Origin of the sequence: Pseudomonas sp. St386, from assembly GCF_018325865.1 — a bacterium.
GTDB lineage: Bacteria > Pseudomonadota > Gammaproteobacteria > Pseudomonadales > Pseudomonadaceae > Aquipseudomonas > Aquipseudomonas brassicacearum.
Map to the genome: position 1 here is coordinate 344,094 of NZ_AP021900.1, position 229,554 is coordinate 573,647.

Here is a 229,554-nt window from a genome sequence, read left to right on the forward strand (position 1 = left end):
GCCGATGGGGTTTTCCAGCAAGGCCACGCAGCCCAGGCCCAGCTTTGCGGCGAGGGCAGCGGTCTGGCGTACATGGTTGGACTGGATCGCCCCGGCGGTGATGAGGGTATCGGCGCCTTGGGCGATGGCATCGGCGGCCAGGTATTCGAGCTTGCGCAGTTTGTTGCCGCCCATGGCCAGGGGCGTCAGGTCGTCACGCTTGATATAGACGTCCCGGCCGAGCCAGGTGGAGAGGCGGTCGAGTTTTTCCAGTGGTGTCGGATGGCCGAGCAGGTCGAGACGGTTAAAGCGAGACAGCTGTTCTTTGATCATGGGTCCGTACTGGTTGTAGGCGATGTCTGGACTATAGGCACGCGGATATTCATGGGCAACCGGCATGTGGGAACGAGCTTGCTCGCGATGGCGGCCTGACATTCAACATCTTCATTGACTGCTACAGCGCTATCGCAAGCAAGCTCGCTCCCACAGGGGCTTGGCGCCAGTGAACGAATGCTCTACTGGCAACGTCATACCCTCTCGTAGGCTAGTGTAGGAAGCGTGCCGTCGAGCCCTGCGATTAGTCCTTAGCTAGCTATTTATGTTTAACTTGAACGTTCATTCAAGTTAAACCGTCGGTTTGCTGCCCGCTCACAACAGGAGGCTTGCCTTTGCCGAGTCCGTTTTCGACCACCCCGATTCTTTTTCCCGAGGTGCTTGTTTCATGAGTGCCTCGTCCCTTCCACCCAGCGGCCTGGTCCGCATGAACCCGCCGGTCTTTTACTTCGCCGCGACCTTTATCCTGCTGTTCGGCCTGGTGGTGATTGCCATGCCCGCGCAGGCCGGTGCCTGGTTGCTGGCCGCGCAGAACTGGGCGGCCAATACGGTAGGCTGGTACTACATGCTGGCGATGACGCTGTATCTGGTCTTCGTGGTGGTCACCGCCTTGTCCGGCTACGGCAAGATCAAGCTCGGTGCCGACCACGACGAGCCCGAATTCAGTTATCTGTCCTGGGCCGGCATGCTGTTCGCCGCCGGCATCAGCATCACGCTGTTTTTCTTCTGCGTGTCCGAGCCGCTGACTCACATGGTCCAGCCGCCCCAGGGCGAGGCCGGTACCGCCGAAGCTGCGCGCCAGGCCATGCAGATCCTGTTCTTGCACTGGGGGCTGCACGGTTGGGGCGTTTTCGCATTCGTCGGCATGGCCCTGGCGTACTTCGCCTACCGGCACAATTTGCCCCTGGCCCTGCGTTCGGCGTTGTACCCGCTGATCGGCAAGCGCATCAACGGCCCCATCGGCTACGCCGTGGACGGCTTCGGTATTATCGCCACGGTGTTCGGCCTCGGCGCCGACATGGGCTTTGGTGTGCTGCACCTCAATTCCGGGCTCGACTACCTGTTCGGCATCGCCCACACCCAGTGGATTCAGGTTGGCCTGATCGTGCTGATGATGGGCGCGGCGATCATTGTCGCGGTGGCCGGTGTCGACAAGGGCGTGCGGGTCATGTCCGACATCAACATGCTCCTGGCCTGCGCGTTGTTGCTGTTCGTGCTGTTCGCCGGACCCACCCAGCATTTGCTCAACACCTTGATCCAGAACATCGGCGATTACCTCGGCGCTCTGCCGATGAAGAGCTTCGACCTGTACGCCTACAACGAACCTAGCGACTGGCTGGGCGGCTGGACGGTGTTCTACTGGGCCTGGTGGATCGCGTGGTCGCCGTTCGTGGGGCTGTTCATCGCACGGATTTCCCGTGGCCGCACCATCCGCGAATTCGTGTTTGGCGTGCTGCTGATTCCCCTGGGTTTCACCCTGGCGTGGATGTCGATCTTCGGCAACAGCGCCATCGACCAAGTGCTGAACCACGGCATGAGTGCCCTGGGCATGTCCGCCTTGGAAAACCCATCGATGAGCCTTTACCTGCTGCTGGAAACCTACCCCTGGAGCAAGACCGTCATCGCGGTCACCGTGTTCATCAGTTTCGTGTTCTTCGTCACCTCCGCCGACTCAGGCACCGTGGTGCTGTCGACGTTGTCGGCCAAGGGCGGCAACCCCGACGAGGACGGGCCGAAATGGCTGCGGGTGTTCTGGGGCGCGATGACCGCCCTGGTGACTAGCGCGTTGCTGTTCTCCGGCAGCATCGATGCCTTGAAGTCAGCGGTGGTGCTGACGTCCTTGCCGTTCTCGTTGATTCTGCTGCTGATGATGTGGGGCCTGCACAAGGCGTTCTACCTGGAGTCGCAGAAGCAGATCGCGCAATTGCACTCCCTGGCGCCGGTGTCGGGTTCACGTCGGGGCACGGGCGGCTGGCGCCAGCGCTTGAGCCAGGCGGTGCATTTTCCGTCCCGTGATGAGGTGTACCGTTTCCTCGACACCACAGTGCGCCCGGCCATTGAAGAAGTGACCGCGGTGTTCGTCGAGAAGGGCCTGACAGTGGTGGCCCAGCCCGATCCGGCCAATGACAACGTCAGCCTGGAGATCGGTCACGGTGAGCAGCATCCGTTCATCTACCAGGTGCAGATGCGCGGCTACTTCACGCCGTCCTTCGCCCGCGGCGGCATGGGCTCCAAGGAACTCAACAACCGTCGTTACTACCGTGCCGAGGTGCACCTGAGCGAAGGCAGCCAGGATTACGACCTGGTGGGCTACACCAAGGAGCAAGTCATCAACGACATCCTCGACCAGTACGAGCGGCACCTGCAGTTCCTGCATTTGGTGCGCTGACTCATCTGCACCGACCTCATCGCGAGCAAGCTCGCTCCCACAAGGGAATCACTTGACCCCTGTGGGAGCGAGCTTGCTCGCGATGGCGGTTTAGCTGGCGATGCAGGAAAAAGCCTCAGACTAGTCCGCCATTGGCTCGCAGGATCTGCCCGTTCACCCAGCCAGCGGCCGGGCTCACCAGGAACGCGATGATGCTGGCAATGTCTTGCGGCTGGCCGAGGCGTTCCAGGGGCGGCATCTTGGCGTAGTGCTGCACCTGTTCCTCACTTTTGCCGTGCATGAACAGTTCGGTGGCGACTGGGCCGGGGGCCACGGCATTGACCGTGATCTGCCGACCGCGCAGTTCCTTGGCGAACACCTGGGTCAGGGATTCCACTGCGGCCTTGCTGGCGATGTACACCGAGTAGCCCGGCAGGTTCAGGCCCACGGTGCTGCTGGAAAAGTTCACGATCCGGCCACCGTCATTCAAACGGGTCGCGGCTTCGCGCAGGGTATTGAAGGTGCCACGGGTGTTGATGGCGAACGTCTGGTCGAACAACTCGTCGCTGTGCTGCGCCAGGGGCATCACCTGGAGGATGCCGGCGTTGTTGATCAATACATCGACCTTGCCCAGTTGCGCTTCGGTTTCATCGAACATCCTGCGGACATCGGCGGCAGAGGACACGTCTGCCTTCACCGCTATGGCTTGGTGGCCGGCCTGGCGCAGTTGCACCACCAACTTGGACGCCTCACTGGCGCTGTTGGCGTAGTTGATGACGACGGCGAAACCTTCGCTGGCCAGTTGCTTGGCGATTTCGGCCCCGATGCCGCGGGAAGCACCGGTGATGATGGCAACTTTGGACGTTTGAGTCGGCATGCTTGAGTCCTCTTGAAGTGGGTGAGGCCAGGTTCACATGTTTACTCTCGGCGATAAATGCCCGAAAGTTGCCTTGACTGTTCAACAATCACTAACAATAAAGGCACCGGATTCACATGGATCAAGTCAAAGCGATGAAGGTGTTCGTGCGCATCTATGAGCGAAGCAGTTTCACCCTGGCCGCTGAAGACTTGAACATGCCACGGGCCACGCTGACCCATACCCTCAATCAATTCGAAGCCTGGCTGGGCGTTCGTTTGTTGGAGCGCAGTACCCGCAAGGTGCGCCCGACCCTCGATGGCGAAGCCTATTACCCACGCTGCGTGCAATTGCTGGCGGAACTTGAAGAAGCCGAACTGGCGTTTCGCGGCGTGGCGCCCAAAGGCAAGTTGAGGGTGGACTTGCACGGCACCCAGGCACGGTATTTCGTGATTCCGGCGTTGCCACAATTCATGGCCCGCTATCCCGAAATAGAACTGTTCATCAGCGAGGCCGATCGTTTCGTCGATCTGATCGCCGAAGGCGTCGATTGCGTGCTGCGCTCCGGTGAGTTGGCGGACTCATCATTGATCGGCCGGCGTGTCGCCAATCTTCGGCAGATCACCTGCGCCAGCCCCGGTTACTTGCGCCAGTACGGCGAGCCGAAGTGCCTCGATGACTTGAAACATCACAAGGCGGTGAATTACGTCTCGCGGACCACCGCCAAACTGTATCCGTTTGAGTTCATGGTCGATGGCGAGCTCAAGGAGGTCCCGATCGGGGGCTCGCTGTCGGTGTCCGGCGCCGAAATCTATGCCGCCTCGGCCATCGCCGGCCTGGGCCTGATCCAATGCCCGCATTACCGGATGGAAGAGCCGATCCGGCAGGGCCTGATGCAGGAAGTCCTCACCGCCACCCCACCACCGTCCATGCCGGTGTCGGTGCTCTATCCGCACAACCGACTCATGTCGCCGCGGGTTCGTGTATTCGTGGATTGGGTGGCGGAGGTGTTTGCGCAGGCGCGTTAGTGTGGTCTCCGACTTCCTGGCACTGCAAACCCTGTGGGAGCGGGCTTGCTCGCGAATGCGTCGGCAAATTCAGAATTTGTGCTGACTGACACACCGCTTTCGCGAGCAAGCCCGCTCCCACACCTGATATGCGAACTTTCAGCCTGACCGATGCGTCTGTGAAGTGTTAGCTTCTGCCACCAGCGTCCGAACAGAGAGCCTTTCGATGACCTACACCGCTGCGCAAAACCGCTACGAGTCCATTCCCTACCGCCGCGTCGGTCGCAGCGGGCTGGTGCTGCCGGCGCTGTCGCTGGGGTTGTGGCACAACTTTGGCGACAGTACGCCCATCGATACCCAGCGCGCCTTGCTGCGTACGGCGTTTGACCTGGGCATCAACCACTTCGACCTGGCAAACAACTACGGCCCGCCCTACGGCAGCGCCGAGATCAATTTCGGCCGGTTGCTGCGCGAAGATTTCAAGCAGTACCGCGATGAGTTGATCATCTCCAGCAAGGCCGGTTGGGACATGTGGCCGGGCCCATACGGCCAGGGTGGTGGCTCGCGCAAATACGTGCTCGCCAGCCTCGACCAGAGCCTGCAACGCCTGGGGCTGGACTATGTGGATATCTTCTATTCCCACCGCTTCGACCCCGACACCCCACTGGAAGAAACCGCCAGCGCACTGGCCACTGCCGTTCAGCAGGGCAAGGCGTTGTACATCGGCATTTCCTCGTATTCCGGGGTGAAGACCCGGGAAATGGCGGCGCTGCTCAAAGAGTGGAAAGTCCCGCTGCTGATTCACCAGCCGGCCTACAACCTGCTCAACCGCTGGGTGGAGAAAGACCTGCTGGACGCCACCGACGAACTGGGTACCGGTGTGATCGCTTTCACGCCACTGGCCCAGGGCTTGTTGACCGACAAGTACCTCAAGGGTATTCCGGCCGATGCGCGGGTGAACCGTCCGGGCGGCGGCTCGTTGCAGGCTTCGCATCTGTCGGAGGAAAACATCGCCCATGTACGCGCCCTCAATGAGATCGCCCAGCGGCGCGGCCAGAGCCTGGCGCAAATGGCCCTGGCCTGGACCCTGCGCGATCCCCGCGTGACCAGCGCGCTGATCGGCGCCAGCCGGCCGGAGCAGATCATCGAGAACGTCGGGGCGTTGAAGAACCTGAGCTTCAGTGCTGAAGAACTGGCGCAGATCGATCGGTTTGCCCTGGAGGGCGGGATCAATCTTTGGGAGAAGCCCTCGTCGGCTGAGTAACGAATCGGCTGATCTGCAATGATCAGCTGAATACACAATCTTGTGGCGAGGGGATAAATCCCCTCGCCACAAGAGCAATTCAGACTCGGTGCCTCACCTGAAAAACGGCACATCCCCCAACACCGTCGCCCGGTGCATCACCCGGCGGGCGGGGCGGTAGTCATCCACGGCAAAGTGCTGGGTGACGCGGTTGTCCCAGAACGCCACATCGTTGACCTGCCAGCGCCAGCGCAGGGTGAACTCCGGGCGGGTGGCGTGGGCGAAGAGCAGTTTCAGGATCACCTCGCTTTCGGTTTCCGACAGCTCGTTGATCCGTGTCGTGAAGCCTTCATTGACGAACAGCGACCGTCGCCCGCTCACCGGATGAGTGCGGATCACCGGATGGGACAGCGGTGGGTTTTTCCGCCGTGCCTCTTCCCAGCGCGCCAGGTCTTCGGTGGTGTTGCCAAACCGTTCCAATGGAAAGGACCGGATGAAATCGTGGGTCGCTGTCAGGCCTTCCAGCAAGCGTTTCAAAGGGGCTGACAGAGCTTCGTAGGCCGCGATGCCGCTGGCCCACAACGTGTCGCCGCCAAACGCCGGCAGTAGCTTGGCGCTGAGCACCGCGCCCATGGCCGGCGTCGGGAGAAAGGTCACGTCGGTGTGCCACACGGCGTTGTCGCGAACATCGGTGACGGCGGTGTCGAGCACCAGTACTTCCGGCTGTTCCGGTATGTTGGGGTAGATCGGGTGAATGTGCAGGTCGCCAAAATGCGCGGCGAAACGCGCTTGTTGCTCCGGTTCGATTGGCTGGTCGCGAAAGAACAACACCTGATGTTCAAGCAAAGCCTGCTCGATGGCCTCGCGATGTTCCGGGCTCAGCGGCTGGCTGATATCGATCCCACTGATCTGCGCGCCGAGGGCTGTGCTCAAGGGAGTAATGGTCGGGCGGTTCATCGTCGAGTTCTCGGATTGGGCGCCGAATGGTCGGCGTAGTCATTGGGTATCAATGGGCCTGGCCGTGCCACGGCACCAGTTTGCGTTGCAGGGCGCGCAGGCCCATTTCCATGGCGAAGGCGATCAGTGCGATCACCAGGATCCCCAGTACCACCACGTCGGTGACCAGGAACTGCGCCGCTGACTGCACCATGAACCCCAGGCCGCTGGTGGCGGCGATCAGCTCGGCGGCCACCAGCGTCGACCAACCCACGCCCAGGCCAATGCGAATGCCGGTGAGGATGTCCGGCAAGGCACTGGGCACGATCACGTGGCGAATCAACTGGGCCCGCGTGGCGCCCAACGATTGCGCAGCGCGTAGCTTGGCCCGGTCGACAGTGCGCACACCGGTGGCGGTGGCGATGGCAATCGGGGCGAAAATCGCCAGGTAGATCAGCAGCACTTTCGACAACTCGCCGATGCCGCACCAGATCACGATCAACGGCAGGTACGCCAGCGGCGGAATCGGCCGGTAGAACTCGATCAACGGGTCGAGCACGCCGCGAGCGATGCGGTTGGCGCCAATGGCGATGCCCACCGGCACCGCCGTCAGCACCGCGAACAGCAGGCCCAGGCCGATGCGTTCAAGGCTGGCGGCCAGGTGCTGCCAGAGGGTCGAGTCCATGTAGCCGCTGGTTGCCAGCAGCCAACCTTTTTGCAGCACTGCAGACGGCGAGGGCAGGAACAGCGGTTCGATCAGGCCGCTCGCGGTGACGGCCCACCAGACCGCCAGCAGGGCGATCAGGGTCAAGCCGCTGATCCAGCGTGTACTCAGGCTGGGCCTTGAGTCGTTGGTCGCGCGCCTGCTCGTAGTTTCACTGACGACGGCTGGAATTTCGTAGCTGCTCATGCGCGCTCCTGTGGTCGAGTGGCGCTGCGTTGGGCGAACACCTTGGCGAGCACATGCTCGCGGGTTTCGATAAAGCGCGGGTCGGATTTGATCGACCGCGCCGATTCCCCGGCCCCGTAGCGTTGGCCGAAATCCAGGCTCAGGCGCTCGACGATCTGCCCCGGGTTAGGTGCCAACAGAATCAAGTCGGTGGCGAGGAACACGGCTTCTTCAATGTCATGGGTGATCAGGAACACCGGCTTGGCGGTGCGCTGCCAGACCTGCAGCAACAGTTCCTGCATCTGCTCGCGGGTGAAGGCGTCCAGCGCACCGAAAGGTTCGTCCATCAACAGCACGCGTGGGTCGGCCGCCAGCGCCCGGGCCAGGCCGACGCGTTGCTTCTGGCCGCCGGAAAGCTGCCAGACACGACGTTGCTCGAAACCGGCCAGGTCAACCAGGGCAAGCATTTCCCGGGCCCGGGCTTCGCGCTTTTGCTTGCCGACCCCAGCCAGTTCCAGGCCGAACCCAACGTTTGCCAGCACGTCCTGCCAAGGCAGCAGTGCATCGTCCTGGAACACCACGCCGCGCTCGGCGCTCGGACCCTTGACCGGCGTGCCGTCAAGGGTGATCTGCCCGGCGCTGGGCTCGACGAACCCGGCAATCAGGTTCAACAGCGATGTCTTGCCACTGCCGGACGGGCCGAGGGCAACCAGCAATTGCTGGGGCCCCAGGGTCAGGGAAATATCCGCCAGCACCGGTTCCGCCGCGCCGGGGTACTGTGCGCTGATGCGCTCCAGCTGTAGCAAGGCCATCGCGTGTCTCCCTTTTCCTGCTCAACGAGTGATGTATTTGGCGCTGACGTAAGGCGCGTAGTCCGGCAGCACGGCTTCGACCTTGCCTTGCTCCTTGAGGAACGCTGCGGTGTCGGTGATGGCTTGGGTGGTCGGTGCGCCGAGGCTCACGACCTGATCGGCCGCGAGGGGAAAGACATTGCCTTGCAGCAACAGCGGGATATCGCTGGCCTTGGCGCCGGAGAGCTTCACCAGTTTGTCGACGTTGGACGTATCGGCCAGCCAGGCTTGTGGGTCCTTGCGGTACTGGGCGTAGGCATCCAGGGTCACTTTGGCGAAGGCGGTGACAATTTCAGGATGCTTCTGGGCGAAGTCCTTGCGCACTATCCAGGCGTCGAAGGTCGGGGCGCCGAACTTGGCCAGTTCCGCGGAGGTGATCAGGACCTTGCCGTTTTCCTTGGCCACGCCCAGGGCCGGGTCCCAGACGTAGGTGGCGTCGATGTCGCCGCGCTTCCAGGCGGCAATGATGGCCGGTGGCGCCAGGTTGAGTACGGTGACTTTCGACGGGTCGATATTCCAGTGCTTCAACGCGGCGAGCAGGCTGTAGTGCCCGGTGGACACGAATGGCACGGCGATTTTCTTGCCGATCAGGTCTTGCGGGGAGTTGATGCCCGAACCGTCACGAACCACCAAGGCTTCGGCGGCGCCGATCTGGGTGGCGATGAGGAAGGTTTCCACCGGGACCTTGCGGGTGATGGCCGCGGTCAACGGGCTGGAACCGAGGTAGCCGATCTGCACGTCGCCCGAGGCGATGGCGGTGATGACATCGGCGCCGTTGTCGAACTTGCGCCAGTCGATCTTGGCCTGGGTGGCTTTTTCGTAGGCACCATCGGCCTGGGCGACTTTGGCCGGGTCGACGGTGGTCTGGTAAGCGACGGTCAGGTCGGCCGCCTGGGCAAAAAGACTCGTTGCAGCCAGGGAAGCGGCCGCGAGAAGGCGAAGGGGGAAACTCAAAGACATGGGAAAGCTCCTCAACAGGCCGCCGGATGTTCGGCGTTGGAGGAGACTAAATGATCTAAGAATTGGAAAATAAATAACTTTTTCGAATGAGCTTATTTTCGAAAAAATCTATTGAGAACGGCTTGAAACTTTTGTGGCGAGGGAGCTTGCTCCCGCTGGGCCTGTAGGTGCTGTCGAGCGAGGCGAGGCTGCGATCTTTCCCCAGACGCTTGAGTCCCAAGCGAAAGATCAAAAGATCGTCCGAACGCGGCCCGAGCCTTCGGCAGCTCCTACAGTGCAGTCCAGCGAAGCGTCCTCGTCAAAGAGGGATCAGTTACTGATCGCCAGGATGCTCGCCTGATACGAACCCACGAACACGTCGAAATCCCCCACCTCGTTCTGCTCCAGCTCAGTTTGCTGAACCAGGGATTCTCGGGCGGTTTCCTCGAATGCAGTCTGTTCCTGGGCGGGCAAAGGCTCGGCGCGGAAGAACTCGGCGTGGGCCTTGCTTTGGCGCAGGGAGAACTGGGCAAAGCTTTCCTGATGTTCGGCCATGGCGGCCAGCACCTGGGCGGAGGGCGTCAGGGACGGGTCGCGGACTTTCGCCAATTGCGCGTCCAGCGCCTGGCGGTGGGCATCGCCACCTTGACTCTGGTCGAGCAGCGAGGCCAACGGTGCGATTTTTTCCAGCAATTCGACGGCCCAGGCCTGCATGTCCACCGATTGACCCTGGCGCTGCAATTGCAGGCCAGGCTTGCGGCCTTCCTTGACCACGGTCAGGAAGTTGCTGGTGGCGTTGCCGCATTCGTTGTTTTCCAGCTGCGGGCTGTCATTGAGACCGCAATACAGCAGGAACGCATCGAGGAACCGCGACTCGGTGAGGTCGATACCCATCGGCAGGAACGGGTTGATGTCCAGGCAACGCACTTCGACGTACTGGATACCCCGGGCCATCAAGGCCTGGATCGGGCGCTCGCCGGTGTAGGTCACGCGTTTGGGGCGGATGTTGGAGTAGTACTCGTTTTCGATCTGCAGGATGTTGGTGTTGAGCTGCACCCACTCGCCGTTCTGGTGAGTGCCGACCTCGACGTACGGCGCATAAGGCGTCGCCACCGCTTTGCGCAGGCTGTCGGTGTAGCTGGCCAGGTCGTTGTAGCAAGGCGTGAGGCCGGCCTGGGCGTTGCTCTGGTAACCCAGGTCGCTCATGCGCAGGCTGGTGGCGTAGGGTAGGTACAGGGTGTCCGGGTCCAGTTGTTCCAACTGGTGCGGGCGACCGCGCAGGAAACCGGCGTCCAGGGCCGGCGAGGCACCGAACAGGTACATCAGCAACCAGCTGTAGCGGCGGAAATTGCGGATCAGCGCGATGTAGGCCGACGACTGGAAATCACGGTCGCTGGCCTCGACGCCTTCGGCCTGCCGGAGCAGGGGCCAGAGCTTTTCCGGCAGGGAAAAGTTGTAGTGGATCCCGGCAATGCATTGCATGGTCTTGCCGTAGCGCAGGGCCAGCCCCTTGCGATAGACGTACTTGAGCCGACCGATGTTCGAGGTGCCGTAATACGCGATCGGGATGTCCTCTTCCGCCGGCAGTGGGCACGGCATCGAAGGGCTCCACAGGTACTCGTCACCCAGTTTGCTGTAGGCAAACCGGTGGATCTTGTCGAGGCTGCGCAGGGTATCGGCCGGGTTGGCCAGGGCCGGCGTGATGAACTCCAGCAGCGACTCGGAATAGTCGGTAGTGATCTGTTCGTTGGTCAACGCCGAACCCAGGGCCTTGGGATGCGGGGTCTGCGCCAAGTGCCCATCGCCGGTGACGCGCAGGCATTCACGCTCGATGCCGTGCAGGCACTGTTCGAGCAGGGAGAGGTTGGCGCGCTCGCCGAGCAGGGCCAGGCGGCGGTTTAAAAGGTCGCTCAAGTTGAATTCCTTCACGCGTCAGTCGCCCCAATATGGGGGTGGGCAAGACGGTCTACAAGGGTGAAGTTAAAACTGGCGTTTTCGCCTGGTTTTCATGCTGCCAAAGACAATCATCACACCCCCTGTGGGAGCGAGCCTGCTCGCGATAGCGGTCTGTCAGTCAACTTTTATATTGACTGGTCCACCGCTATCGCGAGCAGGCTCGCTCCCACAAGGGGTTTCGGCGCGGCATTCATGGCGTCGAAATTAACTCAAATCGATGACAGGGAGCTATAGGACAGCGAACGTGCCTTGCGCTTTTGCGACCAGTTTGTCGCCTTGCATCACCTCGGCCTCGACCACCAGCGTGCGCCGACCGGGGTGGATGACCCGAGCGGTGCACAACACGTCGCCGTCGGACACTGCGCGAATGTAGTTGATCTTGCATTCGATGGTCGCGCTCTGCTGGTCAAAGCCATGGACACTGGAGCAGGCCAGTCCCATGGCGATGTCCACCAGGCTGAACAGCGCGCCGCCGTGCAGCTTGCCGCCGCGATTGCGCAGCGGCGGCTCAAGGCTCAGGGCGACTTGCGCCACCCCGTCCCCAAGGCTGTGCAGACGGCAGCCGAGCAGCTTGAAAAACGCGCTCTCCACCAACTCGGCTGGCACGTCCATCAGCGTTTCTTCAACTGCTTGGCGTTGGCGAACAACGAGGCCATGGCGTTGTTCGCCGGGGCCGCGGTGGCGGTTTCCTTGCGTGGCGCGGTGTTTTGCGACTGGCGTGGCGTCGAGCCGGGACGCGCACCACGGGCACCGTCGACTTTCTCGCCCGGTGTGTCGCTCATGCGCATCGACAGGCCGACGCGTTTGCGCGGGATGTCGACTTCCATGACCTTCACTTTCACCACATCACCGGCTTTCACCGCTTCGCGCGGGTCCTTGATGAACTTCTCGGACAAGGCCGAGATATGCACCAGACCGTCCTGGTGCACGCCGATGTCGACGAAGGCACCGAAGTTGGTGACGTTGGTCACCACGCCTTCGAGGATCATGCCCGGCTGCAGGTCCTTTAGGTCTTCGACGCCGTCCTGGAACTCGGCGGTCTTGAACTCGGGGCGCGGGTCGCGGCCCGGTTTCTCCAGTTCCTGGAGGATGTCGGTGACGGTGGGCAGGCCGAAGGTTTCGTCGGTGAATTTCTTCGGATCCAGGCGCTTGAGGAACCCGGCGTCACCGATCAGCGAACGGATGTCGCGGTCGGTCTGGGCGGCGATGCGTTGCACCAGCGGGTAGGCTTCAGGGTGGACGGCGGAGGAGTCCAGCGGGTTATCGCCGTTCATCACCCGCAGGAAGCCGGCGGCCTGTTCGAAGGTCTTTTCACCCAGGCGCGGGACTTTCTTCAACGCGGCGCGGGTCTTGAACGCGCCGTGTTCGTCACGGTGGGTGACGATGTTCTGCGCCAGGGTGGCGTTCAGGCCGGAGATACGTGCCAACAGCGCCACCGAAGCGGTGTTCACGTCAACGCCCACGGCGTTCACGCAATCCTCCACCACCGCGTCCAGGCCGCGCGCCAGTTTCAACTGGGAAACATCGTGCTGGTACTGGCCGACACCGATGGATTTCGGGTCGATCTTCACCAGTTCCGCCAGTGGATCCTGCAGGCGACGGGCGATGGACACCGCGCCTCGGATCGACACGTCCAGGTCCGGGAATTCCTTGGAGGCCAGTTCCGACGCCGAGTAAACCGAAGCGCCTGCCTCGGAAACCATGACCTTGGTCATCTTCATGGCTGGGTATTTCTTGATCAGCTCGGCAGCCAGCTTGTCGGTCTCGCGGCTGGCGGTGCCGTTGCCGATGGCGATCAGGTCCACCGAATGCTTGGCGCACAGGGCGGCGAGCACGGCGAGGGTCTGGTCCCACTTGTTGTGCGGCACGTGCGGGTAGACCGTGGCGTGGTCCAGCAGCTTGCCGGTGGAATCCACCACGGCCACCTTGCAACCGGTGCGCAGGCCCGGGTCCAGGCCCAGGGTGGCGCGTGGGCCGGCCGGTGCGGCCAGCAGCAGGTCATGCAGGTTGTGGGCGAATACGTTGATTGCCTCGGTCTCGGCGTTATCGCGCAACTCGCCCAGCAGGTCGGTTTCCAGGTGGGTGTAGAGCTTGACCTTCCAGGTCCAGCGCACCACCTCGGCCAGCCATTTGTCGGCGGCGCGATTCTGGTTCTGGATGCCGAACTGCTGGCCGATCATGCCTTCGCATGGGTGCATGGTGCCGGGCAATTCTTCACCGACTTTCAGTGCGGAGCTGAGGATGCCTTCGTTGCGACCACGGAAAATCGCCAGGGCGCGGTGGGACGGCATGCTCTTGAGCGGTTCGTCGTGTTCGAAGTAGTCGCGGAACTTCGCGCCTTCCTCTTCCTTGCCGGCGATCACCCGGGCGCTGAGGGTAGCTTCCTGCTTGAGATAGCTACGCAGTTTTTCCAGCAGGTTGGCGTCTTCGGCGAAACGCTCCATGAGGATGTACTTGGCGCCTTCCAGCGCCGCTTTTACATCCGCCACGCCTTTTTCGGCATCGACGAAGCGCGCGGCTTCGGCTTCCGGGGCCAGGGTCGGATCGTTGAACAGGCCGTCGGCCAGCTCGCCGAGGCCGGCTTCCAGGGCGATCTGGCCCTTGGTGCGGCGCTTTTGCTTGTAGGGCAGGTACAAGTCTTCGAGGCGGGTCTTGGTGTCGGCCAGCTTGATGTCGCGCTCAAGTTGCGGGGTCAGCTTGCCCTGCTCCTGGATGCTGGCCAGGATGCTGATGCGCCGTTCGTCGAGTTCTCGCAGGTAGCGCAGGCGTTCTTCCAGATGCCGCAATTGGGTGTCATCGAGGCTGCCGGTCACTTCTTTCCGGTAACGGGCGATGAAAGGCACCGTGGAGCCTTCATCGAGTAGCGCGACGGCCGCTTCGACCTGTTGTGGGCGTACACCGAGTTCCTCGGCGATGCGGCTGTTGATGCTGTCCATAAAACCACCTGACAAATTGTGAAATCAGGCTCGCCGCCGCAGAAGCAGGGCTCGGCGAGACTGGTTGAGCGGCCTGGCATGCGCCGCTGCCTGGGTCAAAAGGCTGCCTGTTGACCCGCGAAATTCAAAAAGTGCTGCCTGGCCAAGGGGAAAAAAATGGCACGCCGGGTCACGATCCGGCATTCCCTGGCACAAAAGGCCGCGCATTATAACCAGCGTTCCGTCCTGAGGGGGGGACATGGTCTGTAGGCTTGATACCCGGATTTGTGGTGATGGAGGAAAAATCTGCTAACAATGCACACGGTGCGTATAACGGCAGCTAGGCCATAATGCGCGCCGAGATCAAAGGAGCTTCCTATGAGCAGCACTGCACAAACTGCTGAAGGCGAAAAAATTCTTATTGTTGACGACGATCCGGGGCTGAGCAGCTTGCTGGAACGCTTTTTCGTCAGCAAGGGCTACCGCGCCCGCACCGTACCGAACACCGAGCAAATGGATCGACTGCTGGCCCGTGAAGTTTTCAACCTGGTGGTGCTCGACCTGATGCTGCCTGGTGAAGACGGCCTGACAGCCTGCCGCCGCCTGCGTGGCGCCAACAACCAGATCCCGATCATCATGCTCACCGCCAAGGGCGACGAGCTGAGCCGTATCAAGGGCCTGGAACTGGGCGCCGACGATTACCTGGCCAAGCCGTTCAACCCCGACGAACTGATGGCCCGCGTCAAGGCGGTGCTGCGTCGTCAGTCGGCGCCGGTACCTGGCGCGCCGGGTAGCGAAGATGAAAGCGTGACATTCGGCGACTATGAGCTGTCCCTGGCCACTCGCGAGCTCAAGCGCGGTGATGAGGTCCATATGCTCACCACCGGCGAGTTCGCGGTGCTCAAGGCCCTGGTGATGAACGCCCGCCAGCCGCTGACCCGGGACAAACTGATGAACCTGGCCCGTGGCCGTGAATGGGATGCGCTGGAGCGCTCCATCGACGTGCAGATTTCCCGTCTGCGCCGGATGATCGAACCCGATCCTTCCAAGCCGCGGTATATCCAGACCGTCTGGGGCGTGGGTTACGTGTTCGTGCCGGATGGCGCCGCCAGCAAGTGATCGGCGATTTGTAGGAGCGGGTGGCCTGGCCGGTTGAAATGTCTTCTTCCAGGCGACTCGCGGTCTGTCATTGTGCGAGCATCGCTCGCTCCTGCAAGTGTGTAGCGGTTATTCATGAAAACCCCCGTTTGGTTCCCCCAGAGTTTCTTCTCCCGCACCCTCTGGCTGGTGCTGATCGTCGTGCTCTTCTCCAAGGCACTGACGCTGGTGTACCTGCTGATGAACGAAGACGTTCTCGTGGATCGGCAGTACAGTCACGGCGTTGCCTTGACGCTGCGGGCCTATTGGGCGGCGGACGAAACCAACCGAGCGAAAATTGCCGAGGCGGCGACGCTGATCCGCGTTGTCGGTGCCGGCGTGCCGGAGGGCGAGCAGCACTGGCCCTACAGCGAGATCTATCAACGCCAGATGCAGGCCGAACTGGGTGCCGATACCGAGGTGCGATTACGCATGCACTCGCCGCCGGCGCTGTGGGTACGAGCCCCGAGCCTGGGGGATGGCTGGCTGAAAGTGCCGTTGTACCCGCATCCGCTGCGCGGCCAGAAAATCTGGAACGTGCTCGGCTGGTTCCTGGCCATCGGCCTGCTGTCGACGGCGTCGGCGTGGATCTTCGTCAGCCAGCTCAACCAACCGTTGAAACGCCTGGTCTACGCCGCCCGCCAACTGGGCCAGGGGCGCAGCGTGCGGCTGCCCATCAGCGATACACCCAGCGAGATGACCGAGGTCTACCGTGCCTTCAATCAGATGGCCGAGGATGTCGAACAGGCCGGGCGCGAGCGTGAGTTGATGCTCGCTGGTGTCTCCCATGACCTGCGCACGCCGCTGACCCGGCTGCGGTTGTCGCTGGAGTTGATGGGCGAGCACACCGATCTGACCGACGAGATGGTCCGCGACATCGAGGACATGGACGCGATTCTCGACCAGTTCCTGGCGTTCATTCGCGACGGTCGTGACGAGTCTGTGGAAGAGGTGGACCTAAGTGAATTGGTGCGGGAGGTGGCCGCGCCCTATAACCAGAACGATGAGAAAGTGCACCTGCGCCTGGAGCCGATCCAGCCGTTCCCGTTGCGCCGGGTGTCGATGAAGCGTTTGCTGAACAACCTGATTGGCAATGCACTGAACCATGCTGGCACCGGCGTCGAAGTCGCGGCCTATGTCTCCGGTGACACCAGCGCGCCTTACGTGGTGCTGAGCGTCATGGACCGTGGCGCCGGCATCGATCCTTCTGAGCTGGAAGCCATTTTCAACCCCTTCACTCGCGGTGATCGCGCCCGGGGCGGGAAGGGCACGGGGCTGGGCCTGGCCATCGTCAAGCGCATCGCTTCGATGCACGGCGGCAACGTCGAACTGCGAAATCGTGTCGGTGGCGGGCTGGAAGCTCGGGTGCGCTTGCCGTTGGGCTTGATGCTGCCTCGGGATGCGGTGTAGCGATCTCCCTCAAGCAAGACAGAGAACCTGTGGGAACAAGCTCAGCTCCCACAAAGGCTCACTTCCACAGGGTTTGTGTTGAGTCAGCCCTTGCCCTTGGTCCGGGTCATGTTCGGCCCGCCATTCTTTTCCAAATGCTCGATGATGATCCCGGCCACGTTCTTGCTCGTGGTGGTTTCGATCCCTTCCAGGCCTGGCGAGGAGTTGACTTCCATCACCAGCGGTCCGTGGTTGGAGCGCAGGATGTCCACGCCCGCCACGGCCAGGCCCATGACTTTCGCGGCCCGCAGGGCGGTCATGCGTTCTTCCGGGGTGATCTTTATCAGGCTGGCACTGCCGCCGCGATGCAGGTTGGAGCGGAACTCTCCGGGCTTGGCCTGGCGTTTCATCGAGGCAATCACCTTGTCGCCGACCACGAAGCAGCGAATGTCCGCGCCACCGGCTTCCTTGATGTACTCCTGGACCATGATGTTCTGCTTAAGGCCCATGAACGCCTCGATCACCGATTCCGCCGCCGTCGCGGTTTCACACAGGACCACGCCGATGCCCTGGGTGCCTTCCAGCACCTTGATCACCAGCGGTGCGCCGTTGACCATCGCAATCAGGTCGGGAATGTCGTCGGGGGAGTGGGCAAAACCGGTTACCGGCAGGCCGATCCCGCGCCGTGACAGCAACTGCAGCGAGCGCAGCTTGTCCCGGGAGCGGGCGATGGCCACCGACTCGTTGAGGGGAAACACCCCCATCATTTCGAACTGACGCAACACGGCGCAGCCATAGAACGTCACCGATGCGCCGATACGCGGGATCACCGCATCGAACCCTTCCAGCGGCTTGCCACGGTAATGGATCTGCGGCTTGTGGCTGGCGATGTTCATGTAGGCGCGCAGGGTATCGATCACCACCATTTCATGGCCTCGTTCGGTCCCGGCTTCAACCAGACGACGAGTGGAATACAGACGCGGATTACGCGACAGCACAGCGATCTTCATGCAACACCTGTGGCAGAGGTAGTGGACACCGGGAATGCCGGCTTGTCTTGAACGTATTTGATACCCGGATTGACCACCAGTTGGCCGTCGATCAAGGCTTTGGAGCCCAGTAACAGGCGGTATCGCATGGACTTGCGGCAAGCAAGGGTGAACTCGACCCGCCAGATCCGATCACCCAGTGCCAACGTGGTGCTGATCACGTAGCGGACCTGGGCGTGGCCGTTGGAGCTTTTTATTGTCTTGCGGGCCACCAGCGGGGCTTCGCAGCGGCGATGGCGCAATTGCACGACCGTACCGAGGTGCGCAGTGAAGCGCACCCACTTTTCGCCATCGCGCTCGAATGGCTCGATGTCGGTGGCATGCAGGCTGGAGGTGCTGGCGCCGGTGTCGATTTTTGCCCGCAGGCCCACGACTCCCAGATCCGGGAGCGCCACCCACTCGCGCAGACCGACAACGGTCAAATGGTCAAAAGTCTTCAATAAAAAAACCTGCGATCAGTACATCGGATCGTGGACTCCGCGAATCGCGGTATTCACGCAGAATAATCACAAAATGGCGACAGTTATCTACGCGCTTGTTTGTGCTTGTAACCGATTTCGAGCCAAGCCATGCATGTGGAGGCGATTTGACGGGCATTCTATCCGTCGGGCACGGATTCGTGCGCCCGACAAAAACGGTAGTACAGTTCCGGCTATTGGCAGAAAAGAGGAATGGCAGTGGCACAAAAAAAGGAAGAGGACGACAAGGTCCGTCTCGATAAATGGTTGTGGGCGGCGCGATTCTACAAGACGCGGGCGCTGGCCAAGACCGCCATCGAAAGCGGCAAGGTTCATCACCGCGGAGAACGTTGCAAGCCGGGCAAAGAGCCACGCGTTGGCGATGAATTTGTCATCCGCACCGGCTTCGATGAAAAGACCGTGGTGGTCGAAGCCTTGTCGATCGTGCGTCGCGGCGCGCCTGAAGCCCAGGCGCTGTATCGCGAAACCGAAGCCAGCATCGCCAAGCGCGAAACCGCCGCCGCGCAACGCAAGGCCGGCGCCCTGGGGGTCAGCACCGACGGCAAGCCGAGCAAGAAGCAGCGCCGGGACCTGTTCAAGTTTCATGGCAGCAATAGCGAATAAAGCGCCGGTCATTTCACCCGTGGCGAGGGAGCAAGCTCCCTCGCCACAATGTGTCAGCCTACACATTCAGATGAGGTGTCAGCACCTTCCCGTCAGGCAAGCCTAAGCCTTGCTTGGAACCCACCCTGAATGCCCATAAAATGCCTGCCATCATTTGTCATCACCTCAGATACCAGACCCTATGACTGATTTACCGGATACCGACTACACCCAACGTTTCATCTTCGATGACAGCGACGCCCGTGGCGAACTGGTGGCGTTGGAGCGTAGCTACGCCGAAGTCCTCGCCAAGCACGCCTATCCGGAGCCGGTCGCACAACTGCTCGGCGAGCTGATGGCGGCTGCGGCGTTGTTGGTGGGCACCTTGAAGTTCGATGGCTTGCTGATTCTCCAGGCGCGCTCCGAAGGTCCGGTGCCGCTGCTGATGATCGAGTGCTCCAGCGAACGTGAGATCCGTGGCCTGGCCCGTTATCACGCCGAGCAGATCGCGCCCGACGCGACCCTGGCTGACATGATGCCCGACGGCGTGCTGGCCCTGACGGTCGACCCTACCCATGGCAAGCGCTACCAGGGCATCGTCGATCTCGACGGCGCGACCCTGGCTGAATGCTTCACCAACTACTTCGTCATGTCCCAGCAGACCAATACCCGCTTCTGGCTCTACGCCGACGGGCGGCGTGCCCGCGGTTTGCTGCTTCAACAACTGCCTGCCGATCGCCTTCGCGACGCGGAAGAACGTGATGCCAGCTGGCAGCACATCAACGCTCTGGCCAGCACCTTGAGCGCCGATGAGCTGTTGAGCCTGGACAACGAAACCGTGCTGCATCGCCTCTATCACGAGGAGCAGGTACGCTTGTTCGATGGACAGCCGTTGCGCTTCCAGTGCAGTTGCTCTCGTGAACGTTCTGCCAATGCGCTGGTCAGTCTGGGTCTGGAAGATGCGCAGCAACTGGTGATCGAGCATGGCGGTGCCATCGAGATCGATTGCCAGTTTTGCAACGAGCGCTACCTGTTCGACGCGGCGGACATCGCGCAATTGTTCGCCGGTGCGGGTGTCGACACACCGTCAGATACTCGTCACTAAAACGATTCAGCGCAGGTAAATCTCCTGGCAAACGCCGGATTTACGCCGTACTGACGGGAGGGCCCTACTCTTTTTGGGGTTTTCTGGCATAATCCGGCCCACTTTTTTCGGGTAGTAGTGCGCGACTTCCTACTACAAAACGTTTGGAGCACTCGGCCACGGGCCGACGGGGAATCTCATGACGCAAGCCAATAACGCCGTGTACACCGATCTGAGTGTCGATGATCTGGTCAAAGAAGCCCTGAATCGCGGTGAAGGCGAGCTTGCCGATACTGGCGCGCTGGTTGTTCGTACCGGTCATCGTACCGGTCGCTCGCCAGTCGACCGTTTCATCGTGGAAGAGCCAACCACCCAGGACGCCATCGCCTGGGGCCCGATCAACCGCAAGTTCCCGGCCGACAAGTTCGATGCCCTGTGGAACCGCGTCGAAGCCTACCTGGGCGAGCGCGAGCGTTTCGTATCCCACGTGCATGTAGGCTCCGATCCTGCGCACTACCTGCCAGTCAAGATGACCACCGAGACCGCGTGGCACAACCTGTTTGGCCGTTGCCTGTTCATCAACCCCGAGCAATACAACGCCGGCGGCAAGGATGAATGGCAGATCATCAACGCGCCGAACTTCGTCTGCGAGCCTGAGCGCGACGGCACCAACTCCGACGGCACCGTGATCATCAACTTCGCGGCCAAGAAAGTGCTGATCGCCGGTATGCGCTACGCCGGTGAAATGAAGAAAGCCCTGTTCTCCGTGCAGAACTTCCTGCTGCCGGCCGTTGACGTGCTGCCGATGCACTGCGCCGCGAACATGGGCGAAGAGGGCGATGTGACCCTGTTCTTCGGTCTGTCGGGCACTGGCAAGACCACCCTGTCCGCTGACGAGAGCCGTTATCTGATCGGTGACGACGAGCACGGCTGGGGCGTGGGTGTGGTCTTCAACATCGAAGGCGGCTGCTACGCCAAGTGCATCGACCTGTCCGAGAAGAACGAGCCAGTTATCTGGAAAGCCATCCAGCACGGCGCCGTACTGGAAAACGTCGTCCTGGACCCGGTCACCAAGAAAGCCGACTACGCCGACGACAGCCTGACCCAGAACAGCCGCGCCGCCTACCCGCGTGAGCTGATCGAAAAACACGCACCGAAAAACCTCGGTGGCGAGCCAAACGCTGTGATCTTCCTGACCTGCGACCTGACCGGTGTACTGCCGCCTGTGTCGATCCTCAGCGAAGAACAAGCCGCCTACCACTTCCTGTCCGGCTACACCGCACTGGTGGGCTCGACTGAAATGGGTTCGGGCAGCGGCATCAAGTCGACCTTCTCCACCTGCTTCGGTGCCCCGTTCTTCCCGCGTCCGGCTGGTGAATACGCTGAGCTGCTGATCAAGCGCATCCGCGGTTTCGGCTCCAAGGTCTACCTGGTCAACACCGGCTGGACCGGCGGCGGTTACGGCGTCGGCAAGCGTTTCAACATCCCGACCACCCGTGCGGTGATCGCAGCGATCCAGAGCGGCGCGCTGATCGGTGCTGAAACCGAACACCTGGACATCATCAACCTGGACGTGCCGCTGGCTGTTCCAGGCGTCGAGACTGGCCTGTTGAACCCACGCAACACCTGGGTCGACAAAGCTGCCTACGACGAAGCGGCCAAGGCATTGGCCGGTCTGTTCACCGAGAACTTCAAGAAGTTCGACGTGAGCGACGCGATCAAGGCGGCGGGTCCGCAGTTGTAAGGCTTGGTTAGCGAATGAAAAAACCGCCCTTCATGGGCGGTTTTTTTATGGGCGACTATTTGAGGCGCCCCGATCAACTAGGCCTCTTCCACTTCCCGCGTATCCCATCGTTGCGCCTTGATCGCCTTATAGAGCATGCCGATGGTCAGTGGCGTCTTGTTCCCACGGCCCTTGGCCCTGCGCTTTTGAAACACATCAAATCCTTCAGGCTGAAAATAGCGGTAGGCGTCGTAGTCGATGAGCTCGATGGCGAACCGTTCTTCCAAGGCCTCCATCAGATGCCGGGCATCCGCGCCATCACAACCCAGGTCGAGATTGATCGCGGTGTCCAGGCGGATCGTCTTGCGTTCAGGCAGGCCGATCTCTTCGTGCAGCAGTTCCATGAGCTGGCGCATGGTGTGATCGTCGGGGAAGTCTGGGGCGAGGTACATGGCGAGGTTTCCGGGAGGTTGGCGTGCGTCCGTCTGGGGGGAAAGTTTAGGGTGAAATCGTTGCTCGTTGGAAAAGAAGAAAGATCTCACAGCAGTCTCGGAACCGTCTGCTGAGTATTTCCCTGGCCGCTCGGTAAGGTTCGCCACGCCCTTTCAATGGGGGTAACGGCGACCGAGCAGGGATGAAGCATGACGAAAGGAAAGACCGGTGTTCCGCAGGTCTGGGAGCATTACGGTGGCGATCGGGGCTACAGGATCCTGCGGGCCATGATCCCCAGCGAACTGGCAAAAAGAGATGCCGATCAACACACCTATGAGGCCATGCTCGCCAGGCAGACGGCGTACATGAGCGAGCGTCTGGCCCAGGTCCGCGAAGCATCACCTTCCGATGTGAAGGGCTGCGTATTTGCAAAGTCCTGCAAGCTGCCTGATTCAGTCATCGACTACCACAACCCGACCGGGTACATCCCGACTGAAGCCCTGAGGGAGTACGGCCAATTTACCTTGTTGGGCGGGCGTCAAGCTGACGAGTCAGGGCGCATTCAGCTTAAGAGTATCAGTGGGTCGTTACCGGCAAGCTTCGGCACGTTTGCCTTGGGTAGGACGATGCCGGTCTCCCTTGGTGCTGCTGCCGCGGTCAGCGCTCCTGTGGCGGCGGGTGTGCTGATCGGCCTGGTCGGATTGCTGATGCCCACGAACCTGGGTGACGGCTCGTTGTACACCGAAGAGCAACTGCGCTCCCTGGAGCAGGCTCGCACCCGGGTTCGGTTGCATGTCGAAACCCAGGTCGATGGAACACTCAAGGGATACGGCTACAACACCCAGACGCGACGTGACTGGGAAATGATTCCCGTGGTCACGTTCCAGGCTCGCGGCGAGCAGCAGGTGGCGGACTTTGGCGATGGGGTCGAATTGATCTGGACGCCGGCAGTCGATCCATCCGCCACGCTGGGCATCCCGACGCTGGAGGCCGCGCCACAGGCTCCGCACATATGGATTTTTCCGCCAACGCCTGCGGCGGACAGCATCATCGTCAACCCGATTTATCCGCCGCAGTACAAGGATTTCATTCTTGTGTTTCCGGCGGATTCTGGGGTTTCGCCGTTGTATATCGTGCTCAGCATTTCTGATCACAAATATCACCCGACCCCGAAAGGTGTAATTCCTGCTTTTCCTGATCTTGTTCGCGGTCGGTCAAAAACTCCCGTACAAGGAGGTGGAGGATTACGTCCACGTTGGCACGACCGGAAAGGCAATATTTATGAATGGGACCGGCAGCATAGCGCCCTTGAAAAGTACAACCCGCGTGGAAACCATTTGGGTGAGTTCAATCACATCACGGGCGAACAGACCAAAAAAGCGGATAAGACAAGGAAGGTAGAGCCATGAGTTTTGGGGTGTTGGGTTTTTATCCTGGTAAGGATGAGCTGGTATTTGAGCAGAGCATCAGCTTGTCGGTGGAGGACTTGAAGCCCGTGATGCAATGGGCAGGTAGTAATGATCATATTGGTGCGGACTTCAGGCTTTCAGCAAAGCAAGTGCTTGAAATCGAGCGGTTGGCATCATTGGTTCTTCCTCAAGGACTGGATCTTTATTTAACGTCTTATGACTGAACACCAAGCTCAAACTGTCAGCTATCAAACGTCTCCGCGCGTGCGTTGACTCCCGAGTCGATCAGCGTCACGGCCATTCAGGCTGTATCATCCCGTATCGATTCGACCCCGACCTTTTCTCGACTCACCGCGTTGTCCCGCTAGGCTTTGGGCATCGCAGCAGTCAAAGGAGCGACCGCGCATGCACAGCACCCTGGAACAGGTTTTCGGTTATCCACAGTTTCGTCCCGGTCAGGAGGCGGCCATCGGCGCCGTGCTGGCCGGTCGGTCGGCAGCGGCCATTTTCCCCACCGGCTCAGGCAAGTCCTTGTGTTATCAATTGCCGGCCCTGCTATTGCCTCATCTGACCCTGGTGGTCTCGCCACTGCTGGCGCTGATGCAGGACCAGTTGGCGTTCCTCAAGCGCCACGGCATCGCGGCGGCGAGTATCGATTCGGCCCAGGGGCGTGACGAAGCCAACGATGCCATGGCGCGGGCCCGTTCGGGTGAGTTGAAGATCCTGATGATTTCTGTGGAGCGCCTGAAGAACGAGCGCTTTCGCAACTTCTTGCAGCAGGTGCCGATCTCGTTGCTGGTGGTGGACGAGGCCCACTGTATTTCGGAATGGGGGCATAACTTTCGACCTGACTACCTCAAGCTTCCCGATTACCAGCGTGAGTTCAATATTCCTCAGGTATTGCTGCTGACGGCCACCGCGACACCCAAGGTCATCGCCGACATGCAGGCGAAATTCGCCATCGCCGCCGTGGATGTGGTGACAACCGGTTTCTACCGCTCGAACCTCAATCTGCTGGTCGAGCCCGTGCTGGGAGCCGACAAGCGCGCACGGCTGGTGCAGTGGCTGGGCGAACGTGCCGGGCAGCCGAGCATCGTCTACGTGACCTTGCAGCGAACCGCCGAGCAGATCGCCGAACACCTGGGCCGGCACGGGATTGAGGCCGAGGCCTATCACGCCGGTTTGCCCCATGAACAACGCGAAGATATCCAGCGGCGGTTCATGGGCGCGCAATCCAATTGCATCGTCGCGACCATCGCTTTTGGCATGGGCATCGACAAGAGTGACATTCGCAACGTCGTGCATTTCGACTTGCCCAAGTCCATCGAAAACTACAGCCAGGAGATCGGCCGCGCCGGTCGGGACGGGCAGCCTTCCGATTGCCTGGTGCTGGCCAACCGCGACAGTCTCAACGTGCTGGAAAACTTTGTGTATGGCGATACGCCGGAGCTTGCAGGCATTCGTTGCGTGCTCGATGAGCTGCAGGCCGCCGCTCCCGATGGGCAATGGGAGTTCTTGCTGGGACCCCTGGCGGACCAGAGCAACATCCGGCAGTTGCCACTCAAGACGTTGCTGGTCCAGTTGGAGCTACGTCGGCTGATCGCGCCGCGCTATGCCTATTTCGCGGAGTACCGCTTCAAGTTCCTGACTGAGCCACAACAATTGCTGGAGCGCTTCGAAGGCGAGCGAAGGGACTTCGTCTCGGCCATCATCCAGACCTCCAGTCGCGCCCGGGCCTGGGCCACGGTGAATTTCGACGGGATGTACCAGCAATATCACGCTGAGCGTAATCGCGTGGTCAAGGCGCTGGATTATTTCCAGGAAAAAGGCTGGATCGAGCTGGAAAGCAAACAGATGACCGAGGTGTACAGCGTGCTGGAAGGGGGCCTGGATACGCAGGTCTTGAGCTCCGAGCTACACGCCTATTTCACCCGGCACGAGCAAGGTGAAATCGCGCGGATCCACGCCATGCTCGAGTTGTTCGCCACCGACCGTTGCCTGGGTTATCGCCTGGCGCAGTATTTCGGCGATGACAATGCGCCACGCGAGTGCGGTCATTGCTCGGTGTGCCATGGGCATATCGCTCGCCTGCCGGAGCCGCCGGCGTTGCCGCCGCTTGTGGATAAAAACTTCGAGGCGCTGTGTAGCGACTTTATCCACAAGCATGAGCAGCACAGCGGCAGCGTGCCGTCTGCCGAGCGCCTCACCCGCTTCCTGTGCGGGATCGGCATGCCGCTGTTCACCCGATTGAAGGCGCGGAAAATCCGCGGATATGCCGCACTGGAGGCGTATCCATACGCTGAAGTTCGTCAGTGGGCCCAGGCGCACCTGTGAGCTGCATCCATCCGCTGAATGCCCTGCATCACACGAATAAATTTCAAAAATATTCGGTGGCTGACTAAGGTGAAGGCTGTCTTCGGATCGCCAACAAGAGAGCAAACATGAGCCAGACACCTTTCGATATTCAGCGTGCCGCGGTGGTCGGTGCAGGCACCATGGGCCGGGGCATCGTGATGTGCCTGGCCAACGCGGGCGTGGCGGTACAGTGGGTCGACAACAATCCGCAGATGCTCGAGCAGGCACTGGTGGCCGTGGCCGAGACCTATGCCCATGGCGTGCGTCAGGGCCGTATCGATCAGGGTGAGGCCGACGCGCGGATCGCCCGGGTGACACGGGCGGATGATTACGCGGCAATCCGCAATGTGGACCTGGTGATCGAAGCGGTTTACGAAAACCTCGAACTCAAACAGAAAATCTTTCGTGAACTGGACGGCCTGCTCAAGCCCGAGGCTATCCTGGCGAGCAACACCTCGGCGCTGGACATCGATGCCATCGCCGCTGTCACCCGCCGGCCCGCCCAGGTCCTGGGCCTGCATTTCTTCAGCCCGGCGCACATCATGAAGCTGCTGGAAATCGTTCGCGGCGCGCACACCTCCACAGCGGTGCTGGACGCGGCGTTAGTTCTGGGCAAGCGCATGGGCAAGGTCAGCGTTGTATCAGGCAATTGCCATGGATTCATTGGCAACCGAATGCTTCATCCTTATGTGCTGGAAGCGCGCAAGATGCTGCTGGAGGGGGCATTCCCCCATCAGGTGGATGCCGCGTTGCAAGGCTTTGGTTTCGCCATGGGACCGTTTCGTATGTACGACGTCGTTGGCATCGATCTGGAGTGGCGCGCCCGTGAGCTGGCGGGCAAGGGCCAGGATGCGCCCGAGGTGCAGGTGGACAACCGTTTGTGCGAACTGGGACGGTTCGGCCAGAAAAGCGGCAATGGGTACTATCACTACGAGCCGGGCAGTCGACAGGCCGAGCATGATGTCGAGGTCGATGCGCTGGTGCTACGGGTCAGTGAAGCGCTGGGTTTCCAGCGGCGCGAGATTGGCCCGGAGGAAATCCTCGAGCGGTGCTTGCTGGCGCTGGTCAACGAGGGGGCAAAGATCCTGCAGGAAGGCATTGCCGAGTCGGCCCATGACATCGACCTGGTCTACCTCAACGGCTATGGTTTCCCTGCCGACAAGGGCGGGCCGATGGCCTGGGCCGACGGGCAGGGGCTGGAGGATATCCACGCACGCCTGCTGGAGCTCGAAACGAAGCAGGGCGACCAGTGGAAGCCCGCGCGCCTGATCGGCGATCTGGCAGCGCAGGGCAAGGGCTTCGCGAAGGCCTGAGGCCGGGTCACGCCAAGGTCATTGAACAACCGTAAAGGACACCTGATGCCCCAGCGCAACGAATACCGACACTTGCAAACCATTACCACGCGCTGGCACGACAACGATGTGTACGGTCACGTCAATAACGTCACCTATTACAGTTTTTTCGATAGCGCAGTGAATACCTACCTGATCGAAGTGGGTGGCCTGGATATCCATGATGGAGAGGTGGTGGGGTTCGTGGTGAGTTCAGCCTGTGACTACTTTGCCTCGATCGCTTTTCCTGACCGGATTGAAATCGGCCTGCGGGTAGGGAAGTTGGGCAGCAGTTCGGTGCAGTACGAGCTGGCGGTGTTCAAGGTCGGCGAGGAGGAGGCCTGCGCGGCGGGACGTTTTGTTCACGTATTCGTGGACCGGGCGTCGAATCGGCCGGTGGCGATTCCGGACCGGCTACGTGGGGCTTTGGAATTGTTGGTGGTCTGAAACAAAAAATCGCAGCCTCCTGTCAGCTCTGGAAGCTGCTGGAGGCTGCGATCTTCAACGGCGGTTATCAGTCAGCCGTTAGTCGCGGTAGTAGCGATGATGTTTTTTGCGATGCCCGTAGGCATGGCCACGACCCGGGTGGCCATCGCGGTAGTAGCGGCGATCACCGCGGCGACCGTCATAACGACGATCATCGTCATCGTCCTTGCCCATGTAGTTACCCAGGGCGCCACCAGCGCCGCCGCCTGCAGCTGCACCGATCAGGCTGCCAGTGGTGCCGCCGACGCTACGGCCGACCACGTTACCGCCGGCTGCGCCCAGCGCGCCGCCGATCGCCGCTTCGCCGCGGCTGTGTTTGTCTGCGCCGACTGCACTGCCGCCCGCGCCACCCAGCGCCGCGCCGATAGTGGAGCCGGTGTTGCCGCCCAGGGACTGGCCGACGACCGAACCCAAAACCCCGCCCAATGCGCCGCCCACACCTGCTTCGGCAGTACCGCCGGCAGAAGCGATGCCACTGGCCAGGCTAAGGGACAACAAGAGAATGGAGGAGAACTTCATAGAGGAGCCTCAAAGGGATGACGGCGCGATCCTGAGGCTGGCTTCGCTTGGTTACAATAGAAATCCGACGAGTAACACGACTTGTGCACAATTCTCTAAGTTATTGTTTTTTGGTGGGAACTTAAGGCAAATTGGCCGGTCTTTAGCTACTTCGGACAGGCCGTTTTCTATGGAAAACGGCCTTTTTTGTGGGCGTTCGAAAAGTACGATCATGGGAGCAAAGCTTGCTCGCGACACAGGCGACTCTATTTCTGCAAGACCGCATCGCTTTCATCGCGGGCAAGCCTTGCTCCCACACAAACCTAAATCCTCGCCATAGATGTGTGTATCAGGCCGACTTGGCCAGGATCAGTCCATTCTCGCTCGCCGCTTCCAGGCGGATCGCGACGAACTTCGACGTTGGAGTGTGGCTGCCGTCGCCCGTGCTTTCCAGTGGCACCAGCGGGTTCACTTCAGGGTAATAGGCCGCAGCCTGCCCGGCAGGAATGTCGAATGCCAGCAGGGTAAAGCCCTTGACCCGCCGTTCGCGGCCGTCATCCCAGAGCGAGACGATGTCGGCTTTCTGCCCCGGCTTGAAGCCCAGGCGAATGATGTCCGCTTCGTTGACGAACAACACGTCACGCTGACCCTTCACACCGCGATAGCGGTCATCGAGGCCATAGATGGTGGTGTTGTACTGATCGTGGGAACGCATGGACTGCATGATCAGGTCGGGCAACTGGCCGGTGGCCCGGGTGCGTTCATGCACAAGGTCGGTCGGTAACCGGTTGGGCTTGAAGTTGGCGCGGCCCGACGGGGTGTTCCAGCGCCGCGCACCGGCGCTGTTGCCCAGGTAGAACCCACCAGGGTTCTTCAGCTTTTCGTTGAAGTCCTTGAAGCCGGGTACGGTGTCGGCGATCAGGTCGCGGATGCGACTGTAGTCGGCCACCAGCCAGTTCCAGTCCACCGGACGGCTACCCAGCGTGGCGGCCGCGATGCCGGCGATGATCCACGGTTCGGAGCGCATCTGGTTCGACAGCGGCTGCAGCTGGCCCATGGAGGCATGCACCATGCTGAAGGAGTCTTCCACGGTCACCGCTTGCGCACCTTCGGTTTGCAGGTCGATGTCGGTGCGGCCCAGGCACGGCAGGATCAGCGCTTCCTTGCCGTGAGCCAGATGGCTGCGGTTGAGCTTGGTGCTGATCTGCACCGTCAGGTCGCAATTGGCCAAGGCCTGGAACGTTCGATGGCTGTCCGGCGTGGCTTGGGCGAAGTTGCCGCCCAGGGCGATGAACACCTTCGCCTGGCCGTCGGCCATTGCGTGGATCGCCTCGACCACGTTGTGGCCGTTTTCACGCGGTACCTTGAATTGGAAACGCCGCTCCAGCGAATCGAGGAACGCCACTGGCGGACGCTCGTTGATGCCCATGGTCCGGTCGCCCTGGACGTTGCTGTGGCCGCGTACCGGACACAGGCCTGCGCCTGGCCGGCCGATGTTGCCGCGCAGCATCATCACGTTGGCGATTTCCTGGATGGTCGCCACCGAATGACGGTGCTGGGTGATACCCATCGCCCAGCACATGATCACGTTCTCGCTCTTGGCGTACATGCGCGCCGCTTGCTCGATGTCGACCAGGGTCATGCCCGATTGCTCGACGATCTGTTCCCACGGCGTGTCGTCGACCGCCGCCAGGTAATCCAGCACGTTGGTGCTGTGCTCATTGAGGAACGCATGGTCGAACACTGCCGCAGCGCCGGTGTTCTGCGCTTCGCGCTCCCACTGCAGCAGGAACTTCGCCATGCCGCGCAAGATCGCCATGTCGCCACCCAGGGCCGGGCGGAAATAGGCGGTGTTGGTCGGCTTATTGCCGTTGGTGAGCATTTCGATCGGGTTCTGTGGATGCTGGAAACGCTCCAGGCCACGTTCCTTGAGCGGGTTGATGCAGACCACTTGGGCGCCGCGTTTCACCGCCTCGCGCAGTGGTTCGAGCATCCGCGGATGGTTGGTCCCGGGGTTCTGCCCCCAGACGAAAATCGCGTCGGCGTGTTCGAAATCGTCGAAGGTCACTGTGCCCTTGCCCACGCCAACGCTCTGGGACAGCGCTACGCCGCTGGCCTCGTGGCACATGTTCGAGCAGTCGGGGAAGTTGTTGGTGCCATAGGCGCGCACGAACAGTTGATACAAGTAGGCCGCTTCGTTGCTGGCTCGGCCCGAGGTGTAGAACTCGGCCTGGTTCGGGCTGGACAGCCCATGCAGGTGCTTGCCGATCAGGTCGAACGCCGCTTCCCAACTGATGGGTTTGTAGCGGTCGGTTTCGGCGTCGTAGCGCATTGGTTCGGTCAGGCGACCCTGGTACTCGAGCCAGTAGTCGCTCTGCTCCAGCAGCGAGCTCACGCTGTGCTTGGCGAAAAATGCGCCATCGACGCGGCGCTTGGTGGCTTCCCAGTTCACGGCTTTGGCGCCGTTCTCGCAGAACTTGACCACGCCGCTTTCCGGCGAGTCACCCCAGGCACAGCCTGGGCAGTCAAAACCGCCATTCTGGTTGGTCTTGAGCATCATGCGGATGTTTTTCAGTGCATTGTCGCTGGTCAACCAGGCCTGAGCGACGCTGATCAGCGCACCCCAGCCACCGGCCGGGCCCTTGTAGGGCTTGTAGCGCGGTACGGGTTTCTGGTCGGCTTGTTGATGATTGCTCACGCTTGTTTCTCCATCGCAGGGCTGTAGACCCGCGGCGCACTTTTTTGCGGCAGGTGGATGAGGTTGAGGTTGTGTTGGCGAGCCCACTGCACCGCAAGGCCGGTGGGCGACGACAGGCTGACCAGGGTCTGGATGCCGGCCCGCAGGACTTTCTGGATCAGTTCGAGGCTGCAACGGCTGGTGACGATCGCCATGCCGCCGGCCACCGGGATCTGCTGCCGGACCAACGCGCCGATCAGCTTGTCGAGGGCGTTGTGTCGGCCAATGTCTTCGCGACCCAGCAGCAATTCGCCCTGGGCGTTCATGAACAACGCGGCGTGGACTGCGCCGCAGTATTGGCCCAGGGGCTGAAACTGGCTGATACGGTCACGCAGGCCATCGAGCCATTGCGCCGGTGGTAGCGGTGCGCCGGGCAGCACCTTGAGGTTTGGCAATGCCTGTTCCACTGCTTCCACGCCGCACAAGCCGCAGCCACTGGTGCCCGTCAATTGCCGGCGTTGCTGCTTGAGGTTCCAGAAGGCGCGGTTGGCGATGGTCACCTCGGCATGGTGCGCAGCACCCGTGCCGCTCAGTTGCAGGTCATAGATGTCCGATGCGTCTTCAATGATGCCGCTGCCGAGGCTGAAGCCGACGATGAAGTCTTCAAGGTCGGTGGGGGTGACCAGCATGACCGCCTGGCTGATGCCGTTATAGGCAATCGCCAGCGCCACTTCCTCGGCCAGCGCGGTGCTGTCCGTTTGGGAGTGGTCCAGATTGCAGTAGCGATAGCTCTGGCTGGCGGCCGGCGCGGATGTTTCCATCGCGGGCGCTGGACTGACCGGAGGCTTGTCGTTCATAGGCATCACTGAAAGTAGGAATAGTGTTAAGACTAAATGCGGCAATCTGCCACGTCTAATCGCTATTACTGATCTCTCAATAGATGACGTCGATCAAGATGTTGTCGATGATTTCTGGTAGAGGGCAAAACAGGCCTCTGCCAAGGCCGAGCGTGGGGCGCCGCGCCGCATGATCAGGCCCAGTGGGACCAACGTTTGCGCGCTTTCGATGGGCTGGATGCGCAAATCTTCGGTCAGCACATTCAGGCCGCTGTCCAAGGGCATCACCGCGCAACACAGTCCACCGTGCACAGCTTGTAACAATTGATGCACCGCGTCGGTTTGCAACAGCGGTTGAGGCGTGAGGCCCCGGCTGTGGAAATTGTGGTCGATGGATTGGCGAAAGTGCATGCCGCTGGTGAGCATGCCCAGGGGCAGCTCTATCAGCGCTTCCCAGCTCAGCGGTTGTTCGCCAAAGAAGAAAAAGCGCTGGTCGTAGAGCAGACCCATGCGGGTGTGGCTGAAGGGCAGGGCTTCGAAGCGTTCGTTGTCCAGGCGTTCCAGGTAGGAAATACCCAGGTCGATACGGTTGTTCGCCAACTGTTCGAGGATGCGTTCGGAGCTCAGGGACGACAATTCGAAACGCAGGCTGGGGTGCTCGGCGTGCAAGCGCTGCATCATCGCCAGCGGGTCGAAGTCCGACAACGGCACCACACCCAGGCGCAGCGTACCCACCAGGTTGCCACGACAAGCCGCCGCTTCGGCCTGCAGCCCGTCATAGGCCGCCAGCACCGTGCGCGCCCAGGCCAGCACTCGTTCCCCCGGCGCGGTGAAACCTTCAAAACGCTGGCCGCGGTTGACCAGCGGCAGATCGAGTTCTTCTTCAAGGCTGCGCAGGCGCATCGACAGGGTCGGCTGGGTGATGTGGCAGCGTGCGGCGGCTTGGCCGAAGTGGCGGGTTTCGTCGAGCGCGATGAGAAATTTCAGCTGCTTGATGTCCATCTTCGCTCCAGGGCGCAGGAAGGTTCGGATTCTAGCGCTTGCGCGTGGTGGGGTCATTGGTCGGTTGGGAACCGGGTTCGTCTCGCCTGGTCTAGTCTTTGCGTCTGGACACTTAAATCAAGGAGCGTGTGCCATGAGTATTTTTAGCTTTGTGAAGGAAGCAGGTGAAAAACTGATCGACCTGCTGACCCCCGGCAATGCCAATGCCAGCGAACAACTGAAAGCGCATATTGAAAAGGTCGGCTTGGGTAATCCGAATGTCCAGGCGACCATCGACGGCGACAAAGTCATCGTCACCGGTGAAGTAGCGAGCCAGGAAGAAAAGGAAAAGATCCTGTTGGCGGTGGGCAATATCGCCGGTGTCGGCAGTGTCGACGACCAGATTACGGTGACTGGCCCGGTGGCACAGGCGGCGCGTTTCGTGACCGTGAAGAAGGGCGACACACTCAGTGCCATCTCCAAGGCCGAGTACGGCGACGCGAACAAGTACAACAAGATCTTCGAGGCCAACAAGCCGATGCTGTCGCACCCGGACAAGATTTATCCGGGGCAGGTGTTGCGTATCCCCGCGTAACCTTCAGGACTGTGGTGCCTTCATCGCGAGCAAGCTCGCTCCCACACTGGATCGGTGGCGAACAGGGATCCAACTGTGGGAGCGAGCCTGCTCGCGATGAATACGGCGCGGTTCAAAGCCCGGCAATCAAGTCCCGATAATCCCCCAACGCGTCAAACTCCCCCGTGTCCTTCGGTCCTTTGCGGCTATCCGGCTCGCTCACGGCCAGCAAGTGCGCCACGCCGAAGTCTCGGGCGCTGCGCAGCACCGGCAGGGTGTCGTCGATGAACAGGCTGCGGGCCGGGTTGAAATTCAAGTCGGCTTGCAGCGCATCCCAGAATTGCGGGTTTTCCTTGGGGAAGCCGTAGTCGTGGGAGCTGATCAAGCGGTCGAAGTAAGGGGCCAGTTCGATGCGTTCCAGCTTCAGGGACAATGAATCGCGGTGGGCGTTGGTGATCATCACCACGCGCTTGCCGGCCCGCTGGATCGCCGCCAGGAAGGTATCGGCGTCCGGCCGCAAGGCGATCAGGTGCGCGGTTTCCAACTTCAGTTCGCGTACCGGCAGTTTCAGCTCGGCGCTCCAGAAATCCAGGCAATACCATTGCAACTGACCGGCGTTGCGCTCGAACAGCGGCTGCAGCTCCATCTCGGCCATCGCCCGGCTCACGCCATGCAGTTCGGCGTAGCGCTGGGGCAGGTGTTCGAGCCAGAAGTGGTTGTCGTAATGCAGGTCCAGCAGGGTGCCGTCCATGTCCAGCAGAACCGTATCGATCTCATGCCAGGGCAGCAAAGCCATAAAACTTCTCCAGCGGTAATCGGATATCCGACACAAACAATCAGAATAGGCCGGGTATAGTAGCCCGCTATCGCCCAGGGAGCCGTTTATGCGCCAGAAACCCACCATACTCGATCGCCAGATCGTCGCTACCAGCCGCCTGTTTTGCGTGGAAGAACTGAAATTGCGGTTTTCCAACGGTGTGGAGCGCACCTATGAACGTCTGGCGAGCAAGGGCGCAGGTTATGGCGCGGTGATGATCGTGGCGATGCTCGACGCCGACCACGCGGTGTTGGTGGAAGAGTATTGCGGTGGCACCGACGCCTATGAACTGTCCCTGCCCAAGGGCTTGATCGAGCCCGGTGAAGATGTGCTGGCTGCGGCGGAACGGGAGCTCAAGGAAGAGGCCGGTTTCGGTGCGCGCCAGTTGGAACACCTGACCGAACTGTCGCTGTCCCCCGGCTACATGAGCCAGAAGATCCAGGTGGTGCTGGCGACCGATCTGTACGAAGAACGGCTGGAGGGTGACGAGCCCGAGCCGATGCGTGTGGACAAGGTCAACCTGCGTGAGCTGTCGGCCCTGGCACAGAACCCGCAGTTCACGGAGGGCCGGGCCTTGGCGGCGCTCTACCTGGCCCGTGACCTGCTGACCCAGCGTGGAGCGTTCCTGTCATGACTTTCCCTCATCCGTTGATGGCTCCTGTGGTCGAACTGGCGCTCCAGGCCGGTGAGGCGATCCTGCCGTTCTGGCGCGCCAATGTGCAAGTCAACCACAAGGCCGACGAGTCGCCGGTGACCGCCGCGGACATGGCCGCTCATGATGTGATCGTAGCCGGGCTGATGGCGCTGGCCCCGGATATTCCGATCCTCTCCGAAGAAGACGCCGATATTGCCCAAAGCGTGCGCGCCGGCTGGCATCGCTGGTGGCTGGTAGACCCGCTGGATGGCACCAAGGAATTCATTTCCGGCAGCGAGGAGTTCACCGTCAACATCGCGTTGGTGGAGCAGGGCCGTGTGGTGTTCGGCGTGGTGTCGATGCCCACCAATGGGCGTTTTTACGTCGGCGGCGCAGGGCTGGGGGCCTGGCGTGGCGACAAGGGAGGGCAGCCCTTGCCGATCGCGGTTCGTGACACCCTGGCGCCAGGTGAAGCCTTCACCGTGGTTGCCAGCCGCCGGCACACCAGCCCGGAGCAGGAACGCCTGCTGGATGGCTTGAGCGGGAGCCTGGGTGAGCTGCAACTGACCAGTATTGGCAGTTCGTTGAAGTTTTGCCTGGTGGCCGAAGGCGCGGCGGATTGTTATCCACGGCTGGCGCCGACCTCCCAATGGGACACCGCCGCCGCCCAGGGTGTATTGGAAGGTGCGGGTGGCGAGGTATTGGACTTGAGCGGCGAACCGTTCTGTTACCCACCGCGTGAGTCGCTGTTGAATACGTCATTCCTGGCGTTGCCAGCGAAAGCGGCGTGGCGTGGGAAGCTGCTGGAGCTTGCTCGCTCTTAAGCCTGGCTCGATCCTTCGTGGCAAGGGGGTTGAGGGAGCAAAGCTTGCTCGCGATACAGGCGCCTCGATCTCTGCAAGACCGCAGCGCATCCATCGCGGGCAAGCCTTGCTCCCACACAGAGATACCTCGCCACAGGGGGCGGCGGTGTTTTAGCGGTGCAACACGTACTGCCCCTCAAACTGCACCGCCACGTCCTCGCTGCCGGTATTCATCACCCGCGTCTGCAACGCCAGCCGCGCCCGTCCGTAACGTCGGTAGGTGGCCAGGAAGCGCTTCCAGACCTTTTCCTCGGGCGCTTCGCAGACGACGGTCGCATCGCGGGTCACTGGCAGCGGGTAGCTGATCTGCCCTTCCTGAATCACGATATGCCCGTCTTCGATGCCTTCCTCGCGCAGGGCCAGGTGCAGCCAGCCCCAGCCGCCGAGCACCGCGCCGCAATACAGGCTGCCACCGAACATGGTGCTCTTGTGGTTGACGTTGGCTGCAAGCGGCAAGGACAGGCGCAGTTGCCGGGCCTGCCAATCGAGCACCTTGAGGCCCATGTCCCGGGTCAAGGGGATGTCGTGGTGCAGGATCGATTCCAGGTAACGACTGTCGCGGTTCATTGCGGGGCCTTTTGCTTGAACGGGAAATGACGATAACTCAATCGGACTCATCGGCCGAACCATGGCTGCTGTCGCCGAAGTGCAGCCCATGTTTGCGTAACTTGTCGTGCAAGGTCTTGCGTGGAATGCCCAAGGCTTCGGCCAGGCTGCGCACCGAGCTGTGGGGGTGGGCCAGTTCGGCGGCGATCAGGGTTTTCTCGAAGTTTTCCACCTGCTCGCTCAAGCCGCCACTGACCACTTCCACCGGTGCGCCGGGGCTGCCGTCGGGCGCGCTGTTGTCCAGGGCCAGTTCCAGGCCCAGGGCAAAACGTTCGGCGGCGTTCTGCAGTTCCCGCACATTGCCCGGCCAACTGTGGCGCAGCAGCAGCGCCCGTTGTGCCGGTTGCAATTCATGGGGCGGCAGCCCGTGGCGAGCGCTGGCTTCATCGGCAAAATGCTGGAACAGCATCAGCGCATCCTCCCCCCGTTCACGCAATGGCGGTATGCGCAGCGGCGCGACGTTCAGGCGGTAATACAGGTCGGCGCGAAAACGCCCCTGGTCGGCGGCCTGGCGCAGGTCTTCCTTGGTCGCGGCTATGATGCGGATATCCAGCGGGATCTGTTGATTGCCCCCCAGCCGCTCCACCACGCGCTCCTGCAGCAGGCGCAGCAGCTTGACCTGGACATCCAGGCTCATGCTTTCAATTTCATCCAGGAACAGCGTACCGCCGTTGGCGAATTCGAATTTGCCGATGCGGCGCTTCTGCGCGCCGGTAAAAGCGCCGGGTTCGTGGCCGAACAGCTCGCTTTCCACCACCGACTCGGCCAGGGCCCCGGCGTTGATCGCCACGAAGGGGCCGTTGCGCCGGCCTGAAAGATCGTGCAATGCACGGGCGACCACTTCCTTGCCGGCACCGGTTTCACCGAGGATCAGCACGTCGGCGCGGGTGGCGGCCAGTGCACCGATCTGCTCGCGCAGGCGCAACATGGGTGTCGATTTGCCGACCAGGCGGGCGCTGAGTTCATGGCGATCGCTCAGGGCAAGGCGCAGGCTGCGGTTGTCCAGCACCAGTCGGCGCAGGGCCAGGGCCCGGCGTACGCTGTCGAGCAGGTGATCGCTGGCGAAAGGTTTTTCCAGGAAGTCATAGGCTCCGGCGCGCATCGCCTGCACCGCCAGTGGCACGTCGCCGTGGCCGGTGATCAGCAGTACCGGCAGCTCCGGGTCCTGGGCGTGGAGTTCGCCCAGCAGTTCGAGGCCATCCATGCCCGGCATGCGAATATCGCTGACCACCACGCCCGGCCAGTCACGGGGCAGTTGCGCGGCCACACCCTTGGCTTCGGCCAGGGGCAGGATTTTCAGGCCGGCCAGGTCGAGGGTCTGGCTCAGGGCCTGACGCAAATGGGGATCGTCGTCGATCAGCACCACCTCAATCCGGTTGTCGATGGTCATACACTTCGGTCCTCGGACGGTTGCAGGCTCACCCCGGGGGCGCCGGCTCGCAGTTTCAGGGTAATCAGGGCGCCGCCTTCCTTGTGGTTGGCGAACGACAGTTCGCCGCCAAAGGCGCGCATCAGGGTGTCGCAGATCGCCAGCCCCAGGCCGAGGCCCTGGGTGCGGGTCTTGGTGGTGTAGAAGGGTTCGCCGGCGCGGCCCAGGGCTTCCATGCAAAACCCGGGGCCGTTATCGCGGATGTACAGGTTGACGCCGGTTTCGGTGGCCTGGGCACTGAGCCAGAGTTTGCGCGGTGGGCCTTTCTCGGTGAGCGCATCGAGGGCGTTGGCCAGCAGGTTGCCGAGCACCTGGCGCAAGCGGGTTTCGCCGGCCTCGACCCATAGCGTGGCGGCCGGCAAGTCGCGGATCAGTTCCACTTCCATGCTGCGTCGGCGTTTGGCGAGCAGCGCCAGGGCGTCGTCCAGCGCCGGTTGCAGGGCGACGCTTTCCGGCGCATGTCGGTCGCGGCGGGCGAAGGCGCGCAGGTGGGCGATGATCGAGGCCATGCGCCCGGTCAGTTCGCTGATCAGCTTGAGGTTGCCCCGGGCGTCTTCGGTGCGTTGGTGGTCGAGCAAAATCTCGGCGTTTTCCGCGTAGCTGCGAATCGCTGCCAGCGGTTGGTTGAGTTCGTGGCTGATGCTCGCCGACATGGTGCCCAGGGCTGACAGCTTGCCGGCCTGCACCAGGTCATCCTGGGCGCGGACCAACTCCTGCTGAGCCTGTTCGCGCTCCAGCACTTCCTGCTTCAGCCGTCGGTTCAGTCCTTCCAGGTCGCTGGTGCGCTCGGCCACCCGGCCTTCCAATTCATGACGGGCCTTGGCTTCGAAGGCGATTCGATCCAGGTAATGACGCCGGCGTTGCATCATCAACCCGAGCAACAACATCAAGACCAGCAACGCCGCGCCACCGATGGCGACCACGGTGCGCACCGGACGATCAATCAGCGTGCGCGGGGCGAGAATGCTCACGCTCCAGCCGGTTTCCTCGATGGACTGGGTCTGGGGCAGCCAGGCGTTGGCGTCCAGGTTCAGCGGCTTGGGATCGCGGGTCGGATACGGTTGTACCGCGCTGATGGCCTCGCGCTCGGCGTCACTCAAGGGCCGGGTCGCGCGAAATCGCCACTCTTGTCGCGACGTGAGGATGACCACGCCGTTGTGGTCGGTCACCAGCAATTGTTCGGGAGTCTTGCCCCACAGGCTTTCGGTGTGGTCGAGGTCGACCTTGACCACCAGCACGCCGATGACTTTTTCGCGGTCGCGCACGGCGGCGGCAAAGAAATAACCACGTTTGGCCGATGTCGTGCCCAGGCCGAAGAAGCGGCCCAGGCGTCCGGCCATGGCTTCGATGAAGTACGGCCGGAAGGCGAAATTGCGTCCGACGAAACTGTCGTGTTTGTCCCAGTTCGACGCGGCCAGGGTCTTGCCGGAAGGGTCCATCAGGTACATGACTTCGGCGCCGGTCTGGGCGCTGATATTTTTCAGCAGCCGGTTGGCGTTGCCTTGAGTCACGCCATCGTCCGGCGCCGACAACGCGGAACGCAAGGCCGGCAGGTCGCCGAGAATCTGTGGCAGCACCTCATAACGGTGCAGCGTGCCCAGCAGGTTGGCGACGTAGAGGTCCAGGGTCTGGCGGTTCTGACCGGCCAACTCGCTGCGGTAATAACGTTCGGCCAGGTGCTCCAACGGCCACAGCAACGGCGCCAGGCACAGCGCGAGCAAGGCCAGGCTGCGCCAACGGGGTCTGCGGGGAAGGGTGGAATTCATGAGCCTCGGACGCCTGTGGTGACAGGCGTATTATGCCTAGTTGCCTTGCAAATACTATTTGTAAGGCAGTACTAGGTTTGTCCGGCAAGGCACTGCTGCAACGCACTTCGCCAGTCCGGTTGGCTCACCCCCCACTCCTTGAACAGGCGCGTGCAATCCAGGCGCGAGTTGAGTGGCCGCGGGGCTGGAGTCGGATAGGCGCTGGATTCAATGGGCTCCAGCAGCGCACACGGTTTGTGCCGATCGAGCAGGTTTTCGCCGATGGCCTGGGCGAAACCGAACCAGGACGTCTCGCCCCGGGCTGTCAGATGATAGGTGCCCCAGGCGCCGGGTTGGCCGGCCTGCCAGCGCTCGATCAGTTGCGCGGTGCTGTCGGCAATGGTGCCGGCCCAGGTCGGTGCGCCGACCTGGTCGGCGACCACCCGCAGCTGCGGTTTTTCCTGCAACAGGCGCTGCATGGTCAACAGGAAGTTGCGGCCCTCGGTGGAGTACACCCAGCTGGTGCGCAGAATCAGGTGCTGGCCGCCAGCCTGGCGGATGGCATTCTCGCCGGCCAGTTTGCTGCGTCCGTAGACACTCAGCGGGTTGGGCGTGTCGTCTTCGGTGTAGGGGGCCGGCTTGAGGCCATCGAAGACGTAGTCGGTGGAGTAATGAATCAGCGGGACGCCCAGCGCAACCGCTGCCTGGGCCAGGATGCCCGGTGCCGTGGCATTGATGGCGAACGCCCGCTCCGGTTCACTTTCGGCCTGGTCGACGGCCGTGTGGGCGGCGGCATTGATGATCAGGCCGGGCTTGAGGGCTTCGATGGGCGCGCGCAGGGAATCCGGTTGTGCCAGATCGAGCTGGTCGCTGCCCCATACGATCAACTCGCCCAGGCCGCTCAGGCGCGATTGGAGCGCCCGGGAAACCTGGCCATTCTGGCCGATGATCAGGATACGCAAGGGGGTACTCATGGGAACAGGTCTGCCTCGTGCAGGGCCTTGCCATTCTGATCCTTGGCCGAGAGGATCGGCGCGCCTTCGAACTCCCAATCGATGGCCAACTGCGGATCGTCCCAGCGAATGCAGCGCTCGGCCGAGGGTGCGTAGTAATCAGTGGTCTTGTAGAGGAAGTCCGCTGATTCGCTCAGTACGACGAAACCGTGGGCAAACCCTGGCGGGACCCACATTTGCCGATGGTTCTGCGCCGACAGGCGCACGCTGGCCCATTGGCCGAAGGTCGGCGAGCTGCGGCGGATGTCCACCGCGACATCCAGCACTTCCCCCGCCGTGACGCGCACGAGTTTTCCCTGGGCCTGTTCGATCTGGTAGTGCAGGCCCCGCAGCACGCCCCTGGTGGAGCGTGAATGATTGTCCTGGACGAACTGCAGGGTGCAGCCAGTCGCTTCGGCAAACGCCCGGGCATTGAAGCTTTCGTAGAAAAAACCCCGGTCGTCGCCAAAGACTTTCGGTTCGATGACCAGGACGTCTGGCAAGCGAGTGGCGATGACCTTCATCGTGTTTCTCCGGCGATATTGAACAAGTACTGGCCGTAGCCGGTCTTGCCAAAATACTGGGCACGCTCGAGGACGTGCTCGCGGCTGACCCAGCCTTGCTGGTAGGCAATTTCTTCCAGGCATGCCACTTTCAGGCCTTGGCGATGTTCGATGGTCTGCACGTATTGCGAGGCTTCCAGCAGGCTGTCGTGGGTGCCGGTGTCCAGCCAGGCGAAACCACGACCGAAGCGCTCGACGTGCAGGTCGCCGCGTTGCAGGTAGGCATTGTTGACGTCGGTGATTTCCAGTTCGCCGCGCTTGGACGGCTTGATGGCCTTGGCGATCTTGATCACGTCGTTATCGTAGAAATACAGGCCGGTCACCGCGTAGCTGGATTTGGGCGCGGTGGGTTTCTCTTCGATGGATATCGCCCGTCCTTCTGTATCGAAGTCGATCACGCCAAAACGCTCAGGGTCCTTGACCCAGTAGCCGAACACCGTCGCGCCACTCTGCCGGTTGACGGCGGTCTGCAATTGTTCGCCAAAATGCTGGCCGTGGAAAATGTTGTCGCCCAGGATCAGGCACACCGAGTCGCTGCCAATGAATTGCTCGCCGATCAGGAACGCTTGGGCCAGGCCATCGGGCGACGGCTGCTCGGCGTAGCTGAACTGCACGCCAAACTGTTGGCCGTCGCCCAGCAGATTGCGGTATTGCGGCAGGTCCTGCGGGGTGGAAATCACCAGGATGTCCTTGATGCCGGCGAGCATCAGCACCGAGATCGGGTAATAGATCATCGGCTTGTCATAAACCGGCAATAGCTGTTTGGAAACGCCGAGGGTAATCGGGTGCAAGCGTGTGCCGGAACCGCCGGCCAGAATAATGCCTTTCATTACGCAATCGTATCCTTGTTGTCGAGCGAGCCCAGGCGCTCGCCCTGATAGCTGCCGTCCTGGACACGTTGGCACCACAGCAGGTTTTCGAGGTACCACTGCACGGTCTTGCGCAGCCCGGTCTCGAAGGTTTCTTGAGGCGTCCAGCCCAGTTCCCGTTCGATCTTGCTGGCGTCGATGGCATAGCGCAGGTCGTGGCCGGGGCGATCCTGGACGAAGCTGATCAGGTCGGCATAGTGCTCGACCCCTTCGGGTTTGCGTGGCGCCAGTTCTTCGAGCAACGCGCAGATACTGCGCACCACGTCGATGTTTTTCTGCTCGTTGTGGCCGCCAATGTTGTAAGTCTCACCGACCGCGCCTTCTGTAACGACCTTGAGCAGTGCACGGGCATGGTCTTCGACGAACAGCCAGTCGCGCACTTGCTGGCCGTTGCCATAGACCGGCAATGGCTTACCGGCCAGTGCGTTGAGAATCACCAGTGGAATCAGCTTCTCGGGGAAGTGAAACGGCCCGTAGTTGTTCGAGCAGTTAGTCAACAGCACGGGCAAGCCATAGGTGCGTTGCCAGGCGCGGACCAGGTGGTCGGACGCCGCCTTGCTCGCCGAGTACGGTGAGCTTGGGGCGTAGGCGGTGGTTTCGGTGAACAGGTCATCCACACCGTGCAGGTCGCCATACACTTCGTCGGTGGAAATGTGGTGGAAGCGAAACGCGCGCTTCTGCGGCTCGGGCAGGGTCTGCCAATAGGCTCGAGTGGCTTCCAGCAGGCTGTAGGTGCCCACGATATTGGTCTGGATGAAGTCCGCCGGGCCATCAATGGAGCGGTCTACATGGGACTCGGCCGCCAGATGCATGATGGCGTCAGGCTTGAATCGCGCCAGCACTGCACTGACGGTTGATTGATCGACGATATCCGCTTGGACGAATTCGTAGCGACTGTCGTGATCGATGCTGCTCAGCGATTCGAGATTGCCAGCATAGGTCAGCTTGTCGAGGTTCAGGACCTGGTGCCCGGTATCAAGAATCAAGTGCCGTATGAGAGCCGAGCCGATGAAGCCGGCACCGCCAGTGATGAGAATGCGCATCCAGTAAGCCTTTTGGACCAGAGAGTAGAGCGATAAGAGCATAGCTTGTAGGCATGGCGGGGGCGGCGCAAGGGGGATATTGCTGCGTCGACAGGCGACCAGCGCAAGAATGAACCTGTGCGTTGGGATAAATCCTCTCACCGCAGGCCCAATACCAGGGTGCGTAAGTAAGAGGGGTTGCTTATCCCACGACTCAGTGGCGTGATAGTCATCCGATCAAAACCACCTCAGGGGTCGTTGTATGCCACTCACTACGTTGGTTCACCGTGCCAGTTTGCCAAGCCCACAGATCAGCGCCGAGCAGGCGTTGGTGCTGTTGCGCTTGAATTACGGACTCAGCGGTGACCTGCGACCCCTTGGCAGCAACCAGGACCTCAACTACCGCGTCGACAGCGAGCGCGGGCGCTTTGTGCTGAAAATTTGCCATGGCGACTACGCCGTCCAGGAGCTCCAGGCCCAACACGCTGCCCTCAAGCTGTTGGCCGGGCACGGCGCGGTGAAGGTGCCGCGGGTGATTACCGCCAGCAACGGCCAGGACCTGCTGACATTGGACGTCGACGGGCAAGCGGTCCATATGCGACTGCTTGAGTACATCGACGGCCAGTCCCTCACGCAGCTCAAGCACTTGCCGCCTGAGCTGGTGACCGGCCTGGGTCGCCTGTGCGCGGAAATGGACCTGGCCCTGGCGACATTCGACCACCCAGGCCTGGAGCGTACCCTGCAATGGGACGCGCGCCACGCCCCTGCCTTGGTCGATCACCTGTTGCCGGTCATCGACGACGATCAACGGCGACAGCTGATCGCCGAGGTTGCGCAACAGGCCGAGCGTCGTTTGCAGCCGCTCAAGGCCAGCCTGCCGGTGCAGGCGATCCATATGGACATCACCGATGACAACGTGGTCTGGCAGCGCGATGCCCAGCGCCAATGGCAATTGCAGGGCGTCATCGATTTCGGCGACCTGATCCGCACCTGGCGCATCACTGACTTGTCGGTGACGTGCGCGGCCCTGCTGCACCACGCCGACGGCGACCCGTTCTTCATCTTGCCGGCGATCAAGGCCTACCAGGCGGTCAACCCCTTGCAACGCGAAGAACTGTTGGCGCTGTGGCCACTGATCGTGGCGCGCGCCGCGGTATTGGTGCTCAGCGGTGAGCAGCAGGTTTCCATCGATCCGGACAACCAATACAGCCGTGACAACCTGGCCCATGAGTGGGAGATTTTCCGGGTCGCCCACTCGGTGCCCTTCGAGTTGATGGAAGCGGCGATTCTCAGCGCCGTCGGCCACAGCCTGCCGCCCATCGCCAGCGAAGGCTTTGCGCCGCTGTTGCCGACCCTGGTGGGGCGTGAGTTCGCGCTGATTGACCTGGGTGTACTGAGCCCGCATTTCGAGGCCGGCAATTGGGAGCAGCCGGGGATCGACCAACGCCTGCTGAGTGAGGCCGCGGGCGTTCATGGCCTGGCCGCCAGTCGCTATGGGCAGTACCGGTTATCCCGCACTCGGCCGGACAGCGCCGTCGAACCCGATACTTATCCACTGCACGTGGAGTTGAGCGTTCCTCGGGGGACGCCGCTCGAATCCCCGTTCGCTGGGGTCGTGCACAAGACGGCCGACGGCCTGTTGCAACTGGACAGCGCGCAGTTGAGCGTGCGGCTGTGGGGCGTGACGTCGCCGCTGCATTCCGGCGCGGCACTGGTCAAGGGGCAGGTGCTGGGCGAAGTGACGGGGCCGTTGCGGGTCCAGTTGTGTAGGGGCGCCCAGGTGAGTCCACCGCTGTTCTGCGCGCCCTCCAGGGCACTGGCCTGGCAGGCGCTGTGTCCTTCGCCAGCGGTGCTGCTGGGACTGGCTTGCGATGCCGAACCGGAGATCGATCCCGAGTTACTGCTGGCCCGTCGCGATGCGAGCTTTGCCCGTTCGCAGAAGCACTATTACGTCGATCCGCCGCGTATCGAGCGTGGCTGGCGCAATCACCTGATCGACATGCAGGGCCGCTCCTACCTGGACATGCTCAACAATGTCGCGGTGCTGGGCCACGGCCATCCACGCATGGCGGCAGTGGCTGCCCGGCAGTGGTCGCTGCTCAATACCAACTCGCGTTTCCACTATGCGGCGGTTGCCGAATTTTCCGAGCGCCTGCTGGCGCTGTCGCCGTCCAACATGGATCGGGTGTTCCTGGTCAATAGCGGCACCGAGGCCAACGACCTGGCGATCCGCCTGGCCTGGGCCTACAGCGGCGGGCGGGACATGCTCAGCGTATTGGAGGCCTATCACGGCTGGTCGGTGGCGGCCGATGCGGTCTCGACGTCCATCGCCGACAACCCCCAGGCCCTGAGCAGCCGCCCGGACTGGGTGCATCCGGTGACTGCCCCGAACACCTATCGCGGCGAATTCCGTGGCCCCCACACTGCGCCGGACTACGTGCGCAGCGTCGAACACAACCTGGCGAAAATCGCTGAAAACAAGCGCCAGCTCGCCGGTTTCATCTGCGAACCGGTATACGGCAACGCCGGTGGGATTGCGCTGCCGCCCGGTTACCTGAAGCAGGTCTATGCGATGGTGCGCGAGCGCGGTGGGGTCTGCATCGCCGACGAAGTACAGGTCGGTTACGGGCGCATGGGCGAGTTTTTCTGGGGCTTTGAAGAGCAAGGCGTGGTGCCGGACATCATCACCATGGCCAAGGGCATGGGCAACGGCCAGCCGCTGGGCGCGGTCATTACCCGCCGGGAGATCGCCGAGGCGCTGGAAGCCGAGGGGTATTTCTTTTCGTCGGCCGGAGGCAGTCCGGTCAGTTGCCAGATCGGCATGGCGGTGCTGGATGTCATGGAAGAAGAGAATCTCTGGGAAAACGCCCGGGTGGTGGGCGGGCACTTCAAGGCGCGGCTGGAGGCCTTGATCGACCGCTATCCATTGGTCGGCGCGGTGCATGGCTCCGGGTTCTACCTGGGCGTGGAACTGATCCGCGACCGCGACACGTTGGAGCCGGCCACTGAAGAAACCACGGCGCTGTGCAACCGTCTGCGAACGTTGGGGATTTTCATGCAGCCGACCGGCGATTACCTGAACATCCTCAAGATCAAGCCGCCGATGGTCACCACGCGCCAGAGCGTGGATTTCTTCGTCGATATGCTGGTGAAGGTCTTGGACGAGGGGCTGTAACTAATCTGGAACGCCAAGCTGTTCCCCTGTGGGATCGAGCTTGCTCGCGATGGACGGTGCCCAAGCCAATATTGATTTGGCTGACCCAACGCTATCGCGAGCAAGCTCGCTCCCACAGGGTTTTGCGGTTTTTTAAATCGATTTTTGTCGATGTTTGGCGCTATTTTTTGATGGGTGCTAGTTTTTCTGGCTTTATTAGTCGATATTTATCGTTTATAAAGTTGCCGCTGCCCATCGCCCAGGAGATGACCCATGACAACGTTGCACAGCACTCCCCGCGCGGATGGTTTCCACATGCCTGCCGAGTGGGCGACCCAGACCCAGGTCTGGATGATCTGGCCCGAGCGTCCGGACAACTGGCGCCTGGGCGGCAAGCCCGCGCAGGCCGCTCACGTAGCCGTCGCCAAGGCCATCGCCCGTTTTGAACCGGTGACCGTGGCGGTGTCTGCGGCCCAATATGAAAATGCCCGGGCGTGTCTCGACGTGCCGAATATCCGCCTGGTGGAAATGTCCAGCGACGACGCCTGGGTTCGCGACACAGGGCCGACGTTCATCATCAATGACAACGGCGCAGTGCGCGGTGTCGATTGGGATTTCAACGCCTGGGGCGGTTTCGACGGTGGCCTGTATGCGCCGTGGAACCGTGATGCGCAAGTGGCCGGCAAGATCCTCGAGATCGAGCGCAGCCCGCGTTATCGCACCGAAGGTTTTGTGCTCGAGGGCGGCTCGATCCACGTGGATGGTGAAGGCACCCTGATCACTACCGAAGAGTGCCTGCTCAACCGCAATCGCAACCCGCACTTGAGCCGCGAAGAGATCGAGGCGGTGCTCAGCGCGCAGTTGGCGGTGGACAAGATCATCTGGCTGCCGGACGGTCTGTTCAATGACGAAACCGATGGCCATGTGGATAACTTCTGCTGCTACGTGCGGCCGGGTGAAGTGCTGCTTGCCTGGACCGACGACCCGCAAGACCCGAACTACACCCGTTGCCACGCGGCGATGAACGTGCTGCAAAACAGCACTGACGCCAAGGGACGCCCATTCACAGTGCACAAAATGCCGATTCCGGGGCCGTTGTACGCCACCGAGGAAGAATGTGCCGGCGTCGATGCGGTGGAAGGTTCCCAGGAGCGCAACCCAACCGTGCGGCTGGCCGGTTCTTATGTGAATTTCCTGATCGTCAACGGCGGCATCATCGCCCCAAGTTTTGACGATCCGCTGGACGCACCGGCCAGGGATATCCTGCAGAACCTGTTCCCGCAGCACGAAGTGGTCATGGTGCCAGGACGTGAACTGTTACTGGGGGGCGGCAATATCCATTGCCTTACTCAACAGCAACCTGCACCGCGGGCAAAATGAGTGGCGATGTAACAGCTGGGTTTTATCGAACGCGTCGGCTCTAAGTCGGCGGTTTTGGATCCATCCTGGCAAGCCCGCGGCCCAATTGGGTCGTGGGTTTTTTTGTGTCTGTTTATAGCTGTCATGGATACGTTGGCATAGCTCTTGTATCAGTGTTCCGGCAGTTTCGGGGAGCGGAACTGCGTTGTTTTGTCATAAACCTTGGATAAATTGGCCGCTCATCAACCAGGAGAGGGCGCTGGAATGAATATGACAAGCGAGCGCACATGCCATCCCTTGGCCGTTAATGGTGAGTCGCTTCAAGCCTTGGCGCAGTGGTTGAAGTCCAACGGAACGCGTCAGATCAGAGAACCTGATCCGCGCCGGATGATCGTTGAACGTTACCCCGTTGGCTTGTTCAGCGAGGCAGAGCTGGAAGCGTTGTGGGATGTGATGCAAGGATAGAATTCGACGGATTGATAAAAAGCGCTGGCCGGGATGGCAGCGCTTTTTTTGTGTCCGCTGGCTTTCGAATTCACACAAATCCCTGTGGGAGCGAGCTTGCTCGCGATAGCGGTGGATCAACAACACTGCTGTTGACTGACACACTGCCATCGCGAGCAAGCTCGCTCCCACAAGGGGTGGTGTTCAAATTCAGTGGGAATTCGACCGATCCGCGAAATAGATTGAAAGCCATTCCAGCGTTTTTCCGCAGCCCTCCTGAGGCTACCCTGCTGTCATCGAATCCTGACGGCTAGCGGAGTTCCCATGACCACCCTTCACTACATCTACGACCCGCTGTGCGGCTGGTGCTACGGCGCCAAGCCGCTGGTGCAGGCCGCCCGAAGCGTATTGCCGGTGATTGCCCATGGCGGCGGCATGATGACCGGTGCCAATCGCCAGCAGGTCTCGCCACAATTGCGCAATTACGTGATGCCCCACGACCGGCGCATCGCCGAATATTCCGGACAGCCGTTTGGCGAGGCCTATTTCGAAGGTTTGCTGCGTGACCACAGCGCCGTGTTCGATTCGGCGCCGCCGACCGCCGCCATCCTCGCTGCCGAAGAGCTCGGCGGCCACGGCCTGGAATTGCTCGGGCGCCTGCAAACCGCGCACTACGTCGAAGGCCGGCGCATCGCTGACGAAGCCGTCCTGCTGGAGCTCGCTCAATCCATTGGCCTGCCGGCCCAGGCGTTCCTGGCGGCGTTGCGCGCGGTTGACGTGCAGGGGCATATCAAGGCCAGTCGTACCTTGCTGGCCCAGGTCGGCGGCCAGGGTTTCCCGACCTTTGCCCTGGAGCAGGACGGCCAGTTCACGCTGATCGACATCGGCCCTTGGCTCGGCAAACCCGAGGCATTCGCCCAATGGCTGACGCAAGTCTTGCCGGAGCAGGCCTCTACGCCATCGTCGGCCTGCGGTCTGGATGGTTGTTCGTTTTGATCGATTCTTAGATGTTTTTCGCCTAATTACAGACGATTCACGAAATTGACACACCGTTGAGGGCGAGACTAGGATTCGTCCTACGCCTGTGGCTAACAGCCATGACTCTTAAATAATAAAAAGGCCCGACACGATCATTCGTGGGCGGGCCTTTTCATTATTTTCAGGAGCAAGAGTCCGAAAAAGAGCGCAAAAGCGCCATTTCGGTTGCCCGCCGCAGTGCGTATCAACCCGTACAAGGAAAATAATCATGTTGAACAAGCGCATTAGTTTGATCGCACTGGGGATCTTGAGCACGACACACGCCATGGCCAACGACCAGGCTGAGTCCAAAGGGTTCGTTGAAGACAGCAGCTTGAAAGTGCTGTTGCGCAACGCTTATATCAACCGCGACTACAAAGATGGCAACGAAGACAAGGCCGAATGGGGCCAGGCGGCCATAGGTACCTTCTCGTCCGGTTTCACCCAGGGCACCGTGGGTGTCGGTGTGGATGCGTTCGGCCTGTACGCGCTGCGTCTGGACGGTGGTAAAGGCCGCAGCGGTGCGGGCGGCATCGACTTCTTCAAGCAAGGCGACAGCGGCAACGCGGCCGATGATCTGTCCAAGTTCGGCGCAGCGGTCAAGTTCCGGGTCTCCAACACCGTGCTGGCCTACGGCGACCAGATGCCGGCCCTGCCGGTGCTCAGCTATGACAACTCGCGCCTGCTGCCGGAAAGCTACACCGGTACGCTGATCACCTCCAAGGAGATCAAGGGCTTGGAACTCAATGCCGGCCGCTTCACCGCCGAATCGCGCAAGAGCGCCGAAGGCCGCGACAGCGGTGGCCTGAAGTCGATCAACGTCTTGGGCGGCAGCTATCAGTTCACCGAGCAGTTCAAGGCTTCGCTCTACGCTTCGGATGTCGAGGACGTATTGAAGAAGCAATACGTGAACGCCAACTATGTGTTCCCGCTGGCCAAGGATCAGTCCCTGACCCTGGATTTCAACGGCTATCGCACCAAGCTGGATAACAGCTACGTTCGTGAAAACAACGTCACCGGCGATGACAACAAGATCTGGAGCCTGGCTGCCACCTTCGCCACAGGCCCGCACAGCTTCACGCTCGCCCACCAGCGCAGCACCGGCGACAGCAACCTGGGTTATGCCTACGGCGGCTATCAGCGCGAGCAGAATCGGGTGGGTGATGGTGGTAACACGATCTACCTGGCCAACTCCTACTGGTCCGACTTCAACGCTGAAGACGAACGCAGCTGGCAGTTGGGCTATGGCCTGGACTTCACCACCTTCGGCGTGCCGGGCCTGACCTATAACGTCGCTTATGTGCGTGGCGACAACATCACCACCTCTACCAGCGAAGGCGGTACCGAGCGCGAGATCTTCAACCAGTTCAAGTACGTGGTCCAGAGCGGCCCGGCCAAGGACTTGAGTGTAAGGTTGCGCAGTTCCGTGCTGCGGGTGTCGCAGAAGTCCAGCGAGTACAACGTCAGCGGCAATGAGCTGCGGGTGTTCGTGGATTACCCGATCAACGTCTTCTGATGCCTGATCGCGTTGTAAGTGGATAAAACCGTGGCGAGGGGGCTTGCTCCCTCGCCATGCCTGAAGTGAATAGCGTTGCGGCCTCAAACTCGGGTGCTTTTGGCTTTTAACGCAAAAAATAACGCTGGAACCGCCTGTTTTCCCGAGCAAAAGTCGTACTAATGCAGCTTTATCCGCCGTTTCAAGCACCGCTTGAAATGCCTCAAATACTTTCTCATGGACGTAAATCCTGCACCTACTAGATTAGGCCGCTCAATGCAGCGGAGACCTATGAAAAATGATCGTTCTGAACAGGGAAGTGGGCGAAGCGCTAAGACGTGACAAATACGTCAACGTTCGCGGTGGGGACTTCAACCTCTACGGTCATTTCGGCGATTTTGTCCGGCTGACCAAAAGCTGGGAAAACATGGAGCCCGACAGTTACTACGGCCAGGCCGAGTCAGGCATGCGTTTTCGCCGCTACAGCGACTTCGAATACAACCCTACGACCCGTGAGCTCACGCAGCTTGAACACCGGGCCTACATTCAGTCCAAGGCCAACAACAGCTATGTCGGTGGACTGGAGCGACACTTCCAGGACTTCTCCAACGAAGTGATCAATTCGCCGGTGATGCGCAGCCTGATCGACACGGACTTCGAGGTTTACAAGAACGTCCTGCCACAGGAACTGCACGATGAAATCTGGCAGTGCCAGATCCATCAGATCCGCATCGAGATCAAGCCGGGCAAACAACTGGAAATCACCCCCGAAGGGATTCACTGCGACGGCTATCCGTTCAGCGGCGTGCACTTCTGGGGCCGTCAGAATGTGGCGGGTGCGGAAAGCCGCTTGTACAGCGCCCAGGAAGAACAGCTGGCGGCGACGACCTACGAGGACATCCTCGACACCACGTTCTTCCTTGATCGTGACATGCGCCATTACGTGACCCCGGCGCGCAACACCCATAGCCATGACATGGCGTACCGGCAGATCCTGGCCATCTCCTTCTCGCGGCCCGGGACCGCTTTCGACATTGTTCGCTGAACGGCTCGAACCCATGGACGACCCGGCGCAGCAGGTCCTGTTGCGCCGGACCATGGTCCGGGACGCCGAGCGACTGGAGCGGTTTTTTCGCGGTTTCGACGAAGTGTCGTTCTGCGAGTGGCAGGACGCGCGATTCTTGCGCGGTGTGTTATTGCAGGAAACCACCACCGCCTACCTGGCCATCGATGCGAGCGGTGAAGTGGTGGGCGCGGTGATCGGCGGCATGCTCGGTACCCGTGGCACCATCAATCACTTGGCGGTCAGCCCGCAGCATCGCACCAAAGGCCTGGGCCAGCGACTGGTCGAAGCCGCATCGGCTGACATGAAGCGGGTCGGCGTGCTGCGCATGTTCCTTTTCGTCGACGATGCTAATCTGGCCGGCAAGCGCTTCTGGGCGGCCCAGGGCTTCTGTGAGCCCCGGGGTGAAATCACCTTCGAGAGGGATTTATGAACAAGACTTCCAGCCAGCCGCTGGCGGTCGAACCACAAGCCTCGCGTACCTTTGCTGAAGCCAGTCCGGTGGTAGCGGGTTATTTCACGGTTTCGTTTGTGTTCGGTCTGATGGCGGTCAACGCCGGGTTGCCCTTGTGGTTGCCGGTGGCGATGTGCCTGTTCGTTTACGCGGGCGCTTCGCAATTCGCGGCGCTGGCGTTGATTTCCAGCGGCGCGTCGCTGACCACCATCGTGCTCACCACGTTCCTGATCAATGCCCGGCACATGCTGATGTCGGTCTACATGGCCAAGGCCCTGCGTGCGCTGGGGCTCAGCCGTTTAGAGCGCTGGTGCTACGCGGCGGGGCTGACGGATGAGTCGTTCGCGTTCCACAGCGTCAAGCTCGGCAGCGGGGCGCCGGTGAGCGTGCGCTATCTGGTCGGCTTCAACCTGTTCTGCCATACATCCTGGGTGCTCGGAGGCTTGCTGGGCGCCGTGTGTGCGCAGTACGCGGCGCACCTCATCAAATACCAGCTCGACTATGCCCTGACGGCGATGATGCTCTATGTGCTGGTTTCGTTGTGCAACACCCGCAACAAACTGATCGCAGCCCTGGCGGCTGTCGTCTGCATGGGCGGGCTGAGCCTGCTGGGCAACTCGCCGTTCAATGTCTTCATTGCCACGTTCGTTGGCTGCGGGGTGGGTGTATGCCTGACCAAACGTTCCTGATTCTGGTCGTGGTCCTGATGATGGCCGTGACCTTCCTGCCACGCGCCCTGCCGCTGCAGATCAATACCGAACACTGGCCGCCCTTCGTCGCCCGCGCCCTGGAATACCTGCCAGTGGCGATCGTCGCTGCCATCAGCCTGACTCCCTTGTTGATCAAGGATCAGCGGATACAACTCGACCGCCCTGAGTTTTATGCCGCGATTCCGACGCTGTTATGTGCGTATTTCAGCCGCAACCTGTTTCTCAGTGTGGCGGTGGGCACGGCGGCGTACATCGCGCTCGGTTCGTTCCTGTAGCGTCAGGTCCACCACATCGTGCAGCGCCTGGCCGGACAACTCCGGATTGTTCACCGCCAGGCGGACCTCAAGGAAGTCCTCGAAATCCGGGAAAATCGCCAGGCCGTTGCGCAGCGCGGCTTCCCGGGACACCAGCCCCAAGCCATCGAGCTGAGTGATCAACGACAACGTCAGCGTCTCACTGCAGGAATACACCATGCGCTGGCTCGAGCCGTACTCGCCCAGGCCGGCGTCGAGAAAGCGCAGGAAACTGTGGGAATACGGACATTCTTCTGCCGGACGCACCTGAAACTTGTCACCGAGCAGGCCAAGGGAATCGTCTGCGTCGCCACAATGGGCGCCGACCACCCGCACCTGCACATCGGGCATGGTGATGCTGGTAAAACCGCCCTGTTGCTGGCCGATCAGGATCGCCAGGTCAAAATCTTCATTCCTGAGCTTGCTCAGGTTCTCCATCGACTCGGCGTAGCTGAATTCCAGCTGATACTGGGGGAACACAGCGATCAACCGGTCGATCATTCGCCGGTTGAACTCTGCCGGCAGGGTGGTATTGAGCGCCACTCTGAGCGTGCGCTGTCGCGGGGTCTTGAGCGCCGCGACTTTCTCCTCCAACTGCCGGGTGGCAACCAGCACCTGATCCATGAAGGGGGTCAGTTCCGAGCCTTGGCTCGTCAACGTCAGGCCCTTGTTCGAGCGCCGGAACAACCGGAAACCGAACTGTTCCTCGACCTTGTTCAACTGCGCCGCCAACGCCTGCACCGTGAGGCACGAATGCTCGGCCGCTGCCGACAACGAGCCGGTCTGCACGATACGCATGAGGTTGCGTAGGGTTCTGCTATCCATGAGGTAATGCCCTCTGCTTAAGTGGGCTCGCTATTGTTGTGCACCTGATCCGGGCCAGGCAGTGCATGCGGGCTATCATCATGCACCTTGCCACGGTTGTCGCGATTTTGTGCCGAAAAGCGCTGAGATGCGATGGTTGGAGCTTATGCGGGATTTGGGGATTTTGCCCAGTCGGTGCTGGCCGGGATCAGTTAGCAGGGTCATAGGTGGACTGTCTTGCGAGAAATCCTGCGTGAGTTTTACGCCCGACCCTGGTTACGTTTGTTGACTTGGGAAGTCATGCCGAATTGTTCAAATAGGGGATCTGTTGAGTCCACTTGCGAATAAAAACTTAAAAATAATCCACATCTGTACTATCCTTTAAGCACCACCCCGCGACAAAGGAGCCCAAACCCATGGCGACTTCCTCCATTACCCTCAACGCACAGCAACAATTGGATTCCCCGGATGCGGGTCGAGTCGCGTTGAAGTTTTTCTTCAACCTCATGGCGCTCTGGGGCTGCAGCGTCGAGCAGCAGCGAACATTGTTGGGCAAGGTGGGGAACACGACCTTCTACAAATACAAACAATTGCCGGAAAACGTGAAGCTGCCTCGCGATACGCTCGAGCGCATTTCCTACCTCATGGGTATTCACAAGGCGCTGAGTATTATCTTCAGCAACAGCCGGGACCGTGCTTATCAATGGGTCAGCAGCCCCAACACCGCGGCACCGTTCAACGGCCAGTCGGCGCTGTCCTACATGCTGACAGGGCGGGTGGTGGACATCGCCGATGTGCGGCGATACCTCGACGGAGTGCGCGGTTAATGGTGCCACCACTGGCGGACCCGCAATGGAAACGGGCCTATCGGATCGTCAACAGCAGCTTCCCGCCGATTTCGCTGTTTGAAGACGTACTCGACCCGGAAGACCTGCCCACGGCCTACGCTCTGGAAGCGTTGACCAACGATCGGCTGATGGAACAAGCCGGCGTGCTGTCCCGGGTACGCCCCGAAGACCGCATTTCCGGGCCAGGCTCCTCGCCGGTGATGGCGGCGTTTACCCACATCGGCAAAAGCAGCCGCTTCAGCGACGGCACCTTCGGTGTCTACTACGCGGCCAGCAGCCAGGAAGCCGCCATCGCCGAGACCTGCTATCACCAGGCGCGATTCCTTGGCGCGACCAACGAGCCGGACCTGGAGTTGACCATGCGCACCTACGTCAACAAGGTCGTCAAACCCCTGCACGACATCCGCCACGACTACCCCCACCTCCACAACCCGAACCCTACCGCCTACGGCCCGTCCCAAGTGTTTGCCCGGCAGCTGCGTGAAACCCTGTCCTGGGGGCTGCTGTACAACAGCGTCCGCCTGCCCGGCCACGAATGCGTGGCCGCGTTTCGCCCGCCGGCTGTTTCGATTCCGACGCAGGGCAAGCACATTCGGTACGTCTGGAGTGCCCAGAAGCGGGAGATTTCGTTTGTGTTTGAGGTGAGCGAGGTGTGAGTCAGGTTTCTACGGCGTTTTATGGCTGGGCAATAATTATTGCCCAGCCATAATTTTCAACAATTCGTGATTATTGAAATCAGAGGTTGCCACGCAGCCAACAGGAGCAAGCCTCGTCACAGAAGCGCAGTCGATTGATCAAATCTTGAACTGCTGCACCGAAGCCTGCATCGACCCCGCCGCATTGTTCAATTGATCCGCTGTTTGCGTCAGGGTGTGAATCGAGCGGGTGTTCTCGCGGGACTGCTCGGCAATCGACTCCACCCGCTGAGCCATCTCATCACTGGCCTTGGACTGCTCGGCAATGGTGTGGGAAATCTCCTCCACCACTTCGGCCGCATGCCGGGCACCGGTGCGGATTTCGCTGATGGACACCCCGGCCTGCTGGGCCAGGTTGACGCCTTCGTCCACACGGCTGACGCACGCCTGCATGTTCGCCACCGCGTCCCGGGCGCTGGACTGGATGCGCTCGATCATCGCGGTGATTTCCTGGGTGGACTGCGTGGTGCGCGCCGCCAGGTTGCGCACCTCGTCGGCCACCACCGCAAAACCACGCCCCGCCTCACCGGCACGGGCGGCTTCGATGGCGGCGTTGAGGGCCAGCAAATTGGTCTGCTCGGCGATGCTCTTGATCACCTGGATGATGGAATGAATGTCCTCGGACGATGCGTCCAGTGCCGTGATCTTGCTGGACGACTGGTTGACCACTTCAGCGATCCGGTTCATGCCCTCCACCACCCCGAGAATCACCTGGCCACCGCTGCTCGCCAAATGTTCGGACTGCGCGGAAATCGTCCGGGCGCTGTCGGCGTGCTGATGGATCTGGCTGATGTTCGCTATCATCTGCTCCATGCTTGCCGCCATGCTAGTCGCGCTCTGGGCCTGCTGATCGGCGCTGGACACAATCTGCCGCGCCGTATCGCCCAGGTGCCGGGACGTGCCGTGCAACTCATCGCTCTGACCGCGGATAGTGGCGATCATCTGCCGCAGATTGGTCTGCATCTGCTCGATCACACCTTGCAACTGACCCAGCTCATCCTTGCTCTGGGCCCCCATCGAGCGCTGCAAGTCCCCTTGGGAAATCGCCTGGGTATTGAGGATGATCTTGTTCAGCGGCGTAAGTACCGCCTTGAGCAGGCTCCACGACAACAGCGCCAGCGCCACACAAGTGGCCAACAAGGTAACGATCAGCCAGGTTTGCGAGGTTTGAATGCTGCTGTCCTGATGCTCGCGGGACGACTGCGCCTGGTTCTCGATCAGTTCGCTCACCGCCTCGTTGCGTTCCTCCAGCGCTGAAAACGCCTTGTCGAACTCTGCGCGCAACGCATGGCCATCCTGGGAACCACTCAGTGCCTTGCCGATTATTTGCTTGGCTTTGTCGATATAGGTTTCGACCTGTGGTTTGAGCTCGCCAATCGCCTTGGCGACATCCCCTGGCAACTTGGCCTCGGCGTTTTCGGCGATAACCTTGCGCATCCGCTGCGTATGCTCATCGAACGCCTCAAGCACCTCCTTCGCCCCCTGGGCATCGCCCGGCTTCACCAGCAGAGCGGCGAGCACATCGGCACGAATGGCGTCGTGCATCATGTCCGCCTCCATGTGCTTGCGCATGGCCGAAATACTGGTCTCGTTCTGCACCAGGGCCTCGGTCATGGAGTGATAACCCCACAACCCGATACCGCCGAGCAATAGCGCAAAAGAAAGACTGACCAACCCCGAGCCTATGACCTTGGTGCGGATTTTCATCGCTTACTGCTCCTGGAGCGGGGGGATTCTGGGAAAGTGTAGTCGAGCGCCAGCCGAGCCTTGGGACAGGCCAAGCTCTTATCTGAGGCTATCGGCGGGGGCATTGATTAGATGAATAGGCCGCAAATTGTTTGGGCCAGGGACAGGGTGAACCTGTGGCGAGGGAGCTTGCTCCCGCTGGGCTGCGAAGCAGTCCTTCTTTAATCCGCTCCTGCAGATAAAATCCAATGCTGCCCCGCTCGTGAGCAGCATTGCGTCAGCGGCTCTTAAGTAGGATTACTCCCCGGCGCCTCCAGCACCTTCACCACGTCATCGATGACGGCCTTACTCATATCCTGTAAATAACATGACGCCCAGGCATATCGATCTGTACTGCGAATCATCGCCGCGTCCTCGGCCAGGACCTTGGCGACGTGGAGCAGGTCGGAGGCGTGGGACAGAGCTTCGCCAATGGGTATGCCGCTGTTGACGCGGAATAGGGGGCGGTCGGAGTGGTAGCAGAAGGGGGTTAGGCCTGGGGTTTTGAGGTCTTGCGGATTTGGCATTGTCTGGCTCCTTGACTGTGAGAGCCGCAACCGTCCTTTCCTACGGGATTGGGTGGCGGCCATGCACGGGGTAGGAAAACCGGGAATCAAGGCACCCGGCACACCCGAAGGTGTCCCGCGCACAGCCGCCATAACGCATATCGCAGACACAAAAAAAGCGCCTGCAATAGTAAGCGAGGCGCAGCTGATGCGCCTTGATTTACTCGGGTTTCCTACGCCCGGTCGCTGAATTGGCAGCGACGGTCAGAGAGTAGCGGGCGATTGGGGAGGCTGCAATCGTGGCGCGATGCTGGCGGGTGGGTTTAGGTAATTTTATGGATGGGTAATAATTTTGCGTCGTTGTCGATATCGCCAGCGATCAACGCACACGAAGATAAGCGGTTGGAGGCGATTCCAATGGATGATGAATGCGAGCAAATTCAACGGGACTTCCTCGGTTCTATGCGTCAAATGACGGCCAAAAAACCTATGCAGTACGTGGCCGAGCGGGGCCAGTTGCCCTTCCAGTCAGTCCTGATGGCTGAGGACGATGAAGCCTTGGTCCTTAAAGTGACAGAACGGCTTACCGCTCCACAGAGAGTTAAAATTCTGCTAGATGACCTATAAGCTTTTATTCTAGAAAGTGAGAAAATTAATCCATTTTTTTGTCCCCTCTATAAATACTCTTATTCAGGACCTACCTCTGCAATTTTCGGTATGAGGTTCTTTTTCCCTGGCCGGAATTAAACTCATGGAAACTATGATCTAGTTTGGTGACGATACCCCAGTCGACAGTACAACCCATATTTGGTTGATGACGATCGGTAACTTGGCCTACTTCATACCTCGTCGATGACCTCAACGTCCGATGGTCATTGATCATCGGACATTGAGGTCATAGTGCCCGCTTATTTTCCTGCCAAGCGACGAAGAAAAAAAGTAGGGGAGCGGGACCAGGCTATGATTAATTTAGTCTCTGACTTATTTATTGCAGCCAGTAATCGTGGCCTGTTCGCGAATCCCCATTGTTACTTTCCCCGATTAACCCGCCCTTGGGCGGCTGGTCGCTACGGTTTTTTTGTGTTTCGACGCCGTTGGTTTGGCATGTGGTTTGGACGCTCTTGGAGGATGCCTCATGACCGACTCTGTAGGGGCTTCAACCGTCTTGCCTCCCGCATTGTGGTTTTGGTGCGTTGTCACCCTAACCATGCCCTTTGCGGAGTCGAGTACCAATTGGGAGGGTACTTCATCCTCGACAAAAGGATGAAGCTTAAGCCTGATCTTATGCGTTTGCGTAGCTTTAGTTTCACCTCCCAGCTCCGCAACGATCAGTTTTATTCCCGCCTTGCCAGAGATATCCAGCGCAAATGTAACTTCTAATTCAACATCGCCCATCTCAAAAAAAGGATCATCATTATCAACTGCAGCCCGAAGCTCGCTTTTAACCTCCTTAATGAAATCGACCAAGCTGATCTTCCCTTTCATCGTTCATACTCTCTTCGAAAAGGATGAGGATAGCCTAAGAATCAGCTGGCACGTTCATGAAAATCAATGTAGAACGGGGTCAGACCAGGATTTTCGTTATTTAATTGCAGTCGTGGTCTGCCCCCTATTGCCCTCACCAAATAACGCTGCAGTTTTTGCTAATTATGCTTTCGCAGAAACTAAGCATGCAGAAAAGATAGGGCGGTTACTATTTGGTTTGGTTGGGCTGGAAATTTTGCTAAGCGTTTTCAGGGATCTGTTTGTATGCCTCAAGCTCTACGCTTAAGTGTTCGGCTATTCCAGAACAAAGGCGAAGTATATCTTGGTTGAAATCTAGAAGTTCTGTTGGCGTAACTTGTTCCTCCCAGTTTTCTCCATGTGCGATTCGGTTGCGTTTTTTTAGCAATTCCTGAATTATTCCCACGTAACCGACGTCACGTCTTTGTTTTTTAGGGATCCATTTCCCATCTATTATTTCTAGTATTTTTTGTTGAAATACTAGATTTCCATCGACAGCTGACTCTATGAGCTTGTTTAGTTGTTGGCTTTGGCTGATGGTCGTGTATGTGCTTTCGAGTGAATAGTCTTTTGCGCTGAGCTTATCTATTATTTCGGATATGCCGATATTTTGAAATAAACTTTCCACCATGTCGACCGAGGGGTTTCCCTTTGTCTTTCCAATAGCGTCTTGTAAGAATGGATAATGCATATCCTGTACTATGCAACCCTTGAGGTGCAATAATTTAGGAAGGGTTTTTCCTCTGTTGTCACTAATGCTGTGTTGTATGACTGATAAAAGCAAATCATCCCCGGCTTTATTTATCGGGAGCTTTAGGTCATTAAGCTCGCCAATAAACTCCTCAATTAGCTTTTTCAAAAAGCCCTCAAAATAGCCGCAGAGAAGGACTAGTGCGGCTTTCGTCATTGTGTTTGCAGCGGCCCTTCTAGGTGAAGAGTCGCTTAACTCACCCAAAACCGTGCCTACTTCGCTGCCTTCTAGCATCTTATCTGCCAGTTTTGCGACAAGATCGTTTTCGCCGATCTTAGCCCGCAGCTCCGACAAGCAGTGGAATGTCATCCTGAATATTCCTTAGGCTTAAGCGAGCAAAAGCTTAGATAGTTCTTCTGTTCGGCGAATAGCTGTTGCTTTCTTAGCTGTGCCTTGAAAGAGAGTTCCCCAGTATCTATCATCAGAGAAGGAGGTAATAACTTTGGCTCGATCTAGTTTGTCGATTTTTCCTGCTTCGAAAATTTTTGAGAAAACTATCATTTGAGATTCGTAGATAGCACCATTAATAAGCGTATGAGCAAATCGATCATCTTTGCCTCTAACGACCGGACGGCGGAATGCCGTGCCAGCACCAAGAAGATTTTTTATATGTGTGACTGTATTTTCAAAAAGATTCTCTAAGTGCGATATGGCAGTGGAGTTGAGCGATCTGTTTTGCTCCATGTAGTTATTTAGGTATTCCGTGTAATTGCCCGGGTATTCGGCTCCTTCATGAAGGTCTCGGTAGGCAAAAAATCTCAATACTAATTCTTCAGCTTTCATGTTTCGCTGGTGTTGTTCGGGTAGTGCAATCATTTCAATGAAGTCAGGGTTTAGTGCAAGTCTTTTTATTAGGTCGTTAAAGTTTCCATGATAGATGGAGTTTCTTACCTCTTGCTCAGTTAGCGAAGAACTGCCGGTATTCAGTCTTTCGAAAACTTCAAACTTCAAGGCTTGATCGGACTCGTTTAGAACAACGATGCATCTGATAGGTCGCTTCGTAATTGCAGACTTATCAATTCTATTAAGATCTGTAAAGCGTTTGTCATTAAGATCTGGGCGGAGCTTTAATCCTGTTAGGGTTAGCTCTTGACCTGGGTCAGGTCGAATAAAGTTTAAAAGTGAAGTAAGTCTCTGTTGTCCATCGATTACACTGAATGTTCCGTCTGCCTCTTCGGCGAAATACACGACAGGTACTGGAATATTCATAATGATGGACTCAACAAAACGTGACGCTTTTTCAGCTGCCCAACGATATTGTCTTTGGTAGTCTGGATTAAGTATCAGTTCTTCTTCGATCACCATGTCGACGAGCTGTCTAACCGCGTAGTCATACTGCTGAATGAGTACTTTTCGCTCGGTTACAGGTGCATAGGGTTCATCGTCGACAACGTCTAAACCGGTATTTAACTCCAGGTCTACTTCAACTTCGCTCATTTCACATCTTCCTAAGGGGCGCAGGCTTGCGGTCCGTACAATCCAACCAAAATATCATCCAAACAAAAAAATGATAGTCAAAAAGCACTTACCCCCCCTCCCCGACGTAAAAAAGGGGACAAAAAAGGGGACAGATTTATTTCCTTGATAAGAAAATCAGGCGTCTGCACGCAGCGGTGCTAGCGTGGAACACAACATTCCCTAACCCAGTAATGCTTCACCCTCGAGCCAACGCCCCCGAAGGACACTCCGTAATGGACCTACACAACGAATTCGAAAACAGCAAATTCTTCCACCACACCCGTATCGATCGGCGCGCCGCCGATGCCTTGGTGGGTCTGGCCGCAGGAATTACGGCGGATGGTGTCGTGAACACCAGCGAAGCGGTTTTTCTAAAGCAATGGCTGGAAAACAATCTCACGCATCTGAACGACCCGGTGATCAATCTGCTTTATTCGCGTTTAGCGTCCATGCTTCAGGACGATGCTCTGGACCCGGACGAGTCTCTTGAGCTGCTTAACATCTTGCGTAGTTTTTCTGGAGTGGGCATTGAGAGATCGCAGGTCAGCGGAGCTGTTGCTGTTGCTCCGACAGACCTTCCGTTTAACTCCCCCGCCCCTGACTTGGTGTGGGATGGCCGGATGTTTGTATTTACAGGCGTCATGGCCTTTGGGCCACGCAAAGATTGCCAGGCATTGGTCGAGGAGCGTGGTGGTTTGATTGGTGGTGGTGTGAGTAAGAAGGTGCATTACCTGGTGGTCGGCAGCGTGGGTAATGAGCAGTGGCGCCACAGCACATACGGAGCGAAGATCATGAAGGCAGTGGAGCTGCGGGAGGCGGGGGCTTCGATTGCCATTGTGGGTGAGGATCACTGGCAAAAGATGCTGTTTGGTTGAGCTGGTCCAGGAAAGGGTGCCCGTTGTCTGGGCTGAAAGATTGTCGGTGGGTTTGATGGCCTCATCGCGAGCAAGCTCGCTCCCACAGGTTTTTCAGGAGGTGGAGGAAAAGTGGCCACCCCAGAAACAACAAAGCCCCCGCATTTCTGCGAGGGCTTCGTTTTGTATGGTGCCGGCACCAGGAGTCGAACCCGGGACCTACTGATTACAAGTCAGTTGCTCTACCAACTGAGCTATACCGGCGTGTGGGCGACGATTATAGCGATTGGGTGCGTTCTGTAAACCCCTGAATTCTGACTATTTTTGCACGACCCATGCTCAAGCGCGGCGCAGCAGGGCGCGCATTTTCTGCAAGGCTCGCCACGCACGACTGTTTTGCATGGCCTGGAGTTGGGCTTCGGCCTGTTCAGCCCGTTGCAGGGCGGCGCTGAGCTGTTGGTCTGCGTCGTCGATGGGGTGGCTGAATTTGTGGCCTTTGCAGAGTTGGAAACCGTCGAGGTTGCACGGGGGGATGTCGAAGGCGGGTTTGAGGGCCAGGTGTTCTTCGGCGAGGTAGTAGGTGTTGATGCCGTCGAACAGGATGGACTGGTAGCCGGCACCGGTCACCAGGGTTTCCCAGGTCTGGTCACGGGCCCATGGGGTTTCGATGAGGATGATCCAGGGGCGCCAGCGGCTGAAGTCCATGCCGCGCAGGACGGTTTCCTCGTGGCCTTCGACGTCGATTTTCAGGAAGTGGATGGGGCGGTCCTGGGCGTATTGCTCGCAGATGGAGGCCAGGGTGCGGGATTGGACGGTCTGGTTGCGCACGTCCATGCCAGCGTCGCGGTGTTGTTGGGCGACGCTGGCCTCTACTGTGGATAAGCCGGTGTCGGCGATGGTGTAGAAGGTCAGGCTGTCGGCGTTTTCGCCGGCCACGCATTGCAGGTTGATGTCGTGGGGGCGTTGTTGGCAGAGGGCGTCGTAGTAAGCCGGTACCGGTTCGATGTTGATGCCGCGCCAGCCACGATCGTAGAACGCTCGGGTGACCGAATCATCTGTCGGATGGTTGGCGCCGACGTCGAGGTAAAAGCCGTTTTCCACCGATTGAAGGGCGCGCCATAGGCGTATGTCTTCGAAATTCTGTGCGTAGGAAATGAACGTCACGGCCAGTCCTTGAGTGTGTCGGCATTGTGTCAATCACGATACGTTTGGCTGTTGTATAGCACGGGCGCGGTGGACGCAATTACTGGCGCGGGGCAGCACTGAATTCGGCGGTTATGTCGTTTTGCTTAGACGCTTATGCACAACGGGCAGGATGAGGCGGAAGGAACCTTGCGGTTTTGTGACCGCTTTCGCGTTTCGTCGCAAATCCCTGTTTTCATGGTTTTTTATCCATATGAACAAAAAATGACCAATGTTGAATCGGTCAGGAAATCGCGAATTTCTTGGATCCAGGTTTATTTCATCAACAGAGTTATCCACAGGGTGTTTCGTCTCAGCAACGCTCTGCCAGCAACATCAGATTGCGCGGCGTAAGCGGTGTTTCGCAGAAGGAGCCGAGGCGAACCTCGTAGCTTTTTTGACTGAGGAAAAGCGCCCGGTCCAGCACCAGCCAAAGCTCCAGCGGCCGCCGGAAAAGGCCTCGCAACAACTCCAGGTTGCGCACCTCGGCCAGGCGCTGATGGCCTGCGGCCTCCAAGGCGCCCCAATCAGGCGCGCCGACTGTGGATAAGTCTTTCAGGGCTGCCAGATCGGTGCAGTATTGGGCGAAGGATTTTTCCAGCCAGGCGCTGGGTAGTGAGGGGGTGGGCAGGTAGTCGTCGCACCCTCTGATTTGCCGTTGCAGCAGGTCGAAGCCCAGGCGCCGGGCCATGGACTGGTCCCGTTGTCTTCTGACGCGGGCGCCAGCGGTGACGGTTTCGGTCAGCGGCAGGCTGAGATCATCGAGCGACAGCTGTAGGACAGAGCCCTTGGCGGCGTCGGACAGTGCTTGATAACGCTCGGTGTTGATGCGGTTGTAACAGCACGGTGCGATAGCCAGTTGTGCACAACCAGCGGCGCTGGCCAGTTGCATCAAGCGCACATGCAGGTCGCCGCAGGCGTGCAGGGCCACAGGCGTGTGTCCGGGGTGGAGCGCCTGGGTTGCGTCCGCCGCCAGCACGTCTTGTTGCAGATGTGTGGCGGGCAGGCGATGGCGCAGGCTCAGTTGTTGGCCGCTGGCGACCAGTGCGGGGTCGTATTCCAGGCAGGTCAGTTGCTGCTCACCGTGCAGCAGGCGTCGACCGAGGTGGCCTTTGCCGGCGCACCAATCCAGCCAATGGGTCGGTTGGGTGGTGAAGTGCAGGCGGCTGGCGAAGGCTTCGATCTGCTGCCACTTGCGTCCGGGCACGTCGACGTTGAGGCGATGGCTTGGTGCCTCAAGCGTGCTGGCCGGCAATTCTGCGACAGCGCTCAATGCACGGGAGATAGCGGCCAATTCGGGGAATGGAGCTGGCGCGTGTTCCATCAACCACGGCTGATGATGGTCGTTTTCCGCGGCCTCCAGAGAACGCTGGCGTAGCCATTGGGACAATTCCGGGTGGGACGTTTCCCAAGGCAGTTGCAGATGGGTGAACGGACGCGGTTTCCACAGTGCCTGGTGCGCCGTGAGAAAAGTATCCAGCGCCGTGAAGCGGGCGAGTAGAGCCTCGCCCGTCAGCACGCCACTGTCAGCGCCCTTGGCAGGCATCGACGCGCAACCAGCGCTCCAGCTGCTTGAAGCCTTGCACCAGGACGAAGGACATCAACAGATAGAACATGCCGGCCGCGAAGAATATCTCCACCGGCATATAGGTCCGGGCAATGATGGTACGGGCCATGCCGGTGAGTTCCAGCAAGGTCACGGTACTCGCCAGGGCACTGGCCTTGAGCATCAGGATCACTTCGTTGCTGTAGGCCGGCAGGCCGATGCGCGCGGCGCGGGGCAGCATGATGTAGAGCAGCGCCTTGGGCCGCGACATGCCCAGGGCCCGCGCGGCTTCGATCTCGCCACGGGGGATGGCCTGGATCGCGCCGCGCAGGATCTCGGCGATGTAGGCGGCGGTGTGCAGGGTCATGGTGGCCGTGGCGCACCAGAACGGATCCCGCAGGTACGGCCACATTGCACTGCTGCGCACGGCATCGAACTGCGCCAGGCCGTAGTAGACCAAAAACAGTTGCACCAGCAGCGGCGTGCCACGGAAAAAGAAGATGTAGGCGTAGGGAAACGCCCGCACGTACCACAGGCGCGAAGAGCGGGCAATGCCCAGTGGAATCGCCAGCAGCAGGCCGGCGATCACGGCGATGGCCACCAGTTCCAGGGTCAGTGTCGCGCCCTGGGCCAGCTTCGGCAGCCACTTGATGATGACGTCCCAGTTCATTGGGTGCTCCTGGTAAATCCACGGGCGGCGCGTCGTTCCAGCAGATGCATGCCGATCATGGCGAGCACTGTCAGGCCCAGATACATGAATGCTGCGACCATATAGAAGGTGAACGGTTGTTTGGACACGGTCACGCCGATTTGCGCATGGCGCATGATCTCTTCCAGGCCGATCACCGAGACCAGCGCGGTGTCCTTCATCAGGATCATGAACAGGTTGCCCAGGCCTGGCAGGGCGATGCGCCACATCTGCGGCATGATCAACCGGGTGAAGATCCGCCACTTCGACAGGCCCAGGGCTACGCCGGCCTCACGGTGGCCCTTGGGGATCGCCAGGATCGCGCCGCGAAACACTTCCGTGGCGTAGGCGCCAAAGCACAGGCCCAGGGCAATGACCCCGGCGGCAAAGGCGTCGAGGGCGAGGTCCGGTTTGCCGAAATACTCACCCAGGGCACGCACCAGGTTGACGGTGCCGAAATAGATCAACAGCACCCAGAGTAATTCCGGGATGCCGCGAACCAGTGTCGAATAGGTGCCACCCAGCCATTGCAGCGGCTTGTACGGCGAGGTCTTGGCCAAGGCGCCGAGCAGGCCGAGCCCCAGCCCCAGGCAGAGGGCTGTGAGCGCCAGTTTGACGGTCATCAGCGCGCCGGCGGCGAGCGCCGGGCCGAATCCGTAGAGATCGATCATCATGGGTAAGAGTTCATATCGCGGCAGGCTTTGCTAAGGGCCGGCGTTGCCAGGGAACAGCGCCGGCCAGGCACGTCAGTATCAATAGATGCTGAACGGGAAGTACTTGTCGTTGATCTTTTTATAGGTGCCGTCGGCAATGATTTCCTTGAGGGCGGCGTTCAGCTTGTTGCGCAGCTCGTCGTTACCCTTGCGCACCGCAATGGCGATCTTGTCGCCTTCCACCACCGGGTCGCCCTTGAATTCGTAAGCACGGCCAGCTTCGGTTTTCAGCCAGTCGTAGTTCACGTATTTGTCCGCCAGGATCGCGTCGACGCGACCGGAGGTCAGGTCCAGGTAGGCGTTTTCCTGGGTGTCGTAGAGCTTGGCGGTGATATCGCTGCCCAGTTCGTCTTCCAGCCAGGTACCGGCGAGGGTAGAGCGCTGTGCCCCGATGACCTTGCCTTTGAGAGATTCTTTATCGACTTTGAAATCGACGTTTTTCGGTGCGATGAATTGCAATTTGTTGGAGTAGTACGGGTCGGTGAAGTCCACGGCTTGCTTGCGCTCGTCGTTGACCGACAGCGAAGAAATCAGGAAGTCGAACTTCTGGGCCAACAGGGCGGGAATGATGCCGTCCCAGTCGGAGGTGACCACTTCGCATTCGACTTTCATCTTGGCGCAAAGGGCATCGCCGATGTCTTTATCGAACCCCACGACCTGGCCGCTGGCGTCCTTGTTGTTGAACGGAGGATAGGCCGCTTCGATGCCCATCTTCAGTTTGTCGGCCGCCATGGCGCTGGCCGAAAAGACCAGGCTGGCCGCTGCGGCCAGGAGGAATTTCTTGTAGGTCTGCATGTGTACTGCTCCGTTAGCGGTTGCTGGACATGAATTGTTTGCAGCGCGCCGAAAGCGGGTTCTCGAAGACCTGCTGTGGCGATCCTTGCTCCTCGACCAGGCCTTGATGAAGGAACACGACTTCGCTGGAAACCTGACGGGCGAACCCCATTTCATGGGTGACCAGCAGCATGGTGCGTCCTTCTTCGGCCAGGGCGCGGATCACACTAAGTACTTCCTGGACCATTTCCGGGTCAAGGGCGGAGGTGGGTTCGTCGAACAGAATCACCTTGGGCTGCATCGCCAGTGTGCGGGCGATGGCGGCGCGTTGTTGCTGGCCGCCGGACAGTTCGGCCGGGTAGGCGTGGCGCTTGTCGGCGATACCGACCTTGGCCAGCAGGGCTTCGGCCACTTCGACGGCTTCGGCCTTGCTCTGGCCAAGCACCCGGCGCGGCGCTTCGATGATGTTATCGAGCACGCTCATGTGCGGCCAAAGGTTGAAGTTCTGGAAGACAAAACCGATCTCGCTGCGCATGCGGTTGATCTGTTTGCCGTCGGCGGCCACCAGTTCACCGTTCTTTGCGGCCTTGAGCTTGAGCTCTTCGCCGGCCACCAGGATCTGGCCCTGGTTGGGGTTTTCCAGCAGGTTGATGCAGCGCAGGAATGTGGATTTGCCGGACCCGGAGGATCCGAGGATCGAGATCACATCGCCGTCGCGGGCGGTCAGCGAGACGCCTTTGAGCACCTCCAGCTGTCCGTAGCGTTTGTGCAGGTTGCGGATTTCAAGCGCGGGCGTGGCCTGGGCCATGTGCGGTCCTCATGGTATGTGCTCCCTTGCTGTTGGCTGCCTTCCTTGGCGAGGCGGCCAAGCTAGCATGCGTCCGAATGGCCGCCAACAGCGCTACGGGCGGTAAACCGGTGATGTGCGGCAGGTTGTCGCATCGGCGCAGCAGACTGTCGCGCCATCAACAACCTAACGGCCGTTTGAACCTGGTTTACCGGTGAAAAGTCCGGGGAGTCGCGTAAAAAAAGGCGCGATGGTGCCAGCTTTGGGCGGGGGTTGGAAGGGTTAAACGGATGAGCGTTGCCGCGATCAAAAGTCTGTTGGGTTATTCGGGCGCGTCCCACAGTATTTTGAGAACCTCTCTGAAGCTGACCCATGCAATTTTGAAATCCGCCTGCACTTCAGGGCTATGAAGCCAATGCTTCGCTGCTTCCTGATCGATATCGTCAGCCCAACTTCGGTAAGCGATCAGGGTATTTTCGACCAGGTTTTGGACTGCCATGGCCTCGTTTTCGGCATTTTGACTGTCCAGAAGCTCGGGCTGTTCATCCGTCATCGCAATGAGTAATCCGAGCATCCTGACCATCATGTCGATGCGCCCCGTCTTTTCTTCGGCGTCTTGCATCTCATAAAACAGTGACAGGAAATCTCCGGGGCGTTCTTTGAATTCGTCTTGCAGGGCATCCAGGAAATACGGATCGTCGTATTCGGGAAGATCAAACGTGACAGCAGGCTTGGTACGGCTGACGCGTATTTGCTTGGCTTTTGCTTTTGCACGCTTGGCGCGTTTTTTGTTGCTTGTTCGCGGAGGCCATGGGTGTGGTCCCGTTATTTGTAGTGGAAGTTAGATATTGGCATCGAGCATGAACTCGATCCATTGGAATCAGTTAAAGGCATAGGGCAATGAAGGGGCATGTAAATGGTATATGCCGGTTGTGCGATGGGTTCGTCCTAGTCAATAGTCCCAATCGATCTAAACCTTAACCCGCTACGGTGCTCCAAAAAGAACTCATGTGAGTTGTTTCCAGAACCTGGAGTCCTCGCCATGAAGCTCATTCATTATCTTATATTACCTTTCATCGCCATCAGCATCCTGCTGTTCCCCATCGCCCTCAACGCCACCAACCTCGCGCCCATAGACAACGCAGGCGTGCAGGTCCAACCCATGCAGCAGAACGGCATCACTTATCTGTCGGGCGGTATCGGTGAGGACGAAGCCCGGGCCATTGGGCAGGCCCAGGGTTACAACCTGCACATGACATTCGCGGTCGGCCCGGAAAACAAATACATCCCGGATGTGGAGGTCGTCATCCAGAACGCGTCGGGGCAAACGCTGCTGACGCTGACTGAGGCCGGACCGCTGGTTTATGTGCAACTGCCGCCGGGCAAGTACAGCGTGGTGGCGACGCGCAAAGGTGAGGCGCGGCGCGACACTGCTGAGATAGGCAGCGGGGCCGCGCGCAACCTGGTGTTCCATTGGAACGGTGACGAATAACCGGCCGGCTTATTCGCTGGCGGGTTCTTCCATCGACTGGCGATACCGATCCAGCGCCTCGCTGAAGTCGTTGATGAACTCCGGTGTGCTGAGCCAGCGCTGGGCGGTCTCGCGGTCCATTTCATCGACCCACATGCGGTAGTCCACCAGCATGTCGGCGGCCAGGTTGGTCGCTGCCATGCTTTCGTTTTCGGCGTTTTTCAGGTCGAGCAGGCCTGGGCGTTCGATGATCATCTCGCTCAGGGACGCGAGCAGCGTGTCGAGCATTTCACTGCGGCTGATGGCCTCGGCTTCGCGCAGCTTGGCGAACAGTTCCAGCACGTAGACCGGTGGTTGGGCGGTGGCGTGGGCCGGGTCGCCATACATTGGGATCGATTTGCGCCCGGTCATGCGGATCTGCTTGGCTTTGTCTTTGGCGCGCTTGGCGCGTTTTTGCTGCTTGTTCAGTGAGGCCATTGGGCTTCGGTTTCCAATTCGTTAGGGGACGGTGCCTGGCTCAGTCGATTTTCGGCACGGTAAAGCGGAATTCGCTGCCCTGGCCTGGCTGGCTTTCGGCGTGCAGTTTACCGCCATGGGCCTGGACAATCCCCTTGGAAATGTACAACCCCAGCCCGGTGCCGTTCGGGTTGCCTTCCTTGGTCGTCCAGTAGCGCTCGAAAACATGAGGCAACTGCTCTGGCGCGATCCCTTCACCAGTGTCCCGAACGCTGAACACGATCTCATCGCCGACTGACATCGCACTGATGCCCACGGTGCCTTGTTGCGGTGTGAACTTGATGGCGTTGCCAATCAGGTTCGACAGCACTTGGAACAGCCGCTCGGGGTCGGCATTGATCCTCAGGTTGGGTTCGGCATGGAAGGAAATGTCGATGGCCTTGGCAGTGGCCAGCGGCGTCAGCAGCGAGCAGGCGTCTTCGAATATCTGGCTGACGTCCATCGGCTGGGGATTGATGGTGTAGCGTCCGGCATCGATGCGCGAGGTGTCGAGCAGGTCTTCCAGCAGCGCGTTCATGCGGCTGGTGGCCTGTTGCATGGTGTCGATGGCTGAAGAGATTCGCTTGGAACTGTGGGAGCCGTCGGAGCTGAAGGCCTTTCGCATCATGCCGCAGAGCATGGAAATGACCGTCATCGGGCTGCGCAGGTCATGGGACACCACGGCCACCAGTTCATCGCGGGCCTGCACGGCCTGGCGCTCCTTGCGCACCTGTCGGGCCAGATCGTTTTCCAGGGCCGAGCGCCGCAGGTCGTTGGCGGCGAACAGATCGCCATGGGTCCATTTGGTGCTGATGCCGGCCATTTCGACTTTCCAGATCTCGAAAGACGTCCGGGGCCGCAGGCGCAGGCCGGTCTCGCTGTTTTCCAGGTCCAGGGGTTTTTGCGGGTCGCCGCTCCATTGGAGGGTTTGTTTCACCTCGGGACGGAACCACAGCACGCCGTTTTCCACTGGCTTGGGCAGGTGGATCGCCAGCACGCCGCTCGCCACGTCCTGATAAGCCTGGGCAGGCGCGAAGTCGCTGCTCAGGTTGTGGTGGGATAACACCGGTTTGCCGGTTTCCAGGATCCATTTGTGCAGCTCGCGGATCTGTTCCGGTTCCGGGCACTGGCCGTGGCGGTGCAGCTTGTTGTCTTCGAAAATCGCCACGCCGCTGGCGCCGGTCAGGTCCATGAGCCGTTGTGGCTCATGGGACAGGCCATCGAAGACGTTTTCGCTGGACTCAGCCATGACGGTGGCGAGGACCTGGAGGTCTTCCAGCTTGGCGTCCCGTTGCCGGTTCAGTTCCAGGGCCTGCATGGCGCTGATCTGCAACGACAGCACCTGGCCGATGGTCTGGCAGGCCATGCGCATCTCATGGGGGACCAGCAGCGGCTGGCGATTGCCGCAACTGATCAACCCCCACAGGCGTTCGCCTTCCATCAGCGAGATGCTCATGGAGGACAGCACGCCCATGTTTTTCATGTATTGGCGGTGGATCGGCGAGACGCTGCGCAGCGTGGCAAAACTCAGGTCCAGGGGCGCCTGGGCGTCGGGCCGCAGTTCCGGGACCAGCGGCACCGGCGCGTAGTCGGCGTTGGGGATGATCCGCAGCCAGTTGGTGCGATACAGCTCGCGGGCCTGTTCGGGAATATCCGAGGCCGGGAAAAACAGGCCCTTGTAGAGCTCCATCGACGGCGCGCTGGCCTCGGCGATCACCTGGCCGTGGCCTTCTTCCTCGAAGCGGTAGATCAGTACCCGGTCGTAACCGGTCATGGCCTGGATTTCCCGCACGCTGATTTCGTACAGGGCCTGGAGGGTTTTCGCACTTTGCAGGCGTTGCAGCATGCGGCCCAGGTTGGCCTCGCCGCTGACGCCTTCAGGGCGATAGTCGCTCAGGTGTTGCTCCAGTTCGACGATCAGGGCGCCCTGATGGCGATGCACCAAGGCGTCAAAGCGCTGCTGGTTCACGACAATGGCCACGGGCACGTTGTCGCTTTCCGGGGCGGCGCGACAGGCGACCAGGATCGCCTCGGCCTGTTCCAGCCCCAACAGTGCGTCCAGCGTCTGGCCCAACAGCCTGTGGGGATCCTGACCCATCAATTGCAAGGCGTTGGCGCTGACCTGACGGATCACGAAATCGGGTTCGGACAGCATCAACAGCACGCCATGAGGCTGGATGGCCCCGGGGAAGCGAATCGGTTCATCTGCGCAATTGGCCAGCAGCTCTTCGAAGGCTTCCTGGTTTTCCGGGGTCATAACAGTACCTTTTGGCTGTCCAGCCAGTGTTCGAAATGAGTGAACGTCGCCTTGGCGGCGCTTGTGACTTCGAGCGTCTGGGTCTCGCCAAGGTTCCTGTCGTCCAGGTACTGAAGGAAATCCTTCCAGCGTCGGCCGGTGAGTTCGCCATACACATTGAGAAAGGCAGCACCGCTGCAAGCATCGAGACCGAGCTGCTCGGCCACCCTGCGCCGCAGGATCTGCCCGCCGAGAGTCGCACCTTCCAACACATAGGAAACGCCGAGGGCGGCGGCCCGGGAGTCGATGCGCGGCAGCGCCTGGCAGGTGGGCAATGCCTCGATAGCGGTTTCATCCAGGCCCAGTGCCGTGAGGTCGGCCCGCAATACCGGAAGTTTGATGCGCAGGGACTGGTCCAACCCGGCCGGAATCAGTGCCAGCACATGTAGCCGTTGTTCCAGCGGTTGATAAAAACCGTAGTAGGCCGCCATCAGGCGTCGGTACAGATCCAGGTCCAACTGTGGCGAGAAAAATGGCAGGCGTTTTTCCAGGGCGACGTGCAGTTCAGCGGTTTCGGTCCGCAATGCCTGGATCAGAGAAGGGTGGGGCGCGGCCGGTGACATGCAGGATGAAGCTCGTTGACTGAAGCATTGCTGGAAAAAAAGCGCGCCAATCTTACATGGGTTTTTTGAGTGTGCGCTCATCAGGTTGGCCTTCACTTCTTCAAGTCGCGGTACCCGATTGCCGCCCCTCTTCAAGTCGCGCCTGTTCGCGATCCAGCTCGTACAAAGCACTTGAGCAGGTAGTTGTAGAAGACCAGGTCGATGTAGAAGTCTTTGCTTTCGGTGCTGATGCGCTGTTGGCGGGCGACAAAGGCGAAGCCTTTTCCCAGTTCCAGAAGGAAGCCTTGTAGCTGGTCGATCAGGGCTTGTTCGAGGTCGGTTTCCAGCGGCATGCCGGTATTGGGCAATCCTAGGAACTCAAGGACCACGGGATCCCTGACGATGTCCCTGGGACCGAAATCCAGCTTCTCAAGATTGGCGGCCGCTTCCTGCTCTACCGCAGGCCGGTCATGGCTTGCCAGGAGACGTTCGTAATAGAACGTGCCGATCTGTCGTTCCAAGGCGCGGGTGGACCAGTTTTGAGTGACGGCTTCGTTCATGTACCAACGGCGTGCATTCGCATTTTCGACGCGTGGCAGCGTTCGATAGTGAGTCCAGCTCAATTCGTGACGCAGTGCGTCACAGATTGGAAACGCCTGATAAAAGAGGCGCATGTAGCGCAAATTTGAGAGGAAAAATAGCTGATTGACGCAGGACGGGTATGACGCCGTCCCATGTTGGTTGACCTTGGCTTGTAGGAACTATTCCCGCAGCCTGTCAGCCACCGCGAACCCCTTCGCCACAAAGCGCTTGGCGGGTGACAGTCAGACCTTGCCTTGCGCCAGTGCCTGGGATGCAGCCACATAATCGGCCTGGAATTGCTTGCTTTCCACCCAATCCAGCGCGGTCTGTTCATCCACACCGGTGGTCAAGCGGCGGTATTCGATCAATGCGGTAAAGATGAAGTCGGTCGCTTCTTCCTCACCTTCCTGCTCCAGCACCAGCTCCAGCAGTGGATGCCCCAGGAAGGCGATGCACATGGCCTGCTGGCTGATCTTTTCGGCAGCGCCCATGAGTTGGAACATCTCCGTCAGGTCCACGGTTTCCAGATCGATGCGCTCGTCGTTCGGGTCGAGGAAATCGTTCGGCGCAGCAGCACGCTTGGTACGGTTCTGCTTGGCTTTCGCCTTGGCGCGCTGGCTGCGCTTCTGCTGTTTGTTCGCCGATGACATAGTCGGATTCCTGATGGATAAGGCTATCTATCCTACAGCTTCAGCGGGAGTGCTTCGAATCTCAATCCACTACGAAGAGCGTAGCCCCCGATGAAGTGGAGGATCGATGGGGCTCGGCCTGGTCGGCTACCTGGTAGCTCATGCCGGGCTTGAGCAAAAATTGCCGGCCATCTTCAAGTTCAGTATTGAGCTCGCCCTTGAGGCAAAACAGGATGTGGCCCTTGGTGCACCAATGGTCGGCCAGGTACCCCGGCGTATATTCCACCATCCGCACGCGAATGTTCCCGAACTGTTGGGTGCGCCAATAAGCGATTCCGGTGATGCCTGTGTGCTCGGTGGGTTCGATGGTTGACCAATCGGTGGTGCCAAAGGGGATGCCGGTGATGTCCATGTCGACTCGCTTGCTGGAGGGGAGCGGACGAATGTAGCCGAGTCGATAAGGCGGAGGAAGAAAATCCCGGACAATAAAAAACCCCGATCAATTTCTTGATCGGGGTTTTCGGTATTTGGTGCCCAGAGACGGAATCGAACCGCCGACACGGGGATTTTCAATCCCCTGCTCTACCGACTGAGCTATCTGGGCAACGGGGCGCATTAAACGGGTTTTTCAGGGGGGCGTCAAGCAAGTTTTCAAAAAATATTTAACTATTACCGTCGCTTACGATCCGCCCCCGTACTGAACAGCTTATTCGGACGGCGGTACGTAGCCTTCGGCCTTGGCGTAATCTTCGCCGGAAAAGTACTTGTCCATCTCGCCCTGAAGGTATTTGCGATCTTCAGCGTTCATCATGTTCAGGCGTTTTTCATTGATCAGCAGGGTCTGGTGTTTCTGCCAGTCGGCCCAGGCCTTGGCCGAGACGTGGTCGTAGATGTCCTGGCCCTTGGCGCCCGGGAAGGGTGCACGTTCCAGGCCTTCCAGTTCTTCTTTGTACTTGCGGCACATGATGGTGCGGGTCATTGCAACTCTCCTGCGTTCATTACGGCAGCCGCGCGTTCGAGCAAGGTTTTGACCGGGGCGGCAAGGCCCAGGCGCGGCGGGGTGGCGAGGTTATACCAGAGCCAGTCGGCCTCGGCCACGTGATGGCCGGTTTCCCGGACCCGGACCAGCCAGGGTTCGATCGCCAACTGGAAGTGGCTGAAGGTGTGCACCAGGCTTGGCATTTCCTGTTGGCTGCCCAACTCCAGCGAGTGTTGCAGGGCCAGATGCTGCAGGTCGTCGAGGTCGTCAAGTTCCGGCAGGCTCCACAGACCGCCCCACAGCCCCGTGGAAGGGCGACGGTAAAGCAGGATCGCGCCTTCGTGGTTTGCCAGCATCGGCATCAAGGTGCGCTTCTTGGGCACTTCCTTGCGAGGCTTGGGAATCGGGTAGCGGGTTTCCAGGCCCAGCATGTGGGCCTCGCAGCCTTGCTTCAGCGGGCAGAGCAGGCAACTGGGCTTGCTACGGGTACAGAGCGTGGCGCCCAGGTCCATCATCGCCTGGGTGTAGGCGTTGACGCGGTCCTGTGGCGTGAAGCGCTCGGCGGTGGCCCACAGCTGTTTCGCAACCTTGGGTTCGCCTGGGTAGCCTTCCTGGGCGGTGAAGCGCGCCAGTACCCGCTTGACGTTGCCATCGAGAATCGGCGCCCGCAGGCCCATGCTGATGCTGGCAATGGCACCGGCGGTGGACAGGCCGATCCCCGGCAACTCGGTGAGTTTTTCCACGTCCCGGGGAAATTCGCCGCCGTACTGCTCGACGACGATTTTCGCGGTTTTCTGCAAGTTGCGCGCACGGGTGTAATAGCCCAGCCCGGTCCACAGGTGCAGCACTTCGTCCTCCGGCGCGGCGGCCAGGGCTTGAACGGTGGGCAGCGAGGCCATGAACCGGTCGAAGTAGTTGAGCACGGTACTGACCTGGGTCTGTTGCAACATGATTTCCGAGACCCACACCCGATAGGGCGAGATGGCTTGTTGCCAGGGCAAATCGTGGCGCCCGTGGCGGTCGAACCAGTCCAGTACGGCGGTGGAAAACTGCTCGGCTCTCATCGCTTGAACAGCCCCTTGAGTGCATCTTTGAGTTCGGGGCTGACCTTGTCGCCCAGCTTCTCATCAATCTTGTCGCCGAGACGGTCACCGGCCAGTTTCGCCGCGACCTTGCCCAGCCCGTCGTTGTCCAGGCGGCAGGCCTTGGCGCCCAGTTCCAGCGGGCCGCGGCAGCGCAATGGCCATTCGACGTCGACGTAGCGTTCATTGACCTGGCAGGCCGGGTCGGGCATGTCGCTCTTGTCGCCTTCGACGATGACGCCGACGCGATAGTCCATGCCCAGTACCCGCAGGTCGATGTCGCCGTTGCCGTTGACGGTCATGCCGGGGATGCGGACTTTCAGGTCCGGGTTGTTGGCAACGCCATTGTTGAAGGTGAGATTGCCGTTGAGTTGCTGGAACGGCGTGTCCTTGCCCCGGGGTTCGCCGCTGAGGGTCTTGCGATTGAGGGTGGCGATGCCTTTGCACAATTGCTGTTCGAGGTTGGCATTGAGCAGCACGCCATCGTTGATGACGAACCCGGCGGTGCCGTTGAGGCTGTCGATCAGGGCTTTCTGGCTATTGCCGCTGGCGGTGATCGCGCTGTTGACGGTGACCAGGCCTTTGACCGGCGGATTCTTGCCTTGGCTTTCGATGATCTTCTCGGCAGGGACCCGGTTGATGCGCGTTTGCAGGCTCAGTTGCGGCGTAGGCTGGCGCACGTCCAGGGTGCCCTTGGTTTCGAAGTTACCGCTGTACAGGTCGCCTCGCAGGTTCTCCAGGGTCAGCAGGCCGCCCCGGCCGGTGGCCTTGAGCGCAGCGTTCTGGATCGGCAGTTTATCGAGAGTCAGTTGCCCGAAGGTCAGGTCGGCATCGAGGTCCAGCTTGCTCAGGCGTTCCACTGGAAACAGTCGATCGTTACTCCAGGCGCCCTGGGTCGGGGCGCTTGGCAGCGGTGTACTGCCGGCACCGACCATGGCGCTGGCTTCGGTGTTGCTGACTTCGGCCTCACGGGCCGCCTTGGAACTGTCGGCTTCGGCGGACTTTGGCGCCAGGTAACGGTCGACGTTGAACGTGTCGGCCTTGAGCTGCGCACGCAGGGACTGCTTGGCAAAGTCCTCCACGGCAATACGACCGCTGAAGTTGCTGTCGTCCACTTTCATGTTGATGTCGTTGAACTCGACACTGGTTGGCGTACCGGCAATGCGGCTGGACAGCTCTACTTTGCTCAGGCTGCCTTCGGCCATGGCTGGGAGTTTCTGGCCAACGCTGTCGACGAACTTCGCCAAGTCGAACTGGGCGATGGACACGCCGCCATTCAACTGCGGAGTCTTGTCGAGGTCGTTGACCTTCAGTTCACCCAGGGCGCGCAGTTGATTGAGCGACAGTTTGATGCCGGTCCATTCGGCGACGTTTGCGGCTTTGTCCAGGAACAGTTGGCCTTGGGCGGCGAAGTTCAGGGTCTTGCCCTGCAAGGGGTCGCCAGTGGCTTCGCCGGACAGTTTCAGGTCTTCGAACTTGTAGCGCTTCAAGGCACGTTCGAAGCGCAGTTCACCCGTCACTTCGGTGCGTACGCGTACGGCCGGCTGGTTGCTGGACAGGAATGCGGTCAGGGTGACCGGAATGTTGGTGGAGTCATGGACCGGGCCGGTGCTCAGTTGAATGCTCTCGGCCGTGAACAGCTTGCCGGTCTGCTCGTCGGTGTATTCGACCCGGGCGTTGTTCACGGTCAGGCTGTCGATATCCAGTCGGGTCGGCTGGGCAGGTTTTTCTGCCGGGGTGCTGACAGGTGGGGTCGGTTGTTCAGCCGGCACGGGTGCCGGCGCGTTCGCCGTCGACGCAGAGGCCGGCACCTTGCCGATGTCTTCCCAGTTGCCGTGCCCGCTCTTGTCACGGTTGAGCCGCAGGTTCAGGCCTTCGACCCGCACATCGCTCATTTGTACTTCCCGGCGCAGCAGCGGTATTACCCGGACCGAAAGGCCGAGCATCTGCAGGTCGGCGAAAGGCTGGGTCGGACTGGCCAAGGTAGCGACGCTGGCGTCGTGCAACTCAAGGCCCAGCCACGGAAACAGGCTCCAGCCGATGTCGCCATTGAGGGTCAGCTCGATGTGGGCCTTGTCGCGGGCTATCTGGCGGATCTCTTCTTTGTAGTCGTTGGGATCGAACAGGTGGGTCAGGGCAAAGCCCAGGGCCACGATGATCAGCAACAGCCCGAGAAGTACCAGACCCAGGATTTTGCCGAACGCTTTCATGGGCGAATCCTTGTAGGTTGAGTTCAAAATTTAGCCGGGAGTATAACGCTGTGGGTTGGTGGTGGTGCGTTAGGACCGCAAATCCACTGTGGGAGCGAGCTTGCTCGCGATAACGGTGTGACAATCAATGAAGGTGTTGCGTGTGCGACCGCCATCGCGAGCAAGCTCGCCCCACAGTGGTTTCTAATCCTGGACCAGCATCAGTCCCAGCTTGGCCGCCAGCGCCTGGGCTTGCAGATGCCCGGCTGGGGCCAACAAGTGCAGCTCGGCACCGTTTAGCGCGGCCATTCGCCGGGCTTCGCTCACCAGCCGTTCAGCCACGCCACGGCGACGGGTAACGTTTCGTACGCACAGGTGGGACAAGCGCCAGGCGTTCTGGTGCCGTTGCAGGCGTGCTGCACCAAGCAGTCGGTCATTGAAGCGTGCCGCGATCAGCGAGCCTTCCTCGAGGCATTGCGCGATCAATTGCTTGGCATCGCTAAACGGTTCGAACAGCCAGGCCGGGGCATCCCGGTAGATTTTCTGCAGGTCCTGCTGGTCTTGGCAGGTGGCTTCGTTCAGGTGCTCGACGACGATGGGCATACGGATTCCTGAAAAATAAACGGTTCACGGCCTACAGAAAGTCAGTAATGGCGCGATAAGACAGATGAAACGAAAAAGGTGATATCACTTTGACTCTTCTGTAACGATCAAATGGTAACCTTTGCCTGTTCGCCCGTCTTTCTGCGGCGTAATGTCGCACTAATATGGAGCCTTACCAGAAAATACAGTCATGCCTGCGTGCAATGAAGGCTGACGGTGATGCGTGACTGGCGAACCATTCTAATAACTGGGGGATACACAAATGAGCACGAGCATCACGGCCGGCGGCGTCGCCGACCAGCCTGCGTTCCTCTCCAAGGAGCGCATCATCGCCAAGCCCGGTTTCAACCGGTGGCTGGTTCCACCGGCCGCACTGGCCATTCATCTCTGCATCGGCATGGCCTACGGCTTCTCGGTGTTCTGGCTGCCACTGTCCAAAGCCTTGGGTGTCACCAAGCCTGTGGCCTGTGCACCGGATATGAGCTTCATCTCGCAAGTCTTTTCGTCCCAATGTGACTGGCCGATCTCGATGCTCGGTTGGATCTACACCCTGTTCTTCATCTTCCTGGGTTGCTCGGCAGCCATCTGGGGCGGCTGGCTGGAACACGCCGGGCCACGCAAGGCCGGCGTTGTATCGGCATTGTGCTGGTGCGGTGGCCTGCTGATTTCCGCGCTGGGTATCTATACCCACCAGATCTGGCTGATGTGGGTCGGTTCCGGGGTGATCGGTGGTATCGGCCTGGGCCTGGGCTACATCTCCCCGGTGTCGACCCTGATCAAGTGGTTCCCGGACAAGCGTGGCATGGCCACCGGCATGGCGATCATGGGCTTCGGCGGCGGTGCGATGGTCGGTGCTCCGCTGGCTGCGGCGCTGATGAGCCATTTCGCTTCGCCAACCGGCGTGGGCGTATGGCAGAGCTTCCTGGTCATGGCCGCGATCTACTTCGTGTTCATGATCGGTGGCGCCTTGTCGTACCGCGTTCCGCCAACCGGCTGGAAGCCTGAAGGCTGGACCCCGGCACCGAAGAAAGCCGCGAACGCGATGATCACCCATCGCCACGTTCATGTGAACGTTGCCTGGAAAACCCCGCAGTTCCGTCTGGTATGGCTGGTGCTGTGCCTGAACGTATCCGCCGGTATCGGCATTCTCGGCATGGCTTCGCCACTGTTGCAGGAAGTGTTCGGCGGCAAGTTGCTCGGCAATGACCTGCCTTTCGGTCAGTTGGACGCCGTGCAACTGGGCCAGATCGCGGCCATCGCCGCTGGTTTCACCGGTCTGCTGAGCCTGTTCAACATCGGCGGCCGGTTCTTCTGGGCATCCTTCTCGGATTACCTGGGTCGTAAAAACACCTATTTCGTGTTCTTCGCCCTGGGCTTTGCCCTGTACGCGCTGATCCCGAACCTGGGTCACCTGGGCAGCGTCGCGCTGTTCGTGGCGGCGTTCTGCATCATCCTGTCGATGTACGGCGGCGGTTTCGCCACTGTGCCGGCCTACCTGGCGGACCTGTTCGGTACGCAAATGGTCGGCGCGATCCACGGTCGTCTGCTGACTGCCTGGGCAGCGGCGGGCGTGCTGGGTCCGGTACTGGTGAACTACCTGCGTGAATATCAACTGAGCATCGGCGTTGAACGTGCCGCGGCCTATGACATCACCTTGTACATCCTCGCCGGCCTGCTGGTGCTGGGCTTCCTGTGCAACCTGCTGGTCCGTCCGGTCGCCGACAAGTACTTCATGACCGACGCCGAACTGGCCGCCGAACAGGCGCTGGGCCATGACAAAGGCGCCGACAGCACCACTTCGCTGGAGTGGAAAGCTGCGCCGGGCACCAAGCCCCTGGCGATCGCCGCCTGGCTGGTGGTGGGCATTCCATTGGCGTGGGGTGTGTGGGTGACCCTGCAGAAGACGGCGGTGTTGTTCCACTAAGACCGTTGCCCTGACCATCAGGTGAGGGCAAACCTTGTGGGAGCGAGCTTGCTCGCGATGAGGGTGTGTCAGTCGACATCATGGTCGGCTGACCCACCGCTATCGCGAGCAAGCTCGCTCCCACATTTGTTTTATGTGTGGTGAAAGCTTGTATGGACATGTCTATCGCCGACAACCCGTCAGGGATATCACCTCCCGTGTTTCTGTTTGCCGCTCGCGCCCCTATAATGGCTGCCTTTTTCGCCCAATGATTTTGCGGAGCTGGTGATGGCCGAACGTAAGGCGTCTGTCGAGCGCGACACTCTGGAAACCCAGATCAAAGCCTCGATCAACCTGGATGGCACCGGAAAGGCCCGGTTTGATATCGGCGTGCCTTTTCTTGAGCACATGCTGGACCAGATCGCCCGTCACGGGCTGATCGACCTGGACATCGTCAGCAAGGGCGACCTGCATATCGACGACCACCACACGGTGGAAGATGTCGGTATCACCTTGGGCCAGGCCTTTACCAAAGCCATCGGCGACAAGAAGGGCATCCGTCGCTACGGCCATGCCTACGTGCCGCTTGATGAAGCGCTGTCGCGCGTGGTCATCGACTTCTCCGGCCGTCCGGGCCTGCAGATGCATGTGCCGTACACCCGTGCCACCGTCGGCGGCTTCGACGTTGACCTGTTCCAGGAATTTTTCCAGGGCTTCGTCAACCACGCCAACGTGACCCTGCACATCGACAACCTGCGCGGGCACAACACCCACCACCAGATCGAAACCGTGTTCAAGGCTTTCGGCCGCGCGCTGCGCATGGCCGTCGAGCTCGATGACCGCATGGCCGGCCAGATGCCTTCCACCAAGGGCGTCCTGTAATGCAGACGGTCGCGGTTATCGACTACGGCATGGGCAACCTGCACTCGGTGGCCAAGGCCCTCGAGCACGTGGGTGCCGGCAAGGTGCTGATCACCAGCGATGCCGACGTGATTCGCGAAGCCGACCGGGTGGTGTTTCCCGGCGTCGGTGCGATTCGTGATTGCATGGCCGAGATTCGTCGCCTGGGCTTCGACAAGCTGGTGCACGAAGTCAGCCAGGACCGTCCGTTCCTGGGCATCTGCGTGGGCATGCAAGCCTTGCTCGAGCACAGCGAAGAGAACGACGGCGTCGATTGCATTGCCATGTTTCCAGGCCAGGTGAAGTTTTTCGGCAAGGGCCTGCATGAAGACGGCGAGCACCTGAAAGTCCCGCACATGGGCTGGAACGAAGTGAAGCAGACGGTGGATCACCCGCTGTGGCACAACATCCCGGACCTGGCGCGCTTCTACTTCGTGCACAGCTACTACATCGCCGCCGGTAATGCGCGGCAGGTAGTGGGCAGCGGTCACTATGGCGTCGATTTCGCCGCGGCCCTGGCCGATGGCTCGCGCTTCGCCGTGCAGTTCCACCCCGAGAAGAGCCATACCCATGGCCTGCAACTGTTGCAGAACTTCGCAGCGTGGGACGGGCGCTGGTAATGGCCCGCAAGAAACCGCCGATCCTCACCCTCACGTCCGAGCAGGAGAGTGAAGCGAACCGCAAGATCCAGCGGTTCATGGAGGACCGTTTCGAGCTGGACCTGGGCTCGTTCGAAGCGGCGGAAATTCTTGACCTGTTTACCCGCGAAATTGCTCCGCATTATTACAATAGGGCGATTTTCGATGTGCAGACGCACCTTAAAGAAAGGTTCGAAAGCATTGAAAGCGACTTGTGGGCGCTCGAGAAAAACTGATTTTCGAGCCAAGCTGAATATTCGTATTTGAAGGTTTGCCAGATGCTGATTATCCCCGCTATCGATCTCAAGGACGGCGCTTGCGTACGTCTGCGTCAGGGCCGCATGGAAGACTCCACGGTGTTTTCCGATGACCCGGTGAGCATGGCCGCCAAGTGGGTGGAGGGCGGCTGCCGTCGCCTGCATCTGGTCGACCTGAACGGCGCCTTCGAAGGACAACCGGTCAATGGCGAAGTGGTCACGGCCATTGCCAAGCGCTACCCGAACCTGCCGATCCAGATCGGCGGCGGCATTCGTTCGCTGGAAACCATCGAGCACTACGTCAAGGCTGGCGTGAGCTACGTGATCATCGGCACCAAAGCCGTGAAGGAGCCCGAGTTCGTTGCCGAAGCCTGCCGCGCTTTCCCGGGCAAGGTCATCGTTGGCCTGGACGCAAAAGACGGTTTCGTCGCCACTGACGGTTGGGCTGAAGTCAGCACCGTACAGGTGATCGACCTGGCCAAGCGTTTCGAAGCCGACGGTGTGTCTGCCATCGTCTACACCGACATCGCCAAAGACGGCATGATGCAGGGCTGCAACGTTCCATTCACCGCCGCCCTGGCCGCCGCGACGAAGATCCCGGTCATCGCTTCCGGTGGCATCCATAACCTGGGTGACATCAAGGCACTGCTCGACGCCAAGGCGCCGGGCATCATCGGTGCGATCACCGGTCGCGCGATCTACGAAGGCACCCTGGACGTCGCCGAGGCCCAGGCCTTCTGCGATACCTATAAAGGCTGAGGACTCACCATGGCGCTGGCCAAACGCATCATCCCTTGCCTGGACGTGGACAACGGCCGGGTGGTCAAGGGCGTCAAGTTCGAGAACATCCGTGATGCCGGCGACCCGGTGGAAATCGCCCGTCGCTACGACGAACAGGGTGCGGACGAGATCACCTTCCTCGACATCACGGCCAGCGTCGATGGCCGTGATACCACGCTCCATACCGTCGAGCGCATGGCCAGCCAGGTATTCATCCCGCTGACCGTGGGCGGTGGCGTGCGCACCGTGCAGGACATCCGCAACCTGCTCAATGCCGGTGCCGACAAGGTGTCGATCAACACTGCGGCGGTGTTCAACCCGGAATTCGTCGGTGAAGCGGCCCAGCACTTCGGTTCGCAGTGCATCGTCGTGGCCATCGACGCGAAGAAGGTCTCCGGCCCGGGCGAAACCCCGCGCTGGGAAATCTTCACCCACGGCGGCCGCAAACCCACGGGCCTCGATGCCGTGGAGTGGGCGAAGAAGATGGAAGGCCTGGGTGCCGGTGAAATCCTGCTGACCAGCATGGACCAGGACGGCATGAAAAACGGCTTCGACCTCGGTGTCACCCGCGCCATCAGCGATGCCCTGGGCATCCCGGTGATCGCTTCCGGCGGCGTCGGCAACCTGCAACACCTGGCCGACGGCATCCTGGAAGGCCATGCCAGCGCGGTGCTGGCGGCGAGCATTTTCCACTTTGGCGAATACACCGTGCCGGAAGCCAAGGCCTACATGGCGCATCGCGGTATCTGCATTCGCTGATCGCTGGACACCATGGCGGGCCCAAGGCACTCTTGGGCACACCATGGATTGCGGTAGCCAGACATGCTCAAACGCCTCGTTCTTGCCTTTGCCGGTGTCACGCTGCTGCTCGCAGGCACCGTCCGCGCCGCTGATACATCGCTGGTGTTGCTGACGGAAAATTTCCCACCGTACAACATGGCCAAGAACGGCAAGAACTTCGCTCAGGACGAGAACATCCATGGCATTGCCGTGGACATCGTCCGCGAAGTCTTCAAGCGTGCCGATATTTCCTACAGCCTGACACTGCGTTTCCCCTGGGAGCGGATCTACAAACTCGCCTTGGAAAACCCTGGCTACGGTGTTTTTGTCATGGCGCGGTTGCCGGAGCGTGAAAAGCTTTTCAAATGGGTTGGCCCCATCGGTCCGGATGATTGGATCATGCTCGCCAAGGCCGACAGCAAGATCGCCCTAGGTTCGCTGGAGCAGGCGCGCCAATACAAGGTCGGGGCCTACAAGGGCGACGCGATTGCCGAGACATTGGCCAAGCAAGGGCTGAACCCGATTGTCGTGTTGCGCGATCAGGACAACGCCAAAAAACTGGTCAACGGCCAGATCGATCTGTGGGCCACCGGCGATCCTGCCGGGCGTTACCTGGCGCGTCAGGAGGGGGTGACCGATCTCAAGACCGTGCTGCGCTTCAACAGTGCCGAGTTGTACCTGGCCTTGAACAAGGACGTGCCTGACGACGTGGTTGCCCGGCTTCAAAAGGCCCTGGATGAATTGCGCAAGGAAGGTGAAGTGGACGCGATCATGGCGCGGTATCTCTGAAGGTTGCGCCAGCCGGGTCGGCGCTACCGATAAACCCCATCCTTCCCATGCCCGACCATCGCCCGATTGCTGCGCAGGCTGATCATCGACTTGATGTCGATCCATTCGACGCCCTGTGCCTTGAGCTTGGGTAGCTCGCGTTCGAGCACGGCCAGGGTCTGTGGGTAGGGGTGGCCGATCATTACGGCCGAGCCTTGCCGGCGGGCCAGGTCGATAGCGGTCTGGAGCTGGCGGGCGATGGCCGCTTCGGTGCGCTCGTCGTCCAGGAACACGTCCCGCGACACGCTGGCGAGGCCGATCTTCTGCGCCTCGGCGGCGGCGACGGTCTGGGCGCTGGTGCGGCTGTCGACGAAAAATTTGTGTCGCTGCTGCAAGTTCGCCATCAGCCAGGCCATGGCCTGGGGTTGGGCGGTCATGCGGCTGCCCATGTGGTTGTTGATCCCGCTGGTATAAGGCACGGCAGCGAACGCGGCGTCGAGGCGCTTGCCCAGTTCTTCGATGGGCAGCTCCGGATGCCAGGCGAACGGCCCGGTGGCCGGGTCCATGGGCATGTGCAGCATGACCAGTTTGCCGGCACGATGGGCTTCGCGGGCGAATTCGGCGGCGTGGGGCGTGTCAGGCATGATCGCGGTGGTGACCGGGCCGGGGAGGGCCAGTACCCGGCGATCCCGGGGCAGGTTTTGCCCCAGGTCGTCGATGATCAGGCTCAGGTAGGCCTTGTGCGGTGGAGCGGGTGAAGCGGCGGGCGCAGCAAAGGCAGTGCCCGCCAGGCAGCACAACAGGCCGAGGATGAAGCGCCGGCCCATCTCAGCGGCCGGAAGTGATGTTCAACCCTTTGAGCAGGCTCAGGGCCTGGGCCAACTGGTAGTCGTCATCCTGTGGCATTGGCTTGGCCTTGCCACCGGAACCGGTCGGTTTGTCGGCGCCACCGTTGCCATTGCCCAGGTGACCTTGCAGGTCGGCTTCCTTGAAGTATTCGCCGTCCTGTTCGTTGGTGATCTTGGCCTTGCGCACCTCGATGTCCGGGACGATGCCCTGGGCCTGGATGGAGCGACCGTTGGGCGTGAAGTACAGCGCGGTGGTGATCTTCAGGGCGCGGTCGTTGTTCAGTGGCAATACGGTTTGCACCGAGCCTTTGCCGAAACTGGTGGTGCCCATGACCACGCCACGCTTCTGGTCCTGCAGGGCGCCGGCGACGATTTCCGATGCCGAGGCGCTGCCACCGTTGATCAGCACCACCAATGGCACGGCTTCGCTCAGGTCGTTGCCGGTGGCCGAGAAGCGCAGCTCGGAATTGGCGATGCGGCCCTTGGTGTAGACGATCAGGCCCTTGGTGATGAAGTGATCCACCACTTCCACCGCCGATTGCAGCACGCCGCCGGGGTTGTTGCGCAGGTCCAGGACCAGGCCGTTGAGCTTCTTGCCGTTGTCCTTGCGCATCTTGGCCAGGGCCTTGGCGACTTCTTCGCCGGTCTTGACCTGGAATTGGGTGATGCGGATGTAACCGTAGCCCGACTCCAGCAGCTGGCTCTTCACACTCTTGACCTGGATGACCGCCCGCGTGAGGGTCACGTCGAACGGCGTGCCACCGTCGCGCACCAGGGTCAGGGTGATCTTCTGGCCGATCTTGCCGCGCATCTTGTCCACGGCTTCGGTCATGCTCTGGCCGCGCGTCGGCTGGCCGTTGATCTTGACGATGAAGTCACCGGCCTGGATGCCGGCCTTGGAAGCAGGCGTGTCGTCGATCGGCGAAACCACTTTGACGAAACCGTCTTCGCTGCCGACCTCGATGCCCAGGCCGCCGAATTCGCCGCTGGTGCTTTCCTGCAGCTCGGCAAAATCCTCCGGCCCCAGGTAGGCCGAATGCGGATCAAGGTTGCTGAGCATGCCTTTGATGGCGTTCTCCAGCAGTACTTTGTCGTCCACCGGTTCGACATAGGCGGCCTTGATCCGGTCCATGACCTCGGCAAAGGTGCGCAGTTCGTCCAGCGGCAGCGGGGCCTTGGTGGTCGCGGCTGTGGCGGCGGGTGCCGACGGGGCCGGTTCGGCGGCGAAAGCCAGGGGCGCACCGATCACCAGGGCGATCGTCAGGGCCAGCGAGGTAAGGCGGGACAAATGCAGCATGTCGAACGAACTCCTTAATAGGATGGGCGCGCTTATCCTTGCGCACGACACCATTGGGCCGGGTCACTGGGGCGACCCTGCTGACGAATAGCGAAATACAGTGCTGGCGTATCCTGCCCGCCACTGTTGCCGACCGTGGAGATGGACTCACCGGCCTTGACCACATCCCCCGCGGACTTGAGCAGCGTCTGGTTGTGGCCGTACAGGCTCAAATAACCGTTGCCGTGATCCAGGATCACCAGCAGGCCGGCGCCGCGCAGCCAGTCGGCGAAGACCACGCGCCCGCCATGCACGGCATGCACCTGGCTGCCGGCGGAGGCGCTGATCATCACGCCGTCCCACTTGGTGCGGGTGTCGTCGCCGCGGGTTTCACCGAAGCGCGCAAGCAGTCGACCATTGACCGGCCATGGAAGTTTGCCCCGCGCCGACGCAAAAGCGCCGCCGAAGGTTTCGCCATCACTGGAAACCAGCGCGCCGGGGCTTGATTTCACCGGCTTGCGCGGCGCGTCGCCGGCATCTGCGTCGGCCTGGGCTTCACGCAAACGCTTTTTTTCGGCTTCCTGCTGGGCGATCAGCGCTTTCTGGCGCGCTTCTTCTGCCTCTCGGGCCTGGCGGGCCAGGGTTTCTTCGATGGTTTTCAACACATTGGCCAGTTCGGCCTGGTCCTGCTCGCGGGCCTTGAGCTTGCTGTCGCGAGCCTTCACGTCGTCATTGAGCTTGGCCAGGGCCACCTGGCGTTCCTTGCGAACCTTCTCGAGTTCTTCGCGCTGGGTGTCGAGGCTGCTTTTCTGCACCAGCAACTGGGCTTGCTGCAGTTCGATGTCTTTTTCGACATTGGCCAGTTGGCGCAGGGTTTCGTTGAAGTTCTTGAGCTGTTCCAGGCGGGCCTGGCTCAGGTAATCGTAATAAGTCAGGGTGCGGGCGAATTTCTCGGGATTCTGCTGGTTGAGCAGCAGCTTGAGGTATTCCTGGCGACCGTTCTGGTAGGCGGCCCGGGCCTGGATGGCGATCAGCTTTTGCTGTTCAGTGCGCGCGCTCTGGAGTTTTTTTTTCTCTCCATCGAGTCGTTGCAGCTCGGATTCGCTTTTCTTCAGCTCTTTTTGCAGGGCGTCGACCTGTTTCTCCAGATTGCCCATCTCGGTCTCGGTGCCGCGCAGGTCTTTCTGCACGCTGGATTTCTCTTCCTGCAACTTGCCCAGCAGTTTTTTCAGCTCGGCAATGTCCTGGCGCGTGGCTTCCAACTGTTGTTGGGTTTGCGCGCGCTCGTCGGCAAAGGCCGGTTGGAGCAAGCAGGTCAGAGCGAGGGCTATCAGGACGCGAAGCATAGAGGCGGGCGACACCAGGGAAAGGGACGGCCTAGTATGCCCGCCCCACGCTGCAAAAAAAACGCCCATTTGGGGCTGTGTGATAACTGGAGCGGTGCAGGGCACTTATTTCCCGCCAAACCCCTGTGGGAGCAAAGCCTGCTCGCGATGACGTCAGCACATCCAACGAAAATGTAGATTGTCAGATTGCTATCGCGAGCAAGCTTTGCTCCCACAGGGTTTGCGGTGATTGATGGATCAATCAGACCAGGATCGACGTCCCGGTCATCTCCGCCGGCTTCTCCATGCCCAGCAACATCAGCATGGTCGGTGCCACGTCAGCCAGCACGCCACCGTCACGGACCTTGAAGTTGCGCTTGCCGACATAGATGAACGGCACCGGCTCGGTAGTGTGGGCGGTGTGGGCCTGGCCGGTGGATTCGTCGGACATCTGCTCGACGTTGCCGTGGTCGGCCGTGATCAGTGCTTCGCCGCCGACCTTTTCCAGGGCCTCGACGATGCGGCCAACGCAGGTGTCCAGGCATTCCACGGCCTCGACCGCCGCCTCGAACACGCCGCTGTGGCCCACCATGTCACCGTTGGCGTAGTTGACCACGATCACGTCGTAACGCTGGTTTTCAATGGCCTCGACGATGCGGTCGGTCACTTCCGGCGCGCTCATCTCCGGTTGCAGGTCGTAGGTGGCGACTTTGGGCGAGGGGATCAGGATGCGTTCTTCGCCCGGGAAGGGTTCTTCACGGCCGCCGGAGAAAAAGAACGTCACGTGGGCGTACTTTTCGGTCTCGGCGATGCGCAGTTGGGTCTTGCCATTCTTCGCCAGGTAGTCGCCCAGCACGTTTTCCAGGCTGCCGGCGGCGAAGGCCGATGGCGCGGGGATGCTGGCGGCGTATTGGGTCAGCATCACGAAGCCGGCCAGTTTCGGCTGGCGAGCGCGTTCGAATTCCTTGAAGTCGTCTTCGACAAACACGCGGGTCAGTTCGCGAGCGCGGTCGGCGCGGAAGTTCATGAACACCACGGCATCGCCGTCCTCGACCTTGACCGGTTCGCCGATGGTGGTGGCCTTGACGAATTCGTCGCTTTCACCACGCTCGTAGGCGGCTTGCAGGCCTTCCTGGGCGGTGGCGGCATTGAATTCGGCGCTGCCGTCGACGATCAGGTTGTAGGCCTGGGACACGCGGTCCCAGCGGTTGTCACGGTCCATGGCGTAATAGCGGCCGATGAGGCTGGCGATGCGCCCCTTGCCGAGTGCCTGGAATGCTGCGTCCAGGAGTTCGATCGACGACGTGGCACTTTTCGGTGGCGTGTCGCGGCCATCGAGGAACGCGTGCAGGTAGATCTGCTCGGCGCCGCGCTTGAAGGCCAGTTCGGCCATGGCGATCAGGTGGTCCTGGTGGCTGTGCACGCCACCGTCGGACAGCAGGCCCATGAAGTGCACGGCCTTGCCGGCGGCCACGGCTTTATCCACGGCGGCGCAGATGGTCGGGTTTTCGAAGAACTCACCGTCGCGGATCGATTTGGTCACGCGGGTGAAGTCCTGATACACCACGCGGCCTGCGCCGAGGTTCATGTGGCCGACTTCGGAGTTGCCCATCTGCCCGTCCGGCAGGCCGACGTCCATGCCGCTGCCGGAGATCAGGCCGTTGGGCACGGTGGCCCACAAACGGTCCAGCACAGGCTTGTTGGCCGAATACACGGCGTTGGATTCGTGGCTTTCACTGTGACCGAAGCCGTCGAGAATCATCAGGACCAAAGGTTTAGGCGTGGTAGTCATGGAATCCACTCGTGGCGGGTTAAAAGAAGACGATGGAAAAGGGACGGGCAGTTTAAAGGTAAGTTCCGACGGCGTCACCGCCGGGCGGGGTTTGGCCGGCCTTGTGTGCTGTGTATACTGGCCGACATTTTAACGCCCTGGAACCTCCTTCGATGGTTGCTCACCTGATTGAATTTGCCACTAACCACTACATTCTCGTCGGTATCTTCGTCGTACTGCTGGCGTTGCTGGTAGCCCATACGATGCAGGGTGGCGGTCGCAGCCTCAGTACCGCCGAGCTGACGGCGCTGGTCAACAAGGATGCCGGCGTGGTGGTGGACATCCGCCCGAGCAAGGATTACGCCGCCGGCCACATTGTCGGGGCGGTGAATATTCCCCAGGACAAACTGATCGCCCGCATCGGCGAGCTGGAAAAACACAAGGCCAAGACACTGATCCTGGTAGATGCCCAAGGCCAGCACGCCGGCACCCACGCCCGCGAGCTGATGAAATCCGGTTTCACCGCCGCCAAGCTGTCCGGCGGTGTTGCGAGCTGGAAAGCCGACAATCTGCCCCTGGTGAAGTGAAATGTCCCACGTCGTTGTCTATTCCAGCGATTACTGCCCCTATTGTTCCCGAGCCAAGTTCCTGCTCCAGAACAAAGGCGTGGCCTTCGAAGAGATCAAGGTCGACGGCAAGCCGCAACTGCGCGCCCAAATGGCCCAGAAGGCCGGGCGCACGTCCGTGCCGCAGATCTGGATCGGCAGCACCCACGTGGGCGGTTGCGATGATCTGTTCGCCCTGGAGCGCGCCGGTAAGCTCGACGCACTGCTCAAGGCCTGAATTTCCCACTGACAAGAACCTGAAAGTAAGAAGGATCTGCGATGACTGACCAACAGAACACAGCTGCCAGCGAAGACGAAGCCGCACCGCAATTCTCCTTGCAGCGCATTTATGTACGTGACCTGTCCTTCGAAGCCCCGAAAAGCCCGGCGATCTTTCGCCAGCAGTGGGAGCCGAGCGTAGGCCTGGACCTGAACACTCGCCAGAAAGCCCTGGAAGATGACTTCCATGAAGTGGTGTTGACCCTGTCGGTTACTGTGAAAAACGGTGACGAAGTGGCGTTCATCGCCGAAGTGCAACAGGCCGGGATCTTCCTGATCAGGAACCTGGATGCCGCTTCGATGAGCCACACCCTCGGTGCGTTCTGCCCGAACATCCTGTTCCCTTACGCCCGCGAAACCCTGGACAGCCTGGTGACCCGCGGTTCGTTCCCGGCCCTGATGCTGGCCCCGGTGAACTTCGATGCCCTGTATGCGCAAGAACTGCAGCGCATGCAGCAAGAAGGCGGCGCGACCGTTCAGTAAGCGGCGTCGCTTCTGTTCGCAAGGCACAAAACTTGTGGGAGCGAGCCCTGTGGGAGCCGAGCTTGCTCGCGATGAACGATGACGCGGTTTTGCAGTTGAACCGTGTCGACCTCATCGCGAGCAAGCTCGGCTCCCACAGGCTCGCTCCCACAGGTGTTTCTGGCTGACAGGCAGGGCTCAGGCGAAGCCGTTCTGCCGCCACGCCTCATAAACCGCCACCGCCACGGTATTGGACAGGTTCAGGCTGCGGCAGCCTTCGCGCATCGGCAGGCGCAGGCGCTGGTCGGCGGGCAGGGCGTCCAGCACCTCGGCCGGCAGGCCACGGCTTTCCGGGCCGAACAGGAACGCATCACCGGCGACGAAGCTGGCGTCATGGAACGGCCGCGAACCCTTGGTGGTAAAGGCGAACAGGCGCGGATGCCCGAGGCTTTCCAGACAGCTGGCAAGGTCGGCGTGACGCTGCAAGGTGGCATACTCGTGATAGTCGAGACCGGCACGGCGCAGGCGCTTGTCGTCCATGTCGAAGCCCAGCGGTTCGATCAAATGCAGGTGGCAGCCGCTGTTGGCGCACAACCTGATGACATTGCCGGTATTCGGCGGAATTTCCGGTTGAAAAAGGATGACGTGAAACATGCACGGCTCCGCAGATGAAGATGAGCGGCATTCTACGCTGCAAACCGACCGACGTTCGAAGCTAATGCCTCGGGTGATGGGCTCGTTGGCGATCTTCGGCATGATGGTCGGATTGATGATCGGACGCCTGACCACGCCCGAACCGAGCGTGCTGCAGCAGGTCGAGGTGATTGACGGTGGGGTGGTGGCCTGGTTCAACACCGAACCCAAGCTGCACGGGGAAGTCATCGACGGCTCGGTGGCGCTGTTGTTCGAAGCGCAAGGGCGATCGCAGAACGGCCAGTTAAAGCTCAACGGCAAGGACGTGAACTGGCGGGTGCGGTTGAGTGACAAGGGGTTGTTGCTGACGCTGGTGGCGGCGCGTCCGTTGCGCGGGGCGTGGACCTCCAGCGAGGTCGATGACCGCTGGCGGCTGGAGGTCCGTCTCCAGGAGCAATAAAAGAGGGAATCCCCGGCCTGCCTGTACCAAGGTCCCCAAAACGGGAGGGCTTACCGCGAAGGTCCAGCCCTGGTGTAAAGAAGGGAAACCTTGACCTGCCTGTATCAAGGCCCCCAAAACAGTGGGCTCGATGAGCCCGGTATAAAAGAGGGGAATCCCCGGCCTGCCTGTACCAAGGTCCCCGAAACTGGGTAGTGATTGAGTTATTGCAGGGGGCGTGCCAGTTTTGAATGGCTTGTCACAAAAACACTGCTGGCGATGCTGAAAGCCCCGTATTCCGGGGCTTTTGTTTTTGTTTGTGCGGTTTTTTTCGAACTGGATCGATTGGTTTTGGCTCGTTGTGCATGCGCAATTGCGGTTCGCAGTGCATTGATGCGGTGCACACAGTCCTTTAAAAAGCATCGTCGGATCGCCGCCCGGAGCAAGCTCGCTCCCACAGGGGATCTGCGGTGAACACAAATTTTGTGCCTGATGCAGAACCATTGTGGGAGCGAGCTTGCTCGCGATTGGCCTTCAAGATCAGCGAAGGGTTAAAGGCCGATCAGCCCTCATCCCCGTCATCATCATCCCCACCGTCGACCTTCATCCCCAATTCCTTGATCTTGCGGGTCAAGGTATTACGGCCCCAACCCAGCAGCACCGCGGCGTCGCGACGGCGGCCGGCGGTGTGCTTGAGGGCGGTTTCGATCATGATTCGCTCGAAACTCGGCACCGCGCTGTCCAGCAGGCTCGACTGGCCACGGGACAGGGCCTGGTCGGCCCACTGGCGCAGGGCTTGCTCCCAGTTGGTCACCGGAGCCGAATCCTGCGGCAGGCTCAACAGCTCTGGCGGCAGGTCGCTGATGTGCACTTCGCGACCCGAAGCCATTACCGTGATCCAGCGGCAGGTGTTCTCCAGCTGACGCACGTTGCCCGGCCACGGCAGGTTCTTGAGGTATTCCTCGGTTTCGCTCTTGAGCAGCTTGGGCTCGACCGCCAGTTCCTGGGCCGCGCGGCTGAGGAAGTGCCTGGCCAGGGTCGGGATGTCTTCGCGACGGTCCGCCAGGCGCGGGATATGAATGCGGATCACGTTCAGGCGGTGGAACAAGTCCTCACGGAATTTGCCGGCGTGAACCAGGGTTTCCAGGTTCTGGTGGGTCGCGGCGATGATGCGCACGTCCACCTTGACCGGCGTATGCCCGCCCACCCGATAGAACTCGCCATCGGCCAGTACGCGCAGCAAGCGCGTCTGGGTGTCCGCCGGCATGTCGCCGATTTCATCGAGGAACAACGTGCCGCCGTCGGCTTGCTCGAAGCGCCCGCGCCGCAGGTTGGCCGCGCCGGTGAACGCACCTTTTTCGTGGCCGAACAGCTCGGACTCCATCAGGTCCTTGGGAATCGCAGCCATGTTCAGCGCGATGAACGGCGATGCCGCCCGTGGACTGTGACGGTGCAGGGCGTGGGCCACCAATTCTTTGCCGGTGCCCGACTCGCCGTTGATCAGCACGGTGATGTTGGAGTGGCTCAGGCGCCCGATGGCGCGAAACACTTCCTGCATCGCCGGCGCTTCACCGATGATTTCCGGGGTGCGGGCCAGGGCTGGCACCTCTTCCATGCCCTGTTGTTCCTGGGCATGTTGATTGGCGCGCTTGACCAGCGACACGGCTTCATCGACGTCGAATGGCTTGGGCAGGTATTCGAAAGCGCCGCCCTGGTAGGACGCCACGGCGCTGTCCAGGTCGGAATGGGCGGTCATGATGATCACCGGCAGCCGTGGATGCTGTTCGCGAATCCGCGCCAGCAGGTCCAGGCCGCTGGCGCCAGGCATGCGGATGTCGGAGATGATGACGTCCGGTTGCTGACGCGCCAGGCGACTCATTACTCCATCGGCGCTGTCGAAGCTCTGGGTGGTCATGCCTTCCTGTTGCAAGGCTTTTTCCAGGACCCAACGGATAGAACGGTCGTCATCGACGATCCACACGGTTTCACTACGGCTCATGTCGATGTGGCTCCTTGTTCCAGTGGCAGGAAGATCGAGAAGGTGGTGTGGCCGGGGTGGCTTTCACACTCGATCAAGCCCTGATGCTGACTGATGATGTTCTGGGTAATGGCCAGGCCCAGCCCGGTACCGTCCGGACGGCCGCTGACCATGGGAAAAAAGATGGTTTCCTGCAGCTCGGCAGGGATGCCCGGGCCGTTGTCGATGATTTCGATCTTGGTCACCAGGCGATGGCGCACATGGCCGATGGTGAACTGGCGCATGGCGCGGGTACGCAGGCTGATGCGCCCCAGGCGTAGCTCGTTCTGGCTGCTGATGGCTTGCATCGCGTTGCGCACAATGTTCAGCACGGCCTGGATCATCTGCTCGCGGTCGATCAAGACATCGGGAATGCTCGGGTCATAGTCGCGCACCAACGTGATGCAGCCTTGGCTTTCGGCTTCCACCAGGCTGCTGACGCGCTCCAGCACCTCATGGACGTTGCACATCGCCAGCGATGGCAGCTTGTTCGAGCCGAGCATGCGGTCCACCAGGTTCCGCAGGCGGTCGGCTTCTTCAATGATGACGTTGGTGTAGTCCTTGAGGTTTTCTTCCGGCAGTTCGCGGGCGAGCAACTGCGCCGCGCCACGAATCCCGCCGAGGGGGTTCTTGATCTCGTGGGCCAGGCCGCGCACCAGCATCTTGCTGGTTTCCTGCTTGGACAATTGCGCTTCTTCCTTGGTGATACGCAGCAAGCGATCACGCGGGTGGACTTCCAGCAACAGCAGGGTGGCGCCGTTGTTCAGGATTGGCGTAACCGCGTAGTCCACGGTCAGGGTCTGGCCGGTCAGCGCGGTCAGCATCGCTTCGCGCTTGGTGAACGGATGGGCCTGTTCCACCGCCTGGCGCAAGGAGTTGAGTGCTTCGGCGGACTCGGTGAACAACTCGCTGATGAACTGTCCGTGGCTGCGCTGGCCACTGACGGCCAGGAGCATCTCGGCCGCCGGGTTCATGTACTCGAGGCGCAGTTCGGCGTCGAGCAGGATGGTCGCGGTGGTGAGGTTGTCGAGCAGCAAGCGGTGTAGTGCGTCGCTAATGGTCATCAGGACCTCTTTTGGAGCGTAGCAACTTGGGACCGGTCCCAAATTGCGCGCGCGATTAATGCGCTGTTACGAGGAAAATGCAAAAACCAAACCAAGGCTCCGAAAAGAAGCGTTTAGAGCCTCAAAAGGGTGTTTTTCGCCCAGTTGCGTGGCGTTCTGCCAGCTTTTTCGGGTACTTTCGAACCAAAATGGGTTTGGAAACTGAGTAGCGTGCAATGGTTTGCACCAATATAGTGCGCCAACCTGAACGGCATCAGAAGAACGGCAGGATGCTGCTTTTTTCTTCTTCAGGCTTTTCGGCGAGGGGGCACTCGGGGCGTTGACCGTAATCGGTCGCGGCGCAGGGTTTGATGCGGCGCTTTTGCGCCAGGGACATGCGTTGCATATGGAAGGGCTGGTTGGCGGTGCGTTCGACGATGCGGTCCTGCTCATCGAGGATTTCTACCGCCAGTTGATGGGTGCCTCGATCGATGTTGCTCAAGGCAAACACCGGGCTCGGCCCCGGCGCGCCTGTTGGCTGGCCGTCGAGCAACAGGCGATAGCGGTGGCCTTTTTTCAGGCCGGGTTCGCTGGTGACGCTGACGATCAGTTCGCCTGCGGTGCTGCGTATCGTCGCGTCCGGCTCAGGTATCAACAGCCGGAGCATTTCGTAATGAAACAGGGGCTCGGGCCGGGCTTCGGGCATGGGCGCCGAGGTTGTGCCCGGGGGCGGCGTCGGCATCCGGTTGCCGGGTGGCAGTTGGACTTTCTTCGCATTGCCGGGGCGCGGCTGATCGGTGAAGACGCGATTACCCTGGGCATCGATGTAGGTGTAGACCTGCGCCACCCCAGGCAGCGCCGCCAGCGCCAGGCTAAGCGCGAGCAGCCAGCGGATCATGGCTGGTGCACCCGCTGCACGGTGAACGTGACGGTCTTGCTTTGTTGCACGAGGGTGTCCCCGTCGATGACTTGAACCGCCAGGCTGTGCTCGCCCCGATCGATGTTCACCAATTGCAGGCGTGGCACGTTGGACGGCTGGCCGTAGGGTTGGCCGTCCAGCAATAGCTGGAACAGATGCGGGCTCTGCAGGCGCGGTTGCGCTCGGACGCCAACGGTGAAGGTGCCATTGTTGGCGCGCAGGGCCTCGTCGGTGGGGATGTCCGTCAGTACCAATGTTTCGTAGGCATTGCGCGGCTCGTCGCTGTTGGCGGGGGCTGGCGGTGTGTTCGGGCTGGCTGGGGATTGGCGTTCGATACTGTTGAGCGGCGGCAACTCCACCGTCTGGGCTGGTACGCCTTGGGGCGGCTGGTTGCTGTAGGCGGTGTTGCCGTCGGCGTCGGTGTACTTGTAGATCTGCGCGGCGGCGGGCAGTGCCAACAACAACAGGATGATTGGAAAACCACGACCCATGGAAAATCGACCGAAAACTAAAAGTGATGGGTTGCAGCATAGGTCAGGGAGGGTGATTGACCCAAGTTGTTGCACATAACCCCTGTGGGAGCGAGCTTGCTCGCGAAGGGGCCGGCTCAGCCAACATCTCAGTGACTGACATACCGCTATCGCGAGCAAGCTCGCTCCCACAAGGGGAGGTGGGGTGCCTCAGGATTTTGTGGAGATACACAGCTCTCCGGTCGCTCGGATCAGGGCGAGGCGGTGCACCGGGTGCTGCTTGTTGTGGTGGGTGGCTCGGGCCAGCCATTGCGGGCACTGCGGGTCGGTGCGGTAGGGGGCGAAATCGGCCAGTTGTTGCAGCAGGCGTTTTTGCAGTCGATCGAGTTGCGGGCGGATCTGTCCCACCAGGTCCGGGCGTGGGAGGTCCGGGGCCTTGCCTTCCAGGGCCCAGTCGGACAGGTTGATGTACTGCACCATTTTGTTGGCTTCTATCTGGGCGGCGAAAAACGCTTCCACGGTTTCGCCACTCAGCTTGTAGGCCGGTGCCTGGGCAACGGCGGCAGCAATGACTTCACGCTCGCGCTGACGGTCTTCTACCGGTTTATGGCTGTCCCATTTGCTCAACGCCACTTGATCGCCAAGGGCCAGGCGTTCGCCAATGGCGTTAAGCAACGGGGCAAGGGCCTCAGGGGCGGGAGCCGAGGCGGCTTCGGCGGTGGAGGCCAGCAGTGCGGCAGACAGGGCAAGGCAGAGCTTGAAGCGCAAAGTCATGGGCAATCTCGTCTTCTATGGGGGAGCGACGAGGCATCATGCACGTAACCTGCGCCCATAAAAAAGGCCTCCCGAAGGAGGCCTCTCTTTATTCACGCCGTGCGTGGCGGCGTTTACTGGATCAGCAGCTGTAGTACAGCTCGTATTCCAGTGGGTGTACAAAGGTGCGAACCTTGATTTCTTCTTCGCTTTTCAGTGCGATGTAAGCGTCGATGAAGTCATCGCTGAATACGCCGCCCTTGGTCAGGAAGGCACGGCCCTTGTCCAGCTCTTCCAGGGCTTCTTTCAGGCTGCCACACACCTGTGGGATTTCCTTGGCCTCTTCAGGCGGCAGGTCATACAGGTTTTTGTCAGCGGCATCGCCAGGGTGGATCTTGTTCTGGATACCGTCCAGACCGGCCATCATCAGTGCAGCGAAGGCCAGGTACGGGTTGGCAGCCGGATCCGGGAAGCGTGCTTCGATACGGCGGGCTTTAGGGCTGTTCACGTAAGGAATACGGATCGAGGCGGAACGGTTGCGAGCCGAGTAGGCCAGCATGACCGGGGCTTCGAAGCCTGGTACCAGACGCTTGTAGGAGTTGGTCGACGGGTTGGTGAAGCCGTTCAGGGCCTTACCGTGCTTGATGATACCGCCGATGAAGTACAGGGCGGTGTCCGACAGGCCGGCATAGCCTTCGCCTGCGAAGGTGTTCTTGCCGTCTTTGGAGATCGACATGTGAACGTGCATGCCCGAACCGTTGTCGCCGTACAGTGGCTTCGGCATGAAGGTCGCGGTGCGACCGTAGGCGTCGGCAACGTTGTGTACGCAGTACTTCAGGGTCTGGACTTCGTCAGCCTTCTTGACCAGCGTGTTGAACTTCACGCCGATTTCGTTCTGGCCGGCAGTTGCCACTTCGTGGTGGTGAACTTCGACGGTCTGGCCCATCTCTTCCAGTGCGTTGCACATGGAGGTACGGATCTCGTGGTCGTGGTCGAACGGTGGAACCGGGAAGTAGCCGCCCTTGATGCCTGGACGGTGGCCTTTGTTGCCGCCTTCCACGTCCTGGTCGGACATCCACGAACCTTGTTCGGAGAAGATCTTGAACATGGAGCCGGAGATATCGGACTTGAATTTGACCGAGTCGAAGATGAAGAACTCAGGCTCAGGACCGAAGAAAGCGGTATCACCGATACCGGTGGACTTCAGGTATTCCTCGGCGCGGTGGGCGATGGCGCGTGGGTCGCGGTCATAGCCTTGCATGGTCGAAGGTTCGATGATGTCGCAGACCAGGATCAGGGTCGGCTCTTCGGTGAACGGGTCCAGGACGGCAGTTTCGTCGTCCGGCATCAGGATCATGTCGGAGGCTTCGATGCCTTTCCAGCCGGAGATGGAGGAACCGTCGAACATTTTCCCGATTTCAAAGAATTCGTCGTCCAGCGCATCACGGGCCGGCATGGTCACGTGATGTTGAGTACCTTTGGTGTCAGTGAAGCGCAGATCAATCCACTTGACGTCATGATCTTTGATGAGTTGAACCGACTTCGACATATGTCCTCCGGGTGGCTTCGGGCGGGTAGTGGAGTGCCCTTAGATATGGGTGATGCCGGCGCGAATACTCTGCCATGGCAACCTGCCTCACAAGGGAGCAAATTGCATGCCAGTGCCCCAGCATGGGTTTTTTGCACCAAATCCACGCTTTTAAAGGCGTAAATCAAAGATTGTCAGACAATAACGCACTGCAATGTGGCGTCGCCAATCGATAATGACCTGTTTTGGTGCATGCAAAACCATCTGCACATAAACTGGTTAAACCTTGAGCAATTTCCGCTATAATCCGCGCCCCCCTTTTTCGGCTGGCCGTTCGCGCGCTGTTTTCATGAAACTAATCGTAAAAGTCTTCCCCGAGATCACCATCAAGAGCCGCCCGGTACGGATGCGTTTCATCCGCCAGTTGGCCAAGAACATCCGTGCCGTGCTCCGAGACCTGGACCCGGCCGTGGTGGTGAATGGCGTGTGGGACAACCTCGAGCTGGAAACCCGTGTCAGCGAACCCAAGGTCCTGAAGGAAATGACCGAGCGCCTGAGCTGCATGCCGGGCATCGCGCATTTCCTGCAAGTCGATGAATACCCGCTGGGGGATTTCGATGACATCCTCGCCAAGTGCATGCTCCATTATGGTGATGCCCTGGCCGGCAAGATTTTTTCGGTGCGCTGCAAGCGTGCCGGCAAGCACCCGTTCAGTTCGATGGATGTGGAGAAGTATGTCGGCAGCCAGTTGCGTCGACAGTGCGGCGCGGCCGGTATTTCGCTGAAAGACCCGCAGATCGAAGTGCGCATCGAAATTCGCGACCAGCGGCTGTTCGTGATCCACAGCCAGCACAACAGCATCGGCGGTTATCCGCTGGGTTCGCTGGAGCAGACCCTGGTGCTGATGTCCGGCGGTTTCGACTCCACGGTGGCCGCTTACCAGATCATGCGTCGCGGCTTGATGAGCCATTTCTGCTTCTTCAACCTCGGCGGGCGTGCCCATGAACTGGGCGTGATGGAAGTGGCGCACTTCATCTGGAAGAAGTACGGCAGCTCCCAACGCGTGTTATTTGTGAGTGTGCCGTTCGAAGAAGTCCTGGGCGAGATTCTCGGCAAAGTCGATAACAGTCATATGGGCGTCATTTTGAAGCGTATGATGTTGCGCGCCGCTTCACGAATTGCCGACCGCCTGCAAATCGATGCGCTGGTGACCGGCGAGGCGATCTCCCAGGTGTCGAGCCAGACGCTGCCGAACCTGTCGGTGATCGACTGCGTGACCGAGAAACTGGTCTTGCGGCCGCTGATTGCCAGCCACAAGCAGGACATCATCGACCAGGCCAATGAAATCGGCACCGCCGAGTTTGCCCGGCACATGCCGGAATACTGCGGCGTCATCTCGGTCAATCCGAAGACGGCGGCCAAGCGCGGGCGGGTGGAACACGAAGAGAAAGAATTCGACATGGCGGTGCTCGAGCGTGCGCTCGAAAACGCCAGGCTGGTGCCAATCGATCGAGTCATCGATGAGTTGGGCCAGGACATTCAGATTGAAGAAGTCGGCGAAGCGCTGGCCGGTCAGATCATCATCGACATCCGTCACCCGGACGACGCTGAAGACGACCCGCTGAGTATCGCCGGCATCGAGGTAAAAACGATGCCGTTCTATGCCGTGAACGCGCGTTTCAAGGAACTGGACCCTACTCGCCAGTACCTGCTGTATTGCGACAAAGGCGTGATGAGTCGCCTGCATGCCCACCATTTGCTCAGTGAGGGGCATGCCAATGTGCGCGTTTATCGACCGAGCTAAGTGCCCGGGGCTGTTTGCCTGTGGCCTGCGTCACCGGCCCCCCGACGCCGCCGACAGGCTGTAACGGCCTTGTCGGACTCAACGTAAATCGCTGCCACGACCTGTCAGCACACCGAATCCTCTGATCGAGATACACAAGTGATCGAAAATCTACGCAACATCGCCATCATTGCTCACGTTGACCATGGTAAGACCACCCTGGTAGACAAACTCTTGCGTCAATCCGGCACTCTGGAGCGCAACGAGCTCAACGACGAGCGCGTGATGGACTCCAACGACCAGGAAAAAGAGCGCGGTATTACCATCCTGGCGAAAAACACCGCCATCAACTGGAATGGCTACCACATCAACATCGTGGACACCCCGGGCCACGCCGACTTCGGTGGTGAAGTAGAGCGCGTGATGTCGATGGTTGACTCCGTGCTGCTGCTGGTTGATGCCCAGGACGGCCCTATGCCGCAAACCCGCTTCGTGACCAAGAAGGCTTTCGAAGCCGGCCTGCGTCCGATCGTGGTCATCAACAAGGTTGACCGTCCAGGCGCGCGTCCGGACTGGGTTCTGGACCAGATCTTCGACCTGTTCGACAACCTGGGTGCCACCGAAGAACAGCTGGACTTCAAAGTCGTCTACGCCTCGGCCCTGAACGGCATTGCCGGTCTGGACCACACCGCCATGGCTGAAGACATGACCCCGCTGTACCAGTCGATCGTCGACGACGTACCAGCGCCGAAAGTCGACCGTGACGGCCCGTTCCAGATGCAGATCTCGGCACTGGACTACAACAGCTTCCTGGGTGTTATCGGTGTTGGCCGTATCGCCCGTGGTCGCATCAAGCCGAACACCCCGGTGGTTGCCATCGACGCCGACGGCAAGAAGCGCAACGGTCGTATCCTCAAGCTGATGGGTCACCACGGCCTGCACCGCATCGACGTTGAAGAAGCAGCTGCCGGCGACATCGTCTGCATCAGCGGCTTCGAGCAACTGTTCATCTCCGACACCCTGTGCGACCCACTGAACGTCGAAGCGATGAAGCCGTTGACCGTCGACGAGCCAACCGTTTCCATGACCTTCCAGGTCAACGACTCGCCATTCTGCGGTAAAGAAGGCAAGTTCGTGACCAGCCGTAACATCAAGGAGCGCCTGGACAAAGAGCTGCTCTACAACGTTGCCCTGCGCGTTGAAGAAGGCGACTCGGCCGACAAGTTCAAGGTCTCCGGCCGTGGTGAGCTGCACCTCTCGGTGCTGATCGAAACCATGCGTCGCGAAGGCTTCGAAATGGGTGTGGGCCGTCCTGAAGTGATCATCCGCATGGTTGATGGCGTCAAGCACGAACCGTACGAAAACGTGACCATCGACCTGCCGGAAGAATCCCAGGGCGCGATCATGGAGCAAATGGGCCTGCGTAAGGGCGACCTGACCAACATGGTTCCGGATGGCAAGGGCCGTGTACGCCTTGAGTACAACATCCCGGCTCGTGGCCTGATCGGTTTCCGTAACGAGTTCCTGACCCTGACCTCCGGTGGCGGCATCCTGACTTCGATCTTCGATCGTTACGACGTGATGAAGTCCGGCGACATGTCCGGCCGTCAGAACGGTGTCCTGGTATCGGTTGCGACCGGCAAGGCACTGACCTACTCGCTGGAAACCCTGCAAGCGCGCGGCAAGCTGTTCGTCGAGCACGGCCAGGATATCTACGAAGGTCAAATCGTTGGCTTGAACAGCCGCGACAACGACCTGGGCGTGAACCCAACCAAAGGCAAGAAGCTCGACAACATGCGTGCTTCGGGCAAGGACGAAACCATCGCCCTGGTTCCGCCGGTCAAGTTCACCCTGGAGCAAGCGCTGGAGTTCGTGCAGGAAGACGAACTGTGTGAAGTGACGCCTAAGTCGATTCGCCTGCGTAAGAAAATCCTTGGCGAAAGCGAGCGTACCCGCGCTGCCAAGAAAAGCGGCAACTGAGTTTCGACTTAGTTAGCAGCTAAAAAAACGCCCCCGGTCGTGAGATCGGGGGCGTTTTTTTATGCCTGGGGTTTGTGTGTCGCTTGTCAGGGCCCTATCGCGAGCAAGCTCGCTCCCACAGTGGATCTTCAGTGGATACAGACCTCGTGTGGGAGCGAGCTTGCTCGCGATAACGGTGGTTCAGACACAGCTGAACCATCAGTCGATCAGAATTTGTCCAACGTCCGTGGATTACGCTCGCGCTCCACTTCCTTGGGCTTGTAGGCGCAATACCCCGGCCGTGGTCCAACCCGCGGATGGTTGCGGCAGGTGTCCGGGCGTTTCTCGTAAATGGTGCACAACCGGCTCTTGCGGTCCAGATAAAGGCAATCGTTGTTGCTCATGCGCTGGAGCGTGAAGATTTCCGACTTCTGGTTGTAGCGCTCGACGATCCCTTCCTTTTGCAGGCGCTTGGCGATGTTCTTCGGCGGGTCGCCCAGTTCGAACTCATCGACGATGCCGATGCGGATCAGGTCCTTGATCTTGACCTCCACCGGCAGCGTGCAGCAGCTCGACACACAGGAACCGCACATCGGGGCGGAGTACTTGGCCCAGGTATCGAGTCGGTCGATCTCCGCGGCGGCGATCAGGTTGGGCTTCATCATCACGGTTTACCAGCATGCATCAGGGCGCGCGATCATACCGGGACTGGTGAAATTTTGAACGACCATCCGCCAGTTTTTTTTCATCCCGGCCAAACCCGCCCGGATCGGCACGGCCCCTGCATTCATTCGACCATCCGGCAATTCCATGGCGACGATTCTCCGACACTCGGGGAAATCCACCGAACCAAGAGCCTGTACCGTCTGTCAGACCGTCTAGGCTCAGACAATTCCATGCTCGTTCGAGGTCTTATCAATGACTCAAGAACCACTTGTTCGCGAAGCTGAAGTTGCCGCATTTCGCGACGCCGTGTTGACCAAACTCACTTATGCCGTTGGCAAGGACCCGGATCATGCGTTTGATCACGACTGGTTCGAAGCTATCGCCCTCGCCGCCCGCGACCACATGGTCGATCACTGGATGGACCACACGCGACAGATCTACCGCAAGGGCCAGAAGCGCGTCTATTACCTCTCCCTGGAATTCCTCATCGGTCGCTTGCTCTACGACAGCCTGAGCAACCTCGGCCTGCTGGACACGGCGCGCGAGGCGCTGACCGAACTGGGCGTGGATCTGGAGCGCATTCGTCTGCTCGAGCCGGATGCAGCATTGGGCAACGGCGGTCTTGGCCGCTTGGCCGCGTGTTTCATGGAAAGCATGTCGACCCTGGGCATCGCCGGCCATGGCTATGGCATCCGTTATGAACACGGCCTGTTCCGCCAGGCGATTGTCGATGGCTGGCAGCAGGAGCAGACCGAGCACTGGCTGGACTTCGGCAATCCGTGGGAGTTCGAGCGGCCGGAAGTGGTCTACCCGATCGGCTTTGGCGGCAGCGTCGAGACCGTCACCGATGAGGCGGGTAAAACCCGGCAAGTCTGGTCCCCGGCCGAAACCGTGCGGGCGATTGCCTATGACACGCCGGTGGTAGGCTGGCGCGGTGCCAGCGTCAATACCCTGCGCCTGTGGCGCGCCCGAGCCGTGGAAGACCTTCACCTGGAACGCTTCAATGCCGGCGACCACTTGGGTGCGGTAGCGGAAGTGGCCCGGGCCGAAAGTATTTCCCGCGTGCTGTACCCGGCCGACAGCACCGAGGCTGGCCAGGAACTGCGCCTGCGCCAGGAATACTTCTTCGTGGCCGCCTCGCTCCAAGACCTGCTGCGCCGTCATCGCAACATGCACACCTCGGTGCTGACCCTGGGCGACCATGCGGCGATCCAGCTCAACGACACTCACCCGTCCATTGCCGTGGCCGAGCTGATGCGGCAACTGGTGGACGTTTACGACGTGGCTTGGGACGCGGCCTGGCAGATCACCCAGGACACGCTGTCCTACACCAACCACACGCTGCTGCCCGAAGCCCTGGAAACCTGGCCGGTGGGGCTGATGGAGCGCATGTTGCCCCGGCACATGCAGATCATTTATCTGATCAATGCCCAGCACATCGATTCGCTACGGGCCAAGGGCGTGCACGATTTCGATGTGCTGCGCTCGGTTTCGCTGATCGAAGAGGACAACGGCCGCCGGGTGCGCATGGGTAACCTGGCGTTCCTCGGTTCCCATAGCGTCAACGGCGTGTCCGGGTTGCATACCCAACTGATGCGCAGCACGGTGTTTTCCGAGCTGCACAAGCTCTATCCGGATCGGATCAACAACAAGACCAACGGCATCACCTTCCGCCGCTGGTTGTTCCAGGCCAACTCCGAATTGACCTCGATGATGGTCGATGCCCTCGGCCCAAGCGTGCTCGACAACCCCGAGGAGCGCTTGATCGAACTGGAACCGTTTGCCGACAAGCCGGCGTTTCGCAAGCAGTTCGCCGAGCAGCGCCTGCACAGCAAGAAGGCTCTTGCTTACTTGATCCACGAGCGGCTGGGGATTGCCGTGAACCCGGCGGCGATGTTCGACGTGCAGGTCAAGCGAATCCACGAGTACAAGCGCCAGTTGCTCAACCTGATGCACACCGTGGCGCTGTACCAGGCGATCCGCGCCGAGCCGGAAGTGGACTGGGTGCCGCGGGTGAAGATCTTCGCCGGCAAGGCCGCCGCCAGTTATCACCAGGCCAAGCTCATCATCAAGCTGACCAACGACATCGCCCGGGTGGTGAACAACGACCCGACCGTACGTGGCTTGCTCAAAGTGGTGTTCCTGCCCAACTACAACGTCAGCCTGGCCGAAAGCATCATTCCGGCGGCGGACCTGTCGGAGCAGATCTCCACGGCCGGTTTCGAGGCGTCGGGCACCAGCAACATGAAGTTCGGCCTCAACGGCGCGCTGACCATCGGTACCATGGACGGCGCCAACGTGGAGATGCATGAGCGCGTCGGCGGTGAGCACATGTTCATCTTCGGCCTGACCGCCGAGCAGGTGGAGGCCCGCAAGCAAAACGGTGAGTTCAGCGCCGCGCCGGACATCGCCGCGTCCCATCGGCTCAATGATGTGCTGCAGGCGATTCGTGGCGGGGTGTTCTCGCCGGATGATCCGATGCGCTACGCCGGGCTCGTGGACTCGTTGGTGGACTACGACCGCTTCCTGGTCTGCGCCGACTTCGACTCGTACTGGAACGCCCAGGCCAAGGTCGAAGAGCGTTGGCACGACTCCAAGCAATGGTGGCGTTCGGCGGTGCTCAACACCGCGCGCATGGGCTGGTTCTCTTCGGACCGGACCATCCGCGAATACGCGACCGACATCTGGAAAGCCCTGGAGTAGCATTTGCTGTAAGAAATGTGAGCGAAGCCCAACGGCGGTTGGGCTTCGTCGATATACTAGGCGCCAGTTTCGCCGGGCTGTGTGGCCGGGCTCAGCACTGGAAGTGCCAACAATCCAATGTGGGAGCGAGCTGTGTGGGAGCAAGGCTTGCCCGCGATGAAAACGCCGCGGTCTCTTGAGGACCGCAGCGCCTGGATCGCGAGCAAGCTTTGCTCCCACACAGCTCGCTCCCACAGGGTTTGGGGGTTTCCACTAGACTGAGTCAAGCACCGCATCACCCCGGTTACGCCCGCAACGGGCCGCTTAGGGATATCGACCATGCAATGGATCTTGACGCTGTTGGGCCTGGCACTCGGCTGGGTGGTGGACGAGTCGTTTGCCGATGCGCTGATAGGCGCGCTGGTGGGGCTTGGCATCGCCCAGGCGTTTCGATTGGGGCGCCTGGGTAGCCAGGCGGCCAAGCAACAGATCTTGTTGCAAGAGGCCCAGCAGAGCTTGCTCACGTTGGAAGCCCGTCTGACGGTTCTCGAACGCGGCAAGGTGGCCGAATCGAGTGATTCGGCGCCAGCGCCCGAGGTTGTCGTGCCCCAGGCTGCGAAGCCCGAGACGCGCACCGAGCCAGAGCTTGTCTGGGAATTGCCGCCAGACCTCGAACCCGTTCCCGCGATGGCCACCCAGGCCAGCCAACCGTTGCCCGATGACGTTTGGAAACCCGCGCCAACCACTTCCAGTCGGCGTGCCGAGCGCGACTTCGCGCCGCTGCCCCTGGAGCCGATGCCCTTGGAACCGAGGGTTTCGAAACCCGCGGCCCCCCGTGGCCCGAATCTGTTCGACCGCGCCGTGATTGGCGCGCGCAACTGGCTGTTCGGCGGCAACACGGTGCTGCGGGTCGGCGTGGTGCTGTTGTTTCTCGGCCTGGCGTTTTTGCTGCGCTATGCCACCGAAGGCATGGTGGTGCCGATCGAGTTGCGTTACGCCGGCGTCGCGGCCAGCGCGTTGGGCCTGTTGGGCCTGGGCTGGTGGTTGCGCCAACGCAACAGCAACTATGCGCTTATGCTCCAGGGCACCGGGATCGCGGTGCTGTACCTGACAGTGTTCGCGGCCATGCGCCTGCATCCGTTGCTCGACTCCAAGGCGGCCCTGGGCTTGCTGGTCGCGGTGACGGTGTTCTCGGCAATCCTGGCGATTACCCAGAACGCCTTGGGCCTGGCCGCGGCTGCGGCGCTGGGCGGGTTTGCCGCGCCGATCCTGACCTCCACCGGCAGTGGCAATCACGTCGCGCTGTTCAGCTATTTCATCCTGCTCAACGCCGGCATCCTCGCGATTGCCTGGTTCAAGGCCTGGCGCCTGCTCAACCTGATCGGCTTTGTCGGCACCTTCGGCATCGGTTTCGCCTGGGGCATGCGCTCCTACACACCGGAACTGCTCTGGAGCACCGAACCGTTCCTGATCCTGTTCTTCCTCATCTACCTGGCGATTGGCTTGCTGTTCACCCGGCGCAAGTTGCTGGAAATGAGCGATGCTCCCGAAGACGCCAGCCGCGATGCGCTGTTGCACTGGTCGGCGCGCAAGGGCGATTACGTGGACGGCACCATGCTGTTCGGCCCGCCGCTGGTGGGCTTCGGCTTGCAGTTCGCGTTGGTGCAGCATTTTGAGTTCGCCGCTGCGTTCAGCGCCCTGGCCCTGGGCATGATCTACATGGGCCTGGCGCGGGTATTGATGGGCGGTCGCGCCCTGTTGCTGGCGGAAACCTGCCTTGCCCTGGGGGTGATTTTTGCCAGCCTGGCGATCCCCTTGGGGCTCGACGCCCGCTGGACCGCAGCGGCGTGGGCCGTGGAAGGCGCGGGGATCTTCTGGCTGGGCCTGCGCCAGCAGCGCCCATTCGCCCGGGCTTTCGCCTTGTTGCTGCAATTGGGCTCGGCACTGGCGTTCGTCAGCGAATTGCGTATCGGCGACGGCAGCCTGCTCGATGGTTCAGCGCTGGGCGCGTTGATGCTCGGCGGCGCCTTGCTGTTCACCTTCTACCAACTGCACAAGGCTGAACCTGAACACAGCGCCAATTGGGAGCGCCGAGGCCTGCCGGTGCTGGCTGTGCTGGGGTTGAGTTTCCTCTATCTGCTGGCACCGCTGTTCTTCTTCACCCACGGCACCGCCATTGCCTGGGCCCTGGCTGGATTGGCAACGCTGTTTGTTGGCCTGCGCCTGCAGTCGCGCAGCTTCCTGTTCAGCGCATTTGGGGTGCAATTGCTTGGCGGCGCGCTGTTCCTGCTGCGCTTGCAAGGCGCCGAGGGGGATTCGGCGGTGGTGTTCAGCGCGGGCTGGAGCGGCTTGCTCAGCGCCTCGCTGATCGGCCTGGCGTTGATTGGCGGCATGTTGCTGGCGGCACGTGACGACATGGTGCGCAACGATGTCCGGTTGCTGCGCGGCTTGTCGGTGGTGTTGCTGGCGGGGCTGGTGCTGATCAACCTTGCGGTGCTGTTCGTCCTGCCGTGGCAAACGGCGAGCGGTGTGTGGGCGGCCAGCGGCTTGTTGATCATCTGGCTGAGCCTGTACCTGAAACAGCGCGTGAGTTTTGTCTTCGGCCTGCTGCTGCAACTGCTGGGCGGTGCGGCATTCCTGACGGCGGGGCCGGCGCTGTTGGGGCCGCTCAACGCCGAGGATCTGCGACCGCTGGCCCACAGCGGCTTCTGGACGCCGCTGGTGCTGGGGCTCGCAGCCCTGGTGGGCGCATGGCGCCTGCAACGGGCGCACGCGGCGCGGGAACTCGAGGTCTTGAGCTTGCAGCGCCTGTCCGAGCTGCTGCTGATCTGGGGCGCCGGTTGGTGGGCGCTGGCGTGGGTCAGCGAAGTATTGCGCTTTGCCCCGGCAAACCTGCAGGGCAGTTGGCTGCTGCTGGTTGCGGTGATCAGCGTGGCGGTGTGGACAGTCTTGGCGCAGCGCTTGAAATGGCCGGCGCTGGGGCTGCTGTGTACTTTGTTGATTCCGGCGGCGGGCTGCGTGCTGGTGGCAACGGGGCACAGCCACTATCACCCGGCCGCGAATTTCGGCTGGCTGGCCTGGCTGGCGGTATTTGCCGTGCATTTCCTTTCTCTCAAGCGCCTGGCGCCGATGCTGCCGGCCCCGGCGAGCAGTACGGCCCATGTGCTCGGTTGCTGGTTGCTGATGGCGGTGTTGATGCTGGAGTTGCGTTACGGCCTGCTGTTGCTGTCCGAGCAGTACAACGCCTGGCGCTGGCTGGCCTGGGCGATCCTGCCAGGCCTTTACCTGGTGCTGATGGCCACGCCGCGTGCCTTGCCGTGGCCGGTATCGGCCCAACCGCGCGAGTACCGTGTCTACGCGGCGGCGCCGATGGCGTTGTTGATGCTCGGTTGGTTCTGGCTGACCAACACCTTCAGCGATGGCAACTCAGAGCCGCTGCCTTATGTGCCGTTGCTCAATCCCTTGGAGCTGGGCCTGCTGTTCGCCTTGTTCGGTATCTATGTGTGGGCCCGCAATGCCGTGGAGCAATCGACGAACCGTTGGAATCGCGTCGGGCACATCGCTCAGTTGATCGCCGGTGTGTCGCTGTTCGCGTTCTTCACCGCCCTGGTGATGCGCAGTGCCCACCAGTGGATGGGGGTGCCATACGAGCTGGACGCGCTGCTCGAGTCGATGTTCGTGCAGGCCGGGTTGTCCATTGTCTGGACCCTGATCGCCCTGGGGCTGATGATCGGTGGGCATTTGCGCCACCGTCGTGAAGTGTGGCTGATCGGCGCGGCGTTGATCGCGGTGGTCGTGGCCAAGCTGTTTTTTGTCGAATTGAGTAACCGTGGCGGTCTGGCGCGGATTGTTTCGTTTATCGGTGTAGGCGTGTTGCTGCTGGTAGTGGGCTATTTTGCGCCGCTGCCGCCCAAGCGCCCGGAGACGGTCGTGCAGGATGAGCCGCCTATGCCTGTCAGTGAGGGAGTGTCGTCTTGAGTCGCAAGTTGAGTCGGATCGGGCTGGGCGTGGTGGGGTTATGGGCGGCATTGTCGGCCGTGGCCCAGGAGCAACCGACGGATTTTGCCCATCAGGTGCCAATGGCCTTGAGCGGCGAGGGGCCGTGGTATCGCCTCCCGTTGCCTCTGGACGTGCAGTTGCAGGCGCGACAGACCGACCTGAGCGATCTGCGGGTCTTCAACGCGGCCGGCCAGGCCCAGGCCTACGCCCTGGTGCGCGAGTCGGCCCAGAGCCGGGAAAACCGCACCCTCACCGACGTGAAGTGGTTCCCGCTGTACAACGCCGCCGATGACAATGAGCGCGCGCCCAGTGTGCGGGTGCAATCGAATGCCAACGGCACCTTGGTGGAAGTCCAACCCTCCAGCCGGCTCGAAGCTGGGGAGGAGGAGCTGCGTGGCTGGTTGCTGGATGCCAGCGCGATCAAGGCACCGCTGCAGCAGTTGGTCCTCGACTGGACCAGTGAACGCGACGGTTTCCAGCGGTTTACCATCGAAGCCAGTGACGACTTGCAACACTGGCAGTCGTGGGGCGAAGGCCAGGTGGCGCGCTTGACCTTTGCCGATGAGCGAGTCGAGCAGCATGAAGTGAGCTTGCCGGGGCAATCGGCGCGTTACTTGCGGCTGTTGTGGGATTCGCCGTCCTCCGCGCCGATCCTGACCTCGGCCCAGTTGCAAAGCGCCAGCCGCGAAAGCTTGCCGTTGCCACTGGCCTGGTCGCAGCCATTGGCCGGCAGCACCGTGAAGGCTGGTGAATACACCTGGCAGTTGCCCATGGGGCTGAACATCGAGCAGGTGCAGGTCGAGCTGAGCCAGGCCAACAGCTTGGCGCCGGTGACCTTGGCCGGTCGCCGTGAAAGCAGCCATCCGTGGCAGCCGCTGGGCAGTGGTTTGCTCTATCGCCTGACCCAGAACGGCCAGGATGTGTTGCAAAACCAATTGCAACTGTCCGGCCAGACCGTACAGCAATTGAAATTGACCGTGGACGAGCGTGGCGGCGGTCTGGGCAGCGAAGCCCCGGCCCTGCGCTTTGCCGTGCGTCCGACCCAGGTGGTGTTCCTGGCGCGTGGCGAAGGACCTTACAGCCTGGCCCTGGGCAGCGCGACAGTGAAAGCGGCCAGCTTGCCCTTGACCACGCTGGTGCCCGATTACAAACCGTCGCGCCTGGCAACGCTGGGTACGGCGACCGTGAACGGCGCGGCCACGTCGACCCCGGCTGCGGCCTCGGCAACCACGCCTGCGACGGTCGAGACCAACTGGAAGAAAATCGGCTTGTGGGCGGTGCTGCTGCTCAGCGTGCTGTTCCTCGCGGCGATGGCGTTCAGCCTGCTGCGCAAGCCGCCGGTCAAGAGTTGAGGTGATTCATCGCGAGCAAGCTCGCTCCCACAATAGGCCACGTTCGTCGCAGCAACTCGGTCAACTGTGGGAGCGAGCTTGCTCGCGATAGCGTTCTCTCAACCAACAGAAATACCCAAGCGAACCGCTACCCCGTGAACTCAATCCTCCATTCCCCGTCTCATAGGAGGAATTAAGTCCCGACTCGCGCTAAACTGCGCTGGTTTTTCCGCCCCCTATTCTTCGGAGCCGTCCATGTCCCGCGTTACCTTGAGTCGCTATTTGATTGAGCAGACCCGCAGCAACAACACCCCTGCCGATCTGCGCTTTTTGATCGAAGTGGTGGCGCGTGCATGCAAGGAAATCAGCCACGCCGTCTCCAAAGGCGCGCTGGGTGGTGTCCTGGGCAGCATGGGCACCGAAAACGTGCAGGGCGAAGTGCAGAAGAAGCTCGACGTGCTGTCCAACGAAATCCTGCTTGAAGCCAACGAATGGGGCGGTCACCTGGCCGGCATGGCGTCCGAGGAAATGGACAATGCCTACCAGATCCCGGGCAAATACCCCAAGGGTGCCTACCTGCTGGTATTCGACCCACTGGACGGTTCGTCGAACATCGACATTAACGCACCGGTTGGCACCATCTTCTCGGTACTGCGTTGCCCGAACGAATACCTGAGCCAGAACGAAGCCTTGAATGAAAAGGCCTTCCTGCAGCCAGGCACCGAGCAGGTCGCAGCCGGTTATGCCATCTACGGCCCTCAGACCATGCTGGTGCTGACCCTGGGCGACGGCGTCAAGGGCTTTACCCTGGACCGCGAGATGGGCAGCTTCGTATTGACCCACGAAGACATCACCATTCCTGAAACCACCCAGGAATTCGCCATCAACATGTCCAACCAGCGTCACTGGGAAGCTCCGGTAAAACGCTACGTCGAAGAGTTGCTGGCGGGCGAAGAAGGTCCGCTGAAGAAGAACTACAACATGCGCTGGGTCGCCGCGATGGTTGCCGATGTGCACCGTATCCTGACCCGTGGCGGTCTGTTCATGTACCCGCGCGACAGCCGTGAGCCGTCCAAGCCGGGCAAACTGCGTCTGATGTACGAAGCCAACCCGATGTCGTTCCTGGTGGAACAGGCGGGCGGCGCTTCCACCGACGGCCATCAGCGTATCCTCGATATCAAGCCCGACGGCCTGCACCAGCGCGTGGCGGTGTTCCTCGGCTCGAAGGAAGAAGTGGCGCGCGCCACGGCCTACCACAAGGAGTAAATCATGGCCGAGCCCTGGCAGCCGTTGCTCGATTGGTGGTTTGGTTCAGCCAAGACACCGGACGAGATATCGGCTGACAGAGGCAAGCTGTGGTTCGGCAAACGCCATGATCGCCAGGCCAACGAGCGCTTTGGCGATCAGGTCGAGCTGGCACTGGCCGGCGGATTGACCGACTGGGCGCAACGCCCGGAAGGTTGGCTGGCCCTGGTGCTGCTACTCGACCAACTCCCGCGAATGATCTTTCGCGACACCCCCAAGGCCTTCTCCGGCGACCTGCGTGCCCAAGCGCTGGTAGCCCAGGGCATGGCTGCGGGTTTCGACCGGCAACTCAAACCGATCCAACGCGTATTCATCTACCTCGTGCTCGAACACTGCGAAAACCTCGCGGTGCAGAACGAGGCCGTGTCGCGGTTTATCGATCTGGTGCGAGAACAACCGGAGGCGCAACGGGCGGTGTTCGAAGACAACCTGGATTATGCCGAACGGCATCAGAAGATCATTGCCCGGTTTGGGCGCTTTCCCCATCGCAATGCGGTGTTGGGGCGCGAGTCTACGGCTGAGGAAGTGGAATTCTTGAACAGGCCTGGGTCCAGGTTCTGATTTTGCTGTGAGGCTGATACCGTCTTCGCGAGCAGGCTCGTTCCCACACTGGATTTTCGTTGAGCGCAAAATGTGCGTCCGCTGAAGTTCTAATGTGGGAGCGAGCCTGCTCGCGAAGAGGCCGCAAAAGCACTAGATCCGGAAACTACCCACCAACTGCTTCAACCGCGCCGCCTGCTGCTCCAGGTCGGCACAGGCCCGCAAGGTGGCTTGCAGGTTTTCCACGCCTTCCTGGTTCAGGGTGTTGATCTCGGTGATGTCGACGTTGATCGACTCCACCACGGCGGTCTGTTCTTCGGTGGCGGTGGCCACGGACTGGTTCATGCCGTCGATTTCACCAATACGCTGGGTCACGCTGCCCAGGCGTTCGCCGGCCTGGTTGGCGATGCCGACGCTGCTTTCGCTCTGGCGCTGGCTGTCGGTCATGGTCAGTACCGCTTCCCGGGCGCCAACTTGCAGTTCTTCGATCATCTTCTGCACTTGCTGCGCCGAATCCTGGGTGCGGTGGGCCAGGTTGCGCACTTCATCGGCCACCACCGCGAAGCCGCGCCCGGCTTCACCGGCACGGGCCGCTTCGATGGCGGCGTTAAGGGCGAGCAGGTTGGTCTGCTGGGAAATGCTGGTGATCACCTCAAGAATCTGGCCGATGTTCACCGTGTTGCTGTTCAAGGTTTCGATGTTGCCGCACGAATCGCTGATCTTGGCCGACAACTGTTGCATGGCCGCGATGGTTTTATCCACCACTTGTTGGCCATCTTCAGCCAGGCTGCGCGCATCGCTGGAATGTTGCGAGGCGAGGGCGGCGTTCTGGGCGATTTCCTGGGCGGCGGCACCGAGCTGATTGATGGCCGCGGCCACGCTGCTGGTGCGCGAAGCCTGCTGGTCGGAATTGAACATCGACGAGTTGGACGCGCTGACCACGCGCAGGGCGACTTCGTTGACCTGGCCGGTGGCCGAGGCCACTTCACGGATCGAGGTATGAATGCGTTCGACAAAGCGGTTGAACGAAGTCCCCAGCGCGCCGAATTCGTCGTGGCCGTGGATGACCAGGCGCCGGGTCAGGTCGCCTTCGCCTTCGGCGATGTCGTGCATGGCGCGGCCCATGGTCAGCAGCGGCTGCATCAGCACGCGGATCAACATGCCGAGCAGGGCGATGATGAATACCACGGCAATGACCATGGCGATCAGCGCCGACGTACGGAACTCACTGAGCATCGCCAGCGCGGTGTCCTTGTCGAGCACCAGCGCCACGTACCAGTCGGCTCCCGGCACGCCGTTGACGTGGGTGAAGGAGATGAATTGGGTCTTGCCGTCGAGGTCGACTTCTTTCACGCCCGGGCTGATTTGAGGCGCGCCGTTAGGGTAGGCCTCGGCCAGGGTCTTGAGCACGCGCTTGCTGTCGGGGTGGATCAGGATCTTGCCGTCGGCACTGACGATGAACGCGTGGCCGTGGCCGCCGAAGTTCAGCGAGTTGATGATGGCGCTGACGCTGGACAGGTCGATGTCCGCACCGGCCACGCCGATCATCTGGTTCTGGTGCTGCACCGGGGTGGCGACGGTAATCACCAGCTTGCCCGACGAGGCGGCGATGTAGGGTTCGGTGACGATGGTTTGCTGTGCGCTGTTGGCGGCCTTGTACCAGCCACGGGCACGCGGGTCGTAATCGGCGGCGCGATTGCCGGCCGGTACCGAGAACATCACGCCGTCGGTGCCACCAAAATAACTGAGCTGGAAATTGCTGGTGTAGGCCGGCAGGCCTACGGCGCGCTTGAGGCTGTCGGCACTGCTGCCGTCCACGGCAATCTGCTGGGCCAGCGATTGCAGCAACTGGATGCGGCCGTCGACCCACGTCTGGATGTTGCGGCTGGTCAGGCTGCCGAGTTCCTGCATGGAGGTTTCGGTGCTGGCATTCAAGCTCTGGCGTTGACGATAGTCGTTGAACAGGATGAAACAGGCGAATGCAACGGCCACCACGAGGGCGGCAGCCAGCAGGATTTTATGGCTGAATTTCATGTTTCTGGTCATTAATAACACTACCGCGGAGGGACGGGTCAGGACGGGCTGTCAATTTGCCATAACGCATTGGTTTGCGCTGTTTCTTTTTATCGGCGTGCCAGACCGCCCCATCAGCGGTAGCGGTTCAATTCCGACGAAATGCACGACGCTGTCACAAAGTGAGTGTTTCACCGATGAAACACCTGCCCAGACCCAATAAATACCGGGGTGTAGGGGAACCAGATAGGGGTTTTCTCTTCTAAGCTTCTGGTTGGCACCTGCCACCCCCCTTCCGTTCCAGGAGTTACACCATGTCGCTGCGATCTATCGCCTTGTTGTTTGTGTGTGTCGTATTGACTGCATGCAGCAAGGTCAACCAGGAAAACTACTCGAAGCTGTCGGCTGGCATGCCCAAGTCCGAAGTCGAAACGTTACTGGGGAAACCGACCGATTGTTCAGGCGCGCTCGGCATGTCCAGCTGCACCTGGGGCGACCAGAAAAGCTTTATCAGCGTGCAGTACGCCGGTGACAAAGTGTTGATGTTTTCCGGCCAAGGCCTGAAGTAAACCGAGGCCAGAGGCCTGCGGGAGAAAAATAATGATGCGGTTAGTTTTTGTGCTTTTGGCTGGCCTGATTTTGGCTGGCTGTGCCACTTCTGGCGAAGATCCGCTGGCACCCAAGACGGTCAACAGCGTCAATCTCAAGCGCTACCAAGGGACCTGGTATGAGTTGGCCCGCCTGCCCATGTATTTCCAGCGCAATTGTGCGCAATCGGAAGCTCACTACACCCTCAAGCCAGACGGCAGCGTGGGAGTGCTCAATCGCTGCCTGACCTCGGACTGGCAGTGGGAAGAAGCCAGGGGCACCGCCACGCCACAGGTGCCGGGCAAGACCGACAAGCTCTGGGTCGAGTTCGACAACTGGTTTTCGCGGATCGTGCCGGGCGTGGCGAAAGGGCAATACTGGGTGTTGTACGTCAGCGATGACTACAAGACCGCCATCGTCGGCGACCCAAGCCGTCGCTACATGTGGCTGCTGTCCCGTACACCGACCGTCAATAGCGTCGTGCGCGAGGAGCTGCTGAGCAAGGCACGCCAGCAGGGCTACGACACCACGCGCCTGATCTGGCGCGCGTCGGATCGACAGATGGCCAAGACCTCGAACTGACTGTCACCCGAAAACCGAAGTGGGAGCGAGCTTGCTCGCGATAGCGGACTTTCAGTCAACATGTATGTTGAAGGTAAAGGCCCTATCGCGAGCAAGCTCGCTCCCACAGGGTTGATTGGGTCAGCCCAGCAGTTCGCGCAATACCTGGGTAAACGCCCGGGCGCTTTGCTCTTCGCCGGCATGCCGCCCATCGCGCACCACCCACCGACCGCCGACCATCACATCGCGCACCTGGCGATCGCCGCCGGCAAACAGCCAGCGATTGAGGATGCCGTCGCCCTGGGCCGTGGCCAGGTACGGGTCGCTGCCATCGAGCACCAGCCAGTCGGCGCGCTTGCCGATTTCGAGGGCACCGATCGGTTGTCCCAGGGCCTGGGCACCGCCTTCCAGCGCCGCATCGAACAAGGTGCGACCGACCATCGGCTGATCCGCCCGATACAAGCGGTTGCGCCGTTGATCCCGCAGGCGCTGGCCATATTCCAGCCAGCGCAATTCTTCGACCACGCTCAGCGATACATGGCTGTCAGAGCCGATCCCCAGGCGCCCGCCCTGGGCGAGGAAATCCACGGCCGGGAAAATCCCGTCCCCCAGGTTGGCTTCGGTGGTCAGGCACAGGCCGGCAATCGCCCGGCTCCTGGCCATGAGGCTGACTTCCTGGGCGTTGGCGTGGGTGGCGTGGACCAGGCACCAGCGCTGGTCGACTTCGGTGTTTTCGTACAGCCATTGCAGCGGACGGGCGCCGCTCCAGCTCAGGCAATCGTCGACTTCCTTCTGCTGTTCGGCAATGTGAATGTGCACCGGGCACTCGCGGTCACTGGCGGCCAGCACATCCTGGATCTGCCCGGGCGTCACGGCACGCAGCGAGTGGAAGCACAGACCCAGCGCCTGGGACGGCTGCCCGGCCAGGACCGGCTGCAAGCGCGACTGAAGCTTCAAGTAGTTTTCGGTGCTGTTGATGAACCGGCGCTGCCCGTCATTGGGCGCCTGGCCGCCAAAACCGGAGTGGCTGTAGAGCACCGGCAGCAGCGTCAGGCCGATGCCGGCGGCGCTGGCGGCGTGGCTGATGCGCAGGGCCAGCTCCGCCGGGTCGGCGTAGGGCGTGCCATCGATGTCGTGGTGCACATAGTGGAATTCGGCGACCGAGGTGTAGCCGGCCTTGAGCATTTCGATGTACAGCTGGCGGGCAATGATGCCGAGTTGGTCGGGACTGATTTTTCCGACGAGGCGGTACATCAAGTCGCGCCAGGTCCAGAAACTGTCGTTGGGATTGCCTGCCACTTCCGCCAGCCCGGCCATGGCCCGTTGGAAGGCATGGGAGTGCAGGTTCGGCATACCCGGCAACAGCGGACCGCCCAGCCGTTCGGCGCCGTCTGCGTGGGAACCGGCCTGGATATGGGTCAGGACGCCTTCGGCATCGACCTCAAGACGTACATCATGGGCCCATCCACTAGGCAGCAGCGCGCGTTCGGCAAAGAAGGCGGACATGGTTCAACCTCATTGTGCGTAATTTGTATATACATATACAGACGTTTGCCTGGCCGGTAAACTCCGGCAAGCTAGCAACCTTATCCGCAGAACAGGGAACCGCCGTGCCGACTCCGCCTGCCAAACAGCCGCTGGCCGCAAACATGGGTGACAGTCCGGCACCCCTGTACGCCCGCGTCAAACAGATGATCACCCAGCAGATCGACAGTGGAAACTGGCCGCCGCATTACCGCGTGCCGTCGGAAAGCGAACTGGTCAGCCAACTGGGCTTCAGTCGCATGACCATCAACCGTGCGCTGCGGGAAATGACCGCCGACGGCCTGTTGGTGCGCATGCAGGGTGTCGGCACCTTCGTGGCCGAGCCCAAGAGCCAGTCCGCGTTGTTCGAAGTGCATAACATCGCCGACGAAATCGCCTCCCGTGGCCATCGCCACACTTGCAAGGTCATTACCCTGGAAGAAGAGGCGGCCGGTTCCGAGCGGGCCCTGGCCCTGGATATGCGCGAAGGCCAGAAAGTGTTCCATTCGCTGATCGTGCATTTCGAGAATGACATCCCCGTGCAAATCGAGGACCGTTTCGTCAACGCGCTGGTGGCGCCGGACTACCTCAAGCAGGACTTCACCGTGCAAACGCCCTACGCCTATCTGAACCAGGTCGCGCCGCTGACCGAGGGCGAGCATGTGGTCGAGGCGATCCTGGCCGAGCCGAGTGAATGCAAGTTGTTGCAGATCGAAAGGGGCGAGCCGTGCCTGTTGATTCGCCGCCGCACCTGGTCCGGGCGCCAGCCGGTGACCGCCGCCCGTTTGATTCATCCGGGGTCCCGCCACAGTCTGGAAGGGCGCTTTCATAAATGAGCCATTTGAAGGTTTTACGCGCGGCAGACTACCCACGCATGCCGTGGAAAAACGGTGGCGGCAGCACCGAAGAAATCACTCGCGATGCCGGCACCGGCCTGGAAGGTTTCGGCTGGCGCCTGTCGATTGCCGACATTGGTGAGTCGGGCGGCTTCTCCACCTTCGCCGGTTACGAGCGGGTCATCAGTGTCTTGCAGGGGAGCGGCATGACACTGAACGTCGATGGCCAAGTCACGCGGGCTTTGCATCCGCTGGACCCTTTTACGTTCAGCGGCGAGAGCCATGTGTTCTGCACACTGCTGGGCGGACCGATTCGTGATTTCAACCTGATCTACGCACCGCAGCGTTACCGCGCGCGGTTGCAGTGGTTGGGCGGCCAGCAGCGGTTTTTCAGTGACGCGCAAACGGTACTGGTGTTCAGTGCCGCCCCGGGACTGGCTATCAAGGTCGGTGAGTCCGCCGTTGATTTGGGCCTCTACGACTGTTTGCAACTGAGCAGTAACACCGGGTTGGTGGATGTCTCCACTCACGGTCAATGCTGCGTGATTGAGCTGACGGCCCGCTAATTTCAGCTTCTTGAGTACCCTGTGGGAGCAAGCCTTGCTCCCACAGATAAACACCCTCGCCACAAGGTGCCTGCCTGCTGTTTCTTCTGCGCACCAACTTGTTACCGAATGCCCCAGCGTGGCGCAACACCACGCTTCTGTGACCCTCCGATTTCCCCCTCGAAAACTCTCTTGAAAAATTTCATGCCGCTCAGCAGCCCTTAAATCACAAGGCTTTCAGCCAATTCCCCAGCCGTTTCTGAATATCGCCTCCAACAAGTTGGCCGCTTGATTGCATATGCTTGTACATACAAGTAAAGACGTATGCGTATGAGTCGCCGATATTCAACGCAACGTTCGCTAAATCGCTGCCCACTGCCCGGGCTGGTCTGGATTGATCGCTGAGGAGTTTTTGCTGTGACCGACGCTACCCGCAAACCCGAAAAATACCGTGACGTTGAAATCCGTGCCCCTCGCGGTAACACGCTGACCGCCAAGAGCTGGCTGACTGAAGCACCGCTGCGCATGTTGATGAACAACCTCGACCCGGAAGTGGCCGAGAACCCCAAGGAACTGGTGGTCTACGGTGGCATTGGCCGCGCGGCGCGCAACTGGGAGTGCTACGACAAGATCGTCGAAAGCCTGACCAACCTGAACGACGACGAAACCCTGCTGGTGCAATCCGGCAAGCCGGTGGGCGTGTTCAAGACCCACAGCAACGCTCCTCGCGTGCTGATCGCCAACTCCAACCTGGTGCCGCACTGGGCCAGTTGGGAGCACTTCAACGAACTCGACGCCAAGGGCCTGGCCATGTACGGCCAGATGACCGCCGGCAGCTGGATCTACATTGGCAGCCAGGGCATCGTGCAAGGCACTTATGAAACCTTCGTCGAGGCCGGTCGCCAGCACTACGACTCCAACCTCAAGGGTCGCTGGGTCCTGACCGCCGGCCTGGGCGGCATGGGCGGTGCGCAGCCCTTGGCCGCTACCCTGGCCGGTGCGTGCTCGCTGAACATCGAATGCCAGCAGGTGAGCATCGATTTCCGCCTGAAAACCCGCTACGTCGACGAGCAAGCCAAGGACCTCGACGACGCCCTGGCGCGCATCGAGAAATACACTGCCGAAGGCAAGGCGATTTCCATCGCGCTGTGTGGGAACGCTGCCGAGATCCTGCCGGAAATGGTCCGTCGTGGTGTGCGCCCAGACATGGTCACCGACCAGACCAGCGCCCACGACCCACTCAACGGCTACCTGCCGGCCGGTTGGACCTGGGACGAATATCGTGCCCGCGCCAAGACCGAACCCGCCGCCGTGGTGAAGGCCGCCAAGCAATCGATGGCCGTCCACGTCAAAGCCATGCTGGCCTTCCAGAAAATGGGCGTGCCGACCTTCGACTACGGCAACAACATCCGCCAGATGGCCCAGGAAGAGGGCGTCGAAAATGCCTTCGACTTCCCTGGTTTCGTCCCGGCCTATATCCGTCCGCTGTTCTGCCGCGGTATCGGCCCGTTCCGCTGGGCTGCGCTGTCCGGTGATCCGCAGGACATCTACAAGACCGACGCCAAGGTCAAGGAACTGATCCCTGACGACGCCCACCTGCACAACTGGCTGGACATGGCCCGCGAGCGCATCAGCTTCCAGGGCTTGCCGGCACGTATCTGCTGGGTTGGCCTGGGCCAACGCGCCAAGCTGGGCCTGGCGTTCAACGAGATGGTGCGCAGCGGCGAATTGTCGGCCCCGATCGTGATCGGCCGCGACCACCTGGACTCTGGTTCCGTGGCCAGCCCCAACCGTGAAACCGAATCCATGCAGGACGGTTCCGATGCGGTTTCCGACTGGCCGTTGCTCAACGCCTTGCTCAACACCGCGAGCGGCGCGACCTGGGTTTCGCTGCACCACGGTGGCGGCGTCGGCATGGGCTTCTCGCAGCACTCGGGCATGGTGATCGTCTGCGACGGTACCGACGAAGCGGCCGAGCGCATTGCCCGCGTGCTGCACAACGATCCGGCCACGGGCGTGATGCGTCATGCCGATGCCGGTTACCAGATCGCGATCGATTGCGCCAAGGAACAGGGGCTGAACCTGCCGATGATTACCGGCAAATAAACCCGGGCCCCCCTGTGGGAGCGAGCTTGCTCGCGATAGCGGTGGATCAGTACCGGTTCCGTCTACTGACACGCCCTCATCGCGAGCAAGCTCGCTCCCACAGGAGTGCGGCGCAATTGAATTGCAGAACAATCCACAGAGGTTGAACCATGGCTGTCACCAGCACACGTGCAAGCAGCAAGCCGTTGATCGAGAAACGTTCGATCGACTACATCCCGGAAACGGAGAGACACGGCCGATTGTTGAGCCAGTTCACCCTCTGGATGGGGGCCAACCTGCAAATCACGGCAATTGTCACCGGCGCATTGGCGGTGGTGCTTGGCGGTGATGTGTTCTGGTCGTTGATCGGTTTGCTGATCGGCCAACTGCTCGGCGGTGGCGTCATGGCGTTGCATGCCGCGCAAGGGCCCAAGCTTGGCCTGCCGCAGATGATCTCCAGCCGGGTGCAGTTTGGTGTGTATGGCGCGGCCATCCCGATCGTGCTGGTGTGCCTGATGTACCTGGGTTTCACCGCAACGGGAACCGTGCTTTCCGGCCAGGCGCTGGGCCAGTTGTTTGGTGTCAGCGACAGTGTCGGCATCCTCATTTTCGCCAGCGTCATCGTACTGGTCACGGTGCTCGGTTATCGGGTGATTCACTTCATTGGCCGTGTCGCCAGCATCCTTGGTGTGATCGCCTTTGTTTACCTGTTCTCTCGTCTGATGAGCCAGACGGACGTTGGCGCACTCTTGCAAATCCGTCATTTCAGCTGGAGCAGTTTCCTGCTTGCGGTGTCGCTCGCGGCATCCTGGCAGATCGCCTTCGGCCCCTACGTGGCGGACTATTCGCGTTACCTGCCGAGCAAGACTTCTTCGGTGAAAACCTTTTTTGCCGCGGGCGCCGGTTCAGTCATCGGCGCACAGGTGGCGATGATCCTCGGCGTGTTTGCCGCGGCCTCGGCCAATGGGCAATTCGCCGGTCACGAAGTGGCCTACATCGTGGGCCTGGGGGGCACCGGTGCCACCGCCGCGCTGCTGTATTTCAGCATCGCGTTCGGCAAGGTCACCATCTCCACGCTGAACTCCTACGGCAGCTTCATGTGCATCGCGACCATCATCAGCGGTTTTCGTGGTCACCTGAACGTAACGCGCTTGCAGCGTCTGGTCTTCGTGCTGGTCATCGTCGGCGCTGCGACGCTGATCGCGCTGCTCGGCCAGCACTCGTTCCTCGGCGCGTTCAAGTCCTTCATCCTGTTCTTGCTGGCGTTCTTTACGCCTTGGAGCGCGATCAATCTGGTGGACTACTACTGCATCACCCGCGAGCGCTATGACGTGCCGGCACTGGCCGACCCGAACGGTCGCTACGGTCGTTGGAACGCCCTCGGCATCAGCGTCTATGTCTTCGGCGTACTGGTTCAACTGCCGTTTATCGCCACCAAGTTCTATACCGGTCCGCTGGTGGCAGCCATGGGCGGTGTGGATATTTCCTGGATCATCGGTCTGGTGGTTCCGGCGGCGCTGTATTACGTCGTCGCCAAGAAGTGGCACAGCGCTGTACCCGATCAATTGATCCTGCCAATCGAGCAGGACACGGTTGACGCACAACCGAGCAGGGCGGGCCGCATTCAAGCGGTCTGATGGGACGTTGACAGGGCTGGATGCCTCTTGACTGCCGTAAGCCAATCCAACTGATTAGGAGCGTCACATAATGAAGTCGAACAAGACCCTGCTGACCACATTGCTTTCCATGGGCCTGCTGGCCAGCGCTGGCGCCACACAAGCGGCGGGTTGGTGCGAGTCGGGTAAACCGGTGAAGTTCGCCGGCCTGAACTGGGAAAGCGCCATGTTGCTGACCGACGTCCTGCAAGTGGTGCTGGAAAAAGGCTACGACTGCAAGACCGACAGCCTGCCAGGCAACTCCATCACCATGGAGAACGCCCTGAGCAGCAACGACATCCAGGTGTTTGCCGAAGAGTGGGTCGGCCGCAGTGAAGTCTGGAACAAGGCCGAGAAGGCTGGCAAGGTAGTCGGCGTCGGTGCCCCGGTCGTGGGTGCCATCGAAGGCTGGTACGTGCCGCGCTACGTGGTGGAAGGCGACGCCAAGCGCAAGCTCGAAGCCAAGGCACCAGGCCTGAAGAACATCGCTGACCTGGGCCAGTACGCCGCCGTGTTCAAGGACCCGGAAGAACCGTCCAAGGGCCGCTTCTATAACTGCCCGGCCGGCTGGACCTGCGAGCTGGACAACAGCGAAATGCTGAAAAGCTATGGCTTGGAAAAAACCTACACCAACTTCCGTCCAGGTACCGGCCCAGCGCTGGATGCGGCAGTGCTGTCGAGCTACAAGCGCGGCGAGCCGATCCTGTTCTACTACTGGTCGCCAACGCCGCTGATGGGCCAGGTGGACCTGGTGAAACTGGAAGAAAAACCGGGCGTGGATAAAAGCGTGAGCATCAAGGTCGGCCTGTCCAAGACCTTCCACGACGAGGCACCTGAATTGGTGACGGTGCTGGAAAAGGTCAACCTACCGATCGATATCCTGAACCAGAACCTCGGGCGCATGGCCAAGGAACGAATCGAGTCGCCGAAACTGGCGAAGATCTTCCTGAAGGAACATCCTGAAGTCTGGCACGCCTGGGTAAGCGAAGACGCTGCCAAGAAAATCGACGCGGCTCTGTAGGTCGAATACTTCCCGGCCAACCGTGGGGCTGGCCGGGACGTTCACCGCATCCACTTGATCGAGAGTCTCTTATGTTTCCCGAAAGCTTTACCTTCTCCATTGCCGATTGGGTCAACGGTTGGGTCGACTCCCTGGTGACCAATTATGGCGATGTGTTCCGGCACATCTCCGACACCCTGCTGTGGGCCATCGTCAATCTCGAAGGCCTGCTGCGCATGGCGCCCTGGTGGCTGATGCTGGCTATCGTCGGTGGCATCGCCTGGCACGCCACCCGCAAGGTCGTCGCCACGGCGGTGATCGTCGGCCTGCTGTTTCTGGTGGGCGCGGTGGGCCTGTGGGACAAGCTGATGCAGACCCTCGCGCTGATGCTGGTGGCGACGCTGATCTCGGTGTTGATCGGCATTCCGCTGGGCATTCTCTCGGCGCGCAGCAATCGCCTGCGTTCGGTACTGATGCCGTTGCTGGACATCATGCAGACCATGCCGAGCTTCGTGTACCTGATTCCGGTGTTGATGCTGTTCGGCCTGGGCAAGGTTCCGGCGATTTTCGCCACGGTGATCTACGCCGCGCCGCCACTGATTCGCCTGACTGACCTTGGCATCCGCCAGGTGGACGGCGAAGTGATGGAAGCCATCAACGCCTTCGGCGCCAACCGCTGGCAACAGCTGTTCGGCGTGCAACTGCCCCTGGCCCTGCCGAGCATCATGGCCGGGATCAACCAGACCACCATGATGGCCCTGTCGATGGTGGTCATCGCCTCGATGATCGGCGCCCGTGGCCTGGGTGAAGACGTGCTGGTGGGCATCCAGACCCTCAACGTCGGACGCGGCCTGGAAGCCGGGCTGGCGATCGTGATTCTCGCCGTGGTCATCGACCGCATTACCCAGGCCTATGGTCGTCCTCGGCACGAGGTGAGCAAATGAGCAACGCAGCCATCAGCAAGATCGAAGTCAAGAATGTCTTCAAGATTTTCGGCAATCGCTCCAAGGAGGCCCTGGAGCTGATCCGCCAGAACAAGACCAAGGACCAGGTGCTGGCCGAAACCGGCTGCGTGGTCGGCGTTAACGACTTGTCGCTGAGCATCGGCACCGGTGAGATTTTCGTGATCATGGGCCTGTCCGGTTCCGGCAAGTCCACGTTGGTGCGCCATTTCAACCGGCTGATCGACCCTACCAGCGGCGCGATCCTGGTGGACGGCGAAGACATCCTGCAACTGGACATGGACGCCTTGCGCGAATTTCGCCGACACAAGATCAGCATGGTGTTCCAGAGCTTCGGCCTGCTGCCCCACAAGAGCGTGCTGGACAACGTCGCCTATGGCTTGAAAGTGCGCGGCGAGAGCAAGCAGGTGTGCGCCGAGCGGGCGTTGCACTGGATCGATACCGTGGGCCTGAAGGGCTACGAGAACAAATACCCGCACCAGCTCTCTGGTGGCATGCGCCAGCGCGTCGGCCTGGCCCGGGCCTTGGCGGCGGACACCGACATCATCCTGATGGACGAAGCCTTCAGCGCCCTCGACCCACTGATCCGCGCGGAGATGCAGGACCAGTTGCTGGAACTGCAAAAGACCCTGCACAAGACCATCGTGTTCATCACCCACGACCTCGACGAGGCCGTGCGCATTGGCAACCGCATTGCGATCCTCAAGGACGGCAAGCTGATCCAGGTCGGCACGCCTCGGGAGATCCTGCACTCGCCGGCGGATGAGTATGTCGATCGGTTTGTGCAACGGCGGGCGGCGGTGGTGTAAGACCGGACTCCGTTGTGGAGAGGGGATTTACCTGTGGGAGCAAAGCTTGCTCGCGATGCAGACGCCTCGGTTCCAAAGAGACCGCGTTGTTTTTATCGCGGGCAAGCCTTGCTCCCACAGATAAATCCCCACGCCACAAATGTTATTGGCAACTTTAATGTGCATGAGGCTTTAAATGTCCCAGGCTGAAAAAATCGTAATCACAGGCGCCCCGTTGCGTTGGCAGGATGTCGTCGCCGTCGCCCGCTTTGGCGCTGTGCTCGAGCTATCGACTGAGACCTGGGCGCGGATCGACAATGCCCAGGCCATCGTCCAGCGTATCGTCGCAAGCGGCGAGCGCGCCTATGGCGTCAATACCGGCCTGGGGGCCTTGTGCAATGTTTCGCTCAAGGACGAACAACTCAGCCAACTGTCGCGCAACACCTTGCTCAGCCATGCCTGTGGCGTTGGTGCGCCGCTTTCTGATGAGCAGACCCGGGCGATTATCTGCGCCGCTATCCTCAACTACAGCCAAGGCAAGTCCGGCATCCATCGCCGGGTAGTCGAAGCGCTGCTGGCGCTGCTCAATCGCGGCATCACACCGCAAGTGCCGTCCCAGGGTTCGGTGGGTTACCTGACCCACATGGCCCACATCGGCATCGCGTTGCTGGGCGTCGGCCAGGTCAGCTATCGCGGGCAGATAATCCCGGCGCAACAGGCCCTGGCCGCAGAGGGTTTGCAACCGGTGCAACTGGGGGCCAAGGACGGTCTGTGCCTGGTCAACGGCACGCCGTGCATGACCGGTCTGAGCTGCCTGGCCCTGGCCGATGCGACGCGGTTGGTGCAATGGGCCGACGTGATCGGCGCCATGAGTTTCGAGGCCCAGCGCGGGCAGATTGCCGCGTTCGATGCCGACGTCATCGCCCTCAAGCCACACCCGGGCATGCAGCAGGTCGGGAGCAATTTGCGAGCACTGCTCGACGGCAGCGAAGTCATCGCCGCGAGCCTGGGCATTCGCACCCAGGACGCCTTGAGCATCCGCTCGATTCCCCAGGTGCACGGCGCGGCTCGCGACCAGTTGGCCCACGCCCGGCAACAGATCGAAACCGAACTCAACGCGGTGACCGATAATCCACTGCTGCTGGGTACGCCGGAGAGCTTCCGGGTCATGTCCCAGGCCAATCCCCACGGCCAGTCGGTGGCGCTGGCGGCAGATCTGCTGGCGATTGCCATGGCTGAGATCGGCTCCATCGCCGAGCGTCGCCTCGACCGCTTGATCAACCCCCACGTCAGCGGCCTGCCGGCCTTCCTGGTGGCCAACCCCGGGGTGAACTCGGGGATGATGATCGTGCAATACGTCGCCGCGTCGCTGTGCGCGGAAAACAAGCAACTGGCGCAACCGGCGGTGCTCGACAATTTCGTCACCTCCGGGTTGCAGGAAGACCATCTGAGCATGGGCACCAACGCGGCCCTGAAGCTGCACCGGGCGCTGGAAAACTGCACGCAGATCCTCGCCATCGAATACCTGCTGGCGGCCCAGGCCTTTGAGTTTCTCAAGGCCCAGCGTTTCGGCGCCGGCACCGACATTGCCTGGAAACTGCTGCGCGAACGCGTCCCGGCCTATGACCAGGACCGCTGGCTGGCGCCGGACATCGCCAGTGCCGCCGGCCTGCTCAAAGACCCGAATGTGTTGCACAGCGTATTACCGAATTTGAATTGATCAAAAAAGCGCCAGCGTGCCAAGGCACCTCTTGCCCACAAGGCATCGCCCAAAAAGCGAAGGTGACGGATAACGGAACATTCCGGAGCGACTGGCGGGTGAAAACAAAACTCTCAAAAGGAGCATTACATGACTGCCTTAAACCTGATTCCCGGCCAATTGAGCCTGGCTCAATTGCGTGACATCTATCAGCAACCCGTGACCTTGAGTCTCGACGCCAGCGCGTCGGCGCAGATCGAAGCCAGTGTTGCCTGCGTTGAGCAGATTCTTGCCGAGAACCGCACCGCCTACGGCATCAACACCGGTTTCGGCCTGCTGGCCTCGACCCGTGTCGCCAGCGAAGACCTGGAAAACCTGCAGCGCTCCCTGGTGCTGTCCCATGCCGCCGGGGTGGGCGAGCCAATAAGCGATGCGCTGGTGCGGCTGGTCATGGTGCTCAAGGTCAACAGCCTGAGCCGGGGTTTTTCCGGCATCCGTCGGCAGGTGATCGATGCGCTGATTGCGCTGATCAATGCCGAGGTCTACCCGCACATTCCGCTCAAGGGTTCGGTCGGTGCGTCCGGTGACCTGGCGCCACTGGCCCACATGTCCCTGGTGCTGCTGGGCGAAGGCAAGGCCCGCTACAAGGGCGAATGGCTGCCGGCCGTCGAGGCGCTGAAAGTGGCTGGCCTCGCGCCGCTGACCCTGGCCGCCAAGGAAGGCCTGGCGCTGCTCAACGGCACCCAGGTCTCCACCGCGTTTGCCTTGCGTGGCCTGTTCGAAGGCGAAGACCTGTTTGCCGGTGCCCTGGCCCTGGGCGGCCTCACGGTGGAAGCGGTGCTCGGCTCGCGTTCGCCATTCGATGCACGCATCCATGCCGCCCGTGGCCAGAAAGGCCAGATCGACGCCGCCGCTGCCTACCGCGATCTGCTGGGCGAGCGCAGCGAAGTTTCCGATTCGCACCAGAACTGCGATAAGGTCCAGGACCCGTACTCCCTGCGCTGCCAACCGCAGGTGATGGGCGCCTGCCTGACCCAGTTCCGCCAGGCCGCCGAGGTGCTGGTGATCGAGGCCAACGCGGTGTCGGATAACCCGCTGGTGTTCGCCGCCGAGGGCGACGTGATTTCCGGCGGCAACTTCCACGCCGAACCGGTGGCGATGGCGGCCGACAACATGGCCTTGGCGATTGCCGAGATTGGCTCCCTGAGCGAGCGACGCATTTCGTTGATGATGGACAAGCACATGTCGCAACTGCCGCCGTTCCTCGTCGCCAATGGCGGAGTGAACTCCGGCTTCATGATCGCCCAGGTCACCGCTGCGGCCCTGGCCAGTGAAAACAAGGCGCTGTCCCATCCCCATTCGGTGGACAGCCTGCCGACGTCGGCGAACCAGGAAGACCACGTTTCCATGGCCCCGGCTGCCGGCAAGCGTCTGTGGGAAATGGCCGAGAACACCCGTGGGATCCTCGCGGTGGAATGGCTCGCGGCTTGCCAGGGGCTGGACCTGCGCGGCGGCTTGAAGACCTCCGCGAAGCTGGAGCGGGCCCGTGGCCTGCTGCGTGCACAAGTGCCGTTTTATGAGAAGGACCGCTTCTTTGCGCCGGACATCAATGCGGCCAGTGAATTGCTGGCGAGTCGGTGCCTGAACGAATTGGTCACGGCGCAGTTGTTGCCGAGCCTGTAAGGGCCTCATCGCGAGCGAGCTCGCTCCCACACTTATTTGGGGTACACCCTGACCCTTGTGGGAGCGAGCTTGCTCGCGATTCGATTATGAATGCGACGAGGAAACCGGGATGAAAACCCTCTGGCAAAACTGCCACGCCGCCACCATGGCCCAGGGCGTCTACTCGATCATCGAAGACGCCGCCATCGTTACCCTGGGCGAGCACATCCAATGGATCGGCCCGCGTGCCGAATTGCCGACGGGTGACTACCCGGCGGTCAACGACCTCAAGGGCGCCTGGGTCACGCCGGGGCTGATCGACTGTCACACCCACACGGTATTTGGCGGCAACCGTAGCGGTGAGTTCGAGCAGCGCCTGCAAGGCGTCAGCTATGCCGAGATCGCCGCCGCCGGTGGCGGCATCGCCAGCACGGTGCGCGCCACCCGCGCCGCCAGTGAAGACGAACTGTTCGCCAGCGCCGCCAAACGCCTGGGAAGCCTGATGCGCGACGGCGTGACCACGGTGGAAATCAAATCCGGCTACGGCCTGGACCTGGCCAGCGAGCGCAAGATCCTGCGGGTCATCCGCCGCCTCGGCGCCGAGTTGCCGGTCAGCGTGCGCAGCACCTGCCTGGCGGCCCACGCCTTGCCACCGGAATACAAGGATCGCGCCGACGACTACATCGAGCACATCTGCACCGAGATGCTTCCGGCCCTGGCGGCCGAAGGACTGGTGGATGCGGTGGATGCCTTTTGCGAATACCTGGCGTTTTCCCCGGCGCAGGTCGAGCGGGTGTTTATCACCGCGCAACAACTGGGGCTGCCAGTGAAGCTGCACGCCGAGCAGTTGTCGTCGCTGCACGGTTCAAGCCTGGCGGCGCGTTACCAGGCGCTGTCGGCCGATCACCTGGAATTCATGACCGAGGACGATGCCAAAGCCATGGCCGAATCCGGCACCGTGGCAGTGCTGTTGCCGGGCGCGTTTTATTTCCTGCGCGAAACCCAATTGCCGCCCATGGAAGCCCTGCGCAAGCACGGTGTGAAAATCGCCGTGGCCAGCGACCTCAACCCCGGCACCTCGCCGGCGTTGTCGTTGCGCCTGATGTTGAACATGGCCTGCACCTGTTTCCGGATGACCCCGGAAGAGGCCCTGGCGGGGGCGACGATTCATGCGGCCCAGGCCTTGGGCATGGTGCAAACCCACGGTTCGCTGGAAGCCGGCAAGGTCGCGGATTTTGTCGCCTGGCACATCGACCGCCCGGCCGACCTGGCGTACTGGCTCGGTGGCGATCTGGAAAAACGCGTCGTGCGCCACGGCGTGGAAATCGATTGAGGAGAATGGTTGTGGAGAAGGTCCTGAATTTCAAGCAAGGGCGCGTGCCGCTGTTGATCAGCATGCCTCACGCCGGCCTGCGCCTGACCCCGGCGGTACAGGCCGGGTTGATCCCCGAGGCCCAGAGCCTGCCAGACACCGACTGGCACATCCCAAGGCTCTACGAGTTCGCCGCCGAACTGGGCGCCAGCACCCTGGCCGCGGAGTACTCGCGGTTCGTCGTCGACCTGAACCGCCCCTCCGATGACAAGCCGATGTACGTCGGCGCCACCACCGGTTTGTACCCGGCGACGCTGTTCGATGGCGTGCCGCTGTTTCGCGAAGGGCTGGAACCGTCGGCCGAGGAGCGGGCGATGTATCTGCAACAGGTCTGGATGCCTTACCACCAGGCGCTGCAGCAGGAACTGGCGCGGCTCAAGGCCGAGTTTGGCTATGCCTTGCTGTTCGATGCCCATTCGATCCGTTCGGTGATCCCGCACCTGTTCGACGGCAAGCTGCCGGACTTCAACCTCGGCACGTTCAACGGTGCCAGTTGCGACCCGACCCCGGCCAGCCAGCTCGAAGCCATCTGCGCCCGTCACGGTCAGTTCACTCACGTGCTCAACGGGCGGTTCAAGGGCGGACACATCACCCGGCACTACGGCAACCCGGCCGAAGACATCCACGCGGTGCAACTGGAACTGTGCCAGAGCACCTATATGGAAGAGTTCGAACCGTTCAACTATCGCGCTGATTTGGCGGCGCCGACTCAGGTGGTGCTCAGGGAATTGCTGGAAGGCTTCCTGGCGTGGGGACGGCAGGCTTACAAGAAATAAAGATCTAGCCATGACTTCTGTGGCGAGGGGACTTATCTGTGGGAGCAAAGCTTGCTCGCGATACAGGCGCCGCTGTTTCAGAGAGACCGCGTTGTTTTCATCGCGGGCAAGCCTTGCTCCCACAGTCTCCCTCGCCACAAGTTTATGTACTCTGGTTCCTTGGAATGGGAACTGTCGCCATTGTGCAAAACCGAGTCGCCACAGTTCATCTTCAGCCCCTCGGCGCTGCGTAATGTTTTGGGCACGGTGCAGCAAGACACCGACCTACAATAATCCGCTGCCGCACGAGACCTTCCCGATGAAAAGACTGTTCAAACGCTGTCTGTCGATCCTCTGCGGTACCACCCTCTTGAGCGTCGGGGCGATGGCCGCCGAGCCGGCGTCGTGCCAGACCGTGCGCATGGGCGTGGTCAACTGGACTGACGTGATCGCCACCAGCGGCATGGCCGATGTGTTGCTCACCGGGCTGGGCTACGACAGCAAGCAGACCAGCGCCGTGCAGCAGATCATCTTCGCCGGCATCCGCGATAAGCGTCTCGATATTTTCCTGGGCTACTGGAAGCCGGCGATGGACAAGAACATCGCGCCGTTCCTGGCGGCCAACCAAGTGAAGGTATTGGACAAGCCGAGCCTGGCCGACGCCCAGGCCACCCTGGCTGTTCCAGATTACGTGGCGGCGGCGGGGCTCAAGACCTTCGCCGACATTGCCCGGTTCAAGGATCAACTGGGCGGCAAGATCTACGGGATCGAGCCGGGCAGCGGTGCCAACACCACCATCAAGACCCTGATTGAAACCAACCACTTCGGCCTGAAGGACTTCAAGCTGATCGAATCCGGCGAGGCGGGCATGCTGGCCGCGGTGCAACGGGCGGTGAATCGCAAGGAGTTCGTGGTCTTCGTCGGCTGGACCCCACACCCGATGAACATCAACATGAACATCACCTACCTGACCGGCAGCGAGGATGTCTATGGCCCGAACGAAGGCGCCGCGACCGTCTCCACCGTCACCGCGCCGGACTATGCCCAGCGCTGCCCGAACGTGAACCGCTTGCTGGAAAACCTCACTTTCACCGCCGCCCAGGAAAGCCAGTTGATGGTGCCGATCATGGAGCGCAAGACGCCCCAGGACGTCGCCCGGCAATGGTTGCGCGATCATCCCGAGGATTTGCAGAAGTGGCTGGCCGGAGTCACCAGCTTCGACGGCAAGGATGGCGTGGCGGCGGTGCAGGCCAGTCTCAAGAATTGACCTGCCTGGCTGTGGCGGGGTGATTTATCTGTGGTGGCTCCCACATTTCAATAGGTGGTGTTCTTCATGGCCTCATATCCACTCTCAGAACAGATGTCAGCCTTCATCGACAGAACCCTGAGCTTCACCAGCCCGGACGACAGCCTCGCCAGTTCGCGCCAGGGCTACAGCCAAATGTGCCGGGCGTTCACCCCGGCATGCCCGCCAACACTGGCCATCGAGGATTTCGAGTTGGCCGGTGTGGCTGCGCGCGCCTATCACCCACGGGGCGCCGCGCCACCCACCGGCTGGCCGTGCATCCTTTATCTGCACGGCGGTGGTTGGGTGGTGGGGGACCTGGACTCCCATGACTTCATCTGCATGGAGCTGGCGGCTGCCCTTGGTGCGCTGGTGGTGGCGGTGGATTATCGGCTGGCCCCAGAGCATCCGTTTCCAGCCGGGTTGGACGATTGCCTCGCCGTGTGGCGTCATCTGGCAGCCGCGCCCTTTGCCATCGACCCGCGTCGCCGGCTGGTGGTCGGAGACAGTGCCGGCGGCAATCTCGCCGCTGCGTTATGCCTGGCCTTGCGTGATGCCGGGCAAGCGCTGCCCCGGGCCCAGGTGCTGATCTATCCGGCGCTCGGTGGCCTGGCAACGCTACCCTCGCGCCGCGAATGTGCCGACGCGCCGCTGTTGAGCAGCAGCGATCTGGACAGTTATCACACCCTCTACCTGAACGGCGCCCAACCGTCCCTCCTCGCCATGCCGTTGCTCGCCGATCATCTGGACGGTCTTCCACCAGCGCTGATTGTCGTTGCGCAATGGGACCCGCTGCGCGACGACGGTGTCCTTTATAGCGAGCGGCTGAACGCCGCAGGGGTAGCCTCTGTGTTGTACATGGGCGAAGGGTTGGTCCACGGCTGCCTGCGCGGTCGGGGGCAGGTGCCGGAGGTCGATCGGCTGTATCGCACGCTGCTGGCGTACCTGGCTGACATGCTTTGACTGCGCAGGGGACATGCTCATTAAGGTAATTCGGGTTTATGATGCCGGACGGCAGACTAAATAGACGTCCCTACAGGGATGACTCGACCCCTTACGGAGCGCGCAATGCAGACTTTGTACCCGCAGATCAAACCCCATGCCCGGCACGATCTGGCTGTCGATGACACCCACACGCTCTATGTCGATGAAAGCGGTTCCCCGGAAGGCCTGCCGGTGGTGTTCATTCACGGCGGCCCGGGTGCTGGCTGCGATGCACAGAGCCGCCGCTACTTCGATCCGAACCTGTACCGCATCGTCACTTTCGACCAGCGCGGCTGCGGTCGGTCCACCCCCCATGCGAGCCTTGAGAACAACACCACCTGGGATCTGGTCGAAGACCTGGAGCGCATCCGCAAGCACCTGGGTATCGAGAAGTGGGTGCTGTTTGGCGGTTCCTGGGGCTCGACCCTGGCCCTGGCCTACGCCCAGACTCATCCAGAGCGGGTACACGGCTTGATCCTGCGTGGGATCTTTCTCTGCCGCCCGCAGGAAATCGAATGGTTCTACCAGGCCGGCGCCAGTCGCCTGTTCCCCGACTATTGGCAGGACTACATCGCACCGATCCCGTTGGACGAGCGCGACGACCTGCTCAGCGCTTTCCACAAGCGCCTGACCGGCAACGATCAGATCGCCCAGATGCACGCGGCCAAGGCCTGGTCCACCTGGGAAGGTCGCACCGCAACCCTGCGTCCGAACCCACTGGTGGTCGATCGCTTCTCCGAGCCGCAGCGGGCGCTGTCGATCGCCCGGATCGAATGCCACTACTTCACCAACAACGCTTTCCTCGAACCCAACCAGTTGATTCGCGACATGGGCAAGATCGCCCATTTGCCGGGCGTCATCGTGCATGGCCGCTACGACGTCATCTGCCCGCTGGACAATGCCTGGGAGCTGCATCAGAACTGGCCCAACAGCGAACTGCAGGTGATTCGCGACGCTGGTCACGCCGCTTCGGAGCCGGGGATCACCGACGCACTGGTTCGCGCCGCTGCGCAAATGGCCCGGCGCCTGCTCGACCTGCCGCCTGAAGAAGCATGAAGGGGCTGTTGCAACGAGTTCGCTGCGCGCGGGTCGAAGTATCAGGCGAGATCATTGGCGCCGTGGATCAGGGCTTGCTGGTGTTGGTGGCTGTCGAGCCCGGGGATACCCGGGCCAGCGCCGACAAACTCCTGCATAAGCTGCTTAACTATCGAGTGTTCAGCGACGCCGACGGCAAGATGAACCTGTCCCTGGCGGATGTCGGTGGTGGGTTGCTGCTGGTGTCGCAGTTCACCTTGGCGGCCGACACCAAAAGTGGTTTGCGCCCGAGTTTTTCGACAGCCGCACCTCCGGCCCTGGGAGAAGAGTTGTTCAACTATTTGCTCACCCAGGCGAAACAGGTGCATGGCACTGTGGCATCAGGTAGATTCGGCGCCGACATGCAAGTGCATTTGGTCAATGATGGCCCGGTAACCTTCCTGTTACAGGTCTGAAAGCGTTTGAAACATCTTTTCGGGCCTGTTTCGAGGCAAAACTGGGAGTTTTCTCGATAAATACTTTGCTACCCCTGATGCGTTGTCACGCGGGCTACTAGATAATCGCGCGCTACGGGGGATCAGCGTTCGCTGGTCCATTTGACTTAGGTAGAGACTTGTCCTGGACCGTTTGGGGAATCATTTTGTCCCATCGGAGTCGGAACAATGCTCGCCAACTTGGCAGAGTGGTCCGCAGGAACGGTTTTTCAGTGCCGTTACCGTGCAGATACTTTATCTGGCCGTTGGTTTTTTGATCAGTTTTCGGCGAGGGTTGCTCGTGATTGTTAGTCCCTGTAATGCACCAAAAATGACTGCCAAACGGTTGAGAAGCGCCCTGGTAACGGGCTCGGCTCTGTTGTGCCTGTTCGGCGCGGGCCAACTGTGGGCATTCAGCCTGGATGATGTATCGGCGAAGGCTCAAGAACTGGCCGGGCAAAAATACGAAGCCCCGCGCAGTAATCTGCCGAACGAATTCCGCGAAATGAAATTCGCTGACTATCAAAAAATCCGTTTCCGCACCGAAAAAGCCGAATGGGCCGACCAGAAGACACCGTTCAGGCTGTCCTTCTATCACCAGGGTATGCATTTCGACACACCGGTGAAGATCAACGAAATCACCGCGACCACCGTCGAAGAGATCAAGTACGACCCGTCGCGCTTTGATTTCGACGATGTGAAATTCGATCCCAAGGCCACTGAACAGCTGGGTTACGCGGGTTTTCGCGTGTTGTACCCGATCAACAAGGCTGACAAGCAGGACGAGATCATGACCATGCTGGGCGCGAGTTATTTCCGCGTCATTGGCAAGGGCCAGACCTACGGTTTGTCCGCCCGCGGCATGGCCATCGACACCGCGTTGCCATCGGGTGAAGAATTCCCGCGCTTTCGCGAGTTCTGGATCCAACGTCCGAAGCCGACCGACAAGCACCTGGTGATCTTCGCCCTGCTGGATTCGCCACGCGCCACTGGCGCTTATCGCCTGACCTTGCGTCCGGGCACCGACACCGTGGTCGACGTGAAGTCGCGCATGTTCCTGCGTGACCGCGTGACCAAGCTGGGTGTGGCTCCATTGACCAGCATGTACCTGTTCGGCGCCAACCAACCGTCCAAAGTGCTGAACTACCGTCGCGAACTGCACGACTCCAGTGGCCTGTCGATCCATGCCGGTAACGGCGAGTGGATCTGGCGTCCGCTGAACAACCCGAAACACCTGGCCGTGAGCAACTTCTCGGTAGAGAACCCGCGTGGTTTCGGCCTGTTGCAACGTGGGCGCGACTTTAGCCATTACGAAGACCTGGACGACCGCTACGACAAGCGTCCAAGTGCCTGGATCGAACCGAAAGGCGATTGGGGCAAGGGCTCCGTGGACCTGGTAGAAATTCCGACCGCCGACGAAACCAACGACAATATCGTTGCCTTCTGGAGCCCGGAAAAACTGCCTGAGCCAGGCCAGCCGCTGGACTTCAGCTATCGCCTGCACTGGACCCTCGACGAAGCCAGCCTGCACTCGCCGGACAGCGCCTGGGTCCAGCAGACCCTGCGTTCCACCGGTGACGTGAAACAGTCCAACCTGATCCGTCAGCCGGACGGCAGCGTGGCCTACCTGGTGGATTTCGAAGGTCCGTCCCTGCAAGCCCTGCCGGAAGACGCCGATGTGCGTAGCCAGGTAAGCGTCGGCGAAAACGGCGAGATCGTCGAGAATAGCGTGCGCTACAACCCTGAAACCAAGGGCTGGCGCTTGACCCTGCGGTTGAAGATCAAGGATTCGAAACAGGCCACCGAAATGCGTGCGGCGCTGGTCCGTCCATTGACGCCTGTCGAAGCCCCGGCCACCGCGCACTCCGTGACCACGACCCTGGCCAAGGCCGACAAAGTCGCCCGCCAGCAGACCGAAAAAGAGCTCGCGAACGAAAAAGCGAAAGACGAAGCCAAGGCCGTCAAGGCGGCAGACGCCGCTGTTGAACCGACCCCAACCCAGCAGGAACCGGAACCGACTGAACAAGTCTTGACCGAGACCTGGAGCTATCAGTTGCCAGCCGATGAGTAATACTTCAGTACAGCCAGAGACGCTCAGCGAGTACCTGGCCCATTTGCCCATGACCGACGAGCAGCGCGCCGAACTGGCGGGCTGCAAGTCCTTCAGCGAATTGCACGAACGCCTGTCGTCTTCGACCTTCGACGAGCCCGCCGAGGCGGCGCAAGCCTCGGTGGGCCGCCGGCTGACCCTGAGCACCGCCGAAGAGCTCGAAGACGCCGAGATGCTGGGGCTCGACACCAGCGGTCGGGTGTGCCTGAAAGCCACGCCGCCGATTCGTCGGACCAAGGTCGTACCGGAGCCATGGCGCACCAATATCCTGGTGCGTGGCTGGCGGCGCCTGACCGGTCGTACCAACCCGCCGAAGCCGCCCAAGGATGAGCGCGTGCTGCCGCATGCACGCTGGCGTACCGTGGGCTCGACCCGTCGCTACATCCTGCTGATATTGATGCTCGGCCAGACCATCGTCGCTGGCTGGTACATGAAAGGCATCATGCCGTACCAGGGCTGGTCGTTCGTGGACCTGGAAGAAGTCCTGCACCAACCGCTGTTGCAGACCGCCACGCAAGTGCTGCCGTATGCGCTGCAAACCAGCATCCTGATTCTGTTCGGGATCCTGTTCTGCTGGGTCTCGGCAGGCTTCTGGACAGCGTTGATGGGCTTTCTCGAATTGCTCACCGGTCACGACAAGTACCGCATTTCCGGTGCCAGCGCCGGCAACGAGCCAATTCCCAAGGACGCCCGCACAGCGCTGGTGATGCCGATCTGCAACGAAGACGTGCCACGGGTATTCGCCGGTTTGCGCGCAACCTTCGAGTCGGTGGCCGCCACCGGTGACCTGGATCGTTTCGACTTCTTCGTGCTCAGCGACAGTAACGAAACCGATATCTGCGTGGCCGAACAACAGGCCTGGCTCGACGTCTGCCGTGAAGCCGGTGGTTTCGGCAAGATCTTCTATCGCCGCCGCCGCCGTCGCGTGAAGCGCAAGAGCGGCAACCTCGACGACTTCTGCCGTCGTTGGGGCAGCGACTACAAGTACATGGTCGTGCTCGACGCCGACAGCGTCATGAGCGGTACGTGCCTGACCAGCCTGGTGCGCCTGATGGAAGCCACGCCGGACGCCGGCATCATCCAGACCGCGCCACGGGCCTCGGGCATGGACACGCTGTATGCGCGCATGCAGCAGTTCGCCACCCGGGTATACGGTCCGCTGTTCACCGCCGGCCTGCACTTCTGGCAGTTGGGTGAATCCCACTACTGGGGCCACAACGCGATCATTCGCATGAAACCGTTCATCGAGCACTGCGCCCTGGCGCCGCTGCCCGGTAAAGGCGCGTTCGCCGGTGCCATCCTGTCCCACGACTTCGTCGAAGCTGCGCTGATGCGCCGTGCCGGCTGGGGCGTGTGGATTGCCTATGACTTGCCGGGCAGCTACGAAGAGCTGCCGCCGAACCTGCTGGACGAACTCAAGCGTGACCGTCGCTGGTGCCACGGTAACCTGATGAACTTCCGGCTGTTCCTGGTCAAGGGCATGCACCCGGTGCACCGTGCGGTGTTCCTGACCGGCGTGATGTCCTACCTGTCGGCGCCACTGTGGTTCTTCTTCCTGGTGCTCTCCACGGCGCTGCTGGCGGTGAACACGTTGATGGAGCCGCAGTACTTCCTCGAGCCGCGCCAGCTCTATCCGTTGTGGCCACAATGGCACCCGGAAAAGGCCATCGCCCTGTTCTCCACCACCATCGTGCTGCTGTTCCTGCCCAAGCTGCTGAGTATCGTGCTGATCTGGGCCAAGGGTGCGAAGGAGTTCGGTGGCAAGTTCAAGGTGACGCTGTCGATGCTCCTGGAGATGTTGTTCTCCATGCTGCTGGCGCCAGTGCGGATGATTTTCCACACCCGTTTCGTGCTCGCCGCATTCCTGGGCTGGGCTGCAACCTGGAACTCGCCACAACGTGACGACGACTCCACGCCGTGGAGCGAAGCGGTCAAGCGCCACGGTCCGCAAACCTTGCTGGGCTTCTTCTGGGCCTTGCTGGTGATCTGGCTGAACCCGAGCTTCCTGTGGTGGCTGGTGCCGATTGTCGGTTCGCTGATGCTGTCGATTCCGGTATCGGTGATTTCCAGCCGCGTGGGCCTGGGCTTGAAGTCCCGTGATGAAAGCCTGTTCCTGATCCCTGAGGAATACGCACCGCCACAGGAACTGCTGTCGACGGATCAGTACACCCATGAAAACCGTTGGCATGCGCTCAAAGACGGTTTCATCCGGGCGGTGGTCGATCCGCAACAGAACGCCTTGGCGTATGCGTTGGCAACCTCGCGTCACGGCAAGGCCGAGCCGATCGAATGGCTGCGGGTCGAACGTGTTCGTCACGCCTTGAAGGCCGGCCCTGCCGGTCTCAGCAACGCCGAGCGACTGGCTCTGCTGAGCGACCCGGTGGCCCTGTCCCGCCTGCATGAGCAGGTCTGGAGCGAGGGTCATCCCGAGTGGCTGGCGGCGTGGCGCGAATCGATCAACGCTGATCCTCATGCACCGTTGTTACCGCTTCAGCCGTTGAGCGCACAGCCTCAAGTGGCCTGATACTGATACGCAAAAGCCCCGCTTCTGAAAGGAAGCGGGGCTTTTTGTTGGGCGCTATTTCAGTAATTGAGCGCTATCCGTGGCGAGGTCAGGACTGTGTATTGACGTTGTCCAGTACCCGATTCGCCAACAAACCACTCAGCTCGATCAGTTGTTGAATACCAAGGGCAATATGGCGTCGCGAGCCTTTCAGGTCGAATGCAAGGTCGCTGACCATGGCATTGGCTGAGGCCAGGTTTTCGCTGAGGTTGGCCAACAGGCTTTCGGTGTCGATGCCGTCGACGACGGTGAAGAGCTGGCCCGGCGGCTGTTTATCTTCGGGGTTGGGTTGTTTGGGCTTCAGGTAGTAATCGAGCGCGCGGTCGGTGGCTTCCTGGAGTTTCTTGGGGTCGGTTTCTGGTTCTGGTGGATTGGGTGTGACCTTGTGCATGGTTGACGCTCCTAGGGTAATGGAGCCGCCAGATATCGCTGCTAAACGAGAATGGGTGGCGACTGTACGCGGGTTAGCAGACCGGGACCCTAGAACCCGGCAGACCCGAAGGTCTCCCACGCACAACCGCCATGACATAGATGCGCAGGTGCTGAAGCCTGCTCACGCATGTGGAGAGCGTACGTCTAGGATTGTCCAGGCTGCTAAACCCGATCGCTGAACTGACAGCGACCCGCAAACGTTAGAGCCCAGGGCCAAGGCGCACAAGCCGGCGGATTCTGGCGTAGTTGTAGGCAATGGCGCAAGGCTCCGTAGCCTTGGGATGACGGATTGTGGGGCTCAGGTATTTTTGTATGTATATCCGTTATTTAGGTAACGGCTGCTTACGGTTCCGCTCTTACAGCGGCTCACTTTTGAGAAGCGCAAAAGTAAGCAAAACGCTCATGCCCCACCACTCGGCACCTCGCCTAGGCTCGGTGTGCCCTCACTCCGGCATTGCTCCGTGGGCCCGCCGCGAAGGGCCATCCATGGCCCAGCGCGGCTATCCCGGCATCCATGCCGGGATGCCCACTCCACAATGCCTGCGTTCGGCCATCGTGGTTAACGGGGCACCCGAGATCAACGTCCACCGCGAGGCGGCCTAGTAGCCGACCTGGCTCTCCCGGTCGTACACCCATCAGATCTGTTTGAGCCGGACCTGTGGGAGCAAAGCTTGCTCGCGAGGCGGCCTTGCAGCCGGCCTATTTCTTCCGGTCGTACTCCGATCCCATTGTTGGAGCGAGCTTGCTCGCGAAGGCGGCAGCACATTCAGCATTGATGCAAGCAGACCACCGCCATCGCGAGCAAGCTCGGCTCCCACAGGGATCGGCGGTGGACACTGATCTTATAAACGACCAAAAACCTATGTGGGAGCGAGCTTGCTCGCGAAAGCGGCAGCACATTCAGCATGGATGCAAGCAGACCCACCACCATCGCGAGCAAGCTCGGCTCCCACAGGGATCGGCGTTGGACGCTGATTTTATAAACGACCAAAAACCTATGTGGGAGCGGGCTTGCTCGCGAAGGTGGCGGCACATTCAGCATTGATGCAAGCAGACCCACCGCTATCGCGAGCAAGCTTTGCTCCCACAGAGGGAACTGTGCCGAACATAAATTTCTTGCCCACTGAAGATCCAGTGTGGGAGCGGGCTTGCCCGCGAAGAGGCAGGCAGATCCAACATCAATACAAGCTGACCCACCGCTATCGCGAGCAAGCTTTGCTCCCACAGAGGGAACTGTGCCGAACACAAGTTTCTTGCCCACTGAAGATCCAGTGTGGGAGCGGGCTTGCCCGCGAAGAGGCCGGCACATCCAACATCCAGGCAAGCTGACCCGCCGCTTTCGCGAGCAAGCTTTGCTCCCCACAGGGATCGGCGGTGGACGCTGATTTTATAAACGACCAAAAACCTATGTGGGAGCGAGCTTGCTCGCGAAGGCGGTGGGGCAGTCAGTATTGATGTTGCCTGACAGACCGCTATCGCGAGCAAGCTTTGCTCCCACAGATCTAACGGGTGTACGACCGGGAGAGCCAGGTCGGCTGTTAGGCCGCCTCGTGGTGGACGTTGATCTCGGGTGCCCCGTTAACCACGATGGCCGAACGCAGGCATGCCGAGCCTAGGCGAGGCACCGCGTGGTGGGGCAAAAGCGCTTTGGTTACTTTCGACTGGGCCGGCTTCCGGGCTTTTCGAAAGTGACCCGCTGTAAGAGCGGAACCGTCAGCAGCCGTTACCTAAATAACGGATATACACACGACACCAATACCCAAATCAAACCCGGAACCGCCCCACCAACGTCTGCAAATGCACCCCCAACCGCGCCAATTCAGCGCTCGAAGCGGCAGTCTCTTCACTGGACGACGCCGTTTGCTCTGACACATCACGCACATTCAGCACGCTACGGTTGATCTCCTCCGCCACAGCACTCTGCTGCTCCGCCGCAGCGGCGATCTGCTGGTTCATCGCCTGGATCGCCGAGACGGTACGGGTGATGTTTTCCAACGACCCGCCGGCGCGACGGGTCAGCTCGACGCTGCTGTCAGTCAGGCTGCGGCTGTTGTCCAGGGTCGCCGCGACCTGTTCAGTACCCGATTGCAGGCCAAGGATCAGCTCTTCGATTTCTTCGGTGGACTTCTGGGTACGCTGGGCCAGGCTGCGGACTTCATCGGCGACTACCGCAAACCCACGCCCGGCTTCACCGGCCCGGGCTGCCTCGATGGCGGCGTTGAGGGCCAGCAGGTTGGTTTGCTGGGCGACGGACTTGATCACATCCAGCACACTGCCGATCTTGTCGCTTTCTCGCTTCAGCTCGCCCATGGCGGTGGTGGAATTACCCACTTCGAGTGCCAGGCGCTCGATCTGGGCAATCGCTTCGCCGACGACTTTATCGCCCTCGCGTGCCTGGGCATCGGCGGCGGCGGCCGCTTCGGAAGCCTCTTCGGCGTTGCTTGCCACTTCCTGCACCGTGGCGGTCATTTCGTGCATGGCGGTGGCGACCTGGTCGGTTTCCGCTTTCTGGCTGTTGACCCCGGCGCTGGTCTGCTCGGTGACGGACGAGAGCTGTTCGGCGGCGCTGGCGATCTGCGTGACGCCGTCGCTGATGCCACCGATCAATTGCCGTAGACCCACGGTCATGTTCTGCATGGCGCGCTGTAGCTGGCCCAGTTCGTCGCGGCGCTCGGAGGTGAGGTTGTGAGTCAGGTCACCTGCCGCCACACGTTCGGCGATCTTGAGGGTCTGGCCCAGAGGGCCGACGATCTGCCGGGTGATGACCAGGGCAGCGACGACACCGAACAGCAAAGCGAGCACGGCAGCCGCTACCAGGAAGGTCTTGGCCTCGGTTGCGTCACGGTCGCGCACGGCGGTCTGGGAGACGGTCAGTTTTTGGCTGGCATCGATCAATACGTCGCCTTGATCTGCCATGCGCTTGAGTGCCGCGGCGTTGTCGATCTGGGAGTCGCGGAACTGGCTGACCGCTGAGCGATAGACATTGATCGAGTCGCTGGCCTGTTGCAGGTTGGCTGCATGTTCTTCAGGCAATTGCTCTGGCAAACGTGCGAGAAGTTTGAGGGCATTGTCGACGGCCTCAAGGGCCGGTTGCTGGGCTTCGCTCTTGCCGCTGTAGGTGTAGCCGCGAACCTGATAGCGCGCTTGCTGGACCGCTTTGCTCAGGGTCACGATGCTGTTGAACTGGGCGACGCTGTCGCCTTGCAGCAACGACTTCTCTACTTCAGCGATGCGAGCCACGGCATTGTCTGCACTGGCACCGAGTTTGCTGCGGGCATCTTCTCGGCTGGCGGTGGCGCGGGTCATCTCGGCGAAGGCTTTTTTGTACTCGGCCACGGCGGCCAATTGTTTATCGATCAGGGCTACATCGGCCGGTTGCTCTATCAGTTGGCGGGCGGTCTTCAGCCCGGCGTCGAGCTTGCCAATCAGGTCGTTGACTTGCTGGGGGCCGTTCTCGCCCCGCGAGGTGTCGTAGTTCATGCGCGCCAGGCGCAAGTCCTTGGTCAAATCGTTCAGGCTGGCAATGAACCCCAGCTTGTCGCCACGGCTGATCACGTTACCCAGGCCGGTCCAGCCCGTGAAGGCGATTATCACGGTCAGGAACAGCACCAGGCCGAAGCCGAAACCGAGTTTGCGATTAACGCCTACATTACCTAGCCATCGGAACATGCTGTTACTCCCTGCAGCGCTGAGTTTATGTGCTGGGAGCTATATCGACCGGTTGGAAGGGATCTGTAGAGAATAGATCTCACAGTAGTGGCCACGTCGCGCCCAAGCGGGAGCAATCTCTGGCCACGGGTTTTATACCTGCCCTCTGGTTAGACCTTGAAGCGACCTACCAGCGTCTGCAAATGAACCCCCAACCGTGCCAGTTCGGCGCTGGAGGCGGCGGTTTCTTCGCTGGAGGAGGCGGTTTGTTCGGAGACATCGCGAACGTTCACGACGCTGCGGTTGATCTCTTCGGCCACGGCGCTCTGCTGCTCGGCCGCAGCGGCGATCTGTTGGTTCATCGACTGGATCGCCGAGACCGTACGGGTAATGTTTTCCAGCGAACCACCGGCACGGCGGGTCAGTTCGACGCTGCTGTCGGTCAGGCTACGGCTGTTGTCCAGGGTGGTCGCGACCTGTTCGGTGCCCGATTGCAGGCCCAGGATCAGCTCTTCGATTTCTTCGGTGGACTTCTGGGTGCGCTGGGCCAGGCTGCGTACCTCGTCGGCCACCACCGCAAAACCACGTCCGGCTTCACCGGCCCGGGCTGCCTCGATGGCGGCGTTGAGGGCCAGCAGGTTGGTTTGCTGGGCCACGGACTTGATCACGTCCAGCACGCTGCCGATCTTGTCGCTCTCGCGCTTGAGGTGGCCCATGGCTTCGGTGGAGTTGCCCACTTCCTTGGACAGGCGTTCGATCTGGGCGATGGCTTCGCCGACCACTTTTTCGCCTTCGCGAGCCTGCTGGTCAGCGGCAACTGCCGCTTCGGAGGCTTCCTCGGCATTGCGCGCCACTTCCTGCACGGTGGCGGTCATTTCGTGCATCGCAGTGGCGACCTGATCGGTTTCCACTTTCTGGCTGTTGACCCCGGCGCTGGTCTGCTCGGTGACGGCCGAGAGCTGTTCGGCGGCGCTGGCGATTTGCGTGACGCCGTCGCTGATACCCCCGATCAGTTGCCGCAGGCTGATCACCATTCGCTGCAGGCTGCCTTGCAGTTGACCCATGTCGTCGCGGCGGGTGACCACCAGGTTATGGCTCAAGTCGCCGGAGGCGACACGTTCGAGAGCTACCAGGGTCTGTTGCAGTGGACCGACGATCTGCCGGGTGATGATCCATGCAGCCAGCAGGCCAAATGCCAGTGCCAGGATGGTGACGATGATCAGCGTTTCTTTCGCTTGAGCCGTTTCCTGGTCGCGTTTCTCGATCTGCGAGGTGGTCAAATGATTGTTCAGTTCATGCAAACGGCTGTCCTGGTCGGCCATTTTCTTGAGGGCCGAAGCACTGGCGACCTGTGAGTCGCGGAACTGGCTGACGGCAGCGCGATAAGCCTTCATCGATTCAGAAGCTTGTTGCAGGTTGGCGGCGTGTTGTTCCGGCAGTTTGCCCGGCAGGCTTTCAAGGTTTTTCAAGACGTTTTCGATGGCATCCAGTGCCGGTTGCTCTGCATCGGCCTTGCCGCTGTAGGTGTAGCCGCGGACCTGGTAGCGCGCCTGCTGGATCAGTTTGCTCTGCTCAACCACAGCGTTGAATTGAGCAACGCTGTCACCTTGGCGCAAGGCATTTTCGACTTCTGTCACCTTGGCCACGGCGTTGTCGGCGTTGGCGCCAAGCTTGGAGCGGGCCGATTCGCGGTTCTGTGTCGCCTGGGTCAGGTCGGCAAAGGCGCGTTTGTACTCATCGAGGATAGCCAACTGCTGATTGAGCAACTCCTGGTCTGCCGGACGTACAAACCGTTTGAGGGCGGCTTGGATGCTGTCCTGAAGCTTGCCCAGGAACTCGCTGACGACTGCTGGTCCTTGTTCGCCGCGCCGCATCTCATACTCGAGACTGGAGATTCGCAAATCCTTGGCCAACTCATTGAGGCTGGCGATGGACGCCTGTTTATCCGCGCGGCTGATCACGCTGCTCAGGCTGTTCCAGCCCGCGAAGGTGCTCAGGAGGGTCATGAGCAGCACCAGGCCAAAACCGAAACCCAGTTTGCGATTGACACTTACGTTTCCCAGCTTTTCGGTTAGCCAACTGAACATGCTGATACTCCCTCGAACCTTTTATAGGTCTTATGAGGAGAGTATCGACCATGTGACGGGGATCTGTAGAAAATAGGGCGGGGGATATCCGTGGTGAGGACGCTTGCCCACGCCCGGCGGCGAAACCGTTGCCAGTCCGAACGCCGTTGACGGCCGATTCGCGCTCGAACGGGAGCAAGGCCCCTCGCTACGGGGCTGTGCTCGCCGCTTTTTCGGTGTTTAGACTTTGAAGCGTCCCACCAGTGTCTGCAAATGAACCCCCAACCGTGCCAGTTCGGCGCTGGAGGCGGCGGTTTCTTCGCTGGAGGAGGCGGTTTGTTCGGAGACATCGCGAACGTTCACGACGCTGCGGTTGATCTCTTCGGCCACGGCGCTCTGTTGCTCGGCGGCGGCGGCGATCTGTTGGTTCATCGACTGGATCGCCGAGACCGTGCGGGTGATGTTTTCCAGTGAGCCGCCGGCACGACGTGTCAGTTCGACGCTGCTGTCGGTCAGGTTGCGGCTGTTGTCCAGGGTGGTGGCGACCTGTTCGGTGCCCGATTGCAGGTTGCCGATCAGTGCTTCGATTTCTTCGGTGGACTTCTGGGTACGCTGGGCCAGGCCACGAACCTCGTCGGCCACCACTGCGAAACCACGCCCGGCTTCACCGGCACGGGCCGCCTCGATGGCCGCATTGAGGGCCAGCAGGTTGGTTTGCTGGGCGACGGACTTGATCACGTCCAGCACGCTGCCGATCTTGTCGCTCTCGCGCTTGAGATGACCCATGGCTTCGGTGGAATTGCCCATTTCCTTGGACAGGCGTTCGATTTGGGCGATGGCTTCACCCACCACTTTTTCGCCTTCGCGAGCCTGCTGGTCCGCGGCGACCGTCGCTTCGCAGGCCTCTTCGGCATTGCGCGCCACTTCCTGCACCGTAGCGGTCATTTCGTGCATGGCGGTGGCGACCTGGTCGGTTTCCACTTTCTGTTTGTTGACCCCGGCGCTGGTCTGCTCGGTGACGGCCGAGAGCTGTTCGGCGGCACTGGCGATTTGCGTGACACTGTCGCTGATGCCGCCGATCAATTGCCGCAGGCCCACGGTCATGCTCTGTATGGCGCGTTGCAGTTGGCCCAGTTCGTCGCGGCGCTCGGCGCTGAGGTTGTGGGTCAAGTCACCTGCCGCCACGCGTTCGGCGACCTTGAGCGTCTGCTCCAATGGTATGACGATCTGCCGGGTGATCGCCATGGCAGCGATCACGCCGAACAGCAAGGCCAACGCGGCGGCCGAGACCAGCAACGTGTTGGCTTTGGTCGCATCATGGTCGCGCACGACTGTCTGGGACAGCGTGAGGTCTCGACTGGCCCCGCGTAGCACAACCCCCAGGTCGGACATGCGTTTGATGGCGGCAGCGCTGGCGGTCTGGGCTTCACGGAACTGGTTGACCGCGGCACGATAGGTCTTGAACGACTCGCTGGCCTGTTGCAGGTTGGCGGCGTGTTCATCGGGCAGTCGGGCCGGCAGGCTGCCGAGGGCTTTCAACGCGTTATCGATGGCATCCAGGGCTGGCTGCTCGGCGTCGGTCTCAACGCTGTAGGTATAACCGCGAACCTGATAGCGGGCTTGCTGGATGGCCTTGCTCAGGCTGACCACACTGTCGAGTTGAGCAGCGTTGTCGCTTTGCCGTATGGCGGTTTCAACGCTGGTGACTCGGGCCACGGCGTTATCGGCACTGGCGCCCAGTTTGCTGCGCGCATCCTCACGACTGGCCATGGCTCGGACCAATTCGGCGAGGGCAACCTTGTAATCGGCGACAGCGGCCAGTTGTTTGTCGACGATCGCCACATCGGCTGGCTGTTCGATCGATTGACGGGCGGTCTGGAGCCCTGGCTCCAGTTTGCCGATCAGATCGTTGATTTCCCCCGAACCCTTTTCACCCCGGGTCGAGTAATAGTCCATGCGCGCGGAGCGCAGGTCCTTGGTCAGGTCGTTCAGGCTGGCGATGAGCCCGAGTGTGTCGCCGCGTGCAATCACATTGCCTAGGCCGGTCCATCCGGTGAAGGCAATCATCAAGGTTAAGAGCAGCACCAGACCGAAGCCGAAGCCGAGTTTGCGATTAACGCCTACGTTACCTAACCATTGGAACATGCTGATACTCCCTTGAAGGGCGGAACTGCTTTGTACAAAGCGCTATCGGCCCATAAAGGGGGAGCAGGAGAAATGAGTTAGATGCGTTTGGAATACGGTGGCAAACCAACGGGATCAGAACAGTCGTGCAAGCAGCGCGGTAACCGCGGTCTCGACCCGCAGGATCCGCTCGCCCAGTTGCACCGGTTGCAGGCCGGCCTTGGCCAACAGGTCGATCTCGTAGGGAATCCAGCCGCCTTCCGGGCCGATGGCCAGTGTCACCGGTTCTGTCAGCGCGCGAGGGCAGGGTGGGTAGTTGCCAGGGTGACCGACCAGGCCCAAGGTGCCGTCGGTCATGGCTGGCAGGCGGTCTTCGACGAAGGGCTTGAAGCGTTTTTCGATGATGATTTCCGGCAGCACGCTGTCCCGGGCTTGTTCCAGGCCCAGGATCAGTTGCTCGCGGATGGCCTCGGGTTCGAGAAACGGCGTCTGCCAAAAGCTCTTTTCCACGCGATAGCTGTTGACCAGCACCACGCGCGGCACGCCCATGGTGGCGACGGTCTGGAACACCCGCCGAAGCATTTTCGGACGTGGCAGGGCGAGCACCAGGGTCAGCGGCAACTTGGCCGGTGGAGGCTGGTCGAGGGTCACTTGCAGTTCGGCCTCGCGGGCTTCCAGGCGCAGCACCTGGGCGGTGCCCATCAGCCCCCCGATGCGCCCGACGCGCAGGCTGTCACCGACGGCACTGCGATGGACTTCCTGCATGTGGGTCAACCGGCGATCGCTCAGGACCACGCGGTCAGGCCCGATGAAGTCGGCCTCTTCGAGCAGCAGCAGGTTCACGCTTGGGTCGCTGGCGGCTGGTCGTTATGGTCATCGACCGGTTGTTCCTCGGGCTCTTCTTCCCGGCGCTTGCGCACCAGGCCACCGAACAGGATGCCGATCTCGAACAGTAGCCACATCGGCACCGCGAGCAGGGTCTGGGAGAAGATGTCCGGCGGGGTCAGGATCATGCCGACCACGAAGCAGCCGATGATCACGTAGGGGCGGATCTTCTTCAAATAGGCCACGTCGACCACGCCAATCCACACCAGCAGCACCACGGCCACGGGGATTTCGAACGCCACGCCGAAGGCGAAGAACAGCGTCATGACGAAATCCAGGTAGCTGCTGATGTCGGTCATCATTTCCACGCCCGCCGGGGTGGCGGCGGCGAAGAACTTGAAGATCAGCGGGAACACCAGGTAATAGGCGAAGGCCATGCCGGTGTAGAACAGCAGGATACTGGACACCAGCAGCGGCACGGCGATGCGCTTTTCATGCTTGTACAGACCCGGTGCGATGAAGCCCCAGATCTGGTGCAGGATCACCGGAATCGCCAGGAACAGCGAGACCATCATCGTCAGCTTCAGAGGCGTCAGGAACGGCGACGACACGTCGGTGGCGATCATTGTCGCGCCTACCGGCAGGTACTGGCGCAGTGGCGTGGAGACGAAGGTGTAGATCTGCTGGGTGAAGGAAAACAGCCCGGCGAAGATAATGAAAATCGCCGCGACGCAACGCAGCAGACGGGTGCGCAACTCGGTGAGGTGCGATACCAGCGGCATCGGCTGGTCGTTCTCTGGGATATCGCTCATGGGGCTCGCGGCGGCAAAGTAGGGTCGTTAGGCGCAGGGACAGCAGGGGGCGCTGTATCCATTACCGTCGGTGTCACTGGCGCCGGTTCAGTCACTGACCTCGCACCATCCACCGGCGCCTGGGGCGCAATCGTCGGTTCGGCCACGGGCTGAACCGGCGTCGGTTCCTGTTGGGTCGGCGTGAAGATTTTCCGCGCTTCCTGCTCCAGGGACAGAATATGTTCGTTGTGAAGTTGCCGACGGATGTCGTCGGCACCGATCTCACGTTCAACTTCCTGTTTGATCGCATTGAAGCTGCGCTTCAGGCGGCCGATCCACAGACCGGCGGTGCGCGCAGCACCCGGCAGGCGCTCGGGGCCCAGTACCAGAAGGGCGACGAGGCCGACGAGCAGCAGTTCAGTGAAGCTGATCCCAAACATTAGTCAGTGCTCACGAGTCTTTGCGGACGGGCTCTTCGACTTTCTGGGCCTGCACGTCGATGGTGTGCGGCGCATTCACAGGCTGGCTGGCCTGGGGGTGTACCGGTTGGGTCGGCTGCGCGGGTTGGCCAGGAGCCGCCGACGGGTCGCTCGGTTTTTCGTCATCGTTCATGGCCTTGCGAAAGCCCTTGATCGACTCACCGACATCGGTGCCGAGGTTTTTCAGTTTCTTGGTACCGAACACCAGCACCACGACGACCAGGATGACGATCCAGTGTTTCCAGTCAAAAATACCCATGGAGCTATTCCTCTCAAAAGTTGATCAGGCGGACGGGCGCGAGGCTTTCTCGACGTGCCCGGACAGACCGAAGCGACGGTCCAGTTCATCCAGTACGGCCTGCGGATGCTGCCCCAGTTGGGCCAGCATGACCAGGCTGTGGAACCACAGGTCGGCGGTCTCGTAGATCACGTCGCTGCAATCGCCACTGATGGCGGCGTCCTTGGCGGCGATGATGGTCTCGACCGACTCTTCGCCGACTTTCTCCAGAATCTTGTTCAAGCCCTTGTGGTACAGGCTGGCGACATAGGAGCTGTCGGCCGCGGCGCCCTTGCGCTCTTCCAGCACCTGGGCCAGGCGGGTCAGGGTGTCACTCATGGGTATGTCCTGAATAAATGGCATGCGGGTCCTTGAGCACCGGGTCGACGGTTTTCCAGTCGCCGTTCTCGAAGACGCGATAGAAGCAGCTTTGACGGCCGGTGTGGCAGGCAATCTCACCGACTTGCTCGACCATCAGGATGATGACGTCGCCGTCGCAGTCCAGGCGCATCTCATGCAGGTGCTGCACGTGCCCGGACTCTTCACCTTTGCGCCACAGCTTGCCACGGGAACGTGACCAATAGATGGCGCGGTTCTCGGCGGCGGTCAGGGCCAGCGCTTCGCGGTTCATCCAGGCCATCATCAATACGCGCCCGGTCTTGTGGTCCTGGGCGATGGCCGGCACCAGGCCGTCAGCGTCCCATTTGATCTCGTCCTGCCAGTTTTTCATCTTTGACTCCGACCATGGGCCGCGCACCTGACGTCGGCGGGCCCAGCGTTGAAACAGTGTGCCAGTGCGAACCGGTGCTGGCTATCGGCGAACGACCAGATACAGACCGACCAGCATCATGATACCGGCGGGCCAGTGACCCAGTTGGCTCAGCGGCCCGCCGGTCGCCAGCACTGCGCCGCCTCCCAGGTGAGCGGCACCCAGCAGGCGCAACAGCCAGTCGTCCTTGCGGCGGTGCCACGGGGGCGCCGGATCGTGGGCGTGGGGCTGGGACATGCGTTCGAGCAGGTCGCGGGTCATGTTGGCCAGGTGCGGGAGCTGCTCGAACTGGCTCTGCACGTTGCCCAGCAAGGTCTTGGGGCTGACGCGCTCGCGCATCCAGCGTTCGAGGAACGGCTGGGCGGTGTTCCACAGGTCGAGCTCCGGGTACAACTGGCGGCCGAGGCCTTCGATGTTCAACAGGGTTTTCTGCAGCAGCACCAGCTGTGGCTGGACTTCCATGTTGAAGCGCCGCGCGGTCTGGAACAGGCGCATCAGCACCTGGCCGAAGGAAATATCTTTTAACGGTTTTTCGAAGATCGGTTCGCACACGGTGCGGATCGCCGCTTCGAACTCGTTGAGCTTGGTCTCGGCCGGCACCCAGCCCGAATCGATGTGCAGTTGCGCGACGCGACGGTAGTCACGCTTGAAGAAGGCGAACAGGTTGCGGGCCAGATAGTCCTGGTCTTCTGGTGTCAGGCTACCGACGATGCCGCAGTCGATGGCGATGTACTGCGGGCTCCACGGCTGCACCGTGCTGACGAAGATGTTGCCCGGGTGCATGTCGGCATGGAAGAAGCTGTCGCGAAACACCTGGGTGAAGAAGATTTCCACGCCGCGTTCGGCGAGCATCTTCATGTCGGTACGCTGGTCGGCCAGGGTCGCCAGGTCGGTGACCTGGATGCCGTAGATGCGCTCCATCACCAATACTTTCGGCCGGCACCAGTCCCAATAGACTTGCGGCACATACAGCAGCGGTGAACCTTCGAAGTTGCGGCGCAGCTGGCTGGCGTTGGCGGCCTCGCGCAGCAGGTCGAGTTCGTCGTAGATGGTTTTCTCGTAGTCCTGGACCACGTCCACCGGGTGTAACAGGCGGGCATCGGCCGACAACCGCTCGGCGGCGCGGGCGAGGATGAACAGCCACGCCAGGTCCTGGGCAATGATCGGCTTGAGGCCCGGGCGGATGACCTTGACCACCACTTCTTCGCCGCTCTTGAGTTGTGCGGCGTGAACCTGGGCGACGGAGGCCGAGGCCAGGGGCTCGACGTCGAAGCGGCTGAAGACTTCGCTGATCTTCTTGCCCAGTTGTTCCTCGATCAGCGCCACCGACACCTTGGAATCGAACGGTGGCACGCGGTCTTGCAGGCGCATCAGTTCATCGGCGATGTCTTCGGGCAACAGGTCGCGACGGGTCGAAAGGATCTGCCCGAACTTGATGAAAATCGGCCCCAGGTCCTGCAAGGCCAGGCGCAAGCGCGCACCGCGACTCAGGTCCAGCGTTCGCCGGGGAAACCAGCGCCACGGCAGCACGAAGCGCAGGGCCAGGAGAAACCAGGGCAGCGGCAGGGCGAACAGCAGGTCATCGAGGCGGTAGCGGATCACGACGCGCTGGATGCGCAACAAACGGCGGACGGCAAGCAGCTTCATGCGTTATCGCTTGGTTTCAAGGGATCGGGAAAGGCGCTCGAAACGCGCCTCGAGACGTTCCAGGTCAAGTTTGATCTGGTCCAGTTCATTAAAACGGGCTTGTGCTTCGCGTTGGCCTACGAGGGTACGCGATTCTTCGGCCAGGTATTCACTCAGATTCTGCCCCAGGCTGGCGAACCCCTGCCGATACCAGCGGCTGCGGCTGCGCAAATGACCGCTGAGCAATTGGGTCGCCACCGGACCGATCCAGCGGGACACTTCGTATTCCCAGTCCAGCTCCAGGTCCTGCAGAATCGCCGCCAGTTCCAGCAGTACGCCGCTGTCGCCGTCGAGCTCCACGTCGGGGCTGTGCAGCACCGCGGTCTTGTCCTTGCCCAGCGCCAGGTTCAGCAAGCTCGACGCCGGGGCGCGCAGCGTGCAGTCGGCCTCGGCCTCCCAATGCGCGGCGAGCATCAGGCCTTCGTCGCTGGGCAGGATGAACAACCGCAGCGCCGGGCTGCGACAGTCGACGGCAATCACCTTGCCACTCAAGTGCGCCAGGCGCGCGAGCGCCGTGCTGTCCAGGCGCAGCACCCGGTTGAGGCCGAGTTCGACGCTGGCGAGCAGGCCGGTGAGCAGCATCAGGGTTTGATACCGCGGTGCAGGGCGACGATGCCTGCGGTCATGTTGTGGTAGGTCACGCGGTCGAAACCGGCCTCGACCATCATCGACTTCAGGGTTTCCTGGTTCGGGTGCATGCGGATCGATTCGGCCAGGTAGCGATAGCTTTCCGAGTCGTTGGTGATCAGCTTGCCCATCAGCGGCATGAAGGCGAACGAGTAGGCGTCATAGGCCTTGGACATCAGCGCGTTGGTCGGCTTGGAGAACTCCAGCACCAGCAGGCGGCCACCGGGCTTGAGCACCCGCAGCATCGAGCGCAGGGCATCTTCCTTGTGGGTGACGTTGCGCAGGCCGAAGGCGATGGTCACGCAGTCGAAATGGTTGTCGGGGAACGGCAGCTTTTCAGCGTCGGCCTGGACGAACTCGACGTTGCCGGCCACACCCAGGTCCAGCAGGCGGTCGCGACCGACCTTGAGCATGGATTCGTTGATGTCGGCCAGGACCACCTGGCCGGTCGGCCCGACGATGTGGGAAAACTTCTTCGTCAGGTCGCCCGTGCCGCCAGCGATGTCCAGCACGCGATTGCCGCTGCGCACGCCCGACAGTTCTATCGCGAAACGCTTCCACAGGCGGTGCATGCCGCCCGAGAGCAAGTCGTTCATCAAGTCATACTTGGCGGCTACGGAGTGGAAAACCTCAGCGACTTTTTCCGCTTTCTGGCTTTCCGGCACGTTCTTGAAGCCGAAGTGAGTGGTGGGTTCGGCATCGCTGCCTTTGCGCTGATCAGTCATATCGCGGTCACCAAAAAAGAATGCGGGACATTCTAATCCCGGTGGAGGGCTTTGTCTTGGCAAGGCTGAAGGTAAGATGGGCTACCGCCGGGACGTTTTGACGCAGCCAGGGTCTGAAACGTTCAGGCAAGTCCCGATAAAACAGGAGTCACCCGATGGCCCGTATAACTGTTGAGCGTGCCCATGGCCTGGGCAAGGAAGTGGCGCGAGAGAAAGCCGACAAGCTGGCGCAGAAGTTGTCCGACAGCTATGGCCTGGAGCCGCAGTGGGAGGGCGACACCCTGAAACTCAAGCGCTCCGGGGTAAAGGGCGAAGTGCATGTGGGCGACGACTCGATCCGCGTCGACGTGGAGCTGGGCATGTTGATGTCGGCCATGAGCGGCACGATCAAGACGGAAATCGAAAAGGCGTTGGATAAGGCGTTGGCTTGATTGATTGAAAGGGTGGGTGGAATGCATGACTCAAGTTCACCACCTGTCCACCTGTGGGAGCGAGCTTGCTCGCGATAGCGGCGAGTCATTCAACATCAATGTTGCTGGTCCACCGCAATCGCGAGCAAGCTCGCTCCCACATGGGAAGTCATCGCCCTCAGGTTTTGTGTCAGTTGTTAGGGTGCCCTTTCTAATTATTCTCACTACTTTGTGCCTGAGCCCGTCCATGTGCGGGCAGTTCCTCAAACCTTTTTTCGAGTGAGGTGCACCATGGCCAAAGTTATTCTGAAGAAAAAAACCGACGTTGAATCTTCCACGCTCAGCGACGTGAAAACGTACGCGCGCAAGATCTGGCTGGCGGGCCTGGGCGCCTACACGAAGGTCGGCCAGGAAGGCAGCGAGTACTTTCAGGAGTTGGTAAAGGCTGGCGAAGTTATTGAAACCAAAGGCAAAAAGAAAATTGCCGGAAAACTTGAAGCGGCCAACAGCGAATTGATTGAAGCCAAGAGCGACGTCAATACTTTCAAGGCCCGGGTTGAAGTACAACTCGATAAAGTCGAGAAGGTATTCGATGCCCGTGTTGCAAGTGCCTTGAATCGTATCGGCATTCCGTCTAAACATGACGTTGAGACACTCTCTGCTAAGCTCGATGAGCTGACAGCATTGCTCGAACGTGTCGCGCGTAAACATTAAGGAGAACGGGATGGCTGGCAAAAAAATCACAGAAAAAGAGGGCAGCTCGTGGGCCGGGAAGATTGAAAAGTATTCCCGCAAAATCTGGCTTGCTGGTTTAGGCGTGTACTCGAAGATCGACACTGACGGCAGCAAGCTCTTCGAGTCCCTGGTTAAGGACGGCGAAAAGGCCGAAAAACTCACCAAGACGGCAGTCGGCAAACAAGTCGATGCAGCCAAGGACTCTGCCGAGTCCGCCAAGTCGCGAATCGGCGGCGTGAAGGATCGTGCACTGGGCAAATGGGACGAACTGGAAGGGGCTTTCGACAAGCGCCTGAACAGTGCGATCTCGCGCCTGGGTGTGCCGAGCCGTAATGAAGTCAAGGCACTGCACAGCAAGGTCGACACCCTGACCAAGCAGATCGAAAAACTCACCGGCGCCAAGGTCGCACCGGTGGCGACCAAGACTGCAGCGGCCAAGCCGGCTGCTAAAACGGCGGCCAAGCCACTGGTCAAGGCTGCGGCGAAACCCGCTGCCAAACCTGCGGCGAAAGCAGCGGCCAAGCCCGCGGCTAAAACTGCTGCGGCCAAGCCTGCTGCCAAGGCGGCGGCCAAACCGGTAGCGGCCAAACCTGCGGCCAAAGCGGCAGCCAAGCCTGCGGCCAAACCTGCGGCTAAACCCGCGGCTAAAACGGCAGCTGCCAAACCGGCAGCGAAACCCGCCGCCAAGCCTGCGGCAAAAGCGGCGGCCAAACCTGCTGCGGCGAAAAAACCGGCCGTGAAAAAACCGGCCGCGCCGAAAGCCGCTGCACCGAAGGCGCCGACCGCAGCCGCCAAACCGGCGACCCCGACGAGCCCGGCGAACTCCGCCGCCGCTCCGACCCCGGTCGCCACGCCAACTCCAGCGCCGGCTCCATCGACGCCTACCACCCAGTCCTGATTCTGCGGGACATGCAAAAACGCCCGGCCTCTGAAGGTCGGGCGCTCGTTCCCACGCTCCCGCGTGGGAATGCCTCCGGGGACGCTCTGCGTTCCGCTGTTTGGGACGCGGAGCGTCCCGGGCTGCATCCCCACGCGGAGCGTGGGGACGAGCGTCACACTGGGTTACTCGTGTTCTTCCAGGTAGCGCAACGCCAGTTGCTCAGTCGCGACCTTGGTCGCGGGCGGCAGGTGTGGGGCGACCAGCATCATGATCTGGTAGACCACCAGCCGAACCTCGCCCTCGCGGTCCAGGATCCGCTGGTAGTCCAGGGAGAACAGCAAGGTCATGGTGATCTGCTCCACCAGTTGCCCCAGGGCCTGGGTATCGCTGACCAGCAATCCCTGGGCCTTGAGCTGTGCCAGCAGTGAGGCGAGGGTGCGCTTCAGGGCATTGAGCAACTGACGGATGCCCTTGGCCAGCTTCGGCAGGCGCCCAGCCAGGTTCGACAGGTCCTGGAACAGAAAGCGGTACTGCGCCAGGCGCTCGACGATCAAGTGCAGGAACAGCCAGTAGTCTTCCGGCGCCAACTGCACGTCCGCCGGAGGGTCCAGCAGCGGCGCCAGTTCGCCCTGGAATCGCTCGAACAGCCCGAGGATCAGCGGTTCCTTGCCATGAAAGTGGTAATAGAGGTTGCCCGGGCTGATGCCCATTTCGTTGGCAATTTCCATGGTGGAGACGTTCGGTTCGCCCTTTTCGTTGAACAATTGCAGGGCACATTCAAGGATGCGGTCGCGGGTTTTCATCCGGTCTTCTTAATGATCAAGTCATGCCACGGCCAATCGCCTGGCCGTGGGGTAAGGCCTTCAGCGCACGCGAACATAGGTGCCGGGAGCTGCGTCCAGAGGCGGGTAGTTCGCATTGCCCAAGGTCATCTGGGTTTCGTGCTGGGCGCCGGAACGCTCCTGGATCCAGCCCAGCCATGGGGTCCACCAACTGCCTTCGACGTGCTTGGCGTCGTAGTACCAGGCCCGTGGGTCGCTGCTCAATTTTGCGCTTTCGATGAAGTTGGCCTTGGGGTTGCCCGGCGGGTTGAGGATGCTCTGGACATGGCCGCTGTTGGAAAGCACGAAGCGTTTTTCGCCACCCAGCAACAGGGTCGAGCGATACACCGCGTCCCACGGCGTGATGTGGTCATTGATGCCGCCCACACTGAAGCTGTCCACCGTCACTTTCTGCAGGTCGATGGGCGTGCCGCACACTTCCAGGCCGCCGGGATGGGTCAGCGGGTTGTGCTTGAAGAAGTCCAGCAGGTCGCCGTGGTAAGCCGCCGGCAGGCGGGTGCAGTCGTTGTTCCAGTAGAGGATGTCGAAGGCCGGCGGCTCCTTGCCCAGCAGGTAGTTGTTGATGAAGTAAGTCCAGATCAGATCGTTGGGGCGCATCCAGGCGAACACCCGGGCCAGGTCGCGGCCATCGAGGATGCCTTTCTGATAGGAGCGGCGCTTGGCGGCTTCGAGGGTCTGCTCGTCGATGAACAGCGAGGCCTGGCTGTCGATCTGGCTGTCCAGCAGGCTCACCAGGTACGTGGCACTGGCGACCCGACGCAACTGGCGCTTGGCTTGCAGGTGGCCTTGCAGGGCGGCGATGGTCATGCCCCCGGCACAGGCACCCATCAGGTTGACCTCGCGGGCGCCGGTGATCGCCCGGCAGACGTTCATGGCTTCTTCCACGGCCTCGACATAGCTGGACAGGCCCCATTCTCGGTGGCGTACGTCGGGGTTGCGCCAACTGATGATGAAGACCTGCAAACCGTTTTTCAGGGCGTACTGGACGAAGCTGTTGGAAGGGCTCAGGTCGAAAATGTAGAACTTGTTGATCTGCGGCGGCACGATCAGCAACGGCTTGGCGTATTGCTTTTCACTCATGGACCGGTACTGGATCAGCTCGAGCAATTCGTTGCGAAACACCACCGCGCCGGGAGTGGTCGCCAGGGTCTTGCCGACTTCAAAGGCATGGGGGGTGACTTGTCGCGGCAACCCATCGTTGTGCAGCAGATCGTCCACCAGATGGCTGAGGCCTCGAACCAGGCTGGTGCCGCCGGAGTTGAACAGCTCCTTGACCGCCAGCGGGTTGAGCAAGGTGTTGGACGGTGAAACGGCGTCGTTGAGCAGGGCGAAGGCGAAGTGGGCGCGGGCGCGGTCATCCTGGCTCATGGTGCTTTCGTCGATCCAGCTCGTCACCTGCTTCTGCCAGCTCAGGTAGGCCTGCAGGCTGCGGCGGTAGAACGGATTGAGCTGCCAGGTGGGGTCGGCGAAACGCTGGTCGTTGGGGTTGGTGGGGTGCAGGGTCTCGCCCAGCAGCACTCGGCCCAGTTGACCGCCCAGCTTCAACGCGTGCCGGGCACTGTGCACCGGGTTGCGCAAGCCGTGTACGGCAACGCTGCGCAAGGTGGACAGCAGGTCCCTGCCACGCAGGCCGGTGACCGCACTTTGTGCGTTGATGAAGCTGGCAGGGGCGGGCATGGAACCCTTCGCCGGTTTGTCGCGCATGAGTCAACTCCTTCGTCATCAGGCTAAAAACAAACACACCGAACCAGACAACATAGTCGCTGTTTCGGGTCGCTGCGCGGTCCGGCGTCCTGCCAGGCGCTAATGGGCGGTTTCAGCCGCCCAGTGGTGAGGGGTGCGGATGCATCACCGCACGCTGACGTTCTTCCTCCAGGAATTTCATGATGATCGGCGCCACCGCCTCGGCCCGAGTGATCAGGAACAGATGGCCGTCATCAATGATGTGCAATTGGGCGTTGGGAATGCGCCAGGCCAGCATGCGCATGTTGATCAGCGGGATCAGCGGGTCGTCGTCGCCGGCCAGCACCAGGGTCGGCTGGTGGATCTTGTGCAGCCAGTGGATGCTGGTCCAGCCCAGCCCGGCGAACAGTTGCCAGTAATAACCGAGCTTGCCCGCCGAACGAACCTTGGCCGCATGGCTGGCCGCCAGGCTCGGGTCGCGACGGAACGAACCGCCGTAGATCAGCGGTGCGATACGCATCACATGGGACGGTTGAATGTAGCGCCGGGGGCTGGCCATCATCCACAGCACCTTTGGTTTGCCCGGCACCATCACCGCCCCGGCCGCCGTGGCCGCCAGCACCAGCTTCTTGCAGCGCTCGGGGTAGTCATAGGCAAACTGCTGGGCCAGGGCGCCCCCCCAGGACACGCCGATCACATTGACCTGCCCGTAGTCCAGGTAATCGAGCATTCGCGCGGTGAGTTTGGCCAGGCCAGGAAAGCGATACGGCCGGTTGGGCGTCGATGAACCGCCGACACCGGGTACGTCAAAGGCGATGACTTCCAGATCCGGGTCCAGGGCCTCGATGAACGGGAACACCAGCTCGAGGTTGGCGCCGATGCCGTTGAAAATCAGCAGCGGCGTTAAGTGAGGCTTGCCGGGACGTACCGCGGTGCGCAAGGTCTGGCCATCCAGATCGACGGTACGGAAGATGTACGGTTGCGGCATGCTTCAAGCCCTGTGGGTTGGGTCGCTGTCTTTCATTTTCCCCCTATCCCCTGTGGGAGCGAGCTTGCTCGCGATTGCGATGTGTCAGCACATACAGGTGTTGAATGTGCCGCCGTCATCGCGAGCAAGCTCGCTCCCACATGGGATCTGCTGTGAACATGAGTTTTATGTTCGCCAGCGCTGTGGGCCTTGCATTCAGTGTCGGCTGGCGGGATGTATTCGTGAGCAAGCCCACTCCCGCGCCAGACGAGTTGCATCCATTACCGCTCATGCACATAAGTGCCGGGCGCCGCTTCACCGGCCGGGTAGGCCTTGTTGCCCAGCACGGTCGGGGCTTTTTTCAGTTTGCCCGAGCGCTCGGCCTGCCAGGCCTGCCAATGCAACCACCAGGAGTCGGTGTGCTTGGTTGAATTCTCCTGCCAGTCCTCGGCCTTGGCCGGCATGTCATCACTGGTCATGTAGCGCGACTTGGGGTTGCCTGGTGGGTTGAGGATGCTCTGGATATGCCCGCTGCTCGACAGCACGAACTCCACCTTGCCGCCAAACAGCTGCGCCGACTTGTAGCAGGACTTCCATGGCGTGATGTGGTCGTTGGTGCCGGCCAGGGAGTAGATGTCGGCGGTGACCTGCTTGAGATCGATGGGCGTGCCGCACACTTCCAGTGCATTGGGACGGATCAGTGGATTGTTCTTGAACATTTCGATGAGGTCGCCGTGGAACGCCGCCGGCAGCCGCGTGGTGTCGTTGTTCCAGAACAGGATGTCGAACACGGGCGGCTCGTTGCCCAGCAGGTAATTGTTGACCCAGTAGTTCCAGATCAGGTCGTTGGGGCGCATCCAGGCGAACACCTTGGCCATGTCGCGACCTTCGAGTACACCGGCCTGGTAGGAGTGGCGCTTGGCCGCTTCCAGGGTCTGCTCGTCGACGAACAGCGCCACGTCGGTGTCCAGGGTGGTGTCGAGCACGCTGACCAGCAGGGTCAGCGCATTGACCTTTTTCTCGCCGAGGGCGGCGTAATGGCCCAGCAGCGCGGTGCAGGTGATGCCGCCCGAGCAGGCGCCGAGCATGTTTATGTCCTTGCTGCCGGTGATGGCCGTGACCACGTCCACCGCCTCCTTGAGCGCCTCGATGTAGGTCGACAGGCCCCACTCGCGCTGCTCCTTGGTGGGGTTGCGCCAACTGATGACGAAGGTCTGCACGTTGCTGCGCAGGCAGAAGCGCGCCAGGCTCTTGTCCGGGCTCAGGTCGAATACGTAGAACTTGTTGATTTGTGGCGGCACCACCAGCAGCGGTCGCTCGTGGACCTGCTCGGTGATGGGCCGGTAGTGGATCAGCTCCAGCACGTCGTTGCGAAACACCACGGCGCCTTCGGTCACGCCCAGGCTCTTGCCGACCTCGAACGCACCCATGTTGACCTGGCTCGGCATCCCGCCGTTGTGCACCAGGTCCTTGGCCAGGTGGGACAGGCCATCCAACAGGCTCTTGCCGCCGGTTTCGAAGAAGCGCTTGACTGCCGCGGGGTTGGCCGCCGAGTTGGTCGGGGCCATGGCTTCGGTCATCAGGTTGATCACGAAATGCCCGCGGCTGATGTCCGCGGGCGAGAGGTTGCTGTCATCGATCCAGGCGTGCAGCTCCTTGCGCCACGCCAGGTAGGTTTGCAGGTAACGTTTGTAGAGGGGGTTCTGGCTCCACGCCGGGTCAGCGAAGCGACGGTCGTCGCCGGCCGGTTGCAGTTCGGATTTGCCGAACAGGACATTCTTGAGTTCGACGCCGAAATGGGCGACGTGCTTGACGCTGTGCAGCGGTTGCTTGATGGCCTGGGTCAGCACCATGCGGGCAGAGGCCAGCAGATCTTTTCTGCGCAAGCCGACGACGGGATTCAACCCCAGGGTATTTTCCGAGGCTTGATACTTCAGGTCATCGTTGTTCTTGTTGCTCATCTACGACGCTCCATTGTCCTTCAGACGAGTACCCGGATCGTGTGCCGCAAGCCACACAGCCAATACCAGGTACGCTGCTCGGGTGACCGTTAATTCCGCATCGAGGGCCAATGAGGAAACGTATGCCAGGAACTTGTCGGTTCCTTTGCAGGGAACTTGCCAGCTCCATTGGTTACCCGAGTTTAATTTTTTTCGCAAGCAGGCCAGTCATTGACGTTGCCGCGCGGGCATTCAAGCAGATGAGTCTAGAAAATTCGCCCTAAAGCGCCAGCCCTTGAGCTAGAGCATCAGCTTGACGACGGACTCGTTCGGATCGCGGGTTTTTCCGGCGGCCTTGAGTTCGCCAAGATAATCGTTCCACAAGTCTTCCTGACGCACCGCGAGCTGGTAGAGATAGTCCCAGGTGAACAGCCCGCTGTCGTGGCCGTCGTCGAAGGTCAGTTTCAGTGCGTACTGGCCGGCCGGTTCGACCTTTGTCAGGGCAACGTTGAGCTTGCCATATTGCAGGATGGGTTTGCCGTGGCCCTGGACCTCGGCGGAAGGCGAGTGCACCCGCAGGAACTCGGCGGGCAGGTGATACTCCTCGTCCGGCGCGTATTTGAGCGTCAGGGTCTTGGAGGCTTTGTGCAGGTTGATGGCGGTGGGGAGTTTGGTCATGGCCTGTGATCCGTCTCGGAAGGACATCTTGATCTATAAAACGACACCGTCAAATGTGGGAGCGGGCTGTGTGGGAGCAAGGCTTGCCCGCGATGAAAACGCCGCGGTCTCTTGAGGACCGCAGCGCCTGGATCGCGAGCAAGCCTTGCTCCCACATAGCCCGCTCCCACAGGTCCGCGTTTTCCTGTAATTGTGGGTTACAGGATATACCGCGACAGGTCTTCGTTCTGCGCCAGCTCGCCCAGGTGACTGTTGACGTACTCGGCGTCGATGAGGATCGGCGCTTCGTTGTGGGCGCTGGCCAGGTCGCCGGCGCTGAACGAGACTTCCTCGAGCAAGCGTTCGAGCAGCGTGTGCAGGCGACGGGCACCGATGTTCTCGGTCTTCTCGTTGACCTGCCAGGCGATCTGGGCCAGACGCTTGATGCCTTCGGGGGTGAACTCGATGTTCAGGCCTTCGGTCTTGAGCAGCGCGCAATACTGTTCGGTCAGCGACGCGTGGGGCTCGCTGAGGATGCGCTCGAAGTCTTCCGGCGTCAGCGCCTTGAGCTCGACACGGATCGGCAGGCGACCCTGCAGCTCCGGCACCAGGTCGCTCGGCTTGCTCAGGTGGAACGCCCCGGAGGCGATGAACAGGATGTGGTCGGTCTTGACCATGCCCAGCTTGGTGTTGACCGTGCAGCCTTCGATCAGCGGCAGCAGGTCGCGTTGTACACCTTCGCGGGACACATCGGCGCCGCCGACATTGCCGCGCTTGGCGACCTTGTCGATTTCGTCGATGAACACGATGCCATGCTGCTCGACTGCCTCCAGCGCCTTGGCCTTCAACTCTTCTTCGTTGACCAGGCGACCGGCTTCCTCATCGCGCACCAGTTTCAGCGCTTCCTTGACCTTGAGCTTGCGGTTTTTCTTCTTGCCCTTGCCCATGTTGGCGAACAGGCTCTGCAGCTGGTTGGTCATCTCTTCCATGCCTGGCGGCGCGGAAATATCGACGCCGGCCATTTCGGCCACTTCGATCTCGATTTCCTTGTCGTCCAGCTGGCCTTCGCGCAGGCGCTTGCGGAACAGTTGACGGGTGTTGGAGTCCTGGGTCGCGGCGGCGTCGGCGTTGAAGCCCATGCGCGCCGGTGGCAGCAGGGCGTCGAGGATGCGCTCTTCGGCGGCGTCTTCGGCGCGATGGCGGACCTTGGTGATTTCCTGTTCGCGCAGCAGCTTGATGGCGGCATCGGCCAGGTCACGGATGATCGACTCGACGTCGCGGCCAACATAGCCGACTTCGGTGAACTTGGTGGCTTCGACCTTGATGAACGGCGCGTTGGCGAGTTTGGCCAGGCGACGGGCGATCTCGGTTTTACCGACACCGGTCGGGCCGATCATCAGGATGTTCTTGGGGGTCACTTCGACGCGCAGTTCTTCGGGCAGTTGCATCCGGCGCCAGCGGTTACGCAGGGCGATGGCGACGGCGCGCTTGGCATCGTCCTGGCCGATGATATGGCGGTTGAGTTCGTGGACGATTTCGCGGGGAGTCATGGACATAATAATGGATGGTCCTCAAGCAAGAATGGGCCGTGGCGTGGTTCGCCTGGACAGGCTTATTCCGCGAGGTCCTGCTCCTCAATGGTCTGGGTGTGGTTGGTGAAGACGCAGATGTCGCCGGCAATGCCCAGGGCTGTCTCGACGATCTCACGGGCCGACAGGTCGGTTTTTTTCAGCAGGGCGCTGGCCGCAGCCTGGGCGTAGGCTCCGCCGGAACCCATGGCGATCAGGCCATCCTCGGGCTCAACGACGTCGCCGTTGCCGGTGATAATCAGGGAGGCGTCCTTGTTGGCGACCGCGAGCATGGCTTCGAGGCGGCTCAGGGAGCGGTCGGTACGCCATTCCTTGGCCAGTTCCACGGCGGCACGGACCAGATGACCTTGGTGCTTCTCAAGCTGGCCTTCGAAACGTTCGAACAAGGTGAAGGCGTCGGCAGTGGCCCCGGCGAAACCGGCGATGACTTCGCCGTGATACAGGCGGCGGACTTTCTTCGCGTTGCCTTTCATCACGGTGTTGCCCAGTGAAACCTGGCCGTCGCCGCCCATGACGACTTTGCCATGACGGCGGACTGAAACGATGGTGGTCAAGGGAGAGTCTCCACGCAGCGGGGCGAAAATGCCCGGATGGAACTCATATGGGGGTGGCGCGGGGTTTTTCAACTGCGGGGGTGCAGAGGGGACGAGCGGCCCCCCGATGATCGTTCCCATGCTCCGCGTGGGAACGCCTCAAGGGACGCTCCGCGTCCAGTGACGCGGAGCGTCACGGGCTGCATTTCCACGCAGAGCATGGGAACGATCGGTGTGCCTAGCGGCTCTGGCGTTGTTGTAACAACAGATTGCTGAAACCGCTGCCAGCCAGTTGCTTCTGGGCCTTGGTCAGTTCCTCGCGGTTGCTGAACGGCCCGACCAGTACCCGGTACCAGGTTTCGTCCTTCACGGTGCCGGACTCCACCGACACGGACTGGCCCAGCAGAATGATCTGCGCCCGGACCTTGTCGGCGTCGGCTTCCTTGCGGAACGAACCGGCCTGCAGGAAGAACTTCGTCACCGGCGCGGCTTTCTGCACCGGAGGGGCCGGCGGTGGCGTGATGCCGGCCAGGGCCGCCTGGGCGCGAGCGGTGTCGATCTTCGCCGCTTCGGCCGGGGTCACCGGCGTGGTGGGCACTTGCGGCGTCGGCAGGGTTTTCTCCGGCACGGCATCGGGCGGCACGATGACTTCCGATTCCGGCAGCAAGGTGTAGAAGTCGTACTTCGGCTTCACCGGTTGCGTCGGGCTCGGCGGGGTCTTGTTGGCCTCGGCGATCCGCGTGGCTTTCTGCTGCTCTTGCCGGACGCGCTTGACGTCATCGCCCTGGCCCGGCTCCAGCTTCATCAGAAACACAATGAAAGCGCCGACGGTCAGGCCGATGGCCATCCACAACCAGCCCGGAATCGGTTTTTTGGCTGGAGGCTGGTAACGACTGGCGCCGCGTTTGGGTGCAGGTTTTTTCTTGGCGGCCAACTTACATGCGCTCCAGGGTTTCCAGGCCCAGCAGTTCCAGGCCTTGCTTGAGCGTACGCCCGGTCAGCGCGGCGAGGCGCAGGCGGCTCTGCATTTGCTCTGGGGTTTGCGCGTTGAGGATCGGGCAGTTCTCGTAGAAGCTGGAGAACAGGCCGGCGACATCGTACAGGTAGGCGCACAGGGTGTGCGGCGTGCCCTTGTCGGCGACGTTGTTCAACACTTCACCGAACTGCGCCAGCTTCGCCGCCAGCTCCTGTTCGTGAGGGGCCTCAAGCACAATCTGGCCGTCCACTTCATTGAAGCTCTTGCCGAGCTTGCGGAACACCCCCGCCACGCGGGTGTAGGCGTACAGCAGGTACGGCGCGGTGTTGCCTTCGAAGTTGAGCATCAGGTCGAAGTTGAAGCTGTAGTCGCTGGTGCGGTGCTTGGACAGGTCGGCGTATTTCACCGCGTCGATGCCCACGACCTTGGCGATCTTGCGCAGTTCGTCCTCGGCCAGCTCGGGGTTCTTGCCCTTGACCAGGGTGTAGGCGCGGTCCTGGGCTTCGGTCAGCAGGTCTATCAGCTTCACCGTGCCGCCATCGCGGGTCTTGAACGGGCGGCCGTCGGCGCCGTTCATGGTGCCGAAGCCCATGTGCTCCATCTCCATTGGACGGGTCACGAAACCGGCCAGGCGCGCGACTTCGAACACTTGCTGGAAGTGCAGGGCCTGGCGCTGGTCGACGAAGTACAGCACCCGATCGGCCTTGAGCACGCTGTTACGGTAGCGCACGGCTGCCAGGTCGGTGGTGGCGTAGAGGTAGCCACCGTCGGCCTTGACGATGATCACCGGCAGCGGCTCGCCATCGGCGGTCTTGAACTGGTCGAGGAACACGCACTGGGCGCCGTTGCTTTCCACCAGCATGCCCTTGGCCTTGAGGTCGTTGACCACGTTGATCAGGTCGTCGTTGTAGGCGCTTTCGCCCATCACGTCGGCCATGGTCAATTTGACGTTCAGCAACTCGTAGATTTTCTGGCAGTGGGACAGGGAGATGTCCTTGAACTTGCTCCACAGCGCCAGGCACTCGGCATCGCCGGCCTGCAGCTTGACCACCAGGCCCCGGGCACGGTCGGCGAACTCGGGCGACTCGTCGAAGCGTTGCTTGGCGGCGCGGTAGAAGTTCTCCAGGTCCGACAGTTCGTCGCTGGTAATGGGGTTTTCCTGCAGGTAGGCCATCAGCATGCCGAACTGGGTGCCCCAGTCGCCCACGTGGTTCTGGCGGATCACCGTGTCGCCGAGAAACTCCAGGACCCGGGCCACGCCGTCGCCGATGATGGTCGAGCGCAGGTGGCCGACGTGCATTTCCTTGGCCAGGTTGGGGGCCGAGAGGTCGACCACGGTGCGCTGCAACGGACCGGCCTTGCGTACGCCAATGCGCTCGTCAGCCAGGGCCGCGTCCAGGCGCGAAGCCAGGGCCTGTGTGTTCTGGAAGAAGTTGATGAACCCGGGGCCGGCAATGTCGGCCTTGCTGACGTTCTCGTCGGTCGGCAGGGCGGCGATGATTTTCTCCGCCAGGTCCCGGGGCTTCATGCCGGCCGGCTTGGCGAGCATCATCGCGATGTTGCTGGCGAAGTCGCCGTGGGTCTTGTCGCGGGTGTTTTCGACCTGAATCGCCGGCGACAGGCCTTCTGGCAGCACACCTTCAGTGACGAGTTGGGCGATGGCTTGCTGGATGAGCTGGCGAATGGTGTCTTTCATGGTCTTCTCTTTCAACCGCAGGCGCGGCGGCGCTTCGATGCGCTGGTGGAAAAACTGGGCATTATCCGTGGCGAAGACGGGCTTGCCAACTGTAGCGGGTCGGTTGGGGATGTGTGGTGACTATTCGAGCGTCATCGCGAGCAGGCTCGCTCCCACATTGGAATGCGATTCCCTGTGGGAGCGAGCCTGCTCGCGATGACGATGTCTGAATCAATACAAATCCACCGGATCCACATCCAGCGACCAGCGCACCGCCCGCCCGCTGGGCATCTGTTCCAGTACCAGCAGCCAGGCGCTCAGCAGTCGATGCAGCGGCGCCCGGGCATTGGCCTGCAATAAAAGCTGCGCGCGATAGCGCCCGGCCCGCCGTTCCATCGGCGCCGGCACCGGGCCCAAGAGTTCGATGCCGGTGAGGTTCTGCTCCGCCAGCAAGCGCTCTGCCTCGCTGCAGGCCTCATCGAGAAAGCCTTCGGCTTGCCCCGGCTTGTGGGCTTCGGCCCGCAACAGCGCCAGGTGGGCAAAAGGTGGGAGGCCGGCGCTGCGGCGTTCGCTCAAGGCCTGCTCGGCGAAGGCGAAATAACCTTGTTCGGTCAGTTGGATCAGCAACGGGTGATCGGCCAGGTGGGTCTGGATGATCACTTTACCCGGCTCCTCGGCCCGCCCGGCCCGGCCTGCGACCTGGACGATCAACTGCGCCATGCGCTCGCTGGCGCGGAAGTCACCGGAAAACAGTCCGCCATCGGCGTCGAGGATCGACACCAGCGTGACCCGTGGGAAGTGGTGTCCCTTGGCGAGCATCTGCGTGCCCACCAGGATGCACGGCTGGCCCTTCTGGATCGTGGCGAACAACTGGTTCATCGCGTCCTTGCGCGAAGTGCTGTCGCGATCCACCCGCAGTACCGGGTAATCGGGGAACAGGATGCCCAGCCGTTCTTCTGCGCGTTCGGTGCCGGCGCCGACCGGGCGCAAGTCCACTTTGCCGCACTGCGGGCAGTGCCTTGGCACGCGCTCGACGTGGCCACAATGGTGGCAACGCAGCTCGCCATGGCGTTGATGCACGGTCATCCGCGCATCGCAGCGTTCGCAGCCGGACATCCAGCCGCAGTCGTGGCACAACAGCGTCGGAGCGAAACCGCGGCGATTGAGGAACACCAGGACCTGTTGCCCTGCAGCCAGGGTCTGGCCGATGGCTTGCTGCATCGGTCCCGAAATACCGCTGTCCAGCGGGCGACTTTTCACGTCCAGGCGCAGGAAACGCGGTTGCTTGGCGCCGCCGGCCCGCTCATTGAGGCGCAGCAGGCCGTAGCGGCCGGTATAGGCGTTGTGCAGGCTTTCCAGCGATGGCGTGGCCGAGCCGAGGACGATCGGGATGTTTTCCTGGCGGGCGCGCACCAATGCCAGGTCGCGGGCGTGATAGCGCAGGCCTTCTTGCTGTTTATAAGAACCGTCGTGTTCTTCGTCGATGATGATAAGGCCAGGGTTCTTCATCGGAGTGAACAGGGCCGACCGGGTGCCGATGATGATGTCGGCCTCGCCGTCACGGGCGGCGAGCCAGGCTTCCAGGCGTTCGCGGTCGTTGACCGCCGAGTGCACCAGGGCGATCCGGGCGTTGAAGCGCTGTTCGAAGCGCGCCAGGGTTTGTGGGCCGAGGTTGATTTCCGGAATCAGTACCAGCGCCTGCTTGCCGGCCTCCAGGGTCTGGCGGATCAGTTGCAGGTAGACCTCGGTCTTGCCGCTGCCGGTGACACCTGCCAGCAGAAAGGCGTGATAACTGTCGAAACCTGCGCGAATCGCTTCGCAAGCGGCCCGCTGTTCGGCGTTGAGCGGCAGTTCCGGCTGGGCCAGCCAATGTTCATGGCGGGCGCCGGGGGCGTGCCTGCGCACTTCCACCTGAACCAGGTCCTTGGCCAGCAACAGGTCGAGGCTGTCCTTGCTGAGCATCAGTTTGCTCAACAATTGATGCGCCACGCCGTGGGGATGTTGGGCCAGGGTCGCCAAGGCCTCGCGCTGGCGCGGGGCGCGGGCGATGCGTGGATCGTCCAGCGAGGCGCCGGGCGCCACCGACCAGAACCGCTCCTGGCGCGCCTCGGCCGGTTCGCCCTGGCGCAGCAGCACCGGCAGCGCCCAACTCAGGGTGTCGCCGAGGCTGTGCTGGTAATACTGGGACGTCCACAGGCACAACTTGAACAGCGCGGCGGGCAGTGGTGGCGTGGCATCGAGCAGGGCCAGGGCTGGTTTGAGCTTGTCGACCGGGACCTCGCTGTGGTCGGTGACCTCCACCAGGATACCGATCATCTCCCGCCGGCCGAACGGCACCCGCAGGCGCATGCCCGGGTGCAACTGGGCGCGCAGGACCCCGGCCGGGGCGCGGTAGTCGAACAGGCGGCGCAGGGGCGAAGGCAGGGCGAGGCGCAGGATGGCGTCGGGCACGCGGGGGATCTCGATAGGCGGACAAATTCGCAAGGCTGAGCACGATTCAATGTGGGAGCGAGCTTGCTCGCGATGGCGGTGGTTCAGTGACGGTGATGTCGACTGTGCTGTCGCAATCGCGAGCAAGCTCGCTCCCACAGGGATTGTGCTTGAGGCCGGGAGCCTAGCAGACGGTTGGTACAAGTCATAGCTTGCGTGATTGATGTTGTCTGGTAGAATCCGCGGCCTAATTACGTGCGGTATTCAACAATAGTGTTGGGTGGCGGCACGCTAGCCTGAGGAAAACAGCATGAAAACCGATATCCATCCGGAATACCCAGTAATTGCCGTAACCTGCAGCTGCGGCAACAAGTTCGAAACGCGTTCGACCTACGGCAAAGCCCTGGCGATCGACGTTTGCAACGAATGCCACCCGTTCTACACCGGCAAGCAAAAGACTCTGGATACCGGCGGCCGTGTTCAGAAGTTCGCCGATCGTTTCGGTGCTTTCGGCAAAGTTACTCCAAAAGCCTGAGGCTGATCATTTTGGATGGTCGTCTCGACCGCTCCAGACTGATGAAAAAGGCGCCCCTTGTGGGCGCCTTTTTTGTGTCTGCGATTTGGCTCTGTGGCGCCCAGGCGTCCTGTCCTTCGCCGGGTAACCTGCCCCAGGTGGCGGTGCAACGGGTGGTGGATGGCGATACCTTGTACTTGGAGGATGGCCGGCGCATTCGGATGATTGGGCTCAATAGTCCGGAACTGGGCAAGCGAGGCCGCGCCGACGAACCATTCGTCGTGGCGGCGCGTCAGCGACTCGAGGCCTTGGTAGCCGCCAGCGATGGCCGAGTGGGCGTGTTGCCTGGCAAGGATGATCGGGATGATTACGGTCGCACGCTGGCCCATGTCTACAACGCCCAGGGCGAGAACCTCGAGGAGCGTTTGATTGCCGAGGGGCTGGGGTTTCTGGTGGCGGTCGCGCCGAACGTCGACCTGGTCAGTTGTCAGCAAGTGGCCGAACGTCATGCGCGGCAAGCTGGATCCGGTCTCTGGAAAAAATCGCCCGTCGTGCGAGCGGAGCAAATCAATGCGCCCGGTTTCGTGCTGATGAGCGCACGTGTCGAAAACGTGCAGCGCAATCGCGGTGGCATCTGGATTGAATTGCAGGGGTCGGTTGTCTTGCACATTGCACCTGGTGTGCAGAGGCGTTTCGACGCCTCGGCCCTGAAGCGGTTAAAGGGCCGAAAAATCGAGGCCCGTGGCTGGGTCGTCGACCGCGCCCGGCGTGGTGGCCACAAGGCCGGGCAGGCGCGATGGATGTTGCCGCTGACCGATCCAGCCATGCTGCAAACGGTCTTGTAAGAAAAAATTGTAGACATTTTATCAGTGGATTGTATGCATGTGGCCCTTGTGTTTCGCGGCTCTTGGCCCAAAGTCGTAGGGCAGGGCGCTTGACAGCAGTGACTGGTCAGTCTTGTGGGGACTTTGCGAGGCGCGTATCCTCGGCGGTCCGTCTGTCCAACACAGTAAAAAGCGGAATGCCCACATGTCTGATCTGAAAACTGCCGCTCTCGAATATCACGCTAATCCTCGTCCAGGGAAGCTGAGTGTCGAGCTCACCAAGGCCACCGCTACTGCTCGCGACTTGTCGCTGGCCTACAGCCCCGGCGTAGCCGAACCAGTCCGCGAAATCGCTCGCGACCCTGAACTGGCCTACAAATACACCGGTAAAGGCAACCTGGTTGCAGTCATTTCCGATGGCACCGCGATTCTCGGCCTGGGTAACCTCGGCCCATTGGCTTCCAAGCCAGTCATGGAAGGCAAGGGCGTGCTGTTCAAGCGCTTCGCCGGTATCGACGTATTCGACATCGAAGTCGATTCCGAGAGCCCGCAAGCCTTCATCGACACCGTCAAGCGCATCTCCATCACCTTTGGCGGCATCAACCTGGAAGACATCAAGGCACCAGAGTGCTTCGAGATCGAGCGCGCCCTGATCGAACAGTGCGACATTCCGGTATTCCACGATGACCAGCACGGCACCGCGATCGTCACCGCGGCCGGCATGATCAACGCCCTGGAAATCGCCGGCAAGACCCTGCCGGAAGCCAAGATCGTCTGCCTCGGCGCTGGCGCTGCGGCCATCTCCTGCATGAAGTTGCTGGTGAGCATGGGTGCCAAGATCGAAAACATCTTTATGGTCGACCGTACCGGCGTGATCCACTCCGGCCGTGACGACCTGAACCAGTACAAGGCCGTGTTTGCCCACACGACCGAGAAGCGCTCCCTGGCGGACGCGCTGGACGGTGCCGACGTGTTTGTTGGCCTGTCGGGTCCGAACCTGCTGAGCGCGGAAAACCTGCTGCGCATGGCGCCGAACCCAATCGTGTTCGCTTGCTCGAACCCGGATCCGGAAATCGCCCCGGAACTGGCTCACGCAACTCGTAACGACGTGATCATGGCCACCGGCCGTTCGGACTACCCGAACCAGGTCAACAACGTACTGGGCTTCCCGTTCATCTTCCGCGGTGCCCTGGACGTTCGCGCCAAGCGCATCAACGAAGAAATGAAAGTCGCGGCCGCCAACGCCCTGCGCGAACTGGCCAAGCTGCCGGTGCCTCAGGAAGTGTGCGACGCCTACGGCGGCATCAAGCTGGAATTCGGTCGTGAGTACATCATCCCGAAACCAATGGACGCCCGTCTGATCACCCTGATCTCCGACGCCGTGGCCAAGGCCGCCATCGAGACTGGCGTGGCCACCCTGCCGTATCCGAAGAACTACCCGCTCAAGAGCGTGGATGATGTGTTCAACGGCTAAGCCGTTGTAGCGCTTCAAAAAAAGCCCCGGCTCCTGTGAGTCGGGGCTTTTTTGTGCCAGCCGGTTTTGTGTGACCACTGCAGAATCCCTGTGGGAGCGAGCTTGTTCGCGATTACGGTCGGGCATTCAACATCGATGCAAGCTGAGCTGCCGCCATCGCGAGCAAGCTCTGCTCCCACAGGATGTTGCGGCCAAAAAAAGCCCCGCACTTCTTCCGAAGGCGGGGCTTTTGGGGTGGGGCCCGGTCAGAACAGATCGATCGGCGCCGCCTCGTCCGCCGGCAGCGGGCTACCCGGTGCGACGCCGTTGCCCAGCTCGTTGGCCGACGGTGGCGTGTCTTCGCTCTTGAACAGTTCGAAGTACGCACCCGGGGTGCCCGGTGTAGCGGCGCGGCCACTGACCGGGTCGACCCGCAGGCTGAGGATGCCTTCCGGTTCCGGCTGGGTGTGAGGCGGTTTGTCCTTGAGGGCGGCGCCCATGTAGCTCATCCAGATCGGCAACGCCACGGTGCCGCCGAACTCGCGGCGACCCAGGCTTTCGGGTTGGTCGAAACCGGTCCAGACGGTGGTCACGTAGTCGGCGTTGTAGCCGGAGAACCAGGCGTCCTTGGATTCGTTGGTGGTACCGGTCTTGCCCGCCAGGTCCGTGCGGCCCAGGGCCAGGGCGCGACGGCCGGTGCCGAGCTTGATCACGTCCTGCAGCATGCTGTTGAGGATGTAAGTGGTGCGGCCATCGACAATGCGTTCCGCGATGGCGGGCGCCTGGGGCAGGCCCGGGGCCGTGGTGGCTTCGCCCGGTGTCGCATTGACCGTAAACGTCTCAGTGGATGGTGCGGCGACGCCATCGCTGGCCTGCTCACCCGTGGGGACGCGTGGCGGGTTGGCGACGAACAGCGTCTCGCCGTTGCGGCTTTCGATCTTGTCGATGATGTACGGGGTGATCTTGTACCCGCCGTTGGCGAACGTACTCCAGCCGGTGGCGATCTCCATCGGCGTCAAGGTCGCGGTGCCCAGGGCCAGGGACAGGTTGCGCGGCAGGTCCTGCTTGTTGAAGCCGAACTTGCTGATGTAGTCGATGGTGCGGTCCACGCCCAATGCCTGCAGCAGGCGGATCGAGACCAGGTTGCGGGATTTGTACAGCGCCTCACGCAAGCGAATCGGGCCGAGGAACGTATTGGTGTCGTTCTTCGGTCGCCAGACCTTGTCCAGGTACTCATCGACGAACACGATCGGTGCGTCGTTCACCAGGCTGGCGGCGGTGTAGCCGTTATCCAGGGCGGCGCTGTAGACGAACGGCTTGAAGCTCGAGCCCGGTTGGCGCTTGGCCTGCAACGCGCGGTTGTAATTGCTTTGCTCGAAGGCGAAGCCACCCACCAACGAACGGATGGCACCGTCCTGCGGGTCGAGGGACACCAGGGCGCCCTGGGCGGCCGGGATCTGGCTGAACTTGAGAGTGTTGTCCGCCTGGCGCTGGACACGGACCAGGTCGCCGACCTGGGCAACGTCGGACGGTTGCCGTGGGTTGGCGCCCATGCTGTTGGTATTGAGGAACGGCCGGGCCCATTTCATGGTGTCCCAGGCCACATGTTCTTCCTGCTCGCCGTTACGGGTCAGCACCTTGATGCCGTCCTTGTCCGCCGACGTGACAATCGCCGGCTCCAGGCTGCTGATGGTGCGCTGCTTGGTCAGCTCCAGGGCCCAGGCTTCCTTGGTCTTGCCCGGCAGGCGTGATTCAGGGCCACGGTAGCCGTGGCGCTGGTCGTAGGTCATCAGGCCCTCGTGCAGCGCGGTGTTGGCCATTTCCTGCAAGTTGCTCGGCACCGTGGTGGTCACCCGGAAACCTTCGGTGTAAGCGTCGCTGCCATAGCGCCCGACCATCTCGGCACGGGCCATCTCGGCGATATACGGGGCGTTCACTTCCGGGGTCGGTACGTGATAGCTGGCGTTCAGCGGCTCATTGATCGCGGCGGTGTAGTCGGCCTCGCTGATCTTGCCGAGCTTGTACATGCGCCCCAGGATCCAGTCGCGACGCTCCTTGCTGCGCGCCGGGTTGGCCAGCGGGTTGAAGCGCGAGGGTGCCTTGGGCAGTCCGGCGATCATCGCCATCTGTGCCAGGCTCACGTCGCGGATCGACTTGCCGTAATACACCTGTGCCGCCGCCTCGATGCCGTAGGCGCGGTTGCCCAGGTAAATCTTGTTCACGTACAGCTCGAGGATTTCATCCTTGGTCAGCTGCCGCTCGATTTGCAGGGCCAGGAGGATCTCGGTGGTCTTGCGCGAGAAGCTGCGCTCGCTGGTCAGGAAGAAGTTCTTGGCCACCTGCATGGTGATGGTGCTGCCGCCGGACTGGATATGCCCGCTCTTGACCAGCTGGCTGGCGGCGCGCATCAGGCTGCCCGGGTCGACGCCGTAGTGATTGGCGAAGTTATCGTCTTCAGCACTTAGTAACGCATTGATGAAATTGGGGGGAATGTCGGCGAAACGGATCGGCGTGCGGCGCATTTCGCCAAATTCGGCGATCAACTTGTTGTCGCTGCTGTACACCCGCAAAGGAATCTGCAACTGAATACTTCTCAGCGCCTCCACGGACGGCAATCCCGGACTAAGGTAAAGAAAGGCACCGCTCAGGCCCAAGAGCAGTCCGCAGAAAACGGCGACGATGGACCATCCGAAAAATTTCAGCAGACGAATCAAGGCTTTTGGATATCCAGGCAAAGAATGAAAAAGGCGCCAGGTGCAGGGATGGACCCGTGCTTGCAACAAAGCGAAAAAAAACGCTGGGCATTATAAGCATTTTTTTTCGTCGGGAATGCCATCCGGACGTCCGTCGGACCGGTGTGATTGAACGCAATGCATATTAGAGAGTCCGTAACTCACGGATAGTCATAGGGAATTGGTAGTGCTACGACTCTTCAATAAAAAAGCCCATGCGCTTCTGGGGATCGACATCAGTTCGACGTCGGTGAAGCTGCTGGAGTTGAGCCGCCAGGGCGATCGATACCGCGTCGAGTCCTACGCGGTCGAACCGTTGCCAGCCAACGCTGTGGTCGAGAAGAACATCGCCGAGCTCGAAGGGGTGGGGCAGGCGTTGTCGCGCCTGTTGGCCAAGGCCAAGACGCCCTTGCGTAGCGTGGCGGTGGCGGTGGCGGGTTCAGCGGTGATCACCAAGACCATCGAGATGGACGCCGGCCTGTCCGACGATGACATGGAAAACCAGCTCAAGATCGAGGCCGATCAATACATCCCCTATCCCCTGGATGAGGTGGCCATCGATTTCGAAGTGATGGGTGTTTCGCCACGCAGTGCCGAGCGCGTCGAAGTGCTGCTGGCGGCGTGCCGCAAGGAAAACGTCGAGGTCCGCGAGGCCGCATTGGCGCTCGCCGGGCTGACGGCCCGGGTGGTCGATGTGGAGGCTTATGCGCTGGAGCGTGCTTTTGGCCTGCTCGCCACGCAACTGGCTGCCTCCCAGGAACGGCTGACTGTGGCGGTCGTCGATATCGGCGCCACCATGACCACCCTCAGCGTGCTGCACAACGGGCGCATCATCTATACCCGCGAACAATTGTTCGGCGGCCGCCAACTGACCGAGGAGATCCAGCGCCGCTATGGCCTGACACCCGAGCAGGCTGGCCAGGCAAAGAAGCAGGGTGGCCTGCCGGACGACTATCTCAGCGAAGTGCTGCAACCTTTTCGCGAGGCCCTGGTACAGCAGGTCTCGCGGTCCTTGCAGTTCTTCTTCGCCTCGGGCCAGTACAGTGCGGTGGACCACATTCTGCTGGCCGGGGGCACGGCTTCGGTCGCCGGCCTGGATCGGCTGATCGAGCAGCGCCTGGGCACGCCGACCCAGGTGGCCAACCCGTTTACCAACATGGCCCTGAGCAGCAAGGTCAATGCCGGCGCCCTGGCCGGTGATGCGCCGGCACTGATGATTGCCTGTGGGCTGGCCCTCAGGAGTTTTGACTGATGGCACGGATCAACCTGCTTCCCTGGCGCGAAGAGCTGCGTGAAGAACGGCGTAAACGCTTTTTGCTGGCCTTGGTGGGGGCGCTGATCGGCGCGGTCGGCGTGGTCCTGGTCGCGGTCCGCTACATTGACAGCGCCATCGACCGCCAGGTCGCTCGCAATAGCCATCTTTCCGAGCAGATCGCCGTGCTGGACGAGCGCATCAAGCAGATCAGCGAATTGAAGGCTCGTCGCCAGCAATTGTTGGAGCGCATGCGCATCATCCAGGACTTGCAAGGTAACCGGCCGGTCAGTGGGCGCATCTTCGACCAATTGGTGCGGACCTTGCCGGACGGGGTGTATTTCACCGAAGTGAAGATGGAAGACCGGACGCTCTCGATCAAGGGGGCCGCGGAATCGAACAACCGGGTCTCGGACCTGATGCGCAACCTGGACTCGTCGGACCTGTTCGACACGCCCAGCCTGACGGAGGTCAAGGCCACCACCGCTGGGCAGCTCGACCAGGCCAATGTCTTCCAGCTGACGGTTCGCCAGACTCGCCCGGCCGATGCGGAGGACGCCCAATGAAACCGGGGGAGTGGTTCGACGCACTGCGCAAGATCGATCTCAGTGACCTGGACACCAACAACATCGGTTCCTGGCCCGCGCCGATCAAATGGCTGGCGGGTGTCCTGCTGGTGGTCCTGGTGCTGGGGCTGGGCTATAACTTTGCCTTGAGTGACCTGGAGAACCAGTTGCAGCAGGTGCGCGAGGAAGAAAACACCCTCAAGGCGCAATTCGCGGGCAAGGCCCACATGGCCGCGAACCTGGAGCGCTACACCGAGCAGATGAAGCAGATGGAAACGTCTTTTGGTGTGCTGTTGCGGCAATTGCCCAGCGATACCGAAGTGCCGGGCCTGCTGGAGGACATTACTCGCACCGGCCTGGGCAGCGGCCTGGAGTTCGAGGAAATCAAGCTGCTGCCGGAGGTCACCCAGCCGTTCTACATCGAGTTGCCGATCCAGATCACCGTGACCGGCGGCTACCACGACCTGGCGACGTTCGTCAGTGGGGTGGCGGGGCTGCCGCGGATTGTCACGCTGCACGACTTCGAGATCGCACCGATGGAGCCCGAGGCCGGCGCGAAGCTGCGCATGAGCATCCAGGCCAAGACCTACCGGTACAACGAGCAGGAGGCGCAACCATGAGGCCGGTGTGTCGCATCTGCCTGCTGGCAGGCCTGGTCGCGCTGGCGGGCTGCGGTAACGACAACGGTTTCAGTGATTTGGACGCCTACATGAACGAAGTGCGCCTGCGGCCACCCGGCAAGATCGAGCCGACGCCGACGTTCAGACCCTACGAAACCTTTACCTACAGTGCCGCCAACCTGCGCAGCCCGTTTTCCCGGCAGGTCCGGGTGGACCAGGCCGAACGGCAGCGGGGCTCGCGCAACGTCCGGCCCGACCCGAACCGGGTCAAACAGTATCTGGAAGGCTTCAACATCGAGCAGTTTGAAATGGTCGGTACGATCTCCAACGTCAGTGGCTCCTTCGCGCTCCTGCGGGGCGCGGGCGGGGTGCACCGGCTCAAGGTCGGTGACTATTTGGGACGCAACGACGGGCGGATCGTCAACATCAGTGCCACCCAGGTCGATGTGGTCGAAATCGTTCCCGATGGCGAGGGTGCCTGGCTGGAGCGACCACGGACCATTCCTTTGAAAGAGCATTCATAGTGGAACTCGAACAATGAACAGGTTTTTTTCAGCCCTCGGTATTTCGCTATGGATAGCGCTGTTGTCGCCGATGGTTCTCGGGGCCAGCCTGAAGACGTTGGATGTGGCGGCGTTGCCGGGGGACCGTGTCGAGTTGAAGCTCTCCTTCGACGGGCCGCCGCCGTCACCCCGGGGCTACACCACCGAACAACCGGCGCGGATTGCGCTGGACCTGCCGGGCGTGACCAATCAACTTTCCAGCAAGCGCCGCGACCTGGGCGGGGGCAATGCACGCAGCGCCACTGTGGTCGAGGCTGGGGATCGTACTCGGTTGATCATCGGCCTTACCCAGCTGGCGCCGTATGACACCCGGATCGAAGGTAACAACCTGTTCGTGGTGGTTGGCAAGGGCGCCGCCCCGAAGAGCACTGCCCCGAAGAGCTCCGCCCAGGCCCCGCGCCCGGCGGTTGCCAGCGCTGCGCCTGCGAGGGCCAGTGCGCCGGTGGGCAAGGCGATCCGTGGGGTGGACTTCCAGCGCGGGACCCAGGGCGAAGGCAACGTGGTGATCGACCTGTCTGATCCGTCCATTGCCCCGGACATCCAGGAGCGCGAAGGCAAGATCATCCTCAATTTCGCCAGGACCCAGTTGCCCGAGCCGCTGCGGGTGCGCCTGGACGTCAAGGACTTCGCCACCCCGGTGCAATTCGTCAATGCCAGCGCCGGCAGCGACCGGGCGACCATCAGCATCGAACCCAGCGGCACCTTCGACTACTCGACCTACCAGACCGACAACAAGCTCACCGTCAGCGTCCGGCCCATGACCGTCGACGACCTGCAAAAACGCAACGCCGACCGCGCGGCCTACAGTGGCGAGAAGCTCTCGCTCAACTTCCAGGACATCGAGGTGCGTTCGGTCCTGCAACTGATTGCCGATTTTACCAACCTGAACCTCGTGGCCAGCGACACGGTGCAGGGTGGCATCACCCTGCGGTTGCAGAATGTGCCCTGGGACCAGGCGCTCGACCTGGTGCTCAAGACCAAGGGGTTGGACAAGCGCAAGGTCGGCAACGTGCTGTTGGTGGCTCCGGCCGATGAAATTGCCGCTCGTGAGCGCCAGGAACTGGAGTCGCAGAAGCAGATTGCCGACCTGGCGCCGCTGCGGCGTGAGCTGTTGCAGGTCAACTATGCGAAGGCGACGGACATCGCCAAGCTGTTCCAGTCGGTGACCAGTGCCGAGGCCAAAGCCGATGAGCGCGGCACGATCACGGTCGATGAGCGGACCAACAACATCATTGCCTACCAGACCCAGGACCGTCTCGACGAACTGCGCCGGATCGTGGCGCAACTGGATATTCCGGTGCGCCAGGTGATGATCGAGGCGCGGATTGTCGAAGCCAACGTCGACTACGACAAAAGCCTGGGTGTGCGCTGGGGCGGTTCGGTTCAAAACAAGGGCAACTGGAGCTCCTCGGGGGTTACCACGGGCGATTCCACCACCGTTGGCACGCCGGGTAGCACCAGCACCAACCAGCCGTTCGTCGACCTGGGCGCCTCGGGCAATACCTCGGGCATCGGCATTGCCTTCATCACCGACAACGTATTGCTGGACCTTGAGCTGACGGCCATGGAGAAAACCGGCAACGGGGAGATCGTCTCCCAGCCCAAGGTGGTGACGTCCGACAAGGAGACGGCAAAGATCCTCAAGGGCACGGAAATTCCTTATCAGGAAGCCAGTTCCAGCGGCGCTACGTCGGTGTCGTTCAAGGAGGCTTCGCTGTCGCTGGAGGTGACCCCGCAGATCACTCCAGACAACCGGATCATCATGGAGGTCAAGGTCACCAAGGATGAGCCGGACTACCTGAACAAGGTGAATGATGTACCGCCGATCAAGAAAAACGAGGTCAATGCCAAGGTCCTGGTCAATGATGGCGAGACCATTGTGATTGGCGGGGTTTTCTCAAATACTCAGAGCAAGGTTGTAGATAAGGTGCCATTTCTTGGCGATGTGCCGTATCTTGGCCGCCTTTTCCGGCGTGATGTGGTTTCGGATAGCAAATCCGAGCTGCTGGTGTTCCTCACTCCGCGTATCATGAATAACCAGGCGATTGCTGTGAGTCGTTGATTCTGTGCGAAATTTGATTCTTGTTGGGCCGATGGGCGCTGGAAAAAGCACCATCGGCCGTTTGCTGGCCAAAGAGCTGCGCCTGCCGTTCAAAGATTCCGACAAGGAAATTGAATTGCGCACGGGTGCCAATATCCCATGGATTTTCGACAAGGAAGGCGAACCGGGCTTTCGTGACCGTGAGCAGGCGATGATCGCCGAGCTGTGCGCGTTCGATGGCGTGGTGCTCGCCACCGGTGGCGGCGCGGTGATGCGCGAAGCCAATCGTCGGGCGCTGCATGCCGGCGGACGAGTGGTCTATCTGCATGCTTCTGTCGAGCAGCAGGTGGGTCGCACCGCTCGGGATCGCAACCGCCCGTTGTTGCGCACCGCCGACCCGGCCAAGACCCTGCGCGACCTCCTGGAGCTGCGTGATCCGCTGTATCGGGAGATCGCCGACCTGGTGGTGGAAACCGACGAGCGGCCGCCGCGGATGGTGGTGCTGGACATTCTCGATCGCCTTCAGCAACTGCCTCCCCGTTAATGCGCCTGGCGAAATGCGCTATCCTCGACGTCCCGTCATGGCCCGCCTGGGGCGTGGCGGATGGCCATTAACTGGCGTCAGAACAAGCACCGTGGACTTTCGTTAATTGCAGGCAGGACGCCTGATTCCATCTTCACTGTGGGGACACATGCAGACACTTAAGGTCGACCTGGGCGAGCGCAGCTACCCGATTCATATTGGCGAAGGCTTGCTGGACCAGCCCGAACTGCTGGCGCCGCATATCGCCGGGCGGCAAGTGGCGATCATTTCCAATGAAACCGTCGCGCCCCTGTATCTGGAACGTCTGACCCGCAGCCTGTCGGCCTTCTCGGTCATTTCCGTGGTATTGCCCGACGGCGAAGCCTTCAAGAACTGGGAAACCCTGCAACTTATTTTCGATGGCCTGCTGACTGCGCGCCACGATCGCCGCACCACGGTGGTTGCCTTGGGTGGCGGTGTGATCGGCGACATGGCCGGTTTTGCAGCCGCCTGCTATCAGCGCGGCGTCGATTTCATCCAGATCCCCACCACGCTGCTGTCGCAGGTCGACTCGTCGGTGGGCGGCAAGACCGGGATCAACCATCCGCTGGGCAAGAACATGGTCGGTGCTTTCTATCAGCCCAACGTGGTGCTGATCGACACCGCCACCCTCAATACCTTGCCGGCCCGCGAACTGTCTGCGGGGCTGGCGGAAGTCATCAAGTACGGGCTGATCTGCGACGAGCCGTTCCTGGGCTGGCTCGAGGAGAACGTCGACCGCCTGCGGGCACTGGATCAAGTGGCCCTGACCTACGCCATCGAACGCTCCTGCGCCGCCAAGGCTGCCGTGGTGGGGGCCGATGAGCGTGAGTCGGGGGTGCGCGCCACCCTCAACTTGGGGCACACCTTCGGCCATGCCATCGAAACCCACATGGGCTATGGTGTCTGGCTGCACGGTGAAGCGGTTGCGGCCGGTACGGTCATGGCCCTGGAGATGTCTGCGCGCCTGGGCTGGATCAGCGAACAGGAGCGTGATCGCGGTATTCGTCTGTTCCAGCGCGCCGGGTTGCCGGTGGTTCCGCCCGAGGAAATGAGCGAGGCGGATTTTCTTGAACACATGGCAATCGACAAAAAAGTGATCGACGGTCGTCTGCGTCTGGTGCTGCTGCGCCACATGGGCGAAGCGGTGGTGACCGACGATTATCCGAAAGAAGTTCTACAGGCCACGCTGGGAGCGGACTACCGCGCCCTGGCTCAGCTTAAAGGTTAATAAGATCCGATGACTAGTTTGCATGCCGACGAGGCTTTCCTCGGCCATTTCCAATTGAGTCATGACCCTTTTGCACCGCGGGTCCCGGGCTTCAAGTTCTTCCCTGCTCAGCGCAAACCGGTACTGGGCCAGTTGCATCACCTGGCGCGCTACAGCCAGTTGCTGCTGGTGGTCACCGGTCCCCAGGGCAGCGGCAAGACCTTGCTGCGCCAGGCCCTGGTGGCCAGCACCAACAAGCAGTCCGTGCAAAGCGTGGTGGTATCGGCCCGTGGCGCCGGCGATGCAGCCGGTATATTGCGTCAGGTGGCCCAGGCGCTGAACGTCGCGCAGGCCGAAGTCGGTGCAATTCTCGATCAGATCGTGCAACTGGCGCTGACCGGGCAGGAAGTCTATCTGCTGGTGGACGATGCCGAGCAACTCGACGAGTCGGCCCTCGAGGCCCTGCTGGCCTTGGCGGCCGGTGCGCCGGAGGGTCGCCCTCATGTGTTCCTGTTCGGCGAGTCGTCGCTGATCGCTGATCTGGACCAATTGAATCTTGAGGAAGAGCGCTTCCACGTCATCGAGCTGGCGCCCTACACCGAGGAAGAAACGCGTGAATACCTGGCCCAGCGTCTTGAGGGTGCGGGCCGGGGTATCGAACTTTTTACCGCCGATCAGATCTCTGAGATTCACGAAAGCGCCGACGGTTGGCCTGGCAACATCAACCAGGTCGCCCGCGATGCTCTGATCGAAGTCATGATTGCCAGCCGCTCAGCGGTGAAGCGTCCAAGTATGGGGTTCAACATGCCGAAGAAACACGTATTGGCAATTTCCGCCGTCGTCGTGGTCGCGGTTGCCGCCGCCTGGCTGATGCCGGGTCGCACCAAGGCACCCACCACCGGTGCCCCTGCCAACGAACAGGCGCAACTGCCTCTCGGCCAGGGGACGCCGCAACCCAACGGTGGTGCGCCGGCAGTGGAATTCGCCGGCAACACTCAGCCGATGCCACTGCCGCTGGTCGGCCAGTCGCAACCGGTCATGCGCGGTCCGCTGGCTGAAGCGGCCGGTGGCATCACCGAAGGCGACGACGGCGCAGCGCCACCGGTCGACGACAGCAGCGACGTGCCGCCGACCGTGACCACCACCGCACCGCCTGTGGGCGTGCCCGCCGGTCCTGCCCCGATGCCTGCCCCGACGCCTGCCCCGGCCGCCAAGCCGACTCCGGCGCCCACCCAGGTGGCCACCGCCAAGCCTGCCCCGGTTCCAACGCCTGCCAAGCCGGCGGCGCCAGCACCCGCAGCCAAGCCTGCTGCTCCGGCCAAGGCCACGGGCGGTAGCTGGTACGCTGGCCAGGCACCGGGCAACTACGTAGTGCAGATCCTCGGCACCAGTTCCGAAGCCGCGGCACAGAACTTCGTCAAGGAGCAGGGCGGCGAGTACCGCTACTTCAAGAAAGTCCTCAATGGCAAGCCGCTGTATGTCATCACCTATGGCAGCTTTGCCAACCGTGATGCAGCCGTTTCCGCCATCAAGGCCTTGCCAGCGAAGGTTCAGGCTGGTAAACCTTGGCCTCGCACTGTCGCCAGCGTCCAACAGGAACTGGCAGCAACTCGCTGAAGATTCGGCGGCCTTACCCAGGCCGCCTCTCCCGGCAACCTCAAAATTTCCGCAGGGGCGGGCGACCTTTCAGGCCGCGCGCCTTGTGGTGTCTGCGTCACAGTAGTGTTTGAGTCGTAGCGGTCGAACCCAAAAAAGTTTTGACTAGCACAGCATATAGCTTTAAACCTTTCACAAATGCGACATGGATTTGCGACAGTTCGTCGTCAAATTTGTGAGCCTCTGTGTCGGTGTGTACAATGACCTCCCTTTTGCCCCCGCAAAGCTGGCGTACGTTCGGCGCGGCATGCAACTGGTTGAATTGAAAAGAAATTTGCCTCGATTAGAGGCAGCCTGGTGAGAAAGTGTCTATGAAAGCAGGTCTGTACCAACCAGATGAATTCAAGGATAACTGCGGTTTCGGCCTGATAGCTCATATGCAGGGCGAGCCCAGCCACACCCTTTTGCAAACGGCCATTGAGGCCCTGACCTGCATGACCCACCGTGGTGGGATCAACGCCGACGGCAAGACCGGCGACGGTTGTGGCTTGCTGATTCAAAAACCCGACGAGTTCCTGCGTGCCATTGCCCAGGAAACGTTTGGCGTGACCCTGCCCAAGCAGTACGCCGTGGGCATGGTGTTCTTCAACCAGGATCCGGTGAAGGCCCAAGCGGCTCGCGAGAACATGAATCGCGAGATCCTGGCCGCCGGCCTGCAACTGGTAGGCTGGCGCAAAGTGCCGATCGACACCAGTGTCCTCGGCCGTCTGGCGCTCGAGCGCCTGCCGCAGATCGAACAGGTGTTCATCGCCGGCGACGGCCTGAGCGACCAGGACATGTCGATCAAGCTGTTCAGTTCCCGTCGTCGTTCGTCCGTGGCCAATGCCGCCGACACCGATCACTACATCTGCAGCTTTTCCCACAAGACCATTATCTACAAAGGCCTGATGATGCCGGCGGACCTCACCGCCTTCTATCCGGACCTGAGCGACGAGCGCCTGAAAACCGCGATCTGCGTGTTCCACCAGCGCTTCTCCACCAACACCCTGCCGAAATGGCCGCTGGCCCAGCCATTCCGCTTCCTCGCCCACAACGGCGAGATCAACACCATCACCGGCAACCGCAACTGGGCCGTGGCCCGTCGCACCAAGTTCGCCAACGACCTGATGCCCGACCTTGAAGAACTCGGCCCGCTGGTCAACCGCGTGGGCTCGGACTCCTCGAGCATGGACAACATGCTGGAACTGATGGTGACCGGTGGTATCGACCTGTTCCGTGGCGTGCGCATGCTCGTGCCGCCAGCATGGCAGAACGTCGAGACCATGGACCCGGACCTGCGCGCGTTCTACGAATACAACTCCATGCACATGGAACCGTGGGATGGCCCGGCCGGTATCGTCATGACCGACGGTCGCTACGCCGTGTGCCTGCTGGACCGTAACGGCCTGCGTCCGGCGCGTTGGGTCACCACCACCAACGGGTTCATCACCCTGGCGTCGGAAATCGGCGTCTGGAACTATCAGCCTGAAGACGTCATCGCCAAGGGCCGCGTAGGCCCGGGCCAGATCTTTGCCGTGGACACCGAGACCGGCCAGATCCTCGACACCGACGCCATCGACAACCGCCTCAAGTCCCGTCATCCGTACAAACAATGGCTGCGCAAGAATGCCCTGCGCATCCAGGCGACCATGGAAGACAACGACCACGGCTCGGCTTTCTACGACGTCGACCAGCTCAAGCAGTACATGAAGATGTACCAGGTGACGTTCGAAGAGCGTGACCAGGTGCTGCGTCCGCTCGGCGAGCAGGGTTACGAAGCGGTCGGCTCCATGGGTGATGACACGCCGATGGCCGTGCTGTCGCAGCGCGTGCGTACGCCGTACGACTATTTCCGCCAGCAGTTCGCCCAGGTGACCAACCCACCGATCGACCCACTGCGCGAAGCGATCGTGATGTCCCTGGAAATCTGCCTCGGTGCCGAGCGCAACATTTTCCAGGAGTCGCCGGAACACGCCTCGCGGGTGATCCTCAGCTCGCCGGTCATTTCCCCGGCCAAGTGGCGCTCGTTGACCAACCTCGACCGCCCGGGTTTTGCGCGCCAGGTCATCGACCTGAACTATGACGAAAGCGTCGGCCTGGAAGCGGCGATCCGCAACGTTGCCGATCAGGCTGAAGAAGCCGCGCGCGCCGGTCGTACCCAGATCGTGCTGAGCGACCGTCACATCGCGCCGGGCAAGTTGCCGATCCATGCCTCGCTGGCCACCGGCGCGGTGCACCATCGCCTGACCGAAAAAGGCCTGCGCTGCGACTCCAACATCCTGGTGGAAACCGCCACCGCCCGCGATCCGCATCACTTCGCGGTGCTGATCGGTTTCGGTGCCTCGGCGGTGTATCCGTTCCTGGCCTATGAAGTGCTGGGCGACCTGATCCGTACCGGTGAAGTGCTGGGCGACCTCTACGAGGTGTTCAAGAACTACCGCAAGGGCATCACCAAGGGCCTGCTCAAGATCCTGTCGAAGATGGGTATCTCGACCATCGCCTCGTACCGTGGCGCGCAACTGTTCGAGGCCATCGGCCTGTCGGAAGAAGTCTGCGAGCTGAGCTTCCGTGGCGTGCCGAGCCGCATCAAAGGTGCGCGTTTCGTCGACATCGAAGCCGAACAGAAAGCCCTGGCGGCCGAAGCCTGGAGCCCGCGCAAGCCGATCCAGCAAGGCGGCCTGTTGAAGTTCGTCCATGGTGGCGAGTACCACGCCTATAACCCGGACGTGGTCAGCACCTTGCAAGCCGCCGTGCAGCAGGGCGACTACAGCAAGTTCAAGGAATACACCTCGCTGGTGGACAACCGTCCGGTGTCGATGATTCGCGACCTGCTCAAGGTCAAGACCCTCGACACGCCGCTGGACATCAGTGAAATAGAGCCGCTGGAATCGGTGCTCAAGCGCTTCGATTCGGCCGGTATTTCCCTGGGCGCCTTGTCCCCGGAAGCCCACGAAGCCCTGGCCGAAGCCATGAACCGCCTCGGTGCGCGTTCCAACTCCGGTGAAGGCGGCGAAGACCCGGCGCGCTACGGCACCATCAAGAGTTCGAAAATCAAGCAGGTGGCAACCGGCCGCTTCGGTGTGACGCCGGAATACCTGGTCAACGCTGAAGTGCTGCAGATCAAGGTTGCCCAGGGCGCCAAGCCCGGCGAAGGCGGCCAGTTGCCCGGCGGCAAGGTCAACGGCCTGATCGCCAAGCTGCGCTACGCGGTACCTGGCGTGACCCTGATCTCGCCACCGCCGCACCACGACATCTACTCGATCGAAGACTTGTCGCAACTGATCTTCGACCTCAAGCAGGTGAACCCGAAGGCGCTGGTCTCGGTGAAACTGGTGGCGGAAGCGGGCGTTGGCACCATCGCGGCCGGCGTGGCCAAGGCCTATGCCGACCTGATCACCATCTCCGGCTACGACGGCGGCACCGGCGCATCGCCGCTGACCTCGATCAAGTACGCTGGCGCGCCGTGGGAACTGGGCCTGGCTGAAACCCACCAGACCCTGCGCGGCAACGATTTGCGCGGCAAGGTCCGGGTGCAGACCGACGGTGGCCTGAAAACCGGCCTGGACGTGATCAAGGCCGCCATCCTCGGCGCCGAGAGCTTCGGCTTCGGTACCGCGCCGATGATCGCCCTGGGCTGCAAATACCTGCGCATCTGCCACCTGAACAACTGCGCCACCGGCGTGGCGACCCAGAACGACAAGCTGCGCAAGGACCACTACATCGGTACCGTCGACATGGTGGTGAACTTCTTCACCTACGTGGCCGAAGAGACCCGTGAGTGGTTGGCGAAGCTGGGCGTGCGCTCGCTTGAAGAGCTGATCGGCCGTACCGATCTGCTGGAAGTGATCGAAGGCCAGACCGCCAAGCAGCAACACCTGGACCTGACCCCGTTGTTGGGCAGCGATCTCATTCCGGCAGACAAGCCACAGTTCTGCCAGGTCGACCGCAACCCGCCGTTCGACAAGGGGGAGCTGGCCGAGAAGATGGTCGACATGGCCGCTGCGGCGATCAACGACCTGAGCGGTGCCGAGTTCGACCTGGACATCTGCAACTGCGACCGTTCCATCGGCGCACGGATCTCCGGCGAAATCGCGCGCAAGCACGGCAACCAGGGCATGGCCAAGGCGCCGGTCACCTTCCGCTTCAAAGGCACCGCAGGCCAGAGCTTCGGCGTCTGGAACGCCGGTGGCCTGAACATGTACCTGGAAGGCGATGCCAACGACTACGTGGGCAAGGGTATGACCGGTGGCAAGCTGGTCATCGTTCCGCCCAAGGGCAGCGTCTACAAGACCCAGGACAGTGCCATCATCGGCAACACCTGCCTCTACGGCGCCACGGGCGGCAAGCTGTTCGCCGCCGGCACCGCAGGCGAGCGTTTTGCCGTGCGTAACTCCGGGGCCCACACTGTGGTGGAAGGCACCGGCGATCACTGCTGCGAGTACATGACCGGTGGTTTTGTCTGCGTGCTGGGCAAGACCGGTTATAACTTCGGCTCTGGCATGACCGGCGGTTTCGCCTACGTGCTCGACCAGGACAACACCTTCGTTGACCGGGTCAACCACGAACTGGTGGAAATCCAGCGGATCAGCGGCGAGGCGATGGAAGCCTATCGCAGCCACCTGCAAAACGTGCTGAACGAGTACGTCGCGGAAACCGACAGCGAGTGGGGTCGTGAACTCGCCGAGAACCTCGATGACTACTTGCGCCGTTTCTGGCTGGTCAAGCCCAAGGCTGCCAACCTGAAATCGTTGCTTTCCAGCACTCGTGCCAACCCGCAGTGATATGCGCCTGAAGAGTTTGATGAGGTTTTAACAATGGCTGAACGTCTGAATAACGACTTCCAGTTCATCGATGTCGGGCGCAAGGATCCGAAGAAGAAACTGTTGCGTCAACGCAAGAAAGAGTTCGTGGAAATCTACGAACCTTTCAAACCCCAGCAGTCGGCCGACCAGGCCCACCGCTGCCTGGGCTGCGGTAACCCGTATTGCGAGTGGAAGTGCCCGGTGCACAACTTCATTCCCAACTGGCTGAAACTGGTGGCCGAGGGCAACATCCTCCAGGCCGCCGAGCTGTCCCACCAGACCAACACCCTGCCGGAAGTCTGCGGCCGGGTGTGCCCGCAGGATCGTCTGTGCGAAGGTGCGTGCACCCTCAACGACGGTTTTGGCGCGGTGACCATCGGTTCGGTGGAGAAGTACATCACCGACACCGCGTTTGCCATGGGCTGGCGTCCGGACATGTCCAAGGTCAAGCCGACCGGCAAGCGCGTGGCGATCATCGGTGCCGGCCCGGCGGGCCTGGGCTGTGCCGATGTGCTGGTGCGTGGTGGCGTGACCCCGGTGGTGTTCGACAAGAACCCGGAAATCGGCGGTCTGCTGACCTTTGGCATTCCCGAGTTCAAGCTGGAAAAGACTGTGCTGAGCAATCGTCGCGAAGTCTTCACCGGCATGGGCATCGAGTTCCGCCTGAACACCGAGGTGGGCAAGGACGTGACCATGGAGCAACTGCTCGAAGAATACGATGCGGTATTCATGGGCATGGGCACCTACACCTACATGAAGGGCGGCTTTGCCGGTGAGGACCTGCCAGGCGTCTACGACGCACTCGACTTCCTGATCGCCAACGTCAACCGCAACCTGGGCTTTGAAAAGTCGCCGGAAGATTTCGTCGACATGAAAGGCAAGAAGGTCGTGGTACTCGGCGGTGGCGACACGGCGATGGACTGCAACCGCACCTCGATTCGCCAGGGCGCCAAGTCGGTGACCTGTGCCTACCGTCGTGACGAAGCCAACATGCCCGGTTCGCGTAAAGAGGTGAAGAACGCCAAGGAAGAAGGCGTGAAGTTCCTCTACAACCGCCAACCGATCGCCATTGTCGGTGAAGACAAGGTCGAAGGGGTGAAGGTGGTCGAGACCCGTCTCGGCGAACCGGACGCCCGTGGCCGCCGCAGCCCCGAGCCGATTCCCGGTTCCGAAGAGATCATCCCGGCCGACGCCGTGGTCATCGCCTTCGGCTTCCGCCCAAGCCCGGCGCCGTGGTTCGAGCAGTTCAGCATCCAGACCGATAGCCAGGGCCGCGTCGTGGCCCCAGAGCAGGGCCAGTACAAGCACCAGACCAGCAACCCGAAGATCTTCGCCGGTGGCGACATGGTCCGGGGTTCCGACCTGGTGGTGACGGCGATCTTCGAAGGCCGCAATGCGGCGGAAGGGATCCTGGATTACCTGCAAGTCTGATCAAGCGACACCAAACCCTGTGGGCGAGCTTTGTGGGAGCAAAGCTTGCTCGCGATCCAGGCGCCTCGGTACTCAAGAGACCGCGGTGTCTTCATCGCGGGCAAGCCTTGCTCCCACAAAAAAAGCTCCCACAGTTGTTTTGTGGTGCTGCTGAACTTCATTGCACCGCGACAAATTGCCCCGATAGATAAAAGGCACGGCTCTTGCCGTGCCTTTTGCCTCGCGCTCTGAGAAAATGCCCGCACTTTTTTTCCGGATGCCGACATGACTGCCCTGAAGAACGACCGTTTCCTTCGCGCCCTGCTCAAGCAACCCGTAGACGTCACCCCGGTGTGGATGATGCGCCAGGCTGGTCGCTACCTGCCGGAGTACCGCGCCAGCCGCGCCAAGGCCGGTGACTTCATGAGCCTGTGCATGAACCCCCAGTTCGCCTGCGAAGTGACGATGCAGCCGCTGGATCGGTATCCGCAGCTGGACGCGGCCATCCTGTTCTCCGACATCCTGACTATTCCCGATGCCATGGGCCAAGGCCTGTACTTCGAGACCGGCGAAGGTCCGCGCTTCAAGAAAGTCATCAGCACCCTGGCCGACATCGAGGCCCTGCCGATCCCAGATCCGCAGAAAGACCTGGGCTACGTCATGGACGCAGTCAGCACCATTCGCCGTGAACTCAACGGTCGCGTGCCACTGATCGGCTTCTCCGGCAGCCCATGGACCCTGGCCACCTACATGGTCGAAGGCGGCTCGTCGAAGGACTTCCGCAAGACCAAGGCGATGCTCTACGACAACCCGCAGGCCATGCACCTGTTGCTGGACAAACTGGCCCAGTCGGTCACGTCCTACCTCAACGGCCAGATCCTGGCCGGTGCGCAAGCGGTACAGATCTTCGATACCTGGGGCGGCAACCTGTCGGCGGCGGCGTACCAGGAGTTCTCCCTGGCCTACATGCGCAAGATTGTCAGCGGCCTGATCCGCGAGCACGAGGGGCGCAAAGTCCCGGTGATCCTGTTCACCAAGAACGGCGGCCTGTGGCTGGAAAGCATCGCCGATGCCGGCGCCGACGCTCTGGGCCTGGATTGGACCTGCGACATTGGCAACGCTCGCGAGCGCGTCGGTCACAAGGTCGCTCTGCAAGGCAACATGGACCCGACCGTGCTCTACGCCAAGCCTGACGCCATTCGTGCTGAAGTCGGGCGTATCCTGGCCAGCTACGGCAGCGGCAGCGGCCACGTGTTCAACCTAGGCCATGGCATTACCCCGGAAGTCGACCCCGAACACGCCGGTGCCTTCCTGCGGGCGGTGCATGAGTTGTCGGCGCAATATCACGTCTGATTGCAACCCTGTCACCCAGCCTGTCCGGCCTCGTGTCGGACAGGCTTTTTATTGCCCGGTCGTTGATGTTTCCGGCGCCTGCGCCACCCAGCGGGAGCAAGCTCCCTCGCCACAAAGGGTCCACGCTGTCCCTGGTTGGGTCGTGAAGTCGTGATGGCTTAAACCTGCACATTTCCCGGCAGCAACGGTAATTTCGCCAGCTTCACCGCCACCCACAATGCGACCACCAGCAAGCCACCGATGAACAAGCCGACACCGTTCCACCCACCCAGGTGCCAGGCCACGCCGCCCGCCGTACCCGCAACGCTGGATCCGGCGTAATAGCTGAACAGATAAAGTGACGAAGCCTGGCCCTTGGCCTTGAGGGCGCGGCGGCCGATCCAACTGCTGGCGACCGAGTGGGCGCCGAAGAAACCGAAGGTGAACACCAGCATGCCCAGCACTACCAGCCACAGCGGGGTGGCCATGGTCAGCGTGAGGCCGGCCAGCATCAGTGCAATGGTCGCCCAGAGCATTTTGCGTCGGCCGAGCCTGTCCGCCAGTGCACCGACTTTTGCCGAGCTGTAGATGCCCGACAGGTACACCACCGACAGCAACCCGACAAAGGCCTGGTCCAAGTGATAAGGCTCGGCCAGCAGGCGGTAGCCGATGTAGTTGAACAGCGTCACGAACGCGCCCATCAATACGAAAGCTTCAAGAAACAGCAGCGGCAAGCCGGCGTCGCGAAAGTGCATGGTGAAGCCGTCCAGCAGGCTGCGCGGGTGCAGCGAACGAGGACGGAAGTTGCGTGACTCAGGCAGGATTCTCCAGAACACCGCTGCCGCGATCAGCGCCAGGCCGCCAATCACCAGCATCGCGGTGTGCCAGCTGACAAAGTCGATCAAGACCCCGGTGATCAGGCGTCCGCACATGCCGCCGATGGCGTTGCCGGCGATGTACAACCCCATCGCCAGGCCGATGTGCTTGGGATGGATTTCTTCGCTCAAATACGTCATCGCGACCGCTGCCAACCCGCTCAACGACAGCCCCACCAAGGCACGTAGCAGCAATACACCCTGCCAGGTCGGCATCATGGCGCTGGCAATCGTACACGCCGAGGCGGCGAACAGCGCCGCGACCATCACCGGCTTGCGCCCGATGCGGTCGGAAATCGGGCCGGTGATCAACAGGCCGATGGCGAGCAGGCCGGTCGCCACCGACAGGATCAGGCTGCTCTGCGCCGCGTTGATGGAAAATTCCTTGGACAACAGCGGCATCATCGGTTGCACGCAATACAGCAGGGCAAAGGTCGCAAAGCCACCGCTGAACAGCGCCAGCACCGTGCGCATGAACATCGGCGTGCCCTTCTCGATATAGATGTCCTTGAGTTCGGCGACGACATCATCCTGCACACGCGGCGGGATTTCATGGGTCAGTGGAGCGACAGCAGTTTTCACGGTGGACCTCGCAAGGGCACGTTCTGGCAGGCAATGAAAAAAGCATATAGCCGGCTAATGATTCTATCCAATATATTGTTCGACCTGTTTAAGACGTTATACGACCTATTGGATTGCCCATGGAATTGCGACACCTGCGTTACTTCATCGCCGTTGCCGAAGAACTGCATTTCGGCCGTGCCGCGCTGGCCCTGGGCATCTCCCAGCCGCCCTTGAGCCAGCAGATCCAGGCGCTGGAGCAGGAGATTGGCGCACGGTTGTTCGAGCGTACCAATCGTCGGGTCGAATTGAGCGAGGCCGGGCGGTTGTTCCTTGAAGAAGCGCGACGGGTATTGGTCCAGGTCGATAAAGCCGCTGACGTCGCCCGCCGCGCCCAACTGGGGGAGTTGGGCGAGCTGAAAATCGGCTTCACCTCCTCGGCGCCTTTCAACTCCACCATCCCCCAGGCGATTTTTTCATTCCGGCAACGCTTCCCGGCGGTGCACCTGAACCTGCGGGAAATGAGCAGTACCCAAGTGGCCGACGCACTGGTGGATGAAGAGATCGAGGTGGGCATCATGCGACCCTTGCCGTTGCCCGACTCCTTGGTGGAAATCGAACTCAGCCGCGAACCGCTGGTAGCCGTGCTCAGTGCCAAGCATCCCCTGGCCCAGGGCAATGAAGACGGCCTGTTCCTCTCGGCCTTGGCCCAGGAGCCGTTCGTGTTCTTCCCCCGCAGCTACGGCAGCGGCCTCTATGCCCAGCTCCTGAACCTGGCCCGCGACGCCGGCTTCAGCCCGCACTTCGCCCAGGAAGCCGGCGAAGCCATGACCATCATCGGCTTGGTGGCGGCGGGGCTGGGTGTCTCGGTATTGCCGGCGTCTTACCAGCGCATGCGTATCGATGGGGTGGTGTATCGACCGCTACTCGATCCGGCAGCGGTGTCGGCGGTGTGGCTGGTCCAGCGCAAGGACCAGCGTTCGCCGATGGCGAAGGCGTTTGTGGCGTTGTTGACAGGTAATACCGAGTAGCGGGTCAAGCGGAAAAACGCCTGTGGGAGCGAGCTTGATCGCGATGCAGATATTGGATGTGCCGACGCCATCGCGAGCAAGCTCGCTCCCACCCTTGATCGTCGGTGGTCGCAGAACCTTCAATCACCGCAAATCTCCTGTGGGAGCGAGCTTGCTCGCGTTAGCGGTGCATCAGCCACCAAAGATGTTGGACGTGCCTACGCCTTCTGGGCTCTCTATCTCAATCCCCCCAGACGGTCGCCGGTTTGTTTACGTGATAATTATAGAAACCCTGGAGTGTCCACGTATCGCCCTGGCGTTCGAACGCGGCGCGCCACAAGCCCCGGCCACCTCCTGGAACCAGTCGAGCCATGTCGTACCAGTAATACTGATTGATTTTCTTCGTCGTCACCCTGCCAGCACGAATGTCATCCATGATTTCTACTACTTTCGCCCTGGCTGTTTCAGGGAAGTTATCGTAGGACATTTGCGTGTCCGCCAGTGGGCTGGTATCGACCATGAACTTGTCGGCCGCAGGCGACGGAACCGCTGAAGTAGGTGGCGTGGTTGGAGGTCGGGTGCCGGTCACCCTGTTTGTCCGGGCCTGTGTCACGACCTCGATGTCGAACGCATCATAGCGGGATAAGTTTCGGGTGAATTTTGTAATCTCCTCTTCGGTAACAACCATCATCCTGCGTTGCGACTTGCCTTTGTTGGCGATGATGTAAGGGATTTCATGTTGCCTGATTTCTGTCAGTAGCCCGAGTCTGTTTCTGCGGCGCATTTCCGTACTGAAGGCATTGATGAATTTTCTTTTGTATTCGTCTTGGCGTTCGGCGGCGTTAACGTATCTTCTCCTGGCGGCCTCTACATCCGGGCCGCTCCCTGGGAATAGCGGTTCCAGCTCGGCGAGGAGTTTGGCTTGTGCGACTTCCAATATTTCGGTATGGGTATCTGCAATATTACGGACGGCGTCTCGCTTTTTTCCTCGTTCGGGGGTGATCGCTAGAAATACAGCCCCGGTGACGTTATCTGGCAATATGGTGATGGCCGTATTGAACTCACCTCGGTGATTGAACAGCTTTGGACCAAGTATTTCTATCTTGTCAAATATCAGTATTTGTTGGGCGGCTGTAAGGTTGAAGCCATCACCTCTTGATTCGATGACTTTGGTCGCAGTATCGACGTGCATCCATATGTTGATTTTATGCTTCATGTTTGCGTGGGGAATTACCTGCGTTTGATAGAGGGAGGTTATTTGTGCGCGATAAGAATCCAAGTCGCGCATGCCAACATCCTCCATGCTCTCATGGAGTATTCGTACAACCAGCTCATCAGGCATTGAATCAACAAGATTCTTTACGGTGTTGACCAATTCAACGGAGGGCCTGCGTTGGTCCGCCAAAGCACCTTCCAGCAATATGTTGCATCGCTTCTGTTGCAGGGTCTCTGGAGATCGACCGATCAGACTCTGTAAAGCCCCGCCACCCAGCAACCGCTGTCGTGCTTCAACCTGCCAACTGCCGTTTTTCCAGGTCACCGTCCGCTGGTTTGTACGGTTGTTAGGCGCGTAGATAATCCGTTCGCCTCCCTGAATCGCCGATTTGTAGAAGTACTTTCCTATGGTCAGGTAACCCTGCCCGCTGGTGTCCCTGTACCGATTGCGGCCTTCGGGGATCAACCCCTTGCTGTCAAAGCCCCTGAGGTGAAAAGCCTCCAACTCCGGATCCGGCATGCGGGGCAGGGAGGACAGCGCCGGGCGTGCCTGATGACGCCTTGCACGCGCCATGATCAGATCCTGCCCGGCTTCGGCGATGACCTCGCCCAGTCCGCTGATAAAATCACGTGTCCACTGGCTGAAGTGACCGTCTTCGACATCGATTGCCGCCACCGCCGTCCCTCCGGCCATCGTTGGCAGGATCGCACGTCCCAGTATTCCGCCCAGCCGGCCCGCAGGCGCCATCGACATCGCCCCGGTCAACAACATGACGCCGTTTCTGCGCCCCTCCCGCGCGGCTGCGCTGTCGCGTTCGGCGTTGGTCACCGTCAACATGTCCGCGGTTTTCATCGCGTGGGTTATTTGCGTTTCATACAGTGCTTGGAGCAAGTTCCCTCCAACCACGGGCGAGGAGATTTTCGTCGCAAAGTCGTTCTGTGCCCTGGTCCTCGCCCAGACGAAAGCCGACTGTGTGACTTTTCTTATCTTCTCCTCGAACGTCAGCTTTTCCGAGGCCGGCACCATGCTGGCAAGCTGTACGGCCTGCTCCAGCAGCGGCAGTTGCGAAATGAGCCAGCGGGTCATTTGTGGCGTGGCAGTGAGCGTCTGCGCCAAGGTGCTTTCCAACGTTCGACCGCTGGCCGCATCCACGTCCCTGAACACCTTGCCGTCCGGTGCTCCCGGCGTGTACAGCGTCAGCGACGGGCGGCTCGACACGGTTTTCACCCCAAACGCCAGTATCGACCTGAGCACGCTGTTGCCCCACTGCAGTTGACGGACCACCACGTCGTGCCCGTTGACCTTGGCGCGCCGATCCGGTGTCGGACTGTCCAACGCTGCCAGCACCAGGTTCAGTCCGATACTGTCCTTGTCGTGCCTCAGGTCGCCCGAGATATGGGCGGTCCACGCCTGGGCCCGTATCTGTTGCGCTTTCAGGGTCATCCATTGCGCTTGTGATTGGCGGGCGGCGAGTTGCACATCGGTCGCCAGCCGGGTGCCGATGTCTGCCCGCTCGATGGTCTCTATAATCTGCGCAAAGCTCAGCGGCCCGACGACGCTAGGCTGAGCGGCGTTGCGTTCGTCCTGGGTCAGGTTGGACATCGCCCACTCGGTCATGGAACGGCGGTCATCCATGACCCCCCTCACGCCACCTTGCGAAACCCCGGACCCGAACGGTGAGGCGCCCGTTGGTGCATGCGGGTCAGTCAGTTGTTTTCTGATACTCAGCGACACATCTTCAGGGTCGGCTGGCGGGTATTTCTCCCCGATGAAGCCGGCGAGCAGGCGACGGGTCCGCTCCCGAAGCGCCTGCGCGGTGGCCAGCGTCACCGGGTCCGCTGGGGGCGGTGTATCGACCAGGCTGCTGTGCAGGGCCTGCGCCGCCCGCCACCATGCCAGGCGGTCGTCACCGGTGATGTGGGGGAGGTCGTGCAGCCAGTCATTCAAGTTTTTCAGGTTCAGCCGCAGCTCGCGCTCGTCCATGGCGCCCGCCAGGTCCAGCTTATCGCCGATGTCCGCCGCGGCATCCAGCCTGCTCACCCAGGCGGCGATTTCCTCTTCCTCGGTCGGGCCGTTCAACAAGGTATTGCTCACGGCTGCTTTCTGCACCGCCCGCAAATCGCTGACCAAATGAACAAGGAAATTCCCTGCTATTGGTGCGGTGTCCAACCGGTCCTCAACGTTATCGTCCTCCATCAGGCTGGCCTTCAGTTCCGTCAGGCTGCCATGCACCTCCAGCGGATGACCCGGACGGTACAGCACGGCGTCCGCCGAATGATCGGTATGGTCGGGCCGTGTCAGCACGACGGCACCCGGCACCGGCAGGCTGAATCCCCAACCTTGGAGAGTGAGGCTCAGGTTGAAAACCCCGGGTCTGGTGGCCTGCGCCGCCAGATGGTCTGTCACTGCCTTGTGCATTGCCTGGCTCAGCGTTGTATCCAGCAAATGAAGATCCGCTTGTACCTGCAGTTGCGTGCCCAGTTCTTCCGCCAGCCAGTCACCGACGTTGCGGCCTCGGGTGAAATCGGCCGGTTTACTCCAGAAGTCGTCCAGGACCCGCGCCAGCAGCCGTTCATAAGACGCTGGCGTGGTGTTCAGCAGGCGTTTGATCTCCTCCTTTGCTTCACGACTGTTCAGGGCGCTGGGCACTTGGGTGATGTTGTCTTTCGTCACGACAACCTCGAGGTTGTCGATTTCGAGGAAAAACTCACGGGTATTCATCTGACCGGCAACGGCGCGCCAGAAAAGGGTCTCGAGGAAAACGATATCTTTCACTGTCCGCCGGGACATCGGCCCGTCGGGGACTCGTTTCGAAGGGGGATAGGCTCCTCTTGCAGCGTGCACACCGACAACGTTTCGACGGCCATGGTGCCCGCCAAGGCGGGGAAGGTTCTTTTGAACCAGTAGTCCAGATGCTGTCTCGTGGCCGTCGAGGGCCAGGGAACGGCACTGTTCAAGCGGATCATGTGCTGCTGCGAGGTCGTGAGCCGGCTTGTCAGTAGGGCGCTGGCGTCAGTGACGCTATCGGCCTGCGGAAGGTTGAAAGACGGTATGGGGGCGGTATCTTCCTGCATGTGCTCTTCCTGAGAGTTTTTCGGAAGGGCAACCTATTGAAGGCAGGCGACGATAGGGTGGTAGATAGATACCGCACATACAAAGGAAGGTGCTGTACGAGCGCCTGTGACAAAGCGAATTTGACTGATTGTTTATTGTGCAAGAAAGGTCAGGATAGCGTCGCGGGTAGCCTGCGGTTGTTCTTCCAATACCCAATGTCCGGTATTGACCAGTATTAATGAGTGCGGTTGCGTAGCAATGTGCAAGGCCTGCTCGGCCAAGGTTTTACCTCTCGAATTGTCGCCGCCGATGGTGAGCAGCGGAACCGTCAACTTATTCTGGGCAAAAGCCAGGTTGTCATTCACATCATGCTCTACCCAGGCCGAATAAAGCTTGAATGCCGCCTCCATGCGCCCAGGTCGGGAGTAGTCCTCCACCAGCGCCTGGCGCACCTCTTCACGTACCGTACCGTTGCCCGCGAAGACAAAATTATCAAAAAACATGTCCAGGTAGGTTTTCTCCTGCCTCTGGATCATGGACAGGGCCGTTTTACCAAAAAAGCGAAAGTGCCATTTACTTGCCACGCCCGCTTCAATATTTCCGTTGTAAGCGGTTTCCCATCCAGGGATGCCAGGAATGAATCCATCCATCAAGATGATATGTTTGGTTTCATCGGAGTAAAGCGCGCCGTAGGCATAGGCAATGATTAAACCCATGTCGTGACCAATAATATCGACCTGCTTGATGTTCAGGAGGGATACCAGTTGGTGTAGGTCATGCGCCATGCTTTTTTTGTCATAGCCACCTGTTGAAATATCAGTTTCGCCAGCACCGCGATAATCAGGAACGATCGGGGTAAAACCAGCACGCACCAATGGCCCCATCAACGTCTCCCAGCTGCGCCAACTTCCCGGAAACCCATGCACCAGCAAAACCGGGTGTTCGCCATTACCGCTCATAAGATAGTGAAGGCGAATGCCATTCACCTGCGCATGGGCGCGGGTAAATAGCACACCGTCCACAACAATGCCGCCTTGTTCCAAGGAGGGCGATGTGGCGTGGCGTTGAGAAGACACGGCTGTGACGCCTGACCAGGCGATCGTATTCATCAATTTTTTATCCATTTTTGAAACCGGGTTTAAACATCTGAAAATGGAAAGGCAATTTTTCAAGTGGTTAAAGCCTGATGGGATCCGGAACCCCACCGATACTGTCGAAGATGACAGTTCCGACAAACGGCAAAAACAGGATTGGACTGTCAGATTCCTCTTGGCTGTAGGAAAGTGCGCATTTTCTTTTCCGAAATTTCCTGTTCGCTCCTAATGCCGTGCTGCCGGGATTGCGACTTGCTAGCGCTGCAACGTCTTATTCATTGCTCCGAAATTCGTCCGGCTTAGCGTTCAGTCCAAAGGCCAACGGATAACGTCCCTTGAACAGGAGCCTTAGTAATGAATGAACTCTTGCTGTCCCCATACACCAACGAAGTCTCTGCTGAATACCTCCGCCATTTGGACGACTTGTACTTGGAGCAACGGCAACTCGACGGTTACAGCAAAGAAGTCGTGGCATGGATTAATCGACAAAAGGCGCACGTCCAGGCTCATCCTCCCATCGCTATTTACCGAGTGGCCACCGAGGGCAGCCAGACGCGTAACGGCGGAACGATCCAGCAAGTGTCATCGTCGTTGACGTTCACCCTGGATAATGGCTGGAAAGTACGAGCCGCGCAGAAAGGCGATCAGGTTGTGTATGCCGATGGCACCACGGCACGGATCATAACCGCCGCCGGGGAAGCCAACAGCAACATCGCACTGGTCGGCAGCCGCCTGAGCAATGGCGACGAGATCATCAATACACTTCAGAGACGTTTCCTGATCATCGTGCGTGAAGGTGTGCCGATGGCAGAGGATTTTTTGCCTGCTCTCAGGCTGGCGGATGTTCATCACCTGCACTCGAATGCGATGAAGGAGAACATCCAATGAACAGGGGTTACTTCATCGGCCAGGGTGACAAGACCACGTGCGGTGGGAAAGTGCTGGATGGCGATGGCAAGGTGAACATGTTTGGCCTGCAGCATGCCCGCGAAGGTGACCGCGTCTCTTGTGGAAAGGACGGGAACACCTATCAGATCAGGGGCGGTATCGGGCACATGGTCAGCCATGGCAGGCATATGGCCGGCACCCTGGATAGCCACAGTACCTGCCCCTGCAAAGCACGACTGATCCCCTCGGTATTCTGGGTCACCTACAAAAATGCAGACCCCGCACCGCAAGCCAGCCGAGTCGCTCAACTGGCTTGACGTCCCTGTGGGAGCTGCCGAAGGCTCGGGCCGCGTTCGGACGATCTTTTGATCTTTCGCTTGGGACTCAAGTGTCTGGGGAAAGATCGCAGCCTCGTTGCACTCGACAGCTCCTACACAGTTCCTATACCCCAGCGGGGACTTCAAAAGGTGCTTTTTTATTGCACCTTCGCCAAATCCCCTTTCAACGCAACACCCGCCATGATCGCGCCGGCGTGGCATTCGTAGGTGGTGGGGTCCTTGCGTTCGTTGCTCTTGTAGAAGCTGACGATGTTGGTGACGGCATTGGCGCCGGCGTTCTTGGCGGCTTGGTGCAGGCTGATCAGGGCCGATTGCAGGACCCATTCGCAGGCTACTTCATCGGATTTGTTGAAGGCGTTGGTTTTCTTGTTGGTCACCGCCCCTGGGCTGACCACGGTGACGTTGCCGGCCGGTTTGTTGCCGGCCAGGTAGAACTTCACGCTGCCGTCGATCTTGCCGGTGCGGATGGCTTCGGCGACGACTTTGTCGAACGGCAGGAACAGCGCGGTATCACGGGCCTGGCTGAGGCTTGGCAGGGTGCTGAGCAACAGGGCGGCGGTCACGGCGATTTTCTTCAACGACATCATGGTCTCCTTGACGAGGGGTAACAGGGTTTTGAATCCGATTCAGTGCCAGCGGCGGAAAATCAGCGAGGTGTTGACCCCACCAAAGGCGAAGTTGTTGTTCATCACGTATTCGTTGCTCATCGACCTGAACTCGTTACGCAGGTAATCGAGCTTGCCGCATTGGGGATCAACCTCATCGAGGTTGAAGGTGTGCACGTAGAGGTCGCGGTTCATCATTTCGATGCTGAACCAGGACTCCAGCGCGCCGCAGGCGCCCAGGGTGTGACCGAGGAAACTCTTCTGCGAGCTGATGGGCATGTGTTCGCCAAACAGGCTGCTGGTGGCCAGGGTTTCGGCGATGTCACCTTGTTCGGTGGCGGTGCCGTGGCCGTTGACGTAGCCGATGGCCGAGGGTTCGAGGCCGGCATCTTCCAGGGCCAGTTCCATGGCCCGGCGCATGGTGAGCAGTTCGGGGCGGGTGGCGTGCTGGCCGTCGGCGTTGCTGCCAAAGCCGACGATCTCGGCATGGATCCGCGCGCCGCGTGCCAACGCATGTTCCAGTTCTTCAAGCACGAGCATGCCGGCGCCTTCACCGATCACCAGGCCGTCGCGGTCCTTGTCGTAGGGGCGCGGGCTGGTTTGCGGTGCTTCGTTTTTCAGGCTGGTGGCGTAGAGCGCATCGAACACCATCGCTTCGGTCGGGCACAGCTCTTCGGCGCCACCGGCAAGCATCAACGGCAGGCGCCCGAATTTGATGGCCTCGTAGGCATAGCCGATGCCATGGCTGCCGCTGGTGCAGGCGCTGGAGGTGGGGATCAGGCGCCCGGTCAAGCCGAAGAAGATGCTGATGTTGGCCGCCGTGGTGTGGGGCATCATTCGCACGTAGGAGTTGGCGTTCAACCCTTCGGCCACGCTGTTGAGCAGCATGTTGCCAAAGGCCTTGATCTCGTCGGTGCTGCCGGTGGACGAACCGCAGGACACGCCCATGCGCCCGTCCTTGATCGACTCGTCGCCCAGCAGGCCGGCGTCGGCCAGGGCCTGTTCCGCCGACGCAACCGCCAGGCGCGAAACCCGGCCCATGCTGCGCAGTTGCTTGCGGGTCCAGTGGGCGGGGACCTGGAAGTCATCGATGGGCCCGGCCAGGCGGGTGTTAAGTTCGGTGAAACGGTCCCACTCATCCATGCGCCGGATGCCGCTGCGGTTGGCGGCGAAGTTGGCGGCGATGGTTTCCCAGTCGCTGCCTATGGAGGTGATACCGGCCATGCCGGTGACGACGACGCGCTTCATCAGCACAAGCCTCCGTTGACGGCCAGGACCTGCCGGGTGATGTAGCCGGCTTCGGCGGACATCAGGAAATTCACCGCACCCGCCACTTCTTCCGGGGTGCCCATGCGCTGGGCGGGGATCATTTTCATCAGTTCTTCCACGGGTACGTTTTCATCGAGCATGGCGGTGTCGATCAGGCCTGGCGCGACGCAATTGACGGTGATCTTGCGCTTGCCCAGCTCGATTGCCAACGCCTTGGCCGCGCCGATCAACCCGGCCTTCGAGGCGCTGTAGTTGACCTGGCCGCGATTGCCGATCAGCCCGGAAACCGAGGTGATGCAGACGATCCTCCCGGCGGCGCGACGACGGATCATCGGCATCATCACCGGATGCAGCACGTTATAGAAACCGTCGAGGTTGGTGCGCATCACCACATCCCAGTCGTCTTCGCTCAGGGCCGGGAAGGCACCATCGCGGGTCAGGCCGGCGTTGAGCACCACGCCGTAATAGGCGCCGTGGGTTTCGACATCGGCTTCGAGAATGGCCTTGCACGCGGCCCGGTCGGCCACGTCGAATTGCAGCACCCGGGCGTTGCGGCCCAGGGCCTGGATTTGCGCCTGGACCGTCTCGGCCTCGGCGCGGCCGCTGCGGCAGTGCAGCACGATGTCGTGCCCGGCCTGGGCCAGGCGCAGGGCGATGGCGCGGCCGATGCCACGGCTGGAGCCGGTGACCAGTACGGATTCAGTCATGACGGGTTTCCTGTTGCGGACGGTTCATGAAGGTAATGGGCGGCCTGGGGCGGACGGAATACGTTGAGCCGGGCCGAGGCATGGATGCCGGGGGCGTGGATGTGACATTCGAACACGCCCATGCCGTTGTCGTCTTCCAGGGAGCGCACGCCGTGGATGGTCAGCTCGACGCCGGCGGGAAAACACTCGACGTTGCATTCGAACTTGCGGGTGCCGAGCAAAAAGCCCAGGGCCACGGCATCACCCCGTTGGCGTGCATGGCAACCGGCAAACGCCGCGACGCTTTGAGCCATCAGCTCGATGCCGACCCAGGCCGGCAGCGCGCCGTCGTCGCGGTTGAACAAACCGCCGGGCTTGACGGTGGCGTGGGCATGGATCTGTTCGTCATCGAACGACAGGATCCGGTCGATGAGGATCATGTCGCCGGCATGGGGCAGCAGTTCGGCGAGCGGCCAGTCAATCATGGGGCGTCTCCGATAATCAGGCTGACGTTGTTGCCGCCGAATGCAAATGAATTGCTCATCAGGCGGCGCGGGGTGACCGGGTTCAGGTGGGTGCCGGCGGTGACCCAGTCCAGCGCCGGCAGGGCCGGATCGGCCTGGCCGTCCCAGACATGCGGCGGCAGGGCCAGGGCGGTGTTTTCTGCGCTCAGGGCCAACCAGCAGAATGCCGCTTCCAGTGCCCCGGCCGCGCCGAGAGTATGGCCGGTCATGGGCTTGGTGGACGAGCAGGGCACGCCCGCTGGAAACAGCCCGGCCACCGCCTGGCTTTCCATGGCGTCATTGTGTTGCGTGGCGGTGCCGTGCAGGTTCAGGTAGTCGATCTGGCTGGCCTCGAGGCCAGCGCAACGCAGGGCTTTTTCCATGGCCTGGCGGGCGCCGCGACCACTGGGTTCAGGTGCGGAAATATGGTGGGCATCGGAACTGGCACCGTCACCGAGCAAGGCAATCGGTGTCCCGTCACCTGGCGTCTTGCTCATGAGGAACAGCACGGCTGCTTCGCCAATGTTGATGCCGCTGCGGTTCACTGAAAACGGATTGCAGCGTTCGTTCGACACCGCTTCCAGTGCGGAAAAACCGTTGAGGGTCAGTTTGCACAGGCTGTCCACGCCACCACATAGCACGGCATCGCACAGGCCCAGGTCGAGCAGGCGCCGGGCGCTCATCAAGGCGCGGGCGCTGGAGGTGCAGGCCGTGGAAATCACGTAGGACGGACCGCTCAGGCCGAGCCAGTCGGAAAGAAAGTTGGCCGGCGCGCTGAGTTCCTGTTGCTGGTAGTCGTAGCCGTCGGGGAAGTGTTGCTCGCGCAGGTAATGGGCAATGCCCTGGCTGGCCTCATCGATCCCCGAAGTGCTGGTGCCCAACACGATGCCGATGCGGGCGCGACCGTAGGCCTGGATGGCCTGGTCGATCTCGGCGCGAATCTGCAGCCCGGCTTCCAGCAGCAGCTGATTGTTGCGGCTGCGGTGCGCCAACAGGGTTGGGGGGATGGGGGCGAGTTCACCCGGCACCGCGGCAACCGGTAATGCACGTTCGGCGACCCAGCCGTCCTTGATACGCACGCCCGAGCAGTCGCCGGCAAACAGGTTGCGCGCGACGGTGTGCTTGTCGCGGCCCAGGGCACAGATCACCCCGAGGGCATTCAAATAGGCGGTCATGGGGCGTTCTCGGTCAACGGTGTGATGCGGTAGCGGGGGCCTTGGGGCAGGCTCATTTCAAAATCCAGCGGCTGCGTGTAGCGCACCTGCCAGCGGGAATCGAGGGTCCGTTGCGACGCTTGTTGCCGGGCGGTCGGGTAGTTGCCCGGCAGTTCGGCTTCGGGGGTCAGGGCGAACAACAGCGCGGCGAACAACTCCCGGGCTTCGGCATTGGGCGGCAGCAGACCGTCGGCCTGCCACTGGCCAGCGACCAGGCGCTGGCGGGCCACGGGAATGCCCAGCGGGTCCATCATCGACCAACGGATGCCGGCGTCTTCGCGCTGGATCACCAGCAGCCAGTCCTGGCGTTGGCCGGCCAATGTCCGCTCGATGTGCAGTTGCATCGGCAAGGCCAGGGTTGGCGTGCGCTCGGGCAGCGGCGCATGGCTGGCGCAGGCACTGAGCAGCAACAGGCAGCCGACAAGCAGGGCACGAATCATCCGATGGCCCCTTCGACGGGCTTGCGAGCCACCACATTGACCAGGGTTTCCTCGCGCTCGCCGAACGGTTTGGCGCGGCGCAGGCCAAAACGCTCCAGCAAGCCGAAGTCCTTGGCGCGGCTCCACCACAGGTACGGGTAGGAGACGTTGCGGGCTTCGAACTGGAAGCCTTGCTCGCGGATCATCTCCAGGTACTGCGCGGCACTTTTCTGTACGTGCATGGGATGGCGGAACAGCCAGCGAATCACCCAGGTGTCGATGTAGGCTTCGGTGGATTCGGCGAACATCAAATAGCCGCCGGGCTTGAGTACGCGATAGAACTCGGCGAGGGCTTTCTCCTGCTCCACCAGGTGATGGAAGGTCTGGTGGCAGAACAACAGGTCGACGCTGGCATCGGGCACCGCCAAGGTCGCGCAGTCGCTGCCGATCAGTTCCACGGCCATGCCTTGGCGTGCGGCTTCCTCCCGGCTCAGGTCCAGGCTGTGAGGGTCGGCATCCACGCCGATCAGGCGCTGTGGCGCGAACACCTGGCGCAGGTACTGGAATGATTTGCCCTGACCGCAGCCAGCGTCGAGCAGCACCGGGTTGCTCGGCAGCGGGGTGCTGAACAGGCTGCGCAGGTCGTTGATCGCCACGCGCAACACATGGTGCTGCCAGGTGTGGCTGCGCAGGAACCAGAAGCCGAAACGGGTCTCTTCGACGTAGTTGTCGCTCAGGTAGCTCATGGTTGCTGACTCATGGCGCCGGGCTCGCGCAGATTTCCGAGAGCATGCGCAGGCGCCGCTTGGGTTCGCTGACAAACGGATTGCGCTGATCCCAGGCGTAGCCTGCCAGGATCGAGCTGATCATGCGGCGGATGTCGTCCGAACCTTCGGTGTAGAAAATCACGTCCTGGAAGGTACCGGCGTACCAGCCCTCGACATAGCAGCGGAAGGTGTCGACGCCGCGCTTGAGCGGCTCGGCGAACTCGCTTTGCCAATCCACGCTTTCACCTTGCAACTGCCGGTGGAGCACAGCGGCGGCCATGCTCGCCGAGCGCATGGCAATGGTCACGCCGGAGGAAAACACCGGGTCGAGGAATTCCGCAGCGTTGCCCAGCAGGGCGAAGCCTTGGCCGTGCAGGGTCTTGACGTTGGCCGAGTAGCCGCCGATGGTCCGCGCCGGGGTATCCCACACGGCGTTCTGCAGCACGCCGGCCAGGCTTGGGGTTTCATCGATGAAACTGCGCAGGCAGGCATCGAGGTCGTCGGTGCGGCCGGCGAAATGTTCCGCCGCCGCGACCACGCCCACCGAGCAGCGCCCGCCGCTGAACGGAATGGTCCAGAACCACACGTCGCGTTTGCTCGGGTGGGTGGTGATCAGGATCTTTTCTCGATCGAACGCCGGGGCGTCGATGCGATCTTCGATGTGCGTGAACACCGCCTGGCGCACCGGGAAATTCGACGGTGCTTCAAGGTCCAGCAGGCGCGGCAGGACACGGCCATAGCCGCTGGCATCGAGCACGAAGTCGGCCTCGACGCAGTACTCGCTGCCATCTTCGCGCTGCACGCCCAGTCGTGGCTTGGCGAGGCTGAAGTCGGCGCTGGTGATCGCTTGGCCGTAGCGGATCTCCACGCCTTGCAGGGCGGCCTGGTCGGCCAGCAACTTGTCGAAGTCGGCGCGTTGTACCTGGAAGGTCGTGGGTTTGCCATTGCTGAAGGTATCGCCGAAATCGAAGGCGCTGTAGCGCTCGCCCCAGGCAAATGCGGCGCCGTTCTTGCGCTGGAACCCGGCGGCATTCACCGCGTCGAGCATGCCGGCTTCTTCGACGAAATCCAGGCAATGGGACAACAGGCTCTCACCGATGGAGAACCGGGGGAAATGCTGGCGCTCGATGACCAGCACATCGTGGCCCTTGCGCTTGAGCAGCGAGGCTGCGATGGCGCCGGAAGGGCCTGCGCCGATGATGACGACCTGTCGACGTTCCATTTCAACTGTTGGCACTGGAGCTCCTGGCCGGGACGGCAATCGAGGGAATACGGTGGAAACCGGTCACGGCCGGCAGCAATGTGGCGATCAGTCCCATCAGCATCAGCGTGAAGTACAACGCGGGGCTGATGAGCTGTTGTTGCAAGAGCAGATTGAGGAAGACGATTTCACTCAAGCCGCGAATGTTCAGCAGGACACTTTCGCGCCAGCGACTGGCGCCGGCGAATGACGCGGCGGCCCAACCCAGGCCCAGCCAGTTGCCCAGCAGTTTGCTGGCAATGGGCAACAGCAGCAACGCCGTCAATTGCACCCAGTCGAGGCTGCTCATGGCGCTGTGCACGTCGATCTGCACAATGCCGAACGTGAGGATCAGCGGGATCGCCAGGTATGTCTGCAAGCCCTGCATCCAGGCGATATTGAGCGGCAGCCTCAAGGGCACTTTGAGCGCGGCCATGCACAGCAGATAACCAATGCCGACGATCAGTGCATTGAGCCGGTAGTGCTCGGCCACCACCAGCAGGGCAAAGAACACACCGCTGTACAACAATGGCTGGCGCAGGCCAACCAGGCGCAACAGCAACGGCACACAGGCGCCGGCCAACGGCAACAGCAGGCTGCCCAGGTGGAGGCTGCCCTGGGCCAGGCCGAACAGGCTCCAGCAGGCCAGGTCGATCAGGATCGCCGTTTGCACCAGTCGCCGGGTGGCGGCGGGTGGGTAGTCGATGTGACGCAGGTACAGGTACAGCACCGGGATCGCCGTGATCGCAAACAGCAGTCCCACCGCCAGGGAGCTGATCCAGGGCTGGGGCGGCAGCAGCCAGAACGCTGTCGCCAGACCGCAGGCGAATGGAACGACGAAGCTTGGCAGGGCGATTTTCACGCTCTGGCGGTCCAGGCGCAGGTCGATCACGTCGCTGAGGATGTGCCCCAGCAACAGCGCGAACGCGAGGCTGTAGAGGTTCTTCAGCCACACCGGCGATACCAGTTGTACGCCGCTGAGTTGCCAGCCCGGTTCGATCCAGAAATACATCAGCAGCGGCAGGCCGAAGGTCGCCAGCAACAACTGGCTGACAATCGGGATCAACCCGAAGCGAGCGCCCAGGCGTGTGGCGACTGCGAACAGCCCCAGGGCCATGAGCCAGAACAGCAGGGTCATCATTGGGCGGGCTCCGCGACCGTCGCCGCGTGGGCTTGATGTCCCGCCCACGGCGCCAACATGAAGCTGAAGGCCAGCCCCAGGCTCACCGCCAGGCCGAAGTTGCTCACCGCCGGTGTGCTGGACAGCGCCAGCAGGCCGAACGACAGCCAGGTGGTGACCGCCGCCAGGAACGTGCCCAGCAGGCTCACGGCGGCACCGCCGATCTGCTCGCGCATCAGGATCGCGTAGTCGACGCCGATGGCCGTCACCAGCAACAGGCCGAACAGGCTGAACAAGGTCAGTGGCTGTCCCAGCCAGCCGAGGCTCGCCAGGCTGCACAGTGCGGCCAGCAACGGCAATGCCACGATGCGCAAGGCGCCGCCGACACCAAACGGCCAGATCAGCACCAGCACAATCAGCACGCAGGAGGCCAGTTTCAACTCGGCGGCGCTGACCTGCGTGGCGGCGAAGACTCGGTTCAGGTCGCCCAGGCGATCCACCAGTTGTACGCCTGGCAGATCCACCGCCTGTACCCGCAGCAGCGTCGCATCGTTCAAACCTTGCAAGCTGACCACCGCCGCAACGCCTTGCGCTGTTGGTCCGAGCCAGAGTGTGCGATACGGCTCGGCCAACGGACCGACCAGCGCGGCGTCAATGTCGGTCACTGGCAGGGCCTGTAATTGCTCCAGCTCTGCTTGCAGCGCAGCGACCGGGACGCCCAGGTCCAGCAGCGGTTGCCAGAAGGCTGGCAAGCGGGCCAGGGCCTCACGCACTTTCTGCTGTTCGGCGGGCGGACTGACCAGTTGGTTCAGCGACAGGTAGCCCTGGAGCTTTTCCAGGCCGATCAACTGATCCAGCCGCTCGTTGAGGGCGGTCTGGCGCTCCAGCAGTTGGGATTGATCGTCGGCGCGGATCAGGAAGAACTGACTGGTGGGCTGGAAACCGGTGATGCGCGCGATGTCGCGGGCTTCGTCGGTAAGGTGCTGGGGCGTGCCGATCCACTGGCGGATGTCGTTTTTCGTGGTCAGGTGCCAGAGCCCACCCGCGCAGAACGTCAGCAACAACATCAGCAGGACCGGCGTGCGTACCCGTTTCAGCAGGGCTTCGCGGGCCTTGAGCAGGTATTGGCAGACCTGGAGCGGCCATTGGGCGGGGCGCAACTCTGCGCCCTTGAGCAGCGCCGGCAGCAGGCAGACGGCGCTCAGGTAGGCGCCCACCAGCCCGGCGGCGGAAAATATCGCGATCTGGGTCAGGGCCGGGAACGGTGTCCAGGCCAGGGCCAGGTAGCCGATGCAGGTGGTCACAAGGCTCAGGCTCAGCCCCGGCAGGGTCAGGCGCAAGGCCGGCCAGCTGCGCCAGGGCTTCAGGCTCCAGCTCTTGGACAGGTAGTGCAGCGGGTAGTCCACGGCTACGCCAATCAGGCTGGAACCCAGGACCAGGGTCATGACATGCATGCGGCCAAACAAGGCCACGCAGGCCACCGCGCCAAACAGCACGCCCACCAGCACCGGCACGAACGCCAGCCATACGCGCAGGCGCCGGAAGGCCAGCAACAGCAGCAGCAAGATGCCGACGGTCGCGCCACCGCCGACCCAGGTGATTTCCCGGGACGCCTGTTGCTGGCCGCTGGCGGCGTACAGCAGGCCGCTGGCCGCCAGCAGTTGACCTTGGGCCTGGTTCGCCTGGTCGCGGCTGCGTTGCAGCAGCTCGGCCACTTGCAGCGGCAGGTTCATGTCGAAGGCGTTGCCCTGGGCGCGGGCCCGCAGCATCACCCAGCTTTTACCGTCGGCATCGGCGACCAACGCACCGCTGCCGATGTCGAACTTTATCGCGCCGCGCTGTGGCTGGCTGTTCTGGATGCGCCCGGTCAGGCCCAGCCAGTCGTCCTGGTTCGGCACCAGGCTGAAGCCGCTGAACGGATCGAACAGAGCCTGCACCCGTTGTTGGATGAACGCCTGGGGCTGCTCGATCAATTGCTCCCGGTCCGCCGCCGAGAGCATCGCCAGCCTCCCGTTGAGCAATTGCGCGCGCAGCGCCGGCAAGTCGGCCTGCAACGTCCATTGCACCTTGTCGAACAGACCGCTGGCCTGCCATTGCTCGCCGAGGGTTTGCGCCAGGGCGATGGCTTGCTGGCGATCGGTGTGACCGACCAGCACCAGCACTTCGCGGTTGAGCGGCTCCTGCATGCGTTGTTCGGCGATGAGCTCCAGGGCATCGGGCGACGTGCCCGGCACCAGCTCCATGAGATTGGCCGACAGCGGCGCGCCGTTACGCCATTGCCAACCGGCGAGCGCGAGCACTGCCAGCAGCAGGATCAGGAACAGCCGGGGCAGCATCCGTTCACTCGGCAAAATCATGTTGCTCCGCTTCGCTCAAGGGTTGTGTGCTGTTGCTGTCCTGCATGCGCAGCACGGTACTGTCGCCTTGGGTTTCCAGCAGTTCGATGCGCTGCACCAGTTCGCCGCCGTCGATGTTGATCTGGTTGAAAACCTGTTTGAGCAGCACCGACCGCGGGGTCAGGGTGAGCTTCCATTGTTGCGGCTCGCCCGACAGGCTCAGTTCGAAATCCCGTTGCAGGCCTGTGCTGTCTCCTTGCAATACCGCCAGGAACAAGCGGTTCTGCTCGGCGCCGGCGCTCTTGTTCGGCAGCATCTGCCAGGCGTTACCGTCTCGCCGGGCGATGCCCTGGGCGGTGATGCGGTAGTCCTGTTGCAGCGGGGTTTGCAGCAGCCACAGCAGCCCGTGGTTTTTCGCCAGCACGAAGCGTCCCTTGCTGGTGAGGGGCTGGGGCAGGGCGCGCAGGTGTTTTTCCTGGATGAACTGCCCGTGGATCACTTCCGGGCGGGCCAGTTGGTCGCTCAACTGTTGCAAGTCGAACGCCTGGGCCACGGGTGCCAGGCAGCACAGCAACAGCCAGGCTGACAGGCGCTTCATGGCAGTTTCCTTTCCACGGCTTCGACAAAGACCCGGGGCGAGGCCAGCAGCATTTCGCGACTGGCGAGGTCCACGGCCACTTGCACCGAACTGGCACGGGTCAAGCGGTCGCCGGTGGTTGCGTCGCTGATCAGGTAATTGATCTTCAGCCGGTTTTCCCACTCCACCAGGCTGGCGCGCACGGTCAGGGCCTGGCCGAACATGGCGCTGCGCACGTAGCGCAGTTGCAGGTCGATGATCGGCCATGCGTGGCCGGATTCGAGCATGTCGTTGTAGTTGTGGCCGATCAGGTCGAGCAAGGCGCAGCGGGCCACTTCCAGGTATTTGACGTAGTGGCCGTGCCAGACCACGTTCATCGAATCGACATCGAAAAATGGCACCACGATGTGCGTGTCGACGTGCAAGACACCTTGGTTACGCATGCAGCCTCCAGTGTTGGTTGGCGATGCGTTGCAGGCACAGGCGCAGTTCACCTTCCAAGGCGCGGTCCTCGATCACTGGCGGGAAATCCTCGGCCAGTTGCTCGTGCATGGCGGCCAGGGCCGGTGGCAGTGGGCGGGCGTCTTCGGCACGGCTGCGCAGCCACACGCCCTGGTTGGCGGCCAGCAAGGTGGCGGCGGCGACTTGTTCGGTCAGCTCCAGTACGCGGATGGCGTCGCGGGCGGCGATGGTGCCCATGCTCACCTTGTCCTGGTTGTGGCACTCGGTGGAACGCGAGAACACGCTGGCCGGCATGGTGTTTTTCAGGGCTTCGGCGGTCCAGGCACTGGTGCCGATCTGCACGGCCTTGAAGCCATGGTTGAGCATCGCCCGGTCGGCGCTGGCGCCGGACAGGTTGCTTGGCAGGCCATGGTTGTAGCGCTCGTCCACCAGCAGCGCGAGCTGGCGGTCCAGCAAGTCGGCGACGTTGGCCACCAGGTTCTTCAGGCTGTCCATGGCGAAGGCGATATGCCCACCGTAGAAATGCCCGCCGTGCAGCACGCGCTCGGCTTCGGCGTCGATGATCGGGTTGTCGTTGGCACTGTTGAGTTCGGTTTCGATGAACGCGCGCAGCCAGCCCAGGCTGTCGGCCAATACCCCAAGCACATGGGGCGCGCAGCGCAGGGAATAGCGGTCCTGCAGGCGATGCAGCGGCGCGGTTGGAGCGTCGATCGCCAGGTCCTTGCGCAGCCACGCGGCGACTTGCATCTGCCCCGGGTGCGGCTTGGCGGCGAACAGGCGTTCGTCGAAGTGTTCCGGGTTGCCTTGCAGGGCGACGACGTTCAGCGCGGTGATGCGCGTCGCCAGTTGCAGCAGGTAGTCGGCGCGGGCGAAGGCCAGGCAGGCCAGGCCGGTCATCACGGCGGTGCCGTTCATCAGCGCCAGGGCCTCCTTGGGCCGCAGCACCAGCGGGGTCCAGCCCAGTTCGCGGTGCACATCGGCGGCCAGGCGCCGTTCGCCACGGAACATCACTTCCCGCTCGCCCGACAGCGTTGCGGCAACGTAGGACAGCGGCGTCAGGTCACCGCTGGCGCCCACCGAGCCTTCTTCCGGAATCAGCGGCAGGATGTCGTGTTCGAGAAAGGCCTGCAGGCGTTCCAGCAGTTCCACCCGCACCCCCGACACGCCGTGGCACAGCGACTGCAGACGCGCCGCCAGCACCGCACGGGTGGCCTGGGCGTCGAGCAGCTTGCCCAGGCCGCAGCCGTGGAACGTGTACAGGTGACGCGGCAGGGCCTCGACGTGGTGCAACGGCACGGCCACCACGCAGGAGTCGCCGTAACCGGTGGTCACGCCGTAGATAACGCCTTCCTTGTCCAGCAAGGAATCGAGGAATTGCGCACCCTTGGCGATGCGCTGGCGGAACGCCGGGTCATCCTGCAACTGCGTCGGTGCCTGACGGTTGGCCAGGGCCAGCACATCTTCGATGCGCAAGGGGCGTTCGCCGAAGGTTACCGGCTCAAGAGTGGGCATCGTCATCGGTCTTCCAGAAAGGGTAAAAGTTGAACCACTGTTGGGGGCCTGGAGGCAGTATTGCGCCAGACGCTCGGCATAGCGGCCAGCCCAGTGGGCGATCACTTGCTCGCGGTCGTTGCGTTTCCACACCACGGCATCGGCGAAAGGTTCGAGGGTGACGCGATAGCGCCCCTCGTGCTTGAGGCACATCAGCAGGTTGACCGGGCATTTCAGCAGGCCGGCCAGTAGCCAGGGGCCCTGGGGAAAGGCGGCCGGGTGGCCCATGAAGTCCACGGTCACGCTGCGCCCGCCGTGCAGCGGTACGCGGTCGCCGGCAATTGCCAGCCACTCGCCGCGCTCCAGGCGTTCGCTCAACTGCAACATGATCACCGGGTCCAGCTCGCTGACCTGGATCAGCCGCAGATGCGTGGCACCGGCTTCGCCCAGCAAACGGTTGAACTGCTCGGCGTGCTTGGTGTGCACCAGCACGTTCATGGTCACTTTCTCGCCTAGCTCGGCCAGGGCCCGGCACATTTCCAGGTTGCCCAGGTGCGCGCCCACCAGCATTTGCCCGCGGGTGTCTCGCAAGTGATTGCGCAGCAGCGCCTTATCGACGATTTCGATCTGGTCGATGCTCAGCTTGCCGTTCCAGACGTCGAGCTTGTCCAGCAGGGAGTCGGCAAAGGCCATGAACTGCCCGAACACCCGCCAGCGGGTCGGGCGCAGCTCGGGACGTGCGCTCCAGTCGGCCAGGCGCTGCTGATATTGCCAGGCCGCCTGGCGCGCGCTGCGGCCGAAAATGAAGAAGTACAGGACGATGCCGTACAGCACCGGGGTCAGCAAGCGCCGGCCGAGCACCTTGGCGGCGACTGCGGTGAGTTTCATCAGCCAGAAACTGCCGCGCTCCTGGCGGTCGGCCCAATGTTGCTTGTCTTGCTGAAGGCTCATGCCCGCCACCGTCGCCAGAGAATCAGGGGAAAGCGCACGAGCATGCCGAAGAACAACCGGGTGTGCATGCTGGAAATCAGCACGTTGTCGTGGAACAGGCGAAAGTGCGAGACCCCGTCCTGGGGGTAGTGGACCCGCGTGTGCAGCCAGTGCATCGGCTGATTGCGCCAGGCCAGGCGCACGAGGATGTCCGAATCGAAATCCATGCGCTTGCCGATATTGGCCGAGTCGATCAGCGCCAGGGTCGGTGCCAGCGGATAGACCCGAAAGCCGCACATGGAGTCGCGGATTTGCAAGGACAGGCTGTTGATCCAGACCATCACGTGGGTCAGGTAGCGCGCGTACAGGCGACCTTTCGGCACGCTGGCGTCGTAGCGCGGATAACCACAGATCACCGCGTCCGGGTGGGCACGGGATTGTTCGATGAAGACTTTCACGTCGCCTAGATCGTGCTGCCCGTCGGCGTCCACCTGCAAGGCGTGGCTGAAACCCAGGCGCGAAGCCTCGCGCAGGCCGGTCATTACCGCGCCGCCCTTGCCCTGGTTGACCGCCAGCCTGACCAGATGAACCCGCTCGCCCTCGGCCAGCCGATCGAGCACGGCGGCACACGCCGGGCTGCTGGCGTCATCCACCAGCACGCAGGGCAGGCCGTTGGCGAGCAACGCCTGGACCACCGTCGAGATGGCGGTTTCATGGTTGTAGACCGGTATGACGGCGCAGGGGTTATGCATGCTCATCCCTTTCCCCCAGCACAATCCGCCCGCTGGAGCAGGCCGCCGTGTCATTGCGGTAGGCGAAGTACAGCTTGCCGCGCTCGCGGTCGAAGCGCAGGTGCAGTTGGATTTCATCGCCGGGGCGCACCAGTTGCTGGAATTTCAGCACTTCCATGCCGACAAACCGGGGCGGCAGGTCCAGCAATTGACGGCCCAGGCTCAAGGCCCAATCGACCTGCACCACGCCCGGCAGTACCGGCGCGGTGGGGAAGTGGCCGCTGAAGTACGCCAGGTCTGGCGGCACGACCAGTTGCAGGCTCCACTCACCGTCGGTTTCGACGTGTTCCAACACTTCGGGAACCTTGGGCCGTGGCGCCATCAGCAGCGCCTCGACTTCGGCCTGGGGCAGCTTGCCCTGGGGGTTGAGCGGCAACTGCCGCAACCAGCGCCAGCGCCGTGGCAGGGCGAGGGTTTCGCAATGTTCGCTCAGGTGCCGGCGCAGGCCTTCGGTAACGGCGCGCCGGCCCTGGTTGCGCAAGGCTCGCAGGCCGGCGTCGCTCAGCACCAGCAGTGCGCCGAGGGAGGCGCGGTTCTCCTGCACCACCCCCAGCCGCGCTTCGCTGACCCAGTCGTGGGCCACCAGCGCTTGTTCGAGCATCGGCAGGGAGATGCGTTTTTCTTCGAGCTTGACGATACGGTCCAGTCGCCCGAGCAACTCAAAGCGCCCATCTTCGGCGATTCGTGCCGCGTCGGCGGTGTGTTCCACATGCCCGGCCGGCAGATAGGGCGAGGCGATCAGCAAGGCGCCGTCGCTGTCCTGGCTCAGTTCGACGTCGGCAAAGGGTTGCCACAATCCGCTGCCCTGGCGCCAGGCGATGCCGCCGGTTTCCGAACTGCCGAAAATTTCCGTCGGCCATTGCCCCAGGCGCTGCTGCAAGCTTTGCGCTGCCTCGGGGGGCAAGGCGCCGCCAGAGGAGAACACCCGGCGCATGCAGCTCAAGGCCGGCCAATCGAGGTTGTCGCCCATGCGCTTGAGCAGTGCCGGGCTGGCGACCCAGGCGAAGGTCGGTTGCTCGCGGCTGGCGCGTTGCAGGTCTTCCGGGAAGGCCAATTGCCGACGCACGAACGCACGCCCGGCGCACAGCGGCCACAGCACCCGGAACAGCAACCCGTAGATGTGCTGGGTAGCAACGCTGCCGATCATGCAGGCCGGGCCCAGGTCGGCGCCCCACAGGTGTTCCAGGGCCTGGACCTCGTTGCTTAACTGGCGCAGGGTTTTCTCTATGCGCTTGGGTTCGCCGCTGGAGCCGGAGGTGCACAGGCTCAGCCAGCAGTGATCGAGGTCCAGTTCGGCGGCGTCCATCGGCGCCTGTTGCAAGTTGCCGGGATGTGTATCGCCGGGCTGGTCGGTCAGCCACAGGTCCACGTCCGCCGCCCAGCGCTGGCGTGTCTGCGCTTGCAGGTCGGCCGGAAGCAGGACTCGGACCCCGGCGCGCCAGGCACCGAGCAGGGCGACGGCGAGGTCGGCGGCATCTTCCAGGTGCACCGCCACATGCCGCACGCCCCGAGCTTGCAGGCCAGCCGCCAGGCGCAACGCCGCGTCCCGCAGTTGCGAGTGATTCAGCGCCGGATCGACCGCAACGGCGCGTTCCGGCTGAGCCTTGAGCAGCATCTGCTCAAGTGTTATCCAATTCATGGGCGGCCTCTTACCCGTTGTCGTATGAGCCATTCAATGGCAAACAGCAGCCCCATCAATCCGTAGGAAATCAGGCCGGTGTACAACATCCACCAGCTCAGCGGCGCCCAGAGGGTCAGGGCGGCGGCGAGCAAACCGTTACATAGGAAAAACACACTCCAGGCCACCGTGACCTGGCGCGTATACACCACCGCCTTGGCCGGCAGCTGCGGTTCGCGCAGGCGGGCCAGGCGTTCGATCATCGGCGGGCCGTATTTCAGGCTCAGCACGAACAGCCCGAACATGAACGCGCTGATCAGCACCGGGTACCAGCGCAGCAGGAGCGGGCTGTCGAACAGCGCGAGCAATATACAAAACACGATTGCCGTGGCCGCCATCCAGCGGCTGCCGGCCCCACCCTTGCCAAGCAACGCCCGGGCCAGCCACAGGCTACCCAGCAGCAGCCCGAACTGCCACGGGGCGAAGTGCTCCATGCCGAAATACACCGCAAAGGGGTAGAGCAGGCCCGCCAGCAGCAAGCCGAGGCCAATCAGCCGGGTCATGCGGCCGGTTGAACCAGTCGATAAACTGCCTCGACCACGTCATTGACGGTGCGCACCGACTTGAATTCTTCGGCGGCGATTTTCTTGCCGGTCTGGCGCTTGATGTGGTCGATCAGGTCGACCGCGTCGATGCTGTCGATTTCCAGGTCCTGGTACAGATTCGATTCCAGCGTCACACGCTCAGGGTCCAGCTCGAAAAGCTCGACCAGAGCATCGCGCAGGGTGTGGAAAATATCGTCACGAGTTTGCATGATCCGGTCTCAGGGGCGTTTTGCAGTGACGAAGGCCGCAAGGCTTGCCACATTGCTGAAATGGTTACGGGTGTCCTTGGCGTCGGCGTCTATCTTGATGCCGTACTTCTTCTGGATCGCCAGGCCTAGTTCCAGGGCATCCACAGAGTCCAGGCCCAAGCCTTCGCCGAACAGGGTCTGATGGTCGCCGATGTCGTCGACTTCAATGTCTTCCAGGCCGAGCGCTTCGATGATCAGCTGTTTGATGTCACGGTGCAGATCGCTCATCTTCGGCGAGCTCCTTGATGTAATAGTGATGCAGAAAATCGTTGAGCCTGCGCGAAGCCTGGGGTGGCGGGCCGAGCGCGGCGAACGCCTGTGGGTCTATATCGGCCCCGACGTGAAAACTGAAGTGCACGCGGCGCTGGGGGATGCGATACCAGGGTTCAGCCTTGGTCAGGGTCGTGGGGCAGACCTTGATCGTGACGGGTGTGAGGATTTTCGCACCCCGCAGGGCGATGGCCGCCGCCCCCCGATGAAAGGCCGGCACCTGGCCTGGCTGGGTGCGCGTCCCTTCGGGGAAGACGATCAGCGTCTGGCCCTCTTGCAGGGCGTCGCTGGCGGCATCGAGCATGTCCATGCTGCCGTCGTTGCTGATGTATTGGGTCGAATGCAACGGGCCCCGGGTAAAGGGGTTGTCCCAGAGGCTTTGCTTGACCACGCAGTTGGCGTCGCGCACCAGCCCGATCAGGAACACCACGTCGATCAGCGACGGGTGGTTGGCAATGATCATCTGCCCGGGGCGCCCGAGTCGTTCGGCGCCATCGATTTTGTAGGTGAGCACGCCGGTGCGGGCCATGAACCGGATAAAGAACCAGAACAACCGCCCAACCGTGCGGCGGGCCCTTTGGCGGTGGGCCTGGGCATCACCGGGCCACCAGGCCAGCAGCGGGAACACCAGCAAACGCAGGCACAGCCCGCCCAGCCCGAACAGGGCGAAGCTTGCAGCGGTCGCGATCAGGCGCCAGTAATAGGCGTCGCGATGTTTCCCGGTCACCGGTTGCGTTGCCAGGTCCATACACGATTCTTCCAGGCATGTTGGCAGGTGGTTTTGTCGTCCAGCAGCGTACGCAATAGATCCAGGGCATGGGGCCAGTCGCTGCCCGGCGATTGGCCGGCCTGCGCGCACAGGTCCAGTTGCCAGTCATCGCCCGGGGTCAGCAGCAGGCCCATGGCATAGGGAAACGGCACGTCATCGACCCACGGTGCATAGACTTGCGGAGGTTGTTCTTCGGTGATCACCAGCAGCACCGCAGGCGACCCTTCGTTCAACAGCGCGACGGCCTCCAGCACGCCGTGTTCCAGGCCATCGCCAGTGGCGGCCAGGGCGGTCATTTCGCTGGTTTCGCCGCGCATGATCGACCACAGGCCAATCACCGCGTTGTGCACCGACAGACTGAATTGGGTCGGCGACAAAGGCTGGTCGGCTGCCAGGTCCTTGAGAATCTCAAAAGTGCGCGGGGTTTCGCCGTGGCGGGAAATAAAGACCAACGGTAGGTCCGGCCGGCCCTCGGCCAGCGGCCAGCCAACACTGAAGGCCATCCGCGCCAGGCGGCTGAGGCGCCGGCGCTGCATGGCCGGCAGGAACGAAACGTCAGGGGCGGCATCGCTGGCCGGCAATACGACCGGCTGTCGGCTCCATGCCTGCCAATCGTCCACGCTTTCGAGCCCAGGGGCCCATGCGCGCCATTGGGCGATATTGAAATTGATCACAAAAATTCATCCCACCCCTGCGGGCTTTTATTGTCACGGTTCAGTGGCTTGACCCGCGTCCATCCCTGCATGGTCTTGAGACCCAAGTGGCGCGCATTATCCCGGTGCGACTGGCTTGTAGCAAATATTGGTTACATTTTGCCCAACGAAATGTACGAGTTGGTCCGCTCAAGGCCAGGCTTGGACCATTGTCGCGATCATCATGAGCCTGTCTGTCGGTTGTTTCTGTCACGGTCTGGACGAATTGACGCCTGAATCGTTGGAAAAGCCACTGTTGCTTGTAGTCCTTCTACGCAGAAGGTAGCTAAGCGGTGTCGCTGCCTACTACACTCGGGAATCTTTGATACACGGAGGTTTTGACATGCGGCGTGTGGTGTTCAATCAGAAAGGTGGCGTGGGCAAATCCAGTATCGCCTGCAATCTGGCGGCAGTGAGCGCCAGCGAAGGCTATCGCACGCTGTTGGTGGACCTGGATGCCCAGGCCAACTCCACTCAATACCTGACTGGTTTGACCGGCGATGACATTCCCATGGGCATTGCCGACTTCTTCAAGCAAACCCTGTCGTCCGGGCCGTTCTCGAAAAAGAACAAGGTGGATATCTACGAAACGCCGTTCGACAACCTGCACGTGATCACCGCCACGGCGGAGCTGACGGATCTGCAGCCCAAGCTTGAGGCCAAGCACAAGATCAACAAGCTGCGCAAACTGCTTGAAGAGCTGGAGGAAGATTACGACCGGATTTACCTGGACACCCCGCCCGCACTGAATTTCTATGCGGTTTCAGCATTGATCGCCGCCGATCGGGTACTGATCCCCTTCGACTGCGACAGCTTCTCCAGGCAGGCGCTGTATGGCCTGCTGGCGGAAATCGAAGAGCTCAAGGACGACCATAACGAAGGCCTGGAAGTCGAAGGCATCGTGGTCAACCAGTTCCAGGCCCGGGCCAGCCTGCCGCAGCAGATTCTCGACGAACTGATCGCCGAAGGGCTGCCGGTATTGCCGGTGTACCTGAGCAGTTCGGTGCGCATGCGCGAATCCCACCAGGCCAGCCTGCCGCTGATCCACCTCGACCCACGGCACAAGCTGACCTTGCAGTTCATGGAGCTGCATAGCCTGCTGGAAAGCGCCTGATCTGGCCTGTGTAAAACCAATGTGGGAGCAACTGTGTGGGAGCAAGGCTTGCCCGCGATGAAAACGCCGCGGTCTCTTGAGGACCGCAGCGCCTGGATCGCGAGCAAGCTTTGCTCCCACAAAGCCCGCTCCCGCATGAGCGATTTGATTCAAATCCCCTGGCTGCGCAACCAAGCCATCAACTGCGGCAACGGCAGCGCCCCACTCTGGCGCGCCACTTCCCGGCCGTTCTTGAACAGGATCAGGCTGGGAATCGAGCGGATTCCCAGCTGCGCCGATAATTGCTGGTTGGCCTCGCTGTCGAGCTTGGCCAAGCGGCATTTGCCCGACAGCTGCGTAGCGGCTTGTTCGAACACGGGCGCGAAGGACTTGCACGGCCCACACCAATCGGCCCATACATCCACCAGCAATGGCAGGTCGCCTTTGATCTGGCTGGCGTAGTCGCCTTGCTTGAGTTCGAACGGTTTGCTCAATAACACCTGGGCCTTGCAGCGCCCGCACTTGGGCTGGTCGCCCAGGCGTTCGGCGGGTATGCGATTGAGCCCGTTGCAATGGGGGCAGGGGATCAGCATCAGGTCAGTCTCCAGAAAATCATGGGTACAGATTGAACACTATATAGAAACCACCACAAAAACTTGTGGGAGCGAGCTCGCTCCCACAGGGGTAAATCGGTGTGGCTGTTATTTGGCGTTGGTCAGCGTGTTGTAGCTGGTCATCAGGTTGCGGTAGTCCGGGATGTGGTTGGAGAACAACGTCGCCAGCCCTTCCACGTCGTTGCGCCAGTCGCGGTGCAGTTCACAAGCCAGGCCGAACCAGGTCATCAACTGAGCGCCCGAGGACGACATGCGGTCCCAGGCCGATTGACGGGTCAGTTCGTTGAACGTGCCGGACGCATCGGTAACCACGAACACGTCGAAACCTTCGGCCAGGGCCGACAGTGCCGGGAAGGCCACGCAGACTTCAGTAACCACACCAGCGATGATCAGTTGCTTCTTGCCGGTGGCCTTGATGGCCTTGACGAAATCTTCGTTGTCCCAGGCGTTGATCTGGCCGGGGCGAGCGATGTACGGCGCGTCCGGGAACAGGCTCTTGAGCTCGGGCATCAACGGGCCGTTGGGGCCGGTTTCGAAGCTGGTGGTGAGGATGGTCGGCAGCTGGAAGTACTTCGCCAGATCGGCCAGGGCCAGCACGTTGTTCTTGAAACGGTCCGGGTCGATGTCGCGCACCAGGGACAGCAGGCCGGCTTGATGGTCCACCAGCAGGACGGCGGCGTTATCTTTGTCGAGACGGTTGTAGGAAGTGGTCATGGCGTAGTCCTCATTAAGTTTTGGTTGCCGAAGGTGTCGGCGTGGTTAAGGTTTTCAATGTCGGTGTAGCGATGTTCGGTGACTCATCCGGTCGAAGCGCCCCGGCTTCAACCCGTGTTGCGTTTCGAAGGGTGTAGATTAAAACTGGCACCTTTGATGCGCTAGACTGCAAAAATCCGCCTTAGCGTTCTATTTGGAGAACGATCATCGAAGACCTCAACACGCTTTACTACTTCACCCAGGTGGTCGAGCACCGTGGGTTCGCCGCTGCGGGCCGGGCGCTGGACATGCCAAAGTCCAAGCTCAGCCGGCGTATCGCCCAGTTGGAAGATCGGCTCGGGGTACGCTTGCTCCATCGCACCAGCCGCCACTGCACATTGACGGAGATCGGCCAGGCCTATTACCAGCGCTGCCTGGCGATGCGGGTCGAAGCCGAGAGTGCAGCGGAAGTGATCGAGCGCAATCGCTCCGAGCCCCAAGGGCTGGTGCGCATCAGTTGCCCGACGGCACTGCTCAACAGTTGGGTCGGGCCGATGCTGACCCGCTATATGCTCAAGTATCCGCGGGTGGAGTTGTTCATCGAGAGCACCAACCGCCGGGTGGACCTGATCCATGAAGGGTTCGATATCGCCTTGCGGGTACGCTTTCCGCCGCTGGAAAACACCGACATGGTCATGAAAGTGCTGAGCAACAGTACCCAGTGCCTGGTGGGCAGTCCGGCTTACCTGGAGCGCTTGTCTTCACCGGCTTCCCCGGCAGACCTCAACGGCTTGCCCAGCGTGCATTGGGGCGCGGCGCAGCGTGAATACCAGTGGGAATTGTTCGGCCCGGACGGCACCCGTGCGCTGATCCGCCATGAACCGCGCATGGTCACCGACGACCTGCTCGCCCTGCGTCACGCCGTGCTGGCCGGCATTGGCATTGCCCATCTGCCCACCGTGGTGGTCCGCGAAGACATAGCGGCCGGCCGGCTGGTGGAGCTGGTGCCGGGCTGGACACCCAAGTGCGGGATCGTCCATGCGATCTTTGCTTCACGACGCGGGTTGCTGCCGTCGGTGCGTACGCTGATTGATTTTCTGGCCGAGGAATTCAGTCAGAGTGATATGGCGTAGGGCAGACTCCCTTGAGTGAGCGTGCTTCTGTGGGAGCTGAGCTTGCTCGCGATGAACGATAACGCGGTCTTCCGGTAGGTCGAGGGTGCCTTCATCGCGAGCAAGCTCAGCTCCCACAGGCTGTTCACCGACCTTCCTTCCGGGGTTCGCCAAAGTTATCCAAGGCTGCCATTCATCAGGTGCGCCGCACTGAAAAGGTGTCACGGCCTCAAAAAGACACCACGTATCTGTTTGCAGACTCAGGAGGTCCCATGAGCCATCCTCAAGACCCAGCCACTCCCCAGGCAGTGGACAACCCCAACGACGACGGCTTCGTCCTCGGCACCGCCGGTCGCGACGAAGACCCCAACGCCGCCCCTTCTTATGCCATCGATCGTCGCCACGACCGGGACGAACTGACCCCTGAAGACGCCCGCGGCATGCCCGGCTATCCCGAGGAAAAGCCAGCGGCCAAACCCAAGGAGAAGGGGGGTGAAGAGGCAGAGCCGGGGATCGAGACGCCTGAGCAGGGGAACGATAAGGTTGGATGAGCAGGACTCATATCTGCTCACATTTCTTACCGAGGCCTAAAGCTTTTGGCGACTAGGCTGGAAACCAGCAAGAGCTAACCATTTGTCTAACTGGCGCTATCGCAATTTGCGATGCGCCAGATTTGTGTTTAACTTCCCCATAGCAAAATGCGATAAGGACGTTGCATGCATGTGATCACTGAGAAACGCATTTGGGAGGCCAAGGATAAATGGCCACATTCAGCGAATGCGTTGGATCAATGGTATCGGCTGATCAAGCGCAATAGTCCGGCTGATTTCGCGGCGATGAAATCCATATTTCCGGCAACCGATAAGGTCGGTCCGCTGCATGTGTTTGACATCGGTGGAAACAAGTTGCGGCTGATTGCGGTGATTCGATACCGAGCGCAGCGTCTGTATATCAAATGCGTGCTTGACCATCGGGAATACGACAGAGGCAAGTGGAAGGAGGAAAAGGGATGAGTGCACTGATCGAACAAGTCGCCGCCCATTGGGAGTTTGTGTCGCCCCTGCTGCGTAAGCCCAGGAGCGAAGAGGATTACGACCGGTTGGTTGCAGCGCTCGATGAATTGTTGGAGTTGGTTGGCGAAGAAGAAGCCCATCCGCTGATGAGCCTGGTGGACATCATCGGTGAATGGATCGAGGCCTGGGATCATCAACACCGGCCGATGCCCAAGGCCACTGGTGTTGAGGCGCTTCGTTATCTGATGCGCGAACACGGTTTGAGCCAGAGCGATTTGCCGGGCATAGGCGCCCAGTCGGTGGTATCGGAGATATTGAGCGGCAAGCGCCAGCTCAATTTAAGGCAGATCCGCTGGTTGGCGGAGCGCTTCGGCGTATCGGTTGAGACCTTTATTTGATGGCTTGGCGCGCTAACTGTGGCGAGGGAGTGGCCGCCGCGTCTTCGACGCTGCGCTGTCGCGCAGGGAACTAGAGCGACATCCACGAGGTATCTGTTTTTGATCGTTCCCACGCTCTGCGTGGGAATGCATCCCGTGACGCTCTGCGTCACACCCCAGAAGCGGAACGCGGAGCGTCCCTGGCGACATTCCCACGCAGGAGCGTGGGAACGATCAATATGTGTTTTCAGCCTTAAAAATCACATGGTTGCAATTTGTTCCATGAGAGCCTGCTCCCGCTCGGCTCTGTAGGAGCTGCCGAAGGCAGCGATCTTTTGATCTTTCGCTTGGGATTCAAGTGTCTGGGGAAAGATCGCAGCCTCGTTGCACTCGACAGCTCCTACAACGCTGCCCAGCGGGAGCAAGCTCCCTCGTCACAGGGTCATGTGTTTGGCGGCAAGGGTTACGACGAGCAACTGATCTCCAGATGCTTGCCCCACTCCGGCGGACGTTGCGCGTAGCTGTCCATGCCCGGTTGTTCCTCGAACGGCTTGCTCAGCACTGTGTGCAGGCGGCGGACTTCTTCGTAGTCGCCGGATTCGGCGGCGTCGATGGCTTTCTGCGCCAGGTAGTTGCGCAGCACATACAGCGGGTTCACCGCGTGCATCCGGGCGCGGCGCTGGTCTTGCTCGACAGCGCCGTCGCGGTTGACGCGGGCGATGTAAAGCTCGCCCCAGGCATCGAATCCCTTGAGGTCGACGAAGTCATCGCGCAGGGTGGCGATGGCTTGCTCGGGGGCTTGGTCGCCCAGCCGGCGGAAGAACAGGCTGTAGTCGACGCCGCTGTTCTGCATCAATTGCAGCAGGCGCTCCAGCAGTTTCTGGTCATCCTCCTCGGCGCGGGTCAGGCCGAGGCGGCGGCGCATCAGGTCCAGGTAGTGGGCCTGGTATAGCGGCAAGTACAGGCCAAGGGTCTCACGCAGGGCTTCGACGCTGATGAACGGCGTCAAGGCCTGGGCCAGGGCGCTGAGGTTCCACTGGCCGATGGGCACCTGGTTGCTGAACGAGTAGCGGCCCTGGTCATCGGAGTGGTTGCAGATGAAGTTGGCGTCGAAGTCGTCGAGGAAGGCGAACGGCCCGAAGTCGAAGGTGATGCCCAGGATCGACATGTTGTCGGTGTTCATCACGCCGTGGCAGAAACCGTAAGCCTGCCATTTGGCAATCAGCTCGGCGTTGCGCTCGACGATCTCGCGGAACATCGCCAGGTACGGCTCCGGTTGTTCACGGCACTCGGCAAAGTGCAGGTTCAACACGTGCTCGGCGAGGGCCGCATGCAGCTCGGGTTTCTTGGTGTAGTAGAAATATTCGAAATGCCCGAAGCGTACGTGGCTGGGTGCCAGGCGCAGCACCATGGCGGCGCGCTCCTGCTTTTCGCGCCACACCGGGGTGTCGGAGCCGATCACGCACAAGGCGCGGGTGGTGGGGATGCCCAGGGCGTGCAGGGCTTCGGAGGCGAGGAATTCGCGAATTGAGGAGCGCAACACCGCGCGCCCGTCGCCCATCCGTGAGAACGGCGTCTGGCCGGCGCCCTTGAGGTGCAGGTCCCAGTGTTCGCCGGCCTCGTTGTACACCTCGCCCAGCAGCAGCCCGCGGCCATCGCCCAGTTGCGGGTTGTAGTGACCGAACTGATGCCCCGAATACACCATCGCCCGGGGCTCGTTTTCGGCCCAGAGCTTGTGGCCGCCAAAGATCTCGGCAAACAGCGGTGCCTCGGCTTCCACCGGGTCCAGGTCCAGCAGCGCCATGGCGGCCGGGCTGGCGACGACCAGTCGCGGATTGTCGATGGGCTCGGGCAGCACGTGGGTCGATAAACCGTCGCCCAGGCGGGCGAAGCGGTTATCGAAGGTCAAGGTTTCCAGCGTTTTCATGGCCGTCTCCGGCGCGCCGCCCTCAGGCAGCGCGCATCAGTCGAGTGTGTCTTGCGGCGGCTCGGGCACCGGTTTGATGTTGGCTACGGTCGAGGGCACGGGCGTGAGGGTCTTCTTATCAGGCTCGGCGGGCACCAGTTTGTATTCCTGGCCTTGCAGATTCTTCAGATAGATTTCCATCTGCCGGAAGGAGATGTTGATGTGCTCCTTCTTGAACTCACGGTTGATGAACCGGTTGATCTCGTCCAATACCGGGTTGCGGTCGCCGAGGTCGCGCACGTGCATGCGCAGCTCATGGTCCAGGGTACTTTCACCGAAGTTGAGAAAGTACACGATCGGTTCCGGTTCCTTCAGCACACGTGGGTTCTCGCGGGCGGCCTTGAGCAGCAATTCGCGCACCCGGTCCAGGTCCGAACCGTAGTCCACGCCCAGTTTCAGGGTTACCCGGGTGACGGTGTCGGTCAGCGACCAGTTGATCAGTTGCCCGGTGATGAAGGTCTTGTTCGGGACGATGATGTCCTTGCGGTCGAAGTCGGTGATGGTGGTCGCCCGAATGCGGATCTTGCTGACCGTGCCCGACAGGTTGCCGATGGTGATGGTATCGCCGATGCGCACCGGACGCTCGAACAGGATCATGATGCCGGAGATGAAGTTGGCGAAGATCTCCTGCATGCCGAAGCCCAGGCCCACCGACAGCGCGGCCACCAGCCATTGCAGTTTGTCCCAGCTCACGCCCAGGGTGGACAGGGTGGTGACGAAACCGACGCCGGCGATCACATAGGACAGCAGCGTGGTGGTGGCATAGGCACTGCCCTGGGCCAGGTTCAGTTTCGACAGCACGAACACTTCCAGCAGGCCCGGCAGGTTGCGCGCCAGGGCGAAGGTGATGCCGATGATGATCAGCGCCCCGAGCATGTCACCGATGCTGATGGGCACCATGCTCATGTTCGCGCCAGTGCCGCTGGTGTATTCGTAGAGGGTGATGTTGTCCAGGTACGAGAACACGCTGATCAGGTCCGACCAGACCCAGTACAGCGCGGCGATGAAACCGCCCAGCAGCGCCAGGCGAATCAGGCGCAGGGACTGCTCGTTGACCTTTTCGATGTCGAGGGTCGGTTCCTCGACCACCGCTTCGCCGTCGCCGGCCTCCTTGGCGGCCTGGCGCTTGGCCAGGGCACGCTGGTAGGCCAGGCGCCGCGCCGCGACCGACAGGCCGCGGACGAAGGTGGCCTCGATCACCAGCCAGAACATCAGCAGGTACAGGGTGTTGATCAACCGGTCGCTGAGCTTCAGCGCGGTGTAGTAGTAGCCGAAGCACACCGCCACGAACAGCGCGATCGGCAGGGCGGTGAACAGCACCCCGACCGCCTTGCGGAACAGCGAGGTGTTCTTGTGTGTAGGGCTGCTCAGCAGCAGGCGGCTGAGCAACCACGCCATCAACGCGTAGCAGGTCAGCACCACCGGCATGCCCAGCACGTCGTCGGCCAGGGCCGAGGGTTGCAGTTCGGCCACGGCCACCACGGCTACCAGCGCCAGCACCACCAGCCCGAGGCGGCGGATCCAGCCCTGGAGGAATTCGACCTGGGGTTTCTCCCAGCGGAAATGCAATTCGGCCACGCCGCCGGGGGCCAGTACTCGATAGGCCGTGTAGAACACCAGCCAGGCTTGGCCGATCTGCAGCAGCGCCGCGCCGAGGTTGGCGTTCTGGCCACGAGCGTCGATCTGCAGGGCGTAGCCGCACAGGGCCAGCGCCAACGCCAACGGCATCGCCAGGAGAATATTGATCAGGATCGCCTGGGGCGTGTGCCATTGGCTGTCGCGCTTGAAGTGGCCAACGTCCTGGTGAACCTTGTTCAGTCGGGCATAGAGACTCTTGCGCCGCCACAGCAACGCACCGATCAGCAGCGCCAGGGGCAGGAACAGCAACGGCCGTTGGGTCAGGCCATCGGCCAGCTCACTGAGGCTCGAAGCCCAGGGCAGTGAGTCGATCTGTTTCTCCAGGCGCAGCGGCACGCCGCGCATCCAGTCGAAATCCAATGGTTTGTTGCTGGGGATCCAGAACATCTGCTCTTCAAGGGTCTCGCGCAGGTTTTGCGCGGTGCTGAGCAGTTGTTTCTGGTTGAGCTGCAGGGTGATGGATTCGTTGAGCACTGCGCTCAATTCGCGGTTCAGGCGTTCCAGCAGGTCGACGCGGGTCAGAGCCAGTTCCAGCAAGGTCTTGCGCAGTTGCGGTGTGGCTTGCTCCGACGGCTGGGAGGCCAGCAGGCTGTCGACATAGGCGCTGGGATTGTTCAGCAGCTCGCGCTGTTGGCTGACTTCGAACTGGTACAGGCGGATGTCGGCGATCTGGTCGGCCAGGTTCTGGTCCAGCTTCAGGCGCGGCAGGGTCTGGCGTTGCTTGTAGAGGATCTTGGAGAGCAGCAGGCTGCCCTTGAGCACGCTGATCTGCTCGTCCAGGGCGGCGTCGGTCTGGGTGACGCTGTCCAACAGTTGCTTGGTCTGCAGGTTCTGCTGGGTGACCTCGTTGAGGCGGTCGGTGCTCTTGAGCAGGTAGTCGGAGAGCTTCAGGTTGGCCGCGCTTTCGGTTGCCAGCAGGCTGCTGCCGCCGGCCTTCTGGGCTTCGATGGATTGCTGGGTCACCGTTTCCTGGGACTGGGCCAGGCGCTTCTGGTTGATCAGGTTTTGCAGGTCCTGGATTTCCTGCTCCGTGCGGGCGATTTTTTCCATCAGCAAATCGTGCTGACCGTTGCCCAGGTCCTGCAGTTGGCTGTTGCCGGCCAGCTCCTGGCGGCGCAGCGGAATCAGCGCATTGAGCGCCGCCAGCTCGGCGTTGAGCTGGTCGCGCTGCTCGGCGCTCAGGGTTTTGCCAGCGTCTCGGCCGGCCTTGAGGATGGCGTTGATCTGCTGGATGCGGGTCTGGCTGTTGGAGATTTCCGCCTGGGCCCGCTCGGGGCGGGTCTGGGCGGTGATGATCAGACTGTTGGCGTCAGCCAGGGCTTTTTGCAGGTCACCCTGCTGGGTGGAGCGATCCGTGAGCATTTGCTCGAGCTGGGGAATTGGCAGGTTGGCGTAGCGTTGCGCCACCGGCACCACCGTGGTGCCCTTGAGCCGCGCCAGTTCGCGCTGGTTCTCGATGTTCTGCTTGGGCGCAGTGGCCAGTTGCTGTTTGAGCGCCTGCAGCTTCTGTTCGTAGTCGGCCTTGTTGCTGAGCTGGGTCAGCGTGTTCTGCAAGATCGCCTGCAGGGCTTTCTGCTCGGCTTCCGGCAGTTTGCGGTCGGCGATTTTGTCCAGGCTGGACTGCACTGAAGCGCTGGCGGGAAGGTCAGCGGCTTGCAGTGTGCAGACGGAGAGACTCAGGCCCAGCAGGGCGATGGCGAAAAAGGAGCGCAGGGTAGGCATAAAGACCGGTCGAGCAAGTGAGAGTGGGAGCAGTTTAGAGGAACAAGCCGGGACCCGGGCGACTTCCTTCGGGGAATCTGACGCCCACTTTGGCGATCTTGTTCCCGTCCATGACCGCGACGGTCCATAGGGTGTTGTTCCAATCCACCTGGTCGCCGACTACCGGCGCACCGCCGACTTTCTGGGCAATGAAGCGGCCCAGGGACATGTCGGGATCGATGCCGTCCAGCTTCAGTCCGTACAGCGCCGCAACCGCGGCCAGCTGGGCGTCTCCTTCGAGTACGAAGTCGCCGAAGAAACGCAGATCCAGGCCCCGTTGCGGCGCCTGGCTGAACAGTTTTCCCAGGGCCGGCAAGTCGTGTTCATGGCCGATAACACACAGTAAATCACCGACTTCCAGCACGGTACTACCCGACGGATGGAGCAATTGCTGGCCACGAAACAGGGCGGCGATGCGCGTGCCGTTCGGCATTTTCAGGTCCCGCAGGGGCGAGCCGATGCACCATTTTTCCGCGCCCAGGCGATAGATGAACAACTCCCACTCGCTGGTGACATGGACTTCCAGCGCCGCCCGGGAAATCGGCAGCGGCTCGGGCGGGACGGTCACGTGCAGCAACTTGGCGACCCACGGCAGGCTGGTGCCCTGCACCAACAGCGAGACCAGCACGATAAAGAACGCCAGGTTGAAATAGAGCTGGGCGTGGGGCAGGCCAGCCA

206 protein-coding genes, 2 tRNA genes and 2 pseudogenes (2 of these 210 running past the window's edge) are annotated in these 229,554 nt (G+C 61.2%); 93 read left to right on the top strand and 117 right to left on the bottom strand.

Features of this window, described 5'->3' with window-relative positions; translation table 11 throughout:
- On the bottom strand, positions 1 to 312 hold the start of the coding sequence (locus KI235_RS01470) for a D-cysteine desulfhydrase (RefSeq protein WP_212795847.1). It extends 687 nt beyond the left edge of the window; the window shows 312 of its 999 coding nt (coding positions 1–312); the start codon lies at positions 310 to 312; the stop codon falls past the left edge of the window.
- Between the two features lie 427 nt (positions 313 to 739).
- Here KI235_RS01470 and betT point away from each other — a divergent pair, with 427 nt between their 5' ends.
- Positions 740 to 2,701 carry a choline transporter BetT gene (gene betT, locus KI235_RS01475; RefSeq protein ID WP_167331293.1) on the top strand — a complete coding sequence of 654 codons (1,962 nt, stop codon included), beginning with the start codon at positions 740 to 742 and terminating at the stop codon, positions 2,699 to 2,701.
- A gap of 115 nt (positions 2,702 to 2,816) precedes the next feature.
- Here the strand turns inward: betT and KI235_RS01480 are convergent, their stop codons facing one another.
- On the bottom strand, positions 2,817 to 3,557 hold the full coding sequence (locus KI235_RS01480) for an SDR family oxidoreductase (RefSeq protein ID WP_003196671.1): 741 nt from the start codon (positions 3,555 to 3,557) through the stop codon (positions 2,817 to 2,819).
- Positions 3,558 to 3,673: 116 nt separating this feature from the next.
- Here KI235_RS01480 and KI235_RS01485 point away from each other — a divergent pair, with 116 nt between their 5' ends.
- Both KI235_RS01485 and mgrA read left to right on the top strand, forming a co-directional pair.
- Positions 3,674 to 4,564 carry a LysR family transcriptional regulator gene (locus tag KI235_RS01485; RefSeq protein WP_003196673.1) on the top strand — a complete coding sequence of 297 codons (891 nt, stop codon included), beginning with the start codon at positions 3,674 to 3,676 and terminating at the stop codon, positions 4,562 to 4,564.
- 205 nt (positions 4,565 to 4,769) lie between these two features.
- Positions 4,770 to 5,807, top strand: a complete 1,038-nt coding sequence (gene mgrA, locus KI235_RS01490) for an L-glyceraldehyde 3-phosphate reductase (protein ID WP_003196675.1) — start codon at positions 4,770 to 4,772, stop codon at positions 5,805 to 5,807.
- A gap of 93 nt (positions 5,808 to 5,900) precedes the next feature.
- Here mgrA and tauD read toward each other — a convergent pair whose 3' ends face one another.
- The 7 genes from tauD to KI235_RS01525 form a co-directional block, all read right to left on the bottom strand.
- On the bottom strand, positions 5,901 to 6,743 hold the full coding sequence (tauD, locus tag KI235_RS01495) for a taurine dioxygenase (protein ID WP_013692040.1): 843 nt from the start codon (positions 6,741 to 6,743) through the stop codon (positions 5,901 to 5,903).
- Positions 6,744 to 6,792: 49 nt separating this feature from the next.
- Complete coding sequence (tauC, locus tag KI235_RS01500) at positions 6,793 to 7,632, bottom strand: taurine ABC transporter permease TauC (protein ID WP_003196679.1); 840 nt, start codon at positions 7,630 to 7,632, stop codon at positions 6,793 to 6,795.
- Complete coding sequence (gene tauB / locus KI235_RS01505; RefSeq protein WP_003196681.1) at positions 7,629 to 8,423, bottom strand: taurine ABC transporter ATP-binding subunit; 795 nt, start codon at positions 8,421 to 8,423, stop codon at positions 7,629 to 7,631. The genes tauC and tauB overlap by 4 nt, the downstream gene beginning before the upstream one ends.
- 21 nt (positions 8,424 to 8,444) lie before the next feature.
- Entirely contained in the window at positions 8,445 to 9,422 is a 978-nt protein-coding gene (gene tauA, locus KI235_RS01510; protein ID WP_003196684.1) for a taurine ABC transporter substrate-binding protein, read from the bottom strand.
- A 309-nt stretch (positions 9,423 to 9,731) separates the two neighbouring features.
- Positions 9,732 to 11,315, bottom strand: a complete 1,584-nt coding sequence (gene gshA, locus KI235_RS01515) for a glutamate--cysteine ligase (protein ID WP_027911794.1) — start codon at positions 11,313 to 11,315, stop codon at positions 9,732 to 9,734.
- Positions 11,316 to 11,585: 270 nt separating this feature from the next.
- Positions 11,586 to 11,969 carry a PaaI family thioesterase gene (locus KI235_RS01520; protein ID WP_003196688.1) on the bottom strand — a complete coding sequence of 128 codons (384 nt, stop codon included), beginning with the start codon at positions 11,967 to 11,969 and terminating at the stop codon, positions 11,586 to 11,588.
- A complete protein-coding gene (locus KI235_RS01525; protein WP_003196689.1) occupies positions 11,969 to 14,293 on the bottom strand; it encodes a Tex family protein in 2,325 nt (774 codons plus the stop codon). Before KI235_RS01525 ends, KI235_RS01520 begins: the two co-directional genes overlap by 1 nt.
- 357 nt (positions 14,294 to 14,650) lie before the next feature.
- On the opposite strand from KI235_RS01525, the gene ompR reads away from it, so the two are divergent.
- Entirely contained in the window at positions 14,651 to 15,391 is a 741-nt protein-coding gene (ompR, locus tag KI235_RS01530; RefSeq protein ID WP_003196691.1) for a two-component system response regulator OmpR, read from the top strand.
- 114 nt (positions 15,392 to 15,505) lie between these two features.
- On the top strand, positions 15,506 to 16,819 hold the full coding sequence (locus KI235_RS01535; protein WP_003196694.1) for an ATP-binding protein: 1,314 nt from the start codon (positions 15,506 to 15,508) through the stop codon (positions 16,817 to 16,819).
- 83 nt (positions 16,820 to 16,902) lie between these two features.
- Here the strand turns inward: KI235_RS01535 and rimK are convergent, their stop codons facing one another.
- On the bottom strand, positions 16,903 to 17,808 hold the full coding sequence (rimK, locus tag KI235_RS01540) for a 30S ribosomal protein S6--L-glutamate ligase (RefSeq protein ID WP_003196697.1): 906 nt from the start codon (positions 17,806 to 17,808) through the stop codon (positions 16,903 to 16,905).
- On the bottom strand, positions 17,805 to 18,269 hold the full coding sequence (locus KI235_RS01545) for an ATP-dependent zinc protease (RefSeq protein ID WP_170845936.1): 465 nt from the start codon (positions 18,267 to 18,269) through the stop codon (positions 17,805 to 17,807). The genes rimK and KI235_RS01545 overlap by 4 nt, the downstream gene beginning before the upstream one ends.
- Positions 18,270 to 18,524: 255 nt before the next feature.
- On the opposite strand from KI235_RS01545, the gene KI235_RS01550 reads away from it, so the two are divergent.
- The 3 genes from KI235_RS01550 to KI235_RS01560 all read left to right on the top strand — a co-directional run bounded on the left by KI235_RS01550 (position 18,525) and on the right by KI235_RS01560 (position 21,736).
- Complete coding sequence (locus KI235_RS01550; protein ID WP_003196700.1) at positions 18,525 to 18,929, top strand: S4 domain-containing protein; 405 nt, start codon at positions 18,525 to 18,527, stop codon at positions 18,927 to 18,929.
- 181 nt (positions 18,930 to 19,110) lie between these two features.
- Positions 19,111 to 20,013 carry an Hsp33 family molecular chaperone HslO gene (gene hslO, locus KI235_RS01555; protein ID WP_003196701.1) on the top strand — a complete coding sequence of 301 codons (903 nt, stop codon included), beginning with the start codon at positions 19,111 to 19,113 and terminating at the stop codon, positions 20,011 to 20,013.
- Positions 20,014 to 20,191: 178 nt separating this feature from the next.
- Positions 20,192 to 21,736 carry a phosphoenolpyruvate carboxykinase gene (locus tag KI235_RS01560; protein ID WP_212795451.1) on the top strand — a complete coding sequence of 515 codons (1,545 nt, stop codon included), beginning with the start codon at positions 20,192 to 20,194 and terminating at the stop codon, positions 21,734 to 21,736.
- 77 nt (positions 21,737 to 21,813) lie between these two features.
- Here the strand turns inward: KI235_RS01560 and KI235_RS01565 are convergent, their stop codons facing one another.
- Positions 21,814 to 22,167, bottom strand: coding sequence for a DUF1493 family protein (locus KI235_RS01565; protein WP_013692043.1), 354 nt, complete (start codon positions 22,165 to 22,167; stop codon positions 21,814 to 21,816).
- A gap of 189 nt (positions 22,168 to 22,356) precedes the next feature.
- Here KI235_RS01565 and KI235_RS01570 point away from each other — a divergent pair, with 189 nt between their 5' ends.
- The 5 genes from KI235_RS01570 to KI235_RS01590 all read left to right on the top strand — a co-directional run bounded on the left by KI235_RS01570 (position 22,357) and on the right by KI235_RS01590 (position 27,689).
- A complete protein-coding gene (locus KI235_RS01570) occupies positions 22,357 to 23,556 on the top strand; it encodes a colicin E3/pyocin S6 family cytotoxin (RefSeq protein WP_212795452.1) in 1,200 nt (399 codons plus the stop codon).
- Positions 23,553 to 23,780 carry a hypothetical protein gene (locus KI235_RS01575; protein WP_003196709.1) on the top strand — a complete coding sequence of 76 codons (228 nt, stop codon included), beginning with the start codon at positions 23,553 to 23,555 and terminating at the stop codon, positions 23,778 to 23,780. Before KI235_RS01570 ends, KI235_RS01575 begins: the two co-directional genes overlap by 4 nt.
- Positions 23,781 to 23,961: 181 nt before the next feature.
- Positions 23,962 to 25,890 (top strand): ATP-dependent DNA helicase RecQ, encoded by a 1,929-nt coding sequence (locus tag KI235_RS01580; protein ID WP_212795453.1) that lies wholly within the window; start codon positions 23,962 to 23,964, stop codon positions 25,888 to 25,890.
- A gap of 107 nt (positions 25,891 to 25,997) precedes the next feature.
- Entirely contained in the window at positions 25,998 to 27,224 is a 1,227-nt protein-coding gene (locus KI235_RS01585) for a 3-hydroxyacyl-CoA dehydrogenase (RefSeq protein ID WP_003196713.1), read from the top strand.
- Positions 27,225 to 27,269: 45 nt separating this feature from the next.
- Positions 27,270 to 27,689 (top strand): thioesterase family protein, encoded by a 420-nt coding sequence (locus KI235_RS01590; RefSeq protein WP_003196715.1) that lies wholly within the window; start codon positions 27,270 to 27,272, stop codon positions 27,687 to 27,689.
- Positions 27,690 to 27,767: 78 nt separating this feature from the next.
- On the opposite strand, the gene KI235_RS01595 is transcribed toward KI235_RS01590, so the two are convergent.
- The 4 genes from KI235_RS01595 to KI235_RS01610 all read right to left on the bottom strand — a co-directional run bounded on the left by KI235_RS01595 (position 27,768) and on the right by KI235_RS01610 (position 32,741).
- On the bottom strand, positions 27,768 to 28,247 hold the full coding sequence (locus KI235_RS01595; RefSeq protein WP_003196716.1) for a glycine zipper domain-containing protein: 480 nt from the start codon (positions 28,245 to 28,247) through the stop codon (positions 27,768 to 27,770).
- Positions 28,248 to 28,575: 328 nt separating this feature from the next.
- Positions 28,576 to 30,924 carry an FdhF/YdeP family oxidoreductase gene (locus KI235_RS01600; protein WP_027911791.1) on the bottom strand — a complete coding sequence of 783 codons (2,349 nt, stop codon included), beginning with the start codon at positions 30,922 to 30,924 and terminating at the stop codon, positions 28,576 to 28,578.
- Positions 30,921 to 31,760, bottom strand: coding sequence for a formate dehydrogenase accessory sulfurtransferase FdhD (gene fdhD, locus KI235_RS01605; RefSeq protein ID WP_003196720.1), 840 nt, complete (start codon positions 31,758 to 31,760; stop codon positions 30,921 to 30,923). Before fdhD ends, KI235_RS01600 begins: the two co-directional genes overlap by 4 nt.
- A 93-nt stretch (positions 31,761 to 31,853) precedes the next feature.
- The gene (locus KI235_RS01610; protein WP_003196722.1) at positions 31,854 to 32,741 is read right to left on the bottom strand and encodes a LysR family transcriptional regulator; all 888 of its coding nucleotides are present in this window, start codon (positions 32,739 to 32,741) and stop codon (positions 31,854 to 31,856) included.
- A gap of 133 nt (positions 32,742 to 32,874) precedes the next feature.
- Between KI235_RS01610 and lysM the strand changes: the two genes are divergently transcribed.
- Positions 32,875 to 33,315, top strand: a complete 441-nt coding sequence (gene lysM / locus KI235_RS01615; RefSeq protein WP_003196724.1) for a peptidoglycan-binding protein LysM — start codon at positions 32,875 to 32,877, stop codon at positions 33,313 to 33,315.
- Positions 33,316 to 33,427: 112 nt separating this feature from the next.
- On the opposite strand, the gene yrfG is transcribed toward lysM, so the two are convergent.
- Positions 33,428 to 34,090, bottom strand: coding sequence for a GMP/IMP nucleotidase (yrfG, locus tag KI235_RS01620; RefSeq protein ID WP_003196727.1), 663 nt, complete (start codon positions 34,088 to 34,090; stop codon positions 33,428 to 33,430).
- An 88-nt stretch (positions 34,091 to 34,178) separates the two neighbouring features.
- Between yrfG and nudE the strand changes: the two genes are divergently transcribed.
- Positions 34,179 to 34,745 (top strand): ADP compounds hydrolase NudE, encoded by a 567-nt coding sequence (gene nudE, locus KI235_RS01625; RefSeq protein WP_003196729.1) that lies wholly within the window; start codon positions 34,179 to 34,181, stop codon positions 34,743 to 34,745.
- Positions 34,742 to 35,569 (top strand): 3'(2'),5'-bisphosphate nucleotidase CysQ, encoded by an 828-nt coding sequence (gene cysQ, locus KI235_RS01630; RefSeq protein WP_003196731.1) that lies wholly within the window; start codon positions 34,742 to 34,744, stop codon positions 35,567 to 35,569. The genes nudE and cysQ overlap by 4 nt, the downstream gene beginning before the upstream one ends.
- Before the next feature lie 150 nt (positions 35,570 to 35,719).
- Here cysQ and KI235_RS01635 read toward each other — a convergent pair whose 3' ends face one another.
- The 7 genes from KI235_RS01635 to rfbB form a co-directional block, all read right to left on the bottom strand.
- Complete coding sequence (locus tag KI235_RS01635; protein WP_003196733.1) at positions 35,720 to 36,175, bottom strand: YiiD C-terminal domain-containing protein; 456 nt, start codon at positions 36,173 to 36,175, stop codon at positions 35,720 to 35,722.
- Between the two features lie 37 nt (positions 36,176 to 36,212).
- A complete protein-coding gene (locus KI235_RS01640) occupies positions 36,213 to 37,604 on the bottom strand; it encodes a sigma-54 dependent transcriptional regulator (protein ID WP_027911789.1) in 1,392 nt (463 codons plus the stop codon).
- A complete protein-coding gene (locus KI235_RS01645) occupies positions 37,601 to 39,409 on the bottom strand; it encodes an ATP-binding protein (protein ID WP_013692047.1) in 1,809 nt (602 codons plus the stop codon). The genes KI235_RS01640 and KI235_RS01645 overlap by 4 nt, the downstream gene beginning before the upstream one ends.
- 71 nt (positions 39,410 to 39,480) lie before the next feature.
- Positions 39,481 to 40,362, bottom strand: a complete 882-nt coding sequence (rfbD, locus tag KI235_RS01650) for a dTDP-4-dehydrorhamnose reductase (RefSeq protein WP_212795454.1) — start codon at positions 40,360 to 40,362, stop codon at positions 39,481 to 39,483.
- Positions 40,359 to 40,904: a dTDP-4-dehydrorhamnose 3,5-epimerase gene (gene rfbC / locus KI235_RS01655; protein ID WP_003196741.1), complete on the bottom strand. Its 546-nt coding sequence runs from the start codon at positions 40,902 to 40,904 to the stop codon at positions 40,359 to 40,361. The genes rfbD and rfbC overlap by 4 nt, the downstream gene beginning before the upstream one ends.
- The gene (rfbA, locus tag KI235_RS01660) at positions 40,901 to 41,773 is read right to left on the bottom strand and encodes a glucose-1-phosphate thymidylyltransferase RfbA (RefSeq protein ID WP_003196744.1); all 873 of its coding nucleotides are present in this window, start codon (positions 41,771 to 41,773) and stop codon (positions 40,901 to 40,903) included. The genes rfbC and rfbA overlap by 4 nt, the downstream gene beginning before the upstream one ends.
- A complete protein-coding gene (rfbB, locus tag KI235_RS01665; protein ID WP_003196746.1) occupies positions 41,773 to 42,855 on the bottom strand; it encodes a dTDP-glucose 4,6-dehydratase in 1,083 nt (360 codons plus the stop codon). The genes rfbA and rfbB overlap by 1 nt, the downstream gene beginning before the upstream one ends.
- Positions 42,856 to 43,096: 241 nt before the next feature.
- On the opposite strand from rfbB, the gene KI235_RS01670 reads away from it, so the two are divergent.
- The 9 genes from KI235_RS01670 to KI235_RS01710 all read left to right on the top strand — a co-directional run bounded on the left by KI235_RS01670 (position 43,097) and on the right by KI235_RS01710 (position 52,805).
- On the top strand, positions 43,097 to 46,009 hold the full coding sequence (locus tag KI235_RS01670; RefSeq protein WP_003196748.1) for an aminotransferase: 2,913 nt from the start codon (positions 43,097 to 43,099) through the stop codon (positions 46,007 to 46,009).
- A gap of 252 nt (positions 46,010 to 46,261) precedes the next feature.
- Positions 46,262 to 47,368, top strand: a complete 1,107-nt coding sequence (gene aguA, locus KI235_RS01675) for an agmatine deiminase (RefSeq protein ID WP_013692049.1) — start codon at positions 46,262 to 46,264, stop codon at positions 47,366 to 47,368.
- Between the two features lie 243 nt (positions 47,369 to 47,611).
- Positions 47,612 to 47,812, top strand: coding sequence for a hypothetical protein (locus tag KI235_RS01680; protein ID WP_003196752.1), 201 nt, complete (start codon positions 47,612 to 47,614; stop codon positions 47,810 to 47,812).
- Positions 47,813 to 48,115: 303 nt separating this feature from the next.
- Positions 48,116 to 48,787: a DsbA family protein gene (locus KI235_RS01685; protein ID WP_027911788.1), complete on the top strand. Its 672-nt coding sequence runs from the start codon at positions 48,116 to 48,118 to the stop codon at positions 48,785 to 48,787.
- A gap of 250 nt (positions 48,788 to 49,037) precedes the next feature.
- On the top strand, positions 49,038 to 50,324 hold the full coding sequence (locus tag KI235_RS01690) for an OprD family porin (protein WP_003196762.1): 1,287 nt from the start codon (positions 49,038 to 49,040) through the stop codon (positions 50,322 to 50,324).
- A 277-nt stretch (positions 50,325 to 50,601) separates the two neighbouring features.
- The gene (locus KI235_RS01695) at positions 50,602 to 51,348 is read left to right on the top strand and encodes a 2OG-Fe dioxygenase family protein (RefSeq protein WP_003196764.1); all 747 of its coding nucleotides are present in this window, start codon (positions 50,602 to 50,604) and stop codon (positions 51,346 to 51,348) included.
- 13 nt (positions 51,349 to 51,361) lie between these two features.
- The gene (locus tag KI235_RS01700) at positions 51,362 to 51,799 is read left to right on the top strand and encodes a GNAT family N-acetyltransferase (protein ID WP_003196766.1); all 438 of its coding nucleotides are present in this window, start codon (positions 51,362 to 51,364) and stop codon (positions 51,797 to 51,799) included.
- Positions 51,796 to 52,509: an AzlC family ABC transporter permease gene (locus tag KI235_RS01705; RefSeq protein ID WP_212795455.1), complete on the top strand. Its 714-nt coding sequence runs from the start codon at positions 51,796 to 51,798 to the stop codon at positions 52,507 to 52,509. The genes KI235_RS01700 and KI235_RS01705 overlap by 4 nt, the downstream gene beginning before the upstream one ends.
- On the top strand, positions 52,488 to 52,805 hold the full coding sequence (locus tag KI235_RS01710; RefSeq protein ID WP_013692053.1) for an AzlD domain-containing protein: 318 nt from the start codon (positions 52,488 to 52,490) through the stop codon (positions 52,803 to 52,805). The genes KI235_RS01705 and KI235_RS01710 overlap by 22 nt, the downstream gene beginning before the upstream one ends.
- Here the strand turns inward: KI235_RS01710 and KI235_RS01715 are convergent.
- Complete coding sequence (locus KI235_RS01715) at positions 52,722 to 53,648, bottom strand: LysR family transcriptional regulator (RefSeq protein ID WP_003196769.1); 927 nt, start codon at positions 53,646 to 53,648, stop codon at positions 52,722 to 52,724. The genes KI235_RS01710 and KI235_RS01715 overlap by 84 nt on opposite strands.
- Before the next feature lie 395 nt (positions 53,649 to 54,043).
- Between KI235_RS01715 and KI235_RS01720 the strand changes: the two genes are divergently transcribed.
- Together KI235_RS01720 and KI235_RS01725 are read left to right on the top strand one after the other, a co-directional pair.
- Entirely contained in the window at positions 54,044 to 54,454 is a 411-nt protein-coding gene (locus KI235_RS01720) for an MbcA/ParS/Xre antitoxin family protein (RefSeq protein ID WP_003196771.1), read from the top strand.
- Positions 54,454 to 55,131, top strand: coding sequence for an RES family NAD+ phosphorylase (locus tag KI235_RS01725; protein WP_053161727.1), 678 nt, complete (start codon positions 54,454 to 54,456; stop codon positions 55,129 to 55,131). Before KI235_RS01720 ends, KI235_RS01725 begins: the two co-directional genes overlap by 1 nt.
- A 138-nt stretch (positions 55,132 to 55,269) precedes the next feature.
- Here the strand turns inward: KI235_RS01725 and KI235_RS01730 are convergent, their stop codons facing one another.
- Positions 55,270 to 56,877: a methyl-accepting chemotaxis protein gene (locus tag KI235_RS01730; protein WP_027911787.1), complete on the bottom strand. Its 1,608-nt coding sequence runs from the start codon at positions 56,875 to 56,877 to the stop codon at positions 55,270 to 55,272.
- Positions 56,878 to 57,143: 266 nt separating this feature from the next.
- Entirely contained in the window at positions 57,144 to 57,422 is a 279-nt protein-coding gene (locus KI235_RS01735; protein WP_212795456.1) for a DUF3077 domain-containing protein, read from the bottom strand.
- A gap of 318 nt (positions 57,423 to 57,740) precedes the next feature.
- On the opposite strand from KI235_RS01735, the gene KI235_RS01740 reads away from it, so the two are divergent.
- Positions 57,741 to 58,028, top strand: coding sequence for a type II toxin-antitoxin system RelB/DinJ family antitoxin (locus tag KI235_RS01740; protein WP_244864272.1), 288 nt, complete (start codon positions 57,741 to 57,743; stop codon positions 58,026 to 58,028).
- Positions 58,029 to 58,442: 414 nt separating this feature from the next.
- On the opposite strand, the gene KI235_RS01745 is transcribed toward KI235_RS01740, so the two are convergent.
- The 3 genes from KI235_RS01745 to KI235_RS01755 all read right to left on the bottom strand — a co-directional run bounded on the left by KI235_RS01745 (position 58,443) and on the right by KI235_RS01755 (position 61,092).
- Positions 58,443 to 58,886 (bottom strand): trypco2 family protein, encoded by a 444-nt coding sequence (locus tag KI235_RS01745; RefSeq protein ID WP_212795457.1) that lies wholly within the window; start codon positions 58,884 to 58,886, stop codon positions 58,443 to 58,445.
- 238 nt (positions 58,887 to 59,124) lie between these two features.
- Positions 59,125 to 59,964 (bottom strand): MAE_28990/MAE_18760 family HEPN-like nuclease, encoded by an 840-nt coding sequence (locus tag KI235_RS01750; protein ID WP_212795458.1) that lies wholly within the window; start codon positions 59,962 to 59,964, stop codon positions 59,125 to 59,127.
- An 18-nt stretch (positions 59,965 to 59,982) separates the two neighbouring features.
- Positions 59,983 to 61,092 carry a DUF262 domain-containing protein gene (locus KI235_RS01755; RefSeq protein WP_212795459.1) on the bottom strand — a complete coding sequence of 370 codons (1,110 nt, stop codon included), beginning with the start codon at positions 61,090 to 61,092 and terminating at the stop codon, positions 59,983 to 59,985.
- 254 nt (positions 61,093 to 61,346) lie between these two features.
- On the opposite strand from KI235_RS01755, the gene KI235_RS01760 reads away from it, so the two are divergent.
- Positions 61,347 to 61,988 (top strand): BRCT domain-containing protein, encoded by a 642-nt coding sequence (locus KI235_RS01760; RefSeq protein ID WP_212795460.1) that lies wholly within the window; start codon positions 61,347 to 61,349, stop codon positions 61,986 to 61,988.
- Between the two features lie 167 nt (positions 61,989 to 62,155).
- Here KI235_RS01760 and KI235_RS01765 read toward each other — a convergent pair.
- The 8 genes from KI235_RS01765 to KI235_RS30310 form a co-directional block, all read right to left on the bottom strand.
- Positions 62,156 to 62,231 (bottom strand) — tRNA-Thr (locus KI235_RS01765).
- A 75-nt stretch (positions 62,232 to 62,306) separates the two neighbouring features.
- A complete protein-coding gene (locus tag KI235_RS01770) occupies positions 62,307 to 63,131 on the bottom strand; it encodes an FkbM family methyltransferase (RefSeq protein WP_039013495.1) in 825 nt (274 codons plus the stop codon).
- A 331-nt stretch (positions 63,132 to 63,462) separates the two neighbouring features.
- The gene (locus KI235_RS01775) at positions 63,463 to 64,695 is read right to left on the bottom strand and encodes a methyltransferase (protein WP_212795461.1); all 1,233 of its coding nucleotides are present in this window, start codon (positions 64,693 to 64,695) and stop codon (positions 63,463 to 63,465) included.
- The gene (locus KI235_RS01780) at positions 64,676 to 65,365 is read right to left on the bottom strand and encodes an ABC transporter permease (protein ID WP_013692061.1); all 690 of its coding nucleotides are present in this window, start codon (positions 65,363 to 65,365) and stop codon (positions 64,676 to 64,678) included. The genes KI235_RS01775 and KI235_RS01780 overlap by 20 nt, the downstream gene beginning before the upstream one ends.
- Positions 65,362 to 66,057 carry an ABC transporter permease gene (locus tag KI235_RS01785; protein WP_212795462.1) on the bottom strand — a complete coding sequence of 232 codons (696 nt, stop codon included), beginning with the start codon at positions 66,055 to 66,057 and terminating at the stop codon, positions 65,362 to 65,364. Before KI235_RS01785 ends, KI235_RS01780 begins: the two co-directional genes overlap by 4 nt.
- Positions 66,058 to 66,135: 78 nt before the next feature.
- Entirely contained in the window at positions 66,136 to 66,891 is a 756-nt protein-coding gene (locus KI235_RS01790) for an ABC transporter substrate-binding protein (protein ID WP_003196792.1), read from the bottom strand.
- Positions 66,892 to 66,904: 13 nt separating this feature from the next.
- Positions 66,905 to 67,678, bottom strand: coding sequence for an ABC transporter ATP-binding protein (locus tag KI235_RS01795; protein ID WP_003196795.1), 774 nt, complete (start codon positions 67,676 to 67,678; stop codon positions 66,905 to 66,907).
- Positions 67,679 to 67,979: 301 nt separating this feature from the next.
- Positions 67,980 to 68,279: a hypothetical protein gene (locus KI235_RS30310; RefSeq protein ID WP_050516625.1), complete on the bottom strand. Its 300-nt coding sequence runs from the start codon at positions 68,277 to 68,279 to the stop codon at positions 67,980 to 67,982.
- Between the two features lie 420 nt (positions 68,280 to 68,699).
- Here KI235_RS30310 and KI235_RS01805 point away from each other — a divergent pair, with 420 nt between their 5' ends.
- Positions 68,700 to 69,149, top strand: a complete 450-nt coding sequence (locus KI235_RS01805) for a carboxypeptidase regulatory-like domain-containing protein (protein ID WP_003196797.1) — start codon at positions 68,700 to 68,702, stop codon at positions 69,147 to 69,149.
- 9 nt (positions 69,150 to 69,158) lie between these two features.
- Here the strand turns inward: KI235_RS01805 and KI235_RS01810 are convergent, their stop codons facing one another.
- From KI235_RS01810 to panM, 11 genes and pseudogenes are all read right to left on the bottom strand, one after another.
- The gene (locus KI235_RS01810) at positions 69,159 to 69,605 is read right to left on the bottom strand and encodes a hypothetical protein (protein WP_028237794.1); all 447 of its coding nucleotides are present in this window, start codon (positions 69,603 to 69,605) and stop codon (positions 69,159 to 69,161) included.
- Positions 69,606 to 69,645: 40 nt separating this feature from the next.
- The gene (locus tag KI235_RS01815; protein WP_003196801.1) at positions 69,646 to 71,880 is read right to left on the bottom strand and encodes an ATP-binding protein; all 2,235 of its coding nucleotides are present in this window, start codon (positions 71,878 to 71,880) and stop codon (positions 69,646 to 69,648) included.
- On the bottom strand, positions 71,877 to 72,482 hold the full coding sequence (locus tag KI235_RS01820) for a biliverdin-producing heme oxygenase (protein WP_003196803.1): 606 nt from the start codon (positions 72,480 to 72,482) through the stop codon (positions 71,877 to 71,879). The genes KI235_RS01815 and KI235_RS01820 overlap by 4 nt, the downstream gene beginning before the upstream one ends.
- A gap of 161 nt (positions 72,483 to 72,643) precedes the next feature.
- Positions 72,644 to 73,150: pseudogene (locus KI235_RS01825) on the bottom strand (YhcG family protein); the annotation flags it as partial.
- Positions 73,151 to 73,285: 135 nt separating this feature from the next.
- A complete protein-coding gene (locus KI235_RS01830) occupies positions 73,286 to 73,693 on the bottom strand; it encodes a hypothetical protein (RefSeq protein ID WP_003196808.1) in 408 nt (135 codons plus the stop codon).
- A gap of 61 nt (positions 73,694 to 73,754) precedes the next feature.
- Positions 73,755 to 74,084 (bottom strand): DHCW motif cupin fold protein, encoded by a 330-nt coding sequence (locus tag KI235_RS01835; protein WP_003196810.1) that lies wholly within the window; start codon positions 74,082 to 74,084, stop codon positions 73,755 to 73,757.
- A 116-nt stretch (positions 74,085 to 74,200) separates the two neighbouring features.
- A tRNA-Phe gene (locus tag KI235_RS01840) sits at positions 74,201 to 74,276 on the bottom strand.
- A 102-nt stretch (positions 74,277 to 74,378) separates the two neighbouring features.
- Positions 74,379 to 74,651, bottom strand: a complete 273-nt coding sequence (locus KI235_RS01845; RefSeq protein WP_003196814.1) for an oxidative damage protection protein — start codon at positions 74,649 to 74,651, stop codon at positions 74,379 to 74,381.
- Positions 74,648 to 75,715, bottom strand: a complete 1,068-nt coding sequence (mutY, locus tag KI235_RS01850; protein WP_003196816.1) for an A/G-specific adenine glycosylase — start codon at positions 75,713 to 75,715, stop codon at positions 74,648 to 74,650. Before mutY ends, KI235_RS01845 begins: the two co-directional genes overlap by 4 nt.
- On the bottom strand, positions 75,712 to 77,943 hold the full coding sequence (locus KI235_RS01855) for an AsmA family protein (RefSeq protein ID WP_003196818.1): 2,232 nt from the start codon (positions 77,941 to 77,943) through the stop codon (positions 75,712 to 75,714). Before KI235_RS01855 ends, mutY begins: the two co-directional genes overlap by 4 nt.
- A gap of 183 nt (positions 77,944 to 78,126) precedes the next feature.
- Positions 78,127 to 78,525 carry an aspartate 1-decarboxylase autocleavage activator PanM gene (panM, locus tag KI235_RS01860; protein WP_003196819.1) on the bottom strand — a complete coding sequence of 133 codons (399 nt, stop codon included), beginning with the start codon at positions 78,523 to 78,525 and terminating at the stop codon, positions 78,127 to 78,129.
- Positions 78,526 to 78,787: 262 nt separating this feature from the next.
- Between panM and KI235_RS01865 the strand changes: the two genes are divergently transcribed.
- The 7 genes from KI235_RS01865 (at position 78,788) to KI235_RS01895 (ending at position 84,572) form a co-directional block, all read left to right on the top strand.
- A complete protein-coding gene (locus KI235_RS01865; RefSeq protein WP_003196821.1) occupies positions 78,788 to 80,449 on the top strand; it encodes an OFA family MFS transporter in 1,662 nt (553 codons plus the stop codon).
- 267 nt (positions 80,450 to 80,716) lie between these two features.
- Positions 80,717 to 81,310 (top strand): imidazoleglycerol-phosphate dehydratase HisB, encoded by a 594-nt coding sequence (gene hisB, locus KI235_RS01870; RefSeq protein ID WP_003186751.1) that lies wholly within the window; start codon positions 80,717 to 80,719, stop codon positions 81,308 to 81,310.
- Positions 81,310 to 81,948 carry an imidazole glycerol phosphate synthase subunit HisH gene (gene hisH, locus KI235_RS01875; protein ID WP_003196824.1) on the top strand — a complete coding sequence of 213 codons (639 nt, stop codon included), beginning with the start codon at positions 81,310 to 81,312 and terminating at the stop codon, positions 81,946 to 81,948. The genes hisB and hisH overlap by 1 nt, the downstream gene beginning before the upstream one ends.
- Positions 81,948 to 82,202 carry a DUF2164 domain-containing protein gene (locus tag KI235_RS01880; RefSeq protein ID WP_003196826.1) on the top strand — a complete coding sequence of 85 codons (255 nt, stop codon included), beginning with the start codon at positions 81,948 to 81,950 and terminating at the stop codon, positions 82,200 to 82,202. The genes hisH and KI235_RS01880 overlap by 1 nt, the downstream gene beginning before the upstream one ends.
- Before the next feature lie 42 nt (positions 82,203 to 82,244).
- Positions 82,245 to 82,982, top strand: a complete 738-nt coding sequence (gene hisA, locus KI235_RS01885) for a 1-(5-phosphoribosyl)-5-[(5-phosphoribosylamino)methylideneamino]imidazole-4-carboxamide isomerase (protein WP_003196828.1) — start codon at positions 82,245 to 82,247, stop codon at positions 82,980 to 82,982.
- Positions 82,983 to 82,991: 9 nt separating this feature from the next.
- Positions 82,992 to 83,762, top strand: a complete 771-nt coding sequence (gene hisF / locus KI235_RS01890; protein ID WP_003196830.1) for an imidazole glycerol phosphate synthase subunit HisF — start codon at positions 82,992 to 82,994, stop codon at positions 83,760 to 83,762.
- Between the two features lie 63 nt (positions 83,763 to 83,825).
- Positions 83,826 to 84,572, top strand: coding sequence for an ABC transporter substrate-binding protein (locus KI235_RS01895; protein ID WP_013692067.1), 747 nt, complete (start codon positions 83,826 to 83,828; stop codon positions 84,570 to 84,572).
- Between the two features lie 23 nt (positions 84,573 to 84,595).
- On the opposite strand, the gene KI235_RS01900 is transcribed toward KI235_RS01895, so the two are convergent.
- The 4 genes from KI235_RS01900 to gpmI form a co-directional block, all read right to left on the bottom strand.
- Entirely contained in the window at positions 84,596 to 85,378 is a 783-nt protein-coding gene (locus tag KI235_RS01900) for a divergent polysaccharide deacetylase family protein (RefSeq protein ID WP_028237801.1), read from the bottom strand.
- 1 nt (position 85,379) lies between these two features.
- Positions 85,380 to 86,696, bottom strand: a complete 1,317-nt coding sequence (locus KI235_RS01905) for a S41 family peptidase (protein ID WP_003196836.1) — start codon at positions 86,694 to 86,696, stop codon at positions 85,380 to 85,382.
- Between the two features lie 32 nt (positions 86,697 to 86,728).
- Complete coding sequence (locus KI235_RS01910; protein ID WP_003196837.1) at positions 86,729 to 88,021, bottom strand: murein hydrolase activator EnvC; 1,293 nt, start codon at positions 88,019 to 88,021, stop codon at positions 86,729 to 86,731.
- A 241-nt stretch (positions 88,022 to 88,262) separates the two neighbouring features.
- Entirely contained in the window at positions 88,263 to 89,792 is a 1,530-nt protein-coding gene (gpmI, locus tag KI235_RS01915; protein WP_212795463.1) for a 2,3-bisphosphoglycerate-independent phosphoglycerate mutase, read from the bottom strand.
- 152 nt (positions 89,793 to 89,944) lie between these two features.
- On the opposite strand from gpmI, the gene KI235_RS01920 reads away from it, so the two are divergent.
- The 3 genes from KI235_RS01920 to secB are packed head-to-tail and all read left to right on the top strand — an operon-like array spanning position 89,945 to position 91,138.
- Positions 89,945 to 90,358, top strand: a complete 414-nt coding sequence (locus KI235_RS01920; RefSeq protein WP_003196840.1) for a rhodanese-like domain-containing protein — start codon at positions 89,945 to 89,947, stop codon at positions 90,356 to 90,358.
- A 1-nt stretch (position 90,359) separates the two neighbouring features.
- Entirely contained in the window at positions 90,360 to 90,614 is a 255-nt protein-coding gene (grxC, locus tag KI235_RS01925) for a glutaredoxin 3 (RefSeq protein ID WP_003196844.1), read from the top strand.
- A 41-nt stretch (positions 90,615 to 90,655) separates the two neighbouring features.
- A complete protein-coding gene (gene secB / locus KI235_RS01930) occupies positions 90,656 to 91,138 on the top strand; it encodes a protein-export chaperone SecB (protein ID WP_003196846.1) in 483 nt (160 codons plus the stop codon).
- 177 nt (positions 91,139 to 91,315) lie between these two features.
- Here secB and trmL read toward each other — a convergent pair whose 3' ends face one another.
- Positions 91,316 to 91,771 carry a tRNA (uridine(34)/cytosine(34)/5-carboxymethylaminomethyluridine(34)-2'-O)-methyltransferase TrmL gene (gene trmL, locus KI235_RS01935; RefSeq protein ID WP_003196848.1) on the bottom strand — a complete coding sequence of 152 codons (456 nt, stop codon included), beginning with the start codon at positions 91,769 to 91,771 and terminating at the stop codon, positions 91,316 to 91,318.
- Here trmL and KI235_RS01940 point away from each other — a divergent pair.
- Positions 91,770 to 92,210, top strand: coding sequence for a hypothetical protein (locus KI235_RS01940; protein WP_013692070.1), 441 nt, complete (start codon positions 91,770 to 91,772; stop codon positions 92,208 to 92,210). The genes trmL and KI235_RS01940 overlap by 2 nt on opposite strands.
- Before the next feature lie 541 nt (positions 92,211 to 92,751).
- On the opposite strand, the gene ntrC is transcribed toward KI235_RS01940, so the two are convergent.
- From ntrC to glnA, 6 genes are all read right to left on the bottom strand, one after another.
- Positions 92,752 to 94,188 (bottom strand): nitrogen regulation protein NR(I), encoded by a 1,437-nt coding sequence (ntrC, locus tag KI235_RS01945; protein ID WP_013692071.1) that lies wholly within the window; start codon positions 94,186 to 94,188, stop codon positions 92,752 to 92,754.
- Positions 94,185 to 95,270, bottom strand: a complete 1,086-nt coding sequence (gene glnL, locus KI235_RS01950; protein ID WP_003196853.1) for a nitrogen regulation protein NR(II) — start codon at positions 95,268 to 95,270, stop codon at positions 94,185 to 94,187. Before glnL ends, ntrC begins: the two co-directional genes overlap by 4 nt.
- 253 nt (positions 95,271 to 95,523) lie before the next feature.
- The gene (locus tag KI235_RS01955) at positions 95,524 to 96,147 is read right to left on the bottom strand and encodes a DUF4124 domain-containing protein (protein WP_003196855.1); all 624 of its coding nucleotides are present in this window, start codon (positions 96,145 to 96,147) and stop codon (positions 95,524 to 95,526) included.
- The gene (locus KI235_RS01960) at positions 96,144 to 96,659 is read right to left on the bottom strand and encodes a DUF4124 domain-containing protein (protein ID WP_003196857.1); all 516 of its coding nucleotides are present in this window, start codon (positions 96,657 to 96,659) and stop codon (positions 96,144 to 96,146) included. The genes KI235_RS01955 and KI235_RS01960 overlap by 4 nt, the downstream gene beginning before the upstream one ends.
- A 189-nt stretch (positions 96,660 to 96,848) precedes the next feature.
- Positions 96,849 to 97,412, bottom strand: a complete 564-nt coding sequence (locus KI235_RS01965; RefSeq protein WP_003196858.1) for a chorismate mutase — start codon at positions 97,410 to 97,412, stop codon at positions 96,849 to 96,851.
- A 121-nt stretch (positions 97,413 to 97,533) separates the two neighbouring features.
- Positions 97,534 to 98,940: a type I glutamate--ammonia ligase gene (glnA, locus tag KI235_RS01970; RefSeq protein ID WP_003196860.1), complete on the bottom strand. Its 1,407-nt coding sequence runs from the start codon at positions 98,938 to 98,940 to the stop codon at positions 97,534 to 97,536.
- A gap of 328 nt (positions 98,941 to 99,268) precedes the next feature.
- Between glnA and thiI the strand changes: the two genes are divergently transcribed.
- Together thiI and typA are read left to right on the top strand one after the other, a co-directional pair.
- The gene (gene thiI / locus KI235_RS01975) at positions 99,269 to 100,723 is read left to right on the top strand and encodes a tRNA uracil 4-sulfurtransferase ThiI (protein WP_003196863.1); all 1,455 of its coding nucleotides are present in this window, start codon (positions 99,269 to 99,271) and stop codon (positions 100,721 to 100,723) included.
- A gap of 138 nt (positions 100,724 to 100,861) precedes the next feature.
- Positions 100,862 to 102,682, top strand: coding sequence for a translational GTPase TypA (gene typA / locus KI235_RS01980; protein WP_003186725.1), 1,821 nt, complete (start codon positions 100,862 to 100,864; stop codon positions 102,680 to 102,682).
- 206 nt (positions 102,683 to 102,888) lie between these two features.
- Here the strand turns inward: typA and KI235_RS01985 are convergent, their stop codons facing one another.
- The gene (locus KI235_RS01985) at positions 102,889 to 103,326 is read right to left on the bottom strand and encodes a YkgJ family cysteine cluster protein (RefSeq protein WP_003196865.1); all 438 of its coding nucleotides are present in this window, start codon (positions 103,324 to 103,326) and stop codon (positions 102,889 to 102,891) included.
- Between the two features lie 6 nt (positions 103,327 to 103,332).
- Positions 103,333 to 103,473 carry a hypothetical protein gene (locus KI235_RS01990; protein WP_155767778.1) on the bottom strand — a complete coding sequence of 47 codons (141 nt, stop codon included), beginning with the start codon at positions 103,471 to 103,473 and terminating at the stop codon, positions 103,333 to 103,335.
- 106 nt (positions 103,474 to 103,579) lie between these two features.
- Between KI235_RS01990 and KI235_RS01995 the strand changes: the two genes are divergently transcribed.
- The 5 genes from KI235_RS01995 to KI235_RS02015 all read left to right on the top strand — a co-directional run bounded on the left by KI235_RS01995 (position 103,580) and on the right by KI235_RS02015 (position 113,205).
- A complete protein-coding gene (locus KI235_RS01995; protein ID WP_003196867.1) occupies positions 103,580 to 106,030 on the top strand; it encodes a glycogen/starch/alpha-glucan phosphorylase in 2,451 nt (816 codons plus the stop codon).
- A 318-nt stretch (positions 106,031 to 106,348) separates the two neighbouring features.
- Complete coding sequence (locus KI235_RS02000) at positions 106,349 to 109,987, top strand: DUF2339 domain-containing protein (RefSeq protein WP_039013519.1); 3,639 nt, start codon at positions 106,349 to 106,351, stop codon at positions 109,985 to 109,987.
- Positions 109,984 to 111,360 (top strand): DUF3999 domain-containing protein, encoded by a 1,377-nt coding sequence (locus KI235_RS02005; RefSeq protein ID WP_027911771.1) that lies wholly within the window; start codon positions 109,984 to 109,986, stop codon positions 111,358 to 111,360. The genes KI235_RS02000 and KI235_RS02005 overlap by 4 nt, the downstream gene beginning before the upstream one ends.
- Positions 111,361 to 111,594: 234 nt before the next feature.
- Entirely contained in the window at positions 111,595 to 112,605 is a 1,011-nt protein-coding gene (locus KI235_RS02010; RefSeq protein WP_003196872.1) for a class 1 fructose-bisphosphatase, read from the top strand.
- A 3-nt stretch (positions 112,606 to 112,608) separates the two neighbouring features.
- Positions 112,609 to 113,205 (top strand): DUF924 family protein, encoded by a 597-nt coding sequence (locus KI235_RS02015; protein ID WP_003196874.1) that lies wholly within the window; start codon positions 112,609 to 112,611, stop codon positions 113,203 to 113,205.
- A gap of 132 nt (positions 113,206 to 113,337) precedes the next feature.
- Here the strand turns inward: KI235_RS02015 and KI235_RS02020 are convergent, their stop codons facing one another.
- Entirely contained in the window at positions 113,338 to 115,230 is a 1,893-nt protein-coding gene (locus KI235_RS02020) for a methyl-accepting chemotaxis protein (RefSeq protein WP_013692077.1), read from the bottom strand.
- A gap of 281 nt (positions 115,231 to 115,511) precedes the next feature.
- Between KI235_RS02020 and KI235_RS02025 the strand changes: the two genes are divergently transcribed.
- Both KI235_RS02025 and KI235_RS02030 read left to right on the top strand, forming a co-directional pair.
- Positions 115,512 to 115,766 carry a hypothetical protein gene (locus KI235_RS02025; RefSeq protein ID WP_003196877.1) on the top strand — a complete coding sequence of 85 codons (255 nt, stop codon included), beginning with the start codon at positions 115,512 to 115,514 and terminating at the stop codon, positions 115,764 to 115,766.
- A 31-nt stretch (positions 115,767 to 115,797) separates the two neighbouring features.
- The gene (locus tag KI235_RS02030) at positions 115,798 to 116,367 is read left to right on the top strand and encodes a lipocalin family protein (protein ID WP_003196879.1); all 570 of its coding nucleotides are present in this window, start codon (positions 115,798 to 115,800) and stop codon (positions 116,365 to 116,367) included.
- A gap of 120 nt (positions 116,368 to 116,487) precedes the next feature.
- Here KI235_RS02030 and KI235_RS02035 read toward each other — a convergent pair whose 3' ends face one another.
- A complete protein-coding gene (locus tag KI235_RS02035; protein WP_027911768.1) occupies positions 116,488 to 117,852 on the bottom strand; it encodes a formimidoylglutamate deiminase in 1,365 nt (454 codons plus the stop codon).
- 143 nt (positions 117,853 to 117,995) lie between these two features.
- Here KI235_RS02035 and hutC point away from each other — a divergent pair, with 143 nt between their 5' ends.
- From hutC to mdoH, 17 genes are all read left to right on the top strand, one after another.
- A complete protein-coding gene (gene hutC / locus KI235_RS02040; RefSeq protein ID WP_170845945.1) occupies positions 117,996 to 118,706 on the top strand; it encodes a histidine utilization repressor in 711 nt (236 codons plus the stop codon).
- Entirely contained in the window at positions 118,703 to 119,272 is a 570-nt protein-coding gene (locus tag KI235_RS02045; protein ID WP_003196884.1) for a HutD family protein, read from the top strand. Before hutC ends, KI235_RS02045 begins: the two co-directional genes overlap by 4 nt.
- A gap of 396 nt (positions 119,273 to 119,668) precedes the next feature.
- Entirely contained in the window at positions 119,669 to 121,357 is a 1,689-nt protein-coding gene (gene hutU / locus KI235_RS02050) for a urocanate hydratase (protein WP_003196887.1), read from the top strand.
- 149 nt (positions 121,358 to 121,506) lie between these two features.
- Positions 121,507 to 122,973 (top strand): cytosine permease, encoded by a 1,467-nt coding sequence (locus KI235_RS02055; RefSeq protein ID WP_003196889.1) that lies wholly within the window; start codon positions 121,507 to 121,509, stop codon positions 122,971 to 122,973.
- Between the two features lie 70 nt (positions 122,974 to 123,043).
- Positions 123,044 to 124,012: an ABC transporter substrate-binding protein gene (locus KI235_RS02060; protein ID WP_003196892.1), complete on the top strand. Its 969-nt coding sequence runs from the start codon at positions 123,044 to 123,046 to the stop codon at positions 124,010 to 124,012.
- 71 nt (positions 124,013 to 124,083) lie between these two features.
- Positions 124,084 to 124,935, top strand: coding sequence for a proline/glycine betaine ABC transporter permease (locus KI235_RS02065; protein WP_003196893.1), 852 nt, complete (start codon positions 124,084 to 124,086; stop codon positions 124,933 to 124,935).
- Complete coding sequence (locus KI235_RS02070; protein WP_003196894.1) at positions 124,932 to 125,762, top strand: glycine betaine/L-proline ABC transporter ATP-binding protein; 831 nt, start codon at positions 124,932 to 124,934, stop codon at positions 125,760 to 125,762. Before KI235_RS02065 ends, KI235_RS02070 begins: the two co-directional genes overlap by 4 nt.
- 175 nt (positions 125,763 to 125,937) lie before the next feature.
- Complete coding sequence (gene hutH / locus KI235_RS02075) at positions 125,938 to 127,461, top strand: histidine ammonia-lyase (protein ID WP_003196896.1); 1,524 nt, start codon at positions 125,938 to 125,940, stop codon at positions 127,459 to 127,461.
- 129 nt (positions 127,462 to 127,590) lie between these two features.
- Positions 127,591 to 129,123: a histidine ammonia-lyase gene (hutH, locus tag KI235_RS02080; protein WP_212795464.1), complete on the top strand. Its 1,533-nt coding sequence runs from the start codon at positions 127,591 to 127,593 to the stop codon at positions 129,121 to 129,123.
- A gap of 109 nt (positions 129,124 to 129,232) precedes the next feature.
- Positions 129,233 to 130,435 (top strand): imidazolonepropionase, encoded by a 1,203-nt coding sequence (hutI, locus tag KI235_RS02085; RefSeq protein ID WP_003196900.1) that lies wholly within the window; start codon positions 129,233 to 129,235, stop codon positions 130,433 to 130,435.
- 11 nt (positions 130,436 to 130,446) lie between these two features.
- Positions 130,447 to 131,250 (top strand): N-formylglutamate deformylase, encoded by an 804-nt coding sequence (hutG, locus tag KI235_RS02090; protein WP_003196902.1) that lies wholly within the window; start codon positions 130,447 to 130,449, stop codon positions 131,248 to 131,250.
- Positions 131,251 to 131,548: 298 nt separating this feature from the next.
- On the top strand, positions 131,549 to 132,496 hold the full coding sequence (locus KI235_RS02095; RefSeq protein ID WP_013692081.1) for a choline ABC transporter substrate-binding protein: 948 nt from the start codon (positions 131,549 to 131,551) through the stop codon (positions 132,494 to 132,496).
- Positions 132,497 to 132,562: 66 nt separating this feature from the next.
- On the top strand, positions 132,563 to 133,477 hold the full coding sequence (locus tag KI235_RS02100; protein WP_038856720.1) for an alpha/beta hydrolase: 915 nt from the start codon (positions 132,563 to 132,565) through the stop codon (positions 133,475 to 133,477).
- A gap of 105 nt (positions 133,478 to 133,582) precedes the next feature.
- Positions 133,583 to 134,554: a prolyl aminopeptidase gene (gene pip / locus KI235_RS02105; protein ID WP_003196909.1), complete on the top strand. Its 972-nt coding sequence runs from the start codon at positions 133,583 to 133,585 to the stop codon at positions 134,552 to 134,554.
- Positions 134,551 to 134,988, top strand: a complete 438-nt coding sequence (gene dtd, locus KI235_RS02110; protein WP_003196911.1) for a D-aminoacyl-tRNA deacylase — start codon at positions 134,551 to 134,553, stop codon at positions 134,986 to 134,988. Before pip ends, dtd begins: the two co-directional genes overlap by 4 nt.
- Positions 134,989 to 135,307: 319 nt before the next feature.
- Positions 135,308 to 137,077, top strand: coding sequence for a glucan biosynthesis protein G (locus KI235_RS02115; protein WP_003196913.1), 1,770 nt, complete (start codon positions 135,308 to 135,310; stop codon positions 137,075 to 137,077).
- Positions 137,070 to 139,640 (top strand): glucans biosynthesis glucosyltransferase MdoH, encoded by a 2,571-nt coding sequence (mdoH, locus tag KI235_RS02120; RefSeq protein ID WP_003196915.1) that lies wholly within the window; start codon positions 137,070 to 137,072, stop codon positions 139,638 to 139,640. Before KI235_RS02115 ends, mdoH begins: the two co-directional genes overlap by 8 nt.
- 88 nt (positions 139,641 to 139,728) lie before the next feature.
- Here the strand turns inward: mdoH and KI235_RS02125 are convergent, their stop codons facing one another.
- On the bottom strand, positions 139,729 to 140,070 hold the full coding sequence (locus KI235_RS02125) for a DUF6124 family protein (protein WP_013692083.1): 342 nt from the start codon (positions 140,068 to 140,070) through the stop codon (positions 139,729 to 139,731).
- A gap of 443 nt (positions 140,071 to 140,513) precedes the next feature.
- On the opposite strand from KI235_RS02125, the gene KI235_RS02130 reads away from it, so the two are divergent.
- On the top strand, positions 140,514 to 140,714 hold the full coding sequence (locus KI235_RS02130; RefSeq protein ID WP_155252640.1) for a nucleoid-structuring protein H-NS: 201 nt from the start codon (positions 140,514 to 140,516) through the stop codon (positions 140,712 to 140,714).
- 1,161 nt (positions 140,715 to 141,875) lie between these two features.
- Here KI235_RS02130 and KI235_RS02135 read toward each other — a convergent pair.
- From KI235_RS02135 to ubiE, 12 genes are all read right to left on the bottom strand, one after another.
- Positions 141,876 to 143,780, bottom strand: a complete 1,905-nt coding sequence (locus KI235_RS02135) for a methyl-accepting chemotaxis protein (protein WP_013692084.1) — start codon at positions 143,778 to 143,780, stop codon at positions 141,876 to 141,878.
- Between the two features lie 149 nt (positions 143,781 to 143,929).
- Complete coding sequence (locus KI235_RS02140; protein ID WP_003196920.1) at positions 143,930 to 145,846, bottom strand: methyl-accepting chemotaxis protein; 1,917 nt, start codon at positions 145,844 to 145,846, stop codon at positions 143,930 to 143,932.
- A 219-nt stretch (positions 145,847 to 146,065) separates the two neighbouring features.
- Positions 146,066 to 147,970 carry a methyl-accepting chemotaxis protein gene (locus KI235_RS02145; RefSeq protein WP_039013530.1) on the bottom strand — a complete coding sequence of 635 codons (1,905 nt, stop codon included), beginning with the start codon at positions 147,968 to 147,970 and terminating at the stop codon, positions 146,066 to 146,068.
- A 114-nt stretch (positions 147,971 to 148,084) separates the two neighbouring features.
- Positions 148,085 to 148,792: a 16S rRNA (uracil(1498)-N(3))-methyltransferase gene (locus KI235_RS02150; RefSeq protein WP_003196923.1), complete on the bottom strand. Its 708-nt coding sequence runs from the start codon at positions 148,790 to 148,792 to the stop codon at positions 148,085 to 148,087.
- Positions 148,789 to 149,586: a twin-arginine translocase subunit TatC gene (gene tatC / locus KI235_RS02155; protein WP_003196925.1), complete on the bottom strand. Its 798-nt coding sequence runs from the start codon at positions 149,584 to 149,586 to the stop codon at positions 148,789 to 148,791. The genes KI235_RS02150 and tatC overlap by 4 nt, the downstream gene beginning before the upstream one ends.
- Positions 149,583 to 150,005, bottom strand: a complete 423-nt coding sequence (gene tatB, locus KI235_RS02160) for a Sec-independent protein translocase protein TatB (RefSeq protein WP_028237522.1) — start codon at positions 150,003 to 150,005, stop codon at positions 149,583 to 149,585. Before tatB ends, tatC begins: the two co-directional genes overlap by 4 nt.
- 10 nt (positions 150,006 to 150,015) lie before the next feature.
- Positions 150,016 to 150,303, bottom strand: coding sequence for a twin-arginine translocase TatA/TatE family subunit (locus KI235_RS02165; protein ID WP_212795465.1), 288 nt, complete (start codon positions 150,301 to 150,303; stop codon positions 150,016 to 150,018).
- Between the two features lie 24 nt (positions 150,304 to 150,327).
- Positions 150,328 to 150,660, bottom strand: coding sequence for a phosphoribosyl-ATP diphosphatase (locus KI235_RS02170; protein WP_003186671.1), 333 nt, complete (start codon positions 150,658 to 150,660; stop codon positions 150,328 to 150,330).
- Positions 150,653 to 151,051, bottom strand: coding sequence for a phosphoribosyl-AMP cyclohydrolase (hisI, locus tag KI235_RS02175; RefSeq protein WP_003196931.1), 399 nt, complete (start codon positions 151,049 to 151,051; stop codon positions 150,653 to 150,655). The genes KI235_RS02170 and hisI overlap by 8 nt, the downstream gene beginning before the upstream one ends.
- 81 nt (positions 151,052 to 151,132) lie before the next feature.
- Positions 151,133 to 152,737 (bottom strand): ubiquinone biosynthesis regulatory protein kinase UbiB, encoded by a 1,605-nt coding sequence (ubiB, locus tag KI235_RS02180; protein ID WP_212795466.1) that lies wholly within the window; start codon positions 152,735 to 152,737, stop codon positions 151,133 to 151,135.
- A 3-nt stretch (positions 152,738 to 152,740) separates the two neighbouring features.
- On the bottom strand, positions 152,741 to 153,358 hold the full coding sequence (locus tag KI235_RS02185) for an SCP2 domain-containing protein (RefSeq protein WP_003196935.1): 618 nt from the start codon (positions 153,356 to 153,358) through the stop codon (positions 152,741 to 152,743).
- Positions 153,358 to 154,128 (bottom strand): bifunctional demethylmenaquinone methyltransferase/2-methoxy-6-polyprenyl-1,4-benzoquinol methylase UbiE, encoded by a 771-nt coding sequence (gene ubiE / locus KI235_RS02190; RefSeq protein ID WP_003196937.1) that lies wholly within the window; start codon positions 154,126 to 154,128, stop codon positions 153,358 to 153,360. The genes KI235_RS02185 and ubiE overlap by 1 nt, the downstream gene beginning before the upstream one ends.
- A 155-nt stretch (positions 154,129 to 154,283) precedes the next feature.
- Here ubiE and KI235_RS02195 point away from each other — a divergent pair, with 155 nt between their 5' ends.
- From KI235_RS02195 to KI235_RS02205, 3 genes are all read left to right on the top strand, one after another.
- Positions 154,284 to 154,559 carry a polyhydroxyalkanoic acid system family protein gene (locus KI235_RS02195; RefSeq protein ID WP_003196939.1) on the top strand — a complete coding sequence of 92 codons (276 nt, stop codon included), beginning with the start codon at positions 154,284 to 154,286 and terminating at the stop codon, positions 154,557 to 154,559.
- Between the two features lie 270 nt (positions 154,560 to 154,829).
- Positions 154,830 to 155,252 (top strand): phasin family protein, encoded by a 423-nt coding sequence (locus KI235_RS02200; RefSeq protein WP_003196940.1) that lies wholly within the window; start codon positions 154,830 to 154,832, stop codon positions 155,250 to 155,252.
- 10 nt (positions 155,253 to 155,262) lie between these two features.
- Positions 155,263 to 156,171 (top strand): phasin family protein, encoded by a 909-nt coding sequence (locus KI235_RS02205; protein WP_003196942.1) that lies wholly within the window; start codon positions 155,263 to 155,265, stop codon positions 156,169 to 156,171.
- Positions 156,172 to 156,335: 164 nt separating this feature from the next.
- On the opposite strand, the gene KI235_RS02210 is transcribed toward KI235_RS02205, so the two are convergent.
- From KI235_RS02210 to KI235_RS02255, 10 genes are all read right to left on the bottom strand, one after another.
- Positions 156,336 to 156,956 (bottom strand): TetR/AcrR family transcriptional regulator, encoded by a 621-nt coding sequence (locus tag KI235_RS02210; protein WP_003196944.1) that lies wholly within the window; start codon positions 156,954 to 156,956, stop codon positions 156,336 to 156,338.
- Between the two features lie 60 nt (positions 156,957 to 157,016).
- A complete protein-coding gene (phaC, locus tag KI235_RS02215) occupies positions 157,017 to 158,699 on the bottom strand; it encodes a class II poly(R)-hydroxyalkanoic acid synthase (protein WP_003196946.1) in 1,683 nt (560 codons plus the stop codon).
- A gap of 112 nt (positions 158,700 to 158,811) precedes the next feature.
- On the bottom strand, positions 158,812 to 159,666 hold the full coding sequence (gene phaZ, locus KI235_RS02220; protein ID WP_212795467.1) for a poly(3-hydroxyalkanoate) depolymerase: 855 nt from the start codon (positions 159,664 to 159,666) through the stop codon (positions 158,812 to 158,814).
- A gap of 260 nt (positions 159,667 to 159,926) precedes the next feature.
- Positions 159,927 to 161,606 (bottom strand): class II poly(R)-hydroxyalkanoic acid synthase, encoded by a 1,680-nt coding sequence (phaC, locus tag KI235_RS02225; RefSeq protein ID WP_003196950.1) that lies wholly within the window; start codon positions 161,604 to 161,606, stop codon positions 159,927 to 159,929.
- Positions 161,607 to 161,885: 279 nt separating this feature from the next.
- Positions 161,886 to 162,263 carry a DUF971 domain-containing protein gene (locus KI235_RS02230; protein WP_003196952.1) on the bottom strand — a complete coding sequence of 126 codons (378 nt, stop codon included), beginning with the start codon at positions 162,261 to 162,263 and terminating at the stop codon, positions 161,886 to 161,888.
- A gap of 197 nt (positions 162,264 to 162,460) precedes the next feature.
- Positions 162,461 to 163,798, bottom strand: a complete 1,338-nt coding sequence (gene hslU / locus KI235_RS02235; protein WP_003196955.1) for an ATP-dependent protease ATPase subunit HslU — start codon at positions 163,796 to 163,798, stop codon at positions 162,461 to 162,463.
- A gap of 56 nt (positions 163,799 to 163,854) precedes the next feature.
- Positions 163,855 to 164,385 (bottom strand): ATP-dependent protease subunit HslV, encoded by a 531-nt coding sequence (hslV, locus tag KI235_RS02240; protein WP_003196958.1) that lies wholly within the window; start codon positions 164,383 to 164,385, stop codon positions 163,855 to 163,857.
- Between the two features lie 217 nt (positions 164,386 to 164,602).
- On the bottom strand, positions 164,603 to 165,298 hold the full coding sequence (locus KI235_RS02245; protein WP_003196959.1) for an SPOR domain-containing protein: 696 nt from the start codon (positions 165,296 to 165,298) through the stop codon (positions 164,603 to 164,605).
- A gap of 1 nt (position 165,299) precedes the next feature.
- On the bottom strand, positions 165,300 to 167,036 hold the full coding sequence (gene argS / locus KI235_RS02250; protein ID WP_003196962.1) for an arginine--tRNA ligase: 1,737 nt from the start codon (positions 167,034 to 167,036) through the stop codon (positions 165,300 to 165,302).
- 210 nt (positions 167,037 to 167,246) lie between these two features.
- Complete coding sequence (locus KI235_RS02255) at positions 167,247 to 169,466, bottom strand: primosomal protein N' (RefSeq protein WP_003196963.1); 2,220 nt, start codon at positions 169,464 to 169,466, stop codon at positions 167,247 to 167,249.
- A 289-nt stretch (positions 169,467 to 169,755) separates the two neighbouring features.
- Here KI235_RS02255 and rpmE point away from each other — a divergent pair, with 289 nt between their 5' ends.
- From rpmE to KI235_RS02270, 3 genes are all read left to right on the top strand, one after another.
- Positions 169,756 to 169,980, top strand: a complete 225-nt coding sequence (gene rpmE / locus KI235_RS02260) for a 50S ribosomal protein L31 (protein ID WP_003196965.1) — start codon at positions 169,756 to 169,758, stop codon at positions 169,978 to 169,980.
- 41 nt (positions 169,981 to 170,021) lie between these two features.
- On the top strand, positions 170,022 to 170,804 hold the full coding sequence (locus KI235_RS02265) for a thermonuclease family protein (RefSeq protein ID WP_212795468.1): 783 nt from the start codon (positions 170,022 to 170,024) through the stop codon (positions 170,802 to 170,804).
- Between the two features lie 184 nt (positions 170,805 to 170,988).
- A complete protein-coding gene (locus tag KI235_RS02270; protein WP_003196970.1) occupies positions 170,989 to 172,257 on the top strand; it encodes a malic enzyme-like NAD(P)-binding protein in 1,269 nt (422 codons plus the stop codon).
- 245 nt (positions 172,258 to 172,502) lie between these two features.
- On the opposite strand, the gene KI235_RS02275 is transcribed toward KI235_RS02270, so the two are convergent.
- Entirely contained in the window at positions 172,503 to 174,950 is a 2,448-nt protein-coding gene (locus tag KI235_RS02275; RefSeq protein ID WP_013692091.1) for a penicillin-binding protein 1A, read from the bottom strand.
- Positions 174,951 to 175,155: 205 nt separating this feature from the next.
- Here KI235_RS02275 and KI235_RS02280 point away from each other — a divergent pair, with 205 nt between their 5' ends.
- The 11 genes from KI235_RS02280 to hemE all read left to right on the top strand — a co-directional run bounded on the left by KI235_RS02280 (position 175,156) and on the right by hemE (position 190,982).
- On the top strand, positions 175,156 to 176,220 hold the full coding sequence (locus KI235_RS02280; RefSeq protein ID WP_003196973.1) for a pilus assembly protein PilM: 1,065 nt from the start codon (positions 175,156 to 175,158) through the stop codon (positions 176,218 to 176,220).
- Positions 176,220 to 176,786 carry a PilN domain-containing protein gene (locus tag KI235_RS02285; protein WP_003196975.1) on the top strand — a complete coding sequence of 189 codons (567 nt, stop codon included), beginning with the start codon at positions 176,220 to 176,222 and terminating at the stop codon, positions 176,784 to 176,786. The genes KI235_RS02280 and KI235_RS02285 overlap by 1 nt, the downstream gene beginning before the upstream one ends.
- On the top strand, positions 176,783 to 177,406 hold the full coding sequence (gene pilO, locus KI235_RS02290) for a type 4a pilus biogenesis protein PilO (protein WP_003196977.1): 624 nt from the start codon (positions 176,783 to 176,785) through the stop codon (positions 177,404 to 177,406). The genes KI235_RS02285 and pilO overlap by 4 nt, the downstream gene beginning before the upstream one ends.
- Entirely contained in the window at positions 177,403 to 177,930 is a 528-nt protein-coding gene (locus KI235_RS02295; RefSeq protein WP_003196979.1) for a pilus assembly protein PilP, read from the top strand. The genes pilO and KI235_RS02295 overlap by 4 nt, the downstream gene beginning before the upstream one ends.
- A 13-nt stretch (positions 177,931 to 177,943) precedes the next feature.
- Positions 177,944 to 180,031 (top strand): type IV pilus secretin PilQ, encoded by a 2,088-nt coding sequence (gene pilQ / locus KI235_RS02300; RefSeq protein ID WP_212795469.1) that lies wholly within the window; start codon positions 177,944 to 177,946, stop codon positions 180,029 to 180,031.
- Positions 180,032 to 180,035: 4 nt separating this feature from the next.
- Positions 180,036 to 180,554, top strand: a complete 519-nt coding sequence (gene aroK / locus KI235_RS02305; RefSeq protein ID WP_003196983.1) for a shikimate kinase AroK — start codon at positions 180,036 to 180,038, stop codon at positions 180,552 to 180,554.
- Between the two features lie 148 nt (positions 180,555 to 180,702).
- The gene (aroB, locus tag KI235_RS02310) at positions 180,703 to 181,803 is read left to right on the top strand and encodes a 3-dehydroquinate synthase (protein WP_003196985.1); all 1,101 of its coding nucleotides are present in this window, start codon (positions 180,703 to 180,705) and stop codon (positions 181,801 to 181,803) included.
- 9 nt (positions 181,804 to 181,812) lie between these two features.
- Positions 181,813 to 183,399, top strand: coding sequence for an AAA family ATPase (locus KI235_RS02315; protein ID WP_212795470.1), 1,587 nt, complete (start codon positions 181,813 to 181,815; stop codon positions 183,397 to 183,399).
- Positions 183,400 to 183,749: 350 nt separating this feature from the next.
- The gene (gene gltB, locus KI235_RS02320) at positions 183,750 to 188,198 is read left to right on the top strand and encodes a glutamate synthase large subunit (RefSeq protein ID WP_027911941.1); all 4,449 of its coding nucleotides are present in this window, start codon (positions 183,750 to 183,752) and stop codon (positions 188,196 to 188,198) included.
- Positions 188,199 to 188,231: 33 nt separating this feature from the next.
- Complete coding sequence (locus KI235_RS02325; protein WP_003196992.1) at positions 188,232 to 189,650, top strand: FAD-dependent oxidoreductase; 1,419 nt, start codon at positions 188,232 to 188,234, stop codon at positions 189,648 to 189,650.
- 264 nt (positions 189,651 to 189,914) lie between these two features.
- Positions 189,915 to 190,982, top strand: a complete 1,068-nt coding sequence (gene hemE / locus KI235_RS02330) for a uroporphyrinogen decarboxylase (RefSeq protein ID WP_003196993.1) — start codon at positions 189,915 to 189,917, stop codon at positions 190,980 to 190,982.
- 158 nt (positions 190,983 to 191,140) lie between these two features.
- Here hemE and KI235_RS02335 read toward each other — a convergent pair whose 3' ends face one another.
- Positions 191,141 to 192,316, bottom strand: a complete 1,176-nt coding sequence (locus tag KI235_RS02335; RefSeq protein ID WP_223471194.1) for an MFS transporter — start codon at positions 192,314 to 192,316, stop codon at positions 191,141 to 191,143.
- A gap of 221 nt (positions 192,317 to 192,537) precedes the next feature.
- Between KI235_RS02335 and KI235_RS02340 the strand changes: the two genes are divergently transcribed.
- The gene (locus KI235_RS02340; RefSeq protein WP_003196997.1) at positions 192,538 to 193,428 is read left to right on the top strand and encodes a LysR family transcriptional regulator; all 891 of its coding nucleotides are present in this window, start codon (positions 192,538 to 192,540) and stop codon (positions 193,426 to 193,428) included.
- Positions 193,429 to 193,648: 220 nt separating this feature from the next.
- Here KI235_RS02340 and KI235_RS02345 read toward each other — a convergent pair whose 3' ends face one another.
- Together KI235_RS02345 and KI235_RS02350 are read right to left on the bottom strand one after the other, a co-directional pair.
- On the bottom strand, positions 193,649 to 197,398 hold the full coding sequence (locus KI235_RS02345) for a DUF6543 domain-containing protein (RefSeq protein WP_244864273.1): 3,750 nt from the start codon (positions 197,396 to 197,398) through the stop codon (positions 193,649 to 193,651).
- A 431-nt stretch (positions 197,399 to 197,829) separates the two neighbouring features.
- On the bottom strand, positions 197,830 to 198,801 hold the full coding sequence (locus tag KI235_RS02350; RefSeq protein ID WP_235395366.1) for an alpha/beta hydrolase: 972 nt from the start codon (positions 198,799 to 198,801) through the stop codon (positions 197,830 to 197,832).
- A gap of 324 nt (positions 198,802 to 199,125) precedes the next feature.
- Here KI235_RS02350 and KI235_RS02355 point away from each other — a divergent pair, with 324 nt between their 5' ends.
- Positions 199,126 to 199,659, top strand: coding sequence for a PAAR domain-containing protein (locus KI235_RS02355; protein ID WP_003197002.1), 534 nt, complete (start codon positions 199,126 to 199,128; stop codon positions 199,657 to 199,659).
- The gene (locus KI235_RS02360) at positions 199,656 to 199,976 is read left to right on the top strand and encodes a PAAR domain-containing protein (RefSeq protein WP_027911937.1); all 321 of its coding nucleotides are present in this window, start codon (positions 199,656 to 199,658) and stop codon (positions 199,974 to 199,976) included. The genes KI235_RS02355 and KI235_RS02360 overlap by 4 nt, the downstream gene beginning before the upstream one ends.
- A gap of 158 nt (positions 199,977 to 200,134) precedes the next feature.
- Here the strand turns inward: KI235_RS02360 and KI235_RS02365 are convergent, their stop codons facing one another.
- The 21 genes and pseudogenes from KI235_RS02365 to KI235_RS02465 all read right to left on the bottom strand — a co-directional run bounded on the left by KI235_RS02365 (position 200,135) and on the right by KI235_RS02465 (position 218,597).
- Positions 200,135 to 200,581, bottom strand: coding sequence for a hypothetical protein (locus tag KI235_RS02365; RefSeq protein WP_003197008.1), 447 nt, complete (start codon positions 200,579 to 200,581; stop codon positions 200,135 to 200,137).
- A 42-nt stretch (positions 200,582 to 200,623) separates the two neighbouring features.
- A complete protein-coding gene (locus KI235_RS02370; RefSeq protein WP_003197009.1) occupies positions 200,624 to 201,850 on the bottom strand; it encodes a beta-ketoacyl-ACP synthase in 1,227 nt (408 codons plus the stop codon).
- Entirely contained in the window at positions 201,850 to 202,578 is a 729-nt protein-coding gene (gene fabG / locus KI235_RS02375) for a 3-oxoacyl-ACP reductase FabG (RefSeq protein ID WP_003197011.1), read from the bottom strand. Before fabG ends, KI235_RS02370 begins: the two co-directional genes overlap by 1 nt.
- Positions 202,575 to 203,042, bottom strand: a complete 468-nt coding sequence (locus KI235_RS02380) for a hotdog family protein (RefSeq protein ID WP_003197012.1) — start codon at positions 203,040 to 203,042, stop codon at positions 202,575 to 202,577. The genes fabG and KI235_RS02380 overlap by 4 nt, the downstream gene beginning before the upstream one ends.
- Complete coding sequence (locus KI235_RS02385) at positions 203,039 to 204,235, bottom strand: beta-ketoacyl-[acyl-carrier-protein] synthase family protein (RefSeq protein WP_212795471.1); 1,197 nt, start codon at positions 204,233 to 204,235, stop codon at positions 203,039 to 203,041. The genes KI235_RS02380 and KI235_RS02385 overlap by 4 nt, the downstream gene beginning before the upstream one ends.
- Positions 204,232 to 204,714 carry a DUF3261 domain-containing protein gene (locus KI235_RS02390; protein WP_003197018.1) on the bottom strand — a complete coding sequence of 161 codons (483 nt, stop codon included), beginning with the start codon at positions 204,712 to 204,714 and terminating at the stop codon, positions 204,232 to 204,234. The genes KI235_RS02385 and KI235_RS02390 overlap by 4 nt, the downstream gene beginning before the upstream one ends.
- Positions 204,711 to 205,439 carry a class I SAM-dependent methyltransferase gene (locus KI235_RS02395; protein WP_003197020.1) on the bottom strand — a complete coding sequence of 243 codons (729 nt, stop codon included), beginning with the start codon at positions 205,437 to 205,439 and terminating at the stop codon, positions 204,711 to 204,713. The genes KI235_RS02390 and KI235_RS02395 overlap by 4 nt, the downstream gene beginning before the upstream one ends.
- Before the next feature lie 10 nt (positions 205,440 to 205,449).
- Positions 205,450 to 206,697 (bottom strand): NAD(P)/FAD-dependent oxidoreductase, encoded by a 1,248-nt coding sequence (locus tag KI235_RS02400; protein WP_060613206.1) that lies wholly within the window; start codon positions 206,695 to 206,697, stop codon positions 205,450 to 205,452.
- Positions 206,684 to 207,841 carry a sodium:proton antiporter gene (locus KI235_RS02405; protein WP_212795472.1) on the bottom strand — a complete coding sequence of 386 codons (1,158 nt, stop codon included), beginning with the start codon at positions 207,839 to 207,841 and terminating at the stop codon, positions 206,684 to 206,686. The genes KI235_RS02400 and KI235_RS02405 overlap by 14 nt, the downstream gene beginning before the upstream one ends.
- Complete coding sequence (locus KI235_RS02410) at positions 207,838 to 210,177, bottom strand: membrane protein (RefSeq protein WP_038859601.1); 2,340 nt, start codon at positions 210,175 to 210,177, stop codon at positions 207,838 to 207,840. The genes KI235_RS02405 and KI235_RS02410 overlap by 4 nt, the downstream gene beginning before the upstream one ends.
- Positions 210,161 to 210,754, bottom strand: a complete 594-nt coding sequence (locus KI235_RS02415; protein ID WP_212795473.1) for an outer membrane lipoprotein carrier protein LolA — start codon at positions 210,752 to 210,754, stop codon at positions 210,161 to 210,163. The genes KI235_RS02410 and KI235_RS02415 overlap by 17 nt, the downstream gene beginning before the upstream one ends.
- Positions 210,751 to 211,176, bottom strand: a complete 426-nt coding sequence (locus KI235_RS02420) for an acyl-CoA thioesterase (RefSeq protein WP_212795474.1) — start codon at positions 211,174 to 211,176, stop codon at positions 210,751 to 210,753. The genes KI235_RS02415 and KI235_RS02420 overlap by 4 nt, the downstream gene beginning before the upstream one ends.
- Positions 211,169 to 212,713, bottom strand: coding sequence for an aromatic amino acid ammonia-lyase (locus tag KI235_RS02425; protein ID WP_038859600.1), 1,545 nt, complete (start codon positions 212,711 to 212,713; stop codon positions 211,169 to 211,171). Before KI235_RS02425 ends, KI235_RS02420 begins: the two co-directional genes overlap by 8 nt.
- A pseudogene (locus KI235_RS02430) lies at positions 212,694 to 213,637 on the bottom strand (glycosyl transferase). Before KI235_RS02430 ends, KI235_RS02425 begins: the two are co-directional and overlap by 20 nt.
- The gene (locus KI235_RS02435) at positions 213,634 to 214,368 is read right to left on the bottom strand and encodes a glycosyltransferase family 2 protein (RefSeq protein WP_003197035.1); all 735 of its coding nucleotides are present in this window, start codon (positions 214,366 to 214,368) and stop codon (positions 213,634 to 213,636) included. The pseudogene KI235_RS02430 and the gene KI235_RS02435 overlap by 4 nt, the downstream one beginning before the upstream one ends.
- Positions 214,361 to 216,046: an AMP-binding protein gene (locus KI235_RS02440; RefSeq protein WP_212795475.1), complete on the bottom strand. Its 1,686-nt coding sequence runs from the start codon at positions 216,044 to 216,046 to the stop codon at positions 214,361 to 214,363. Before KI235_RS02440 ends, KI235_RS02435 begins: the two co-directional genes overlap by 8 nt.
- Entirely contained in the window at positions 216,043 to 216,588 is a 546-nt protein-coding gene (locus tag KI235_RS02445) for a hypothetical protein (protein ID WP_003197038.1), read from the bottom strand. The genes KI235_RS02440 and KI235_RS02445 overlap by 4 nt, the downstream gene beginning before the upstream one ends.
- Complete coding sequence (locus KI235_RS02450) at positions 216,585 to 216,839, bottom strand: acyl carrier protein (protein ID WP_003197040.1); 255 nt, start codon at positions 216,837 to 216,839, stop codon at positions 216,585 to 216,587. The genes KI235_RS02445 and KI235_RS02450 overlap by 4 nt, the downstream gene beginning before the upstream one ends.
- Before the next feature lie 9 nt (positions 216,840 to 216,848).
- Complete coding sequence (locus KI235_RS02455) at positions 216,849 to 217,106, bottom strand: phosphopantetheine-binding protein (RefSeq protein WP_003197042.1); 258 nt, start codon at positions 217,104 to 217,106, stop codon at positions 216,849 to 216,851.
- Complete coding sequence (locus KI235_RS02460) at positions 217,087 to 217,896, bottom strand: lysophospholipid acyltransferase family protein (RefSeq protein ID WP_003197044.1); 810 nt, start codon at positions 217,894 to 217,896, stop codon at positions 217,087 to 217,089. Before KI235_RS02460 ends, KI235_RS02455 begins: the two co-directional genes overlap by 20 nt.
- Positions 217,872 to 218,597 carry a beta-ketoacyl synthase chain length factor gene (locus KI235_RS02465; protein ID WP_027911932.1) on the bottom strand — a complete coding sequence of 242 codons (726 nt, stop codon included), beginning with the start codon at positions 218,595 to 218,597 and terminating at the stop codon, positions 217,872 to 217,874. The genes KI235_RS02460 and KI235_RS02465 overlap by 25 nt, the downstream gene beginning before the upstream one ends.
- A gap of 355 nt (positions 218,598 to 218,952) precedes the next feature.
- Between KI235_RS02465 and KI235_RS02470 the strand changes: the two genes are divergently transcribed.
- Positions 218,953 to 219,723, top strand: a complete 771-nt coding sequence (locus KI235_RS02470) for a ParA family protein (RefSeq protein WP_003197050.1) — start codon at positions 218,953 to 218,955, stop codon at positions 219,721 to 219,723.
- Between the two features lie 149 nt (positions 219,724 to 219,872).
- Here KI235_RS02470 and trxC read toward each other — a convergent pair whose 3' ends face one another.
- Both trxC and ycaC read right to left on the bottom strand, forming a co-directional pair.
- Entirely contained in the window at positions 219,873 to 220,295 is a 423-nt protein-coding gene (trxC, locus tag KI235_RS02475) for a thioredoxin TrxC (RefSeq protein ID WP_003197051.1), read from the bottom strand.
- 108 nt (positions 220,296 to 220,403) lie between these two features.
- Positions 220,404 to 221,030 carry an isochorismate family cysteine hydrolase YcaC gene (ycaC, locus tag KI235_RS02480; RefSeq protein ID WP_003197053.1) on the bottom strand — a complete coding sequence of 209 codons (627 nt, stop codon included), beginning with the start codon at positions 221,028 to 221,030 and terminating at the stop codon, positions 220,404 to 220,406.
- 206 nt (positions 221,031 to 221,236) lie between these two features.
- Between ycaC and KI235_RS02485 the strand changes: the two genes are divergently transcribed.
- From KI235_RS02485 to KI235_RS02500, 4 genes are all read left to right on the top strand, one after another.
- Positions 221,237 to 222,142, top strand: coding sequence for a LysR family transcriptional regulator (locus KI235_RS02485; RefSeq protein ID WP_193384111.1), 906 nt, complete (start codon positions 221,237 to 221,239; stop codon positions 222,140 to 222,142).
- Positions 222,143 to 222,393: 251 nt separating this feature from the next.
- Entirely contained in the window at positions 222,394 to 222,672 is a 279-nt protein-coding gene (locus KI235_RS02490) for a hypothetical protein (RefSeq protein ID WP_003197057.1), read from the top strand.
- A 165-nt stretch (positions 222,673 to 222,837) separates the two neighbouring features.
- Positions 222,838 to 223,134 (top strand): type II toxin-antitoxin system HigB family toxin, encoded by a 297-nt coding sequence (locus tag KI235_RS02495; RefSeq protein ID WP_003197059.1) that lies wholly within the window; start codon positions 222,838 to 222,840, stop codon positions 223,132 to 223,134.
- Positions 223,131 to 223,532 (top strand): transcriptional regulator, encoded by a 402-nt coding sequence (locus KI235_RS02500; protein WP_003197061.1) that lies wholly within the window; start codon positions 223,131 to 223,133, stop codon positions 223,530 to 223,532. The genes KI235_RS02495 and KI235_RS02500 overlap by 4 nt, the downstream gene beginning before the upstream one ends.
- Positions 223,533 to 223,974: 442 nt before the next feature.
- On the opposite strand, the gene selO is transcribed toward KI235_RS02500, so the two are convergent.
- The 3 genes in view from selO to KI235_RS02515 are tightly spaced (at most 36 nt apart) and all read right to left on the bottom strand, a layout consistent with a single transcriptional unit that may run on beyond the window.
- Entirely contained in the window at positions 223,975 to 225,438 is a 1,464-nt protein-coding gene (gene selO / locus KI235_RS02505; protein ID WP_212795476.1) for a protein adenylyltransferase SelO, read from the bottom strand.
- A gap of 36 nt (positions 225,439 to 225,474) precedes the next feature.
- Positions 225,475 to 228,837: a mechanosensitive channel MscK gene (gene mscK / locus KI235_RS02510; RefSeq protein WP_003197066.1), complete on the bottom strand. Its 3,363-nt coding sequence runs from the start codon at positions 228,835 to 228,837 to the stop codon at positions 225,475 to 225,477.
- 34 nt (positions 228,838 to 228,871) lie between these two features.
- On the bottom strand, positions 228,872 to 229,554 hold the 3' end of the coding sequence (locus KI235_RS02515) for a potassium/proton antiporter (protein WP_013692106.1). The gene runs 1,060 nt beyond the window's last position; 683 of the gene's 1,743 nt are visible here — the last part of the coding sequence; its start codon lies off the right edge, out of view — the gene reads right to left on this strand; the stop codon is at positions 228,872 to 228,874.

Coding starts and splice junctions, on each gene's coding strand:
- KI235_RS02210 (WP_003196944.1), bottom strand. CDS start 156,956: ATGAAAACCCGCGACCGCATCCTTGAATGTGCCCTGCAATTGTTCAAC.
- KI235_RS01525 (WP_003196689.1), bottom strand. CDS start 14,293: ATGGACAGCATCAACAGCCGCATCGCCGAGGAACTCGGTGTACGCCCA.
- KI235_RS01610 (WP_003196722.1), bottom strand. CDS start 32,741: ATGGACATCAAGCAGCTGAAATTTCTCATCGCGCTCGACGAAACCCGC.
- KI235_RS02165 (WP_212795465.1), bottom strand. CDS start 150,303: ATGGGTATTTTTGACTGGAAACACTGGATCGTCATCCTGGTCGTCGTG.
- KI235_RS02325 (WP_003196992.1), top strand. CDS start 188,232: ATGGCTGAACGTCTGAATAACGACTTCCAGTTCATCGATGTCGGGCGC.
- KI235_RS02010 (WP_003196872.1), top strand. CDS start 111,595: ATGTCCCGCGTTACCTTGAGTCGCTATTTGATTGAGCAGACCCGCAGC.
- rfbB (WP_003196746.1), bottom strand. CDS start 42,855: ATGCGCATTCTCATCACTGGCGGTGCCGGCTTCATCGGCTCGGCTCTC.
- KI235_RS02385 (WP_212795471.1), bottom strand. CDS start 204,235: ATGACCGCCTATTTGAATGCCCTCGGGGTGATCTGTGCCCTGGGCCGC.
- rpmE (WP_003196965.1), top strand. CDS start 169,756: ATGAAAACCGATATCCATCCGGAATACCCAGTAATTGCCGTAACCTGC.
- KI235_RS01585 (WP_003196713.1), top strand. CDS start 25,998: ATGAGCCAGACACCTTTCGATATTCAGCGTGCCGCGGTGGTCGGTGCA.
- KI235_RS01910 (WP_003196837.1), bottom strand. CDS start 88,021: ATGCTTCGCGTCCTGATAGCCCTCGCTCTGACCTGCTTGCTCCAACCG.
- KI235_RS01480 (WP_003196671.1), bottom strand. CDS start 3,557: ATGCCGACTCAAACGTCCAAAGTTGCCATCATCACCGGTGCTTCCCGC.
- KI235_RS02020 (WP_013692077.1), bottom strand. CDS start 115,230: ATGACCAGAAACATGAAATTCAGCCATAAAATCCTGCTGGCTGCCGCC.
- argS (WP_003196962.1), bottom strand. CDS start 167,036: ATGAAAGACACCATTCGCCAGCTCATCCAGCAAGCCATCGCCCAACTC.
- KI235_RS02045 (WP_003196884.1), top strand. CDS start 118,703: ATGAGCCATTTGAAGGTTTTACGCGCGGCAGACTACCCACGCATGCCG.
- grxC (WP_003196844.1), top strand. CDS start 90,360: ATGTCCCACGTCGTTGTCTATTCCAGCGATTACTGCCCCTATTGTTCC.
- KI235_RS02095 (WP_013692081.1), top strand. CDS start 131,549: ATGAAAAGACTGTTCAAACGCTGTCTGTCGATCCTCTGCGGTACCACC.
- selO (WP_212795476.1), bottom strand. CDS start 225,438: ATGAAAACGCTGGAAACCTTGACCTTCGATAACCGCTTCGCCCGCCTG.
- KI235_RS02420 (WP_212795474.1), bottom strand. CDS start 211,176: ATGCGTAACCAAGGTGTCTTGCACGTCGACACGCACATCGTGGTGCCA.
- KI235_RS01710 (WP_013692053.1), top strand. CDS start 52,488: ATGCCTGACCAAACGTTCCTGATTCTGGTCGTGGTCCTGATGATGGCC.
- KI235_RS01575 (WP_003196709.1), top strand. CDS start 23,553: ATGAGTTTTGGGGTGTTGGGTTTTTATCCTGGTAAGGATGAGCTGGTA.
- KI235_RS01725 (WP_053161727.1), top strand. CDS start 54,454: ATGGTGCCACCACTGGCGGACCCGCAATGGAAACGGGCCTATCGGATC.
- KI235_RS01960 (WP_003196857.1), bottom strand. CDS start 96,659: ATGGGTCGTGGTTTTCCAATCATCCTGTTGTTGTTGGCACTGCCCGCC.
- KI235_RS02440 (WP_212795475.1), bottom strand. CDS start 216,046: ATGAATTGGATAACACTTGAGCAGATGCTGCTCAAGGCTCAGCCGGAA.
- KI235_RS02395 (WP_003197020.1), bottom strand. CDS start 205,439: ATGAGCTACCTGAGCGACAACTACGTCGAAGAGACCCGTTTCGGCTTC.
- KI235_RS02100 (WP_038856720.1), top strand. CDS start 132,563: ATGGCCTCATATCCACTCTCAGAACAGATGTCAGCCTTCATCGACAGA.
- KI235_RS02265 (WP_212795468.1), top strand. CDS start 170,022: ATGAAAAAGGCGCCCCTTGTGGGCGCCTTTTTTGTGTCTGCGATTTGG.
- trxC (WP_003197051.1), bottom strand. CDS start 220,295: ATGCTGATCCCCTGCCCCCATTGCAACGGGCTCAATCGCATACCCGCC.
- ntrC (WP_013692071.1), bottom strand. CDS start 94,188: ATGAGCCGTAGTGAAACCGTGTGGATCGTCGATGACGACCGTTCTATC.
- KI235_RS01715 (WP_003196769.1), bottom strand. CDS start 53,648: ATGGATAGCAGAACCCTACGCAACCTCATGCGTATCGTGCAGACCGGC.
- betT (WP_167331293.1), top strand. CDS start 740: ATGAACCCGCCGGTCTTTTACTTCGCCGCGACCTTTATCCTGCTGTTC.
- KI235_RS02450 (WP_003197040.1), bottom strand. CDS start 216,839: ATGCAAACTCGTGACGATATTTTCCACACCCTGCGCGATGCTCTGGTC.
- gpmI (WP_212795463.1), bottom strand. CDS start 89,792: ATGACTACCACGCCTAAACCTTTGGTCCTGATGATTCTCGACGGCTTC.
- KI235_RS01815 (WP_003196801.1), bottom strand. CDS start 71,880: ATGACCCCGGAAAACCAGGAAGCCTTCGAAGAGCTGCTGGCCAATTGC.
- KI235_RS01920 (WP_003196840.1), top strand. CDS start 89,945: ATGGTTGCTCACCTGATTGAATTTGCCACTAACCACTACATTCTCGTC.
- KI235_RS01955 (WP_003196855.1), bottom strand. CDS start 96,147: ATGATCCGCTGGCTGCTCGCGCTTAGCCTGGCGCTGGCGGCGCTGCCT.
- ubiE (WP_003196937.1), bottom strand. CDS start 154,128: ATGACTGATCAGCGCAAAGGCAGCGATGCCGAACCCACCACTCACTTC.
- KI235_RS02380 (WP_003197012.1), bottom strand. CDS start 203,042: ATGATTGACTGGCCGCTCGCCGAACTGCTGCCCCATGCCGGCGACATG.
- KI235_RS02055 (WP_003196889.1), top strand. CDS start 121,507: ATGGCTGTCACCAGCACACGTGCAAGCAGCAAGCCGTTGATCGAGAAA.
- KI235_RS01560 (WP_212795451.1), top strand. CDS start 20,192: ATGACGCAAGCCAATAACGCCGTGTACACCGATCTGAGTGTCGATGAT.
- KI235_RS01535 (WP_003196694.1), top strand. CDS start 15,506: ATGAAAACCCCCGTTTGGTTCCCCCAGAGTTTCTTCTCCCGCACCCTC.
- panM (WP_003196819.1), bottom strand. CDS start 78,525: ATGCCCATCGTCGTCGAGCACCTGAACGAAGCCACCTGCCAAGACCAG.
- KI235_RS01580 (WP_212795453.1), top strand. CDS start 23,962: ATGCACAGCACCCTGGAACAGGTTTTCGGTTATCCACAGTTTCGTCCC.
- mutY (WP_003196816.1), bottom strand. CDS start 75,715: ATGAGAGCCGAGCAGTTTTCCACCGCCGTACTGGACTGGTTCGACCGC.
- fdhD (WP_003196720.1), bottom strand. CDS start 31,760: ATGAACGACAAGCCTCCGGTCAGTCCAGCGCCCGCGATGGAAACATCC.
- ubiB (WP_212795466.1), bottom strand. CDS start 152,737: ATGAAGCTGCTTGCCGTCCGCCGTTTGTTGCGCATCCAGCGCGTCGTG.
- KI235_RS02230 (WP_003196952.1), bottom strand. CDS start 162,263: ATGACCAAACTCCCCACCGCCATCAACCTGCACAAAGCCTCCAAGACC.
- KI235_RS01670 (WP_003196748.1), top strand. CDS start 43,097: ATGCCACTCACTACGTTGGTTCACCGTGCCAGTTTGCCAAGCCCACAG.
- rfbD (WP_212795454.1), bottom strand. CDS start 40,362: ATGAGTACCCCCTTGCGTATCCTGATCATCGGCCAGAATGGCCAGGTT.
- KI235_RS01995 (WP_003196867.1), top strand. CDS start 103,580: ATGACTCAAGAACCACTTGTTCGCGAAGCTGAAGTTGCCGCATTTCGC.
- KI235_RS02285 (WP_003196975.1), top strand. CDS start 176,220: ATGGCACGGATCAACCTGCTTCCCTGGCGCGAAGAGCTGCGTGAAGAA.
- KI235_RS01855 (WP_003196818.1), bottom strand. CDS start 77,943: ATGAAAGCGTTCGGCAAAATCCTGGGTCTGGTACTTCTCGGGCTGTTG.
- hutC (WP_170845945.1), top strand. CDS start 117,996: ATGGGTGACAGTCCGGCACCCCTGTACGCCCGCGTCAAACAGATGATC.
- KI235_RS01750 (WP_212795458.1), bottom strand. CDS start 59,964: ATGACATTCCACTGCTTGTCGGAGCTGCGGGCTAAGATCGGCGAAAAC.
- KI235_RS02500 (WP_003197061.1), top strand. CDS start 223,131: ATGAGTGCACTGATCGAACAAGTCGCCGCCCATTGGGAGTTTGTGTCG.
- gltB (WP_027911941.1), top strand. CDS start 183,750: ATGAAAGCAGGTCTGTACCAACCAGATGAATTCAAGGATAACTGCGGT.
- KI235_RS02185 (WP_003196935.1), bottom strand. CDS start 153,358: ATGCTGCTCACCGGCCTGCTCGCCAGCGTCGAACTCGGCCTCAACCGG.
- mscK (WP_003197066.1), bottom strand. CDS start 228,837: ATGCCTACCCTGCGCTCCTTTTTCGCCATCGCCCTGCTGGGCCTGAGT.
- glnL (WP_003196853.1), bottom strand. CDS start 95,270: ATGACCATTAGCGACGCACTACACCGCTTGCTGCTCGACAACCTCACC.
- KI235_RS02035 (WP_027911768.1), bottom strand. CDS start 117,852: ATGTCCGCCTTCTTTGCCGAACGCGCGCTGCTGCCTAGTGGATGGGCC.
- rfbA (WP_003196744.1), bottom strand. CDS start 41,773: ATGAAAGGCATTATTCTGGCCGGCGGTTCCGGCACACGCTTGCACCCG.
- KI235_RS01730 (WP_027911787.1), bottom strand. CDS start 56,877: ATGAAAATCCGCACCAAGGTCATAGGCTCGGGGTTGGTCAGTCTTTCT.
- hslU (WP_003196955.1), bottom strand. CDS start 163,798: ATGTCCATGACTCCCCGCGAAATCGTCCACGAACTCAACCGCCATATC.
- KI235_RS01940 (WP_013692070.1), top strand. CDS start 91,770: ATGCACGGCTCCGCAGATGAAGATGAGCGGCATTCTACGCTGCAAACC.
- KI235_RS01690 (WP_003196762.1), top strand. CDS start 49,038: ATGTTGAACAAGCGCATTAGTTTGATCGCACTGGGGATCTTGAGCACG.
- KI235_RS01595 (WP_003196716.1), bottom strand. CDS start 28,247: ATGAAGTTCTCCTCCATTCTCTTGTTGTCCCTTAGCCTGGCCAGTGGC.
- KI235_RS01695 (WP_003196764.1), top strand. CDS start 50,602: ATGATCGTTCTGAACAGGGAAGTGGGCGAAGCGCTAAGACGTGACAAA.
- KI235_RS02025 (WP_003196877.1), top strand. CDS start 115,512: ATGTCGCTGCGATCTATCGCCTTGTTGTTTGTGTGTGTCGTATTGACT.
- KI235_RS01740 (WP_244864272.1), top strand. CDS start 57,741: ATGGGTAATAATTTTGCGTCGTTGTCGATATCGCCAGCGATCAACGCA.
- KI235_RS01895 (WP_013692067.1), top strand. CDS start 83,826: ATGCTCAAACGCCTCGTTCTTGCCTTTGCCGGTGTCACGCTGCTGCTC.
- KI235_RS01865 (WP_003196821.1), top strand. CDS start 78,788: ATGAGCACGAGCATCACGGCCGGCGGCGTCGCCGACCAGCCTGCGTTC.
- KI235_RS02495 (WP_003197059.1), top strand. CDS start 222,838: ATGCATGTGATCACTGAGAAACGCATTTGGGAGGCCAAGGATAAATGG.
- KI235_RS01835 (WP_003196810.1), bottom strand. CDS start 74,084: ATGGACATCACCGGCATCCCCTTTGGCACCACCGATTGGTCAACCATC.
- KI235_RS02365 (WP_003197008.1), bottom strand. CDS start 200,581: ATGTCGTTGAAGAAAATCGCCGTGACCGCCGCCCTGTTGCTCAGCACC.
- KI235_RS02295 (WP_003196979.1), top strand. CDS start 177,403: ATGAGGCCGGTGTGTCGCATCTGCCTGCTGGCAGGCCTGGTCGCGCTG.
- KI235_RS02350 (WP_235395366.1), bottom strand. CDS start 198,801: ATGGATAAAAAATTGATGAATACGATCGCCTGGTCAGGCGTCACAGCC.
- KI235_RS02455 (WP_003197042.1), bottom strand. CDS start 217,106: ATGAGCGATCTGCACCGTGACATCAAACAGCTGATCATCGAAGCGCTC.
- KI235_RS02410 (WP_038859601.1), bottom strand. CDS start 210,177: ATGATTTTGCCGAGTGAACGGATGCTGCCCCGGCTGTTCCTGATCCTG.
- KI235_RS01780 (WP_013692061.1), bottom strand. CDS start 65,365: ATGAACTGGGACGTCATCATCAAGTGGCTGCCGAAGCTGGCCCAGGGC.
- KI235_RS02130 (WP_155252640.1), top strand. CDS start 140,514: ATGCCCCACCACTCGGCACCTCGCCTAGGCTCGGTGTGCCCTCACTCC.
- KI235_RS01685 (WP_027911788.1), top strand. CDS start 48,116: ATGACCACCCTTCACTACATCTACGACCCGCTGTGCGGCTGGTGCTAC.
- KI235_RS02415 (WP_212795473.1), bottom strand. CDS start 210,754: ATGAAGCGCCTGTCAGCCTGGCTGTTGCTGTGCTGCCTGGCACCCGTG.
- hisH (WP_003196824.1), top strand. CDS start 81,310: ATGCAGACGGTCGCGGTTATCGACTACGGCATGGGCAACCTGCACTCG.
- hisI (WP_003196931.1), bottom strand. CDS start 151,051: ATGAAAAACTGGCAGGACGAGATCAAATGGGACGCTGACGGCCTGGTG.
- fabG (WP_003197011.1), bottom strand. CDS start 202,578: ATGACTGAATCCGTACTGGTCACCGGCTCCAGCCGTGGCATCGGCCGC.
- tauB (WP_003196681.1), bottom strand. CDS start 8,423: ATGGCCTTGCTACAGCTGGAGCGCATCAGCGCACAGTACCCCGGCGCG.
- hemE (WP_003196993.1), top strand. CDS start 189,915: ATGACTGCCCTGAAGAACGACCGTTTCCTTCGCGCCCTGCTCAAGCAA.
- KI235_RS02195 (WP_003196939.1), top strand. CDS start 154,284: ATGGCCCGTATAACTGTTGAGCGTGCCCATGGCCTGGGCAAGGAAGTG.
- mdoH (WP_003196915.1), top strand. CDS start 137,070: ATGAGTAATACTTCAGTACAGCCAGAGACGCTCAGCGAGTACCTGGCC.
- KI235_RS01795 (WP_003196795.1), bottom strand. CDS start 67,678: ATGGCCCAGGCCACGCCCGCGCTTGAAATCCGCAACCTGCACAAACGC.
- KI235_RS02470 (WP_003197050.1), top strand. CDS start 218,953: ATGCGGCGTGTGGTGTTCAATCAGAAAGGTGGCGTGGGCAAATCCAGT.
- KI235_RS01985 (WP_003196865.1), bottom strand. CDS start 103,326: ATGATGAAGCCCAACCTGATCGCCGCCGCGGAGATCGACCGACTCGAT.
- KI235_RS01645 (WP_013692047.1), bottom strand. CDS start 39,409: ATGAATTCCACCCTTCCCCGCAGACCCCGTTGGCGCAGCCTGGCCTTG.
- tauD (WP_013692040.1), bottom strand. CDS start 6,743: ATGAACCGCCCGACCATTACTCCCTTGAGCACAGCCCTCGGCGCGCAG.
- ycaC (WP_003197053.1), bottom strand. CDS start 221,030: ATGACCACTTCCTACAACCGTCTCGACAAAGATAACGCCGCCGTCCTG.
- KI235_RS01735 (WP_212795456.1), bottom strand. CDS start 57,422: ATGCCAAATCCGCAAGACCTCAAAACCCCAGGCCTAACCCCCTTCTGC.
- KI235_RS01900 (WP_028237801.1), bottom strand. CDS start 85,378: ATGGGCCGGCGCTTCATCCTCGGCCTGTTGTGCTGCCTGGCGGGCACT.
- KI235_RS02015 (WP_003196874.1), top strand. CDS start 112,609: ATGGCCGAGCCCTGGCAGCCGTTGCTCGATTGGTGGTTTGGTTCAGCC.
- KI235_RS01880 (WP_003196826.1), top strand. CDS start 81,948: ATGGCCCGCAAGAAACCGCCGATCCTCACCCTCACGTCCGAGCAGGAG.
- KI235_RS02315 (WP_212795470.1), top strand. CDS start 181,813: ATGACTAGTTTGCATGCCGACGAGGCTTTCCTCGGCCATTTCCAATTG.
- KI235_RS02390 (WP_003197018.1), bottom strand. CDS start 204,714: ATGATTCGTGCCCTGCTTGTCGGCTGCCTGTTGCTGCTCAGTGCCTGC.
- KI235_RS02000 (WP_039013519.1), top strand. CDS start 106,349: ATGCAATGGATCTTGACGCTGTTGGGCCTGGCACTCGGCTGGGTGGTG.
- lysM (WP_003196724.1), top strand. CDS start 32,875: ATGAGTATTTTTAGCTTTGTGAAGGAAGCAGGTGAAAAACTGATCGAC.
- KI235_RS01520 (WP_003196688.1), bottom strand. CDS start 11,969: ATGGACGTGCCAGCCGAGTTGGTGGAGAGCGCGTTTTTCAAGCTGCTC.
- hutI (WP_003196900.1), top strand. CDS start 129,233: ATGAAAACCCTCTGGCAAAACTGCCACGCCGCCACCATGGCCCAGGGC.
- nudE (WP_003196729.1), top strand. CDS start 34,179: ATGCGCCAGAAACCCACCATACTCGATCGCCAGATCGTCGCTACCAGC.
- KI235_RS01905 (WP_003196836.1), bottom strand. CDS start 86,696: ATGCTGCATTTGTCCCGCCTTACCTCGCTGGCCCTGACGATCGCCCTG.
- phaC (WP_003196950.1), bottom strand. CDS start 161,606: ATGAGCAACAAGAACAACGATGACCTGAAGTATCAAGCCTCGGAAAAT.
- hslO (WP_003196701.1), top strand. CDS start 19,111: ATGACTGATTTACCGGATACCGACTACACCCAACGTTTCATCTTCGAT.
- trmL (WP_003196848.1), bottom strand. CDS start 91,771: ATGTTTCACGTCATCCTTTTTCAACCGGAAATTCCGCCGAATACCGGC.
- KI235_RS01635 (WP_003196733.1), bottom strand. CDS start 36,175: ATGAACCGCGACAGTCGTTACCTGGAATCGATCCTGCACCACGACATC.
- KI235_RS02460 (WP_003197044.1), bottom strand. CDS start 217,896: ATGGACCTGGCAACGCAACCGGTGACCGGGAAACATCGCGACGCCTAT.
- cysQ (WP_003196731.1), top strand. CDS start 34,742: ATGACTTTCCCTCATCCGTTGATGGCTCCTGTGGTCGAACTGGCGCTC.
- hisA (WP_003196828.1), top strand. CDS start 82,245: ATGCTGATTATCCCCGCTATCGATCTCAAGGACGGCGCTTGCGTACGT.
- rimK (WP_003196697.1), bottom strand. CDS start 17,808: ATGAAGATCGCTGTGCTGTCGCGTAATCCGCGTCTGTATTCCACTCGT.
- mgrA (WP_003196675.1), top strand. CDS start 4,770: ATGACCTACACCGCTGCGCAAAACCGCTACGAGTCCATTCCCTACCGC.
- KI235_RS01720 (WP_003196771.1), top strand. CDS start 54,044: ATGGCGACTTCCTCCATTACCCTCAACGCACAGCAACAATTGGATTCC.
- KI235_RS02435 (WP_003197035.1), bottom strand. CDS start 214,368: ATGCATAACCCCTGCGCCGTCATACCGGTCTACAACCATGAAACCGCC.
- KI235_RS01680 (WP_003196752.1), top strand. CDS start 47,612: ATGAATATGACAAGCGAGCGCACATGCCATCCCTTGGCCGTTAATGGT.
- KI235_RS02340 (WP_003196997.1), top strand. CDS start 192,538: ATGGAATTGCGACACCTGCGTTACTTCATCGCCGTTGCCGAAGAACTG.
- KI235_RS01755 (WP_212795459.1), bottom strand. CDS start 61,092: ATGAGCGAAGTTGAAGTAGACCTGGAGTTAAATACCGGTTTAGACGTT.
- KI235_RS01830 (WP_003196808.1), bottom strand. CDS start 73,693: ATGTCATCGGCGAACAAACAGCAGAAGCGCAGCCAGCGCGCCAAGGCG.
- KI235_RS01565 (WP_013692043.1), bottom strand. CDS start 22,167: ATGTACCTCGCCCCAGACTTCCCCGACGATCACACCATGCGCCAGCTC.
- KI235_RS02125 (WP_013692083.1), bottom strand. CDS start 140,070: ATGCACAAGGTCACACCCAATCCACCAGAACCAGAAACCGACCCCAAG.
- KI235_RS02070 (WP_003196894.1), top strand. CDS start 124,932: ATGAGCAACGCAGCCATCAGCAAGATCGAAGTCAAGAATGTCTTCAAG.
- KI235_RS01570 (WP_212795452.1), top strand. CDS start 22,357: ATGACGAAAGGAAAGACCGGTGTTCCGCAGGTCTGGGAGCATTACGGT.
- KI235_RS01705 (WP_212795455.1), top strand. CDS start 51,796: ATGAACAAGACTTCCAGCCAGCCGCTGGCGGTCGAACCACAAGCCTCG.
- KI235_RS02360 (WP_027911937.1), top strand. CDS start 199,656: ATGAACAGGGGTTACTTCATCGGCCAGGGTGACAAGACCACGTGCGGT.
- KI235_RS01790 (WP_003196792.1), bottom strand. CDS start 66,891: ATGCAGACCTACAAGAAATTCCTCCTGGCCGCAGCGGCCAGCCTGGTC.
- KI235_RS02490 (WP_003197057.1), top strand. CDS start 222,394: ATGAGCCATCCTCAAGACCCAGCCACTCCCCAGGCAGTGGACAACCCC.
- dtd (WP_003196911.1), top strand. CDS start 134,551: ATGAAGGGGCTGTTGCAACGAGTTCGCTGCGCGCGGGTCGAAGTATCA.
- pip (WP_003196909.1), top strand. CDS start 133,583: ATGCAGACTTTGTACCCGCAGATCAAACCCCATGCCCGGCACGATCTG.
- KI235_RS02170 (WP_003186671.1), bottom strand. CDS start 150,660: ATGAGTGACACCCTGACCCGCCTGGCCCAGGTGCTGGAAGAGCGCAAG.
- KI235_RS01700 (WP_003196766.1), top strand. CDS start 51,362: ATGGACGACCCGGCGCAGCAGGTCCTGTTGCGCCGGACCATGGTCCGG.
- KI235_RS02060 (WP_003196892.1), top strand. CDS start 123,044: ATGAAGTCGAACAAGACCCTGCTGACCACATTGCTTTCCATGGGCCTG.
- KI235_RS01775 (WP_212795461.1), bottom strand. CDS start 64,695: ATGCCTGCCAAGGGCGCTGACAGTGGCGTGCTGACGGGCGAGGCTCTA.
- thiI (WP_003196863.1), top strand. CDS start 99,269: ATGAAACTAATCGTAAAAGTCTTCCCCGAGATCACCATCAAGAGCCGC.
- phaC (WP_003196946.1), bottom strand. CDS start 158,699: ATGCGCGACAAACCGGCGAAGGGTTCCATGCCCGCCCCTGCCAGCTTC.
- tatC (WP_003196925.1), bottom strand. CDS start 149,586: ATGAGCGATATCCCAGAGAACGACCAGCCGATGCCGCTGGTATCGCAC.
- phaZ (WP_212795467.1), bottom strand. CDS start 159,666: ATGCCGCAACCGTACATCTTCCGTACCGTCGATCTGGATGGCCAGACC.
- KI235_RS01590 (WP_003196715.1), top strand. CDS start 27,270: ATGCCCCAGCGCAACGAATACCGACACTTGCAAACCATTACCACGCGC.
- KI235_RS02370 (WP_003197009.1), bottom strand. CDS start 201,850: ATGAAGCGCGTCGTCGTCACCGGCATGGCCGGTATCACCTCCATAGGC.
- pilO (WP_003196977.1), top strand. CDS start 176,783: ATGAAACCGGGGGAGTGGTTCGACGCACTGCGCAAGATCGATCTCAGT.
- KI235_RS01845 (WP_003196814.1), bottom strand. CDS start 74,651: ATGACCCGCACCATCATGTGCCGCAAGTACAAAGAAGAACTGGAAGGC.
- secB (WP_003196846.1), top strand. CDS start 90,656: ATGACTGACCAACAGAACACAGCTGCCAGCGAAGACGAAGCCGCACCG.
- KI235_RS02270 (WP_003196970.1), top strand. CDS start 170,989: ATGTCTGATCTGAAAACTGCCGCTCTCGAATATCACGCTAATCCTCGT.
- KI235_RS01965 (WP_003196858.1), bottom strand. CDS start 97,412: ATGACTTTGCGCTTCAAGCTCTGCCTTGCCCTGTCTGCCGCACTGCTG.
- KI235_RS02445 (WP_003197038.1), bottom strand. CDS start 216,588: ATGACCCGGCTGATTGGCCTCGGCTTGCTGCTGGCGGGCCTGCTCTAC.
- hutH (WP_003196896.1), top strand. CDS start 125,938: ATGTCCCAGGCTGAAAAAATCGTAATCACAGGCGCCCCGTTGCGTTGG.
- KI235_RS02030 (WP_003196879.1), top strand. CDS start 115,798: ATGATGCGGTTAGTTTTTGTGCTTTTGGCTGGCCTGATTTTGGCTGGC.
- glnA (WP_003196860.1), bottom strand. CDS start 98,940: ATGTCGAAGTCGGTTCAACTCATCAAAGATCATGACGTCAAGTGGATT.
- KI235_RS02200 (WP_003196940.1), top strand. CDS start 154,830: ATGGCCAAAGTTATTCTGAAGAAAAAAACCGACGTTGAATCTTCCACG.
- KI235_RS01810 (WP_028237794.1), bottom strand. CDS start 69,605: ATGGCCTCACTGAACAAGCAGCAAAAACGCGCCAAGCGCGCCAAAGAC.
- rfbC (WP_003196741.1), bottom strand. CDS start 40,904: ATGAAGGTCATCGCCACTCGCTTGCCAGACGTCCTGGTCATCGAACCG.
- aguA (WP_013692049.1), top strand. CDS start 46,262: ATGACAACGTTGCACAGCACTCCCCGCGCGGATGGTTTCCACATGCCT.
- tauA (WP_003196684.1), bottom strand. CDS start 9,422: ATGTCTTTGAGTTTCCCCCTTCGCCTTCTCGCGGCCGCTTCCCTGGCT.
- hutH (WP_212795464.1), top strand. CDS start 127,591: ATGACTGCCTTAAACCTGATTCCCGGCCAATTGAGCCTGGCTCAATTG.
- yrfG (WP_003196727.1), bottom strand. CDS start 34,090: ATGGCTTTGCTGCCCTGGCATGAGATCGATACGGTTCTGCTGGACATG.
- KI235_RS30310 (WP_050516625.1), bottom strand. CDS start 68,279: ATGCAAGACGCCGAAGAAAAGACGGGGCGCATCGACATGATGGTCAGG.
- KI235_RS01760 (WP_212795460.1), top strand. CDS start 61,347: ATGGACCTACACAACGAATTCGAAAACAGCAAATTCTTCCACCACACC.
- hisB (WP_003186751.1), top strand. CDS start 80,717: ATGGCCGAACGTAAGGCGTCTGTCGAGCGCGACACTCTGGAAACCCAG.
- KI235_RS01640 (WP_027911789.1), bottom strand. CDS start 37,604: ATGACCATCGACAACCGGATTGAGGTGGTGCTGATCGACGACGATCCC.
- hisF (WP_003196830.1), top strand. CDS start 82,992: ATGGCGCTGGCCAAACGCATCATCCCTTGCCTGGACGTGGACAACGGC.
- KI235_RS01745 (WP_212795457.1), bottom strand. CDS start 58,886: ATGAAAGGGAAGATCAGCTTGGTCGATTTCATTAAGGAGGTTAAAAGC.
- KI235_RS01785 (WP_212795462.1), bottom strand. CDS start 66,057: ATGATGATCGATCTCTACGGATTCGGCCCGGCGCTCGCCGCCGGCGCG.
- KI235_RS02140 (WP_003196920.1), bottom strand. CDS start 145,846: ATGTTCAGTTGGCTAACCGAAAAGCTGGGAAACGTAAGTGTCAATCGC.
- tatB (WP_028237522.1), bottom strand. CDS start 150,005: ATGTTTGGGATCAGCTTCACTGAACTGCTGCTCGTCGGCCTCGTCGCC.
- pilQ (WP_212795469.1), top strand. CDS start 177,944: ATGAACAGGTTTTTTTCAGCCCTCGGTATTTCGCTATGGATAGCGCTG.
- KI235_RS02335 (WP_223471194.1), bottom strand. CDS start 192,316: ATGTTCATGCGCACGGTGCTGGCGCTGTTCAGCGGTGGCTTTGCGACC.
- KI235_RS01805 (WP_003196797.1), top strand. CDS start 68,700: ATGAAGCTCATTCATTATCTTATATTACCTTTCATCGCCATCAGCATC.
- KI235_RS02355 (WP_003197002.1), top strand. CDS start 199,126: ATGAATGAACTCTTGCTGTCCCCATACACCAACGAAGTCTCTGCTGAA.
- KI235_RS01485 (WP_003196673.1), top strand. CDS start 3,674: ATGGATCAAGTCAAAGCGATGAAGGTGTTCGTGCGCATCTATGAGCGA.
- KI235_RS02425 (WP_038859600.1), bottom strand. CDS start 212,713: ATGACGATGCCCACTCTTGAGCCGGTAACCTTCGGCGAACGCCCCTTG.
- ompR (WP_003196691.1), top strand. CDS start 14,651: ATGAGCAGCACTGCACAAACTGCTGAAGGCGAAAAAATTCTTATTGTT.
- KI235_RS02135 (WP_013692084.1), bottom strand. CDS start 143,780: ATGTTCCGATGGCTAGGTAATGTAGGCGTTAATCGCAAACTCGGTTTC.
- KI235_RS02065 (WP_003196893.1), top strand. CDS start 124,084: ATGTTTCCCGAAAGCTTTACCTTCTCCATTGCCGATTGGGTCAACGGT.
- KI235_RS02205 (WP_003196942.1), top strand. CDS start 155,263: ATGGCTGGCAAAAAAATCACAGAAAAAGAGGGCAGCTCGTGGGCCGGG.
- KI235_RS02405 (WP_212795472.1), bottom strand. CDS start 207,841: ATGATGACCCTGCTGTTCTGGCTCATGGCCCTGGGGCTGTTCGCAGTC.
- KI235_RS02145 (WP_039013530.1), bottom strand. CDS start 147,970: ATGTTCCAATGGTTAGGTAACGTAGGCGTTAATCGCAAACTCGGCTTC.
- aroB (WP_003196985.1), top strand. CDS start 180,703: ATGCAGACACTTAAGGTCGACCTGGGCGAGCGCAGCTACCCGATTCAT.
- KI235_RS01820 (WP_003196803.1), bottom strand. CDS start 72,482: ATGTCACCGGCCGCGCCCCACCCTTCTCTGATCCAGGCATTGCGGACC.
- tauC (WP_003196679.1), bottom strand. CDS start 7,632: ATGAGCAGCTACGAAATTCCAGCCGTCGTCAGTGAAACTACGAGCAGG.
- KI235_RS01990 (WP_155767778.1), bottom strand. CDS start 103,473: ATGGAATTGCCGGATGGTCGAATGAATGCAGGGGCCGTGCCGATCCGG.